This window comes from Streptomyces fulvoviolaceus, from assembly GCF_000718165.1.
In the GTDB taxonomy this organism is placed as follows: Bacteria; Actinomycetota; Actinomycetes; order Streptomycetales; family Streptomycetaceae; genus Streptomyces; species Streptomyces fulvoviolaceus.
Map to the genome: position 1 here is coordinate 167,737 of NZ_JOEY01000001.1, position 222,523 is coordinate 390,259.

Consider the following 222,523-nt stretch of genomic DNA (forward strand, 5'->3'; position numbering starts at 1 on the left):
GCGCGGCGGGCTCGGCGAGGCCCGCGGACGCAGTGGCACGCGGCGCCGGCACCTCGGTGTCCGGGCCCTTGTCGTCGGGGCCCTCGGACTCGCCGACGGGCTGGCGCACGACGACCGGAGGAATGGGCCGCGAGCCGGGGATGTTGATCCGGATCCGGGTCGTCAGCGTCGTCTCGGTCTTGCGTTCCTCAGGCTGCGCGGCCGAACGGTCCGCGTCCGGACCGCCGTCGGACGCCATGGGCGTCCCGTACGGCGGCGTGCCCGAGGGGTATGCGGCTCCGCCGCGCCCGTTGGGCCCGGAGGACGGACTGTCAGTTTCACGACTCAAGGCAGGTTCTCCTGGTTGGCTCCGCCGCCCGTTTCGACCTTCACTGCGAGTGGGGGTCCCCCCGGCCGAGTGGTTCGAGGCCGGGAGAGGCTCGGCGGCGCGCACCACCATACTGGCCACTTCTGGCCCGTATCCCACGACCGCTTCGGAAACCCACACCGGACTCCCACGCGCTCGATGCGGCGAAGTGGTACGTCACTTGCCAAGTCGGACGGCATCGCCGACTGGTTGCCGCCCTTGCGCAAGGGTGGCGCAGATCACAGCCAGAGCCATGCCGCCGAGCAGGAAGAGATAGGAGCCACTTCCCGCGGCGAAGACGAAGTCTCCTTCCGGGCGGCTGGCGGTGAGGAAGACGACGGCGAGCATCCAGCCGCCGGCCGGCGCCACCGCCCCGGCTCTGCTGCCGGTGACCCGCGCGCCGCCGAGGCAGAGCCCCGCCTGGCCCGCGAGGGCGAGCAGCAGCCCGCCCGGGAACCAGCCGGCCTGCACCAGCGCCCCGGCCGCGCCGACCGCCACACCGAGCACGAAGAGCCCCAGGTAGGCGGCGACCCGTCCGGCGGAGGGCCGCTGCAGCGGCTGGGCCAGCATCGACGTCCGGTCGCTCATGACGCCTCCTCGATGCCGGCGAACAGATCGGTATCGCTCACACCTGTGTGTTCCCCGCGCACCAACTCGTAGTACTCGGTGGTGAAGAGGGGTTGCGCGAGTTCGTTGGAGAGCACGAAGTACCGCTCGGCGACCGTGATCTGCGTGGCGTGCGCGCGCATCGCGGCGGCCTTCGCGGCGGCGTACGCCGTGCCGTCGATCTCGGCGGTGATCCGCTCGTCGTCGACCACACCAGGTACGTCGTCGAGGACACCGGACTTGGTGAAGGGGAGGCCGGGCAGGTCCGCCTCCAGCCGGCCGAAGGCGGCTTCGCCGACCGTGCGCGGCACCCGGTTCCAGTAGACCTTCTCGATCTCCCAGCCCGCCGCGGCGGCCAGCTCGACGGCACGCATCGCGACCCGGTGGGCCTGGATGTGGTCGGGGTGGCCGTATCCGCCGTTGTCGTCGTAGGTGACGAGGACCTGGGGGCGTACCTCGAGGATCACCTCGACCAGCTGCGCGGCCGCCTCGTCGACGTCCGCCTGCCAGAAGCAGGCGGGGTCGTCGTTGTCGGGGAGGCCCATCATCCCGGAGTCCCGGTATCTGCCGGTGCCGCCGAGCAGGCGGAAGTCCTCGACGCCGAGTTCACGCATGGCCGCGGTGAGCTCGCCCAGCCGGTACTCGCCCAGCGCGGCGCCGGTCAGGTGCCTCAACTCGGGCGGGATGACCTCGCCGAGCTCGCCGAGGGTGCAGGTGACGAGGGTCACCCGGGCGCCCTCGGCCGCGTACCGGGCCATGGTCGCGCCGTTGTTGATCGACTCGTCGTCCGGGTGCGCATGCACCAGAAGCAGACGCCGGGGCGGCAGTTCCGTCATGGCCCCACCCTACGAGGCCGTGCCGCGGCTCCCGCGCAGGGTCCTCCGGGGCAGCGTCAGAACTTGATGCTGCCGATCATGCCCGCGATGTTCGTCGTCAGCTCGCTGATGGTCGGGGCGATCGAGGAGGCGGCCAGATAGAAGCCGAGCAGGATGCACACGACAGCGTGCCCGCCCTTCAGCCCTGATTTCTTGACCAGCAGGAAGACGATGATCGCCAGCAGCACCACCGCCGAAATCGAGAGTGCCACGGCGGTTCACCTCCAAAGATCCCAGGAACGCGGGGGGTCGGACCACGGGGTCGGATATATCCATACAGCAGCCAGCAGGTTCATACCCACCAAGCGCTAGTGATCATAACTATCCGTGCCTGCGCATCGATCGGCGCACGGCCGCACAAGGGGGCGCACTGGCCAATATGGTCGGGGCATGACGACCGAGCCTGACTCCTTCCCCCGTCGGCACGCCCGCACCCAGCGCTTCACGCTCGGCGCACCGCGCGCTTTCACCGTGGCGCCCGACGGTGCGCGTGTCGTGTTCCTGCGCTCGAACTCCGGCACGGAGCGCGCCGGTTCCCTGTGGGTGCTCGACACCGGGGACGGCGGGGAGCGCGTGGCGGCCGACCCACGCGCCCTCCTGGGCGGCACCGAGGAGCACCTCTCGCCCCAGGAGCGGGCACGCCGGGAACGCAGCCGCGAGGGCGGCGCCGGCATCGTCGGCTACGCCACCGACACGGCCGTGGAGTTGGCCTCTTTCGCCTTGTCAGGGCGGCTTTTCGCGGCGGAGCTGCGAGCCGGCACGGCACGTGAACTCCCGGTCCCCGGACCGGTGATCGACCCCCGCCCCTCACCGGACGGGCGGTACGTCGCGTACGTCACCCAGGGCGCCCTGCGGGTGGTGAGCACCGAGGGCGAGTACGACCGGGTGCTCGCCGAGCCCCATGAGGCTCATGTCACCTACGGTCTCGCCGAGTTCATCGCGGCGGAGGAGATGGGCCGCTCACGGGGCTTCTGGTGGTCGCCGGAGTCGGACCGACTGCTGGTCGCGCGCGTGGACGACACGCCGGTGCGCCGGTGGTGGATCTCCGATCCGGCCCACCCGGAGCGTGATCCACAACACGTCCCGTACCCGGCGGCGGGCACCGCCAACGCGGACGTACGGCTCTTCGTGATCGGCCTCGACGGGACCCGCACGGAGGTCGCCTGGGACCGCGCGCGGTATCCGTATCTCGCCCATGTGCACTGGTCAGGGGCGGGTGCACCGCTGATCCTTGTGCAGGCGCGGGACCAGCGCAGCCAGTTGTTCCTGGCCGTGGACCCGGAGTCGGGGGCGACCCGGATGGTGCACGCGGACGAAGATCCAATTTGGCTTGATCTTTTCCCGGGGGTGCCCTGCTGGAGCCCGTCCGGGCAGCTCGTCCGCATCGCCGACGAGGGCGGCGCACGGGTCCTCACGGTCGGCGAACGCCCGCTGACCGGCCCGCAGTTGCACGTCCGTGCCGTGCTGGACGTCTCCGCCGACGAGGTGCTGGTCTCGGCGTCGGCCGGCGAGGACGCGGCCACCCCGGAGACCGGCGAGGTGCACGTCTACCGGGTGAACGAGCTCGGAGTGGAGCGCGTCTCGCAGGAGCCCGGCGTGCACTCGGCGGTGCGCGCCGGGGGCGTGACCGTGCTGGTGTCCGCGACGCTCGACGTGCCGGGGGCCCGGGCACAGGTGCTGCGGGACGGGAAGCCGACGGCGACTGTCACGTCGTATGCCGAAGATCCCGGTATGTCCCCGCGCGTGACGCTCGTCGAGGGGGGCGCACGCCGCATCCCGTGCGCCGTGCTCTTGCCGCGGGACTACGCCGGTGACACCTCCCTGCCGGTCCTCCTCGACCCGTACGGCGGACCGCACGGGCAGCGGGTGGTCGCCGCGCACAACCCCCACCTGACCTCGCAGTGGTTCGCCGACCAGGGGTTCGCGGTGGTCGTCGCCGACGGACGGGGCACCCCGGGGCGCTCCCCCGCCTGGGAGAAGGCGGTCCGGGACGACCTCGCGGCGGTCGTCCTGGAGGACCAGGTCGACGCGCTCCAGGCCCTCGCCGCCGACTTCCCGCTCGACCTGGGCAAGGTCGCCATCCGCGGCTGGTCCTTCGGCGGCTATCTGGCGGCGCTCGCGGCGCTGCGCCGGCCGGACGTCTTCCACGCGGCGGTGGTGGGCGCCCCGGTCACCGACCTGCGCCTGTACGACACCCACTACCAGGAGCGCTACATCGGCCACCCGGACGAGCAGCCCGAGGTCTACCGCCGCAACTCGGTGATCGACGACGAGGGTCTGGTCGACGCGGCCGAGCCGCACCGGCCGATGATGATCATTCATGGCCTGGCGGACGACAACGTCGTGGTCGCCCACTCCCTGCGGCTCTCCTCGGCCCTGCTGGCCGCGGGCCGTCCGCACGAGGTGCTGCCGCTGTCCGGGGTGACGCACATGACTCCGCAGGAGACGGTCGCGGAGAACCTGCTGCGGCTCCAGCTGGACTTCCTGAAGCGGTCGCTGGGGCTGTCGTAACCCATACAAATGTGCATCAATCGCGTTAACACGCAGGCAACTTGGCCGACCCGATCCCGATATACGGACGCGTCAATCTAAACAACGTACGGCCGTGCGGGTGCCGTAAACGGACCGGGGTGCGCCATGTCACCCCGGTCCGTTGCTTTTCCCCTCCGGATCCTGCGGCTCCTGCGGCTCCTCGGATGGGACCACCTGCTTCTCCTCTGCGAAGTGGCAGGCGGAGTCGTGCGCCGCCGGGCCGGTCACGTGACGGAACTCCGCGGGGACCGCGAGCGCCGGCACCTCCAGTTCGCAGCGCTCCTGGGCCTTCCAGCAGCGGGTCCGGAAGCGGCATCCGGACGGGATGTTCGTCGGGGAGGGCACGTCCCCCGCGAGGATGATCCGCTCCCGGTGTTCCCGGGCCTCCGGGTCGGGCACGGGTACGGCGGACAGCAGGGCCTGTGTATAGGGGTGCGTCGGGTGGTCGTAGATCTCGGCGTCCTTGCCGATCTCGACGATCCGCCCGAGGTACATCACCCCGACCCGGTCCGAGATGTGCCGGACGATCGACAGGTCGTGCGCGATGAAGAGGTACGAGAGCTCGAACTCGTCCTGCAGGCCCGCCATCAGGTTGATGACCTGGGCCTGGACCGACACGTCGAGGGCCGAGACCGGTTCGTCCGCGACGATGACCTCCGGGCGCAGCGCCAACCCCCGTGCGATGCCGATGCGTTGGCGCTGGCCGCCGGAGAACTGGTGCGGATAGCGGTTGATGTACTCCGGGTTGAGGCCTACGACGTCCAGCAGGTCCTGCACCTTGCGGCGCCGGTCGCCCTTCGGGGCCACCTCGGGGTGGATGTCGTAGGGCTCCCCGATGATGTCGCCGACCGTCATCCGGGGGTTGAGGGAGGTGTAGGGGTCCTGGAAGACCATCTGGATGTTGCGGCGGACCGACTTGAGGGCCTTGCCGGACAGCTTGCTGATGTCCTCGCCCTTGAAGCGGATCTCCCCCGCCGTCGGGCGTTCCAGGTTGACCAGCATCTTGGCGACCGTCGACTTGCCGCAGCCGGACTCGCCGACGATGCCGAGGGTTTCGCCTCGGTTGAGGGTGAAGTCGACGCCGTCGACCGCCTTCACGGCGCCGACCTGCTTCTTGAAGAGGATGCCCGTGGTGAGCGGGTAGTGCTTGACCAGCCCGCTCACCTCCAGAATCGGCTCCTGGTGCTCAGCCATTCAGGCACTCCCTCCAGAAGTGGCAGGCGCTGTCGCGGTCTTCGGACACGTCGTACAGCGGGGGTACGTCCGTGCGGCACACGTCCTGGGCCATGGGGCACCGGGGGTTGAAGGCGCAGCCGGGCGGGATGTTCATGAGGTTCGGGGGCAGGCCCTTGATGGCGTAGAGCTCCTGGCCCTTCTGGTCCAGGCGCGGGATGGAGTCGAGCAGGCCGCGGGTGTAGGGGTGGGCGGGCGCCTTGTAGATGTCGTGGACGGGTGCGGATTCCACGATCCGTCCCGCGTACATCACCGCGATCCGGTCCGCGACGTCCGCGACCACGCCGAGGTCGTGGGTGATGAGGATGAGCCCCATGTTGTACTCGCGCTGCAGCTCGGCGAGCAGGTCCATGACCTGGGCCTGGACGGTGACGTCCAACGCGGTCGTGGGCTCGTCGGCGATGATGAGGGCCGGCTCCAGTGCGAGGGCCATCGCGATCATGATGCGCTGGCGCATACCGCCGGAGAACTGGTGCGGGTACTGCTTGACCCGCTCCTTGGCGCCGGGGATGCGGACGCGGTCCATCAGCTCGACGGCCTTGGCCCGCGCGTCCTTCTTCGACATGCCACGGTGGACCACGAACATCTCGCCGAGCTGATCGCCCACGCTCAGCACCGGGTTCAGCGACGACAGCGCGTCCTGGAAGATCATCGCCATCTCGGCGCCGCGGACCTTCCTCCGCTCCTCCTCCTTCAGCTTGAGCAGGTCCTTGCCCTGGAAGAGGATCTCGCCGCCGGTGATCCTCCCGGGCGGGATGTCGAGGATGCCCATGATCGCCTGCGCGGTCACCGACTTCCCCGACCCCGACTCACCGAGCACCGCGAGCGTCTCCCCCGCGTCCACCCCGTAGTCGACCCCGTTCACGGCCTTGGCGACCCCGTCCCGGGTCCGGAACTCCACATGCAGGTCACGCACTTCGAGCAGCACGACGACGACTCACCTCAACTTCGGATCGAGGGCGTCGCGGACCGCGTCGCCGAACATGACGAACGCGGACCCCGTGACCGCCCCTACGCCCCCGGTCCGCCACCACGCGGGCGGGCGTCCGGCCCAGGGCAGGCCCGCGCCCCACACCATGGCCGCCACGACACCGGGAACTCCATGGACGCCCCGTGCCCGATCCCGGAGCCACACCCGCGGGCCTCGCACTTCCCGCACCATGACCCCGTCACCTCGCCTTCGGGCCGAAGGCATCACGCACCGCGGCGCCGAGCGGCAGGTCCCAGGACCGCCACCGCCCATGGCCGACACCCGACCGCCCCCCGCCGGGCCCCCGAACCACACCCGCAGGCCACCCACGTCCAGCGCCATCACGCCGTCACCGCAGCTTCGGGTCGAGGGCGTCGCGGACCGCGTCGCCGAGCATGATGAAGGCGAGGACCGTGAGGGCGAGGGCTCCGGCCGGCCAGAGGAGCATGTGCGGAGCGTTGCGGATGTAGGCGGAGGCCGCCGAGATGTCGATGCCCCAGCTGACCGTGGGCGGCTTCAGGCCGACGCCGAGGTACGACAGGGTCGCCTCCAGGGAGATGTACGTGCCGAGGGCGATGGTCGCCACGACGATCACCGGGGCGACCGCGTTGGGGGTGATGTGGCGAAGCAGGAGGCGGGAGTTGGAGGCGCCCAACGCCCTGGCCGCCTGCACGTAGTCGTTCTGTTTGGCGGTGATGACCGAGCCGCGCGCGATGCGGGAGATCTGCGGCCAGCCGAGCAGCACCATGAAGCCGATGACCGGCCAGACCGTGTTGCTGGTCACCACCGACAGCAGGACCAGGCCGCCGAGGACGACCGGGATCGCGAAGAAGACGTCGGTGATGCGGGAGAGGACCGAGTCCCAGAACCCGCCGAAGAACCCCGCGAGCCCGCCGAGGACCGAGCCGAGGAGAGCCACCCCGAGCGTGGCGCAGACGCCGACCGTGACGGACGTACGGGCGCCGTACACCGTGCGCGTGTAGACGTCGCAGCCCTGACCGTCGTAGCCGAAGGGGTGGCCGGGCTGGGAGCCCTCCTGGGCCTTGGCGAGGTCGCACTTGAGGGGGTTGCCGGAGGCGATCAGCGAGGGCCACAGGGAGATGACGACGAGGAAGAGGATCACCAGGGCCGAGATGATGAAGACCGGGTTGCGGCGCAGGTCGCGCCAGGCGTCGGACCAGAGGGAGCGGGGCTTCTCCGAGGGGCCTGTGCCCTGCGGGCCGCCGGGAGTCTTCTCCAGGGTCGCCCCCTCGCTCGTCGCGAGGTCCATCGCCCCGCCCATGCCGGTCGCGGCGATCGCCCCCTCGGGCTCGTGAGGCTGCTCAGGCATAGCGGATCCTGGGGTCGAGGACGGCGTACAGGAGGTCGACGAGCAGGTTGGCGACCAGGAACACGAGGACCAGGACCGTCACGAAGCCGACGACGGTCTGGGTGTTCTGGCGGAGGATGCCCTGGTAGAGCTGGTAGCCGACGCCGTGGATGTTGAAGATGCGCTCGGTGACGATCGCGCCGCCCATGAGCGCGCCGATGTCGGTGCCGATGAAGGTGACGACGGGGATCAACGAATTGCGCAGGAGGTGACGGGTGATGACTCTCCTGCGAGGCAACCCCTTCGCCACCGCCGTACGGACGTAGTCCGAGCGCCGGTTCTCCGCGATGGACGTGCGGGTCAGCCTCGTCACGTACGCGAGGGAGACCGAGGCGAGGACCAGGCCGGGCACGATCAGCTCACTGAACGTGGCGTCCGTCGACACCGACGGCTTGATCCACCCCCACTCGACACCGAGCAGCAGCTGGAGCAGCAGACCGGTGACGAAGGTGGGGATGGAGATCACGACGAGGGTGAGGAGCAGGACCGAGGTGTCGACGGGCCGGCCGCGGCGCAGGCCCGTGACGACACCCAGCGAGATGCCGATGACGATCTCGAAGACGATCGCCACGACCGTCAGCCGGATGGTGACCGGGAACGCCGTCGACATCAGCTCGGTGACCTTCTGGCCGTTGAACGCCGTACCGAAGTCGCCGGTGAAGACGTTCCCCATGTAGGTCAGGTATTGCTGCCAGACCGGCTTGTCGAGGCCGAACTCCTTCTTCAGCTGGGCGGCCGTGGCGGCGTCGCACTGCTTGTCGCCGCACAGGCCCGCGATGGGGTCGCCCATGACGTTGACCATGAGGAAGATGAGCAGCGTGGCCCCGATGAACACCGGGATCATCTGGAGCAGACGCCGGGCGACGTAGCGTCCCATGGCGGCTCAGCTGACCTTGATCTCGTTGTAGACCGGGACGCTGAAGGGGTTGAGCTTCACGTTGGAGAGCCGCTCCGAGTAGCCGGCGCTGCCGTTCTGGTACCAGAGCGGGATGGCGCCCATGTTGTCCCGCAGGACCTCTTCCGCGTCCTGGAACTTCTCCACCGCCTTCGCCGTGTCCGTCTCGGCGTTGGCCTCGTCGACGAGCTTGTCGAAGTCCTTGTTGGTCCACTTGCCGTCGTTGGAGGAGGCGTTGGTGTAGTAGAGCGGCTGGAGGAAGTTCTGGATGAGCGGGTAGTCCATCTGCCAGCCCGCCCGGAAGGGGCCGCTCATCTTCTTGTCGGTGATCTGGTTGCGGAAGTCGGCGAAGGTGCCGACCGGGTTGCCGACGCAGGCCTTGTCGTTGTCGAGCGCGTTGTTGATGGAGTTGCAGACCGCGTCGACCCACTGCTTGTGGGAGCCGGTGTCCGCGTTGTACGTGATCTTGATCCCGCCGCCGGGGAGCCCACCGCCCTCCTCGATCAGCTTCTTGGCCGCGTCGGCGTCGTACTCGCAGGCGTCCCCGCACAGACCGTCCTTGAAGCCGCCCTCCTCGCCGAGGACCGGGGAGGTCCAGTCGGTGGCGGGGGTGCGGGTCTTCTGGAAGATCGTCTCGGTGATCTGGTCGCGGTTGATCGCCCGGGACAGGCCCGTGCGGACCTTCTCCATCCCGTCCTTGTTCCAGGCACTGTCGTAGAACGGGAACGCGAGGGTCTGGATGATGCCGGCCGGGGTGTTGATGTAGCGGTCGCCGAGGTCGCTCTTCACGTTCTTGAGCTGGGCGGCCGGGACGTCGTCGACCAGGTCGAGGTTGCCGGCCATGAGGTCGGTGTAGGCGGTGTTGTTGTCGGTGTAGACCTTCAGGGTCACACCGCCGTTCTGCGCCTTGTCCTCGCCGGGGTAGCCGTCCCACTTCTTGAGGGCCATCTGCGAGCCCTTGGTGTACGAGTCGATGGCGTACGGACCGTTGCCGACCGGCTTCGCCACCCAGGCCGCGTGGTCGTCGAAGAACGCCTGCGGGAGCGGGGCGTAGGCCGGGTAGCCGAGGGTGTCGGGGAAGGTCGAGAACTTCTGGCTGAGCTTGACGGTGAAGGTGTTGTCGCCGGTGGCCTTCAGGCCGGAGAGCGTCTCGGCGGTCTGCTTGCTGCCGTCGTCGGGGTGCGTCTTGTCGTAGCCCTCGATGTAGCCGAAGAAGTACGCGTTCTTCTGGTTGTTCTTCAGGCTCGCGCCGTAGTTCCAGGCGTCGACGAAGGACTTGGCGGTGACCTTCTCGCCGTTGCTGAAGGTCCAGCCGCTCTTGACGGTGATGGTGAAGTTCTGCGAGTCGCTCGTCTCGATCTTCTCGGCGAGCATGTCCTCGGCCTCGCCGGTCTCCGGGTCGTACTTCTTCAGGGACCGGAAGATCATGTCGAGGACCTTGCCGCCCTGCACCTCGTTGGTGTTGGCCGGCTCGAGCGGGTTCTGCGGGTCACCCCAGGAGGAACTCAGCACCGCGCCGCCGTCAGCGCTGCCGCCGCCGCTGTCGCTGTCCCCGCCCCCGCAGGCGGTCGCCGCGAGGGCTACCGCCGCCGCGCATGCGGCCCATTTGGCGTGCGTGGCTCCACGCATGGAGTGCCTCCTCGAGAAGCGCTGTGCAATGAGCCGCTTTTTGCATGCGCATTGCGTTGTGCCACAGCGCCGGGGCGCTGATCCGTTATCGGCCAATATCGGCCCAAAAAGATCAGAGTGCACACGGGCCCCACCCTTTGGGGGAACGCACCATCCGGATGCACGCACCTGGGAGGAGCGACGAATCGGACCTTCCGGATCTTGCGCAGTGGATCTTAGATGTATGACGCAATGGATCATCGTGATCCGATGCCGAACCGTTGGAATCAGACCCTCCGGTGTACGCATTCCGACACGGCGACGTCCGCATATCGAACTTGTTGCCCGATTGGCGCAGTTGGCCCGATGTAAGACACGACCTGATCACGGCACGCTACACGCGTAGCTACAGATTGGTCAAAGGAAGGCAAAGAAGGTAAATAGAAACCCAAGCCGACCCAGAATTTATTGACCTTGAATGAATTGCGTTGAAAAAGTCCGGCGTAGCCCGTAGGGGAGCGCCCTGCGGTCATCAGACTTTCCCGTGGGCCAGGAGCACCATGACCCCCCCAACTCCATCGGCGGCCACTCCGCTCGAGGTGATCGACGAAAGCGTCGAGAAGTCGCCTTCGCCCTCCACCCCCAAGGGCAACGAGAGCCGCTCCCCCGGCCGCCTGGCCTGGAAACGCTTCAGGCGTGACCGCACGGGCGTCATATCGGCCTACATCGTGATCTTCTTCTTCGTGATCGCGATCGCCGCGCCGCTGATAGCGAAGCTGTACGGCAAGGACCCGTACACGACCTACGCCAGCCAGCGGCCCGAACTGCTCAACGCGTTCTCCTACCCGGCGGGCCCGAACGGCGGCATGAGCTCGGAGTTCTGGTTCGGCATCGAGCCCCAGCTCGGGCGGGACGTCTTCACGTTCCTGCTCTACGCCATCCGCACCTCGCTCGGCATCGCCGTGGCCGCCACGATCCTCACCACCGTCGTCGGCGTGGTCATCGGCGTCACCGCGGGCTACCTCGGCGGGAGGACCGACTACCTCGTCGGACGGATCATCGACATCGTCCTGTCGTTCCCGTCGACCCTGTTCTTCATCGCCTTCATGCCCGTGATCTACGGCATCTTCGTCGCCGCGGACGACGACGTGCCGACCTGGCTGCGAGCCACCGCCATGATCATCCTCATGGCGGCCTTCGGCTGGGCCTCCATCGCCCGCCTTCTGCGTGGCCAGGTACTCGGCCTGCGCGAGCGGGAGTTCGTCGAGGCCGCCAAGGTCACGGGCGCCTCGCCGATGCGGATCGTGTTCAAGGAACTGCTGCCCAACCTGGCGACCCCGATCATCATCCAGTCCACGCTGATGCTCCCGGCCTTCGTGACCGCGGAGGCGGGTCTCGCCTTCCTCGGCGTCGGCATGATCGACCCGACCCCGGACTGGGGCGTCATGATCCAGCGCGGCGCGCAGTTCTACACCGAGGACCTCACCTTCATGCTCTTCCCGGGCCTGTCGATGGTGATCTTCGTCCTCGCCTTCAACCTGCTCGGCGACTCGGTGCGCGACGCACTCGACCCGAAGTCCAAGCGATAGCCCCAAGCCCCCACACCGGCCCGGATCAACGACGTCCAGCTGGTCAAGACCGTTCCGAATGACCCTCGACAGGCAGGCTCACCATGTCCTTTTCCCGTAGAAACTTCCTGATAGCCACCGGTGTGGCGGCGGCCTCGACCTCGGTACTGTCCGCCTGCAGCAGCGGTGACTCGGGCAGCTCCGGCGAGAACACCGTCCCCAAGGTCAGCGGCTCCAAGACCATGGACATCCCGGTCGGCACGAAGGCCGACTCGACGGGTCCGGCTCCGGAGGTCAAGGGCGCGGTCACGGGCGGGACGATCTACTCGCTGGACCAGTTCGACATGGACCACCTGGACCCGGCGCAGATCTACGTGTCGACCACCGGTGCCATCACCCGGCCGATCCTGCGCGGTCTGACCGGCTACAAGGTCGACGAGAAGGGCGGCGCCACGCTGGTCGGCGACGCCGCGACCGACGCCGGCACGATGAAGGACGGCGGCAAGACCTGGTCCTTCACGCTGAAGGACGGTCTGAAGTGGGAGGACGGCTCCGACGTCTCCATGGACGACGTCCGCCACACCTTCGAGCGCCTCTACGCCTCCTTCATCACCGAGGGTCCCCGCTACGTCCAGGACTGGCTTGAGGGCGGCGCCAAGTACAAGGGCCCCTACGACGGCAAGAGCCTCGATTCCATCGAGATCGACGGCAAGACGGTCACCTTCCGTCTGACCGAGGCCCGCGCGGACTTCAACTTCACGCTCGGCATGCCCGGTTACGGCCTGGTGGCGAAGAAGAAGGACACCAAGGAGAAGTACGACAAGCAGCCGTTCTCCTGTGGCCCGTACCGCATCGAGAGCCGCAGCATCGGCAAGTCGATGACGTACGCGCGCAACGAGCACTGGGACCCGAAGACGGACTCGATCCGCAACGCGTACCCGGACAAGTTCGTCTTCCAGTTCGGCTTCGAGCCGCTGGCCTCCACCGACCGCTACATCGCGGACTCGGGCAACGACAAGTACACGATGTCGATCTTCAACGAGGTCGCCGCGGAGCGCATCGCCCAGGTCCTCACCAACGCCACGCTGAAGAAGCGCGTCCTCACCCAGGTCGACACGGTCACGTACTACTGGCCGATCAACATGACCCGTATCAAGGACCTCAAGGTCCGCCAGGCCATCAACTGGGCCTGGCCGCACCAGCAGCTGCAGACGATCCGCGGCGGCGCCTCCACCAGCGAGCTCGCCACCACGATCCTCAGCCCGGTGACCCCCGGTTACGAGAAGTTCGACCTGTACGGCGTGACCAAGAAGCCCGGCGGCGACCCGGCGAAGGCCAAGGCGCTGCTGAAGGAAGCCGGTAAGGAAGGCCAGAAGCTGGTCATCGCCTACCAGCAGTCGGACAACGCGGTGAAGCAGGCCGTCGCGATCAAGAACGCGCTGGAGGCGGCCGGCTTCACGGTCGTCAACAAGCAGCTCGACAAGTCGACCTTCTACACCCAGATCGGCAAGATCGACAACGACTACGACCTGTTCGCCGCCGGCTGGAGCCCGGACTGGCCGAACGGCTACTCGGTCTTCTACCCCTGCTGGAGCGGCGAGAACATCGGCGACGGCCGCAGCAACTACGCCCAGCTGGACGACGCCAGCGTCAACAAGGCGATCACCGCGGCCTCCACGATCGCGGACTCGGCGAAGGCCAACAAGGCCTGGGGCGCCATCGACAAGCAGATCATGGAGCTCGCGGCGGTCGTGCCCGACTACCACTCGATCCGCAACTGGATGTACGGATCCAAGGTCGGCAACGTCGTCTACGACGCCGGCAACACCTGCATCGCGCTCACCAAGCTCTACGCGATGAAGTAAGCACACCCCCCTCGGGGCGGCCACCACAGTGGCCGCCCCTTGCGGCCGCCCACCCCCCTCTTACCCCCCCGGCGACGGCGCCCCGTCCGGAAAGTCACGCCTCATGTTCCGCTTCCTTGTCCGCCGAGTCATCGGCGCGATGGTCATCCTGTTGATCATCAGCGCCATCACCTTCTGGCTCTTCTACGCCGTCCCGCGTGACCCAGCCATGATGTCCTGCGGCAAGAACTGCACGCCGGAGGCTCTCGCGCAGATCCGGAGCAACCTGGGCATCGACAAGCCGATCCCGGTCCAGTTCTGGGAGTGGCTCCAGGGCGCCTTCATGGGCCGTGAGTACGCCGGCTACGGGCACTGCGACGCGCCGTGCCTCGGCTACTCCTTCGCCAACCGTGAGCCCGTCTTCGGCACGATCATGGACCGGCTGCCGCTGACCCTCTCGCTCGCCTTCGGCGCGGCCCTCGTCTTCCTTGTGCTCGGTGTCGGCGCAGGCATGATCGCGGCGCTCAAGCAGGGCAAGTTCCTGGACAAGTTCGCCAGCTCGGCCTCGCTGTTCGGCTCCTCGCTGCAGATCTACTTCGTCGGCTACATCGCGATGTACTTCCTGGTCTCGAAGATGGGTGTGCTGGACCAGCCGTCGTACACCCCGCTCACCGAGAACCCCGGCGCCTGGTTCTCCGGACTGCTCCTGCCGTGGCTGGTCCTGGCGATCATCTTCACCGCCAACTACACCCGTATGACCCGCTCCCAGCTGGTGGAGCAGCTCAGCGAGGACTACGTCCGCACGGCGCGCGCCAAGGGCCTGTCCCAGGCGAACGTCTTCTTCCGCTTCGCCTGGCGCGGTGCCATGGGCCCGATCGTCACGGTGTTCGGCATCGACCTGGGCACGCTCATCGGCGGCGCGATGATCACCGAGGCGACCTTCAGCCTGCAGGGCATCGGCCGGCTCGCCGTGGCATCCGTGAACCAGAGCGATCTGCCCATGCTGATGGGCGTGACCGTGCTGGCGGCCGGCGCGATCGTGTTCTTCAACATCATCGTCGACGCCGTCTACGCCCTCATCGACCCGCGGATCCGGCTCGCCTGACCTCCGCCCACCGCCCCCGACCCCTCGCATCACCCCCCTCAGGAGCGTCCCCGTGACGAGCACCGATCAGCAGCCCTTCCTCTCCGTCAGGGACCTGAAAGTCCACTTCTCCACCGAGGACGGCATCGTCAAGGCCGTCGACGGTCTCTCCTTCGACGTCGAGAAGGGCAAGACCCTCGGCATCGTGGGCGAGTCGGGTTCCGGCAAGTCGGTCACCAACCTGACGATCCTGGGTCTGCACGACCGCGACCGCACCGCGATCGACGGCGAGATCCTGCTGGACGGCAAGGAGCTGCTCACCGCCACCGAGCGGGAGCTCGAGCGGCTGCGCGGTAACAAGATGGCCATGATCTTCCAGGACGCGCTGGCCTCCCTGTCGCCGTTCCACACGATCGGCAAGCAGATCGGCGAGACGTACCGCAAGCACACCGGCGCCTCCAAGAAGGAGGCCCGGGCGCGGGCGATCGAGATGCTGCGCCGGGTCGGGATCCCCCAGCCGGACATGCGGGTGGACGACTACCCGCACCAGTTCTCCGGCGGTATGCGGCAGCGCGCGATGATCGCGATGGCGCTGGTCTGCGACCCCGAGCTCCTGATCGCGGACGAGCCGACCACCGCCCTCGACGTGACGGTCCAGGCGCAGATCATGGACCTGCTCAAGGACCTCCAGCGGGAGTTCGGCACGGCGATCGTCTTCATCACCCACGACCTCGGTGTCATCGCCGACGTCGCGGACGACGTGCTGGTGATGTACGGCGGCCGGTGCGTGGAGCGCGGTACCAAGAAGGAGGTGCTGCGCGCCCCGCAGCACCCCTACACCCTGGGCCTGATGAGCTCCATGCCGAGCCTGGACGGCCCGGTGGACGTGCCGCTGTCGCCGATCCCGGGTTCGCCGCCCTCACTGCTCAACCCGCCGTCCGGCTGCCGCTTCCACCCGCGCTGCACCTTCGCCGAGAAGGTCGCGGGCGGGCTGTGCTCCAGTGAGCGTCCGGCGCTGGAGGTCGTGGCCGGCCGGGGTTCCGCCTGCCACCTCTCGATCGGGCAACGCCAGGAATTCTTCGCCGACTTCGCCGCATCCCGGCACTGACGTACGAGAGACGACGGGACTTCACCATCATGAGCAACGCGAAACCCCTTCTGAACGTCAGCGGTCTGACCAAGCACTTCCCGGTCAAGGGCGGCTTCCCCATCCGGCGTACGGTCGGCGCGGTGCAGGCCGTGGACGGGCTCGACTTCCAGGTCGGCGAGGGCGAGAGCCTCGGTCTGGTCGGCGAGTCGGGCTGCGGCAAGTCGACCACGGGCCGGCTGATCACCCGGCTCCTGGAGCCGACCGGCGGCAAGATCGAGTACCGCGGGCAGGACATCACGCACGCGGGCCGGGCGCAGCTGGCGCCGATCAGGTCCGAGATCCAGATGATCTTCCAGGACCCGTACGCGTCCCTGAACCCGCGCCAGACGGTCGGCAAGATCGTCTCGGGTCCGATGGAGATCAACGACATCAACCCGGCGGGCGGGCGCGAGGCGCGCGTGCGTGAGCTGCTGGAGATCGTCGGCCTCAACCCCGAGCACTTCAACCGCTTCCCGCACGAGTTCTCCGGCGGCCAGCGCCAGCGCATCGGTGTGGCACGGGCGTTGGCCCTGAACCCGAAGCTGATCGTGGCGGACGAGCCGGTGTCGGCCCTCGACGTGTCGATCCAGGCGCAGGTCGTGAACCTGCTGCAGAAGGTCCAGCAGGAGCTGGGCATCGCGTTCGTCTTCATCGCCCACGACCTGGCCATCGTGCGGCACTTCTCACAGCGCGTGGCGGTCATGTACCTCGGTAAGATCATGGAGATCGCCGACCGCGACGACCTCTACAACAACCCGCGGCACCCCTATACGCGGGCCCTCCTGTCCGCCGTACCCGAAGTCACCGTGGACGACATCCCCCGCGAGCGCATCCGGCTCCAGGGCGACGTGCCGTCCCCGATCAACCCGCCCTCCGGCTGCCGTTTCCGCACGCGCTGCTGGAAGGCGACGGACAAGTGCGCGTCGGAGGCTCCCCCGCTGGTGGAGGTCGAGGGCAACAAGCCCGGTCACCTGACCGCCTGCCACTACCCCGAGACGGCGGACAGCGTGCCCGCCCCGCGTCTCTCCAAGGACCCCCAGGCGGCGGCCTGACACACCCCTTTACCGTCAAGCCGTCTCCTTTTGCGGAACGGACTTTCTCGGCCCATTGACCCGAGCCCATGAACGTCCGATCCCGGGGAACGAAGGCCCGCGCCCACCCAGGCGCGGGCCTTCTTCACGCATCCGCCCGGAGCTACACGCCGGTCGTGCCGTCGACGAGTTCCCGGATGATGTCCAGGTGCCCGTTGTGCCGGGCCGTCTCCTCGATCAGGTGGAGGAGGATCCAGCGGAGGTCGGTGTGGCGGCCGTCGCGGATCGGCGTCTTCGCCTGGGCGTCCAGGTCGTTCGCGGCGACCAACTCGCGGTAGCGGGCGGCCTGTTCCTCGTACTCCGCGAGGACGTCCGCGAGCGGCATGTCGACCGCGATGCGCATCTCCCGGTCGGGGTCCTCGTCGGTCCAGGGGCCCTCGTCCTCCTCGCCGAGGAAGACGACCTGGAACCAGTAGTACTCGACCCAGCGGAGGTGGTTGACCAGTCCGCTCAGGGTCATCAGGGGCGAGTCCGGCAGGGGTGCCCTGCGGGCGTTCTCCTCCGAGACCTCCTCGCACTTGGCGCGGGCCGTGTCACGGGCGTAGTCGAGGAAGGTGGTCAGCTGGGTGCGCTCGTCCCACGCGGGGGGAGTGTCGTCTTTTCTCGTCATCGAGGGGGATGATCGCGGACCGGCGTCCGGATGTCGAACAATTAAACTGCCGCAGCATGGCCTCCCTTCATCTGCGCGGAACCGTCCTGCCCGACGGCACGGTGCGTGATCTGTGGACGCTCGGCGACCGGATCACCTTCCAGGGGAATGGGGCCCGCGCCGTCCCAGGCGCGGGCCATGGTCTCTACCCGGGGCACAAGCAGATCACGATGCTCAGGGGTTGAGGTCGAGAACCCGCACCGGCCGTCCCTTCCACCGCTGCGGGGCGACGGTGGCGACAACAGCCCCGTCCGGCCGTTCAGGCGTCGGCTGGGCCGCGTGCTCGATGTGTGCTGGAGCCCAGTCGGCGTCACGGGCCACAGCAAGGGCGGCAGGCAGGTCCAGATCCAGGACGACGACACTGGGCAGCGCGACGATGTGCTCTGCCGTGCCGCGCCGGGTTCGGTCGGCCTCAACCAGCGCACACGTGGGTGCGTACAGGAACCATCCCTGAGTGGCGTGCGCGCGATGGATCAGGCGTGAAGCCAGGATGTTGCCCGATCCGGCGGCAACCATGGCCGTGTCGTCGAGGATCACATGGAGAGCGTCGGTCACCGGGCAGCCGCCTCGGCCAGTCGGCGATCGAGTTCCGCGTCCAGGTCGGCCTGTTCACCCTCGGTGGGGTCGTAGCCGTTCCATTCCCGCAGCACGGCACTTGCGCGCTCGGCGCGCTCGGCACGCTCGGCAGGCGTGAGCAGCGAGTCCGCCAGCCGGGCCAGGTAGGCGCGCAGCGACAGCCCCTCACCAGCCGCTATCTCGGCAAGCCGGTCGCGGGCCTCGACGGGAATACGGATGTTCGCGTCAGACATGATGGGGCTCCTTACGCTCATTCACCCAGGGTACGGGTACGCACCCGTACCCGCTCACGGTTTTCCAGCATCGTGCCTGAGATCCTGGGAAGCGCCTGGCACCGACCCGCCGGCGCAGGTACGCGAGGCCCACGCCATCGCCCCCGCACCGCGAAGCCGGTGCACTGCGCCACGCATGACACATCGGACCCGCTCCTCCGCTGAAACCGCGCGATCACTCCCGCTCCACCACCAACTCCGCCTCGAACCCGTCCTCGTCCTCCAGATAGCCGGCACAGTGGTCCGGCCCACCCGCGTACGGATACCGGTCGGCGAAGAGCGCGGTCCAGCCGTGCGCGGGAGCCTCCGCGACGAGGGCGTCGAGCTCGGGTCGGCCTGCCACATGGAAGGCCAGATGGTTCAGCCCCGGCCGCATCCGGTCATGCGGCTCTCCGCCCCGCAGTGCCGGTGACCGTTCGAGCACGATGTACGTCCGCTCCATCCGCCAGCTGCGCCCGTCCGCCCAGCTCTGGTACGGCTCGTAGCCCAGCCGCTCCAGCAGCCACCCCCACGACCGGGCAGCCCGCCCCAGATCCGGCACCCACAGCTCGACGTGATGCAGCAACTCCCGCTCCTCCCCCGGCACACAGGAAGCCCGATCCTGTCATCCGCCCCACCCGCATGTGACAAACTGCCGCGATGGTCGATCGGTCGTTCGCTGATCCCGCGCTCGCCGCGTTGTACGACGCCCTCAATCCGTGGGGGCCGGGGGACGACTTCTGTCTGGGGCGGGTGATGGGCGCCGAGTCGGTGCTGGACGCCGGCTGCGGTACAGGGCGGCTGCTGCGGCAGGCGCGGGCGTACGGTCACCGGGGGCGGCTCACCGGGCTCGATCCGGCCGCCGCGATGCTGGTGCTGGCGCGGTCGAACGAGCCCCGGGTCGAGTGGGTGCTCGGAGATCTGCGCAGCCAGGTGTGGGAGGCGGAGTTCGACCTGGTCGTGATGACCGGGCACACCTTCCAAGTGCTCCTCGGGGACGAGGAGTTGAGGGCGTGCCTGCGGGCCGTGCGCCGTGCCCTCGGGGTCGGCGGGCGGTTCCTGTTCGAGACGCGGAACCCGGCCGCCCGCGCCTGGGAGGCGTGGACGCCGGAGCGGGCGCACCGGGTGTACGACGAGCTGGGTGAGGTCGTCCGCGTGTGGCACGAGGTCGAGCACCCCGTCGCCCGTGACCGCGTGACGTTCACCGAGACCTTCGAGAGCGACCAGTGGAACGCCCCCCGCATGAGCCGCACCACCCTGCGCTTCCTCGACGCCCACGCCATCGGCGCGGCCCTCGCCGAGGCCGGACTCACGGTCGTCGAGCAGTACGGGGACTGGGGGCGGGGGCCGTTGACCCCCGCGAGCCCCGAGATCATCACGGTGGCCGCGCCGGCCTGAGCACTCCGCTGGAAGTCCGGTGCGTCGACTGCGGGTGCGTTGTGGCTGCTCGCGCAGTTCCCCGAGCCCCGTTGCGTGCTGCCGAACCGCACCGGACTTTGGCGGACCCTCTCAGTCCTCGGCCGCCGCCTCCTCCAATGCCGCCAGCGCCGGGTCCAGCACGATGTCCTCGTCCCGGGCCTCGATGGTCGGCTCCTCCGGGAAGTGGCAGGCCGTGAGGTGACCCTCGCGGTTGCCGGAGATCTGGATCAGCGGGGGTTCCTCCGCCGCGCACTTGTCCTGCGCCTTCCAGCAGCGGGTGCGGAAGCGGCAGCCGGAGGGCGGGTTGATCGGGGACGGCACGTCGCCGGCGAGGCGGATGCGCTCGCGCCCGCCCGTCTCGCCGTCGCCCAGGTTCACTTCCGGTACGGCGGACAGCAGAGCGTGGGTGTAGGGGTGGCGGGGGCGGGTGTAGATGGAGTCCCGGTCGCCGACCTCGATGATCTTGCCGAGGTACATGACCGCCACGCGCTGCGAGAAGTGCCGTACGACAGCGAGGTCGTGGGCGATGAACAGGAACGCGATGCCCAGTTCCTTCTGGACCTTCTGGAGGAGGTTGACGACCTGTGCCTGGATGGAGACGTCCAGCGCGGAGACCGGCTCGTCCGCCACGATCAGCTTGGGGTTCAGGGCCAACGCACGGGCGACACCGATGCGTTGACGCTGGCCGCCGGAGAACTCGTGCGGGAAGCGGTTGAAGTGCTCGGGGTTGAGGCCGACGGTCTCCAGGAGCTCGCGTACACGCTTGTCCCGGCCGCCCTCCGGCTCGATCCCGTTGATCTCCATCGGGCCCGAGATGATCTTGCCGACGGTCTGGCGGGGGTTCAGCGAGGAGTACGGGTCCTGGAAGATCATCTGGATCTCGGACCTGACCGGCGCGAGCTGCTTGCGCGAGGCGCGCGTGATGTCCTTGCCCCGGTACGAGATCTTCCCGCCCGTCGGCTCCATGAGCCGCGTGATCAGCCGGCCCGTGGTCGACTTGCCGCAGCCCGACTCACCGACCAGGCCGAAGCTCTCGCCGACGTGCACGGACAGGTCGATACCGTCGACGGCCTGCACCGCGCCGACCGTACGCCGGATCGGGAAGCCGCCCTTGACCGGGAAGTGCTTGACCAGCCCCTCCACTTGGAGGAGCGGTTCCCCGGGCGAGTCGGTGGCGGCCTCGCGCGGGGCGGGGAGGACGAGGTCCTCTTTCATTGCGGTGTCCTCCCTAGGACCTCTCCGGCGGATCATGCCGGAGTCGTTCGAAAGTACCGATTCTTACAGCCGGCCTGATCCGCCGGACAGGCCCTAGCCCAGGCTGGGCTTGATCTCTTCGACGAAGATGGTCCGCTTCTGGTCCGCCGTCAAATGGCAGGCCGAGGAACGGTCCGGGGCCAGCAAGGGGCGTTCGGTGACGCAGCGGTTGCCGCCGACCCGGTCCTGGAAGGTGCACCGGGGGTGGAAGCGGCAGCCGGACGGGACGTTGAGCAGTGACGGCGGGGTGCCGGGGATGGGCGAGAGCGCGGCGCTCAGGTCCGAGTCCAGGCGCGGCATGGAGTTCAACAGGCCCCAGGTGTACGGGTGTTGCGGGGAACGGAGCACCTCGTTGGTGGTGCCGCGCTCGACCGCGCTGCCCGCGTACATCACCATGATGTCGTCGGCCATGTCGGCGATGACACCGAGGTCGTGGGTGATGAAGACGATCGCCGTGCCGAACTCCCGCTGGAGGTCCTTGAGCAGATCGAGGATCTGGGCCTGGACCGTCACGTCCAGCGCGGTGGTCGGCTCGTCGGCGATCAGCAGGTCGGGGTCGCAGATCAGCGCCATCGCGATCATCGCGCGCTGCCGCATACCGCCGGAGAACTGGTGCGGGTAGTCCTTCGCCCGCTCCTTGGGGTTGGGGATGCCGACCTTGCCCAGCATCTCCACCGCCCGCTCCCAGCCGGCCTTCTTCGAGGCACCGGTGTGCTTCATGAACGGCTCGGCGATCTGCCGGCCCACCGTGTAGTACGGCGACAGTGCGGTGAGCGGGTCCTGGAAGATCATGGCGGCCTTGTTGCCGCGCAGCTTCTCCATCTCCTTCTCGGTGGCGGTGACGAGTTCCTTGCCCTCGAGGATGATCTCGCCGTCGATCGTGGTGGTCCGCGGGTTGTGCAGACCGAGGATCGTCAGGTTGGTCACCGACTTGCCGGAGCCGGACTCGCCCACGATGCCGAGGGTCTTGCCGCGCTCGACGTCGAAGGAGAGTCCGTCGACTGCCTTGACGACGCCGTCCTCCGTGGAGAACCGCACACTCAGATCGCGGACCGACAGAAAGCTCTCCGGCCCCGCCGGGGCCGGCGCGTCCTCGGTCTTGGTCAGTGTGGTCACGGTGGTCGCTCTTCCTACGAAAGCCGGATGCGCGGATCGATCCAGGCGTACGTGATGTCAGTGAGGATGTTCAGCAGCAGAATCGCGAAGGCGCCGACCAGCATGACGCCCATGGTCAGCGGGAGATCCTTGTTGACCGCGCCGTCCACCGCGAGGCGCCCGATTCCCTGGAGCGAGAAGGTCAGTTCGGTGACCACCGCGCCGCCGAGCAGGCTGGAGAGGTCGATGCCGAACACGGTCACGATGGGGATCAGGGAGCCGCGCCAGGCGTAGCGGAAGAAGACGTACTTCTGCGACATGCCCTTGGCCTTGGCGGTCCGGACGTGCTCCTCCGCGAGCTGTTCGATCAGCGAGGAGCGGGCCATACGCGTGTACTGGGCGGTGAAGATGGTGGCCATCACGATCATGGGGAGGGACAGGCCGATCAGCCAGCCGACCGGGTCCTCGGTGATCGGGACGTAGTGGGGGTCCTCCATCCAGCCCGTGCTGTAGACGAAGATCAGCAGGGCGATCGGGCCCAGGAAGTAGATCTGGAACGAGCTGAGGACCATGGAGGCGCCCGTGGCCGTCTTGTCGACCACGGATCCGCGCTTGTAGGCGGAGAGCATGCCCGTGCCCAGACCGATGACGAGGAAGACGACCGCGGCACCGACGGTCAGCGAAAGGGTCAGCGGGAAGCGGTCCTTGATGGTGGACCACACGAAGTCACCCGAGTAGAACGACTCGCCCAGGCACGGGGCCGGGCAGTGGCCGTCGGGGAAGTCGCGGCCCGTCACGATGCCGGACATGAAGTCCCAGAACTGCTGGGCGATCGGCAGGTTGAGGCCGAGGGCCTCCCGGATCTCCTCGAGCCGCTGCGGTGAGCAGTCCTTGCCGCAGGCCAGCGAGGCGTAGTCGGACGGTGCGGCGACGAACAGGAAGAACGTGGCGGCGCCGATCAGGAACAGGGTGACGAGGGCGCCGACTGTGCGCCGGAGGATGAACTGGACCATGGCGGGTTGGCTGCTCTCTGCGGAGGTGGTCGGGAGGTCTCGCGGAACCGGGGGGTGCGCTCCGCCTGGTGCGCACCCCCGCGGTCAGCCGTGGAGAGCTACGACTTCAGGAACAGGTTGTTGACGTCGATGTAGCTGGACTCGGTGCTGTAGCGAGCGCCACCGATGTTCGAGCCGTAGAGCTGGAGCTGCTTGGTGTACCAGAGCGGAGCGGAGGGGTTGATCTTCTCCAGGATGTAGTGGTGCGCTTCCTTCCACGTGGCCGCGGCCTCGGTGGGCTCCTGGGTGAGGGCCTTCTTGATCAGCTCCTGCACCTTGGGGTCATCGATGTGCGAGTAGTTCGGCGCACCGTCGGCGACCTGGTCACCGTCGTAGACCGGCGTGACGACCGTGCCCGGCGACGGCCAGTCCTGGCCCCAGCCGGAGATGTAGATGTCGTACGGGTTGTCGAGCTTGCCGATCTGCTCGTAGTAGCTGGCGCCGTCGACCTCCTTGGCGACCACGTCGATGCCGACCTTGGTCAGGGCGTCCTCGATGGCCACCTTGCGGCGCTGGCCCTGCTCGGTGTTGGCGTAGGCGAAGACGAGCTTCTTCTCGGCGGCCGGGACGTCCGCGAGGAGTTTCTTGGCCTCGGCGATGTTGCCGCTCGGGTTCGTCAGACGGCCGTACGGGTCGTACTTCGCCTCGTAGCCCGGCAGGGTCGGGGCGAACAGGTTCGGGGCCACGTCACCGCCGTACGCGCCGCCCTCGCCCGCGATGAGTGACTTGGAGTTGACCGCGTAGGTGACGGCGTCACGGACCGCCTTGTTCTTCACCCGGTCCAGGTTGAAGGCCAGCACCATGACGTAGGGCTGGTAGCCCTTGATCGTGCGCTTGTTGGTGGCCGCGTCGCTGACGACGTCCTGGATCTGGGTGGCGTCGACGCTGCCGGTGAGCTGTATGGCGCTCTTGGAGACGCCCTGGTCGGCGATGAGCCGCTTGGTCTGGGTCGACTCGGTGATGCCGAAGGAGAAGTCGTAGCCGTCCACGTACTGGTGGCGCACGGAGTCGGTCTTCGGGTCCCAGTTGGTGTTCTTCACCAGCTTGAGGGACTTGCCGAGCTTGTACTCGGAGATCTTGTAGGGGCCGGTGGAGACCGGCGCCTTGTCGTACTTCTCCTTGGTGTCGGTCTTCTCCGGCACGATGGTGTAGCCCGGCATGGCCAGCGTCTGCGGCAGGTCGGGGCGTGCGGTGTCGAAGTGGAAGATGACCGTCTTGTCGTCCGGGGTGTCCAGGACGGAGGCCGGCAGGTGCTTGGAGCCGTAGCCGCCGTCCGGCAGGGCCTTGCGGTAGTCCGCGCCGCTCAGCCAGGTCTGCAGGTAGGTCGGGCCGTCGAAGATGAACTTCGCGTACAGGCGCTCGACGCTGTGGCGGATGTCGGCGGACGTGATGACGTTGCCGTTCTGGTCCTTGACGCCGTCCTTGAGCGTGAACTTCCAGGTCTTGCCGCCCTCGGAGGAGGTGCCGGAGTCGGTGGCGAGGTCACCGACGACCGAGACGTTGCCCTTGCCGTCCTCCTGGAAGTTGGTGAGACCTCTGAAGAGCAGGTTGGCGACCTGGCCGGCGTCGGAGACGTAGATCTGGCCCGGGTCCAGGTGCGAGAGGCCCGCCTCCTGATAGACGGTGACGGTGCCGCCGCTCTTCGCGCCGGCCACCTCCTTCGCGGGGCCGGTCGAGGCGGCGGCGTCCTCGTAGACGACCGCCTTCGACTGGACCGACGCCTCCTCCTGGTCCTTCTTGGAATCCGTGCCGGACGTTTTGCCCTTGTTCTCCGAGCATCCGGTGAGTACTAGGGCTCCTGCCGCGACCGCGACCAGTGCGGTGCGCACAGTGCGTGAGCTGAGCGACTTCATAGTGGTGAATGCACCTGCCTGTCGGTTTGTTATCCACTGAGCACTGCTGTGCACTGCCTGGCTCGGCCGCAGGCCGACGCAGGGGCGGCAGTCCCCCCACCCGCCCAAGGACGACTGTTACCGCCCGGACTTGGGGTCTAGGGCGTCCCGTACCGAGTCTCCGAGGAGGTTGAAGCACAGGACGAAGATCACCAGCGCGACGCCGGGGAAGAACATGAACGCCGGGTCCTGTTCGGCGACATCGGCGCCGGTGGCGAACATGCGTCCCCAGTCCGGCGTCGGTTCGACGAAGCCGACACCGGCGAAGGAGAGGAACGCGATGGTGAGGATGGTGCTGGGAAGCTGGTAGGTGAACTGGATCAGGATCGGCGAGACGACGTTCGGCAGAAGCTCCTTGCGGACGATCCGCCAGGGCGAGGCCCCCGCGACCTTGGCGGCCTCCACGAACTCCCGCTCGCGCAGGGACAGCACGGTGGAGCGGACCAGGCGGGAGATGGGCATCCAGCCCAGCAGCCACAGCACGATCAGGATGGCCAGCGCCCGGAAGTAGGTGGGCGTCTCCTCGCGCGGGTCCACGAAGAACGCGGTCACCACCGGCATGAAGGCGATGAAGAAGAGCTGCTGCGGGAAGGACAGGAAGAAGTCGGTGACCCGGCCGAGGAAGTAGTCGGTGCGGCCGCCGAAGTAGCCGCCGATCAGACCGACGATGACGCCGGTGACCACCAGCAGCACGGTCACGCCCAGCGCCATGTACAGCGAGGTGCGCATGCCGTAGAGCAGCATCGTGAAGACGTCCCGGCCGAACTGCGGCTCGACACCGAACCAGTGGTCGCCCGAGACGCCGCCGAAGTAGCCGAGCGGAAGCCCGAAGTCGTCAAGGACGGGGTGCGCGTCGGCGTGCTGGGGGTCCACGCCGTAGAGCGTGTACGGATTCTTCCCATACAGCTTGGCGATCAGCGGCGCCAGCAGCGAGACGGTGAAGTAGAAGAGCACCACCCAGGCGCAGATCACGCCGGTGCGGTCCCGCTTGAAGCGGATCCACATCAGCTGGCCGGGAGAGCGGCCCTCCAGCTGTTTGGCCTCCTCCGGTTTCGTCTTCGGCTCCTGTTCGCCGTCGACGACAACCGATGTCCCGCCGCCCTCAATGTCGATTGGACTTGTCACAGTTCGCCCATTTCACAGGTGTGGGTGTGCCGAGCCGGCGACCGGCGCGGATGTGCGCGATCGCGGACCGGATCATGAAGAAGCGTCGGGGGAGCCCCGAGGAGCGCGGGAAGAACCCGCAGCCGGACGCGCGTAGGCGAAAGCCCGTGCTAGGCGGCCGGCCGCATCCTCAGAACCAATCGCCGTACGCGGGCTGACAGTTGCCGGCTAGGGACGCTGTGACCCACCTGGTGCTTGTGACACCGCGCATGGGACTCCTCCTCATGACTCCACGTGTTCACCAACAGGAGGGGGTACTCGCCTTTCCTCCGACACCCCTGACGGAGGGTCAGGCACCCCCTGGTGCTCGTTGAGTCGGCGCCGTCCCCACGGCGCGAGACCCATTGACCCGAGCGCTACGCGGCTAACTATCTGGCATGAGCCAAGTGCCGACCACCGTCTTCAAATCTCAATTCGGTCACAGCTGACGCGTACATCTTCCAAAATCTGGACAAACTGTTCGTCCAGAGAAGGCCACGAAACGGACGTGTTACATGTGTATCGGGCGACGATCTCCGCAGTCCGGACACTTCCCACAGGAACTCGACTGAAAACGAGTTGCAAAAAGCCCGGGCACCCCCAAGATGGGGACGCCCGGGCTCAGTTGGCCGGAATCAGCCGGGAGGCGGCCGGTGATCAGCCGTGCTTGGCGCGGCTCGCGGTACGGGCCCGGTCACGCTGGTCGAGCACGACCTTGCGGATGCGAACGGCTTCCGGGGTCACCTCGACGCACTCGTCGTCGCGGCAGAACTCCAGCGACTGCTCGAGCGACAGCTTGCGCGGCGGGACGATCGCCTCGAACGAGTCGGCCGAGGACGACCGCATGTTCGTGAGCTTCTTCTCCTTGGTGATGTTCACGTCCATGTCGTCGGAGCGCGAGTTCTCGCCGACGATCATGCCCTCGTACACCTCGGTGCCGGGGTCGGTGAACAGCACACCGCGCTCCTGAAGGTTCGTCATCGCGAACGCGGTGACGGCGCCGGAGCGGTCGGCGACGAGCGAGCCGTTGTTACGGGTCGCCAGGACGCCGAACCACGGCTCGTGGCCCTCGTGGATGGAGTGGGCGATGCCCGTGCCGCGCGTGCCGGTCAGGAACTCGGTACGGAAGCCGATGAGGCCGCGGGAGGGGACGACGAACTCCATGCGGACCCAGCCGGAGCCGTGGTTGGACATGTTGTCCATCCGGCCCTTGCGGACGCCCATGAGCTGCGTGACCGGGCCCATGTGCTCCTCGGGCACGTCGATCGTCATGCGCTCGACGGGCTCGTAGACCTTGCCGTCGATCTCCTGGGTGACGACCTGCGGCTTGCCGATGGTCAGCTCGAAGCCCTCGCGGCGCATCTGCTCGACCAGGATGGCGAGCGCGAGCTCACCACGGCCCTGGACCTCCCAGGCGTCCGGGCGCTCGGTGTCGAGCACGCGGAGCGAGACGTTGCCGACCAGCTCGCGGTCGAGGCGGTCCTTGACCTGGCGGGCGGTGACCTTGCGGTCCTTGACGACCGCCTTGTTCTCCGCGCCCTTGCCGGTGCCGCCGCGGCCGACCATCGGCGAGGTGTTGGTACCGATCGTCATGGAGATCGCCGGCTCGTCGACCGTGATCAGCGGCAGCGCGATCGGGTTCTCGGGGTCGGCGAGGGTCTCGCCGATCATGATGTCCGGGATACCGGCGACGGCGCAGATGTCACCGGGGCCGGCCATCTCGGCGGGCTTGCGGGTGAGCGCCTCGGTCATCAGCAGCTCGGTGATGCGGACGTTGGACATCGTGCCGTCGCGCTTGATCCACGTGACGGTCTGGCCCTTGCGCAGCTCGCCCTGCTCGACGCGGAGCAGCGCGATACGGCCGAGGAAGTTGTCGGCGTCCAGGTTGGTGACGTGCGCCTGGAGCGGGGCCGCCTCGTCGAACTCCGGAGCCGGGACGCTCGACAGGATCGTGGAGAAGAACGGCTCCAGGCTGTCGCTGTCGGCCGGAACGGTGCCGTCCTCCGGCTTGGTCAGCGAGGCGATGCCGTCACGCGCACACGCGTAGACGATCGGGAACTCGATCTGCTCCTCGTCGGCGTCGAGGTCGAGGAAGAGGTCGTAGGCCTCGTTGACGACCTCGTCGATGCGCGAGTCGGGGCGGTCCGTCTTGTTGATGCACAGGATGACGGGCAGGCGGGCCTGCAGCGCCTTGCGCAGCACGAAGCGGGTCTGCGGCAGCGGGCCCTCGGAGGCGTCGACCAGCAGCACCACCGCGTCCACCATGGACAGACCGCGCTCGACCTCGCCGCCGAAGTCGGCGTGGCCCGGGGTGTCGATGATGTTGATGGTGATGACATCGCTGCCATCCTTCGGGTGGTACTTCACGGCCGTGTTCTTGGCCAGGATCGTGATGCCCTTCTCACGCTCCAGGTCGTTCGAGTCCATCATGCGGTCGTCGAGCGATTCGGCGGCGTGCGCGGCGAAGGCACCGGCCTGCTTCAGCATGGCGTCGACGAGGGTCGTCTTCCCGTGGTCGACGTGGGCGACGATGGCGACGTTGCGGATGTCGTGGCGCGTGGCCATATTGCGGCGTACTCCCGGCTTGAGTGGATGGCCTGCGCGTATGTCTGTGTTACGCGGACCCTGCCGGGCTGGACACGCCACGGCCTCACCCCATCCTACGTGGGGTTGACAGAAGCGGCCTCCGCAGGGGGCTCAGGCGGCCTCGTACGCACGGGTGCCGGGCGGGCAGAGCCGGCCGGCCGCGGCGCGCCCGGCGGTGCCGTCGGCCGGGTCCGTACAGGGCATGAAGCCCGAGCCGACCGTCTCCCACGTGTGCACATGGCCCCGGACCAGGTCGGCGCCCTGGCAGGTGTAGGCGAAGTCTGCGTCGACGAAGCCGAGGTACTCCCAGGCGTAGTACGAGCCCTTGAGATCTCCGGTGTGCGACTCGAAGGCCGTTTCCTCGGGGCGCTCCACCTCGGTCGGGTCCGCGAGCGGTTCCTCCACCTTCAGATGCGTGCCCAGGGCCTTGATCACCCGGGCCGGACGGACCCCCGTGGGCGTGCCGGTGACCGTGGGCCGGTAGACCTTGGCGTCCACGGCCTTGAAGTCGGTCTCGTAGGAGTCCGTCCTGTTCGCGAACGTGGCCGGCTTGCCGAGCGCCGTCAGCTTCTGCCAGTGCCGGACGCCGGACCAGGTGTACGTACCGTCCGTGCAGGCCGCGGCCCGCTTGGCTTTGACGCCGCCGCCGTCGGAATCGCCGCCCGTGCAGCCCGCCGTCCCCGCCGCGAGCGCCAGCGCCACCGCTCCCGCCGCCCAGACCCGCCGTACCGAAGCGCCCATCGTCCCCGTCCCCCGTACGCCGACCGCCGCCCCGCGGTCGTGCGGGGCGGCGGTCAGCGTATGCGACGAGTGATCGTTACTTCGCCGAGGGGCTCGGTGAGAGCTTCGCGCCCTTCTTCAGGAAGCCCATGTCCTCGTAGACGGGGGTCTGGAAGCCGAAGGCGCCGGCGTTGACGACGCTCTTTCGCGCGGCCGTCAGCTGGGGGCGCTGATAGAGCGGGATGGATCCGGCCGCGGCCCAGATGCGGGAGTCGGCCTTGCGGATCAGGTCGCGGCTCTCCTCGTCGTTCAGCGTGGCTACGGCCTGGTCGAAGAGCTGGTCGACCTGATCCGTGCCGACGCGGGTGTAGTTCTGCTCGACGTTCAGGGAGCCGTCGGCGGCCGGGACCGGCTTGGCGAAGATGGGGCGGGCGTCGGTCGCGGGGAAGGCGGAGGCGGGCCAGGAGTAGAGCGCGAGGTCGTACTGGCCGGACGCGATGTGGTCCTTGAAGTAGCTCTCGTCGGCGACCTTGGAGATCTCGGTGCGGATGCCGACCTTCTGCAGCATGCCCGTGATCCGGTCGGCCACCGAGCGCAGGGTCTCCGAGCCCGGTCCCGTCGGCAGCACGAAGCGGAGCGTGAGCGGCTTGCCGTTCTTGGCGAGCACGCCTGCCGCGGCGCCCGCCGGGGCAGCGGTGCCCTTCGGTGCGGCGGTGCCCTTCGGTGCGTAGGCGCCGGGCGCACCGCCCTGCTTCAGCTTGTTGGCGTACTGCTTGCCGTCCTGCGCGAGGTGCTTGGGGGTGTCGCCGCTCTTCTTGTGGTGGTCCTTCTTCTTCTCCCGGTCAGCCTCGCGCACCGCCTTTTCGCCGGCCTTGTCGTCCTCGCCGACGATGTACGTCCCGTCGTCCCCGCCGTCGGACTCCTCGCCTGCCTCAGCTTTCTTCCCCTTGGCTCCGGCCGCCTTCTCGCCCTTCTTCTCCTTCTTGAGCGGACCGCCGAGCACCCACCCGGCGTCCGCGAGGAGGGCCTGCGCCTCCGCGGTGTCCTGGCCGCCGAGCGCGCCGCTGTTGTCGGCGTAGGCGGCCTGGCCGGAGAGCGCGAGGTGGCTGCCGACGGGAATGGCGGGCAGCCCGAGCGGTGCGAGGACGACCTTCGCGAGGGCGGTCCGGTCGAGGGCGCGGGCCACGGCCCGGCGGACCCGCTCGTCGGCGAGCGGACCGTCGGCGCCGTTGAGGGCGAGCTGGGTGTAGGCGGGCTCCAGGGAGCGGCGGACCTCGAAGCCCTCGAGGGCCTGCTGCTGGCGCTCGTACCTGGCGATCGCCTTGCCCTGCTTCTTGCGCGCGCTGATCTCCTCGTCGGCGGCTTTCTCGTCGGAGCCGTTGGCGACGGCCCAGGAGCGCAGGGAGTCGGCGGCGGTGAGGTCGGCGCCGGGGCCGAGGGCCCGCTGTCCGGGCGGGCCCTGGAGCGGCGCGGCGGCCTTGTCCTTGGCCGCGGCGCGGGCGGCGAGCGTGATGCGCCCGACGGCCTCGGGGTCGATCTCGGCCAGGTCGATCTTCCCGGTGGCCAGCGCGGCGGCCCGCTCGTCGCGCGGTACGGCGCGCAGCACGATCTCGGACAGCTTGGCGGGATGACCCCACCAGCGCGGGTTGCGGGTGAGGGTGACCTCGTCGTCCTTGCGGTCGATCTTCTTCAGCGCGAAGGGACCGGCGGTGACCTTGAGCTTCTTGCGCGCCCCGTCGTTGAAGGAGTCCGGGGTGCCCATGACGTCCTTCGGGTACAGCGGCGAGAACAGCGACTGCCAGTCGGCGTACGGCCGCTCGAAGGTGACCTTGACCTCCAGGTCGTTCGCCCCGCGCTCGATCTTCTCGATGCGGTCGTACCCGGCGTTGCGCGCGGTCCAGTACGCGGTGTCCTTGCCGGACAGGGCGCGCCACTGGGCGGCGAAGTCGGCGGCGCCGATCTCCCGGCCGTCGCTCCACACGGCCTGCTGGTTCAGCTTGTACAGCACGACCTGCTTCGGCTCGGTCTCGACGACCTTCGCCTTCTCCAGGTAGTCGGGGTTGACCTGCGGCCGGCCGTTCGCGTCGAGCCGGTACATCGACGGCAGTACGGCCTGGGCGACCCGGGTGGTGGCAGCGTCGGCGTCCGACTGGAACGTGTTCAGCGTCTCCGGTACGGCATCCACCGCCCAGCGCAGCGTCCCGCCCTCGGCGACCAGGGGGCGGGCGGCCGGTGCGATGTCCTGGCCGGCGAGAGGCTTGCCCGCCTGGTCCTCGGAGCTGCAGCCGGCGAGCGCGGGCACCGTGAGCGCGCCCGCGGTGAGGAAGGCGACCGAGCGCATGACCGCGCGCAGTCCGACGCCGTCGTTGGACATCTCTGCTTACCTCCGGGAGCCGCGGGCGTTATGATCACTTTTGGCGGTATATGGAGCTGATCACATGTATGCGGCCACTGAAGAGGAAAGGGTTCGGCAACGGACGGCGACACGGCGACAACAGCCGGGAACGCCACCCGTGCGGCGCAACGCACCGCGGGATGCACCCACGCGCCTCGGCCAATCGGTGCACGTCCCTTCCCACCGACAGGTGTGACGCGCAACACTCGCAGGCGCATGAACGTTGCCAACCCAAGGCCGCACGGCCGATGGAAGTGAGGTACGTCATGTCCGTGCACGACGAACTGACGTCAGTCCAGCGTTGCCTCGACGATCTGGCCCGGTCGGTCGGACGTCTGGAGCAGCAGATCGGCAGCGGCGGGCTGGACATGCGCCGCGTCCGCGCAGACGCCGATCACCTGCGCGAGAGCGTCGCGCTGCTGCGCGAGGCGGCCGCCACGCCGACCTCGCAGCGGCGCCCCGACCTCGTCACCATCCCCGACACCCCGTACGACGACTCACTGTGGATCGACTCGGACGACGAGGGACTCGGCGCCCGGGACCGGCACGCCCCCTGACCCGACCGGAGTCCCCCCTTGGCCACTGGTACGGAACCTCCAGCCACAGACCCCCATAAGCTCCGCGGCGGCGTACGCACCGGTACGCGCGCCGCGATCGACGCCCCGCACCTGCGCACCGACCGCTGGTGGCTGGCCCCCGCCGCCACGGCCGCCGGTCTGCTCGCGTTCATCGTGTACTCGACCTGGCGGGCGTTCGCGAACGCCTACTACTACGCGGCGCCGTACGTCTCGCCCTTCTACTCCCCCTGTCTGGCGGACAGCTGCGAGCCGATGCGCCACGGCCCCAACTGGGACCTCTTCGGCGGCTGGTGGGGCATCTCCCCCGCGATCATCATCCTGATCTTCCCGCTCGGCTTCCGCCTGACCTGCTACTACTACCGCAAGGCCTACTACCGGGGCTTCTGGGCGTCCCCGCCGGCCTGCGCGGTGGCCGAGCCGCACAAGAAGTACTCGGGCGAGACCCGCTTCCCGCTGGTGCTGCAGAACATCCACCGGTACTTCTTCTACGCCGCGATCGCCGTCGCCGGGATCCTGACCTACGACACCGTGCTCGCCTTCCGCGACGAGCACTACGCGTGGGGCCACATGGGCCTCGGCACCCTCGTGTTCCTGGTCAACATCGCGCTGATCTGGGCGTACACCGTCTCCTGCCACTCGTGCCGGCACATCGTCGGCGGCAAGCTCAAGCACTTCTCCAAGCATCCCGTGCGTTACAGGGCATGGCAGTTCGTAGGCAAGCTGAACGCCCGTCACATGCAGCTGGCCTGGGCGTCGTTGGTGAGCGTGGCGCTCGCCGACTTCTACGTGTTCCTGGTCGCCTCCGGCGCTTTCGACGATCCGAGGTTCTTCTGATGTCCGTGGTCGACCGACAGGAGTGGGACGTCGTCGTGGTCGGCGCGGGAGGCGCCGGGCTGCGCGCCGCCATCGAGGCACGCGAGCGCGGTGCCCGTACGGCCGTGATCTGCAAGTCGCTGTTCGGCAAGGCGCACACGGTGATGGCCGAGGGCGGCATCGCGGCGGCGATGGCCAATGCCAACGAGCACGACAACTGGCAGGTCCACTTCCGCGACACCATGCGCGGCGGCAAGTTCCTGAACCAGTGGCGGATGGCCGAACTGCACGCGCAGGAGGCCCCGGACCGGGTCTGGGAGCTGGAGACCTGGGGCGCCCTCTTCGACCGTACGAAGGACGGCCGGATCTCGCAGCGCAACTTCGGCGGCCACGAGTACCCGCGCCTCGCGCACGTCGGCGACCGCACGGGTCTCGAACTCATCCGCACGCTCCAGCAGAAGATCGTGTCGTTGCAGCAGGAGGACTTCAAGGAGACCGGCGACTACGAGTCCCGGCTGAAGGTGTACCAGGAGTGCACGGTCACCCGGGTCCTGAAGGACGGGCGCCGGGTCTCCGGTGTCTTCGCCTACGACCGGGAGACCGGCCGTTTCCTCGTCCTCGAAGCGCCCGCCGTCGTGATCGCGACGGGCGGCATCGGCAAGTCCTTCAAGGTGACGTCGAACTCGTGGGAGTACACGGGCGACGGCCACGCGCTGGCGCTGCTGGCCGGAGCGCCCCTGCTGAACATGGAGTTCGTGCAGTTCCACCCGACGGGCATGATCTGGCCGCCGTCGGTCAAGGGCCTCCTGGTGACCGAGTCCGTGCGCGGTGACGGCGGGGTGCTCAGGAACTCCGAGGGCAAGCGGTTCATGTTCGACTACGTCCCCGACGTCTTCAAGGAGAAGTACGCCGAGTCCGAGGAGGAGGGCGACCGCTGGTACGAGGACCCCGACAACAACCGGCGCCCGCCCGAGCTGCTCCCCCGCGACGAGGTCGCCCGCGCGATCAACTCCGAGGTGAAGGCGGGCCGCGGCTCCCCGCACGGCGGCGTCTTCCTGGACGTGTCGACCCGGATGCCCGCTGAGGTCATCAAGCGCCGACTGCCGTCCATGTACCACCAGTTCAAGGAACTGGCCGACGTCGACATCACCGCCGAGCCGATGGAGGTCGGGCCGACCTGTCACTACGTGATGGGCGGCATCGCGGTCGAGTCCGACACTGCGGCGGCCCGCGGGGTGCCGGGGCTGTTCGCGGCCGGCGAGGTCGCGGGCGGTATGCACGGCTCGAACCGCCTCGGCGGGAACTCACTGTCCGACCTGCTGGTGTTCGGGCGCCGGGCGGGCTGGCACGCGGCCGAGTACGCGACGGGCCTCGCGGCGGACCGCCCGCCCGTGGACGACGTCCAGGTCGACACGGCCGCGGCGGAGGCGCTACGCCCCTTCTCCGCCGAGGGACCGGCGCCGGGAGAGCCAAAGGAGGCAGACGGACGCCCGCCCGAGAACCCGTACACCCTCCACCAGGAACTCCAGCAGGCCATGAACGACCTCGTCGGCATCATCCGCCGCGAGGCCGAGATGGAGCAGGCGCTGGAGAAGCTGGCCGATCTGCGGGTACGGGCCCGGCGGGCCGGGGTCGAGGGGCACCGGCAGTTCAACCCCGGCTGGCACCTCGCGCTGGACCTCAGGAACATGCTCCTGGTCAGCGAGTGCGTGGCCCGGGCCGCGCTGGAGCGCACCGAGTCGCGCGGCGGCCACACCCGCGAGGACCATCCGGGGATGGACCGCAAGTGGCGCCGTATCAACCTGCTGTGCGGGCTCACCGACCCGACGGGCGGGTTGGCGGCCACGGACCCGGTCCACGGCCAGATCGACCTCGTACGAGAGACCACCGAACCCGTCCGCGCCGACCTGCTCGCCCTCTTCGACAAGGAGGAGCTGGTCAAGTACCTCGCCGAAGAGGAGCTGTACGAATGAGCGGCTACACGGCCCACTTCAAGGTGTGGCGGGGCGATGTGAAGGGCGGTGACCTGGAGGACTTCAAGGTCGAGGTCAACGACGGCGAGGTGGTGCTGGACATCATCCACCGCCTCCAGGCCACCCAGGCACCCGATCTGGCGGTGCGCTGGAACTGCAAGGCGGGCAAGTGCGGTTCGTGCTCCGCCGAGATCAACGGGCGGCCCCGGCTGATGTGCATGACCCGGATGTCGGTGTTCACCCGCGAGGAGACGATCACCGTCACACCGCTGCGGGCCTTCCCGGTCGTACGGGACCTGGTGACGGACGTCGGCTTCAACTACACCAAGGCGCGCGAGGTTCCGGCGTTCGTGCCGCCGTCCGATCTGGGTCCCGGTGAGTACCGGATGATGCAGGAGGACGTGGACCGTTCGCAGGAGTTCCGCAAGTGCATCGAGTGCTTCCTGTGCCAGGACACCTGCCATGTGGTCCGCGACCACGAGGAGAACAAGACGGCCTTCGCCGGGCCGCGCTTCCTGATGCGGGTGGCCGAGCTGGACATGCACCCCCTGGACGCGGCCGCCGAGGACGGACTCGACCGCAAGAAGACCGCCCAGGACGAGCACGGGCTCGGCTACTGCAACATCACCAAGTGCTGCACGGAGGTCTGCCCCGAGGGCATCAAGATCACGGACAATGCGCTGATTCCCTTGAAGGAAAGGGCTGTTGACCGCAAGTACGACCCGATCGTGTGGCTGGGGAACAAGATCATGCGGCGGTCGTCGTCAGGCTGAGGCGGCCCTCAGGTACCCCGAGTGCGCCACCTGGCCGAGGAAGGTGAACCGGGTGTTCCCGGCCATGTGCTTCTCGAACGCCTCCTTGATGCCAGGCCACTTGGGGTGCCCGAAATCGTCGAGTACGACGACGCCGCCGGGCGCGACGATCTGCTCGGCCCACTCCAGGTCGGCGGCGACACCGGCGGCGGAGTGGTCGCCGTCGACGATGATCACGCCGTAGGAGCGGTCGGAGACCAGGGCACGCACCTCGGGGTCCTCGGAGAAGCCCTGCTGGATCCGGGCGGCGGCACCGGCCGCTCCCACGAGCGCCAGATTGGTGCGTACGGCCGCGCCGTTCACCGGGGTGCCGGAGGCGTCGTTGCCCATGGTGGTGCCGGGCTGGAGCTGCGTGCCGGCGAGCGGGTCGACGATGGTCAGGCTCGGCGCACGCCCCGCCCGCTCCATCATCCGGATCAGCGCGGCCCCGAACATCCCGTACAGGGTGCCGATCTCGAGGATCTCGTCGTTCGGCGGGTCGAGCAGCGGTACGGCGGAGAGCTTGCCCACGATGTTCATCGTGCCGCCCGCGATCCGGCCGACGCCGAGCGCCTCCATCGCGATGAGCAGCCGGAACGCCTGGGCCACATTGCGCTCGGCCGCATCCCTGTCCCGGCCGGTCGCCTCCGCCAACTCCGTGATCGTGCGGGTGAGATGAGGAGCCGACGGCAGCCGTGACGCACCGCGCCCGGTTCCGTCGAAGAACAGTTCAAGCGGCCGCTGGCGGTTGCGCAGCTTCTTCAGCTCCTGCTGCGACACGTCGGCGCGGGCGGATTCCCCGAGGACGCGGCGGACCTGGCGCTCCACGCGCTGGTCGATGAGTTCGGCGATCGGGCGCAGGGCGCGCCGGGCCACCTTGCTGGTGAGTAACGCTCGCATGGGTGTGTGACCCTCACAGGGATAGGCGAAGTAGTGGACGCTAGGGGGCTCACAGCGCGTCCACAACAAACGGGGGCCCTCGCAAGGGGAAAGCGAGCATGACGTCTGGGCGAGGGGAGGGTTACGCCGTCGGCGCGTCCCGGCCCGGGCGCTGGGCCAGGTACTGCACGTACAGGCCCGCGAAGGTCACGGCCAGGCCGGCCACCGCGAACGAGGCGTAGTGACCGTCGGGTGCCCCGAACGGGCCGAGGAACATGAACACCCCGGTCCCGGCCGTGGAGACCAGCGTGCCGTACCCCCACACCCGGGGCCGGAGGATCTTGGCGCGCCCCGGTCCCGGGAGGATCCAGCCGGTGATGATCGCGAGCGCACTGAACACCACTCCGGTCGTCACCACCAGTACGCCCGCTATGACCAGCTCCTTGTGCATGCCGGTCATCGTTCCACCAGATCCAGCACACACAAGAGATTCGACTCGGCGATGGCCCGCATCGGACCCGGCCGTGGGAAATCGCCGTCGAGGAGGCGGAGGGGGCCCGCGACGAGGCTGAGGTGCATCGCCAGCCGGTAGAGGCGGAGGCGGTTCTCGTCCAGGCCCGGGACGCGGAGGGCGTCGTAGCGCGGGCCGAAGCGGATTCTCAGGAAGACATGCTCCCACTCCACGTCGAAGTACAGCAGGCCTTCGATGTCGATGAGGGCGGGGTTGCCGTCGGCGTCCAACAGGACGTGGTCCGGGCCGAGTTCGCCGTGGATGAGGGCGTAGGGGCGGGTGCGGGGCCGGACCGCGGCGGCCAGCTCCCGCACCCCGGCCGCCAGTTCGTCCTCCACAGCGGCGATCCGCGCGTCCCGTCCAGCGGCCTCCGCGAGGTCACGCAGGGCGCCGTCGGCGACGCGCTGTTCGCAGGAACTCGCCGACGAGGCACCGCCGTTGTCGATCAGGGCGACCTTGCCGAAGGTCGGGCCTTCGTGGGCGTGGAGGGTCGCGAGCTGGGCGGCCAGGCGTTCCAGGACGGCGCGGCCGGCGACCGGGTCCCGTTCCAGTGCCTCCTCCAGACTGCCGCCCGTCATGTCCTCCACGACCACCGCCTCAGCCGGGAGGTGCGTATGCGTGGGGTCGGCGTGCAGAAGCCGGGGCGTGCGGACGCCGGCCGCGGTCAGGCGGTGGTGCGCCGCGGTGAACAGATCGAAGCCGGTTCCGTGGGAGAAGGGGTCTCGGTGATCGGGCGCCCCCGCGTCCCAGTAGTCCTCGTCGGCGGACCAGACGTAGGCGATGGCCGTGGTGTCGTCGTCGAAGGTGAGGCGGTAGGCGCCCTTCTTGGAGCCGCCGCGGAGGCGGGTGGTGGAGGCGAGGATGCGCCGGGGGCCCACGGCGGCTTTGGCGAAAGGGGCCAGGTCGTCGCGGGTGAGGAGCCTGCGGGTGGCGGTCATTCGGCAGATCGTCGCAGCCCGGTCGGCCTGCCGCAGGTGGTTTTCAGCGCCCTCGGTGCACCCAGTCCTTCTCGTACGCCGTCCAGTCCGCCTCCGTCGCCGCGAAGTCGACGTACAGGGCGACGCCGAAGTTCTCGCGGTCCGCGTCCGTGCGGGACAGGCCCAGACGGACGCCCCGGACGGCGGCGGGGACCGTCTCGGCGGCCGCGCGGTGGCCGAGCTTGGTCTCGTGGAAGAAGGGCAGGCCCATCAACAGGTCGGTCGAGGGCGGGGTCACTTCGAGGGCGAGCGAGGTCTGCTGGGCGACGTAGCCGCCGTACAGGCTCTGCAGGGGCATGGCCGTGTCGTACGACATCACGGCGATCTGGTCGACGCGGCGCGCGACCTGCCCGAAGAACTCCTGCGACCACCACTTGGGGTGGCCCGTGAGCGCGCCCGCGACGGAGTGGAGCGCGGGGAGCGGGTCGATCTGGTGGGCCGCGACCGAGAGGGGGACGTCGGCGGCCTCGGTGACCTTGTGCAGGGCGTCGAGGAGGGAGAGGTAGTTCTTGTCGCCGGAGTGGAGCGGCTCGAGGTCGAAGTGGGCGCCGTCGAAGCCGGTGGCGAGGATCTCGCGGGTGGACTGAACGACGGCGGTGCGGGCCGCCGCGTCGGCGAGGTGCAGGCCGTCGGGGGTCTCGGTGGCCAGGTTGTCGCCGAGCCAGGCCTGGACCCGGATGCCGCGCGGTGTACGGCCGATATGAGCCAACGGGCCCTGGGGTACGCCGACTTGGGGAGCGTGCCGTCGTGTTCCAGGGGGCCCGCGTGGACGTAGAGGTCTCGGATGCCGGTGTCCTGCAGGCGGCGGGCGAGGGCGGTGACGTCCGCGTCGGTCTTCCGGCCGTCGACCCAGGCGTGACCGAGCCAGATCGCGTCCTTGTTCCGGGTGTACGTCCCTTCCGCGGGGTCGCCGGCGTAGTTGACGCGGAGGGCGATGCCGGCGGCGAGGAGCGGTAGAAGGAGGACCAGCACGAGGGCGAGCGCCGTGCGGCGGGCTCTGCGGGGCCATTTTTTCGTTTTCCCACCCGCACCGCCCGTACCGCTTTCGCCGTCGGGTACGGGTGGCTCCGGTGGGGGCCCGTCTCCGTCGGCGGCTTCCGGGTCGGTGGGTCGCGGCGCGTCGGGCTCCTGTCCCTGCCCCGCAGCAGCGGGCTCCGCGCCCGTCCCCGTACCCCCTGCACGTTCATGTTCCATCACGTGTCCCCCTCCCCTGTCCGCCTACCCCGCCCACCCCACCCCGGTCGCGCCGTCGCATTCCTGCTCATACGCTCCGAAATGTGACGTCATCCTTGATCCGGGGCCGGCCGCGGCGTGGCCGCTCGCACATATCCGTGCGGGTGGCGCATGTCGTGGTGGGTGGGGTGGTCGGGGCCGTGTGGCTGGTGTTGCCGTGCAGGACGATCACAAACGACGCCCCGGTTGCAGGGACGCATGCCGGGCCGGTCGCGAGTGCCGCCGCGCCGGAGGAGGAGGGGACGTCCGCCGCCGACCTCGTGCTGCCGCTCGTCGCGGTGGGGGCGGTGGGGGCGCTCGCGGGGTACGGGTACGTGCGGCGCACCCGGCGGGCTCGGACCCGTACGACTCCCGGCGTCGGCCCTGTCGCACCGGCTACCGCCGCCCCACCCGCCGAGCACGACGACCTCGCCCGCGCCCTGCTCGTCGAGGCCGACGACTGCGTCCGTACCAGCCGCGAGGAACTCGGCTTCGCCGAGGCCCGGTTCGGGGCGGCGGCCGTCGAGACCTTCGTGCGGGCCCTGCGGGACGCGGAGGGCGAGCTGTCCGCCGCCTTTCGGATACGGAAGCAGTACGACGACGGGGTTCCGGAGGACGAGGCGTCCCGGCGGCATGTGCTCGCCGGGATCGTCGGGCGGTGCGAGGAGGCCGGGCGGCGGCTGGACGCGGAGGCGGCCGCGTTCGACCAACTGCGGGCCCTGGAACGCGCGATCGGCGAGGCGCTGACGGTCGCGGAGACACGGTTCCGGGAGCTCGCCGGGCGTACCGCGGCCGTAGAGGCGCCCCTCGCGGACCTCGGCCGGCGGTACGCGCCCTCCGCCACCGCCCCGGTCACGGGATACGTCGAACAGGCCAAGGACCGCCTCGTGTTCACCACCCTCCGCCTCAACCAGGCCCGCCAGGCCACCGACCTCGGCGACCACGAACGCGCCGCCCGCCACCTGCGCGCCGCCGAGGGCGCCGTCGACCAGGCCGCGATCCTCCTGACCGCCGTCGACCGCCTCACCGGGGAGCTGGCGACGGCCGCGAGCCTGGTGCCGGCCGCGTTGACGGGCGCGGAGGCGGAGCTGGCGGGGGTGCGAGGGGTGCTGCCGGACATCGGGGAGTGGGAGCAGCCGGCGGGTGCGGTGCCGGAGGCCGGGGCGGATGCGATCGCGAGCGGGAGCAGGGCGGCGGACGCGGCCGAGGCGCTGGAACCGGCCCCGCGGCCGGAGCTCCCGGACGCCCTCCTGGGCATCCCCGTCGGCGAGCTCCGGTCGCGGTGCCTCCACGCCGACGCCGTGCTGGCCGTCGTACGGCAGGAACTGACCGGCGGGCAGCCGTACGACCCACTGGACGTCCTGCGCCGGATCGTGGGGGCCCTCGCACCGGTCGCCACCGGTCGGGCCGGGGTCCTCCCGGCGGTCGCGCGGCTCACCGCGCGCAGCGCCACCGCCGCCGCGGACGGCTTCGTCGCCACGCACCGGGGCGGGGTGGGCGCAGAGGCCCGCATCCAACTCGCGGCGGCCGCACAGGAGCGGACCGAAGCCGCGACCCTCACCCAGCTGGTGCACATCGACGCCCTGGCCCGGCAGGCCCACGAACTCGCCGAACAGGACGTACGGGTGCACGGCAATCCGCTCGCCGGCGCCGCCGAGCACGAGAGCGGGGCCGCCGGGGCCGTCCTCGGCGGGGTCCTGCTGGGCGGCGAGCCGGACGGCGGGGCGCCCGCGAGCTTCGGCGGGCCAGGCACCCGGGCCAGACGCGGGGCCCCTCCCGTCTGACCTCCCGACGCAGAGGCAGCGGCATCCCTGCCGACTCGCCACCCATCGGCCCGGCAGCCGCCGCCGGCGACGAGCCCCAGGGGCCACCCGCCCGGACTCGACCACGAGAGCAGCGCGGGTGGTGCGGGTGGTGCGGGTGGTGCGGGTGGGAGGACGAAACCCCTAGAACAGGCTCAGCAACGCCTCCGCCGGATCCGCCAGCCCGTTCTCCCCGTCGGGGAGCGGGAGTTCGAACCACACCGTCTTGCCGCGGGGTGTGCGCCGGGAGCCCCAGGCCGCGCTGAGCAGGCCGACCAGCTGGAGGCCCCGGCCGCCCTCGTCCGTGTCGCGGGCGCGACGGCGGCGCGGTTGGACGAGACCGGAGTCCCAGACCTCGCAGACCAGCGTGCGGTCCAGGAGGAGGCGCAGTCTGATGTCGCCCTCGCCGTACCGCAGGGCGTTCGTGACCAGCTCGCTGACCAGCAGTTCCGTCGTGTCGACCAGGGGTTCCAGGTCCCAGCTGATGAGCTGGCCGCGGGCGTACTCCCGCGCCTTGCCCACGCTGCGCGGCTCGCGCGGCAGCGTCCAGTCGCCGACGGAGTTGGCCGGCAGGCCCTGGACACGTGCCATCAACAGCGCGATGTCGTCCTCGCCATGATGGGTGTCGAGGGTGTTCAGGACGTGGTCGCAGACGTCCTCCAAGGGGCTGGAGGGGTCCGTCAGTGCCCCCACGAAGGCCTGGAGGCCCTCGTCCAGGGGGTGATCGCGGCTTTCGACCAGTCCATCCGTGTAGAGCGCGAGCAGGGCGCCTTCGGGTAGTTCGACCTCCACCTCCTCGAAGGGCTCCCCGCCCACGCCGAGCGGCATGCCCGGCGGGACGTCCAGCATCAGCGCCGCCTCGCCGGGTTCGACCAGCACCGGGGGCAGATGCCCGGCGTTGGCGAAGGTGCATCTGCGGGTCACCGAGTCGTAGACCGCGTACACGCAGGTCGCGAGGTACACCTCCGACAGGTCCGCCTCGCGGGGGCGGCGGGCCGCGCGGGTCGCCTGCTGGACGCCGCCGGGGGCGCCGAGGCCGCGGGCGATCTCGTCCAACGCGCTCAGCACTTCGGCCGGTTCGAGGTCCAGGAGCGCCAGTGTTCGTACGGCGGACCTGAGTTCACCCATCGCGACCGCCGCCCGGAGCCCCCGCCCCATGACGTCCCCGACCACCAACGCCGTACGGTGTCCGGGCAGTTCGATCACGTCGAACCAGTCGCCGCCGACCTCGCTGGGCCGGTCGGAGGAGGAGTTGCCGGGCAGGTAGCGGCAGGCGATGTCGAGACCGGAGGCGACCGGGTCGCCCGGGGGCAGCAGGGACCGCTGCAGGATCAACGCCCGCTCGTGCTCGCGCCGGTACAGCCGCGCGTTGTCGATACAGACCGCCGCCCGCGCCGCCAGCTCCACCGCCAGATCCCGGTCCCGGTCCCCGAACGGCTCGCTGCCCTTCGTCCGGGCGAACTGCACGAGGCCTACGACCGTGTCGTGGGCGACCATCGGCACGGCGAGCATGGACTGCACGAGGCCGCCCTCCTCGGCCGGGATGAACAGCGGGCGGGCGGTGCGCAGGGCGTCCGCGCAGGGCGAGTTGAAGGGGAAGTGGTGGACGGCGCCGACCGCCACGGGGTCGCCGGAGCCGGTGAAGGGCGCGTCGGACACCGCACTGGCGAAGGCGACGCGGCGGAGTTCCGCGCTGCCGTCGGCCAGGCCCGGCGGGGTCTCGTCGCCGGCCAGCAGGCCCTGGTAGAGGTCGACCGTCGCCAGGTCGCAGAAGCCGGGGACGACCACGTCGAGGAGTTCGCGGGCCGTGGTCTCCAGGTCGAGGGAGTTGCCGATGCGGGCGCCGGCCTCGTTCAGAAGGGCGAGATTGCGCCGTGCGGAGGCCGCTTCCCGGGCGGCGGCGCGGCGGGCGGTGACGTCGGTCCCGAGCCAGGCGATGCCGATGGGGCGGCCGGAGCCGCTGTGCACGCGGTAGAGGTTGATCGACCAGTGGCGGCGCTCGTCGGATCCCGGCACGAAGCCCGTGACGTGCATGTCCGTGATGGAGTTGCCGGTCTCCAGGACCCGCCGGAGCGTGGCGACGACCCGCTCGGCCTCGGGACGGGGCAGATAGTCGTGGACGCCCATGCCGCGGTGGTCGTCCGGGGTACCGCCGAAAACCGAGGCGAACCGCTCGTTGACACGGCGGACCCGCAGATCGGGGTCGATCAGGATAAAGCCGAAGGGAGATTGGCCGAAAATCGACTGCGAGGCGGCGAGATCGGTCTCGATGCTGCGCAGGGTGCGCACGTCCACGACGATGCAGACTGCGGCCTTGTCGCCCTCCTCGGTCCGCGTCGGCATGACGTAGACCTCGGCGAGGCCCTCGTCGCCGCGCTCCGCCCGGGCCGCCTCGGGCACCCGGAAGGGGACCACACCGGTCCACTCGCGGCCGTCCAGGATCTCCGCCATCTTGCGCTGGCCCTGCTCACGCAGGTCCGGGTCGATGAACGCCTCGATGGGGTCCATGCCGACGGCGTGCTCGGCGGGGATGCCGAAGAGTTGCTCGGCGCGCAGGCTCCACTGGTCGACCAGCCCGTCGGGGCCGATGGAGAAGGACGCGACCTTGATGTAGTCGTAGATGGAGCCGGGCGGACTGCTCTGCCACACGGGGTCACCCGGCGGCACGTCGGTGGAGCGGATTCCCGCCGCGGCATCATCCGCGGCCTCCGCCCTCGCGCCGTCCGACGGGTCCTCCGACTCCGTGGCCTTCGCTGGTATCTCGCTCACGCGAACCGTCCCCTCCAGCTCACCGCGTCCGGCACCGGTCACCGGGGGCGGCTGCCCGCAGTATCCAGCACTACGGCGCCGCACAACACGGTGTTCACGATCACAGCACGATCCCGATGGATTTCGGTCCGTGCCGCGACAACACTTCCAGTCTTCTAACCAGCGGACACCTCGTCGAATCCCGCGTTCCGACAACCGCCACTGGCCTGAACCATTCGCTGGACAGTGCGGATGCGGACGTACAGCGCCCGGGCGGCCGGGAGGCACCTCCGGATCATCCCCACGCTGCTCCGGTTCATCCCGGCACCGCCAGTTCGAACCACACCGTCTTGCCCGCCGCCCCGGGCCGGGTGCCCCAGCGGCGCGAGGAGTGGGCGACCAGTTGCAGGCCGCGGCCGCTCTCGTCCTCGGGCTGGGCGGCGCGCTCGCGGGGTGGGTCGGGGAGCGGGTCGGAGACCTCGACGAGCAGGACGTCGTCCAGGCCCGCGGGGCGCACCAGGCGTACGCCGATGGGACCCGTGGCGTGCCGCAGGGAGTTGGTCACGAGCTCGCTGACCAGCAGCGCCGTGATGTCGGCGAGGCTGTCGAGGTCCCAGTCGCACAGTCGGCCGCGGACGGCCGCGCGGGCGGCGCGTACGGCGCCCGGGTCCGCGGGGAATGACCACTCGGCGCAGTCACCTTCGGTGTCGATCACGCCGATCACATCCCGGGGCCAGCCAGTTCACCCATGTCCGGTTTCATGGGGTTAATGGGCACATACCCGATATCCAGGGCGTAGTACCGCCCGGGGCGGCGCACTGTGGCACGAACGGCGTACGACGTGATCAGCGCGCGCCGGCATCGAGACGCGCGACCACCTCGCGCACGGCGGGCACATCCTGGTCCAGCCAGTCGACGTCCCAGATCTCCTCGGGGGCCAGCCAGCGCAGCTCGTCGTGGTCCTGAAGAGGCTTGGGATCGGCGGAGCCGGGGAGCAGGCGGGCGGTCCACACCCGCAGGACGTACGGCGCCTTCAGGGGCCACTCCCCCGGGATGCGCTCGACGGCCTCGGTCTCGACGCCGAGTTCCTCGCGCAGCTCGCGCACGAGGGCCGCCTCGGGCGTCTCACCCTCCTCGACCTTGCCGCCGGGCAGCTCCCAGCGGCCGGCCAGTTCGGGGGGTGCGCTGCGGCGCGCGGCGAGCAGGCGGCCGCCGTCGAGCAGGGCGGCCCCCACCACCACGATCCGTTCCGTCATGCGCCGGAGCCTACGGGAGCACGACGGGTGTGCAGCAAGGCGGACTCAGTCCGCCGAGCTCGAGCCGTTCGGGCTGATCCGTTCGACCCAGTAGAGCTGCTTGTGTCCACGGCTGTCGAGGCTGTCCGCGATCTTCTGCGCCTCACCCCGGGTCGCATACCGGCCCACTCGGTAGCGATTGCCGTTGTCGTCCTGCCGTATGACGAGCCAGGGAAGAGTGATCGTGCCGTCGTTCATCCCGCCCCACCGCTCCTTCCCGCCCACGGCCTGCGCCGAGCCCCACCCGCTAAGGAAACCGCAATCCGCATATGCCCGAGCCTACGCCCAACCTTTACGCAGCGAACACGGGTTTTCACAAAGAGGTACGCAACCAGCCAGGACGGACCCGCGCCGCAGGGGGCGCGCATCGCTGAACGCGCCCCGGGCACGCGGCGATACGTCCGGTCAGCGGCGTGGTCGGTGCGCCCGCGTCGACCTGCGAGAACGGCCGAATTCGAACGCCGTTCGGAACGGGGGTGGTTGAGGGCTCGCCGGGAACAACTCCCCGAGGGTGTGCGCTACTTCACCGCCGCGCTACTTCACCGGAAGGTGGTACGCGACCCGGTAGCGGTCGGCCGGGACGACCACGTCGGCCGTCTCCACCGGACGACCGGAGGCGTAGTAGGTGCGGTGGACGACCAGGACGACATGGCCGGGGACGCCGCCGAGCGTGTGCAGTTCCTCGGCGAGGCCGGGGCGGGCGCCGACCTCCTCGGTGACGTTGTCCACGACGACGTCGATGGCCGCCATCCGCTCGACGACGCCCATGCCGCCGAGCGGGCCCTCCTCGGGCAGCATCACGGGCGTACGGCCGGTCACCGCGAGGGGCTCCCAGGAGGTGGAGAGCATGATCACCTCGCCGGCGTCCCGGAAGACGTACTTCGTGCACATCACGCGGTCGCCGGGCCGGACGGCGAGCCGCTCGGCGATGGCGACGCTCGCCTCGACCTGCTCGCTGCTGGACTCCCAGGTGCCGCGCGTCTCGCCGTCGGCCTGCTCCTGACGGAAGGGCGTGGCACCGGCGGGCGGACGGAACCCGGAGCGGGCGATACGGCGCGGCACGGGCCGCTCGCGCACATAGGTCCCGGAGCCGGAGCGGCCCTCGACCAGCCCCTCGGCCATCAGCACCTTGCGCGCCTCGAGGGCGACGGTGTCCGAGACGCCGTACTCCTCGCGGATTCTGGCCTGGGACGGGAGGCGGGTGTGCGGTGGCAGCGAACCGTCGACGATCTTCTTGCGGAGATCACCCGCGACACGCAGATACGCCGGCTGCTCACCGAATGTCACTGGCCGCTCCCATCAGGTTGTACAGACAGCTACAGCCTGGCAACCGTGGGTTCCGCCATGCAAGCAAAGGCCAGAGAATCACTCGATGTGATGACTTGTGCTGGTGGAGGGCTTTACGCAGGCACTTTCTCCCCGCTATGGCCGCGATCACACATCCAGCTCGCTGCCGTCCGAGCCGCTGTCCCCGCTGTCGTAGTCCTCGTCGTACGACGGAGGGTCGGAGGCCAGCCCCAGAGCCTCGCGTGCGGTGACCGTGGTGGGGCCGTCGACGTACGCGTAGCCCTTGTCGTAGTGCGTGTAGAAGGCGTCCGGGTCGTCGGCGACGGCGGCCTTCGCCCACTCCTTTTGCGCGCCCTCCATGTCCTTGATCAGCGCGGTGACGGACTTCTCGGTGTCACTCGGCCAGGAGTGCGCGCGCAGCGCCTCGATCTGGTCGCCGAGGACGTCGTGGACGTCCTCGGACCACTCCTGGTAGCCCGGCAGGTCGTCCTCCGGGTAGTCCTCGGGCTCCTCGTAGAGCGTCGCGTCGACGGTGTTGAGGGCCTTCAGGAGGGCGACCTGGTCGGCGTCGAGCGTGGTCTCGTCGGCCCGCAGCGAGCCGGTCAGGCCGGCCGTCTCGTCCGTGTTGCCGAAGATGCAGGTGACCTCGCGGTCACCGAGGCGCCAACTCGTCCGGGTGGGGCCGAAGTAGTACACGTCCACGTCCTCGGGCAGCGCCCAGCTGTCCATGGCGTAGGCGTCCTGGAGCGGGTAGCACTTCTCGTCGGCGGCGACGGAGACCCCGCCGTCGCCGGGGAAGGCGGACCCGGTCAGCCGGAACTCGCCGAACACCTCGCCGTCGTGCTCGCCCGCGCAGGGCACCTCGTCGACGTCGTAGGTCAGGCCCTCGAGCGAGCCGCCCACCGTGTTGAAGCACTGCCCCTTCACGACGGAGAAGTCCGTACCCTCCTTCGCGCCCTCCTTGAATCCCTCCCACATCTCGGACAGGCCGCCCGTGGCGAGCGCCAGGATCCACAGCGCGAGCCCCACGGACGACAGGATCGACCCCGCGATCGCCATCCCCTTGCCCGACTGGCCCTTCTTCCTGATCTGGACCAGCGCGATCACCCCCAGCACGAGTCCCGCGGCCGGAATGCAGCACAGGAGGCCGAGCACGAGGGAGGCGATGGCGAGGCCGTTGACCGGGGAGGGGCGGGTGTACGGGCTGTAGCCCTGCCCCCAGGTCTGGTACGGCGGACCGTACGGCGGCTGTCCATACGGCTGTTGCCCATACGGCTGTCCCGACGGCGGCCCGTACGGGTCCGGGGCCTGGTACGGCTGCTGGGGCCCGGGGGGCGGGGGTATGGACACGGGTGCCGTGCTCCTGGTTCAGACGGTGGCTGGGAACTGACGTACGACAGGGCGCATGGTAAGCGCGGGACGGGTGGGGGCGGAACGGCGATCGCGAACACGGCCACCCCGGCGGCCCCGCCCTTGAGGGTCGCGAGTCAGCTGTCGAAGCCGGTGGCGCGCGTGCGCTTCTCCCAGGCGGCGATGTCCTCGCGGACCTGGTCGAGGTGGCCGAGTACCGCGGTGACGCCGTCGTCGCCGAGCGGGAAGTGGAGCGGCGTGTGCTCGGCCTCCAGGGCGGCCAGGATGAGGGCGGCCGCCTTGGCCGGATCGCCGGCGTCGTCGTCGAAACCGGCGTCGACCACGGCGCGGGTGCCGCCCACGCTGGCGTACGCGCCGGTGTCCGCGCTGGCCTGTGTGCCGTCGTAGAGCGAGGTGCGGAAGGCGCCCGGCTCGACGATCAGTACCTTGACGCCGAACTCCGCGACCTCCCCCGCGAGCGCCTCGGACATGCCCTCCAGGGCGAACTTCGTCCCGCTGTACAGCGAGAAGCCGGGGAAGGACATCTGCCCGCCCATGCTGCTCATCTGCACGATCGCGCCCGAGCGCCGCTCGCGCATGTGCGGCAGCACGGCCCGCACAAGGGCGGCGGGGCCGAAGACGTGCACCTCGAAGAGGGCACGGAGTTCGGCCTCGGCGGTCTCCTCGAAAGCGCCGACGTGACCGCGGCCCGCGTTGTTGACCAGGACGTCGATCCGGCCGTGCCGGGCCAGTACGTCCCGCACGGCCGGCTCGGCGGCCGACGTGTCGGCGACGTCCAGCCGCAGCGCCTCGACCTGGTCGGGGCGGGCGGCCACGAGGTCGTCCAGCCCCTCGGGCCTGCGTGCCGCGCCCACCACCACGTCACCTGCGGCGACGGCGGCCTCCGTGATGGCCCGCCCGAATCCGCTGCTCGCGCCCGTCACCAGCCATACCTTGTTCATGTCTCTCTCCTTGCCTGAGTGGCTTGTGAACCAGGTTGCTGCGGACGCCTGTTGCCCGTCCAAGACCCTTGGTGATAACCGATGGTTATGACGACCGACGTTCACGTACGGGACCTGCGCTACTTCCTCGCGGTGGCGGAGGAGCTGCACTTCACGCGCGCGGCCGAGCGGCTGTACGTCTCACAGCCCGCGCTGAGCAAACAAGTACGGGCGCTGGAGCGGCAGTTGGGCGTCGAGCTGTTCCGGCGCGACCGGCACGGCGTGGCGCTCACCGGGGCGGGCGCGGCCCTGTTGCCGTACGCCCGGCGGGTGTTGGACACCTGGGCCGAGGGGGCGGCGGCGGTGGAGGCGGTGCGGGCCGCGCAGCGCAGCACCCTGGCCGTCGGGATGAGCACCAGCCCGGGGCGTGGCGGGCTACTGCCGGCGATCCGCTCCCGCTTCATGGCCGAACACCCCGCTGCCACCGTCCGGTTGCGGCAGGTCAGCTGGGAGGACCCGTCCGCCGGTCTCGCGGACGGCTCCGCGGACGTCGCCTTCGTCTGGCTGCCCCTGCCCGACGCGGACCGCTACGCGTGGACGGTCGTCGCCGAGGAGCCCCGCCTGGTCGCCCTCCCCGACACCCACCCGCTCGCCGCCCGCACCGAGGTCGCCTTCGCCGACCTGGCCGACGAGCCGTTCCTCGCCCTGCCGCCCGGCTCGGGCCCGCTGCGCGACTACTGGCTCGCCCTGGAGGAACGCGGGGGCCGTCCGCCGCGCATCGGCGCGGAGATCGCGAGCACGGAGGAGACGTACGAGGCCCTGGTCGGCGGCCTCGGTATCTGCCTCGTCGCCTCGGGCAACGCCCCGCTGATCACGCTCGGCGGCGTGGTCACCCGGCCGGTGCGCGGCATCGGGCCCAGCCGGTACGCGCTGGCCTGGCGGCGAGAAGACGGACAGCGGCCGCTGGTGCGCGGGTATGCGGAGGCGTGCCGGTCGGTCGCCGGGGCATGACATGACATCAACTTCGCTTCGCTCACGGCTACTTACTCACCCGGCCGCACACCACGCGGGCGGCGCGGACGAGGAGCACTACAGCGAGCCGTTCCTCACCCACGAGAAGATCGACGTCGGAACGGCGCGCCCCCCGGAAGCGAAGTCGAACACCGTCCCAGCTCACAACGGGACCGGCACCCTCACGGCCTGGAGCGTTCCTTCTCCAGTACGTCCACGCAGCGGCCCAGCAGCCCGACCAGCGCCCCGCGCTCCTCGTCCGTGAACTGGGCGGCCAGCGCCTGCTCCGCCCGGACGATCCTGGCGTCGGCGTCGGCCAGGACGGCGTGGCCCTCGTCGGTGAGGCGGGTCTCCAGGACGTTCCGGTGCCATTCGTGCGGGGTGCGTTCGATCAGGGCGCGGTCCTGGAGGTTCTTCAGGACGGTGTTCATGGTCGGAGGCGTGACCCCGCACATGCGGGCCAGGGCCGCCGCGGAGATGCCGGGGCTCCCGGCGAGGCAGAGCAGCGCCGAGTACTGCGCGACGGTCACACCCGCCGGTTTGAGGAGCGTGGTCTTCGTCGCGCTGAGAGCCTGTTCGGCCCGCTTGAGGTGGGATCCGAGGCGCTCGGAAGCGGGCATGGACGTCATTCGGCCATGGTAGCGGGCACCCATTGATTAGTTACCAAACAAGCATTCATACATTGACGATGATTAGAGCTCTAACCTATGTTCATGGTCATTCCATAGCGAGCAGCCGACCCGAGAGGCGCCCCTGTGTCCCGTCCGATCCACCGCCGCACCTTCCTGACCAGCGCCACCGCCGTGGCCGTCGCCGCGGCGGTCCCGACGGCACGGGCCGCCGACGCGCCCGGTGTCGGCACCGCCTTCACCCTCCCCGGCGAGCGCGCCTACCCCGAGGGCATAGGGCTCGACCCGCGCACCGGTGACGCCTACGTCGGCTCGTTCACGACCGGCGCCGTCTACCGGGCCACGCCGGGCGCGGGCGCGGCCGAGGTGTTCCTCCCGGCGGGCACGGACGGCCGTGGCACCACCGCCGGGCTGAAGGCCGACCGGGCCGGCCGGCTCTGGGTCGTCGGCCCGTCCGCCGGCGTCGACGTCTACGACCTGCGCACGCGCGCGCTGCTCGCCCGTTTCGAGGTGCCGGGCGACGCGGCCCGCTTCGTCAACGACCTGGCGATCGCACCGGACGGCACCGCCTACGTCACCGACAGCGCTCGCGGGGTCCTCTACCGCGTCACGCCGGGCGACCTGGCCCGGGCCCTCGGCGGCAGCGCGACGCTGACCGTGTACCGCGACCTGCGGGCCGCCCTCGCGTCCGACCCGCCGGTGACCCGTGTGTTCAACGGCATCGTCGCCACCAGCCGTTTCCTGCTGGTCGTCGACACTGCCACGGGCGACCTGGTCCGGGTGGATCTCGCGAGCGGTGCGGTATGTCAAGTCTCGCTGCACGGAGGTGACTTGGCGCACGGAGACGGTCTGGAGCTGGTCCGCGGCACGTTGTGGGCCGCGCACAACACGACCAATACGATCAGCCGCTGGCGGCTCTCGGCGGACGGCTGCGCGGCCCGGCTGGAGCGCAGCGTCACCGACACCGCGCTCCAGATCCCGACCGCCCTCGCCCACAGCCACGGGCGCCTGCTGGTCGTGCGCTCACAGTTCGACAAGGGCGGCCCGTTCGGACCGGGCGTGCCCGAGACGCCGTTCAGCGTGGCGCGGGTGGCCGGGATCTGACGGTCCGGCACGGAGCTCGGCGAAGGGGCCCGACTCTCGCGAGCCCGGCCCCTTCCGACGTGCATGTTCGCCCCGTCGGCGACGTGGCGTTACTTCAGTCGCTCAGACGTTGAACCTGAACTCCACGACATCCCCGTCCTGCATGACGTAGTCCTTGCCCTCCATGCGCGCCTTGCCCTTCGCGCGGGCCTCGGCGACCGAGCCGGTCTCGACGAGGTCGGCGAAGGAGATGACCTCCGCCTTGATGAAGCCCTTCTGGAAGTCGGTGTGGATCACACCGGCCGCCTCGGGGGCCGTCGCGCCCTTCTTGATGGTCCAGGCGCGGGATTCCTTGGGGCCGGCCGTCAGGTAGGTCTGCAGGCCGAGGGTCCTGAAGCCGACGTGGGCGAGGGTGGCGAGGCCCGGCTCGTCGGCGCCGACGGACTGGAGGAGCTCCAGCGCGTCCTCCTCGTCGAGCTCGGCGAGGTCCTGCTCCAGCTTGGCGTTGAGGAAGATCGCCTCGGCGGGGGCGACCAGGGCGCGCTGCTCGTCCTTGAAGCCGTCGTCCACCAGCTCGTCCTCGTCCACGTTGAAGACGTAGAGGAAGGGCTTCGTCGTCAGAAGGTGCAGGTCGTGGAGGAGCTCCTCGTTGCCCGAGCCCTGGACGATGCCCGCGGAGAAGAGGGTGTCGCCCTTCTCCAGGATCTCCTTCGCCGCCTCGACGGCCGCCACCTTCGCAACGACGTCCTTCTTGATCCGCGACTCCTTCTGGAGGCGCGGCAGGACCTTCTCGATGGTCTGGAGGTCGGCGAGGATCAGCTCGGTGTTGATCGTCTCGATGTCGTCCTTGGGCGAGACCTTGCCGTCGACGTGCACGACGTTCTCGTCCTTGAAGGCACGGATGACCTGGCAGATCGCGTCGGACTCGCGGATGTTCGCGAGGAACTTGTTGCCCAGGCCCTCACCCTCGGACGCGCCCTTCACGATGCCCGCGATGTCGACGAAGTCGACGGTCGCCGGGAGGATCCGCTGGGAGGAGAAGATTTCGGCCAGCTTGGTGAGCCGGGCGTCGGGGACGCCGACGACACCGACGTTCGGCTCGATCGTGGCGAACGGGTAGTTGGCCGCGAGCACGTCGTTCTTGGTCAGGGCGTTGAACAGGGTCGACTTGCCGACATTCGGCAGACCGACGATTCCGATCGTGAGCGACACGTTGCGACTTCCCGTAGTGAGAGGGCCAGGCGGCCAGAGGGCTGGCCGATCCACCAGTTTACGGCGTGCCCGACCCCGCTCCAGCGACCTGTCGAACGCTTGGCCAAGGTCTTCCCTTCGGCGTGTCTGAGGGGCGATTCCACACATAAACCGACCTAAGTTGGTCCAGTGGAGCAACACAGGACGCGATCCCCGCACAACGGCACGCGACGCGGCACACCGGGACCGCCTCTGCCCGCGCAGGCGCGCGGTGGGCGCCGTCCGCCGCTCGCCCGCCGTCCGGCACCACCGGTGGTCCAGACCCTGCGACGGCTGCCCAACCCCCGGCTCACCGGACTCGGCGGCGGCCTGTTCTGCGGCGCGGTCATGTTCGCCCTGGGCTGCCTCGACTCGCTGCTCTTCGGCTCGTCGCTGACGGCGTACGGCGTGCTGTTCCTGCCGGTGTGCGTGCTGACGGCCGTCTGGATCCGGCGGGGCGATCTGCTGACCGCCCCCGTCGTCGTGCCGATCGCCTTCGCCGTGGGCCTCCTCCCCGTCGCCGAGAGCGGCGGCGGGACCTCGGGCCGGCTGATGGGCCTGTTCACCGCACTCGCCACCCAGGCCGGCTGGCTCTACGGCGGGACGCTGATCGCCGGACTCATCGCGACCGTGCGGAAGATCCGGCTGATGCGCCGCCGGTCCGGGTGACTCCGATCGGGCCTCCGTGGAGGGCCTACTCCTTCGCCGCCCGCATCGCCGCCCCCACGATCCCCGCGTTGTTCTGCAGCTGCGCCGGGACGATCTCCGCCTTGATGCCCTCGATGAAGTGCAGGAACTTCTCGGACTTGCGGCTGACACCGCCGCCGACGATGAACAGCTCCGGCGAGAAGAGCATCTCGACGTGGGCGAGGTACTTCGTGACCCGGCGGGCCCAGTGCTCCCAGGTCAGCTCGCCGTCCTCCTTGGCCTTGCTGGAGGCGCGCTTCTCCGCGTCGTGACCGTGCAGTTCGAGATGGCCGAGCTCGCTGTTGGGGACGAGGACGCCGTCGACGAAGACCGCACTGCCGATGCCCGTGCCGAAGGTCAGCAGGATGACCGTGCCCTTGCGGCCCTGCCCCGCGCCGAAGCTCATCTCGGCGACGCCCGCCGCGTCCGCGTCGTTGACCAAGGTCACCGGGAGCCCGCCCAGCCGCTCGCTGAACAACACGCGCGCGTCCATGTCGATCCAGCCCTTGTCGACGTTGGCCGCCGTACGGATCGTGGCCCCGCCGGTGACCACCCCGGGGAAGGTCAGCCCGACCGGCCCGGTCCAGCCGAAGTGGTCGACGACCTGCTTCACCCCGTCGGCCACGCCGTCGGGCGTGGCCGGGTGCGGGGTCAGCACCTTGAAACGCTCGTCCGCCAGATCGCCCCTGTCCAGGTCGACAGGGGCGCCCTTGATACCGGATCCACCGATGTCCACGCCGAAGATCTGCATGGCCCCACGTTACGACGGACGACTGACAGTCACTCCGCCGAGGTGCCCGTCCGGTCGGCGATCAGCGCCGCCGCCTCTTCGCGCAGATCGCGGCGCAGCTCCTTCGGGAGCGAGAAGGTGATGGACTCCTCGGCCGTCTTCACCGTCTCCACGTCCCCGTAGCCACGCGCGCCCAACCACTCCAGCACCTCCTCCACCAGCACGTCCGGGACCGAGGCACCGGAGGTCAGACCGACCGTGGTGACGCCTTCCAACCAGGCCTCGTCGATCTCGGAGGCGAAGTCCACCAGGTGCGCGGCGGGGGCGCCCGCGTCCAGGGCGACCTCGACCATACGGATCGAGTTCGAGGAGTTCTTCGAGCCCACCACGATCACCAGCTGAGCGTCCTCGGCGAGCTTCTTGACCGCGATCTGGCGGTTCTGCGTGGCGTAGCAGATGTCGTCGCTGGGGGGCGAGATGAGCTGCGGGAACTTCTCCTTCAGCGCCTCCACGGTCTCCATGGTCTCGTCGACCGAGAGGGTGGTCTGCGACAGCCAGACGACCTTGGACTCGTCACGGACCTCGACCTGGGCGACGTCCTCGGGGCCGTCGACGAGGGTGATGTGGTCGGGGGCCTCGCCGGAGGTGCCGATGACCTCCTCGTGGCCCTCGTGCCCGATCAGGAGGATGTCGTAGTCCTCCTTGGCGAAGCGGACGGCTTCCTTGTGGACCTTGGTGACGAGCGGGCAGGTCGCGTCGATGGTGGCGAGCCGGCCGCGCGCGGCCTCCTCGTGGACGACGGGGGCGACGCCGTGCGCGGAGAACATGACGATGTTCCCCTCGGGGACCTCCTCCGTCCGTTCGACGAAGACGGCACCCTTCCTCTCCAGCGTCTGCACCACGTACTTGTTGTGGACGATCTCGTGCCGGACGTACACCGGAGCGCCGTACTGCTCCAGGGCTTTCTCGACGGCGATCACGGCGCGGTCCACACCCGCGCAGTAGCCCCGGGGGGCGGCGAGCAGGACACGGCGGCCAGGCGAAGCAGTCATGCGTCCCATCGTACGGCCGCGTTCGGCGGGTCAAAGATCGCGTCGCCGTGACCATCCTGGGGAGACTGGGGGTGGGCCGGGGGCCGTGAGGCGGGACACGACGGGCGAGGCACAGGCGGAGGCATGATGTCCGGGACCGACACGGCGGATCCCACGACCCACGAGGAACACGGCGACCTGCGGCGCAGCCTCGGCTTCAAGGACCTCGTCGTCTACGGCCTGCTGTTCATCGCACCCATGGCCCCCGTCGGCGTCTACGGCACGCTGGACGCCAAGTCCCACGGAGCGGTCGCGCTCGTCTATGTCGTCGCCACCGTCGCGATGGCGTTCACCGCATTCAGTTACGCGCAGATGGTGCGGGTGGTCCCCCAGGCGGGGTCGGTGTTCGCCTACGCGCGCGTGGCGCTCGGCAGGGAGGCCGGGTTCATCGCGGGCTGGATGGCGATGCTGGACTACCTGCTCATCCCCGCGGTCGCGTACCTGTTCTCCGGGATCGCGATGAACGCGCTCGTCCCCGAGGTCTCGCGCTGGGTGTGGACGGCGCTGGCGGTGGTCGTGACGACGTTGCTGAACCTGTGGGGCGTACGGGCGGCGGCCCGCGTGGGCTTCCTGGTGCTGGCGCTGGAGATCGTGGTGCTGCTGGTGTTCGTGGTCGCGGCGATCGTGGTCCTCACACGGGACGGGGCGGAGCGCGGCTGGCTGTCGCCCCTGTCCGGTGACGGCACGCAGGGCGCCTTCGCGCTGTCGGCGGTCATGGGCGCGGTGTCGATCGCCGTCCTGTCCTACCTCGGCTTCGACGCGATCGCCTCCTTCGCCGAGGAGGTCACCGGCGGCTCGGAGAAGGTCGCGCGCGCGGTGCTGTTCTGTCTGGCGCTGGCGGGTGTGCTGTTCGTGGCGCAGACCTACCTGGTGGCGCTGCTGGAGCCGACGACCTCGGCGGAGTTCGCCGCCGACCCCGGCAAGCAGGGCTCCGCCTTCTACGACGCCGTCGACGTGTCGGTGGGGACGTGGCTGCACGACCTGGTGGCCGCCAGCAAGGCGATCGGCGCGGCGTTCGCGGCGCTGGCCGGACAGGCGGCGGCGGGGCGGCTGCTCTTCGCGATGGGCCGCGACCGCCGCCTCCCCCGGGTCCTGTCGAAGACGGACTCCGGGGTGCCGCGGGTGGCGCTGCTGGTCGCGGCCGTCATCACGCTGGTGGCGGCGGTGTGGGCGGCCCGCCGGGACGATGGCATGGACCACCTGGTCTCCGTGGTCGACATCGGCGCCCTGACCGCCTTCACGCTGCTGCACGCGAGCGTGGTCGGCTGGTTCGCGGTACGGCGGCGGGGCGGGCCGGTGATCTGGTGGCGGCATGTGCTGGTGCCGGTGGTCGGGGCGGTCATCACCGTCGCCGTGATCGTGGAGGCGTCGGGGGCGGCGCAGGTGGTGGGGGCGGTGTGGTTCGTGGTCGGGGTGCTGGTGTTGGTGGGGCAGCGGGGGCGGGCGGAGGCTGCTCGGTAGCCGTCGGCGCCGGTGAGTCGTCACGCTGGGCGGCGTTGTCGTACGCGGCCGTTACCCTCGCGGCATGGCTGTGAACTCGTCCCCCGAAACCCCCATCCCCGTCGGTGAGGTGTCGCGGCTCATCGGCGGCTGGATCGACCGCCTCGGCGCCGTCTGGGTCGAGGGCCAGATCACCCAGCTCTCCCGCCGCCCCGGCGCCGGCGTCGTGTTCCTCACGCTGCGCGACCCGTCGTACGACATCTCCGTGAGCGTCACCTGCTACCGCCAGGTGTTCGACGCGGTCGCGGACGTCGTGACCGAGGGCGCCCGGGTCGTCGTGCTGGCGAAGCCCGAGTGGTACGCCCCGCGCGGGCAACTCTCCCTGCGCGCCACGGAGATAAAGCCGGTCGGGGTCGGCGAGCTCCTCGCCCGCCTGGAACAGCTGAAGAAGTCCCTCGCCGCCGAGGGCCTGTTCGCGCCGGAGCGGAAGAAGCCGCTGCCCTTCCTGCCCCAGCTCATCGGTCTCGTCTGCGGTCGCGCCTCCGCCGCCGAGCGGGACGTCCTCGAGAACGCCCGCCACCGCTGGCCCGCCGTCCGCTTCGAGGTGCGCAACGTCCCCGTGCAGGGCGTGCACGCGGTGCCGCAGGTGGTCCAGGCGGTCAAGGAGCTCGACGCGCTGGACGACGTGGACGTGATCATCGTGGCGCGCGGGGGCGGCAGCGTGGAGGACCTCCTCCCGTTCTCCGACGAGCAGTTGGTGCGGGCGGTCGCGTCCTGCCGTACGCCCGTCGTGTCCGCCATCGGTCACGAGCCCGACACCCCGCTCCTCGACTACGTCGCCGACCTGCGCGCCTCCACCCCGACCGACGCCGCGAAGAAGGTCGTACCGGACGTCGGCGAGGAGTACGAACGCGTACGGCAGCTGCGCGACCGCGCGCGGCGCGCCGTGCGGGGGTTCGTCGAGCGGGAGGAGCGGGGGCTCGCCCACGCGCTCGCCCGGCCGTCGATAGAGGATCCGCACCGGATGATCGACGAGCGGTCCGATCATGTCGCGTCCCTGGTCGACCGCTCACGGCGCACCCTCGGCCACCTCCTCGACCGCGCCGACTCCGAGCTGACGCACACCCACGCGCGCGTGGTGGCCCTCTCCCCCGCCGCGACCCTGAAGCGCGGGTACGCCGTGCTGCAGAAGGCCGACGGCCACGTGGTCCGCGACCCGGCCGAGGTGACGGCGGACGAGGCGCTGCGGGCGCGGGTCGCCGAGGGTGAGTTCTCCGTACGAGTCGATACATAGGGTGGGCGCATGACCAGCAAGGTGGATGAGGCGCTCGGGTACGAGCAGGCGCGGGACGAGCTGATCGAGGTCGTACGGCGGCTGGAGGCGGGCGGTACGACGCTGGAGGAGTCCCTCGCCCTCTGGGAGCGGGGCGAGGAGCTGGCGAAGGTGTGCCGGCGCTGGCTGGACGGGGCGCGGGCGCGGCTGGACGCGGCGCTGGCGGAGGAGGAGCAGGGGTCGGAGGGGGCCTCCGAAGACGCCGAGTAGAGCCGGTGCGGGGTGTGAAGCGGATCACCGTACCCCGCTTTTTGTTGAAGGTTGAACTTCACTCGCGTACCGTCGAGGACGTCAACCGGTCCCCGGTCCGTTTCCGGGCCGACGCTCATCCCGAGAAGGTTCACGCATGTCTCTCGCCCTTGACCCCGCCGCCCAGGACCTGCTGTTCCGCGAGGCCCGCACCGCGAACACCTTCACCGACGAGCCGGTGACCGACGAGCAGCTCCAGGCCATCTACGACCTGGTCAAGTACGGCCCCACCGCCTTCAACCAGAGCCCGCTGCGCGTCACGCTGGTCCGCTCCGCCGAGGCCCGTGAGCGCCTGGTCAAGCACATGGCCGAGGGCAACCAGCCGAAGACCGCCACCGCCCCGCTGGTCGCGATCCTCTCCGCGGACAACGAGTTCCACGAGGAGCTGCCCCAGCTCTTCCCGCACTTCCCGCAGGCCAAGGACGTCTTCTTCGCGGAGCGCCCGGCCCGTGAGGGTGCCGCCGCGCTGAACGCCTCCCTGCAGGCCGCGTACTTCATCATCGGCGTCCGCGCCGCCGGTCTGGCCGCCGGCCCGATGACCGGCCTGGACTTCGCGGGCGTCCAGAAGGAGTTCCTGGACGACGACCACACCCCGCTGATGGTCGTCAACATCGGCAAGCCGGGCGACGACGCCTGGTTCCCGCGCTCCCCGCGCCTGGCGTACGACGAGGTCGTCACCACCGTCTGATCCACCGTGTGAGATGCGTGACATGACGAGAGGCCCCCGGCTGCCTGGCAGCCGGGGGCCTCTCGTGGTTCATGGGGGTGCTCAGGTCGTCTTCAGCGCCTTCGCCATCTCCGTCAGCTGCGCGAACGAGCCCGTGCCCGCCACCACGGTGGTCGCCCCGTCCCCCTCGTGCACGAGGGCGTCGTAGCGGCCGCCGCTGTACCGCGTCCAGGTGCGGCCCGCGATCTCCTCGGTCTTCTTCGTCGCCTCGGCGCCCTGGCTGGCCTCGTCGATGAACGTCGACGCCTTCTGAGTCGACTGCTCGATCTGGACGTACTCACCACCGGGGGCGTGGAAGCCCAGATGCCAGGCATCGAACGCGTCGCCCTGGAAGCGGACGGAGGTCGCCTTCCAGTCGGCCGTCAGGCCCTCGGGCGCGGCCACCGGGTAGGACGCCGCGCGGCGCGCCGTGAGCAGCTCGACGCGGTAGTCGACCTTCTTGACCTCCGGGGCGGAGTCGTCGTGCGGGATGAACACGTAGATGACCGCCGCCGCGATACCGATCAGGCCCAGGGAGAGAATCATGTCCCGGACCGTCTTCTGCTTGCCGTTCGAACCTGCCACGTCCCTATCGTCGCAGGTGCCCTGGTCCGCTCATCCGTGGGGCCCCCTGCTCATTTTGTCTGCCCGGGGATAGAGTCGGGCCCATACCCTCATCCGGCCGTCGTCGTATCAGAAAGGTGCGCTCCGATGACCGAGCATCATCTGCCGTCCGAACTCGAAGTCCCCTCCGAAGCCCCCGACCGCAACCTCGCCCTGGAGCTCGTCCGGGTGACCGAAGCCGCCGCGATGGCCGCGGGCCGCTGGGTCGGGCGCGGCGAGAAGAACGGCGCCGACGGTGCCGCGGTGCGCGCCATGCGGACCCTCGTCTCCACCGTCTCGATGAACGGCGTCGTCGTCATCGGTGAGGGCGAGAAGGACGAGGCCCCGATGCTCTTCAACGGGGAGCGCGTGGGCGACGGGACCGGGCCCGAGTGCGACATCGCCGTCGATCCGATCGACGGGACCACTCTGACCGCCAAGGGCATGCCGAACGCGATCGCCGTGCTGGCCGCCGCGGACCGGGGTTCCATGTTCGACCCGTCCGCCGTGTTCTACATGGACAAGCTGGTCACCGGGCCCGAGGCCGCCGACTTCGTCGACATCAACGCGCCCGTGTCCGTCAACATCCGCCGGGTCGCCAAGGCCAAGCGGTCCTCCCCCGAGGACGTCACCGTCGTCATCCTCGACCGGCCGCGGCACGAGGGGATCATCAAGGAGATCCGGGAGGCCGGTGCGCGCATCAAGCTGATCTCCGACGGCGATGTCGCCGGCTCGATCTACGCGCTCCGCGAGGGCACCGGCGTCGACCTGCTGCTCGGCATCGGCGGCACCCCCGAGGGCATCATCTCGGCCTGTGCCGTGAAGTGCCTGGGCGGCACGATCCAGGGCAAGCTGTGGCCGAAGGACGCGGAGGAGCGGGCGCGGGCGATCGATGCCGGGCACGATCTGGACCGGGTGCTGACCACCGACGACCTGGTGTCGGGGGACAACGTGTTCTTCGTGGCCACGGGGATCACCGACGGTGAGTTGCTGAAGGGTGTCCGGTACCGGTCGGAGGTCGCGACCACCGACTCGATCGTCATGCGGTCGAAGTCCGGGACGGTGCGGAGGATTGAATCCGAGCATCGGCTCAGCAAGCTGCGGGCGTACAGCGCGATTGACTTCGACCGCGCGAAGTAACGCCGTTGGGGTGCGGATGCGTTGTCGGCTGCGGGTTCATCGTGGCTGGTCGCGCAGTTCCCAGCGCCCCTAGGTGAGTTACCGAGCCCTGCGTTTGAATGTGAGCCCTGCGCTCCAAAGTGAAGGGCGCCCCCGGTGCGGTGGGGGCGCCCTTTCACGTGCCGGAGTTGGCGGCTAGCCCGCCGCCGCTATCTGGCCCGTCGACCTCGCCGCCTTCTTCAGTTCCATGTCGCGGCGGCGGCGCCTTGCCAGGACCACGCGGCGTTCGGCGGCGGTGAGGCCGCCCCAGACGCCGTAGGGCTCCGGTTGCAGCAGCGCGTGCTCGCGGCACTCGACCATGACCGGGCAGCCCGCACAGACGCGCTTCGCGGCCTGCTCGCGGGAGAGCCGGGCGGCGGTGGGTTCTTTGGAGGGTGCGAAGAACAGGCCGGCCTCGTCCCGCCGGCACACCGCCTCGGTGTGCCAGGGGGCGTCTTGGTCCCTGTCCCGCACTGGCACCCGCTGGGCCGGAACGGCAGCGACCTGCAGGGACGAATGCGGCGGTTGCAGCACGGTCTACTCCTGACGACGGCTTCGCGAGTGAGCGACGATGCGACAAGGCCTACCCGCTGTGCGCGCGCCTATGCACTCAGTTCCGAACCGCCGGATTCCCGACCGTCAACGATCCAGGTGTTTGCGCAAACCCTTGTCGACCTTGCGCTGAACGCGATCGAGGATGTCCGCAACGACCTTGCCCCGCTTGGGCCTTCCCTCGATGTTGCCCAGCACGGCCCACCCGTCGACGTACACGACGGGCGCGTCGGGCTCGTCCGAATCGAGCGTGTCCACCTCGAAGTTGCCGAGGACACCGCCGCCGGTGCCGCGCAGCGAGACGTTCTCCGGGACGCGGACCTCGACGTTGCCGAAGACCGAGATCGCCTTGATCACGACCTGCCGGTACTCGAAGATCGCCTCGCTGAGGTCGATCTCGACGCTGCCGAAGACGGCGTACGCGTGGATACGGCGGCCGGCGCGCCAGCGGCCCTTGCGGACGGCGGCGCTGAAGACCGCCACCACGGTGTCGTCCGGGTCGGCGGGGAGCGCGTCGGTGGGGCGGTTCGCGGCCGGGGTGTAGGCGGGGGCCGCGCGACGCTCGTGGGCCGCGGGCAGGTCCCGTATGAAGACCTCCAGCTCGCCGACCGTCTTGGCGGCCAGCACCCCCTCCACGCGCTCGGAATGCTCGTCCGCGGTGAGGCGGCCCTCGGCCAGGGCCTCGCGCAGGATGTCGGCGATGCGGTCGCGGTCGGCGTCCGAAGCGCGCAGTTCGGACACCTGTGGTGTGCTCTTCTGAAGGTCCACGACAGCAGCGTACCGAAACGCGATAGATCGCGACTAGGCCTGTGGACAACCAACTGAGCCTTACCTCACAAGCTTCCGGCCTTGGACAGGTTCTAGGCTGGTGAGGCCTGCCAACGGAGGCCGGCCGTCGTCTGTCGAGTGAGGAATGGGCTGAGATGCCTGAGTTCGCGTACACCGATCTGCTCCCCATGGGAGAGGACACCACCCCGTACCGGCTGGTGACCTCCGAGGGTGTCTCCACTTTCGAGGCCGACGGGCGGACGTTCCTCAAGGTCGAGCCGGAGGCGCTGCGCAAGCTCGCCGAAGAGGCCATCCACGACATCCAGCACTACCTGCGCCCGGCCCACCTCGCGCAGCTGCGCCGCATCATCGACGACCCCGAGGCGTCGAACAACGACAAGTTCGTCGCCCTCGACCTGCTGAAGAACGCGAACATCGCGGCGGCGGGCGTGCTCCCGATGTGCCAGGACACCGGCACGGCGATCGTCATGGGCAAGCGCGGCCAGAACGTGCTGACGTCCGGCGGCGACGAGGCGGCCCTCTCCCGCGGCATCTACGACGCGTACCTGAACCTGAACCTGCGCTACTCGCAGATGGCCCCGCTGACGATGTGGGACGAGAAGAACACCGGCTCCAACCTCCCGGCCCAGATCGAGCTGTACGCCACCGACGGCGGCGCCTACAAGTTCCTGTTCATGGCCAAGGGCGGCGGCTCCGCCAACAAGTCGTTCCTCTACCAGGAGACGAAGGCCGTCCTGAACGAGGCCTCCATGATGAAGTTCCTGGAGGAGAAGATCCGTTCGCTGGGCACGGCCGCGTGCCCGCCGTACCACCTGGCGATCGTGGTGGGCGGCACCAGCGCCGAGTACGCGCTGAAGACCGCCAAGTACGCCTCCGCGCACTACCTGGACGAGGTCCCGTCCGAGGGCTCGGAGCTGGGCCACGGCTTCCGTGACAAGGACCTTGAGCAGAAGGTCTTCGAGCTGACGCAGAAGATCGGCATCGGGGCGCAGTTCGGCGGCAAGTACTTCTGCCACGACGTGCGGGTGGTGCGGTTGCCGCGGCACGGGGCGTCCTGCCCGGTCGCGATCGCGGTCTCCTGCTCGGCCGACCGCCAGGCCGTCGCGAAGATCACCGCCGAGGGTGTCTTCCTGGAGCAGCTGGAGACGGACCCGGCGCGGTTCCTGCCGGAGACGACGGACGAGCACCTCGAGTCCGACGGCGACGTCGTGAAGATCGACCTGAACCAGCCGATGGACGACATCCTCGCCGAGCTGACCAAGTACCCGGTGAAGACCCGCCTTTCGCTCACCGGTCCGCTGGTCGTGGCCCGCGACATCGCGCACGCCAAGATCAAGGAGCGTCTTGACGCGGGCGAGGAGATGCCGCAGTACCTCAAGGACCACCCGGTGTACTACGCCGGCCCGGCCAAGACCCCCGAGGGGTACGCGTCCGGTTCCTTCGGCCCGACCACGGCCGGCCGCATGGACTCCTACGTCGAGCAGTTCCAGGCGGCGGGCGGCTCCAAGGTGATGCTCGCCAAGGGCAACCGCTCCACCCAGGTCACCAACGCGTGCGACACCCACGGCGGCTTCTACCTCGGCTCCATCGGCGGCCCGGCCGCCCGGCTCGCCCAGGACTGCATCAAGAAGGTCGAGGTCGTCGAGTACGAGGAGCTCGGCATGGAGGCCGTCTGGAAGATCGAGGTCGAGGACTTCCCGGCGTTCATCGTCGTGGACGACAAGGGCAACGACTTCTTCCAGGACCCGGCGCCGGCGCCGACGTTCACGTCGATTCCGGTGCGGGGGCCTGGGCTGGCGTAAGCGGCGTGGTGCGGTGGGAGCTGTCTCCCTCCCCCGCCGCCCCTACCCGTCCCATCTCCAGGGGCTCCGCCCCTTCGACCCCGCTGGGGCTCCGCCCCAGACCCCGATCGGCCTGAACGGCCTCGTCCTCAAACGCCGGACGGGCTGAAATGCGCCGGCCTCGTCTCAATCGCCGAGGTCGAAGTCCAGCCGCTGGTAATCCCCGTCCTCCGTGAAGTGGATCTGCCCGCTCGCGCCGCGGTAGTCGTCGGTTCCGCCGGTGACGGACGCGTCGAACTCGGGCAGTTCCGCCGACTCTTCCAGCGGCACCGTCATGAGCACCTGGGCGGTGATCTGGCCGCCGGACAGGACAAAGGTGCCGGCGCACTGGATGTCCATGGGGTTGCCTGCGCGGACGACCGTGCAGACGACGCCGTCCCGGCCGACCTTTTCGCCGCCCTTGTCGCGATAGAGGTCGTCGGCGAAGGAGAAGGCATCGCCGACAGCGGGGGCCTGCTGCTCGCCCTCGCCTTCCTCCTCACCGGGGACTTCCTTGGCGTAGAGAGTGAAATCGTCCTCGGCGGCCGACGCGGGAGCGGCAGTGGCGAGGGCGGCCGACGCGGCCATACCGGCGGCGGCGAGCGCGCCGAACGTTCTGATGCTGCGGAGCATGGCTTGCCTCCTGTGGGGTGACGAGCCCCCCTGCGCTCCTCCATTGTCCGGCGATCGTCCCCTGCCCGCCCGGTGAGCCGAGCCGCCGTTCGGCCCAGGCGCGGAACATCGTGGCGCCCCCGATCGCTATAGCCGGTATGAGCGACTACCGCATCGAGCACGACTCCATGGGCGAGGTCAGGGTCCCCGCGGACGCCAAGTGGCGCGCCCAGACCCAGCGCGCCGTCGAGAACTTCCCCATCTCCGGCCAGCGCATCGAGCGCGCCCACATCGAGGCCCTGGCCAGGATCAAGGGTGCCGCCGCGAAGGTGAATGCCGAGCTGGGTGTGCTCGACAAGGACGTCGCCGAGGCGATCCAGGACGCGGCCGCCGAAGTCGCCCGGGGGGACTGGGACGAGCACTTCCCGATCGACGTGTTCCAGACCGGGTCCGGGACCTCGTCCAACATGAACACCAACGAGGTCATCGCCACGCTCGCGACCGAGCGGCTCGGCAAGGGCGTGCACCCCAACGACCACGTCAACGCCTCCCAGTCGTCCAACGACGTCTTCCCGTCCTCCATCCACATCGCCGCCACCGGCGCCGTCACGCGCGATCTCATCCCGGCCCTGGAGCACCTCGCCGCAGCCCTCACCCGCAAGTCCGAGGAGTTCGCCGACGTCGTGAAGTCCGGGCGGACCCATCTCATGGATGCCACGCCCGTGACTCTGGGGCAGGAGTTCGGCGGGTACGCCGCGCAGATCCGGTACGGCGTCGAGCGGCTGCACGCCTCCCTCCCCCGGCTCGCCGAGCTGCCCCTCGGGGGTACCGCCGTCGGTACCGGGATCAACACACCCCCCGGCTTCTCCGCGGCCGTCATCGAGGAGGTCGCCCGTGTCACGGGCCTCCCCCTCACCGAGGCCCGCGACCACTTCGAGGCGCAGGGCGCGCGGGACGGGATCGTCGAGACCAGCGGGCAGCTCAGGACCATCGCCGGTTCCCTCACCAAGATCTCCAACGACCTGCGGTGGATGGCCTCCGGGCCTCGGACCGGGCTCGCCGAGATCTCTCTCCCCGACCTCCAGCCCGGGTCGTCGATCATGCCCGGCAAGGTCAATCCCGTCATCCCGGAAGCCGTGCTCATGGTCGCCGCCCAGGTCGTCGGCAACGACGCCACCGTCGCCACCGCCGGAGCCGCCGGCAACTTCGAGCTCAATGTGATGCTGCCGGTCATCGCCAAGAACGTTCTCGAGTCCGTCCGGCTGCTCGCCAACGTGTCGCGGCTGCTCGCCGACCGGACCGTCGACGGGATCGTCGCGCACCGTGAGCGGGCCCGCGAGTACGCCGAGTCCTCACCCTCCGTGGTCACCCCGCTCAACAAGTACATCGGGTACGAGGAGGCCGCGAAGGTCGCCAAGAAGGCACTGGCGGAGCGGAAGACCATTCGTCAAGTCATCCTGGAGAGCGGGTACATCGAGCGCGGCGACCTCACCCTCGTACAGCTCGACGAGGCCCTGGATGTCCTGCGGATGACGCATCCGTAACCAATCACGTCCCCGGCGTGAACCGTGACGCGCACCGCAGCGTCGTATGCCTATGGCACCTAATATCTGTTCATGGCAGACGGTGGAGCGGTGAGAGCGGTGGAAGCAGGTACGTCGACGGCCTTCTGGGCGCCCGGGGATCAGATCCTGTGGCGCTACCGGGAGAACGCCGGCGCGCGCTTCCACATCGCGCGCCCGGTCACCGTCGTACGGGACGACGAGGACGTTCTCGCCGTGTGGCTGGCTCCGGGCACCGAGTGTGTGAAGCCCGTGCTCGCCGACGGCACGCCGGTGCACGTGGAGCCGCTGGAGTCCCGTTACACCAAGCCTCGGACCGTGCAGCTCGACCGCTGGTTCGGCACCGGTGTGCTGAAACTCGCCCGGCCGGGCGAGCCCTGGTCGGTGTGGCTGTTCTGGGAACCGGGCTGGCAGTTCAAGAACTGGTACGTGAACCTCGAGGAACCGCTGGTGCGTTGGGCCGGCGGGGTCGACTCCGAGGACCACTTCCTGGACATCTCCGTGCACCCGGACCGCAGTTGGCACTGGCGGGACGAGGACGAGTTCGCGCAGGCCCAGCGGGACGGCCTGATGGCCGCCGGACCGGCCGAACAGGTGCAGGAGGCGGGCCGGTCGGCGGTGGAGGTGATCCGCGCCTGGGGGCCGCCGTTCTCGGACGGCTGGCAGCAATGGCGCCCGAATCCGTCCTGGGCGGTACCCTCCCTGCCGGAAGACTGGGACCGTACGCCCGCGCACATGTCCTCATGAGACCCTTGATGCGCCCCCGGGCTACAAACGTAGGATCGTCCTCCGCAAGTGTGCGCAGCGACAACTACCGGAACGGGCGCTGGGCTTGACCGATCGTCACCGAGGGGCGGCAGGACGTGAGCGAGGGGTACGAGGGCAACACCGGTACGGACCGCAGACGGTACGCCGGTGGCACAGAAACAGCCTCTGACCACGCGGGAATTCCGTTCCGGGGACATGCATTCCGGGTATCGGGATTTCGGCGGGACCAACTGCACGCGCGGCGTGCAGCCCCGGACGGACGGATTCGACACGCGTGACGGAGCAGCCGACCTCCTTCGAACGCCCCCAGCCGGGCGTCGACCCCACGGACCCCCGCGGGGCGCTCCTGCGTACCTCGACGCCGTCACACGCGCCCGGCGCCGGCGCCTTACCCGCTCAGGCGCGCACCGGCGAGACCCCGCCCGCCGGGTCGGGTACGACGGCACCTGACGCCAAGGACAGGAACAAGGGCGGCAGGAACAAGGACAAGGGCAAGAACACGGGCAAGAACACCGGACCTGACGCTGTCGGCACCGGCCCCGAGCACTCCCAGCCCGCCGCCGCCGAGCCCGACACCCATCGTCCGCGGCCCGCTCCCGAGGTCGTCCCCGTGCAGCCGGGCGGCGAGCAGGAGCGGCCGCAGGCCGACCCCGAAGGTGAGCGCCGTACCGGACAGGGGCTGCCGCTCGGGCGGCCCACCCCGATGCGGCGGGACGGGGACCGGCTGCGGTTCGTGGGGGCCGCGACCCGGCGGATCGCCCGCGGCATCGACCTGGACGAGATCGTGATGGGGCTGTGCCGGGCGACCGTGCCGACCTTCTCCGACGCGATCCTCGTCTATCTGCGCGACCCGCTGCCGGTCGGCGACGAGCGGCCCACCGGGCCCCTCGTGCTGCGGCTGCGGCGCACCGACCGGATCCCGGAGGAGCGGGACTCCGACACGGGGTTCGCGCCGCTCCAGCCGGAGCCTGCCGAGTTCGCCGAGCTGTCGGGGCTGGACACGCTCGGCGGTGAACTGTGCGAGGTACGGCCCGGCAGCGCGCTCGCCGAGGTGCTGCGCGGGGTGCGTCCCGTCTTCACCGACACGCCCGCGGCCCACGCCGCACTGCCCGAACTCCTGGGTGAGGGCGGCGAGTTCGTCGTACCGTCCGGCCGGCGGGCGATCCTCGCCCCGCTGCGCGGCCGGCGCCGGGTCATCGGCGCCGCGCTGTTCCTGCGCCGCCCGGAGCGCATCCCCTTCGAGCCCGACGACCTGCTCGTCGCGGCCCAGCTCGCCACGCACAGCGCGCTCGGCATCGACAAGGCGGTGCTGTACGGCCGTGAGGCGTACATCGCCGACGAACTGCAGCGCACCATGCTGCCCGAGACCCTGCCGCGGCCCACGGGCGTGCGGCTGGCCTCCCGCTACCTGCCCGCCGCCGAGACCGCGCGCGTCGGCGGCGACTGGTACGACGCCATCCCGCTGCCCGGCAGCCGGGTGGCGCTGGTGGTGGGTGACGTCATGGGGCACTCCATGACCAGCGCGGCCATCATGGGCCAGCTGCGGACCACCGCGCAGACCCTCGCCGGGCTCGACCTGCCCCCGCAGGAGGTCCTGCACCACCTCGACGAGCAGGCCCAGCGGCTCGGCACCGACCGCATGGCGACCTGCCTCTACGCCGTCTACGACCCGGTCTCGCACCGCATCACCATCGCCAACGCCGGCCATCCCCCGCCCGTCCTGCTGCACCTGGGCGGCCGGGCCGAGGTCCTGCGGGTCCCGCCGGGCGCGCCGATCGGGGTCGGCGGCGTCGACTTCGAGGCCGTGGAACTGGACGCACCCGCCGGGGCGACCCTGCTCCTGTACACCGACGGGCTCGTCGAGTCGCGGCTGCGGGACGTGTGGACCGGGATAGAGCAGCTGCGCGAGAAGCTCGCCGCGACCGCGCAGCTCACCGGACCCGACCACCCGCCGCCGCTGGAAGCCCTGTGCGACGAGGTGCTCGACATGCTCGGCCCGGGCGACCGGGACGACGACATCGCGCTGCTCGCCGCCCGCTTCGACGGGATCGCGCCGAGCGATGTGGCGTACTGGTTCCTGGAGCCGGAGGACGCCGCCCCCGGCCGGGCCCGTCGTCTGGCGCGCCGCGCGCTCGCCCGCTGGGGCATGGAGGAACTCACCGACTCCGTCGAGCTGTTGGTCAGCGAGGTCGTGACGAACGCCGTGCGCTATGCGACCCGGCCGGTCACGCTACGGCTGCTGCGGACCGACGTCCTGCGGTGTGAAGTCGGCGACGACGTGCCGCAGTTGCCTCGGCTACGGCAGGCTCGGGCCACCGACGAGGGCGGGCGTGGGCTGTATCTGGTGAACCGGCTGGCCCGGCGGTGGGGGGCCACCCGGCTCAGCACCGGCAAGGTCGTGTGGTTCGAACTGGCCCGGCCCGCCGCGGAGTAGTCGTCCGAGATACGCCAAGGGCGCCCGGTGAACACCGGGCGCCCTTCGCTGTGCGCGACTGTCGCTACTGATCCTCGTTGGGGTCGAGCGGATTCTCCGGTGTCGGCGCCGTCGGCGTCGAGGTCGGAGTCGTCGCTCCGTCCGTCGGCTCCTCCGTGGTCGGCGTCGAGCTCGGAGTCGTCTCCTCGTCCGTCGGCTTCTCCGACGTCGGCGTCTCGCTCGGTTCCTCCGTCGTCGGCGTCTCCGACGGCGTCTCGCTCGGCTCCTGCGTGAACGTCGGCGTCACGGTCGGCTGGACCGCCGCGCCCTGGTCGGTGTCCAGGTCGAACTTGGTGTTCTTGCCCGCGACGCCGAAGGTGTACGCCGCCCAGATCTGCGCCGGGAAGCCACCACCGTTGACGCGGGGCACACCGCCCGCCTCGTACATCGAGACCTGCGCGCCGTTCTTCGCGGACTCGCCGAACAGGCCGACCGAGGTGACCAGGTCGGGCGTGTAGCCGGTGAACCAGGCCGACCGGTTCTCGTCGGACGTACCCGTCTTGCCGGCGACCTTACGGCCGTCCCGGTTCGCGTTGTCCCGCACCGACACCTTGGCCGTACCGTCGTCGACCACGCCCGTCAGCACCGAGGTGACCGTGTCGGCGGCCTCGCGGCTGATGACCTGATCGCCGATCGGGTCCGGCAGCTTGACCGTGCGCCGGCTGCTCTCGACCGACTTGATGATGGTCGGGGTGACCTGCTTGCCGTGGTTGTCGAGGGTCGCGTAGACGCCGGCCATCTGCAGCGGGCTCGCGCCCATGGTGCCGAGGGTCTGCGCGGGCACCGCGCTGAGGTCGGCGGTGTCCATGCCCAGCTGGTTCGCGACCTTCAGCACCTTGTCCATGCCGACGTCGACGCCCAGCTGCGCGAAGACGGAGTTGACCGACTTGTTCATCGCCGTCTGGACGGTGATGTTGCCGTAGTTCTGGTCGTCCTCGTTCTCGGGGGCGAACCCGACCTTGGTGCCGTCGTCCACGACCGGGCGCTTGCTGGTGCCGTCGTAGATGGTGTTCGCCGTGATCTGCTTGCCGCTCTGCGTCTCGGCGGCCTCGTCGAGGGCGGCGGCGAGGATCACCGGCTTGAACGTGGAGGCGGGCTGGTAGTCGGTGCGGGTCGCGTTGTTGCGGTAGTGCTTGTAGTAGTCCTTGCCGCCGTACATCGCGACGACCGCGCCCGTCTTGGGGTTCACGGACACCGCACCGGCCTGGACGTCCCCGTCCACGGAGCGTTTCTTCGCGTCGAGCTTGCTGGTGAGCTGCGACTTGGCGGCCTTCTCCAGCGCCGCCTGCTTCTTCTTGTCGATGTTGAGCGTGATGGTCCAGCCACCGGCCTTGACCATGGTCAGGGCGTCGTTGAGGTTGTCGGTGGCGCCGTCGGCCACCAGCTGCTTGGCCAGCTGGTTGTTGGCCGCGTCCACCAGGTAGCCGGTCTGGCCGCCCATGCCGGGCGCGGCCTTGGGCTCCTTGGGGACCGGGAACTCCATGGCCTCGCGCTTGGTCTTGTCCAGCCAGCCCTCCTCGACCATGTTGTCGAGGACGTAGTTCCAGCGCGCCTTGGCCAGCTTCTTGCCGTCGTCGGTGGCGATGGCCCAGTCGTACTGGCTCGGCGCCTGCAACAGCGCGGCGAGGTAGGCGCCCTGCGCGACCGTGAGTTTCTCCGCGTCGACGCGGTAGTAGGCCTGTGCGGCGGCCTGGATGCCGTAGGCGCCCTGGCCGTAGTAGCTGGTGTTGATGTAGCCGGCGAGGATGTAGTCCTTGGACTTGGTGCGGTCCAGCTTCAGCGAGATGACCAGTTCCTTCAGCTTGCGCGTGACGGTCTGGTCCTGGGTCAGGTAGTAGTTCTTGACGTACTGCTGGGTGATCGTCGAACCACCCTGGGCACCCTTGCCGGAGAGCGTGTTGAACAGGCCGCGGGCGGTGCCCTTGAGGTCGACGCCGGCGTCCTTGTAGAAGGTCTTGTTCTCGGCGGCGACGAAGGTCCGCTGGACGTCCTTGGGTACCTCCGCCAGCGGCACGATCTCGCGGTTCTTCTCGCCGTCGCGGGTCAGGAGGTCGCCGTTGCTGTACTTGTAGACGTTGCTCTGCAGCGTCGCGTCGGCGTTGCCCTTGGGAATGTCGATCATCATGTACAGCGCGATGAAGGCGCCGATGCCGAGCAGGCAGAGACCGAAGAAGGTGCCGAGCAGCTTCTTCCAGGTGAAGAGCCTGCGTATGCCGCTCTTCTTGCTCTTCTTTCCCCGGCCCTGTGACGCCCTGCGTGCCGCGGCCCGGCCGCCGCCTATCTCGGTCACATCGCCGCCGACACCGGCGCTCGGCGTCCCGGACGAGCGCATGGGCGCCGCGCGGCGGCCACCACGCTGCCGCGCTCGTCTGTCTTCCGCTCGTCCCATGGGTCGACTCGCTCCGCTTCCATCTCGGCAGCCACACAAGTTGGTGGCTCAGGTCAGCTCAGAAGCTAACACCGCTCTATATGACAAAGGACGTTCGATCCGCTCTTTTGCGGGTGTGTACGGGCGTGAGAATCAGCACCCGTTCCAACGAAACCGACGACCGAGAGGGGTTGAGGGTTGCCCCAAGGGGTAAAGTGATATCACTTAGATAGATCAGGGATAGCCGAAGAGAGCTGTCCGGAACGGGGGATCATCCATGTCCACTCACGACTCCACACCCACCGCCGACGTACCCGAGATGCCCGCCCCGCAGGTGCGGGAGTTCGCCGCGCACAGCATCGGGGGTGCGCTTGCGCTCCTCCTCGGGCTGGTCGGGCTCCTGGCCGCCGTCTTCCTGTTCGCGGCCGGTTCGGTGAGCCCCGGCTTCCCGGTCCTCGGTGTCTTCGTCCTCCTCTGCGCTCTCATCTCGCTGCGCGGGCTCAACACCGTGGCGCCGGGCGAGGCCCGGGTCGTGCAGCTCTTCGGGCGCTACCGGGGCACGATCCGGCAGGACGGGCTGCGCTGGGTGAACCCGTTCACCTCGCGGCGGAAGATCTCGACCCGGGTCCGCAACCACGAGACCCCCACCCTCAAGGTCAACGACGCCTACGGCAACCCGATCGAGCTCGCCGCGGTCGTGGTGTGGAAGGTCAAGGACACCGCGCAGGCGACGTTCGAGGTGGACAACTACGTCAAGTTCGTCGGCACCCAGACCGAGACGGCCCTGCGTCACATCGCCATCGAGTACCCCTACGACGCCCACGACGAGGCCGGTCTCTCACTGCGCGGCAACGCCGACGAGATCACCGAGAAGCTCGCCGCCGAGCTGCACGCGCGCGTGGAGGCGGCCGGCGTCCAGATCATCGAGTCCCGCTTCACGCACCTCGCCTACGCCCCCGAGATCGCCTCCGCGATGCTCCAGCGGCAGCAGGCCGGGGCGGTCGTCGCGGCCCGGCGACAGATCGTGGACGGCGCGGTGGGCATGGTCGAGGCGGCACTCGCCCGGATCACCGAGCGGGACATCGTCGAGCTCGACAACGAGCGCAAGGCGGCGATGGTGTCCAACCTGATGGTGGTCCTGTGCGGCGACCGGGCGCCCCAGCCGGTCCTCAACACCGGGACGCTTTACCAGTGACGGTTCCCTCCGGGGGTTCGGCCCCCCAAGGCCGGTCGGAGCGCAAGCAGGTGCTGCTGCGGCTGGATCCCGCGGTGTACGAGGCGTTGGCCCGGTGGGCCGGGGACGAGCTGCGCTCGGCGAACGCGCAGATCGAGTTTCTGTTGCGGCGGGCCTTGAAGGAGGCGGGGCGGTTGCCTGGTGATGCCGGGCCCCTTCCTCGCCGTGGTCGTCCCCCTGGAGGCTCCGCCCCCGGACCCCCGTCGGCCTGAAGGGCCTCGTCCTCGAACGCCGGACGGCCCGGGGGTTGCAGAACCGACCCCCAGGCCCCGTCCGGGAGTTGTCGCAGAACCGTGACAATCGGCCCCCACCTGCGGCCTCTCACACCCCGCACCCGATCTACACACTCGGCGTATACATGGCGGGTATACACCGTGTGTACAGTCCTCCCCATGTCCATCGGTCACACACTCCTCGGACTCCTGGAGTCCGGGCCCCGCCACGGCTACGACCTGAAGCGGGCCTTCGACGAGAAGTTCGGTCACGACCGGCCGCTGCACTACGGCCAGGTCTACTCGACGATGTCCCGGCTGCTGAAGCACGGGCTCGTCGAGGTCGACGGCATCGAGGCCGGCGACGGGCCCGAGCGGAAGCGGTACGCCATCACCGACGCCGGGATCACCGACGTGGAGCGGTGGCTCGCGACCCCGGAGGCGCCCGAGCCGTATCTGCAGTCGACCCTGTACACCAAGGTCGTCCTCGCGCTGCTCACGCACCGGAACGCGGGCGACATCCTCGACACCCAGCGCGCCGAGCACCTGCGGATGATGCGCATCCTCACCGACCGGAAGCGGAAGGGCGATCTCGCCGATCAGCTCATCTGCGACCACGCCCTCTTCCATCTCGAGGCCGACCTGCGCTGGCTGGAACTGACCGCCGCGCGCCTCGACAAGCTCGCCGAGGCGGTGGCCAAGTGACTCCTGCCGGTTCTCTGCTCGTCGCCGACAAGCTGTGCAAGGCGTACGGACCGACCACCGCGCTCGACGGTGCCGAGTTCTCCATCCACCCCGGCGAGGTCGTCGCCGTGATGGGGCCCTCCGGGTCCGGCAAGTCGACGCTGCTGCACTGTCTCGCCGGGATCGTGACGCCCGACTCGGGGTCGATCACGTACAACGGCCAGGAGATGGCGACCATGAGCGACGCCCAGCGCAGTGCGCTACGGCGGTCCGAGTTCGGGTTCGTGTTCCAGTTCGGGCAGTTGGTGCCCGAGCTCACCTGTGTCGAGAACGTCGCCCTGCCGCTCAGGCTGAACGGCACGAAGCGCAAGGAGGCCGAACGGGCCGCCCTCGCGTGGATGGAGCGGCTGGAGGTCGACGACCTCGGGAAGAAGCGGCCCGGCGAGGTGTCCGGCGGGCAGGGGCAGCGCGTCGCCGTCGCCCGCGCCCTGGTCACCAACCCGCGCGTGCTGTTCGCCGACGAGCCGACCGGCGCGCTCGACTCCCTCAACGGCGAGCGCGTGATGGAGCTGCTCACCGAGGCCGCCCGGTCCGCCAACGCCGCCGTCGTGCTGGTCACGCACGAGGCACGGGTGGCCGCGTACTCCGACCGCGAGATCGTCGTACGGGACGGGAAGTCCCGGGACATGGAGCGGGCCGTATGAGTGCGAGGCAGTGGTCGCGGGACCTCGCCATGGGGGTCCGGTTCGCCTTCGGCGGCGGGCGCGAGGGGTGGACCCGGGCGCTGCTGACGGCCGTCGGGGTCGGGCTCGGGGTGGCGCTGCTGCTGCTGACGACCGCGATACCCAACGCGATGTCCGAGCGCAGTCAGCGCAACAGCTCCCGGGACGACTTCACCTACAACGCGAAGGTGCTGCCGAAGGCGGCCGACACGCTCGTCATCGCGGACACCGACACGACGTTCCGCGACAAGGACGTACGCGGCCGGCTCCTGGAGCCCGAGGGCGCGCGGTCGCCGCTGCCGCCGGGCGTCGGGACGTTCCCCGCGCAGGGCGAGATGGTCGTCTCCCCCGCGCTGAAGGAGCTGCTCGCGTCCGACTCCGGCAAGCTGCTGCGCGAACGCATCCCTTACCGCGTAACCGGCACCATCGGGCCGTCCGGGCTCGTCGGGCCCGCCGAACTCGCCTACTACGCGGGCGGTCAGGGGCTCGCGGACCAGCTGTCCGGCGGCACCGTCGAGCGCATCGACTACTTCGGGCCCTCCAAGTGGAAACAGCCGGACACACTGGACCCGATCCTGCTCCTGCTCATCCTGATCGTCTTCGTCGTCCTGCTGCTGCCGGTCGCGGTGTTCATCGCGGCGGCCGTGCGCTTCGGCGGCGAACGCCGGGACCGCCGGCTCGCGGCGCTCAGGCTGGTCGGCGCGGACGGGCGGATGGCCCGCCGGATCGCGGGCGGCGAGGCCCTTGCCGGGGCGTTGCTCGGGCTCGTCCTCGGCACCGCCTTCTTCCTGGTGGGGCGTCAGCTGGCGGCCCTGGCGGAGGTGCGGGACATCAGCGTGTTCCCGAGCGACCTCAACCCGTCGCCCGCGCTCGCGCTGCTCGTCGCCGTCGCCGTGCCGGCCGCGGCCGTCCTGGTCACGCTGTTCGCACTGCGCGGCGTCGTCATCGAGCCGCTCGGTGTGGTCCGTACGGCGAAGCCGCCGCGGCGCCGGCTGTGGTGGCGGCTGCTGCTGCCGGTGGGCGGCCTCGCGCTGCTGTACCCGATGGTCGGGCAGGGCAACACCAACGGCGACTTCAACCAGTGGCTGGTGATCGGCGGCACCGTGCTGCTGCTCGTCGGCGTCACCGCACTGCTGCCATGGATCGTCGAGGCCGTGGTGGCCCGGCTGAACTCCGGCTCGGTCTCCTGGCAACTGGCCGTCCGCAGGCTGCAGTTGAGCAGCGGTACGGCCGCCCGCATGGTCAACGGCATCGCCGTCGCGGTGGCCGGGGCGATCGCGCTGCAGATGCTGTTCTCCGGGGTCGAGAGCGACTACACCAAACGGACGGGCAACGATCTGAACCGGGCCCAGATGGAGGTCTCGGTGCCCGCCGGTACCTCGGTGACCGAGGCCGGCCGGCAGCTCGCCCGGACCAAGGGCGTGCGCAGTGCGTCGGCCGTCTCGATGACCACGGTCGGGGACCGGGCGAAGGAGCCGCAGAACGAGCTGGAGGTGGCCGTCGGCACCTGCGCGGAGCTGCGCGAGGTGTCCCGTCTGACGTCCTGCCGGGACGGCGACATCTTCCGGATCGGCGACGGCGAGGAGGTGAGCGAGACGAAGAAGCTCGCCGCGGCGGGCACCACCGTGTACTTCGACCCGGAATACGAGGGAGACACGACCGACGCAGTGGCCTGGAAGGTGCCCGCCGGCATGAAGACGGCGGGGCAGCGCGAGGACCCGACCGGCTATGCGCGCAGCGGCCTGCTGATCACGCCGGGCGCGCTGCCCGAGGGCGCTGCGGCCGGCCTGGTCCAGCGGGTGTTCGTGACGGTCGACCCGGCGGTGCCGGAGGCCCGCGACCACGTCCGCAACACCGCCGCCCGGCTCGGCGGCCCGCTGGCGGAGGTGTTCACCCTGACGTCCAGCGAGGAGAATGAGCAGTTCCGGTCCATCCGCACCGGACTCCTCGTCGGCGCCACCTGCGTCCTCATGCTGATCGGCGCGAGCCTGCTGGTGTCGCAGCTGGAGCAGCTGCGCGAGCGCAAGAAGCTGCTGTCGTCCCTGGTCGCCTTCGGCACCCGGCGGCGCACGCTGAGCCTGTCGGTGCTGTGGCAGACAGCGATCCCGATCGCGCTGGGCCTGCTGCTGGCCTCGGTGGTGGGGCTGACCCTGGGCGTGGTCCTGCTGCGGATGACGGGCACCGCGGTGACGGTGGACTGGGCGAGCGTGCTGATGATGACCGGCGTCGGCGCCGCGGTCGTCCTCGTCGTGACCCTGCTCAGCCTGCCGCCGCTGCTCAGGCTGATGCGGCCGGACGGGCTGCGGACGGAGTAGCCGCCCGCAGCCGACTGTCCCATCAGAGGCTGTACTCCCGCACCACCCGCCGGACCTGGGCGAACAGCATGCCCACGTTGACCGACTTGCGGCAGACGACGACCGCCACCACGTCCTGCTGCTCGTTCAGCCGCACGAACAGGTGCGTGAGGTTCTCGCTGTTGACCAGGATCTCCTGGAAGAAATGGTTGTCACTGGTGACCCCGCGGCGTTCCTTGAAGACGTCCTCGATCATCACGACCGTACGGCCCTGGAACAGGTCGAGGGTCGCACCCGCCAGCAGGTCCAGGACCTCTGGCGGGTGGTTGTCCACCGTCTCGTACGACAGCAGCATGCCGGTGGACATGTCGACCACGCCGGAGGCGACACAGTCGGGGGCATCGGTGCGGAGGGACTTGACCAGGCTCATCACCTGGTCGGAGAAACCTTGGTTCATGCGCTTCGTCGCCATCCCTTCAGACTCCTTCTGATGCTTTCTCAGGTGCTTTGTCAGTGAGGATCGAGTCGATACGGCGCAGGGCCGGCTGGGTCGCCCGGTGCAGGTGGTCCACGTCCAGGCCCTCGTCGCCGAGTACGACCATGAGGGCGGTGTCGCCGACCGCGTAGAACGCGGCACAGCCGTGGCTGCCGTAGGTGACCGTCCTGCGCAGAGTGCCGCGGGCGGTCGCCTCGGCGGTGCGGCGGGCGAGGCCGAGGCCCGCGGCGGCCAGGGCGGCGAGGCCCTCCGGGTCGATGGAGTCGGCGGTGTCGGCGGCGATGAGCAGTCCGTCGGCGGCGGCTACCGCCGTGTCCGTGATTCCGGTGACCTGTTCGCGCAGACCGCGCATCTCGAGTGCCAGGGCTTTGTGATCCATGTAATCAACTCCCCACTTTCTTTTCGTATCTGATCGCCATGCATTCGATCAGCACAGTCATTTCGATCAGCACAGTCATTTCGGGATTCCGTTCCGCAGCCGGAAGAAGCTGCCGGGTTTACGGCGGGGCAGCGCGGTCCGTGTCGGTGGCGGGGCCGGTTCGGGGGGCGGCGGTGTCCGCTGCTGGAGCCGATGGCCCTCGGGCAGCGCGCGAACCGGAATCGGTGCGGGCGGCTCGGCGCACACCAGGAGCCCGTCACCGAGCATCCGGGCGACCTCGACCGTCACGGTGTAGACACCGCGTCCGATCCGGAAGGCGAGATCGCGGGCCGTACGGCGGCCGTCGGCGTGGGCCAGCAACTCGTGCTGGAGCACGGTCAGTCGGCCGTCCCGGGCGACCGGCACGGGCACGGGCCGCTCGCGGTCGGGGTGCACGGGGTGGGGCAGCAGGGCGAGGGCGGCGAGTCTGCGGGCCGTGTCCTGGAGCAGCCGGGCGACCGTCTCACCCAGGGCGACCTGGGCGAACGGCTCGGCGGGGGCGACGCGTTCACAGCCGTCCACCCGGCCGGCGGCGATCGCGAAGGCCGCGTCGTGCAGCGCCATCATGCAGACGACCCGGAGCTGGGCGGACCCCGCGTACCCGTGGGCGATGAGCGCGGTCGCCGGCCAGCGCGAGCCGCCGGACTCCCGCACCAGCTCGGCCCACTGCTCACCGCTGACCCGGCCGGAGCGCAGCAGCAGCGCCTCGGGCCCCGGTGCGCCGGGCGACTCCACGGCGACGACGCGGCCGTCCCTGAGGTGGAAGATGCCGCCGGGGGTCCCGGCGACCCGCAGTTCCCCCGAGAACTCGTCGCGCCCGCACTCGGCCAGGGCCGGTGCCAGGATCGCGTAGCCCGACATCACACCCCCAGCCGTGTCGGCATGTCGTACATACGCGTGACGCGTAGCACTGAGGGGGGAATGTGTATCAGTCCGGGCGCATATTCCGGCGGCGGATTTCCTACCTGTCCCCAGTTGACGGAAGTTGAGTTTCCCGGCCGTTCAAAACACTGTGTTCGGCGCTCATTTGACCGATTGACGGCGACAGGTTTTTCAGTCGCTGCCGCCCAACACCCGTACCGGAAGCGGCCGCAGGGCCTCGCGCAGCGCCCCCGCCAGTTCCGTGTACTCCGCGCCGCGGGCCGCGCCGGTGCGCATCGCGAGTCCGATGCGGCGGGCCGGGGCGGGCTCGGCGAAGTAGCCGGTGCGGAGCTTGCTGCTGCGGTCCGTCTCGACCTTGACGGCGCTGCGCGGCAGCAGCGTGACCCCCAGGCCGCCGGCGACGAGCTGGACGAGGGTGGAGAGCCCGGCGGCGGTCGTGGTCACCGGCGCGTCCTTCCGCCCCGCCTCCCGGCAGATGTCGAGGGCCTGGTCGCGCAGGCAGTGCCCCTCGTCGAGGAGCAGGAGGTCGAGCTCCCCGAGCGCCTCGCGCGGGATGCCCTCGCGGCCGCCGAGCGCATGGCCGAGGGGGGTGACGAGCACGAAGTCCTCGTCGAAGAGCGGGAGTTCCACGACGCCGGGGACGCCGAGAGGTACGGCGAGCAGCAGCAGGTCCAGGCGGCCCGTGGTGAGCCCCTCGACGAGGCTGGTGGTCTGCTCCTCGTGGACCTGGAGGTCGAGGTCGGGGTAGCGGTCGTGGACGAGGCCGAGGACGGTGGGCAGGAGGTAGGGCGCGGCGGTGGGGATGACACCGAGCCGGAGCACTCCGGTGAAGGGCGCCCGCACGGCCTCCGCCTCCTCCATGAGCGCCGCGACCTCCTCCAGCACCGCCTTCGCGCGTACGGCCAGCCGCTCACCGGCGGGCGACAGGAGCACCTTGCGGGCCGTGCGCTCCAGGAGCGTGACGCCGAGCGTCTCCTCCAGCGCGGCGACGGCACCCGACAGCGCCGGCTGGCTCATACCGATGGCGGTCGCCGCGTCCCGGAAGTGCAGGTGCTCGGCGACGGCCGCGAAGGCCCGGAGCTGGGCCAGACTGGGCTGCCGCCTCCTGGCCCCGCCATTGCTCACAGTCACTGATAAACGCCTCCGATCAACACAACCGAGTGTAGCCATTTCCTGAATCAATACACCCTGTGTCACGATCGGGGGATGTCGCTGGATTCGCTGAAGTCCTCGATCCCGGACTATGCCAAGGACCTGCGCCTGAACCTGGGCACGGTCATCGACGACTCCGACCTGACGGCCCAGCAGCTGTGGGGCACGGTCCTGGCGACCGCGATCGCCTCCCGCTCCCCGGTCGTCCTTCGCGCACTGGCCCCGGAGGCGAAGGCGAACCTGTCGCCTCAGGCGTACACCGCGGCGAAGTCCGCGGCCGCGGTGATGGCGGTGAACAACGTCTTCCACCGCACGCGGCACCTGTTGTCGGACCACGAGTACGGCACCCTGCGCGCGGGGCTGCGGATGAACGTCCTCGGCGACCCGGGCGTGGACAAGGTCGACTTCGAGCTCTGGTCCTTCGCCGTCTCCGCGATCAACGCATGCGGGCTCTGCCTCGACTCCCACGAACAGGCGCTCCGCAAGGCGGGCGTCGGCCGCGAGGTCGTCCAGGAGGCGTTCAAGATCGCGGCGGTGGTCCAGGCGGTCGGTGTGACGCTGGACGCGGAGGCGCTGCTCACCGAGACCGAGTAGAGCGGCTGTTGCCCCCGGGCTCGGCTACGGCTCCGGGGACCGTTCCACCGGCGCCCTCTCCACGGCCGTAGCGCCTCTCGGTCGCGGTGACTGTCGTAGGGCCGCCTCATGGGAGTACGACCGCAGAGAGCCGACCACCGTGTTGGTCACCGCCACCAGCGGCACCGCGACCACCGCCCCGCCGATCCCCGCGACCATCCCGCCCGCGGCGACGGACAGCACAACGGCCAGCGGGTGCACCCGGACCGCCCGGCCCAGGATGAACGGCTGCAGGATGTGTCCCTCGATCTGCTGGACCGCCAGGACCACCGCCAGCACCATGACCGCCGTGAAGACGCCCTGCGTCACCAGCGCCACGACCACCGCCAGCGCGCCCGACACGACCGCGCCGACCAGGGGGATGAAGGCGAACAGGAAGATGAACACGGCGAGCGGGACGGCCATCGGGACGTCCAGGAAGTAGATGCCCAGGCCGATGAAGATCGCGTCGATCAGGGCCACCATCAGCGTGCCGCGGACGTATGCGGTCAGCGTGCGCCACGCCCGCGGGCCCGCACTGGCCACGCCCGGCCGGGCCGCCGTCGGCACCAGCTTCAGCGTCCACTCCCAGATACGCCGGCCGTCGTACAGCAGGAACAGCGTCGAGAAGGCCGCCAGCAGAATCCCCGTCAGCGCCTCGACGACGACCGTGACTCCCTCGAGCCCCGCCGACGTGATCTGGTCCGTGTTCGCGCCGATCGCGTCCCGCAGGTTCTCCGCGATGTCGTTGATCTGCTTGTCGGTGACATGGAAGGGGCTGTTCAGCAGCCAGTTGCGCAGTTCGTCGATGCCGTCCTGGACCTGGTCGGAGAGGTTGTCGATGTTCTCCATGACCTGCCAGGTCACGAACCACCCGATCAGGCCCATCACCACGAAGCCCAGGACCGCCGTCAACGCCGTGGCGAGGCCCCGCGGGACGCCGCGCCGCGTCAGCCCCGCCACCGCCGGCTGCAGCAACGCGGTGATGAGCAGCGCCGCCACGAACGCCAGCACCAGCAGCTGTACGGCGCTGATGACCCGCATCAGCACCCAGACCGTGCCCGCCAGCACCAGCAGCCGCCAGCCGGCCTCGGCGGCGACCCGTACACCCCACGGCACGGCCTGCGCCGGATCGGGACGGGTGATGACGACCGGCGGCGCGTCGTGGTCAGGGGGCGGCGGAGGACCGTCCTCGGGTGACTGCGGGGCCGATTCGGCGGCGGCGTCCTCGCGCTCCACCTCGGCGCGACGCTCGTCCAACCGCTCGCCCACCTCGGTCAGTCGGGCGCCCAGCCCACCGAGCCACTTCGGCACTCGCGACATGATCCGCCCTCTTCCCCCGTCTTTCCTCACCACTCCCCCCGGAGTTGTCGGTCCGACCGTACATGGCGAAAGCCCCTCCCCCTATGACGGGGAGGGGCTGCGCAAGGTTGAGAGGTTCAGGCCGGCCGCACCGGCTCAGTACCAGTTGTTGGCCTGCCAGAACGACCAGGCCTCGCACGGGCTGCCGTAGCGGCTGTCCATGTAGTTGAGGCCCCACTTGATCTGGGTGGCCGGGTTGGTCTGCCAGTCGGAGCCGACCGACGACATCTTGGAACCCGGCAGCGCCTGGAAGAGACCGTAGGCGCCGGAGGACGCGTTGACGGCCTGGTAGTTCCAGCTGGACTCGTGGTCCACGATGTTGCTGAAGCACTGCCACTGACCACTCGGCACCATCGACTGCGCCATCGACTGGATCTGCGCGACGGTGTACGAGCTCTGCACGGGGAAGCTGGAGGAGGAGCTCCTGCTGGCCGCTTCCTCGGCCTCGGCGCGCTCCTTGGCTTCCTTGGCCGCCTTCTCGGCGGCTTCCTTCTTGTCGATGGCCGTCTGGGCGGCAGCCTTGCGGGCCGATGCCTCAGCGTCCTTCTTGGCGCTCGCGTCCGCGGCGATGGCCTGGGCGTCGGCCTGCTGCGTCAGAGACGCGGTCTGCACCTGGGCCTGCTGACCCGCGGGTATGTCCGCGAGGAGCGTCGAGTCGGCTGCCGTCGCCTCGGCGTCGTTCGGCTGCGCGGTGCTGCCCGAGGCAACTCCGACGACGCTTCCGACAGCGGTGACCGCCGTGGCCGAGGCCACTGCGAATCCCCTGACCGAAATCGGGCTCACACGGTTTCCTTCCAGCATCGTCCGCTTCGGTGACCCTGGCGGACGCAATCGTGCCCCTGCTCACTGGCCTCCCAACTGCGGGGTCACGGGAGGCGCGGGCCCGGTGGGCAACTCCCGCGAGGGGAGCGCCACGTGATGCTCGGGCGGCATACGACGTCGATTATGGAGTTGGCTGTGATGTTGCTGTGGTGCCGTACCGCTGGGGGTACAGGTGTGTCGTATGCGGGGCCTGACAGGAGTGAGACTCTGCCGTAACCCGACGCCGCAAGGCAATTCTGAGTTGCGTGTGAAAGCTCACATCTCGTTTGACCCCAGGGATTCTGAGAAACCGCAACGCGCGAAGGCGCCGCCCGGCTAGGCTCACTGCCTTTCCGGACGGCGCCACCCGATGAACCGATGTGTAGCTACCGCAAGTTCAGCACTTGGGTCAGATGTGCCCGTCCTCCAGCATTTCGGTCACAAGTGCAGCGATCTGGGACCTCTCGGACCGCGTCAGGGTGACGTGGGCGAAGAGCGGATGCCCTTTCAGCTTCTCCACGACGGCGACGACACCGTCGTAGCGACCGACCCTCAGGTTGTCCCGCTGGGCCACGTCATGGGTCAGAACAACCCGTGAATTCGCGCCGATTCGGGACAGAACGGTCAGCAGTACGTTCCGTTCGAGGGACTGCGCCTCGTCCACGATCACGAACGCGTCGTGCAGTGAACGGCCGCGGATGTGGGTGAGCGGAAGGACCTCGAGCATCCCGCGCGCGGTGACCTCTTCGATGACCTCGCGGCTGGCGACCGCGGACAGCGTGTCGAAGACCGCCTGCGCCCAGGGGCTCATCTTCTCGGACTCGGAGCCCGGCAGATAGCCGAGCTCCTGCCCGCCGACCGCGTACAGCGGACGGAAGACCATGACCTTCTTGTGCTGTTGGCGCTCCAGGACCGCCTCCAGGCCCGCGCACAGCGCGAGCGCCGACTTGCCGGTGCCGGCCCGGCCGCCCATCGACACGATGCCCACGTCCGGGTCGAGCAGGATGTCCAGCGCGATGCGCTGCTCCGCGCTCCTCCCCTTGATGCCGAACGCCTCGCGATCGCCGCGCACCAGACGGACGTTGCCGTCCGGCGAGACCCGGCCGAGCGCCTTGCCGCGCTCGGAGTGGATCGTCAGCCCGGTGTGCACGGGCATGTCGGCGGCCTCGGGGACGTAGATGTTCCCCTCCTCGAAGAGGATGTCCACCTGTTCGCCCGGCAGGGTCAGTTCGGACATTCCGGTCCAGCCGGAGGAGCCCGTGATCGCGAGCTCGGCACGGTACTCCTCGGCGAGGAGCCCGACCGAGGACGCCTTGATCCTGAGCGGGAGGTCCTTCGACACGACCGTGACGTCGAACCCCTCGGCCTGCAGGTTGCGGGCGACCGCGAGGATGCGGGAGTCGTTGTCACCCAGGCGGTAGCCGCTGGGCAGCACGCTGGGGTCCGAGTGATTGAGCTCGACACGCACCGTCCCGCCGAGTTCGCCGATCGGGATGGGGGCGTCGAGGCGACCGTGCCGGACCCGGAACTCGTCCAGCAGGCGCAGTGCCTGCCGGGCGAAGTACCCGAGTTCGGGATGGTGCCGCTTGGCCTCCAACTCCGTGACCACGACGATGGGGAGCACTACCTCGTGCTCGTCGAAGCGGTTCAGGGCGTTCGGGTCGGCCAGCAGGACGCTGGTGTCGAGAACATAGGTGCGCCTGTCGGGCATGCGGCGCTTTGTGCTGGTCACCACGGAAGGACGTACCCCCTCGGAAGAGGTCGGGGAGCGACGGAGTGGAGCCGGACCGGTCGACGGCCGCGATGCACGGGCCGAAAACCGGCCCTCCACTGCTTCTTCCGTGCTGAGACCGCACGGTCGAGCTGGTGCAAAGGGCCTCCCGGGCGGACGGCTCCGTGCCGCCCGCTGAGATCCGACACCCGTGGTTCGGGCGTCGACCTGCTTGGCTTATGCCCTCGAACATGCGGTGCCATGCCGACGCATATGGCGGCGCCCTGGTGAACTCCTTGTTACTTCCGCCCCAAACGGGGTACGCCGGGCCCTTCGGGAGGGACCCGGCGTCTCAACTGCGGTAATGGCCTCAGCCGCCGTAGCGGCGGTGGCGCGCTGCGTAGTCGCGCAGGGCGCGCAGGAAGTCGACCTTGCGGAAGGCCGGCCAGAAGACCTCGCAGAAGTAGTACTCGGAGTGGGCCGTCTGCCAGAGCATGAATCCGGACAGCCGCTGCTCGCCGCTCGTGCGGATCACCAGATCGGGGTCGGGCTGGTCGCCGGTGTAGAGGTTGCGGCCGATCGCGTCGACGGTCACGGACTCGGCGAGCTGCTCCAGCGAGGTGCCCTTGTCGGCGGCGTCGAGGATCATCGAGCGCACGGCGTCGGCGATCTCCTGGCGGCCGCCGTAGCCGATGGCGACGTTGACGAGTATCCCGTCGACGCCGGCCGTGGTCTCCTCGGCCTCCTTGATGGCGCTCTGCATCCCGTGCGGCAGCAGGTCGAGCGCGCCGACGTGGTGCACGCGCCAGCGGCCGTCGGCGGCGAGGGTGCGGACGACGTCCTCGATGATGCCGAAGAGCGGCACGAGCTCTTCCTGCGGGCGGTCGAAGTTGTCGGTGGAGAACAGCCAGAGGGTGACGACCTCGACGTCCGTCTCGGTGCACCAGCCGAGGAACTCCTCGATCTTGTCGGCACCGGCCCGGTGGCCCTGGGCGGTGGTGGAGCCGGCGGCCTTCGCCCAGCGCCGGTTGCCGTCCATGACGACGCCGATGTGCTTGGGCACCGTGGCGTGGTCCAGGTGGCCTTCCACCCTGCGTGCGTAGAGCCTGACGAGCAGGCCGCGCAGCTTGTCGCGCAGGTTCACGTGATTGTCAGCCCCTCCGTACTGTGGCGGTCCCCGCGCCTGAAGGGTACCGGGGTTGTTTGGGGCGCCTTCTGTGGGGGGTGGCGCAGGTGCCCTCGTCGCCCTTTGAAGGGTGCCCCTGAAGAGTGCCCCCTGTACGCACAAAAAACGGGCCGGTCCGTGGGGGGGAGACGGACCGGCCCGAGGGGGGGTTTCCACCATAACCCTTCGTAAGTGATGCTGCGTGCATCGGCGTGCCACAACTACTCTCCGGAGTTGGACGGCGACGGCGCGGTGGCCTGTAGAGGGCCTGTTCATGGCGGTTTCGTGGCCGAATCACAGCGGATTCGTGGACACGGGAGGCTTCCCCCGCCCGGGTGAACGCGGGTCGGAACGTTTCTTTGACGCCGACCGGAGGCGCGGCACCGCGCAGCCCCCTCCACTGCGCGGTGCCGCCGCGCAGCTTTGCTCGCGCGAATTACCTTGGTCTGAACTTACGTGAAGTGCGGAGTAGATGCGAGCCACCTGCGATAACAATGTGGAAACCCCGTGAAGACCATGGATATACGGGATACTTCACCCCAGCATGCACTAAACGCCCTATTTGCTATCCGCATCTCGGCAACCCGGCCGCCAAAGAGGACACCCGCCGACCTCGTTGCGGCCTAGCGTCGAAGCATGACCGTGAGAATCACGTGGGACCGGGCGAGCGCACGGCGGCTGCGACGGCAGTTCCTGGCCACTCCGGCCGAAGCGGGCACGCCGGTCGCCGATGTGGTCGGTGCGATGCTCGCCGCGCATGCGCAGGTGCTGTCCGCGGCCGAGGTGTCGGTGGGGGTGCGGACCGCCGGGACGACACGGGCGGACGTACGCGCCGCCCTCTGGGACGACCGTGTCCCCTCGCTCGTGAAGACGCACGGCCCGCGCGGGACCGTCCATCTCCTCGCCACGCACGAACTGCCGCTGTGGTGCGCCGCGTTGGCCGCCGTTCCGTCCGGTGCGAGCCCGTTCCCGGCCGGCGTGCGGGTCACCGAGGAGCAGGCCGGACAGATCGTGACGGCCATCGGCGAGGCGCTCGACGGGGTCTGTCTGACCATCGACGAGCTGGGCGAGGAGGTCGTCGCCCGCACCGGCCCCTGGGCCGGTGACCTGGTGATGCCCGCCTTCCAGGACCTGTGGCCGCGCTGGCGGCAGGTCCTGCACCGGGCCGGTCAGCAGGGCGCGCTGTGCTTCGGCCCGAACCGGGGCCGCAAGGTGACGTACACCCGCCCACCGCACTTCGACCCGCTGCCCGCGAAGGAGGCGGTGCGGGAGCTCGTACGGCGGCATCTGCGGGCCTACGGCCCCTCGACGCCGGCGTACTTCGCGAAGTGGCTCGCGGCGCCCGGCGGTTGGGCCACCGGGCTGTTCCGTGAGCTGGCCGCCGAGGGTGGGATCGAGGAGGTCGTCTTCGAGGGGGCGCCGGCGTGGGTGGCGGCCGGGGACGTGGATTTCCCCGAGGAACCCGTGCGGGGCGTGCGGCTGCTCCCCTACTTCGACGCGTACGGCATCGCCGCACAGCCCCGCGAGCTGCTCTTCCCGGGGGACGCGTACCGGCGCGCGCTGGCGGGCGGCCAGGCCGGGAACTACCCCGTGCTGCTGGTCGACGGCGTGGTGGCGGGGGTCTGGCACGAACGCCGCCAGGGACGTCGCACGGCCGTCACGGTGGAACCGCTCGGGCGCTTCACGGCCCGCCAGGGGCGGGAGCTGGGCGAGCAGGTCGAGCGGGTGGGCGAAGTGCTGGAGGCGAGGCCGGAGTTGACGATCGGGAAGGTTGCGGCGGGGCCGCACGCGTGAGGGTCAGTCCTTCGGCTTACGGGCCTCGACGAGGTGGCGGGTGCTGTGCGCGATGAAGGGGCCCTCCGTCGCGATCTGCTCGTGCAGGGCGCGGAGTTGGGGCTCGTACGCCTCGACGGTGAAGTCGGGGACCATCCACACCACCTTGCGCAGGAAGTGAACGACGGCTGCGATGTCGTAGAACTCGACACGGAGCCGCTCGGCGCGCAGGTCGACGATCTCCAGGCGGGCCGCCTCGGCGCCGGCGCGCTCGCGGTCCGGGTGGCGGTCGCTGCTCTGCTCCTCCGGCAGGGGGCCGAGGAAGTACTCGACGAGCTCGAAGACGCTGCGTGGGCCCACGTGTTGGGCGAAGTACGTGCCGCCGGGCGTCAGTACACGCGCGATCTCCGCCCACTGGGGGCTGACCGGGTGCCGGCTGCTGACCAGGTCGAAGGCCCCGTCCGCGAAGGGCAACGGCGCGTCCTCGGGTGACGCGACGACCACGACGCCGCGCGGCCGCAGCAGGGCGGTGGCCTTGGCGACGTTCGGCGGCCAGCCCTCGGTCGCGGCGGTGAGCACCGGCGCTGCGGGGGCCGTGCCGAGGGCGAGGTCGAGGACCTCTCCTCCCCCGGTCTGGAGGTCGAGCGAGGCGGTGGCGCCGGCCAGCCGCCCGGCCAGCGAGCGCGCGAATCCCCACGTGGGCCGCGCCTCGGTGGCCCGCCCCTCGAACCAGGAGAAGTCCCATCCCTCGGTGGGGACGGCGGCGCCTTCGGCGACGAGGTCGTCGTAGGAATCCATGGGCTGATCGTCGCAGGGTGTTGTCAGTGGCCGCTGCTAATTTTTGGGGCATGACGAAACCTGACGCATCGGGCATGCCGTACGCGGGGGCCGAGAGAGAAACGCTGCACGCGAGCCTGAACCGGGTGCGGGACGCGGTGCTGTGGAAGCTGGAGGGGCTGGACGACGAACAACTGCGCCGCCCGATGACCCCGTCGGGCACGAGCCTGCTCGGTCTGGTGAAGCACCTCGCGTCGGTGGAGTACGGCTGGTTCGTGGAGAGCTTCGGCGGTGCGGTGGAGCCGCTGTGGTTCGACCCGTACAAAGGCGAGGACATGCGGGCGGGCGAGGACGAGACGACGACACAGATCGTCGAGTTCTACGGCCGGGCCCGCGCCGCCGCCGACCGCACGATCACCGAGCTGCCCCTCGACACCGTCGGCCGGCCGCCGTGGCGGGACCATTCCGTCACCCTGCGCTGGGTCCTCGTCGACCTGATCGAGGAGACCGCGAGACACGCGGGGCACATGGACGTGGTGCGGGAACTGATCGACGGGGCGACGGGGGATCACCGGCGGGGATGACGAGCTCGTGGGGAGCCACGTCACGGCACCTGGGGCCGGACTTCCTCGGCGGCGAACCGTACGAAGGCCTCCGGGTCGGGTTCGTCGCCCGTCGGCTGGAGGATCACCGTGTCGGCACCGGCCTCCGCCAGGCGCTGTACGGCCTTGGCTACGGCACCGGCGTCCCCGGCGACACCGAGGTCCGGGACGGACTCCAGCCCCTCGTCGGTGAGTTCGGCACGCAGCCGGGAGGCGGCGTCGGGGCCGGTGGCGGTGAGGAGGTAGACGACGACCTCGTGCGGTTCGGTTCGGCCTGCCGACTCCCGCCCCTCGTCGATGAGTTGACGAGCTCGACGGACGCCGTCGGGCGTGGTGGAGGCCGTGAGGACGGTACCGTCGGCGGCCTCGCCGGACAGCCGTAGCGAGCGGGGCCCGGTGGCCCCGGCGAGTACCTCGACGGCACCGTCCGGCGGCCAGTCGAGAGCCACGTCGTCCAGCCTGACGTACCGGCCGTCGACCGTGACCCGCTCCCCGCCCAGCAGGGCCCGCAGCACGGTGAGATGCTCCCGCAGCAGAGTGAGGGGCGACTCGACCCGCGCCCCGACCTGCCCCATCCAGTCCTGCACGCCGTGCCCGACCCCGAGAATGGCCCGCCCGGGGAACATCCGGTGCAGCGTGGCGGCCTCCATCGCGGTGATGGCGACGTTCCGCAGGGGCACGGGCAGCAGCCCGACCCCGATGCGCACCCGCTCCGTCCAGGCGAGTGCGGCGGCCGCGGCCGAGATCCCGCCCTCCCGGAAGCAGTCCTCCCAGAGCCAGAGCTCTTCGAGCCCGACGTCGTCCGCGAGCCGGGCGACCGCGCGCAGTCGCTCGGGAGGCAGTTGGGGTCGGAAGACGACACCGAGTCCAGTCATGCCCCCTTCCTACCTAGCGGGCGGCCGACGGACAACACCATTACGAATCGGCGCTGTCGTCCCGCGCGTAGTGCAGCAGTACGACCCCGTTGCCGAAGGTCCGCGACTCGAGGAGCCGGAGGGAGGTCAGGGCATCGGCCTCCGGGAAGAGGGGTTTCCCCCGGCCGGCGAGCACGGGATGGACGTAGATCCGGAACTCGTCGACCAGCCCTTGCCGGAGAAACTCGGCACTGATCCCGGCCCCGCCGAGCGCGAGATCCCCGCCTGGCTGCTCCTTCAGCGCCCGCACCTCCTCGGGCACGACCTCCCGGACGACGGTGGAGTTCCAGTCGGCGTCCTTCAGGGTCCGCGAGTACACGATCTTCGGGAGGTCGCGCCAGATCCCGGCGAACTCCACCGTGATCGCGTCGGCGTCGGGGTCGGAGTCGGCGGTGGGCCAGTAGTCGGCCATGAGCTCGTACACGACGCGACCGTGGAGGAGCGCGCCGAACTCCCTGATCGTGTCGTTCATGTGCTGGTGCAGTTCGTCGTCGACCCGGTGCCAGCTGATGTCCCCGCCGGGCCGCTCGATGTACCCGTCGAGGGAGACACCCATCATCAGGACGATCTTCCGCATGAACAGTCACCTCTCAGAGCTGTACGTTCGGTTCGCACAGTACGCGGCGGCGGAAGGGAAGGCGGGGAGCTGCGATGGGGCGTCGGCAGGACGGCTGGGGAACGTTGGTCGTGCCGGGGGAGCGGGAGGACGTCTCCGTTCCGTTGGAGATCGCGACCTCGTACCGCGCCCGTACCAAAGGGCTCCTCGGGCGGGACTCCGTCGACGGGGCCATTCTGCTCTCCCCCGCCAACAGCGTGCACACCTTTCGTATGCGTATCCCGATCGATGTCGCCTATCTCGACCGCCGGTTCAGGGTCGTCGCCGTGCGGACCATGAAGCCGGGGCGGCTGGGCCTGCCCCGGGTGCGGGCCCGGCATGTGGTGGAGGCGGAGGCCGGGGCGATGGAGAGGTGGGGGGTGCGGGCCGGGGTGCTGGTGGAGGTCGTCAGGGAGTGAGCTGCGGTCACAGCGGCAGGCCGTGCAGTACGTCCGTCACGCGGGCGGGGTCCGAAGGGCCCATGTGGCCGGCGTTCGGGAAGTCGTGGACCGTGAAGCGGTTGTGCGGGGTGAGCTCGTCGGCTTCCGCGATCATGCGGTCCTGGAGCTGCGTGGCCAAGGTCTTGTCCTTGCCGAAGCGGAGGTACGTGCGCGGGATCCGGCCCCAGGTGGCCGCCCGGCCGACCGCCCGGTCACCGTACGCCGTCATCGACTCGTCCGTCTGCATGCCTTCCAGTACGCGCAGGAACTCGGCGTCCGGATAGTCCTCGCAGATCATCTCCTTGAAGACGGCGAGGTCGCGGCGGTCAGCCGTACGCCAGTTGAGGCGCAGCACACCGAGCTTCGCCGGGTCGCCGATGATCTGGTCCAGCGGGGTGATGGCGTGCTGCCCCTCCGGGGAGGAGGCGCAGTCGTTCAGGGACGGCATGCTGCGGCTCGGGCAGAAGGCGGCCATGTAGCAGATGTGGGCGAGGAGTTCGGGTACGGCGTCGGCGACCCGGCTCACCGAGAGCCCGCCCATGCTGTGTCCGACGAGGATCACGGGGCCGTCCAGTCGCGCGGCTCGGCGTACGGCGGCCGTGACGCGTCGTTCGAAGTCGTCGAGGGTGAGTGCGGCGACGGGCGAGGGCTCGGTCGCGAGGGCGCGCAGGTTCTGCGCCTGGTACGCCTTCGGTATGAACTTGCCGGTGCCGTGCAGGGGTTGGTCCACGGCGACGACCCTGTGCCCGCGCAGCGCCAGTTCCCTGCCGATCGCCGTCCAGAACGCGGCCGCGCTGTGGGTGCCGTGGACGAGGACGTAGGTACGCACTCCATCAGTGTCGGTCGCCCTCGCGGTTCCCGCACCCATGCCTACGGCGAGTGCGGCGCCGCCTGCCGAAGCGGCGAGCGCCTGTAACGCCCGGCGGCGTGAAGTCCCGCTGGAATAGGGGGTGTTGGTGCTCTCACTGTTCTCGTTGTCAGCCATACGACGAGGCTACGAACGCCCTCGGCACCCCACGATGGCCCTGCCCACCCGGTTGACGGTGTACTTGCGGACACCTCCGGCGCGGACCGTCCGTGAGGCGGGCAGGGCAAGCGATGGGACCGCTACCAGGTCACCGGCATTTCGTAGACGCCGTAGACGAGGCCGTCGTCCTTGAACGGGAGCTTCTCGATGTCAGTGGCCAGGCGCAGTGTCGGGATGCGACGGAAGAGGGTCTGGTAGGCGATCTGGAGCTCCAGGCGGGCCAGCGGCTGCCCCAGGCACTGGTGGATGCCGAAGCCGAAGGCCATGTGGCGGCGGGCGTTGCGGGTGACGTCGAGCCGTTCGGGCTCGGGGAAGTGGTCGGCCTCCCAGTTGCCGGTGGCGCCCGGGATGATGATGCCCTCCCCGGCCCGGATGGCCTGGCCGCCGACCTCGATGTCCTCGAGGGCGAGACGGCGCTGGCCCATGTGCACGATGGTCAGGTAGCGCAGCAGCTCGTCCGCCGCGTCCGCGAGGACCTTCTGGTCGTCGGTGTCGCGCACGATGGCGAGCTGATCGGGGTGCTCCAGGAGCGCGAGGACCCCCAGGGCGATCATGTTGGCGGAGGTCTCGTGCCCCGCACCGAGGAGCAGGACGCCGAGCATGGAGGCTTCCTGGCGGGTGAGGTCACCGGCGTCCATCCGCGCCGCGATGTCGGAGAGCAGGTCTTCGCCGGGGTTGGTGACCTTCGCGTCGAGCTGGTCCTGCAGGTACGTGAGCTGCGAGATGGTGGCGGCCCGTACGTCCTCGCGTTTCGCGTCCCGGCGCAGGCCCACCGAGCTGTTCTCCTGGAAGAAGTCGTGGTCCTCGTACGGCACTCCGAGCAGCGCGCAGATCACCAGCGAGGGCAGCGCCAGCGAGAACGCCTCCACCAGGTCGACCGGCTTCGGCCCGGCCAGCATCGCGTCGATCAGGTCGTCGGTCATCTTCTGGATGGCGGGGCGCAGGGCCTCGATGCGCTTGATGGTGAACGCGCCGGTCACCATCCGGCGGATCCGTGCGTGGTCCGGGTCGTCCATGTTGAGGAAGGACGGCGGGGCCTGGGTGACGCTGTTGCGGAAGGCCTCGTTCGAGAAGGGGAAGCCCGGCTGCCCGGTGTCGACGCTGAGGCGCTGGTCGCCGTACAGGGCCCTCTGATCGTCGTAGCGGGTGACGAGCCAGTGCACACTGCCGTCCCACAGCCGGACCTTGGAGACCGGCTTCTCGGCGTGCAGTTTCATCATCTCCGGCGGCGGGGCGAACGGACATCCGGCCGCCCGGGGCATCGGGAAGTCGGGAACGGCCTCGTCCTGCGCGGCGGCAAGGGCGTTGGTCATGTCACTCCTCAGTGGGGGGAAGAGAGCCGCGGACATCCAAGCCGGTAAACCTGACAACTCCCTGTCATTTGACTGACATGAGATCGATTGGCTGGATCTCGCCATTGAATGGACCAGTTGGTACAAGCGCCACCCCAAGCCAGCACTCCGCCTTTTGCGCAGTCGTTACAAGGCCTGCCTTGTGGCGGCCACGACACAGGGTGTTCGCTGCTAGCGCACACCTCTCCAACGGATTAGTCCACCCGCCCCGTTAGGCGCTTCGATCTTTGATCTTGTCATGAACTCGTCATCAGCTTCAGCACTCTCGTCACCTGCACGCCGAGTCCAGGAAGTTCCCCCCACGGCCTCCACCTCGACGAACGACGAAAGGCCCCCCACATGTCACAGACGTCCGAGACATCCCAGACGGATACCACCGCACCACCCTCAGCCGAAGAGAGGACCGGCCTCGGCGTACGTCACGCGCTCGCCCTCCTCTCCCTGCTCTGGGCCGTCGCCCTGATGCCGATCGTCAGCATGCTGTCCGGCAACGCCCAGGCCGAGATCGCGATCCACTTCCGCACCACCCAGATCGCCTGGTTCACCCTGAGCACCGCACTGGCCGGCACCTTCGCCACCCCCTTCGTCATGAAGGCCGCCGCGCTGTACGGCAAGAAGCGCGTCATCGTGATCATCGCGACGCTCGGCATGGCCGGTGACCTGGTGGCCGCGCTCTCGACGAACTACGAGACGCTGCTCGTGGGCCGGAGCATCGCGGGCATCTACGCCCCGGCCGCGCCCCTGGCCTTCTCGATGGCCCGCGATGTGTTTCCACGCCGCCTGGTCGGGCCGGCCAGCGGGTTCCTCGGCGGCAGCGTCGGTCTGGTCGGCCTCGGTGGTCCGTTCCTGTCGGGTTGGGTCATCGACCACCACGGCTTCCGGGGCGCGCTGTGGTTCATGGTGATCTCCACGGTGGTGTGCCTGGCTCTCGTGCTCGCCTTCGTGCCCGAGAGCCCGGTACGGGAGACACGCACCCGTATGGACTGGGTCGGCGGTCTCCTGCTGGGCGGCGGACTGACCGCGATCGTCTACGGCATCGGAGAGGGCACCCACTGGGGCTGGACCAGCGGAAAGTTCCTCGCCTACGTCGGGGCGGGGATGCTGGCGCTGATCGTCTTCGTGTTCGTCGAGAGGAGCGTCGCCCACCCCCTGCTCCCGATGTCGATCCTGACGCGGCGCCCGGTCTGGACCGTCCTCCTCGCCACCGCCGTCGCCGCGGGCGCCATCAACGCCGTGGGACTGCTCACCCAGCTCCTCGCGCTCATGCCGAACATTCCCGGCGTCTCCGGCGGCCTGGGCTGGTCGGCCACGAAGAACGCCGTGGTGCTGGCCCCGATGAGCGTGACCACCATCGCGGTCGCCGTCGCGGCCGGGGCGCTCGCACGGCGGATCGACCCGCGGATCCTGCTGGGACTCGGTGGAATCCTCACCACCGTGGGATTCGCCATCGGCTCCCAACTCCACCACACCGTGGGCGAGTTCGCGGTCTGGGGCCTGGTGGTCGGTCCTGGTGTGGGGCTGGTCATGGCCATCACCCCCATCATGATCATCGGGGCGGTGTCCCCGGAGGAACAGGCCCTGGGCAACGGCACCCAGTTCCTGCTCCAGGGAGTCGCGACAGCGGTCTTCACCCAGCTCGTGTTCGTGGTCATGGCCAGGGACGGCAAGGTGCTGCAGGGCACGCAGTTCTACCTCGACTCCGGCTTCACCAACGCGCTGTGGCTCGTGTGCGGCTTCTGTGCGGTGGGTGCGGTCCTCGTCCTGCTGACGCCGAGGGTCAAGCGGCTCGATGAATCGGTCGTGGGCCAGGCGGCGGGCTGACCTACTGCGCGCCGGGTCGGCTGGGGTTTGCTCAGCCGGCCCGGTTCCTCGTGAACCCGTCCGGGCCGAACCGGATCTCGGGCGCGTCGCACGTCATGTCGATCGCTCCCCAGTCACCTTCCAGGTGAAAGACCGCGCCGCTCCGGGAAAGCGCGTCGATTCCGCCGTAGTCCTTCTCACCGGAGACGTCTGTCGCCGGCGGGGTTCCCTGTCCGGTCCAGTTGAGATTCCACACGTTCCGGAATTCGATCGTGGCTCGCGCGTAGCAGTTCTGCTCGCCTGGAGCGGGAGAGCGATATGCCGGGTGCTGCGGCGTGAGGACCAGCTCCACGTCGAGCGTCAGGCGGGCCGGAGTCGCCTCGATGCCGAGGACGAAGCTGTCTTCGAGGTGGACGTGCTCGAAGCCGCCCAGTTGTGGGTAGTCGGCCTCTTCAGGGTTCACGGCGGGCCTCGGACGCGGCGAGGAACTCTTGCAAGTCCCTTACGAGGAGCAGGTCGTAGCGGCCGAGGGCGGCCAGTCGCTCGAAGATGCCGCGCGCCGTCGCCTCCTGACGTTCCAGGTTCGAGTCGAAGTCACGGACGGTGAACAGGGAGTCGTACCGCTCGAAGGGCATACCGCGGTCTTCCTCGTAATCGTGGGTGAACTCCAGCTCGACCGCGGCACGGCCGAGTTTTACCGCGTAGTCGATGAACTCGTCATCCACTGGCTGCATCTCGGCCCCGCATGCCGCACCGACGTCCTCGACAAGCTGCTCCCGCGGAAACCCAGGACGAATGAAGACGTAGTGATATTCACTCACATGAATCCCCTAAGGCCACACAATGTTGTATCCGTCACCAATTACCCGAATATAGTTCATCCGACCCGGAGGGTTGTTTCGCAGGAACTTCTCCAATCCTTCGCGCGCTCCACTCTCGCCAAGACCGCTCCCTCGTGCATCGATGATGGCATCACGCGCCTGCCTCTTGGCCTTGTTCAGCGTGTTCTTGATGACGTTGGGCTGGGCTCCCGGATTCAAGGTCTTGAACTCCGTCCGTACACCATCCACGAGGGCATCGGGCGTTTTCTGACCGTTCACTTCGGACTCCTTGAGCGCTCTTACGCTCCTCCCTTCCGTTTGCAGCGTCTCGGCGATTCTGCGCTCCTTGGGACTGAATTCCTTCGCGGACTCGTCTATGGAACCGTCCCGGGACTTCCCTTGGCTCGCCTCGCCCGACCCTCCGTCCTCACCGGCCGCACCTCCGCCGGCACCCGCGACCATCAAGGCAATCCCCGCAATGCCGAGGCGTGCCGCCACGAGAATGCCCTCCGCCGTGAGTCCGCCGACGGCGCCGGAGCCGGCAAGGGCCAAACCCGCTCCTGGCGGAAAGAGCGCCAGCAGGGAGAGGAGGAGCAGGGCGAAGCCCAGGTAGGTGAGGAAGTGGTCGATGGCTTCGAGGAGGTGGGTGGCGGGGATGACTCGGCCGTCGGGACCGGGTGGGCCCGCGCTTCGCCAGAGCAGGAATGTTCCGGTTGTCGCGGAGGCCAGTGCCGAGGAGAAGCGGAAGCGGTGCGTGGCGAGTTGTTCGGCCAGGGGGTGAGTGGCTGCTTGGCGCCAGGTGCGCAGCAGCATCGTCAGGAGCCAGGCAGTCCAAGCCAGGGCTGCCGCCGCGAAGGCCTGGAGGATTCTCGGGCCGTTGCCCGTCGTGAAGTACTCCTGGAGTTCGGACGTCGGCTTGAACGAACCGATGCCGAGGAAGAGGACGGAGGGAAGGATCAGGATGCAGGGGATCAGTGTGAGGAGGCGTCTCCTGCGGTGAGCCGTGCCTGCTCGGGCTGCTCTGATGTAGGCACGTATGTCGGCCGTACGCCGCCATGCCTCGGCATTGTCGGTGGCATTGATCCGGGTCACTATGTCGGCCACGGTGCGGCGTAAGGGTTCGAGGGTCTCGGGTGGGGTCGCAGATGCCGCGTAACAGAGGGTCCTGCGTAGGCGTATGAAGCGCAGGGCTATCAGTGGAGTCCAGGGAAAGCGCAAGGACGCGTAGCGGATCAGTGTGGCGGCGGTGTCACCGTCCGTCCGCTCTCCAGCCAACAGGACGCCGGGGAGTCTTCGCTTGCCGCGGTGCAGGCAGGTCAGGTCGGCCGTCATCGCCAGGAGCAGTGCCAGGAGAGGGGCGGCCCATAGCTTGTCGTTCAGGGCTTCCAGCCATTTGCCCGCCTCGCCGTGCGAGTGGCCGGCCGCGTAGTTGTTGAGGGTGTGGTGGGTCACCGCTGCAGCGAAGGGGATCACCGCCAAGGGTTTCCACCAGCTTCGGGCTCGCCACAGGACTCCAACTGCCAGTCCGGCAAGGGTCGTCAACACGAGGTGCTCGAAGGGCACCACCGCGACCTCGCCAGTCCGGCCGAGGTGCAGGGTGGCGGCCGGGGACGGCAGCCAGGATGTGAACACCTCGCCGGGGCCCGGGATGTACGGCGGTGACAGGCTGTCCGGGATCAGCCAGCCTCCATGGCGGGGCAGGGCGCGGTCCGCGTCGAGGGAGTAGCGCAGGAGTGCTTCCAGGAGTCCGAAGCCTGCGCCGAGTGCCGCACCGAGGATCGTGAAGTCCGTCAATCCCCATTGCCGGCGGACTTTGGCGTACAGGCCGGCCAGCAACAGGGGTGAGACCTTCAGCAGTTCTTCCACCCACGGAGCCGTGGTGTAGGCCGTGGTGTTCACGACCTCGATCAGCGAGCGGCCTGTCTCGTCGGCGATGGCCCGGGTGTAGGCGAGTTCGACCAACGCGACGGCCGTTCCGCAGGCGTAGACGCCCACGAGGACGGCCAGCAGTACCGTCGAGAGGCGTACGGATCGCGTCGGCCATGAGATCGCGGCGAGTTGTACGACTCCGTACAGTGCCGCGGCCACCATGAGTACGGTCACGCACGTCCCCCGTTCCCCCACCCAAGGATGCGTTCGCTAACGCGAAGGAAAGGCTAGCCCTCAACGTCGGTTCGTTCAACGCCTTATGGCCAATCGACTTCGCTTACAGGAACTGTCCTTAGTACGCCCTCGCGCCCTCCCTCGGCAAGACCCGCCGACATCCGCGTACCGCCGCCCGGTTCGCGGGCGTCTCCAAAACCCCAGCCGCCGTCGCACGCCTTCAGCACGCAGGCCAGCACTCGCAGGGCCGCGCGGCGGCGGGCCTCACAGGTGTCGGCGGAGGTGAAACGGCAGGCGCAGGTGGCCAGTTCGCTACGGCTTCCTTCTCCGACGCCTGTTGATGAAGGAGGTAGTCGAGCTCGGCGAGGACGAGAGGAGACAGGACGAGGATCCTTGCCATCCCGAAGGCCTCGATTCCGTCCCGGTGCCGGTCGTCGCGACGGTTGAAGGCGGCGAGCAGGACACTGGTGTCGGCCACCGCGAGGGTGACAGGGCGGTCACGCGGCGCTTCCACCCTGCAGATACTCGTGCACGCGGCTCGCGAGGTCGGGCGGCCCGTCGAAGAGGCCCCAGTCGTCGACGACGTCACCGACGGTTCCCTCGGGGATGACGAGCTTCTCCGCCGCCCACTCGATGGCCAACGCCTCAGGGGTTCGCCCATCGAGGGCAGCGAGATCGCGGAGAATGCCGGCCGTCGTACCCTAGACCGTGACGCGGGCCTGGATCGGCTGTGGCTCTTCGGGCGGCAGTGCCTCGTCGTCTGCCGCCGAGATCACCGGATACTCCATTGGTTTCAGGTGCTACGACTCCAAATGTCAGCCGCGGGTAGGAGCGGTCGGCATGACCGGATGTGCCCCGGACCGGGGCACATCCGGAGCGCGAGGGCAGCTCGCGCTCCGGATCAGCCCGACACGTCAGGCGGCCAACGCGGATGCCGGACTCCCGTCCGGCGGCGGGCGGTGGCAGGCACAGCCGCAGCCGCGTGCCAGCAACAGGCCCGTGCTGTGCGGCAGCGGGATGTCCCGCGGTCGGCGGCACTCAGTGTGCACATCCTCGTACCCCGGCCGGCGGGCCAGTGTGCACTCCGGCGACAGCTCCCCCATACCCGGTCTTCCGTCGGGTCGCGCGTTCACCGCTTGCTGCTCCTGGCTCGGCGGGCCGGCGGCAGGGCGGTGAGGACATCCGGCTGTGGCGGGCAGTGCGCGGCGCACGTCTGGCACGCGTACACAGCGAAGCCCGGTCCCGAGTTCTGGTGCACGACGGCCACCACGACCGGGGTCTCGGTGGTCACTTGGCAGCGGACGCACATCCGTACCGGCTTGCGGGTCCCCGCTCGCGGTGCGTCGGGCGGCAGCGGGTCCTGCGCCAAGGTCGGCCTCGGCCCGCATCGCCGTCCGTGGATCGGTGACGCATCCGCCCCGGGCCTCTCGGCGCCCTCCGGATCCCCCGTACCCAGCGATACGGCCGTTTCGGTGCCGGACGGCTGGCCGGGCCGCTCACTCCGCGCTCCCATCACGCCACTCCTTCCGCGCCGATGACATGACGGTCAAGGTCGATACCGAAGTCGGCCGCGAGGACCAGCGCCACACGGCGCCGCGCCTGCCGCGCTTGTTCACGCTCCCGTACCTGGCCAGCCCGTTCCGCCGCGAGTACGTACGGCCGCACGGAGGCCGTCGCCCGGCCGTCGAGCGGCGCGAGTAGCCCGTACGGCGAACGGTGGACGGGCAGCCGTACCGCAACGCGACCGGGCGCCTCCGGCTTCCCGGCGGGAATCGGCACGGTGGGGCGCGCATCCGCCCTCCGCCTGCCGGTGCCGGGCGCGCACACGCCCAGGATCCAGCGCAGCAATGCGTGGATAATGCTCACTGTCATCAGCTCCTCAGAGGCTGGTGGCCATGCCCCCGGACGTTCGCCGCGTCGCGGGGGTCTTCTCGTATCGGCAGACTAACCCAACCTGGTCATGCCCTGCCATGGCATGACACGAATGAGCGTCACTTTCCCTGGCCACTTACGGTCAAGTCATGGTTGACATCCCGGAGGGCTACGGCCCAAACGACGAGCTGGACCCGGAGGCGGCCGATCCGCTGTACCTGCAACTTGCTGCGGTCCTCATCTCCCGGATCAAGAGCGGCGCGTACCCGCTCGGCCGATCGGTGCCCGGCGTCGACCGGTTGATGCAGGAATTCGGGCTCGCCCGGGGAACCGCCCGCAAGACGTTGGTCCTGCTTGCCGAGCAGGGCTACGTGCGGACGGTCATAGGCAAGGGGTCGTTCGTCATCGAGCGCGCGGCCGAGGATCAGCCCACCGACGCGGCCGAGGGCGACGCATCCACCAACCGAAGTGAGCGACCGTAGCGAGGCACCCGACTTCAACCCGCAGGGTTCCCAGCTCATCTACGTCGCCGTAGCCAGCCACATCGAGGCGAGGATCCGAGCCGGAGAGCTCCAGCCCGGCGCGCGCCTGCCCGCGGAGCGTGATCTCGCGCAGGAATACGGCGTCGCCTACCTCACCGTCCGGCGAGCTGCCCAAGTCCTGTGCGGCCGGGGGCTCATCGAGACCGTTCACGGCCGCGGAACCTTCGTCGCCGACCCGCTGCCCGAGGCGGCTGCGGACGCCCCGGGGCCAGGCAACGGGCCGGTCGACTGACGGGCAGGGGGCTGAGCCTCAGCGATTGGCCTCTTCCGGCCAGGCGGCGGGAGGAAGTCGCAGGCCGGCCGTCCCGGTCGTGGCCCAAAGGCTCCAATTACCCCTTCGCCATCGAACAACGATCGAAGTCGGAACGGTCAGCGGTTCAAGTCCATGACCCCGACCCCGAGCCTGTCGTATGCCTCCGGCGCGACTGTGGCCACCAGCGCTCCTTCGGGGAGCGTCGCGTTCGGCCGGGCCGCATGTACCGCCGCCGCGACGCCGAAGGGGACATCGTCGCAGTGCAACTCGGCAACGGTCACGGCCATGGCGTAGTCGTCATCGATCACACGGACCACGTCGAGCAGCACGCCGACGTACGCGACGATCCCGGGACGCTCGCGCTCAGCATCCAGGAGGCACAGCACGGGCGCCCACAAGCGGACGTCATCGCTCGCCGCCGCGGCGTGGATCAGGCCGGAGACCTGCTTATTGCCGCCCATGGCCAGGATCGTGGGTGTATCGAGGACATAGTGTTCGGCCAGGTTCAACGGGACGACTCCGCTTCCGCGAGCGCGGCCCGGTGAGCTGCGGTGGCCTCACGCATCTTGCGGCGCATGTCCGCCGACTCCTCGTCCGTCACGTAGTGCCCGAACCGCTCGGCGAGCAGTGCGCGGGTGCGATCAGCCCGTTCCTGGATCTGCTCGGGAGTCAGAGTCTGAGCGGCTATTTCCCCCATCAGGGCCCGGAGGCTGGTCCCCCTCGCCTCCGCCACGGCGGCAAGCTGGTCACGGACTTCGGCAGGCACGCGGATCATGACGTCGGACATGGCATTAGTATACGTGACGTATACGCCCTTGGCGTGAGGAAGGTGAGGTCGAGAAATGAGCCACAGCCGCTGGAAGACCATGCGTGAGCGGAAGCTCACCGACGGGTTCATCGAACCCGCCGACGTGGTCGAGGCCCGCCAGGAAATCCGCCTCTCCATGGCCCTCGCCCAAGCCGTGTACGACCGCAGGACCGAACTCGGCCTGCCCCAGACCGAACTCGCGGCCCGTGCCGGACTCAATCAGGCCAGGATCTCCCGGATCGAGGGCTCCGACACCGTCCCCACCCTGCCCCTGCTCGCCAAGCTCGCCAGGGAACTTGATGCCTCCCTGAACATTGCCCTCGACGAGGACGAGACCCGCGTCGCCTTCACCCCGCACCACAGCAGCGCCGCCTGAAAAGGGGCGACCTCGGTGGTCCGGCCGGCCGACCGTCGAGGTACAGCCCCAGAGCAGTTTGCTACTTCAATTGCTACACTGCTGTCATGGATTCCCCGGCGCAGTACACCCCAGACGACGGACCCTCCCAGAAGGTGAGCGTGTCCATGCCTGCGGGACGCATCGCCGCAGTCAGGGCCAGGGTGGGCTCGCGCGGATTCTCCGCCTATGTCAGTGCGGCCGTGGAGCGGCAGATACAGCGTGACCTACTGGAAGAGCTCCTGCAGGCCAAGGAGGCGGAGATCGGTGCGCCCTCGCCGGAGGTCGAGGGCTGGGCCTCCGAGATCTTCCGCGAGGCCGAGGCCATGGCCGAGGAGCGCGACGGGCGGCAGGCCGGCAAGGGGGAGACCGGATGGCAAGGGCTCGAGGCCAGTTGAGCCACGGGGTCCTGCTGCTCGACAGCCAGGGACTGAGCAAGTTCATGGACAACGATGAACGGGTCGCGGGACTCGTACGCATGGCTCAGTCCAAGGACACCTTGGTCGCCGTCAGCAATCTGACCCTCATCGAGGCCTGGCACGCGAAGGTCCGCATGGACCGCTTTCGCCGGCACGTGTCCCGCCTGGAAGTCCTGCCGGTGACCGAGACCATCACCTGGCGTGCCATTGACCTGCTGCGCAACGCAAACCTGCACGGTCACAAGTACGCAATCGACTCCGTCATGGCGGCGACGGCACTGGGATATTCGGGACCGCGCATCGTCGTCACCTCGGACGTGGACGACCTGAACAGGCTGTGCGGCGACAAGGTCCGTGCCGTGACGGTCTGATCAGCGACCCGACCTACGCGGGCGGAAGCGCGGGGAAGCCCCCTCAGTTCTCCCCCCGCGGGAACGACACCTCGACCCTGCGGTTCTTCTTGCGGCTCGACTCCGTCGAGTTGGAGGCGATCGGGTAGTCCTCGCCGTAGCCGCGTACCTCGAAGGTGATGTTCGAGTCGTTCAACTCCTGTGCCAGGACGTCTTCCACGGCGTTCGCCCGCTGCTTGGACAGGACGTCGCCGTGGGTCGAGGAGCCCAGGTTGTCCGTGAAGCCGAAGACCCGGATCCGCGTCGCGTTCTGGGTCTTGATCTCGTCCGCGATCCCGGAGATCCGGGCCTTCGCCTCGCCGTTGAGCTTCGCGCTGTCCTTGCCGAACAGGACCTCCGCCTGGAGGGCGAACTTCACGTCCGCGTTCGTGTCCTCGCGGCGTTCGTCGCCGCTCTGGTCCTCCACGACCTGCTTGATGTCCAGGACCTTGGGTTCGGCGAGGGTGGCGCCTTCCGGGATCTTGAGGTCCGGGTCGTTGGCGTCGACCTCGACGGGCGCGGTGGCGGAGGGTTCGGTGCCTGGGGGGACGCTGGGGCTGTCGTCGGCGTGGGCGGGGGTGATGGCCATGGCCGTCATGAGCGAGACGACGGTCACTGCCAGGGCGAGGCGGGGTGGGGTGTGGGTGGTGGTCATCCTCGGCCTCACCCGGAGATCTGGATGGTGGCGGCTGCGAACGTGGGCAGCTGGAAGGTGACTTCGGACGTGCTCGACGGCGGCGCGGGGAACTGCATGAACACCGGGATGGATGCCCCGGCGTCGATCCTCGGCATGCCCGTGGTCGTCAAAGGACGCCCGTCGGTGTCACGTAGGACGTAGTAGCGCTTCTTGGTCGCCGAGTCCACGAGGGTTGCTCCGCCCAACGAGGAGCCATGCCTGATGATTTCGGTCTCGTCACCTGCTGTCCGCACCGAGATCCGGGCCGCCTCGTCACCGTCGTTCTTGAGGTTTCCGCTCACGGTGACGAAGCCTCCGGAATCGCGTGTGGCAGAGGTGATCTGGAGGATCAGACCACCGTCGCCCTTGAGCTCGGCCAGAGGCTCGTCCGTGCCCTCTTGAGTACTGGGATTGGACCCGCCGTCTTTGGAAGCGGAGGCCGACGCCTCCGGCTTCTTGTCGTCGTCGCCACCCCCGCCGCAGCCGGCCACACCGACGGCCAGTCCGGCGGCAAGAGTCAACGCGACCATCCCCCTGCGGGCCTTCGCCGTGAACCGAATGCTCATCACTCCGCTTCCTTCATCACTCGTCGTTCGCTTGTCAGTCGGCCAGATGGACGTCGAAGAGGTCCTTGGGTTCCGGAAGATCGGTGAGATCCTTCGGGTCCAGTTGCCAGTTCCCGTCCTTGCAGGTGAGCTCCGGCAGGACGTCGTCCCCCGCACCCTCCCCGGGGAGCTCGAACTCACACAGCGGCTCGATCACGGCGGTGGCGGACGCCGTTGAGTGAAGGTCGTCGGTGCCGGGGACGATGGAGTCTCCCACGGGCTTGTTGGTCTTGAGTGTGACCTCGTAGCTCAGGAGCCCTACCGGCTGGCAGTCCACGTCACCGGCATCGTTCTGGGCGGCGAGCTCTACGGCCCGCCCGCAGGAGTTGTCGACCGGTGCGTTGCCGTCGAAGATGTCCTGCCACTGGGTCGGGTCGAGTACGTCCTCGACCCACTGGCCCGCGAGTTGGTCCCGAGTGTCCATGGCCGCCGCGAGTGCCGCCGCATCCGCTGCCGTCTGGGCGCCGTTCCGGTTCGCCGCCGCCTGGCCGACCGCAAGGTAGGCGAACGCGAGAAAGAGCAGACCCGCCACCACCATGATGTAGATGGGGAAAGCCTGCCCTGCGTCGTTGTACCTACGAGTCTTTGTCAGCCGATGACTTCGTCGATCTTGGCCACGATCGCGTCGTAGATCGTCTGCCCGATGTCCGTCCCCGTAATCGCCAGCACAATCGCCACCACCACCGCGATGATCCCCAGGTACTCGACCGCGGTCTGCCCCTTGTCGTTGCGCGCGGCGCGCGCCTGAAGGTGCGAGACGGTCGTGTTGATCCAGTTGCTCATGGTGGGCCCCTCCGGTGACGTCGCCTTCGGCATCCGGAGCGTATGCCGGAAGGTCCCGTTCCGGATAGGGCCCGTGGGCCCAGACGTGGACCCAGTCAGCCGCCCGGCCTCTCCCCCCTCGCATCACCACAGCTCACCCCAGTCCTCGGCTCGAACTCGGCGCCGTACCCAGCCACTTTGCGGCTGCTTGGGAACGGCTCGTGCTGTGGAGCTTGGCGAAGATGCGGTTGATGTGGTTCTTGACCGTCTTCTCGCTGATGAAGCAAGTGGCGGCGATCTGCTGGTTGTTCATGCCGGATGCGATGAAATCCATGATCTCCGCCTCCCTCGCGCTCAGTTGGAACCGTGACCTGTCAGACGATGACTGTCGCACAGTTGGTTGCAATTGCGAAAGCCTTTGTGGAGAAATTGGTGAGGTCGGAATGGGTGGCTCCGCATTTTCGTATGCAGTCGCACCCGTACTCACACCCTCCCGAAGCCGGGCCAGCAACGCACCCGCCGCCGTCGGCGTGAAGTGAGCCCTGCCCACCCTGATGTCCCGCACCGCGCCCACCAGTTGGTCCGTCGTGAACTCGCCGTGGACCAGGTAGCCGTCCGCGCCGAGGCGCAGGGCCTCCTGGACGATCTCCGGTTCTCCGCTGTACGTCAGCATCATGACCGGCGCGATCGGTACCAGGTAAGGGAGGGCCGAAATGCCGTCCACTCCGGGCATCCGGACGTCCAGGAGGATGACGTCGGGGCGGTGCCGGCGGGCGGTCTCGTAGGCCTCGCGGCCGTCGGCGGCCTCCCCTACGACCGTGATGTCCTCGCGGCCCGAGAGGAGGGCGGTGAGGCCGGCCCGGACCACCGGGTTGTCGTCCGCCACTACGACCCGTACGGGGGCGGGCGGCGGCTGCGTTGCCGTCGGGAAGTTCGCGAACGGGGGCTCGGGGGGCTGTCGTCGGTCCGGCATCTCACGGCCTCCTCTCATCGTGGGGGGTCAGGTGGTTGCGCCGTGCGTCGGTGTCAGCTCCGCCAACGGGAGTTGCAGGAGTACCTCCGTGCCTTTCGCGTGCGCGCCTCTGCCTATGTGGATGCGGGCGCCCACCGACGCGGCGCGTTCCACCATGCCGACCAGACCGAAGTGGCCCGCTCGGCGGAGTTCGTCGAGGGTGGTGTCCGGGGGCAGGCCGCGGCCGTCGTCGTACACGCTGATGCAGAGTTGGTCGCCTTCGACACCGGCGCGTACGTCGATGTGGGTCGCCGACGCGTGGCGGTGGGCGTTCTCCATCGCCTCCTCCGCGATCGTGAGGAGTTGGCGGGCCACGGGCGGAGTGACGGGGGGTGCGGCCATCTCCTCGGCGGGGTGGTAGTCCGTCTGCAGGCCGGTTCGGGTGCTGAAGTCCTTTGTACGGGCCGCCAGTTCCCGTAGTACGTCCGTGCTGTCCGCCTGGTCCGACTCACGGCGTAGGTCGCTGAGGATTTCGCGGGACTCCGTCGCCGCTCTGCGGGCCGAGCGGGCCACCAGTTCGGCCTGCTGCCTGAGCAGGGTCGGGTTCGGGTGGGTGGCGCTCGCCGAGATCGCCAGGCCTTCCGCCGCCAGGGCCACGCCGTGCAGCGTCTTGGCCACCGAGTCGTGCATCTCCCTTGCCAGGCGGGCCCGTTCCGCGCTGATCGCCTCCGCCACGGCCAGGCGGGCCTTCATCGTCGTCAGGGCCTGGGTCGCCGTACCGAAGCGGAGCAGCAGGTTGCGGAGGGTCGAGCCGACCGCGCCGGTGATCACGCAGAAGCCGGGGAGGAGGAGGGTCTCGGCGGGGCTTGAGTGGTGGTGCAGGGCCGTCTGGACCAGGAGCAGGATCAGGGACTGGAGGGAGGCGAAGACTGCGGCGCCTCGCCAGCTGTAGGCGATGCCTGCGAGGAGGGGGGTGCAGACGCTGACGTAGGCGAGGGTGGTGTCGGGGCCCGCGGAGATCAGGAGGAGCGAGCCGAAGAGGGTGTCCAGGGCCAGGAGGGTGGGGTGGCGGAGGAGGAGGGGGCCGAAGCGTTCCCAGTCCCTGAAGAGGACGTACGACACCATGAAGGTGACCACTACGGCCGTGCCTACGAGGCGGGTGCCCAGGCCCGGGTTGGCGTTGAGGAGGGCCGCGGGGGCGGCGACGGCGATCATGGCCAGGCGGAAGCCGAAGACTTGGCGGCACATGGCTTGGAGGGCGTTCACCTGGATGGAGAGTGCGGGTGCGGTTGGCCCCTGTGAGGGCTGAGCACCGTCGACGGCTGCCACTGTCCCCTACTTCCCCGTGATGGAGCCGAAGTCCGTCCCCGACCCCAGCAGCAACCCCGCGCCCAGCAGGATCATCGTCGCCGGGACCATGAACGTCGTGATCATCATCGTGGCCTTCGGGACCGCGCGGGCCGCCTTGCGGCGGGCGTTCTGCGCGTCCGTGCGCCGCATGTCCTTGGCCAGGGCGACCAGCGTGTCGACGATCGGCGCACCGAGCTCCTCCCCCTGCTGGAGTGCCGTCACGAACATCGCCACCTGCTCCGAGTCGTTGCGACGCCGCAGCTCCGCGAAGGCCTGCCGGCGGCTCATCCCCAGGTCCATCTGGCGGAGCGTGATGCGGAGTTCGTCCGCCCATGGGCCCTCGTACTTCGACGCCACCCGGTCCAGCGCCTGGCGGAAACCCAGACCCGCGCTCACCACCACCGCGAGCACGTCCAGGAAGTCCGGCAGGGTGCGCTCGATGACGTCCTTGCGGATACGGATCGCCGACCAGATGCCGACCTCCGTCCAGAACGCGCCGAAGGCCAGCAGGAGCAGGGCCACCAGTACGTTGCCCCGGAGCAGGAAGACCAGGAAGCCGACGCCGCCGAGGAAGCCGTAGACCGCCCTGCGTGCCGCGTAGCGGTGGATCGTCAGGCCGCCGGGATTGCCCGCGAGGTCGATCTTGCGGCGGTACTTCGCGACCTGTTTGGGGCCCATCAGCCGTAGGACCGCGGGGGCGTAGCGCATGCCCATGCGGTCGATCAGGGAGTCCACCGCGCCGGTGCGGGTGGCGCCGACCTCCAGGGCCAGCACCAGGTCGCTCGGCAGTTTCGCGTCCGCGCGGTACATGCGGATGCCGGCGAAGACGCCCCAGACGCTCACAGCCATCAACAGGGCCAGCCCGAGTGCCACCATCTCTGCCTCCCTCCCCTCAGACGTCGATGCGGGACATGCGGCGGATGAGGATGAAGCCGACCGCGTACAGCGCGAACGCGATGATCACCGCTCCCTGGCCGAACGGGGATCCCGTCATGCGTTCCAGCGCCCCGTCCTTGACGCCGTTCATCAGGAACAGCGAGCCCACGCCCAGCACCGGGACCGCGTACGACGTCATGCTCACCTGGGACAGCTGGGTGCGGACCTCGCGCCTCGTCTCTTTCCGCTCCTCCAGCGTCTCCGTCAGGTTCCGCAGGGCGCTGACCACCTGGCCGCCCGCCTTGTTGGAGAGGACCAAGGTCGTGACCAGGACGACCAGTTCGCGTGACGGCAGCCGTTCCGCCATCTCCCCCAGTGCGTCGTCCATCGTCATGCCCACCGCCAACTGGTCGGCCACCTTGGCCAGTTCCTCGCCCGCCGGGGCCTCCAGCTCCTCCGCCGCCATGCCGATCGCCGTCCGCAGGGCGAGGCCCGCGTGGGTCGCGTTGGCCAGGATGCGGGCCAGTTCGGGGAGTTGGTTGATGAACTTCTCGATGCGCTTCTGGCGTTGCCAGTTGAGGAACTGGACCGCAGCCCAGATGCCCAGCAGTCCGGCGATCGGGCCGAAGAAGGGGGCCAGGGTCGCCTGGCCGACCAGCCACAGGCCCGCGACCGCCGCCAGCATGGCCGCGAAGAACTCGCCCGGTGTGATGTCCAGGCCGGTCGCCGCCAGCCGGAGTTCCAGCTTCCGGCCCAGCTGCGTACGGCGGAGGCGGCGGTCCAGGTTGCGGAAGCGGCGCCGGCGGCCGACGTACGGGACCTGGCCGGCGGAGGTCAGGCGGTCGACGAGGGCCGCCCGCTGTGCCCGGCCCTTGGCGTAGACGTGGACGCCGATGACGGCGAGTACGCAGGCGAGCAGGGCTATGCCGGTGGTGAGCGTGTCTAGGGTCTGCAGGTCCATGGGGGTGGTCCTACCTGGTTTCCTGGGGGTCCATGGGGCGGGCCTTGTCTGATTCCTGGGGGTCCATGGGTGGGTCCTACCTGGCTTCTCGGATGGCTAGCTGGGCTGCGGTCTCGGCCACGCCGAAGGCCTGGGGGGTGGGCTGGCTCGCCATGTAGAGGCGGTCGACGGTGCGGCGTGGGAGGGGGAAGTACTCGAAGTGGCCGTAGATGCGGCCGTCGGGGGCCATCGGCCGGGCGTTGAAGCGGGCGACCGTCGCCAGGCGGTACGGCTCGCTGCCGTGGCTGTCCAGCAGGGCGATCTCGGTGATGCGGCGGGTGCCGTCGGCGAAGCGGGTGAGCTGGATGATCACGTCGATCGCGCTGTTGATCTGGTCGTGCAGCGCCTCGAAGGGGATCTCCACCTCGGACATGGAGGCCAGGGTCTTGAGCCGCATCAGCGCGTCCTCCGCGCTGTTGGCGTGGACGGTGGCGAGCGAGCCGTCGTGGCCCGTCGACATCGCCTGGAGCATGTCCAGGGACTCGCCGCCTCGGACCTCACCGACCACGATCCGGTCGGGGCGCATGCGCAGCGAGTTGCGCACGAGGTCGCGGATGGTGACCCGGCCCTGGCCCTCCACGTTCGGGGGGCGGGCCTCCAGCCGGACCACGTGCCGCTGCTGGAGCTGGAGTTCGGCCGAGTCCTCGATGGTGATGATGCGGTCGCTGTCGGGGATGAGTCCGGACAGGGCGTTCAGGAGCGTCGTCTTTCCCGTGCCCGTGGCTCCCGACACGATGATGTTGAAGCGCGCCTGCACCAACCCCGCCAGCAGGTACAGCATCTGCTCGTCCAGCGAGCCGAAGCCGGACAGTTCCTGCAGAGTGAACGAGCGCGGGAAGCGGCGGATCGTGAGGACGGCGCCGGTGAGGGAGAGCGGCGGGATGATCACGTTGACGCGCTCGCCGGACGGCAGGCGCGCGTCGACCATCGGGTTCGACTCGTCCACCCGCCTGTTGACCGTCGAGACGATCCGCTCGATCGTCTGCATCAGCTGGTCGTGGGAGGGGAAGCGGAGCGGGAGCTGTTCGACGCGGCCGCCTCGTTCGACGAAGATCTGGTCCGGGCCGTTCACCATGATCTCGGTGATGGACGCGTCCTCCAGGAGTGGTTCCAGGATGCCCAGGCCCAGCGCTTCGTCGACCACCCGCCGGATCAGCTGGGAGCGCTCCACCGTCGACAGGACCGGGCCCTCGCGGCTGATGATGTGCCCGAGCACCCGTTCCAGGCGGGCCCTGCGCTCGGCCGCCGCCAGCGAGCTCATCTCCGCGAGGTCGATCTCCTCCAGGAGCTTGGCGCGGTAGGAGGAGACGAGGTGGCCGTCCTCGCCCCGGCTGCCGTTCTCTTCCGGGGTGTTGATGCGTGACCGCAGGCTCATGGGGGCTTCCTCAGTGGTCGAGCGGCATGGTGGCGGTCTTCTGGGCGGTGCCGAAGTCCCAGCCGGGAACGATGGACGGGATGTCGACGGTGGCGGTGACCGTGACGTCGTCCCCGCCCTCGGCGGCGGAACAGTCGACGGACAACGAGGAGCTGATCGCGTTCACGCACCCCTGCTGGGCGCTCTCCTGGAGCGAGGCGGCCCGCGCCCCCGACCTGGCCGCGGTTCCCGCCTGCTGGCCGGTGTACGCGATCAGCCCGATCTGCACGCCCGCCATCGCGACGAGGATCAGGATCGGGATGAATCCGAGGTATTCGAGGGCGACCTGCCCACGATCTCGCCCCCGGTCTCGCCCCCGGTCTCGCCCCCGGTCGCGGCCTATACCGTCGTACGACATCTCAGTCCTTCACCTCCTCCACGGCACCCGCGTGGCCCTTCACGTCGAAGGGGAAGCCGATCGCGCCCGGGAAGAGGACGGGGACGTGGAGCGTGACGGTGGCTCTGACATAGCCGCCGGACGTGCTGCACTCCACCTCGCCGCTCCACGCGTCCGGCAGCTTGTCCAAGCCCGCCTGTTGGCACGCGCCCGCCCGCTGCCCCTGGGGCACCGCCGTTCCCGCCCGCGCCGCCTCGTCCGCAGCATTCCCCGCGAGCGTGTACGTGTATCCCAACAGGACGAACTGCCACATCAGCACCAGCGTGATGATGATCAGCGGGGTCATGCCGAGGAACTCGATCGTGACCTGGCCCTCGTCCCGTCGCGCCCTCACCGTCCGAGCTCCTTGCGCCGCCGGAACCCGACCGCCCCCCGGGGCCTCCCGTTCCGGTGGGCGGCGCCCTCAGCCCCCTTGATCAGCCCCAACTCCCCCGCGAGCGCCCACAGAGCCTGCTTCACGACACTCTTGCCGTCGAGCTCGTGCACGCGCCCCGCGTCCACGGCCGCCTGGAGTTCCTTGAAGTTGGCGGGGATCGCGATCTGGGCGATGGCGGTGCCGGTGATCTTCTGGATGAGCGGGGGCTGGATCTCCGTACCGCGGGTGTGGCGGTTGACGACGACCATGGTCTCCTCGGCCTTGCGGACCTGGAGGCGGTCCCACATGCGTACGGCCCGCTTGGCGCCGCGGACCGCGACCACGTCGGGGGTGGTGACCAGGAGGGCCGTGTCGGCCATCTCCACGACGGCCGCGCCCGCGCCGCTGAGCTGGGCCCCGCAGTCGACGACGACGACCTCGTAGCGGGAGCGCAGGGCGCCGACGATCTGGCGGGCGGCGCGGTCGGTGACCTCCTCGCCGCGTTCGCCGTCCCCGGGAGCCAACAGCAGCGCCAGGCCCGTGTCGTGGCGGAAGACGGCGTCGGCGAGGACGCGGGGCGTGATGTCGGTGATGGCGGCCAGGTCGACGACCGAGCGGCGGAACTGGACGTCGAGGTAGGAGGCGATGTCGCCGGTCTGGAGGTCCATGTCGAGCAGGGCGGTGCTACGGCCCGACGCCTGGGCGGCGAGGGCGAGTTGGATGGCGGTCAGGGTCGCGCCGACCCCGCCCTTGGCACCGCTGACCGTGACGACGGTGCCGCCGACTCCGGTGAACATGTCGCCGGAGGCGCCCAGATGACGCCGTACGCCCACCGACCACTGGGCGACCGCGTGCACCCGGCTGGCGAGTTCCTCGTAGCCCAGCGGGAGGGCGATCAGGCCGCGGGCGCCGTAGTCCATGGCGGCCTGGAAGAGGCCGGGGCTCGCGTCGGAGGTGACGAGAATGACGCCGGCGGCCGGGAAGCGCAGGGCGACCTCGCGGATGAGCTCCAGGGCCGGGACGGGGCCGATGCGTTCGTGCACCACCACGACTTCGGGCAGCTCGTCGATCGACTCGGCGGCGAGACGCGCGAGGGTGTCGATGAGCTGGGTGGAGTCGGTCACCGGGGCCACCGGCTCGGCGTCCGGGAGCTGGCTGAGGAGGGTCGTGAGGGAGCGGACCGCGTCCGGGTCGCCGACTGCCGGGAGGATCCTCGTGGGCATGGCGGCCTCTCACTTGTCCTTGGCGAGTTCGTAGGTGCGGTCCTGCTCCGGGACGGTGGTGTCGGTGCCGGGCGCGACGAGCGCGAGCCGGACCTCCTCGGCGAACGACTCGGCGTACGTGATGCGCTGGGCGTCGAGGGTGGTCAGCGCGAAGGTGATGGGGACGGCCTCGGTGGCCTGCCGGGTGCGGTCGTCGGCGTCCGGGTTGAGGGGGGTCAGCTCGCCGACGTCGATGACCCGGGCGTTGGTCACGATGACCTTGGCCTGGTCGGGGTCGCCCTCGCGCTGGCCCTCGAAGGTGGCGTAGACGTTGACCGTCGATCCCGGCGTGATCTTGCCGGCGACACCGGTCGCCGCGTCGATCATGATGGCGACCTCCTGCTGCCCGGGCTGCAGGGCGGGCTGGTCGACGATCATGTCGCTCTGCAGCAGGGAGCCCGCTTTGAGGGTGGTCACGGCGATCTTGCCGGTGATGTCCTTGAGGTCGGTGACGGCGTTGGCCGACAGCCAGCGCTCGGGCATCTCCGTCTTCTCGAACTGTCCCGCGCTGAGGCCGGCGTAGGGCTTGATATCGGACTTCACCCGGTACGCGGTGACCTCGGGGCCGACCTTGGACTTCACGTCGTTGATGACGGACAGCACGCCGGCGAACGCGGCCAGGGCGCACAGGACCGACAGGAGCAGGAGTATCACGCCGCGGCGCTGACGGGAGTTCATGAACCGTACAACCTCGTTGGGGGGCTCGGTCGAGCGGAATCGGGGAGGGGGAGACGGGTACGGCTCACCCGGCGGGCAGTTGGCGCTGGTAGACGGGTCGGTTGTCGTACGCGGATGGTTCGGGTGCTGTCGCGGAACAGAAGACACAGCGGTCGCCGATGACGTCGATCCCGCACCAGTGACAGATGTTCTGCCGCACCGAGGTGACCAGTTGGTAAAGGACCGACAGGTCGGGCAGGAAGGTGCAGAACTCGATCAGTCTGCCGGTCCCCCACCACTCGGGGGACTCGGCGGGCAGCGGCACCTCGCGCAGCCCCTGGACGCTCCACGCCTTGGCCAGGGTCTGGGAGACCCAGTCGGACTGGAGCTGCCCCTTGGCGACGAGCATCGAGGTGGCGAACTCCGGGCCGGCGAGCGTGGCACCGGGCCCGATCCGCACGAGCTGCGGCTGCGGATGCGCGACCACGCCGAACTGGCTGCCGGGCACCCAGGACTTGGCGTGCGCCTTGAGGTCGACGGGGACGCGGTCGAGCTTGGTGACGGAGCCGAGGAGCGCGCCGGCGTGGATGTAGTGGGTGAGCAGCCGGCCGGCCGAGGCGAGCACGCCCGGGCTGAGGTCGCAGGACGCGAGCTGTCTCAACTGGCGGGCCAGGGCGGCGAGTCCGAGGGGTGGCAGATCGGGGCGGAACAGGGCGATACGGTCACTCTCGAGCAGGGAACGGACGGTACGCAGTCGTTGTTCGACACTTGCCGGTACCGCCTGCGAGTACACGACGACCACATGCCCGTGCTGGTCGATCAGCGACTGGACGGCGGCCAGCGAGTGGTCGAGCGGCTGCCGGTCGAGGTCGGCGAGCACGACGGCGGGCACGGTCCGCTCGTCGTGCGGCGGCAGCGCCATGTCGGCACTGGTCACGGCGATGGCAGTTGGCACGCGCAGCTCCCCGTATCCCATGCCCGTGGGCTTACCGGCGTCACTCCGGCCCACCCGGTCGACTTCACTGCGTGACTACACGAGCACTGTAACCACGCCCCTGTGACCGGAGAACAGCGTTTCTGTGACTTGTTGGCCTTATTGAGGGCTCAAAAGAGGGCGATTCCTGCCCAGATGGGGCGCACTTGCCAGAGCTTTGGCGGCCAGGAGGGCGAGTTGGGACGCACCCCTGACCGCACTCTTGACAGCGGGATTGGTCTGGACCAACTTATTGTCATGTCCCCTCACAAGCGATCGATACGGTTCTGGTCGGGAGCGGTGACCGCCGCCCTCACCCTCTCCCTGGCGGGCGCGGCTCAGGCGTCCGCCGCGGACATCAACAACTCCACGAACGCCGGCTTCGAGTCCGGCCTGACCGACTGGACCTGCTCCGCGAGCAGCGGTACGACGGTCTCCTCCCCGGTGCACGGCGGCTCGGCCGCGCTGAAGGCCACGCCGGCCGGGCAGGACAACGCCCGCTGCACCCAGACGGTCGCGGTCCGGCCGAACTCGACGTACACACTGAGCGCATGGGTGCAGGGCGGGTACGCCTACCTGGGCGCGACGGGCACGGGCACGACGGACGTGTCGACGTGGACCCCGGACTCGACCGCGTGGAAACAGCTCTCGACGACCTTCACGACCGGCGCCTCGACGACCTCGGTGACGGTGTACACGCACGGCTGGTACGGGCAGGCGGCGTACTACGCGGACGATGTGTCGGTGTACGGCCCGGACGGGGGCGGCGGGGGTGACCCGGAGCCTTCGGTGCCGGGCGCACCGAGCGGCGTCTCCGTGTCGGGTACGTCCTCGTCATCCGTCTCCCTGGCCTGGAGCACGGTGTCCGGCGCCACGGGCTACACCGTCTACCGCGACGGCACGAAGGTGACGGCGGTGACCGGAACCTCGGCCACCGTGACCGGACTCGCGGCGTCGACGTCGTACTCCTTCCAGGTCACGGCGACGAACGCGGCGGGCGAGTCGGCGAAGTCGACGGCGGTGACGGGCACGACGACCGCCACGAGTGAGGGCGGCACCGCTCTGCCGAAGCACGCGGTGACCGGGTACTGGCAGAACTTCAACAACGGGGCGACCGTCCAGAAGCTCTCGGACGTCCAGTCCCAGTACGACATCATCGCGGTGGCGTTCGCGGACGCTACGACGACACCGGGCGCCGTGACCTTCAACCTCGACTCCGCCGGCCTGGGCGGCTACACGGTCGACCAGTTCAAGGCCGACATCAAGACCAAGCAGGCGGCCGGGAAGAAGGTCATCGTCTCGGTGGGCGGCCAGAACGGCACGGTGTCCGTGACCGACCCGACGTCCGCGACGAACTTCGCGAACTCGGTGTACGCGTTGATGCAGACGTACGGCTTCGACGGCGTCGACATCGACCTGGAGAACGGGCTCAACGCGACCTACATGACACAGGCGTTGCGGGCGCTGGCGGCGCAGGCGGGGTCGTCGTTGATCCTGACGATGGCACCGCAGACGATCGACATGCAGTCGACGTCCAACGCCTACTTCCAGACCGCGCTGAACGTGAAGGACATCCTCACGGTCGTCAACATGCAGTACTACAACAGCGGTTCGATGCTGGGCTGCGACGGCAAGGTGTACTCGCAGGGCTCGGTGGACTTCCTGACCGCGCTGGCCTGCATCCAGCTGGAGGGCGGACTGGCCCCGTCCCAGGTGGGGTTGGGGCTGCCCGCCTCGACGAGCGGGGCGGGGAGCGGGTACGTGTCGCCGACGGTCGTGAACAACGCACTCGACTGCCTTACGGCGGGCACGAGTTGCGGCTCCTTCAAGCCGTCGACGACGTATCCCGACCTACGGGGCGCGATGACGTGGTCGACGAACTGGGACGCGACCGCGGGCAACGCGTGGTCGAACGCGGTGGGGCCGCACGTGCACGCGCTGCCGTAGCGCGCTGTCATAGGGCTGGCCGGCTCTGATCGAAAGGTGTCCTACACTCGCGAAACCCCGAAGCAGGAGCCGGCCAGATGACACCCCCCGTGCAGGTCCCCACGGACAAGTGCGCCTTCGATCACCCCGAGACGCGGCGGAACTGGCAGCTCGCACGTCTGCGCGCGGGGGCGGTCCTGCCGCCGGTCGTGATGCTGTTGCTGGCGACCCTGGTGGTGATGGGGATGCTCGGGGACCGGCCCACGACGCAACCGATGTGGATGCGCGTCGCGGGCCTCGTGTGCGTCGTCGCGGCCCCGTTCGTCTTCGCCTTCGCGCTGTACTCGTTGGGGCCCGTCCTCCGGCTGCGGAGGATCCGGAAGGTTCTTCGTGAATACCCCTGGGAGTACCGCGCGTCCATCCGTCCCGCCCCCGGCGTCAAGGACGCGGCGCTCCCCGTGCGCGTGAGAACCGACGCGGACGGCGACTGGTCCAGGACCATGCGGGCGATCAACCCGCTCCAGAGGAAGCGCTGGACGGGCGAGATGGAGCACGGCGCCTGGTTCGCCGGCGACCCCGAGTTCGGCGGAGTGATCGCCGCGCCCGGCGCGACGGACTTCATGACACTGGAGCGCGGCACCCGGACGCCACCGGACCTGTACGGGGAGATCACCCGCGACAAGGCCCGCATGGCCCGTGCCAAGCGGGCCGGTATCGCCCCCCTCGGGGCGAGCCTTCGCGCATAGTCCGGCCTGCCGAATCCCCTAGGACGTGAGCGGAGATCGAGGACGGCGCCTACCCCATCGGCCGGTAATACCCCAGCACCGGCGCCAGCTGCGCGAACCACTGGCCCAACAGGTCCCGGCCCTTCGCGTCGACGACGCACTCGTAGAACCTGCCGTCGATGTGGATCACGGCCATCATGAGGGTCTTGCCGTTGGGGCCGGCCTTGTAGTGGACGCTGCGGATCTCGTGCCAGGGGAAGTCGGCGGAGTGGCCGTGGTCCTCGAAGGCGACGCCTGCCGCGTCGACGACGACGGAGTTGTGGCGGTCGACCGCCATGAACTCAGGGCCGCCGGGGGCCTGCTGGGGAGCGGGCTGCGGGTACCCGTACTGCGGCGGCGGTGGGCCGAAACCCGGTGGGGTCGGCGGGACCGGCGGGATCGGTGGTGCCGTACTCGGCAGGGGCGGGGGCTGGTTGCCGTAGGGCGGCGGCTGGTTGGTCATCGGCGGTGGTCCCCCGTGCTTCGGCTCGGTGCTTATCGAAAGATACCCGCCCCGCCTCAGCCCGCCGCCGTGACCAGCGCGTGCGCCATCCTCCGCACCCGCCACCGCCATCCGCCCGTCACCACCGGCACCAGCCCGATCGCCGCCGCCCCCAGCACCGCCGTCACCGCGAACGTCGTGAAGCCGAGCGACGCGTCGCCGGACGCGAGGACCGTGCCGCCCAGGGTCGGGCCGACCACCCCGCCGAGCCGGCCCACGCCGGTGACCCAGCCGAGGCCGGTGGCGCGTTCGCGGGCTGCGTAGACGCGGGCCGTGGCGGCGTAGACCATCGCCTGGGCGCTGTAGAGCCAGATGCCCGTCACGAACACCACCGCGTAGGCGGCGGTCAGCGGCAGGTGTGCCCTCAGCGCGTATGTGCCGCACGCCGTCAGCAGGAACCACAGCGCCGACACCCGTACCGGGCCGAAACGGTCCGCCGTGCGGCCCGCGATCAGCATGCCGACGATGCCGCCCGCGTTGATCACCATCAGGAACGTGACCGAGGAGGAGAGTGAATGGCCCGAAGCCCGCATCAGCTCCGGCAGCCACATCGAGACGCCGAAGACCAGCAGCAGGCCGGAGAAGGACGCGATCCAGAGCAGCGGGGTCGCCAGGCGGGTCTCGCGCGCGAAGAGGCCCGTGATCACCCGCAACTCCGCCCTCGCGCCCGTCCTCGGAGGTGCCTCGCCGGGGCCGCCCGGGCGCTCCAGGCCGTAGCGGTCCGCGATGTCGTACGACTGCTGCGCGCGGCCCCTCGCCAGCAGGACGGCCGGAGACTCCGGCAGCCATCTCAGCACCGCCGGTACCGCGATCAGCGCCGGCAGCGCGCCGATCCAGAAGGCCCAGCGCCAGCCCTGGCCGGGGCCGAGGGCCAGGCCCACGCCCGTCGCCGCCATGCCGCCCGCGTGGTACGACGTCATCATCAGGCCCATGGCCAGGGCCGCCCGGCGTGGCGGAGCGAACTCCGCGACGATCGCCAGGGCCAGCGGCATCAGACCGCCCAGACCCAGGCCCGCCACGAAGCGGCCCGCTCCGAAGGCCGTGGCGTCCGGGGCCAGTGCGCACACCGCCGAGCCCAGCGAGAACAGCACCACACTCGCCGTGACCAGCGGCTTCCGGCCCAGCCAGTCCGTCAGCGAGCCCGTCGCCAGGGCTCCGATCAGCATGCCGAAGGTCGTCCAGCTGCCGATCGTTCCGGCCAGGGCGTGGGTGAAGCCGAGTGACGGGTCGGCCAGCAGGTGCGGCATCGTCGCGCCGTAGAGCATCGCGTCCATGCCGTCGAAGAACAGCGTCAGCCAGCACAGGGCGATGACCAGGCCGACCGCCCTGGTGGGGCGTCCTGGCGGGGGCGTGGTCGAAGCCACCGTTCACTCTCGCTTTCCGCCACGGCGCTGTGGCCGGGTGAGTCTCTCCTCGGCCCCCACCTGTGTCAATGCCCCGCGAACCCCGTGAAACATTTCCCGGGGGCCACCGCATCAGTGGGGTGAGGACGGCGCGAGGGGGAGCACATGAGACAGGTCCCGGAGGACCAGTACGCGGAGTTCGTGGCCGCGCGGGCGGCGCAGTTGTACCGGTCCGCGTGTCTGCTGACGGCCGGGGACACGCATCTCGCCGAGGATCTCGTACAGGAGACCCTCGGGCGGATCTACACCCGGTGGCACCGCGTGACCCGGGCGGACAACCCCGCCGGGTACGCGCAGACCGTCCTCACCCGCACCTTCCTCGCCCACCAGCGGCGCCGCAGCAGCACCGAGCGCGCCACCGACGCCCTGCCGGAGCGGCCCGACGCCGGCTCCGCCTCCGACGACGTGTCGCTGCGGCTCACGCTGCTCGGCGCGCTCGCCCAACTCCCCGCCAAGGACCGGGCCGTCGTCGTCCTGCGGTACTGGGAGGACCGCTCGATCGAGGAGACCGCCGTCGCGATGCACGCCAGCTCGGCGGCCGTACGGACGCGGTGTACGCGTGCGCTCGGCCGGTTGCGGGAGCTGCTGGGCGAGGACCTCGCCGAGTACGTCCGTCCCTGACCCACTCCGTTACTCGACCACGCCGGAAGGTGATGTCCATGCCCGTCGAACACGACTCCTTCGAGGACCGGCTCGGCGCCGCCCTGCGCCAGGTCGGCGGCACCTTCGATCCCGACGACCAGACGAGGCTCGCCGCCGCCGGGCGGGCCCACGGACGGCGGCTCCAACTGCGGCGCCGGGTAGCCGTGTTGGGCGGTGCGGCGAGCATCGCGCTCGTCGGTCTGGGTGGGGCGCTGCTGCTGCCCGGTGGCGGGTCCGGTGGGCAGAACCTGCCTGCCGTGGCGCGCACCGAGGCCCCTACCGCCTCTCCCACACGTAAGCCGCTCACGGTCGTCGATGCGATGGAGACCCTCAAGAACCTGCTGCCCGAGGGCAAGTTCAGCAACGAGTCCGTCACGGGCGTCGGCTTGCTGGGCAGCCTGGTGTACGACGACGGCAAGGGCCTCTCCACCGTCCGCCTGAGCCTGGTCCAGGTCGAGCCGGGCAGCTCCCTCGCCCGCGAGACGACCCGCTGCCCCGACAAGACGAAGAATCCGTACGACAGTTGCGAGGTGACCAGGCTGCCCGACAGCTCGGTGCTCAGGATCGTGCAGGAGCCCGGCGACGGCGCGGGCGAGAAGATCTGGACCGCGGATCTACTCACACCTGACGGCCGGCGCGTCGAGGTGAGCGAGACGAACACGCCGGACTCCTGGAAGGCACCGGCCACCCGGGACGAACCTCCCCTGTCCACCGACCAGTTGCAGGACCTGGTCACGGACCCGGCATGGGACCGCTACTTCACCGGCGGCTAGAAGAACTCCGCCCACGGCTGATCCCAGACCTGCTTCACGCACAGCACCAGGAACAGCAGCCCCGCGATCACCAGCATCGCGTTGCTCAGCAGCCCGTTGCGCCATTCCCTCGGCGTCCGGGAGGAGTTGAGCAGCCAGATCAGCGTTCCCGCCAGGAAGGGAAGGAACGCGGCGCCGAGGACGCCGTACAGGATGATCAGTCGGAACGGCTGGCCCTGGAAGAGCAGGACGATCGGGGGGAACGTCAGCCAGAGCAGGTAGGCGCGGAACGGCCAGGACTTCTCCCGGGACCCCGACGCGACCGCCTCGCCACTCGCCTCCGCAGCACCCCTCCGGTAGCGCGCCACGAAGTCCGCGAACATCAGGCTCACGCCGTGCCAGACGCCGATGAGGGAGGTGAAGGACGTGGCGAAGAAGCCGATCAGGAAGAACTTGGCCGTCGCCGAGCCGTACTTGTCCTCCAGGATGTCGGTCAGCTGGATCAGGCCCTTGTCGCCGCTCGCGATCTCCACGTTGGCGGAGTGCAGGAGCTCCGCTCCGACGAAGAGCATCGAGACCACGAAGATGCCGGTGGTGATGTAGGCGACGCGGTTGTCGAGGCGCATCACCTTCATCCAGCCCGTGTTGGTCCAACCCTTGGCGTTGACCCAATAGCCGTACGCGGCAAGGGTGATGGTGCCGCCCACCCCGCCGATGAGGCCCAGCGTGTTGAGGATCGAGTCCTTCTCGTCCGGGAGGACGGGGAGGAGGCCCGCGAAGGCCTCTCCCAGGTGCGGGGTGACCCGGATCGCCAGGTACACCGTCACCACGAACATGACGCCCACCAGGAGCGTCATGACCTTCTCGAAGACCTCGTACTTGTTGAACCAGACGAAGACCAGGCCGACCAGACCGCAGGCGATGGCCCACCACTTGAGGTCCATCACGTCCGGGAACAGCGCCTGCAACGGGAGCGCGCTCGACGACATCGCCGCCGCGCCGTAGACGAAGCCCCAGATGACGACGTAGGCGACGAAGAACCAGCTGGTCCAGCGGCCCAGGCTGGCCCAGCCGTCGAAGAGGGTGCGGCCGGTGGAGAGGTGCCAGCGGCCGGCGGCCTCGGCGAGGGAGATCTTGACCAGGCAGCCGATGACGGCGGCCCACAGGAGGGTGTAACCGAAGTTGCTGCCGGCGATGAGGGTGGCGACCAGGTCACCGGCGCCCACGCCGGTGGCGGCGACGACGATTCCCGGGCCGATGTACCGCCAACTGGACTTGCGAGGGACGCTGGCTTCCGCTGTCGCTGTGTTGTCCGTGGTGTCCGCCATGCGGATCAAGAAAGCGTAAAGAGAGCGGGGACACAAGAGGGCATGCAGTGAAGGAAACACCCGGCAGGACGGGCGGCGGCCCCAGCGGCTGGGCGCGCCGCCGAGACCCCCAACCCAGCGGAGCGCTACGGCTGTCGCCGACCACAGCCGTCCGACCCGCACGTGCCGAGCTCGAACCAGACGGTCTTGCCCGGCCCGTCCTGGTGGCAGCCCCAGCGCAGGGCCAGCGCCTCCACCAGGAACATGCCCCGGCCGCTCTCCGAGGTGCCCGCTTCCAGCACCTGCGGGGTCCGGCGGCCGGAGTCGGCGACCTCGCAGCGCAGGACGCCGTGTGCGGCGGACAGGGTGAGCGTGAAGCGGCTCGCGGAGTGCAGCAGGGCGTTGGTGCACAGCTCGCTGACGAGGAGTTCGGCGGTGTCCACCAAGTCGTCCGCCTCCGCGAGCCCCCACCCCTCCAACTGCCTTCGCACCTCCGCGCGGGCCTCGCGGACGGCGGAGGGACGGGGGTCGTACTCGACACTCAGGTGACCTGCCCCCCAGGGTGGCTGGAGGTACGCGCCGTATCGAGGGTCGGGGTCCGGGAGGCGTCCCCCGGAGTGTTGCAGCATGCTTTCAGGGTGGCCTGCCCGGGGGCGCGGCACACGGGGAGGACTACCCGATTCCATACCTGTACGCCTCCGCATACTCACGGGTGCCTACGCGTACTGGAGCCGGACCGTGGCCCCGGCCCGGTCGTCGCGGACATCCACGTACGCGCACACCTGCCGGGCGAACCACAGGCCCTGGCCCGCTTCCAGTACGGCGGTGGGCGGCGGGACGAAGCCGGCGAGCGGGTCGTCGACGCGGCGCGTGGAGCGCAGTTCGCACACACAGCCGGATCCCTCGCCCCACAGCAGCGCGGTGCCGGTGAGCGGGCCGAGGAACGCCATCGTCTCGGTGACGGCCGTGGCGAACAGGTCCGCGTCGGCCGGCGCGAGTCCGCGGGCGCGGGCCCGCTGTCGTACGGCGTCGGCGTTCGGCTCCGTGAGCGGTTCCGCGTCGGGCGGGGGCTCCGGCAGCGGTACGGCGTCCAGCTCGGCGGCGAGCCGTACGGGGTCCTTGTACACGTCCGTGCCCGGGTGGGCGCGGCGGGCGGCGTCGACGATGGCGGTGCCGGCGGTGCGGGTGTCGTAGGCGCACATCGCAGTCGTCGCGAACGGGGCGAAGAGGAGGTTGGCGAGGGCCTCGTAGCGGATCCACTCGGTGGTCTCGCGCGGGGAGCGGCCGGCGCGGCCGTTCCAGACGGGTTCCATGAGGAGGTGGATACGGCCGCCGGGGCCGGCGTTCGCCGTGAGGTAACCGGCGCTCCGGGCCACGGCGTTGGCGGCGGAGCCGGTGTACCAGTCGGTGTGCGGGATGAGGGTGACGTGCTTGGCGTCGGCGCCTAGGGCGTCGTGCAGGAGGTCGAGCTTGTCGGGGGCGGCGATGGCCGCGGGCGGGGGTTCGGCGGGGTCGGCCAGGCCTTCGGTGAGGAAGGGCAGGGCCGCGGCCACGAAGCCGTCGTCGGCGCCGTAGACGGCCATGCGGTGGTCGAAGGCCCCGTGTGTGGGGGCGGGTTGGGTACTCACATCGGTCCCCTTCGGTCGGTGTGCCGCTTGCATGGGGGGCATGGGGGGCATGGGGGTGAGGCTCAGCGCTGGGCTGCGACCCAGGCGGCGATCTGGCTGCGGGTGTTGAAGCCGAGTTTGTTGAGGATGCGTTCCACATGGCCTTCGGCGGTGCGGCGGGCGATCACCAGGCGGTCGGCGATCTGCTGGTTGGCGAGGCCCTCGGCGACGAGTTCGGCGACCTGGGCCTCGCGGCGGGTGAGGCGGATCCGGGGGGTGTCGTTCAACTGGCTGCCGGTGTCGGCCCGTTCGGGCAGACCGGGCTCCTGGAGTGCGTATCCGACGAGCTCCGCGAGCCCGGGGCCGAGGCCGGCGCCGCGTTCGTAGGCCGCGGCGAAGGCGGAGCGGCCGAGGGCCTCGCGGGCCCGTCGCTCGCTGGCGTGGCGGGTGGCGGCGAGGGCCTGCGAGCCGAAGCGGTCGCGGTCGACGGAGGCCCAGGTGCGGTCGGCGCCGCCGAGCAGGACGGCCGCGTGTTCGTGGGCGTCGCGTTCCGTCGCGATGCGGGCCGCCAGGTCGAGGGTGAGGGCGATGCCGATGACGTCGTTGACGGCGAGCTTGAGGCGCAGGGCCTCGCGGGCGTACGTCTCGGCGCGCGGCCAGTCCCGCTTCACGGTGTGGGCGAGGGCGAGCATCCGCAGGACGTAGGAGCGGACCCATTCCTCGCCGTGCTCCTCGCAGAGCCGCAGCGCCTTCCGGCAGACCTCCACGGCCCGGTCCGCCTGTCCCAGGAAGCCCAGTGTGCAGGCGAGTTCGACCTGGTCGAGGCCGACGAGGCTGAGGTGCTGGCCGGGGACGCGGCCGCGGGCGACGCCGGCCTCGAAGTGCGCGAGGGTGGCGGGCAGTTCGTCGGCGAACAGCCGGACGACACCGATGACGTAGTCGGCGTGGGCGGCCTCGGCCTCGTCCCCGAGGCTCCGGGCCAGCTCCCGGGCCTCCTCGGCGCGCCGGCGGCCCCGGGTGAGGTCCTCCGGGCAGCCGGCGAGGAGCCCGGCGATCCAGAGCCCGCGGGCGCGCTCGCGTGTGGGTTCGGGGTTGGCGTCCAGGGCCCGGTCCAGCCAGTAACGGCCCTCTCGCGGTGCACCGCAGGCGTGCCAGTAGAACCAGAGGGTGCCGGCTAGGCGGAGGGCCGCGAGGCGTTCCGCGAGGCGCTCCGCTGGGGGTGCCGCGAGGTGCCGTCGTTCGGCTGCGGCGCCGTCGTGGCTGGTCGCGCCCCGCGGCGCAGCCGCAAATCGATACAGCCCCGCGCCCCTTTGGGGCGCTGCCGAACCGCACCTGACTTCGCCGGCCCCGCTCAGGGGGTCCGGCCCATCCGGCCCGACAAACGCCGCACCCGGCCCGACAGCCACCCCACCCGCTGCGGTGAGCGCCCCACCCGGCCCGGCAAGGGCGTCCGCCCCCCGCATCCCGGCAAGGCTGAACTCCAGGGCCGCCCGCAGGTTGTCCTGGTCCGCCCGTAGGCGGGCGACGATCTCGCGTTGGCCCGGCCCGAACCAGGCCCGTTCGCAGGCGGCGGCGCGCTGCTGCATCCAGTCGCGGTGGCGGCGGCGGGTGGCGAGTTCCTCGACCGCCGACTCGCGGAGCGAGTCGAGGCCGTAGTGGCGGAGGGTGTCGAGAAGGCGGTAGCGGACGCCGTCCGGGCCCGGTTCGCGGCACAGGACGGACTTGTCGACCAGGCCGGCGACGGCCTCGAGGACGTCGTACGACTGGATCCGGACGCCGTCGGCGCAGACGGCCTCCGCGGTCTCCAGGTCGAAGCTTCCGGCCGGTACCGACAGCCGGGCCCACACCAACTGCTCCTGCTCGGTGCAGAGTTCGTGGCTCCAGTCGACCGCGGCGCGCAGCGTCTGGTGGCGGGGCAGGGCGGCGGGGCTGCCGCCGGTGAGCAGGCGGTAGCGGTCGTCGAGGCGTTCCAGAAGCTGTTCCACGCCGAGGACGCGCATGCGGACGGCGGCGAGTTCGATGGCGAGCGGAAGTCCGTCCAGGCGCCGGCACAGCCGGGCGACGGCGGCCCGGTTGTCGGCGGTGAGCCGGAAGCCGGGGACCACGGCGGCGGCCCGGTCGGCGAAGAGGGCGAGGGCGGGGTGGGTGGCGGCGGCGGAGAGGTCGCCGTCCGGGTCGGGGACGGGCAGGGGCCGTACCTCCAGCAGGTTCTCCTCGGTGAGGCCGAGGCGGTGGCGGCTGGTGGCGAGGATCCGGACGCCGGTGGTGCCGTGCAGAAGGGCGGCGGCGAGGTCGGCGCAGGCGGGCAGCAGGTGTTCGCAGTTGTCGATGACGAGGAGCAGACGCCGGTCGCGCACCTGCTCGGCCAGGGCGTCCAGCGGTGGCCGGCCGGAGTGGTCGTGCAGGCCGAGCGCGTCGGCCACGGCGAGCGGGACGAGCGCCGGGTCGTGCAGCCCGGCCAGGTACACGAAGCGGACGCCGTCGGGGAAGGCGCGCTCCACGCGGGCCGCGATCCGGGCAGCCAGGCGTGTCTTGCCGACGCCGCCCGGCCCGGTCAGGGTGACCAGACGCGCGCGGGCCAACAGCTCGCGGCCTTCGGCCAGTTCGCTGCGCCGGTCGACGAAGCTGGTCGTCTCGACCGGCAGTTGCCCGTCCCGTCGTGGCGCTGATCCGCCCATGATCAGCCAGTCCTGTGGAGGTGTGGTCCGAACCTCCACCCTTCCCCGGATTCCACATATATGCACGTGCGCCTCACACCCGTGGGTGCACTTCACCGAGGGTCGCCACATGTGCCGCGGGCACGCGTACACTGCGCGACCCCCGTTCGACGAACGGTTCTGGCCACCCCGTCTTTATTCACTCTTGACCTGCTCATGCCATGAGCAGAGGATGAGCGCCACACCCGCACCTGTGTGCCACCTGTACGTCGCTGAACCACCCCCCGCTCCACTCCCCCACTTCCGGAGACCCCGGAAACCTGGAGAAACTAGGAGACTTCATGCGACTTCGCATACGCGGATCGGGCGCCGGATCCGGCGCCGGCTCAGGCCTCCGCGCCGGAAGACGACGCGCCGCCATCGCCGCCGTCGCCACGCTCGCGGCCCTCGCCCTCGCGGCCCCCCTCTCCGCGAACGCCGACAGCGCCCGGAAAGCGGCCCCGTCGGTGGACGACGTCCGTCAGTACGAGATCCACCAGCACTCGACTCCCCTGACCCGTACGGCCATTCAGAAGACCGGAGTGACGGTCGACGAGGCCGACGAGGAGACGGTGGTGATCTCCGGCCGCGCGGACCAGATCAAGAAGCTGCGCCAACTCGGCTACCAGGTCGAGGCGTTGGGCGCCGCTCCGGACCGCCTGGCCGAGGACGAGATCCGCCTCTTCGACTTCCCCTCGGCCGACTCGCGCTACCACAACTACGCCGAGATGACCTCGGAGATCGACACCCGGCTCGCGGCCTACCCGAACATCATGAGCAAGCGCGTGATCGGGAAGTCGTACTCCGGTCGGGACATCGTCGCCATCAAGATCAGCGACAACGTGGCGACGGACGAGGCCGAGCCGGAGGTGCTGTTCACCCACCACCAGCACGCCCGCGAGCACCTCACCGTCGAGATGGCGCTGTACCTGATCCGCGAACTCGGCGCGGGCTACGGCTCCGACTCCCGGGTCACCAGCATGGTGAACAACCGCGAGGTCTGGATCATCCCGGACCTCAATCCGGACGGCGGCGAGTACGACATCGCCACCGGCTCGTACCGCTCCTGGCGCAAGAACCGGCAGCCCAACTCCGGTTCCTCGTACGTCGGTACGGACCTCAACCGCAACTGGGCCTACCGGTGGGGCTGCTGCGGCGGCTCGTCCGGGTCGACGTCCTCCGAGACGTACCGGGGCACCGCCGCCGAGTCCGCGCCGGAGGTCAAGGTCGTCGCCGACTTCGTGCGCAGCCGGGTCGTCGGCGGGGAGCAGCAGATCACGGCAGGGGTCGACTTCCACACGTACAGCGAGCTGGTGCTGTGGCCCTTCGGGTACACCACCTCGGACACGACGACCGGGATGACGGCGGACGACCGGAACGCCTTCGCGACCGTCGGGCAGAAGATGGCGGCCAGCAACGGCTACACCGCGGAGCAGGCGAGCGACCTGTACATCACCGACGGGTCGATCGACGACTACCTCTGGGGTTCACACAAGATCTTCAGCTACACGTTCGAGATGTACCCGTCGTCGAGTTCGGGTGGCGGTTTCTACCCGCCCGACGAGGTCATCGAACGGGAGACCGCGCGCAACCGGGACGCGGTGCTGCAACTGCTGGAGAACGCGGACTGTATGTACCGGTCGATCGGGAAGGAAGCGCAGTACTGCGGTTAGTGCCCTGCTGAGGTGGGGGCCGTCGCCGGGCGACGGCCCCCACTCTCACGTATCCGTCAGCTCGGCCATGGACAGCGCTCCGCCGAGCAGGGCGAACAGGGTCAGCAGCAGCGCGGTGGCGGTGGCTCCGACATCGGCGTTCTCGACGACGTGGCCGCCGATGAGCCACCAGGCCAACACACCCGCCAGCACGAGCAGATGGTTGCCCCGCTCACCGAGCAGCCGCATGCCCACCCACAGCAGGACCGGCATCGCCACCAGACCCGCGACACTCGCCAGCATCGCCTCGAGCCAGCCGGCGCCCATCGCCCCCGGATCGGCCGCGGCCACGTCGCTCGACCACTCCCGCAGCCGTTCCCAGCCTGCGCGGCAGACGACGGCGGCCACGGCAGAGACGAGCGTTCCCTTGGCCCAGCGGGTGGTCCGGCTCTTGGTCATACCTCACCGTGTCACGGTGGGCCGACTAGGGCGTGAGTACGAATACTCAAGTGCGGTACGGGTGTCAGTCGACGTCGGACTTGGTGTCGGCGTCCTTGGCATCGGCCTTGGCGACCTCGGTCTCGGCGTCCTTGGCGACCTCGGTCTCGGCGTCCTCGACGGCGGTCTCCGCGTCCTCCGCGCCCTCGTCGCCGTCCTCTTCACCGTCCTCGAAGTACGCGTCCAGGACCGCGTCCAACTGCGTCTCCCACTCGGCGAACCGCGACCGGGCCGTCGCCTCGATCTCGATCGGGTACCAGCGGCGGTCGGGAGTGTGGACGGTGATGGTGAACCGCTTGCCGAAGCGCGGGGACTCCGTCTCCACGGCTCCGATCTCGTCCCAGCGGAACTCGCACGCCTGGTCGTCCAGGGCGAGCCGTACGCCCTTGTGGTCGGCGACGATCTTCGCGCGCCGGTCGGAGGCCTCGAAGGCGGGGCCGTCGGAGGCTTCGTCCTCTTCCGCCTCCCCCTCTACGGCCGCCTCGGCGGAGGGCTCCTCGGGCGCCTCGGCCTCGACCGGGGCGGCCTCGTCGGCCTCCACCGCATCGTCCGGCTCGACGTCCTTGGCGCCCTTGCCGTCCGCCGGCTCGCCGGACACGGGTGAGGTGAGCCCGGGGATGAAAGCCGGGTCGAACCCGGCGCCTTCCAGGGGCTGGCTGCTCGAACCTATGCGCTGCTCCACAGCGGGAAGTATGGCGGACGAAGCTGTGCCGTGGGGCGCCGGGGGCGGAGGAGTCTCGGGGGACGGACGGGACGGGCGCTCAGGCCGAGGGGCCGTCGGAGGCGTACGACAGGAAGTCCGTCCAGGTTGTGGGACTGCGTCCTCGTAAGACCGAGTTGGCCGAGATCACGCTCCCACCGCACTCCAGAAACCCGTGCCGCGGTGCCGGGGGCGGCCTTCCCCAAGGACCACTAGAGGGAAAGAACCCGACCTCCTGCGCCACTGGCTCACCCGCGCCGTCACCGCGCCAGCCGCCGCAGAACTCTTCGCGGATGACGACGCCTGAGCCGCCGGGCCGGTGAGAGGGGCACCGCCACCTCACCGGCCCGACCAGCCGCCGTACCGCCTACACGAACAGACTCAGCACCGCCGCCACCGCGAACCCCGCCACCGACAGCACCGTCTCCAGCACGGTCCACGTCTTCAACGTGTCCCGCTCGCTGATGCCGAAGTACTTCGCGACCATCCAGAAGCCGCCGTCATTGACGTGCGAGGCGAAGATCGAGCCGGCCGAGATGGCCATGATGACGAGGGCGACGAAGGCCTGGGAGTGGTTGCCCTCGGAGAGCAACGGCGCCACGATGCCCGCCGTCGTCACGATCGCGACCGTCGCCGAGCCCTGCGCGACCCGGAGCACGACCGAGATCAGGTACGACAGGACGAGCACCGGGAGGCCGACGTCGTTGAAGGTGTCCGACAGGGCCTGGGCGACGCCGCTGGCCTTCAGGATCGCGCCGAAGATGCCGCCCGCGCCGACGACCAGGAGGATGTTGCCGACCGGCTTCAGGGAGGCCGTCGACACCGTCTCCAGGGACTTGCGGGACCAGCCTCGCCGTATGCCCAGCAGGTAGTACGCCAGCAACAACGCGATCGTCAGGGCCACGAACGGGCTGCCGAAGAACTCGATCACCGAGCGGCCCGTGGAGGGGTCCAGGGCGATCGAGGAGAAGGTGGCGGCGAGGATCAGCACCAGCGGCGTGCCGATGATGCCGAGGACCGTGCCCAGCGGCACCGGTGTCTCCCGCGGCTCGACGCCGGACGCGCGCTGTTCGTCGAGCACGGCCTGCTTGGCCTCGGCGGCGGCCTCGACCATGTCCTGCGGTACGGCGACGAAGATCCTCTTGCCGATCCACGCGGAGTAGACCCAGGCGACGGCCACGGCGGGCAGTCCGCAGACCACGCCCATGAGGATGACCCAGCCGAGATCCACGTGCAGGAGTCCGGCGGCGGCCACCGGGCCCGGGTGCGGCGGCAGGAACGCGTGCGTCACCGACAGGCCCGCGAGCAGGGGCAGGCAGTAGAGCAGGATCGACTTGCCGCTGCGCTTCGCCGCCGCGTACACGATGGGCGCCAGGACGAAGATGCCCACGTCGAAGAAGACCGGGATGCCGAAGATCAGGCCGGTGAGGCCCATGGCGAGAGGTGCCCTCTTCTCGCCGAAGAGATTCAGCAGCCTCGACGCCAACACCTCCGCCCCGCCGCTGACTTCGAGGATCGCGCCGAGCATCGTGCCCAGGCCGATGATGATCGCGACATGGCCGAGGATGCCGCCCATGCCGGACTCGATCGTCGACACCGCGTCCGATCGCTGGACCGTGCCGAAGAGTTCGGTGACCGACAGACCGGCGAGCAGGCCGACGGCTATGGAGACGGCGAGGAGGGCGACGAAGGGCTGGAGGCGGGCCTTGATGATCAGGAAGAGGAGCAGCGCGATACCGATGGCGGCGACCGTCAGGAGGCCTGCGGTGCCGTCGATGAGGAGGAGGAGGCCTCCGGTGTGGGGTGGGGTTTCGGGGGTGGGGGACGCCGCGAGCGGATAGGACATTTGGGGGTCCTCTGCGTAAGTGCATGCTGCTTTCGGGCAGGGGGGATCGCGGCACGGCACCCCGAGAGGTGCCATGCCGTGTACGGCGTGCGGGAGTTGAGAGGGCGTCAGCCGAGTACGGCCAGCGCGTCGATCTCGATGAGGAGCCCGGCGGGAAGCCCGACGTAGACCGTCGTACGGGCGGCCGGAGGCGCGGTGAGGCCCTGCTCCTCGAAGTAGGTGTTGTAGATGCCGTTCATCTCGGCGAAGTGGTCGACGTCCGTGAGGTAGACGCGGATCATCATCACGTCGTCCCAGCTCGCGCCGCCCTCCTCCAGGATCGCCTTGACGTTGGCGAGGGTCTGGAGGGTCTGCTCGCGCAGGGCGGGGCCGGCGGGCGTCGGAGGCTGCCCCTCGACGGCGGGGAGGAAGCCGACCTGGCCGGCGACCTGAAGGATGTTGCCCTTCCGCACGCCGTGGGAGAACTTCGCGGGCGGGGTGGTGTGGGTCTTCGGGGTGAGCGCGATCTTCTCGGTCATGAGGTGTTGGCTTCCTTGACGGGGGTTCTGCCGGAGTACTCGCCGCTGATCGCGTCCGCGGTACGGCGGACCAGCGGCAACAGGGTGAGGAGTTCGTCGGCGGTGACGACGACGTTCGGCGCGGAGACCGACATCGCGGCGACGACCTTGCCGTCGGCGCCGCGGATCGGTGCGGCAACGCAGTTGATGGACTCCTCGTGGCCGCCGAGGTCGGTGGCCCAGCCCTGTTCGCGCACCTTGTCCAACTCCCGCAGGAACGCGGGGGCGTTGGGCGTCGAACGGGCCGTGTACAGGGGGTAGTCGAGCTTGTCGGCGAGGGCGCGGCGCTCGGCCTCGGGCAGGTCGGCGAGGAGGAGTTTCGCCACGGCCGCGACCGTGATGGCCACCGGCTTCCCGATCCGCGAGTACATCCGCACCGGGTACCGGCTCTCGACCTTGTCGATGTAGAGGACCTCGGCCTCCTCGTACACGGCGAGGTGGACGGTGTGGCCGCACTGCTCGTTGAGGCGTACGAGATGGGGGTGGGCGATCCCGCGGATGTCGAGGTTCTCCATCGCCTCCTGGGCGAGGGCGATGAGGCGGGCGCCGAGGCGGTAGCGCTGGTCGGACTGGCGGTAGACCATGCCGTGCTCGTGGAGCGTACGGAGGAGTCGTAGGGCCGTGGACTTGTGGACGCCGAGGCGGTCGGCGACCTGCCCCAGGTCGGCGGGGCCCTCGGCGAGCAGCGGCAGGATGCTGAGCGCGCGGTCGACGGTCTGGCTCATGTCGTACGTACCTCCTCCGGGGCCTGCTCGGCTTGCGTCCAGCCGGGGCCGAGTCGAAGTGTCTCCCACGTTTCGTCGTCCACGGCGGCCAGGCGGTCGGCGTGTGCGCGGGTGGGAGGTGGTGCGAGGTCGCCGGGGGCGGTGAGGGTGGCGGCGGCCCAGAGGTGGCCGTGCCGGAGGCGGGCCTGCAGGGGGAGGTCGCGAAGGGTCGCGGAGAGGAACCCTGCGGCGAAGGCGTCGCCGGCACCGGTTGTTGCTACGACGTCCACGTCGAGGGCGGGGACGAAAGTGCTCTGGGTGGGGGCTGAGCGGGGGTGGGTCGCGCAGCCCGGCGCTGACGGGGTGCCGCCCCGCTTCGGGTCGGGAGCCATCCCAGCGGCACGACTGCCCGCAGGCTGCGTGGGTGAGGCGGCCGCGCCTTGTGACCGAGGGCCAGTGTCCGACCCCAGGGGCGCGGGGCTGTATCGATATGCGGCTCCGCCGCGGGGCGCGACCAGCCCCCACCGGCCCGCAGCCGACACGAACGCTGTAGCCCCCACCCCTCCTTGCTTCACCACCAACACGCCCGGCTCGGGCAGCACCGCACGGATCCCCTCCGGCCCGCCCGAAATCCCCCACGCCTTCTCCGCCTCGTCCTCCCCCACGAACACGATGTCGGCGCACCGAGCCAGCTCCAGCAGCACCCGCGGGCCGTCGGCATCCCGCCACAGTCCAGCCCGGTGGTTGACGTCGAAGGAGATCAGGGGGCGTCCGGGGCCAGGAGCCGTCAGCTCTCGCAGCAGCGACAGGCACTCGTCGGACAGCGCCGCCGTGATCCCGGACAGGTGCAGCACCCGAGCCGCCGGCAGGTCCACATTGGCCACCGACATCGCCGACGCCGCCGACCCGGCGCGGTAGTACGCCACCTCGTGGTCATCCCCGGCCCGGTCCCCCGCCGTACGGAAGTACACCCCCGTCGGACGCGAAGGGTCACGGCTCACGGACGAGACATCGACGCCGTACGCACCGATCGCCTCGACCAGGTGGTCCCCGAACCCGTCGGCGCCGACCCGGCTGACCCACCGCACCGCATGGCCGGCGGCAGCCAACCCGCACGCCACATTCGACTCCGCCCCACCGATCGCCCGGTCAAAAGAAGGCACATCGGCGAGCCGCCCCGGGCGGGAGGGCAGGAACGTGACCATGGACTCGCCGAGCGCGACGACGTCCACGACGTCGGGGGCATTCACGATGGTCGTAGCTCCTGGTCGGTGGGGGAGGGTCGCGGCGGCTCCATTGACCCGGCATTGGCGTGGATGTTAGACAGCAGTAAGCGATATACGCAATGGACGTTGCAGATACTGCAACAGACCTCACCAGGGAGGCCCCGTGGCCCGCGACACCGGCACCGAAGCGCTTGCCCGCCTCGCGGAGGACCGCGTGGACCACCGCTTCAAGGGCCTCCCCCCGGACGCCGACGGCCTGACCGTCGGCGAGCTGGCCGCCCAGCGCCGCAACCTCTTCACCGACGGCTTCACGACGCCCGTGCTCGCTCTCTCCGCCGAGCGCCTGGAGCACAACCTGCGCCTCATGGAGACGTACGCGACCCGCCACGGCCTCGCCTTCGCCCCGCACGGCAAGACGTCCATGGCGCCGCAGCTGTTCCAGCGGCAGATCGAGCACGGCGCGTGGGGCATCACGCTCGCCGTGCCCCATCAGGTGCGGGTGGCGCGGGCGTTCGGCATCGAGCGGGTCTTCCTCGCCAACGAGCTCGTCGACCCGGCCGCCCTGCGCTGGATCTCCTCCCAGCTGGGCGAGGACTTCCACGTCATCTGCTACGTCGACTCCGTCCGCGGCGTCGAGCTGATGGACGCGGCTCTGCGCGACGCCGACGCCGCCCGCCCCCTGGACGTCGTCGTCGAGCTCGCCGCCGGCGAGGGCGCCCGCACCGGCGTCCGTACGGAGGCGGAGTGCGCGGCGGTCGCCGATGCCGTGGCCGGCACTCAGACGCTCCGGCTCGTGGGGGTCGCCGGCTACGAGGGCGAGGTCCCCCAGGCCACCCCGGAGCGGGTGCACGCCTGGCTGCGCCGGCTGGTCGCCCTCGCCGTCGACTTCGACAAGGCCGGGCGGTTCACGGAGACGGACCAGATCGTCATCAGCGCGGGCGGCAGCGCCTGGTTCGACGCGGTCGCCGACGTCTTCGCCGAGATCCCCGAACTCTCGCTCCCCGTACTGAAGTTGCTGCGCTCCGGCGCCTACGTCTCGCACGACGACGGCCACTACCGCAAGATCACCCCCTTCAACCGGGTCCCGGAGGAGGGCGCCCTGGAGCCCGCCTTCCGCCTGTGGACCCAGGTCGTCTCCCGCCCCTCCCCCGAACAGGCCTTCACGAACGCGGGCAAGCGCGACGCGGCCTACGACCTCGACCTCCCCTTCGCCCAGGTGGTCCGCAGGGACGGCACCGAGCGCCCCGCCACCGGCATCGAGGTGACCGGACTGTCCGACCAGCACGCCTGGCTGCGGACGGGCCCCGAGGCCGAGCTGGAGGTCGGCGACTGGGTGGGCCTGGGCCTGTCCCACCCGTGCACATCCTTCGACAAGTGGCAGCTGATCCCGGTCGCGGAGGCGGACGGCACGGTCGTCGACTACATCCGTACGTACTTCTAGAAGAGGGAGGCCCGGCGTGGAAGAGCTCGTCATCCGGGACGCGGACGTCGTGGACGGCTCCGGCGGTCCGTCGTACCGCGCGGATGTGGTCGTGGACGGCGGCCGGATCGTCTCGATCGTCCGGGAAGCCGCGGCAGCGGGCTGCCAACGTCCCAAGGCACGGAGGGAGTTGGATGCCGAAGGGCTCGTCCTCTCCCCCGGCTTCATCGACATGCACGCCCACAGCGACCTGGCCCTCCTGCGCGACCCGGACCACAGCGCGAAGGCCGCGCAGGGGGTCACGCTCGAAGTCCTGGGCCAGGACGGGCTGTCGTACGCCCCGGTCGACGACCGCACGCTCGCGGAGGTCCGCCGGGCCATCACCGGCTGGAACGGCCACGGCGACGACATCGACTTCGACTGGCGGTCGGTGGGCGAGTACCTCGACCGCCTCGACCGGGGTATCGCCGTCAACGCGGCCTACCTCATCCCCCAGGGCACCGTCCGCATGCTGGCCGTCGGCTGGGAGGACCGGGAGGCCACGCCCCAGGAGCTCGACCGTATGCGGCAGTTGGTCGCCGAGGGGATGGAGCAGGGCGCGCTCGGCATGTCGTCGGGCCTCACCTACACGCCGGGCATGTACGCCAAGGACGCCGAACTCACGGAACTGTGCAGGGTGGTGGCGTCGTACGGCGGCTACTACTGCCCGCATCACCGCTCGTACGGGGCGGGCGCGTTGCAGGCGTACGAGGAGATGGTGGCCCTGACCCGCGAGGCGGGCTGCCCGCTCCATCTGGCCCACGCCACCATGAACTTCGGCGTGAACGAGGGCCGGGCGCCCGAACTGCTGGCCCTGCTGGACGAGGCGCTGGCGCAAGGTGCCGACATCAGCCTCGACACCTACCCCTACACCCCGGGCTGCACAACTCTCGTGGCCATGCTGCCCAGTTGGGCGAGCGAGGGCGGCCCGGAGGAGATCCTCAAGCGGCTGGCCGACGACGAGACGGCCGAGCGGATCCGGCACCACATGGAGGTCATCGGCGCGGACGGCTGCCACGGCGTACCCATCGAGTGGGACACGATCGAGATCTCCGGCACGGCGGACCCGTCGCTGGCGGACTTCGTGGGCCGTACGGTGGCGGAGTCGGCCGGTCTGCGCGGCGAAGCCCCTTGGACCACCGCCCGTCGCCTCCTCCTCGACGACCGGCTCGGCTCGACGATCCTCCAGCACGTCGGCCACGAGGAGAACGTGCAGGCGATCATGCAGCACGCGGTCCACACCGGAGGCTCGGACGGCGTCCTGCAGGGCGCCAAGCCGCATCCGCGGGCGTACGGCACGTTCCCGCAGTATCTCGGCCGGTACGTACGGGAGTTGGGTGTCCTGCCCCTGGAGGAGTGCGTCGCCCACCTGACCGGCCGCCCGGCGTCCCGCCTGCGCCTGCCGGACCGGGGCCTGGTCCGCGAGGGCTACCGGGCCGACCTGGTCCTGTTCGACCCGGAGACGGTGGCGGCGGGCGCCACCTTTGAGGAGCCGCGCAGACTGCCGTACGGCATCCCACACGTCCTCATCGACGGCCAGTTCGTGATCGAGGATGGCCGTCGCACGGGCGCGCTGGCAGGCAGGGCGGTCCGTCGCAGTCCCATGTGACGGAACGCCCCCTTTACCGCCGAAGAAGACTTACGGCTTCGGCAGGGTGCATCCGCTGGCGCTCAGGTCGAGCTGGTTGCCGGTCGTGAAGCAGGCCGGGATCTGGTAGGTCTCCTGGGCGTAGTTGATGCCCTCGCGGACGGTGACGTTGCCGCTCTCGTCGACCTCGCACGGGTTGTTCTCCGTGCAGCTCTCGCCGTCCTCGTTGCCGGTGTTGTTGACGGCGACGACGTTGCCGGTGGACTGGTCGATGACCGGCGAGCCGGAGGTGCCGCCGATGGTCTGGCAGGCGGAGGTGTAACGGACCGAGTCCTTCCAGGTCCAGTCACCCTCCTTCAGGCGGTACGCGAACCCGTCGATGCTGCAGCTGTAGAGCGTCTTCCAGTAGCCGGAGGCCACGGTGATGGCGGTACCGGCGGTCGGGTGCGTGTTCTGCACCGTCAGCGGGGAGATGCCGTACGAGCTCTTGATCGTCGCGTACGTGGTGGTGAGCTGGTAGATCGAGACGTCCGTGTCGGTCATCGTGCCGTAGGCCAGCTTGCTGGCGCGCAGGGTCGCGACCCGGGTGCCGGCGGAGTTGAGCAGGCCGAAGGTGCGGCTGGACGCCTGGTTGACGAGCACCTCGCCCGGCTCCGGGAAGCCGGTCGACAGGCAGTGGCCGTTGGACATCACCAGCGCCGGGTCGGTGTCCAGGGAGTTGGGGAAGCGGATCACCGAGCCGGAACAGTTGCTGAGCGCGACGGTCCCGGCGAGGGTGACGGCCTTGAGCGTGGGCGCGGCCGCCTTGGTGTCCGCCTTGGCCGCGGGCGCGGCGCTCACCGGCGCCGCGACCGCGGGTGCCGCACCGGCCCCGGCGATGGCCAGGGCGATGAACGCGGCGACGAGAGGCTTTCTCATGTGGGGGGTCCCCTCTATGCACGAAGGTGACCGGAGATCTTCCGGCCACCCGCTGTTTTGTCATGCACATTGTTGACTGAGGGGAGCGTGAGAGCAAGGAGTTCTTTCAGGACCGGGCCCGGCGGATGTCCGCGACCGCCCCGTCGATGTGCCGGAAGAGCCCGGTGGGGCCGACGGCGATGCCCGCGCCCAGCTCGCGGCACCGCTGTTCGCGGGCGGGGGTGATACGGCCGGTGAAGAACACGGCGGGCCCTTCGAAGTCCCTCCGCTCCCGCCAGCGCGCCAGGGCGGTCAGCCCGGCGTCCCGGTCGTGGCCCCGGGCGATGTCGGAGATCAGCAGATCGATGGCGTGGGTGCCGAGGATCCGTTCGGCGGTGTACGCGTCCTCGGCGAGCAGGACGTCGGCACCTTGCTGCTCCAAGCGGTGGACGTAGGAGGTGTTGCCCGCCGGCACGTCGTCGACCCAGAGCACACGGATGCCGTCGTACTCCTCGTCTCCCTGGGCCGTCTGCACCTGGACCTGCGGCTCCTCGTCCGCGCGGATCGCGGTGACCGGCACCGCCCCGCCCTCCTGCAACTGCTTCACCAGCTCGTCCGTCTCCGGAAGGCGCATCCACTCGTCGACGAGGTGCACGAAGTTCTGGTCGCGCGCCAGCACCGGGAACTCGGTGGGCAGATCCTCCTCCAGCCGGGCGAGGACGGCCTCCCAGCCCTCCCGGTCCTCCGGATGCGGCTCCGCGAGGCCGTGTCCGGTCACGGACTCCACCGTGACCTGCCACGCCTCCGGGTCCACGTGCGCCCACTGACTCAGCACCCGCCGGGCCACCCGGTACTCGAGGAACTCGCGGGCGGCATGCTCGTAGGTGCCGTCGCCGATCACGAGGAGCCGGTAGAAGTCCGGGTACAGGTGCTGCAGCAGCAGCGTCCTGATCACCGACTCCGGCTTGAACTGCGCCCACACGGGGTTGAGGGAGCACTCCAGCCCGAACCCGTTGATGAGCCGCTTGATGCGTCGGGGATTGCGAGCGGAACGGTCCGCGATCAGCTTCACCAGGTCGTCGTCGAGCAGCTCGCGCAGTCCGGACCGCTCGGCGCAGCTCCGGACGTACCCCTCGATGCCGTCACCGCCCGGCACCGGCAGCCGGTAACTCGTCTGGAAGACCTTCTCCATGAACGCCGACCCGGCGGGCCCGAGATCCCGGAGCAGCCCGGACGACCCGAGCGCCGACCGGTCACAGCCGATCACGAACGCGAGCCCCGGCACGTCCAGGTAGACCTTCACCGCCTCGCACACCGCGAGGACCGTCTCCTCCGAGCAGCGGTCGAGGTCGTCGACGAAGACGACGAGGAGCCGGCGCGGCTCGTGCGGCGCCGCCTCCGCCCACTCGGTGGCGAGGGCGTGCAGCGCGCCCCGCATGGCGTTGCGGGCCGTGGCGTCGACGGAGAGGGCCTGCCAGAAGCGGTCGACGAGGCCGGCCACGCCGAACGGCGCGAGGGCCACCGTCAGCGTCGCGCGCAGCGCCGTGATCAGCGTGCGCCGCTCGGACAGCCGGTTCAGGGCCCGCTGCAGGACCCGCCGGTCGAACCGCATCAGGACGGACTTGATCAGCCCCTCCAGCGCGTCGGCCCCGGTGGAGGTCCAGGCGTTGTACCAGACGGTCTCGACGTCCTGGTATCCCTGCCGCAGCTCCGCGTCGACCAGCCGCATCAGGCTGCTCTTGCCCATCCCCCACCCGGCGTCGACGGCGAGCGTGAAGGGGGTCTGTCTCCGGGAGTCGTGCAGGAGTTTGGCCAGCTCACGGGCGGCCCGGCCGGTGCCGAGCAGGTCGGCCTCCGGTCCCGTGACCGGCTCGTCGTTCAGCAGCGAGAACTCCATGACGTCCTGCCTCCCCCGAGGTCCAGGACGTCAACCTATCGAGTACGACGGTTACTTGGGCCCTTTTGTGCCGCCCTGCCCGCGCCCGGGCTTGCCGTCGGAGTTGCCGGGAGCCGTCGTGCTCGCGGTGGCCGTGGGAGTGGTGGAGGTCGGGTCGGCGGTGGGTGACCCGGTCGTGGGCTTTCCGGTCCCGTCCGCGGACGCGGAGGGGCTCGCCGAGTCGCTCGGGGACTTCGGCGCGGACGGCACGGCGGCGTCGGACGAGCGGGCGGTGGACGTTCCGTCGGAGGGCCGGGTGGACGCGGAGTCCCCGGCCGCCGGGCTCGTACGCTCCCGCTTGCCCTCCGCGTCACCCGACGACGACCCGGAGAAGGCGAATCCGGCGATCAGCGCGGCCGCGGACGCGGCCCCCGCGGCACCGGCCACCACCGCCATCCTCCGCGACCGCCAGGCACTCGGCCTGCGCCGGCCACCCGGCCTCCGGTGGGCGCTCCGGCCGGAAGCGGCGCTCTCGCCGCCGGCCACCGGTGGCAGCTCGGCCGTCTCGTCGTACGCGTTCTGCCAGCCGTGCGCGATCGCCGGGTCGGTGTACTCCTCGTAGGCCGGTGTCGACCCTGCTCGTGGGTGGTACACGTTCGGCACCCCTTGGGGCTCGTCGCCCGCGGGTATGCCGTCGGCGCCGGTCGCGTCGTTCGCGCCGTACGCCCCGTTTCCGTCCTGAGGTGGCCTCGACATAGGGGCGCATTGTAGGGACGGGAGGGGCCGGCGGGACAGCTACCGGCGATAACCACCCAAAGCGCCGTGTCTCACGTGGCGGATAACACGGCCCGCGAGGCGTTACCGGGCCGTAAGCTCCCAGACATGCAGGTGATCCAGTCGACCAAGCTCGCCAACGTCTGTTACGAGATCCGGGGCCCGGTTCTCGAGGAGGCGATGCGCCTGGAAGCGGCCGGCCACCGCATCCTGAAGCTCAACACGGGCAATCCGGCGGCGTTCGGCTTCGAGTGCCCGCCCGAGATCCTGGAGGACATCCTCCGGAACGTGTCGACGGCGCACGGGTACGGCGACGCGAAGGGGCTACTGGCCGCGCGTCGGGCGGTCGTCATGCACAACCAGACCCTCGGCATCGAGACGGACGTCGAGCACGTCTTCATCGGCAACGGCGTCTCCGAGCTGATCGTGATGGCGATGCAGGGGCTGCTGGACGACGGGGACGAGGTCCTCGTACCGGCGCCCGACTACCCGCTGTGGACCGCCGCCGTCTCGCTCTCCGGCGGCACCGCCGTGCACTACCGGTGCGACGAGCAGGCCGACTGGATGCCCGACCTCGCGGACGTCGAGCGGAAGGTCACCGACCGCACCAAGGCGATCGTCATCATCAACCCCAACAACCCGACGGGGGCCGTGTACGACGAGGCGATGATCCGGGGCCTGACGGACATCGCGCGCCGCCACAACCTGCTGGTCTGCTCCGACGAGATCTACGACAAGATCCTCTACGACGACGCCACGCACACCCCGACCGCGTCCGTCGCCCCCGACCTGCTGACGCTCACCTTCAACGGCATGTCGAAGGCGTACCGGGTGGCCGGCTACCGGGTCGGGTGGATGTCGATCTCCGGGCCGCGCGCGCACGCCGACTCCTACATCGAGGGCCTGACGATCCTGGCGAACATGCGCCTGTGCGCGAACATGCCGGGTCAGCACGGAGTCGTCGCCGCGCTCAGCGGGCGGCAGACGATCAACGACCTGGTGCTGCCGGGCGGGCGGCTGAAGGAGCAGCGGGACGTCGCTTACGAGCTGCTCACCCAGATCCCCGGTGTGAGCTGCGTCAAGCCCAAGGGCGCGCTGTATCTCTTCCCGCGGCTCGACCCCAAGGTCTTCAAGATCAAGGACGACCGGCGGATGGTCCTGGACCTGCTGCGGCAGGAGAAGATCATGGTCGTCCAGGGCACCGGCTTCAACTGGCCCGAGTCGGACCACTTCCGGGTCGTGACCCTGCCGACGGCCGGGGACCTGCGGGACGCGGTGGGACGGATCGCGAACTTCCTGGACGGCTACAGCCAGCCGTAGTCGAATCCGTCGCATCCATTGAACGACTCAACTTTAGACAGAATCTAAGCTAGGATGGTTTCCTGAGAACACAGGAGGCCATCTCATGTACGAGCCGATCCGCACCAAGTCGGTCCACAGCACGATGGCCGGCACCACCTCCGACTTCCCCCACCGTTCCCGTGAGGAAGAGCTGGACATCCAGCTCGCGGGGCATCTCGCGGCGCTGCTCGCGGTCACGGACGAGTTGCGTGCGGCTTCGCCGTCCGACGACCTGGACACGGCGGCAGGCAGGCTCGCCGAGCAGGTGACCCGGCTGCGGGGAGGCGGCACGCCGGCCCGCGCGACCGTCGCCGCTTCCGACCCGAAGCTCGTGACCCTGCACGAGCGGGCGCACGCCCTCGCGGGCCGCGCCCTGCTCGTCGCGGCGTCCCGCGCGGACACGGCGGCCGCGATTCTCGCCGCCGAGCAGATGGACGTACACGCGGCGGCTCTGGAGCCCCGCGCACTCGCGTCCCACTGAGCCTCCGCGACTCCCCCTGACGGCCCCGGTCCGCGTGCACCCGCAGCGACGCGCGGACCGGGTGCCATGGCACTGCGTTGGCTTGGGGTGGGGTGCCTAGTCGCCGTAGGGGTTCGTGTCCGTCTTGCGGGTGCGGGTTCGTTGTGGCTTGTCGCGCCGTTCCCCGCGCCCCTGGCGGCGTTGCAGGGCCGGGGCCGGTATGTCACCCCCTGTTCATCCTTCCCATCGGGGAATGTTGGGTTCCGCGAGCACTCTGCCCCTGTGAGACGAATCGTAGGAATCGTCCTCGCGGTCCTGCTGATCGGCGGAGTGGTGGCAGCCGTCGTAGCGGGCCGGGAAGCGGACGACAAGGGCACGGCAACGAAGACCGTGCACGCAGTGATCGGATCGGAGAAGGCGGAGTTCTTCGCCGATCCCGACGTGGTGAAGGCCCTCGCCGCCAAGGGCTACACCGTGAAGGCCGAGACCTCGGGGTCCTGGGCCATGGAAGGCCTGGACCTCAAGGGGTACGACTTCGCCTTCCCCTCCAGCCAGGCGCCGGCCGTCGAGCTGGCGGCCCGTTACAAGGTGCACGGGACCCTTCCCCGGCCCTTCTACTCGCCGCTCGTCGCCGTGGCCCACCGCGGTGCCGCCCAGGTGCTCGCCGCGAACGGACTGGCCACGCTGGACACCGAGCACCGCGGCACCCTGAAGATGGCCGCCTACCTCGACGCCGCGGAGAAGGATCGCACCTGGCAGCAGCTCAAGGGGGCGGAGAAGTACGGCGAGTTGAGCGGCACGCTCTTCATCTCCAGCACCGACCCGGAGTCCTCCAACTCCGGCGCCCTCTACCTCGCCGCCGCCTCCTACGTGGCGAACGGTGGCCGGGTGGTCGCGAGCGAGGCCGACCTCGACCGGACCGAGCCCCTGCTGAAGAAGCTCGTCACGGTCCAGGGGGCTCAGCAGTCCAGCTCGGACGCGGTCTTCCGGGACTTCGTCAGCGGCGCCGGCAACCCGCTGGTCCTGGTCTACGAGTCGCAGGTCGCCTCGCTGCTGGCGGACGGACAGAAGCCCGACGACCTGGTCGTGCTCTACCCGGACACCACGGTCAACAGCGACCACACCGTCGTACCGCTCACCGAAGACGGCAAGGTCCTCGCCGAACTCCTCTCCACGGACCCGGAGTTGCGGAAGGCCGCCATGCGGCACGGTTTCCGGCCGCAGGGCGCCGCCACCGAGTTCGCCTCGGACACCACCTATCTCAAGCAGGAACTGACCGGTGTCCGGCAGGCGCCCGTGCCCACCTCCGCGGTGCTGCACGAGATGGCACGCCGGGCCCGCGGATGACGGGGGAAGCACTGATGAACAACGACGACACCTTCACGCTCACTCCACCCGAGGCCGTCACGCCCGTGCCCAAGGAGAAGGCCGGCGGGCTCGTCCCCGTCGACGACTCCGTCCGCACGGACATGACCAAGAAGGCCTCCGCCTACATCGAGGGACTCGCCGCCCTCGACGCCCGCTCCCCCGAGTTCGCCGGCAAGGTCGGGGAGATCACCTCACTCGGCGCCGGCGACATGCGCAGCGCCGCCGCGCAGTCCAACCGGATGCTGGAGCGGACCGTGCGCAGTCTGCCGGCGCAGGGCGGGGACGCTCAGTCGCAGGTCGCGGGCTCACTGGTCGAACTCCGGCGGGTGGTCGAGGACCTGGATCCGCGTGACCTGCCGGCCTCCAAGGGGCGCAAGCTCCTCTCCCGGCTCCCCGGTGGCAACAAGCTGCGCGACCATGTCGCCAAGTACGCCTCCGCACAGGGGACCCTCAACAAGATCGTGGGCTCCCTGCGGGGCGGGCAGGACGAACTGCGGCGCGACAACGCCGCGTTGCAGACCGAGCGGGTCCGCCTCTGGGAGACCATGGGCAAGCTCCAGGAGTACGTCGTACTGACGGAGGCTCTGGACGCGGCCGTCGAACAGCACGTCACCGGCGTCGAGTCGACGGACCCGCAACAGGCCGACTCGCTCCGCGCCGACGTCCTCTTCCCCGTCCGGCAGAAGCACCAGGACCTGCTCACCCAGCTCGCGGTGTGCGCGCAGGGCTACCTCGCCATGGACGTCGTACGGCGCAACAACGACGAGCTGATCAAGGGCGTCGACCGCGCGGCCACGACCACGGTCTCGGCCCTGCGGATCTCCGTGATGCTGGCCTCCGCGCTCGACAACCAGAAGAAGGTCATCGAGCAGGTCAACGCGCTGCGCGGGACGACCGAGGACCTCATCCGGGGCAACGCCGAGATGCTCGCCACGCAGAGCGGGGAGATCCAGCGCATCGCCGCCGACCCGGCGGTCGGCGCCGAGACCCTGCGCTCCGCCTTCCAGCAGATCTACCGCACCCTCGACACGATCGACACCTACAAGGTCCAGGCGACCGAGGCGATGGCGGCGACCGTGGAGTCGCTGACCTCCGAACTCCAGCACGCCACCGCGTACTTGGAGCGCAGCCGGTCTCGGGGCGCGCTGGAAGGGGGCCTCGGATGAGAGGCGCCCTCGCCGCCTGCCTGGCGGCTCTCTGCCTGCTCACCGCCTGCACGGCAGAGGGGGACCGGACGGACTTCCCGACGCCCGGCGTCCCCGGATCCGCCGAGCCGGGCACCCTGCGCGTCCTCGCCTCCAGTGAGCTGAGCGACATGACCCCGGTCCTCGACCAGGTCGAGAAGGACACCGGAATCAAGGTCCGGCCCACCTACATGGGCACCCTGGACGCCGTTGAGATGCTGGCGGAGGGGAAGGCCGACGACCAGTACGACGCTCTCTGGCTGTCCTCCAACGACTATCTGCGGCTGCGTCCCGACGCGGCGGAGAAGGTCGTGTCGGAGACGCCCGTCATGTCGAGCCCGGTGGCCATCGGGGTCAAGGCCGGCACCGTGGCAGAGCTCGGCTGGAAGCCGAACGACGTCACCTGGTCCCAGGTCGAGAAGGCCGTCCAGGACGGGAAGCTGACGTACGGCATGACCGACCCGGCGCGCTCCAACTCCGGCTTCTCCACGCTCGTTTCGGTCGCCTCCGCCCTCTCCGGCGCCCAGTCGGCGCTCACGGACGCGGACGTCACGAAGGCGACGCCCCGGCTGAAGGAGTTCTTCAAGGGGCAGAAGCTGACCTCGGGTTCCTCGGGCTGGCTGGCGGCGGCGTACGAGCGGCGCGGCAACGTCGACGCCCTGCTCAACTACGAGTCCGTCCTCAAGGGCATCCCGGGCCTCACCGTGATCCGCCCCAAGGACGGCGTCGTCACCGCCGACTATCCGCTCTCCTCGCTCAAGGCCACGTCCACCGCGACCCGCGAGGACGTCCGCCGCCTGACCGAGGCCCTGCGCACGCCGGAGATCCAGCGCGCGATCACCGAGCGCACGCACCGCCGCCCGGTCGTCGCCTCCGTCCGGCCCGCGAGCGGTCTCGACACGACCCGGCGACGCGAACTCCCCTTCCCCGGCACCCGTTCCGTGGCCGACGGCCTGCTCGACTCCTACGAGAACGAGCTGCGCCGCCCGTCCAGGACCGTGTACGTCCTCGACACCTCGGGCTCGATGGACGGCGACCGGCTGCAACGGCTCAAGACGGCCCTCACCGACCTGACGGGCGACTTCCGCGACCGCGAGGAGGTCACGCTGATGCCGTTCGGGTCGGAGGTCAAGAGCGTACGGACGCACGTCGTGAACCCCGCCGACCCGGAGACCGGACTCGACGCGATCCGAACGGACACCAACTCGCTCAGCGCCGAGGGCGACACCGCGATCTACACGGCGGTGGAGCAGGCATACGGGCATCTGGCCGTCGACCAGGGGACGTTCTCATCGATCGTGCTGATGACGGACGGCGAGAACACCACGGGCTACGACGCGGAGCACTTCGAGCTCTTCTACACGGGGCTCAAGAGCTCGTTCAAGGACATCCCCGTCTTCCCCATCCTCTTCGGCGACTCCGACCGCTCCGAGCTGGAGCACATCGCCGACCTGACCGGCGGCCGCCTCTTCGACGCCCAACAGGGCTCGCTGGACGGCGCCTTCGAGGAGATCCGTGGCTATCAGTAAGTACCTGGAGTCCCGGAAGAACATCGCCGGGAGTGTGTGCGGCCTCGTCGGCGTGGTGCTCACCTTCACGGGAACGGCCGGCCCGTACTGGCCGGTCGTCGTCGCAGGCCTCTACGGCGCGGGCGCACTGATCGCCCCGCCGGAGCGGCCGCCGCTGCCGGAGTTCCCGGACCCGTCGGCCCAGCTGGAGGAGGTGCGGGAGGACTTCGGGAAGCTGTGCGGCTATCTGACGGAGGTCGAGCTCTCGGTCACCGCGGCCGCCCGGCTGCGTGAACTCACCGAACTGCTGACCGCGTTGCTGGACCGAGGCTGGAGCGCGGAGTTGCTCGCACACGACCCGGAGGGCGTGCACACACTCTCCCGGATCGTGCGCCGAGACCTCCCCGAGGCGGTCGACAGCTTCGCCCGAACCCGCTGGTGGACAAGGATGACCCCGGGCACGGAATCCCCGGAACTCCACCTGGAACACCAACTGGGCTTGCTGAAGCAGGAGGCCCAGCGACTGGCAGCGGGCCTGAGGGAGACAGAGGCCCGCAAGCAGGAAACCCACACCCGCTACTTGCAGGAACGGTCAGGTCAATAGGGGCGCGGGGCTGTATCGATATGCGGCTCCGCCGCGTGGGCGCGACCAGCCACAACGCACCCGCACCCGCACCCGCACCCGCACCCGCACCCGAAAACGGCGAAGGCCCATCGTTGCCACCCCCCGTCGGGGCGGACGGAGAAGCAACGACAGGCCCAGAGCCACACACCCCATTGTGCGCGGCTTCGCCGTACCTCACCGCGGCCGGCCGTGACGATATTGCTGGTCAGGGCACGATCGGAGCCGACCGCGGCGTATAGGGGGACCTCAGCCCAGCCGCTGCACCAGCGCCCGGTACTCGTCCCACAGCTCCGTCGGCGTGTGATCGCCGAAGGTGTTGAGGTGCTCAGGAACCAGCGCGGCCTCCTCGCGCCAGACCTCCTTGTCGACGGTCAGCAGGAACTGCAGGTCGGCGTCAGCCAGGTCGAGCCCGTCGGTGTCGAGCGCCGCAGGCGTCGGCAGGATGCCGATCGGCGTCTCCACACCCTCCGCCTTGCCGTCCAGCCGCTCCACGATCCACTTCAGGACACGGCTGTTCTCGCCGAAGCCGGGCCAGACGAACTTGCCCTCGTCGTTCTTGCGGAACCAGTTGACGTAGTAGATCTTCGGGAGCTTCGCCTGGTCCTTGTCCTTGGCGACGTCGACCCAGTGGCCCATGTAGTCGCCCATGTTGTAGCCGCAGAACGGCAGCATGGCGAAGGGGTCGCGGCGCAGCTCGCCGACCTTGCCCTCGGCGGCGGCGGTCTTCTCGGAGGCCACGTTGGCGCCGAGGAAGACGCCGTGGTTCCAGTCGAAGGACTCCGTCACCAGCGGTACGGCGGTGGCGCGGCGGCCGCCGAAGAGGATCGCCGAGATCGGCACGCCCTTGGGGTTCTCCCACTCGGGCGCGATGATCGGGCACTGCGAGGCGGGCGTGGTGAAACGGGCGTTGGGGTGCGCGGCCGGGACACCTGACTCCGGGGTCCAGTCGTTGCCCTTCCAGTCCGTCAGGTGGGCGGGCGTCTCCTCCGTCATGCCCTCCCACCAGATGTCGTTGTCGTCCGTCAACGCCACGTTCGTGAAGACCGAGTTGCCCCAGAGCGTCTTCATCGCGTTGGCGTTGGTGTGCTCACCGGTGCCGGGCGCGACGCCGAAGAAACCGGCCTCGGGGTTGATGGCGTAGAGGCGGCCGTCCTCGCCGAAGCGCATCCAGGCGATGTCGTCGCCGATCGTCTCGACCGTCCAGCCGGAGACCGTGGGCTCCAGCATGGCGAGGTTGGTCTTGCCGCAGGCGCTCGGGAAGGCGGCGGCGACGTATTTGGACTCACCCTGCGGGGGCGTGAGCTTGAGGATGAGCATGTGCTCGGCCAGCCAGCCCTCGTCGCGGGCCATCACCGACGCGATGCGCAGGGCGTAGCACTTCTTGCCGAGCAGGGCGTTGCCGCCGTAGCCGGAGCCGTAGGACCAGATCTCGCGGCCCTCGGGGAAGTGCGAGATGTACTTGGTGGTGTTGCACGGCCACGGGACGTCGGCCTGACCGTCCGCCAAGGGCGCCCCGAGCGTGTGGACGGCCTTCACGAAGAAGCCGTCGGTGCCGAGCTCGTCCAGAACCGGCTGCCCCATGCGGGTCATGGTGCGCATGGACACGGCGACGTACGCGGAGTCGGTGATCTCGACGCCGATCGCGGAGAGGTCCGAGCCGAGGGGGCCCATGCAGAACGGGACGACGTACATCGTCCGGCCCTTCATCGAGCCGCGGAAGACGCCCTTCTCCCCCTGGAAGATCTCCCGCATCTCGGCGGGGGCCTTCCAGTGGTTGGTCGGGCCCGCGTCCTCCTCCTTCTCGGAGCAGATGAAGGTGCGGTCCTCGACGCGCGCGACGTCGGTCGGGTCGGAGGCCGCGTAGTAGGAGTTGGGGCGCTTGATCGGGTCGAGCTTCTTGAAGGTGCCCTTCGAGACGAGCTCCTCGCACAGGCGCTCGTACTCGGCCTCGGATCCGTCACACCAGACCACGCTGTCCGGCTGCGTCAGTTCTGCGATCTCGTTCACCCACGAGACCAGTTCCTTGTGCTGGGTGGGGATGACGGGGGGAGCCGCGATGTCGCGCGCCACGATTGCTCCTAAATGAGGGATTTTTTGTTGGGAGGCCCCGTGGGGGCTGCGACCCGGATGCTTCATCAGTGGTGACCTTGGCGCTCATCCGGTGCCGACCGCACTCATTTGATCATCCGACGGTACCGCCCATCTGTCCAGAGGGCATCACAGGTGAGCGGAGTGAGGATCGCCACGTATCTGCGTGTTTCCGGTCGTGACTTTGCGTGCACCTTGAGTTCAGTTGGACGTCCTTTTACTTCCGGAGGCTCTTCGGGGGCGTCAACTCCCGTGAGATGATGGCCACTCTTGACTGTTCCTCGTGCCCCACTCATTCGTAACCTACGGTTCCGTAGGTACGATGCGGGACATGACTGCGCCCGTCCCCGACGCGCCCACGGACTCGCCGGCCGCCGGCCTCGGCCCCGTCGCGCTCTCCCTGCCGCATCCGGTCAAGCCCAAGCTCCGCGGATGGCTGCACCTCGGGATGTTCCCGGCGGTGCTCATCGCGGGCCTGGTGCTCACCGCCCTCGCCGACTCGACCCGGGGCCGAATCGCCTGCGGGATCTTCGCCCTGACAGCGTGCCTGCTGTTCGGCGTGAGCGCGCTGTACCACCGGGGCAACTGGAGTCCACGCATGGACGGCGTCCTGCGCAGACTGGATCACGCCAACATCTTCCTGATCATCGCGGGCACCTACACACCGCTGACCATGCTGCTCCTGCCGGGCGGCAAGGGGCAGGTGCTGCTGTGGGGCATCTGGGCCGCGGCGGCCGCGGGCATCGCCTTCCGCGTCTTCTGGGTCGGCGCCCCGCGCTGGCTCTACACCCCCTGCTACATCGCGATGGGCTGGGCGGCCGTCTTCTTCCTGCCGGACTTCATGCGCACCGGCGGCATCGCCGTCCTCGTCCTGGTGATCGTCGGCGGCCTCCTCTACAGCGCGGGCGGCGTGATCTACGGCATCAAGAAGCCGAACCCGTCACCGCGCTGGTTCGGCTTCCACGAGGTGTTCCACTCCTTGACGCTGGCGGCGTTCGTCGTCCACTACGTGGGGATCTCGCTGGTGGCTTACCAGCACGGGTAGCACTCGTTCACCGAAGGGCCACGGCTTCCGGGCCGTGGCCCTTTTTGCATGCCGTAAACCTACCGAGAGCGGATACCTATTGACAGTCACTAGATTTTGAGAGCTACTCTCATTTCATGGAAACCATCACTCCGGACCCCCGCCGCTGGTGGGCCCTCGGTGCCCTCGTCGCGAGCATGCTGACCCTCGGCTTCGACATGACGATCCTCAACGTGGCGCTGCCGACGATGGCCGGCGACCTCGGCGCGACCACCGGCCAGCAGCAGTGGATGGCGGACGCGTACATCGTCGTCTTCGCGGCGCTGATGCTCCCCGCCGGACTGCTCGGCGACCGCTTCGGACGACGGCTGATGCTGATCGTCGGGCTCGGCATCTTCCTCGCCGGTTCACTGGTGGGCGCCCTGGCCGGGGACGTGAACTGGGTCATCGCCGCCCGCGCGCTGATGGGGGTCGGTGCCGCGCTGGTCACCCCGCTCGCGCTCTCCGTCCTTCCCACGCTGTTCGCCCGCGACGAGCAGCCCAAGGCCACCGGCATCGTCTCCGCCGCCTCCGCGCTCGGCCTGCCGCTCGGCCCGATCATCGGCGGCTGGCTGCTGAACCACTTCTGGTGGGGCTCGGTCTTCCTGGTCAACGTCCCGATGGCCGCGCTCGGCATCGCCGCCTGCGTCTTCCTGCTCCCCGAGACCAGCGACCCCGCCTCCCCCAAGGTCGACACCGTCTCCACCGCGTTCACCGCGATCGGCCTCGGCGCCCTGGTCTACGCGATCATCGAGGCACCCACCCGCGGCTGGGGCGACCCGCTGGTACTGGCCATGCTCGCGGCAGCCGTCGTACTCATCACCGCTCTGGTCCTGCGCGAACGCCGGGTGGAGCGCCCCATGCTCGACATGACCCTGCTCGCCCACCGCGGCTTCCTCTTCAACACGATCGCCGCGACCCTGGTGATGTTCGTCCTCTCGGGCCTGCTGTTCGTGCTGCCGCCCTACCTCCAGGCCGTCCTCGGCAACGACGCCTTCGGCACCGGGGTACGGCTGCTGCCGATGATGGGCGGCATCCTGGTCGCCTCCCGCACCGCCCCGCAGGCCGTCACCCGCTTCAGCGCCCGGGCCACGGTCAGCGCCGGTCTGGTGGTACTCGCCTTCTCCGCTCTCCTCGCCAGCCGTACGACGGTCGACTCCGGCTACGGCTTCACCGCACTGTGGCTCTCCCTCACCGGTCTCGGCTTCGGTTTCTCGCTCATGCCGGCCATGGCAGGCGCTCTCGGCGCCCTGCCCCGCGACCGCGCCGGCAGCGGCTCCGGGCTGCTGATGACGCTGCGCCAGGTCGGCGGTGCGATCGGCATCGCCCTGCTCGGCAGCCTGCTCGCCGGCACTTTCCGGGACCGGCTGGACGTCACCGGACTGCCGGCGCAGGCCGCCGACACCGCCGGGGAGTCCGTGGTCGCGGCGCACCTCGTCGCCGAGAAGGCGGGCTCGGCCGACCTGCTGGCCTCCGCGAACAGCGCCTACGTCCACGGCATGGGCGTCGTCATGCTGGTCTGCGGCATCGCGGCGCTCGTCTCGGCGCTGCTCGCGGCCGCGTTCCTGCCGGGCACCCCGCGCCCGACCAAGACCTCCACCGCCCCGGACATGGCCGCCGAGGAGGCCGATGCCCGACAATGACCCCATGACACCCGCACGCTCCCTCTCCCTCCCCGACGGCCCCCAGCTGGGACTTCGTGAGCGGAAGAAGATCAAGACCCGGACGGCGATCCGCGACGCGACGTACGCGCTGATCAAGGAACAGGGTTACGACGCCACCACGATCGAGCAGATCGCCGAGCGCGCCGAGGTGTCGCCGTCCACGGTCTTCCGCTACTTCCCCACCAAGGAGGACATCGTCCTCACGGACGAGTACGACCCGATCATCCTGGCGGAGCTGCGCAACCGGCCGGCCGACGAGCCGTGGGTCGAGTCGGTGCAGTACGTGATGAAGAAGGCCATCAGCTTCGGGCTCGAACAGGAACCCGAGATCACCCGGCTCCGCTCGCATCTGCTGGTCCAGGTGCCCGCGGTGCGTGCCCGGATGCGGGAGCACATCTCGGTCACCAGCCGCATGCTCGCCGAGGCCGTCGCCGAGCGCACCGGCTGGGACAAGGACAGTCTGGAAGTCCGGGTCTACACGATCTCCCTCATCAGCGGCTTCGGGGAGATCTCCCAGTACTGGGCCGAGAGCGACTTCCAGGAGGACCTCGTCGACCTCGTCGACCGCACCGTGGCGGTGCTGGCACACGGCCTGCCGACCCGAAAACCCTGAGGGCAGCGGGCGATCGCGTGACATCCTGACCGGGTGAACGGTCCCGAGATCCACGTCGAGTTCGCCCCCGACCTGGCCTTGTTCGTCCGCGCACCGCACCGGACACTCGTCACGGACGGCGTCTCGTCCCTGGGCCACGTCGTCGAGTCGGCGGGCGTCCCGCTCACCGAGGTCGGGGCCCTGTGGGTCGACGGCCGCGAGGTGCCGACGTCGTACGTCCCCGCCGCCGGCGACCGTGTCGAGGTACGGGCGGTCGAACGCCCCCAGCGGGTCCCCGACGCTCCCCTGCGCTTCCTCCTCGACGTCCATCTCGGCACCCTCGCCCGCCGGCTGCGCCTGCTCGGCGTGGACACGGCGTACGAGTCGACGGACATCGGCGACCCGGCGCTCGCCGCCCGCTCGGCGGCGGAGAAACGGGTCATGCTCAGCCGGGACCGGGGCCTGCTGCACCGCAGGGAGCTGTGGGCGGGCGCATTCGTCTACAGCACCCGCCCCGAGGACCAACTCCGGGACGTCCTGGACCGGTTCAGGCCCGAGCTGCACCCTTGGACCCGCTGCACCGCCTGCAACGGCCTGCTCAGGGAGGCCACCAAGGAGGAGGTGGCGGACCGGTTGGAGGGCGGGACACAGCGGTCGTACGACGTCTTCGCGCAATGCCAGGAGTGCGGGCGGGCGTACTGGAAGGGCGCGCACCACGAGCAACTGGTGGCCATCGTGGAGCGCGCCCTGGGTGAGTTCCCCGGCCGGGGCTAACGCTTCCTCAGATCCGCCTTCCCGCAGGCGAATCCGTCCTTGTCGCGGTCCAGGCCGTGCCGGTCGCGGCCGTGCACCTCCATGCGGCCGTAGCCCTTCTCCTTGAGCCACGTGCACCGTTCCGCTCGGGGCATCTTCGGGAACGTCCACGGAACGCACTGGTCGATGGTGCCGTAGGCGTGGTCGCAGCCGTCGTAGCCCTCGGGGATCTCGACGCTCTCGGCGACCGTGCCCGGGTGCATGTGCCCCTCGTGCACGTCCTGGCCCTGCGTCGAGGACTCCGTCGTCAACTCCTCCGCGAAGGCCTGGACGCGCGCGGTGGCGACCTGCCCCTCCGAGCCGATGCGGACCCACCGGGAGACGGACGGCACGCCGTTCGCGTCGACGACCGACAGCATGTACCAGCCGGGCGGGGCGAGGTCGGGGTTGCTGGTGAGGTTGAGGTCGATGGTGTTGCCGTCGACGGTCATCGGAAGGTCGACGTAGCGCTGGTTGGGGTCGGAGGAGTGGGTGACGGCGGCCGGGCGGATCAGAGAGGCCTTCACCACCGGCCGGTCGACGGTGATGCGCTGCGCCGTGCCGTACGTCCAGTCGGTGCCGGCCACCGAAGTGATCTGCGGGCGGGCGCCCTTGAAGAGGTACGGCGGCTTGTAGATCGAGACGCGCTGGTCGAAGGAGCCGTCGCCCGGGTTGTCGCCGATGGTCATCACCCTGCCGTCCGGCAGCAGCGTGGCCGAGGAGTGGTACGTCCGCGGAACCGGGTCGGTCGCGAGGCCGGCCTGGAAGGTGTTGGTCGCCGGGTCGTACATCGAGGCCTCGTAGACGGGGTCCTCGCGGTAGGTGTGCAGGGCGCCGCCGGTCTCCAACACCTTGCCGTCCGGAAGGATGACCGCGGAGAGGTACACCTTGCCCTCGTCGCCGGTCTGCGCGGTGCCGTCCTCGTAGGTGCCCTGCGGCAGATCGGGGGCCGGCCCGTACACCGGCGCGGCGGCCTTCATGTCGATCAGGTCGACGAGCCGGTGCGCGTCGGGCGAGACGGTGTGGTTGCCGCCGCCCATGGTGATCACCTTCTGGTCCTGGGCGGGCGGCAGCAGGACGGACATCGACTGGTCGCGCTCGTCCTTCTTCCTGAGGCCCGGCACATCGGTGATGGTGCCCGCGTCGTAGTCGTAGACCGAAGCGCCGGTGCCGGACAGGCCGTTGCCGAAGACATGGCTGCCCGTGTAGAAGAGGCGGCCGTCCTGGAGGAGGATCATCGACGGGTACAGGCCCCAGAAGGCCCAGGCCTGCTTGGCCTCGCCCAGCGGCAGGAACTTGTTCTGCGCGTACGAGAAGTGCTCGTTGACGACCGTGCCCGAGGAGTCCTCGGCGAGGCCGCCGAGAGCGATGACGTCCCCGTTGCCCATCGCGGTGGCCGACGGGTACCAGTGGCCCGCGAGCGGGTCGTTGGTCCTGACGTACCGGTTGGTGTCCGGGTCGAAGATGTAGCCGGTCTTCAGGCCCTTGTAGCCGACGGAGGCGTCCGGCAACGCGTAGTCCTTGTTGCCGCCGATCACCAGCACGCGTCCGTCCGGGAGTTGGACGTGTCCGGCGCAGAAGAAGTCGTCGGGGGTCGGGATGTCGGTGTAGGTGTTGGCCACCGGATCGAAGAGGGAGGTCTTGAAGGTGCCCGCGTCGAAGGCGTCCTTGTCGTTGCCGGAGCCCGCGATCAGCAGCACCTTGCCGTTGTGCAGCAGCACGGAGTGGATGGCCCGCACCGGGGCCTCGGTGCTCTGCACGGTCCACTCGCCCCTGCACTCCGGTCCGGTGCCGCCCGTCGTGCAGGGGTCCGGGTCGGCGGGCACGGTCGCGTCGGTCATCGCGTAGTCGTCGGTCGTGAGCGCGCCTACCCCGTAGAGGGACGCGCCCCAGGTGATCCGGTCGGTGCCGTCGGGGACCACGGGCGTGCGCACCTCGGTGCGGGCCCAGTCGGCGGACTGCGGCGGGGTGGTGAGGTCGGTCCAGTAGACCCAGCCGGCGGTGGTGTCGTGCCGGAAGAGGGTCACCGCCACATCGGGCGAGGTCGACTTGTACCAGAGCGAGAGGTCGTACTGACGGCCCGGCACGGCGCTCGGCGCGCAGTCGCTCTCCAGCATCATCGTCTTGCGGTCGCCGTCCACGCGCCGGGTGAGCTCGACGCGTACGGCACGGCTGCCGCTGTGGGCGTCGTCGGTGACGGTGAACGTGAAGTCGTTGTCACCCCAGCCCGACTTCTCGAAGCACTGCGGGAACTGGGAGGGTCCGTCGAGAATCTCCAGGCCCGGGTTGTCGACCAGGTTGGTGGCGGCGGAGGCGGGCTGCGCGGCGATCGGTGCGAGGCCGAGTGAGGCCGTGAACAGGGTGAGTACGGTCAGCAGGCGGGTGCGTCGGGGTCTTCTGGTACGTGCGCGTGGTCTTCGGAAGCCGTACGGCCTCATGCGTCCCCCCCGATTTTCAGGATCTCGATCCGGCCGTCGCCCTCCCCGAACGTGGCGACCGGTGTGCCGTGTGCGAGCAGCGCGCCCAGCGTCGGCAGGTTCGTGCGCTCACCCCGCAGGGCGGGCGTGGACACCACGTAGTCGATGTCCCGCCAGCCGTGCGGCAGCGTCTTCGTCACGGCCGGGTCCTGGTCGAGTTTGTAGTGCCAGATGACGCCGGTGCCCGGCCGGTATCCGGCGTCGACGGCGTCCAGCCACAGCACGCCGTCCGTGACGATGCGCACCTTCGAGCGGTCGCCGACGGAGGTGTCGCGCAGCCAGTGGGCGGCGTCGCGGTAGACGCGGTTGTCGTCGGTGGCGGCGATCGTCCGGTCCTGGTCGTACCAGTGCGGTCCGGCGATCGCGACCGCGGTCAGTGCGGCGGCCACGGCCGCGACCGCCCTGACGTGCGGTTTCCCGGGCAGCCGGGCGACCACGGCCTGGGCGGTCCCGGCGAGGCAGATCGCGAGGAACGGCAGTGCCTGGATCACGTACATCTGTGGCAGATAGCCGCCGGGCCGCAGCGCCACCAGGACCAGCATCAGCACGGCGAGGGCGACCGGCCACAGTCGGCGCACCGCGAGCGCGAGCACCGCCGCCGCGCCGCCGCCCACCAGCAGATACGGGTCCCGGGTCAGCCAGTCCGCGAACAACTGGTGTGCGTCGGTGCCCGTTTCGAAGGCCGAGCCGCTGCCCTCGCGCCCGCCGAGCTGGAACTTGAGGCTGCCCAGCAGCGAGACATGCCCGGCGCCGGGCACCAACTCGCCCTTGAGGAGGGCGTAGAGAGGATAGAAGAGGCCGGTCAGGAGGAACCCGGAGCCGAAGCCCGCCAAGGAGAACTTGCGGGTGCTGCGGTGGCTGCCCTGCCAGAGCGCCACCAGCAGGACGGGCAGCAGGACGCCGATGGTCTCCTTGGACAGCATCGCCAGGGCGAAGCAGCCGCCCGCCCCGACGTGGTGCCACAGATGGCGGCGCGGTGAGAGCGCGAACGCGAAGGCGGCCAGCGCCCAGACGAGGGCGAAGTTGTCCAGGTAGATCTGGCGGTGCAGGACCACCGCGAGCGGCGACAGGGCGTAGAGCAGCATCGCCGCCGCGGCGGCGGGGCGGGCCAGTCCGACACGGCGGCCGACGACATAGGTCAGCACACACGCCGCGGCGGCCACGGGCAGCATCGCGATCCGCCCCTGGGTGAGCGTGGGCAGATCGGGCAGGAGCCAGGAGGGCAGCCAGGACACGCCGGCGAGCTGCATCCAGCCGAACGGCGGGTGGTCGTACCAGTAGGTGTAGTGCGCGAGTTCACCGTGTTGAACAGCCCAGGCCTGCGCGAGATAGGTGCCCTCGTCGTCATTGGGAAACGGATAATTTCCGATTCCGCAAGCTCGTACCGCCATGGCGACAAGGAAAACTGGCGCAACCCAGAAATAATCCTGCCGTAACATTCCATGGCGTACGGGAAGATGACCTCCAGGTGAATTTTCTGGTGTCGGCGGAAGAGCGGCCGATATCTCCTCGGTCTTTTCTCCGGCGGAAGCGTCGCGCACCTGCGCAGACGGTATGGCAGTCCCCATGCGGAATCCCCACCCCCACTTCTAGGCATGCAGACGCAGGGGCTCCCCCCTGGAAACCCCCCGGAATCCGGCATGCCGGAGCATCATGACACGACAGCGGCCTCAAATATAAGAAGAACCTGTCATTCCGAATGTGCTGAAGATCGACTCCCATAGGCCGCATTGCCGGGGAAATACGGAACCTGATAACTTCCCCGCGGGGGTCCCGACCGGGCGACCGAGATAAGTCCCGGAAGGCCGAGAAGACACAGCAAAGAAGCTGCTGGATCCGGCCGTGTGCGAGGCAGGTCGGGAAGGCCCGGAAGAAGATCGGGAACGGGCCGAAAGCAAGGTCCACAAGGCCGGTCGGGCCTACTTCGAGGAAGATCCAGGAAGACCAGAAGACCGAGGGGGGAATTCGTGGTCTCCGTCGTCCTATTCATCGATTCCATCATTCTCATGATCGCTGCCGGTGTCACGCTCTGGTGGATGCTCCATGCCTGGCGCACTCCGGAGACACTGGAGGCGACAGCGTTCGCCGAACCCGACGGGCAGCACGGGCTGTCCTTCTCACTCCTCGTGCCGGCCCGGCACGAGGAGGCCGTCCTGCGGCACGCGGTCGAGCAGATGCTGCGCATGGACCATCCGTCGTACGAGATCGTGCTGATCGTCGGCCACGACGACCCCGGCACCGCCGCCATCGCCCACGAACTCGCCGAGGAGCACCCCGACAAGGTGCGGGCGGTCGTCGACACCCACGAGGCGAAGAACAAGCCACGCGCCCTCAACACCGCGCTGCCGCACGCCCGCGGGGACGTCATAGGCGTCTTCGACGCGGAGGACATGGTCCATCCCGAGCTGCTCAGCCATGTCGACTTCGCCTTCCGGCGGGAGAACGCCGACGTCGTACAGGGCGGCGTACAACTGATCAACTACGAGAGCAGCTGGTACAGCCTGCGCAACTGCCTGGAGTACTTCTTCTGGTTCCGCAGCCGACTGCATCTGCACGCCCGCAAGGGCTTCATCCCGCTCGGCGGCAACACCGTCTTCGTCCGCGCCGAACTGCTGCGGCAGACCGGCGGCTGGGACGGCAACTGCCTGGCCGAGGACTGCGACCTGGGCGTCCGCCTCTCCAGCGGCGGCGCGAAAGTCGTGGTCGCCTACCACTCCGCGCTCGTCACCCGCGAGGAGACACCCGACTCGCTCAAGGCCCTCTACAAGCAGCGCACGCGCTGGAACCAGGGCTTCCTGCAGGTCCTCAGGAAGGGCGAGTGGCGCAGGCTGCCCGGCGTGGGCCAGCGCCTGCTCGCGCGCTACACCCTCAGCACCCCGTTCGTGCAGGCCGCCACCGGCATCATGATCCCGCTCGGCCTGGTGCTCGCCTGGGTCGGCGGCGTACCGCTGCCCTTCTCGATGTTCGCCTGGCTGCCGATGGCCCCGATGGCAGCCATGGTGATCTTCGAAGCGGTCGCCCTGCACGACTTCGCCCGCGAGTACGGCTTCCGCATGAGCTTCTGGCAGTACGTCAAGCTCATAGCCGGCGGCCCCGTGTACGCGGTGGTACTGGCGGCGGCCGCCCTGCGTGCCGTGTGGCGCGAGTACACCGGGCGCCGCGACTGGGAGTTGACCTCCCATGTCGGAGCCCATCTCACCGCGCAGACTCCTCTCACCGCGCAGACTCCGCAGCCCCAGGAGGCACGGTGACTACACCGCCCGCCGATGTGTCCATCGTCGTCCCGACCTTCAACGAAGCCGACAACATCCACGAACTCCTCGACCGGATCGCCGCCGCCCTGCCCTCCGGGACACGTGCGGAGGTGGTCTTCGCCGACGACTCCACGGACCACACCTGCGAGGTGATCGAGGAGGCGGCCGCGTACTGCCCGCTCCCGGTGATCCTGCACCACAGACCCGTCCCGGAGGGCGGCCTGGGCGGCGCGGTCGTCGAGGGCATCGCTCGCTCCTCCGCACCGTGGATCGTCGTCATCGACGCCGATCTGCAGCATCCGCCGGAGCTGATCCCCGAACTGATCGCACGGGGCCGGACCAGCGCCGCCGAACTGGTCGTGGCCAGCCGGTATGCGGCGGGCGGCGACCGCAGCGGGCTCGCCGGCGGCTATCGCAAGCTGGTCTCCAGCACCTCGACCCTGGTGACCAAGGGCCTGTTCCCGCGCGCCCTGAGCGGGCTCACCGACCCGATGAGCGGCTTCTTCGCGATCCGCCGCACCGCGGTCGACCGGGCCTCGACGGAGAACGAGGGACTGCAGCCGCTCGGCTACAAGATCCTGCTGGAGCTGGCCGTGCGCTGCCTTCCCAGAGGCATCGCGGAAGTGCCGTACACCTTCGGCGAGCGGCACGCCGGCGAGTCCAAGTCCACGGCGAAGGAAGGCATGCGCTTCCTTCGCCATCTGATCACCCTGCGCACCGCCGACGCCCGGGCCCGCGCCATCGCCTTCGGGCTGATCGGACTCTCCGGCTTCGTACCGAACCTCGTCCTGCTGTGGCTGCTGACCACGACGGGTCCCGCCCTGCACTACGCCCCCGCCGAGATCATCGCCAACCAGGCGGGGCTGCTCTGGAACTTCGCCCTGATCGATTCCCTGGTCTACCGCAACCAACGGCGCCACCACAGACGCTCGGTACGGCTGCTCACCTTCACGGCCGTCGGCAACGCGGACCTGGTGGCCCGTATCCCGCTCTCGGCACTGCTCATCACGGCCGGCGGCATGACGGCCGTACCGGCGACGGCCCTCAGCATGGCCATCGTCTTCACGGCGCGCTTCCTGCTCGTCGACCGCTGGCTCTACCGGCGGGCACTGGAACGGACGAGGACATCGCCGCTCCACGTCGCACCGGAACGGGTGCCGGATCCCCTGCCGGACCCACTCGGCTGAGGCTGGCCGGCCCTGTCAGTCAGGAACCGTCAGGAACTCGAGGAGGAGAGCCTGGCCCGGAGCCCCGCCACGTCCGTCACCGGCGCGTCGCAGACGAACCTGCGGCAGACGTACGCGGTGGGGCTCCCGCCGATCAGCGGGCGGTCGGCGAGCAGCGGCAACTCGTCGCTGCCGGGTGCCCCCACGGCGACGACGGCGCCCGGCGCGGTGCCCAGAAGTGCCGTACGGTGCAAGGCCTTTGTCGCTTCGTCGTCGAGCGACGGCCCTACGATCGCGACCTCCTTGGGCCCGTCGAGGAAGGCCTCGGCGACGGCGAGCCCCCAGCCGATGAAGCGCGGGACGCGCGGACCGAGTGCCTTCACGACACCCAACGCCCGCTCGGCGGCCGTGCGATGGGGCTCCGCTCCGGTGTGGGCCGCATAGCTGAGCAGAGCGCCGGCGGCGGCGGTCCAGCCGGCGGGCGCGGCGTTGTCGGTCGGGTCCTGGGGGCGACGGATGAGGGCCTCGGCGTCGGCGGCGGTGTCGAAGAGCGCACCCGACTCCGGGTCGACGAAGCGGGCGAGGACATGATCGAGAAGGAACCCCGCGAATTCGAGCCACACCCCCTCCCCCGTGACGGAGGCCAGCGCGAGGAAACCCTCGGCGACGTCGGCGTAGTCCTCCAACACACCCGCGTTGGCGCCCACTTGCCCGTCCTTGCTGGTGCGGGCGAGCCGGGCGTGGTCGTCCATATGCAGCCGTACGAGGAGATCGGCGGCGCCGACCGCGGCCTCGACCAGGTCGGGGCGGTCGAAGTAGGCACCGGTCTCGGCGAGCGCGGCGATCGCGAGGCCGTTCCAGGCGGCGACGACCTTGTCGTCACGGCCGGGGGCGGGGCGTTCGGCGCGGGCTCCGAGAAGCCTCTGCTTGACGGAGTCGATCCGCTCGGCGTCGAACACCACGTCCTGCTGCGGGAGTTGGAGGACGGAGGAGCCCTGCTCGAAGGTGCCCTCCTCGGTCACACCGAAGTAGTGGGCGGCGAGTTCGGCGTCGTCCTGCAGCACCTCGTGGAGCTGCTCGGGCGTCCACACGTAATAGGCACCCTCGACGTGCTTGCCGGTCCCGTCGTCGCTGTCGGCGTCGAGTGCGGAGGCGAACCCGCCCTCGTTCGTACGGAGTTCGCGCACCATGAAGTCGGCGGTCTCCAGGGCGACCCGGCGGGCGAGCTCCGAGCCGGTGGAGCGCCAGAGGTGGGCGTAGACGCGGCACAGCAGGGCGTTGTCGTACAGCATCTTCTCGAAGTGCGGCACGACCCACTCGCGGTCGACGGAGTAGCGGGAGAAGCCACCCCCGAGCTGGTCGTAGATCCCGCCGCGCGCCATCCGCTCGCAGGTGTCCTGCGCCATCTGCAGGGCGCCTTCGGACCCGGTGCGCGCGTGGTGCCGTAGGAGGAACTCGATCACCATGGACGGCGGGAACTTGGGCGCCCCGCCGAATCCGCCGCGCTGCGGGTCGTACTCCCGGGTGAGCCCGAGGAGGGCCGCGGCCTGCTGTTCCTCGCCGGGGGCCTGGCTGTCGCCGTACGAGATCTCCCGCCCCGCCAGATCCCGCACGATCTTGCCGGCCACGTCGGCGACCTCGTCCCGTCGGTCGGTCCAGGCGCTGTTCACGCCTTCCAGCACCTGCCGGAAGGAGGGCATGCCCTGCCGGGGCGCGGGCGGGAAGTAGGTCCCGAAGTAGAAGGGCTCGGCGTCGGGCGTCAGGAACACGGTCATGGGCCAGCCGCCCTGACCGGTGGCCGCCTGCACGGCCTCCATGTAGACGGCGTCGACGTCGGGGCGTTCCTCGCGGTCGACCTTGATGTTGACGAAGTGTGCGTTGAGGACGTCGGCGGTCTCCTGGTCCTCGAAGGACTCGTGGGCCATGACGTGGCACCAGTGGCAGCTGCTGTATCCGACGCTGAGCAGCACGGGCACGCCACGCTTGCGCGCCTCATCGAAGGCCTCGGCCGACCAGGGCCACCAGTCGACGGGGTTGTCGGCGTGCTGAAGGAGGTAGGGGGACGTCTCGTGGGCCAGTCGGTTCGGCATGGGGTCCATCCTGCCGCAGTACCCGGCGCGTCAGGCGTCAGGCGTCTCCCGGACGGTGACGTCGAGTTTTCCGGGGCCCCTGCCCGGTCCTCCGGCGAGGAGAAGGCGATCGAAGACCGCACGCCCCCTCGCACCAATGCGCCGTCCGCAGCACACTTGACCAAGAAAGCCGTTGCCGCCGGAGGGGGACGTGACATGCGGGACAGCCATCGGGCGGATGCCGAACGGTTGTTGGCCCGGGCCGTGGAGGAGGAAGTGCGGCGGTCGGGCGGGCGTATCGACGGGCAGGTGCTGATGACGCGGGCGCGTGGGGCGCTGGACGCCATGGCGCAGACGGCCGCGGAGGAGTACGAGGCGTACACGCGCGCGCTGGACGAGGCGGCGGCCGGGCGGCTCACGTTCGGGCAGCGGTATGCGCGGGAGGGCGGCGGGACTCCGCTGCTGGTGGCGGGGGTCGCCGCGGTCGCGGCCGCCGTGGCCGACCTGGCGCTCGGGACCAGTACGGGTACGGCGCTGGGTGCGGGCGTGACGGTGGGCGTGGTCGGTGCGGCGGCGACCGTCGTGAAGGTGGCCGGCTCCCATCTGCCCGCGGCGCATCACGCGGCGGGTGCGATCAGCCAGCCGGGCGGGCCCGAGCAGTTGCGGCTGCAGTGGCTGACGGCGCTGGAGGTGCGGGGCATCCGGCCGTTCCTCGACCAGCAGCGGGTGCTGAGCGCGTCCACCGGTCCGAAGAAGTCGGGGCCGCAGTTGCGCGGCACGGACAAGAGCGCGGCGGCCCGTGGACGGAACGTGCTGGAGCAGTCGTTCGGTCAACTCCCGCAGCCAGTGGGCGAGTTCGCTGGCCGGCGGACGGAGATGGCGCGGATCCGGCAGTGGGTGCACGCGGCCCGCGCGAGCACCGAGACCCGGCCGACGGTGGTCGTGCTGCACGGGGCGCCCGGCAGCGGCCGCAGCGCACTCGCGGTGCGGGCCGCGCACGACCTGAAGGACCAGTTCCGGGGCGCGTGCATCGTCGATCTGCGCGGCGACAGCCCGGAGGAGCCGCCGCTGTCCACCCGCGACGCCCTGCTGCACCTGCTGAACCGGCTCGGCGCGCCGCGCGAGCAGCTGCTGTTCCGTGAGCGTTCCTCCCCGGACCAGCAGGTCAAGCGGCTGAGCGAGCTGTACCACCAGCATCTGACCGGTCTGCCGGTGACGATCGTCCTGGACGACGCCTCGGACCCCGAGCAGGTCCGCACGCTCGTCCCCGAGCGCTCCGACAGCCTGGTCCTGGTCACCGCCCGCGGCGACCTCGACCTGCCGGCCGACCTGTCCGCATGGGTGCACCGGCTCCCGGTCACGACCCTGGACTCGGCGGGCTCCGAGGAGCTGCTGGAGACGGCGGCGCAGGACAAGTCCGGCCCCTACGACGCCGAATCCGCCGACCGGATCAGGGAGTTGTGCGGCGGACTGCCGCTGGCGCTGCGGATCGCGGGCTCGTCGCTGGGCCCGCGCTCACCCCGCCAACTGGCCACGGACCTGGCCGCGTACGGCCCGGTGGAGCCCGTCGAGCGGGCCCTGTGGCTGCGTTACACCGACCAGTCGGACACGGCTCGTCGACTGCTGCGCCGCCTTGCGCTGGCCGGCCGGGCCTCGCTGGGCGCCGCGGCGGCGGCCGCGCTGCTGGCCACGGACGAGACGGAGGCGAAGCGGCATCTGGCGGCCCTGTCCCGGACGGGCCTGATCGACCACGTCCGCGGCAACCGCTACCGCGTCCACGACGCGGTCCGCGCCTTCGCCCAGGCCCGGCTCCTGGACGAGGAGGAGCCGAGCGAGCGCACGGCCGCGCAGGAACGGTTGATCGTGAACTACGCCGATCTCGCGGACTCCGTGCTGCGCCTGGTCGACGGCAACATGTCGACCCGCTCGGACCGCTTCAGCCCGCACGGCTTCACCTCCCTGGACGAGGCGCTGCGCTGGCTGGACGACGAGTCGAGCTTCATCACGGCGGCGCTCCGGCACGCGGAGGGCGTCAACCAGTCCGCCGTACTGAACCTGCTCGGCGCGCTGTGCGACTACTGCCTGCTGCGCGGCGACCTCTACCGCCTGGGCGAGATCAGCGAGCTGGCGCAGGCGGTCGACCAGGGCCTGCTGCTGCGCTCGGTGCAGTGGCGCACCGGCATCGCGGCGCGCCAACTGGGCGAGCTGGACAAGGCGCGCACGACGCTGGCCTCGGTGGTGGACCTCTACATGGAGGCCCATCACGACGCGGGCGCGGCCCGCGCCCTCTGTTCCCTCGGCATCACGCTCCACCACCAGGGCAACCTCACCGAGGCGGCGGCCAAGCTCCAGGAGGCACTGGATCTGCAGGCCCCGCCCCAGCTGGCCACGGACCGCGCCTGGACGATGCACGCCCTGGCGGCCGTCGAACGCGACCGCGGCCGGGTCGCCGAGTCCCTCGACCTGCTCACCCGCTCCCTGGTCCTGCACCGCGCCGGCGAGTCCGTGCACGGCGAGGCCTGGGCCCACTTCCAGCTCGGCCAGCTGACCCTGCGCATGGGCGACGTACCGCGCGCGGAGACGGAACTGCGCACGGCCCTCGATCTCTACGGCCGTACCCGCGACGCCCGCGGCGAGGCCTGGGCGCTGACCCAGCTGGCCCGGGCCCGGCTGGTCGTCGGCGACCCGTCCGCGGCGGTCGACGGCCTGCGCCAGGCGGCCTCCCGCCACCGCGACAACGAGGACGCGCGCGGCGAGGCCTGGACCGTCTACTACCTGGGCCAGGCCCTGGAGGAGACGGGCAACCTGGACCTGGCGGTAAGGGAGTTGGAGCGCTCGCGGACGATGTTCTCGCGGATGCGGGACGTGTACGGTCTGGCCTGCGCCCGCCACCATTCGGCCCGGGTGACCCGCGACCAGCGGGCCGCCCAGACGGGCTCCCTGCGCAACTCGGGCTTCGCCCGCCAGCTCCTGGTCGACGCCCGCGCCGACTTCCAACGCATCGGCGTAGCCCACGGCGAGGCGTGGACCCTGCTGGAACTGGCGGTGGTGGACGCGGGCAACACCCGCACCCAGCAGGCCCTGACCCTGTGCGACGAGGCGGTGGCGTTGTTCACGGCCTACGGCGACCACCGCGGCGAGGACTGGGCCCGCTTCCTGCGCTGCACGCTGCTGCCGTACGCCGCCCCCGGCGGGGTGGAGGTGGGTTCGGCGGTGGCGCAGGAGGAGCTGGCGGAGCTGGGCCGCCGCCGGCATGGGGCGCGAGACGAGAAGCTGGACGACTATGTCGAGGCGTACGCGCTGTTGCTGGAACGAGGCGTGAACCTGGAGGCGGGCTGGCAGGCTTGGCGGTTGGGGATGGTGCCGAACCGGCATGCGCGGGAAGTGATGGGGGTGGCGGTGGCGGCGGGGGCATGAGCGGGGCATGAGGGGAGGGGCTGTCCGTGGACGAGTCGGATCCGACGCTTGAGGCTGCGGCTGCGTTACGGCGGCTGCGTCTCCGGGCGGAGCGCACCGCCACGCGGGTCATCGTGCTGCACGGGCCGGACGGGGACGGGAAGTCCGCTCTGGCATGGGAGTTGACGGACGGGGTCGGGAAGTCCTCTCTGGCACGGGAGTTGGCGGACGAGGTCGGGAGGTCCGCTCTGGCACGGGAGTTGGCGGACGATCTCGGTGACCGGCACGGGATGCCCGTCCACTGGATCGCGTGGGGCGACCGTCCTGTCGACAGGGACCAACTGCTGCTGCGCGTACTTCGGCGGGCCGGGGACTTCCCCGTGCGATCCCTGTGCACGGCGCTGCTGAGCCGGCCCCGAGACCTGACCTCGCTGACCGGGGAGGGCAGCCCACCCTGGGAACGCGGCGGGTCGGTGATCGTGGTCGACGGCCTGCGAGTCGGAGCCCGGGACAATGATCTGCTCCAGCAGTACGCCCGGCTGCTGGCTCCCACGCGCCACATCCTGATCGTCACCACCCGGACGTCCGACGCCGTGACAGGTGATGACCCGGCCATCGTGCGGCATGAGGTGACCTCGGCGAACCCGACGGTCACGACAGGTCGTGCACCGCTGACCCACCAGAACGCCGATCTCCTCGAGGCCCTCGCGGTGTGGCAGGGAGTCGAGTTCTCGCTCGACACAGTGCCGCCCTTCGGCAGCAGCACCCCGGCCCAGATACGCACCTCGCTCGAACGGCTCCACAGGTACGGTCTGCTGCGCCCGCTCCGCCCCGGTTGGTACGAGCTGCACCCTGCGGTGCGGGCGATGTACAGACGATTGCTCGACAACGAGGAACTCAGGGTCAGGGCAGAGAAGTTGGACACCCGCTTCGCCGAGGCTCTGATGGGCGAGCCGGGGGAACTGGGCGACGCTGCCGAGCTCCTGGTCGATCTGGCGCTGCGCCTCGCGAACTCCGCATCGGGGAACTCCGCAGAGTTCACCCAGTGGCTCGCCCACCGCTTGGCGGCCGAAGGCGCCCTGTTCCCGCTGCTGATGCTCAAGACTGGGCTGAGGAGCACGGCCGACGGCACGCTCGGGGTGACACTCGCCAGAGCCGTCCGGCAGGCCGGGCAGCCGGAGGACGCGGCCCGTGCGCTGGAGCGTCTCGACACCCCCGACGCCGTGCGCGAACTGGCAGTGACCCGGCACCACATGGGTCTGCTGAGCGAAGCCGAGGCCACCCTGGACACCCTCCCCGCCGACCGACCGGACGGCTGGGCTCTGCACACGCGCGCGGCGATCCGTATCGACCGAGGCGAACCGCACGACGTCGGCCGGCTGCTGCGGCTCGCGATCGAAACCCACCAGGTACGCGGTGACCTGCGCGGCGAGGCATGGGCCGTCTTCCACTACGGGCGGCTCCGGATGCTGCGGGGCGACCTGGAGGAGGCCCGGAAGCGGCTCGACACCGCGGGGCACATGTTCCGCGACGTCGGGGACCCGGTGGGGACGGCCTGGGCCGACACCGAGCTGTGCCGGGTCGCGCTGCTGCTGCGGGGCCCCCGGCCGGATGTCGTACGAGAACTCGAGGCGATGCCTGCCGCCCACGAGCACCACGGCGACGCACGCGGAGCGGCCTGGGCCAGGCTGCTGCTGGGGGTGGCGTACGCGGATGCGGGGGATGCGGGAGACCCCGAGGCCACGAAGGCGCTGGCGGGGGCGCTGGGCGCCTTCAAGCAACTGCCGGACCGAGTGGGCGCAGGTTGGGCGGCGCTCCACACCGCACTACGGCTGGGCGGGTACTCCGATCTGCTGCGCATGGCTGCCGAAGCCTTCAGGGAAGCCACGTGCCGGCACGGCGCGGCATGGACCCTGCTCCAGGAGGCCGTCCAGGGCCGGGCCAGACGGAACGCCGACGCTCGGCGGCCTGCCCTCGAAGCGCAGCGGATATTCGAGTCCATCGACGACAGCGCAGGCCCGCAATGGGTGACGGCGGTACTGTGCGGCCCCGGCTCCGTCGAAGGCATGACGGCGATCAGGGCGCTCGCCGAGTGCTATCCGCCCCAGGCCCTCCGCGACATCGACTGGCACATCTCAAGGCTCCGCATCCCCCACGCCATCCTCCGTCTCCGCCCCGAACCCGGCGCCTTCGCGGACCACACCGAGCCCGACGCCCTGCCCTCCGCCATCGCCCGCGTCCGTCTCACCCTCCTCGACGACTCCCCCACCCCCGACCGGGCGGCCCACATCACCCTGCACATCGAGCCCGGCCCGGACCACATCTGGTCCGCACCGGAGGCGACCACGCCCCTGCTGACCGTACGGGCCACCCCGCTGACCCAAGCCGACGTCGAACCGTCGTACTCCCTCCCCGTGCGCATCGACCGCACCGCCCTGTTCCGCTTCACCCCGCGCACCGCAGGCCGCCACCGCATCCGCTTCACCGTCGAGCACGAGGCGTCCGGCACGGTCCTCCAGCAGGTGGAGACCGACATCGACGTCACCGGCCCGTCCGAGAGCCCGCCCCTCGCCGCCCCGCAGCCCGAGCCCGTACGGAGGGCCTGACGACGTGGCCCGCGACCTCCCCGTACGTATCGTCCAGGACCCGAGCGACGGCTTCACCCGTCTCCCCGCCCGCGTCCCGCCGCCCGACCTGGTCGTCGGCTTCGACGCCTGGGGCGACGACCGCATCCTGGCCCGGATGCACGGCACCGCCGTACCGGCTCTCAGCGGCACCGAACACAAGACCCTGCTGGAGGCCACGCCCAAGGAGGTCAAGGCCGTGACGGCGCGGCTGCGCCGCCTGTGGAGCGACGAGTTCGTACGGGCGGAGCGGCCCGACGCCGCGGGGCGCCCCACCTACCCGTACGCCACACTCGTCGACCTGACCGCCGAGCCGGAAGCCGAGCTGATGGCCAGGCTCGGCGAACTCACCCGATACGGCGCCCAGTTGCTCTTCGACGTCCTGCTCGGCGGCGAGGGCGAATCGGTCAAGCTGTTCCGCGGGTTCCTCATCGAGGCGCTGCGCGGCGACGAACCCCTCCGGGTCCGTTTCGACTCCGACCTGTTCGTCCCGTGGCCGATGCTGTGCCTGCCGCCCGACGCGACGGACGAGCCGGGGCTCCCGGGGCTGTTCCGGCGCTTCCTCGGGCATCGTCACCGGATCGAGCAGACCGGCGGCGGCTTCTACGCGGGCATCGCGGACGGACGCGAGCGGCCGCCTCCCCCGGTACCGGTCGTCAGCCTCAACCACGACACCGGTGTCGATCCGCGCGGCAGAACCCGGGCCGCCCGGATCGGAGAAGTGCTGGCCCAGGGCACCACCCTGATCGAGCGGACCACCCGCCCGCAGCTGGAAGCGGCCCTGAGCGACCCGGCCCTCGACGAACAGCTCATGTACTTCTGGTGCCACGGCCACTTCCAGCCCGCCGAACCCGAACCGCCCTATCTCGTCGTCAAGTTGACCGATCAGCGCCCCATCGACGCGTACACCGTACGAGCCCACCGCCCGCCCCGTGCCGAGTGCGCGCCCTTCCAGCCGTTCGTCCTGCTCAACGCCTGCTACGCGGGTATGCCCGGCAACGCCGACCTCGCCTACCTCGGCCGTGCCCTCGTCGAGACCGGGGCGCGGGGCATCCTCGGCCCACAGATGGAGATGCCGCAGGCGTTCGCCGCCGAGTACGCCCTGGAGTTCCTGACCCGCTATCTGCCCGGCACCGACACGGCGGGCACCGTCACGCACGCCGTCGCCCGGCACTTCGCCGACGAGCTGCGCAACCCGCTGGGCCTCGCCTATGCCCTGCACTGCGGCATGGACGCCCGCCTGGAGCGGGCCCGGCCCGAGGAGACGCCCGCATGAGCCCGGACGTACACGTCGTCGACCTCGGCCCGGACGGCCGGCTCCTTCAGGACACCGCGCACGGCCCGCGCCCGGTCCCCGACAACCGCCTCGACGACCACTTCGCCGAGGAGCTGGCCCCGCCGGCCTGGGCGACCGACCTGCTCGTCTACGTACACGGCTGGCAGACCGGGCCGGACTCGGCGCTCACCGCGGGCCGGCGGCTGCTGACGCTGGCGGCGGAGCGGTACGCCTCGGTCCCCTCCCCCTACCCGCGGCTGAAACCCTGGGACCCCTGGCTCGTCGTGATCCGCTGGCCCTCGCGCTCATGGCCGTCCCTCGGCGGCTACCGCCGTATCCGCGACCGGGCCCACGCCATGAGCACGGAGGGCCACGCGGACCGCGTCATCGGCCGCCTCCTCGGCTACCTGGACGCCCACCGCGCCGACCCGGCCGCCCCACCCGTCCTCGCGGGCCGCGACGGCCAGTACCTGCACCTGATCGGGCACTCCTTCGGCTGCCGGTTCCTGTGCGAGGCGGTGCAGTGGGCGGCGGGCGAGGCCCCGCTCACCCTGGGGTGGAGTACGCCGGAGCCGCCCGGCCGGCCCTTCACCGTCGACTCGATGCTCCTGCTGCAGATGGCGGCCCCGCGCGACGCCTTCACCACCACGTTCACCGCGCTCGCCGAGGCTCCCCTGCGGGGGCCGGTCGTGGCGACGTACTCGCAGCACGACCGCGCCACCGGCTTCTGGCATCTGCGGGCGGAGAAACGCGCGGGCATCGGACACGCCGGCATCGGCACGGCGCCCGCTCCGGTGTCGGCGATCCGGATGCTGCCCGCCGACGAGCCGTATCCCCTCGCCGCCCTCGACCACCGCTTCGTCAGCGTGGACGCGAGCGGCGTCTTCGTGCGCGGACACGGCCCGGCGGGCGCCCACTCCGACCATCTGCGCCCGGAGTCGGCGCACCTGCTGCTGTCACTGGCCGACCACTCCCGATGATGACGCCGGGTGCGGTCGGGCCACGGATCAGCTCTTCGCGGGCGAGGCCTTGCCGGACGAGTCCGTGGCGGTCTCCTCGCCGGAGGCCTTCAGGTCCGGCGACTCCTTGAAGTCGACCTTGCCCATGTGCTTGCTCATCGACTTCATCAGGACCCACACGGCCAGGGCCATCGCCGCGAAGACGATGAAACCGAGGACGCCGGGGGTGACCTTGTCCTCGTCGACCTCCTTGGCGAAGGTGACGAGGTGTGTCATTGCCAGGCTTGCGCTCGCACTCATGTCAGGCATTGTCGCGGATGCCCGCAAAGAGGTCGTCCTCGGGGAGGGAGGTATCGACGAGGGACCTCGCGAGCTCGTACTCCTCGGTCGGCCAGACCTCCTTCTGGAGCTCCATCGGCACCCGGAACCAGCCCCCGTCGGGGTCGATCTGCGTGGCGTGCGCGATCAGGGCCTTGTCGCGGATCTCGTAGAACTCGGCGCACGGGATGTGCGTGGTCAGCGTGCGGTCCTTGTGCGGGGACTCGTCCCAGCGCTTGAGCCAGTCCCCGTACGGCGACTCCATGCCGCGCTCCAGCAGCGCGTTGTGCAGCGCCTCGGTGCGGGGACGGTTGAAGCCCTGGTTGTAGTAGAGCTTCTGCGGCTGGTACGCCGGGCCGAACTCCGACTCCGGGAACTTCTCGGTGTCCGCGGCACCCTCGAACGCCACCATCGAGATCTTGTGGGTCATGATGTGGTCGGGGTGCGGGTAGCCGCCGTTCTCGTCGTAGGTGGTGACCACCTGGGGACGGAAGGAGCGGATCTGCTTCACCAGCTCGCCGGCCGCCTTGTCGACGTCCTCCAGGCCGAAGCAGCCCTCCGGCAGCGGGGGCAGCGGGTCGCCCTCGGGGAGGCCGGAGTCGACGAAGCCGAGCCACTCCTGCTTCACCCCGAGGATCTCGCGGGCCTCGTCCATCTCCTTCTTGCGTACCTCGTGGATGTGCTCCTCGATGTACTTGTCGCCCTGCAGCTTCGGATTGAGGATGGAGCCGCGCTCCCCACCGGTGCAGGTCACGACCAGCACGTCCACCCCCTCGAACACGTACTTCGCCATGGTGGCCGCGCCCTTGCTCGACTCGTCGTCGGGGTGCGCGTGGACGGCCATCAGTCGTAGCTGGTCAGTCAAGACTCAATCCTCGTAGGTCGGCGCCCGGTGTGAACGGGTGCAAATCAAAAGGTGCCGTCCCGCGGGGACGTCGTTGAGGGGCGGCGGTCGGGCAGCGGGTGGCAGGCTTCTATAGTGACCGAATCGGGGGACGAATAATTCCGGGGCCCGGAGGACGATCATGAGTACGGCGAGCACGCGACTGCCCGAGGGCCGCTACGGCCGCTCCTCGGACGAGCGCGCCGACCACAAACTCAAGATCATCGGGACCGTTCTCGGAGCCCTGCTCATCGCCCTCTTCGGCTACTACGCCTGGCACTACGTCGCCCAGAACAAGATCAGCGGCGAGGTGATCGCGTTCGAGCCCGGCAAGAACTCGGTCCAGGTGCATCTGGAGGTCCGCAAGGACGCCGGTGCCAGTGGCTACTGCACCGTGCGTTCCCAGGCGGCGAACGGCGCCGAGGTGGGCCGGGCCGACTTCCACTTCGACGGGGACGCCACGCGCATCGACAAGGTCGTCACGCTCCGCACGACCTCACCGGGCACGACGGCGGAACTCCTCGGCTGTCACGCAGACTGACCTCACCTTCAATACATACGGGCTGACCTGCGTTGACGTGTTTCTGATGGCTTATGTCCTCCCCCTTGAGCCGCTGAATTGTTAGGCTCGTGGTTTCGCCCATCCGTGAAGGAACATTCTTCTGGGTAGGGCGATGCTTTGTATTCCCAGTACCTACGAGGAGCACCTGTGACCCAGACCAGCGAGAACGTCACCTGGCTGACCCAGGAGGCGTACAGCCAGCTCAAGGCCGAGTTGGAGCACCTGTCTGGTCCTGCGCGCACGGAGATCGCCGCCAAGATCGCGGCTGCGCGCGAGGAGGGGGACCTGCGCGAGAACGGCGGGTACCACGCGGCCAAGGAGGAGCAGGGCAAGCAGGAGCTCCGCGTGCGCCAGCTGACCCAGCTCCTGGAGAACGCGAAGGTCGGCGAGGCCCCGGCGTCGGCGGACGGCACGGTCGCACCCGGCATGGTCGTGACGATCGCCTTCGACGGCGACGAGGACGACACGACGACCTTCCTGCTCGCCTCGCGCGAGTACGCGAGCACCGACATCGAGACGTACTCCCCGCAGTCCCCGCTGGGTTCCGGCGTGATCGGCCACAAGGTCGGCGAGGACGCGCAGTACGAGCTGCCGAACGGCAGGAAGGCCTCTGTGACGATCCTCAAGGCCGTGCCCTACAGCGCCTGATCCCGACCGCCCTTTTGCCCTTGGCGGACCCCCGGCGTCTCCCGACGCCGGGGGTTTCGTCATGCCGCCTTCGTCATGCGGTGGCGGAGCGGTACTTCCGGACCGACAGGGTCCTGAATATGACGATGATCAGGACCGAGTAGATCAGCGAGGCCCACACCGAGTGCTGCATGGGCCAGGCCTCGGAGGCCGACACCCCGGGATTGCCGAAGAGCTCCCGGCTGGCCTGGACCGTGGCGCTGAACGGGTTCCAGTCGGCGACGTGGCGCAGCCACGGCGTCATGTGGCTGGTGTCCACGAACGCGTTCGAGATGAACGTGACCGGGAACAGCCAGATCAGCCCGCTGGACGTGGCCGCCTCGGGGGTGCGGACGGACATGCCGATCAGGGCGCCGATCCAGGTGAACGCGTAGCCGAGCAGAAGCAGCAGGCCGAAGGCGGCGAGGACCTTCCCGACGTTGGTGTCGCCGTTCGACCCGACGCGCCAGCCGACCAGCACGGCGACCACGGCCAGGACGACCAGGGTCAGAGCCGTCTGTATCAGGTCGGCGAACGTACGCCCGGTCAGCACCGCGCCGCGCGCCATGGGCAGGGAGCGGAAGCGGTCGATGAGGCCCTTGTGCATGTCGTCGGCTATGCCCGCGCCGGAGCTGGCGGTGGCGAAGGTGACGGTCTGCGCGAAGATGCCCGCCATCAGGAAGTTCTTGTAGTCGGTGGCGCTGGTGCTGCCGCCGATCTGCATGGATCCGCCGAAGACGTAGGTGAAGAGCACCACGAACATGATCGGCTGGATGAGCCCGTAGATGATCATCTCGGGGATCCGGGACATGCGGATCAGGTTGCGCTTCGCGACGACCATCGAGTCCCGGATCGACTGGCCGACCGGGTTCGCGGCCGGCGCCACGCGCACGGCATCGGTCAGAGCACTCACTTGACGGCCTCCTTGTCGTTCTGCTCGTCCTTGACCTCGGCCACGTGTCCCGTCAGGGACAGGAAGACGTCGTCGAGGGTCGGGCGACGCAGACCGATGTCGTCGATCTCGATGCCCCGGGTGTCGAGCTCGCGGATGACCTCGGCGAGGAGCTTGGCGCCGCCGGTCACGGGCACGGTGAGCTTGCGCATGTGGTCCTCGACCGTGGTCTCGCCCTTGCCGAAGCCGGCCAGGACCTCCGCGGCGGTCGTCATGTGCTCCCGCTCGTGCACGACGACCTCGACGCGCTCACCGCCGGTGCGGGCCTTGAGCTGGTCGGAGGTGCCCGTGGCGATGACATGACCGTGATCGACCACGGCGATGTCGTGGGCGAGGTGGTCGGCCTCCTCCAGGTACTGCGTGGTCAGCAACAGGGTCGTACCGCCGGAGACCAGCTGTTTGATGACCTCCCACAGGAGCTGACGGTTGCGCGGGTCGAGGCCGGTCGTCGGCTCGTCCATGAACATCACGGGCGGTGAGACCACCAAGGCCGCCGCGAGGTCGAGGCGGCGGCGCATACCGCCGGAGTAGGTCTTGGTGGGGCGGTCGGCGGCGTCGGCGAGGTCGAACTGCTCCAGCAGTTCCGCCGCGCGGGCCTTCGCGGCCTTCGCCCTCATCTGGTACAGCTGACCGACCATCTGCAGGTTCTCGCGACCGGTGAGGTATTCGTCGACCGCCGCGAACTGGCCGGACAGGCCGATGGAACGGCGCACGGCGTCGGGCTCCTTGAGCACGTCGAGGCCCGCGACGACCGCCCGGCCGCGGTCCGGCCGCAGCAGGGTGGTCAGACAGCGGACCGCCGTCGTCTTGCCCGCGCCGTTCGGCCCGAGGAGGCCCAGGACGGTGCCCTCCGGGACATCGAGGTCGACGCCGTCCAGAGCCCTTACGTCGCCGAAGGTCTTGACCAGGCCTTCGGCATAGATGGCGCCTGGCATATCAGTCTCCACGTCTTCGGGGATTCTTCGGAAAGCCTATTTTTGTACGTTTCGTTCCGCCTGATGGGTGGCGGGGTTTCGGTTGGCACGAGACACACCATAACGCGATGTATCGCGTCTCTCAATGCACTTACCCGATCGAGTGACAAAGAGGCCCCTGAGCTGGGGTTCTGCCGGCGCCGGCGCCTCAGGCGATGACCGTGTAACCCGACTCGCGCAGGGCCCGGCCGACCTCGGCGCAGTGCTCCGGCCCCTTTGTCTCCAGGTGCAGCTCGACCTCCGCCTCCGTGAGCCCGAGCCGTGGGTCGGTCCGTACGTGGCTCACATCGAGGACGTTAGCGTCCACCACTGACAACACCCCCAGAAGCGTCGCGAGGGCGCCCGGCCGGTCCGTCAGCCTGAGGCGTACGGCGAGGTAGCGGCCCTGCGCCGCCATGCCGTGCCGCAGGACACGCTCCATCAGCACCGGATCGACGTTGCCCCCGGACAGCACCGCCACGACCGGCCCTTCGAAGGCGCCCGGGTCGCTCAGCAGTGCCGCGACCGGGCTCGCCCCGGCCGGTTCGACGACCAGTTTGGCCCGCTCCAGGCACAGCAGCAGCGCGGCGGACAGCTCGTCCTCCGACACCGTACGCACCTCGTCGACCAGCTCGCCAACGATTTCGAACGGCACGTCTCCGGGCCGCCCGACCTTCATGCCGTCGGCCATCGTCGTCGGGTTCTCGATCGACACCGGGTGGCCGGCCGCCAGCGAGGGCGGGTACGCGGCCGCGCCCGCCGCCTGCACACCCACGATCCGCACGTCCGGCCTGAGCGCCTTCACCGCGATCGCGACCCCGGCCGCGAGACCGCCGCCGCCGATCCCGAGGACGATCGTGCGCACCTCGGGGCACTGCTCCAGGATCTCCAGGCCGACCGTGCCCTGACCGGCGATGATGTCGGGGTGGTCGAAGGGGTGGATGAAGACCGCCCCCGTCCGGTCCGCGTACTCCTGCGCGGCGGCCAGCGTCTCGTCGACCACCTGGCCGTGCAGGCGCACCTCGGCGCCGTACTCCTTGGTGGCGCTGATCTTCGGCAGCGGGGCGCCCTTCGGCATGAACACCGTGGAGCGCACGCCGAGCAGCGAGGAGGCCAGGGCGACGCCCTGCGCGTGGTTGCCGGCGCTCGCGGCCACGACGCCCGCGGCCCGCTCCTCGGGCAGCAGTCCGGCGATACGGACGTACGCGCCGCGCAGCTTGAACGATCCCGTCCGCTGCAGGTTCTCGCACTTGAAGTGCACCGGCGCGCCCACCAGCTGGGTCAGGTACCGGCTGCCCTCCATCGCGGTCGTCCGCGCCACGCCCGTCAGCATCTTCTGCGCGCCGCGCACGTCGTCGAGCGTCACCGGCGGCACGGGGTGGGCCTTGCGGTAGTTCATGACTCAAGTCTCGCAGTTCACACGCACGGGCTCCTGCTGTGACCAACGTCCGAGACTGGTTTGCGCAGCGCCGGTACGACCCGCCCCCCGGCCGCGTACCCTGTCCCCCAATCCAGCTACCCCCTTCATGAAGTGAGCCTCCGGCCATGCCCACAACACCAGAAATGTCGATGGACATGACGACCTTCGGTGACACCGGTCTTCTCGACACGCTGCAGCACGAAGTGGCGGTCTTCGCCCGCCGTGCCGAACAGACCCGGCTCGGCGGGGTGGGGCAGGTGCGCAACTCCATGGACCGCGCCGCGTACCTGCTGCTCAACCGGCTCGACAAGGAAGGCCCGATGGGCGTCAAGGCGCTCGCCGCGAGCATGGGCATCGACTCCTCGACGGTCACCCGGCAGGTGGCTCCGCTCGTCGACACCGGGCTCGTCAAGCGCACCTCGCACCCCGAGGACGGGCGGGCCGTGGTGCTCCAGCTGTCCCCGCGCGGGCTGTCCCGCCTGGAGGAAGTGCGGTCCTCCAGGCGTCAGTTGATGGCCGAGCTGACACACGACTGGGCGCCGGAGGAGCGCGAGGCGTTCTGCACGCTCCTCACGCGCTTCAACAGCGCGCTCTCCTCCCGGATGGCGGCCCAGGGCCTACCGGGCGCGGAGCCGTCGTCGGCTTCCTGAGCAATCCGTACGCGCGCGTGGCCGGTTGGCCCCGCCGGTACCCGGCGCTGCGCGGCTCTTGACCGAAAGGCCGCACCGGGCCTCATATGAGACCGGGGCACCGGGTCCTCGTAGCACCCGATCGCGTATGCGGTACGGGGCGGGCCCGTTCCTCAGGCGGGAGGCGCGGTGCGGCAACGGCAGGCGGCCCAGGACGCCCGTCGGGCCCGGGAGTTCGAGGCGTTCGTCGCGGGCGCGGCCGGGCGGCTGCTGCATGCCGCCACGCTGCTGACGGCGGAGGCGCCGGACGACAACCCGCGCGCGCGGCGCCTGCTGACGCTGGCCCTCGCCCACACGTACGCGTGCTGGGACCGGCTGCGCGGCGAGGACCCGTACGACCGTGCCCGCCAGCATCTGGCCACCCGCTTCGCGAACGGGGCGTGGCGCCAGTACGGCGGTCTCGTCCCCGGACGTCCGCACCCCGGCAGCCCGCTGGGCGGGCTCGCCCCGCAGGAGCGGCTGATCCTCGTGCTCAGGCTCTACGAAGGGGTCGCCGAGGAACAGGCGGCCGCCCTGCTCGGCCTGCCCGTGGAACGGGTCCACACGATCTGCGACCGGGCGACGGCGAACCTGCTGCATCCGCCGCGGGGGCCGGCACCGGCGGTGGTGGGGGCGAAAGTGGCGGCGCCATGAATGCCATGAATGCGGTGCGTGCCATGAGCGCCGTGCGTGCCATGAGGCGGCCGGACCGCGGGAGGCGCGCGTGAACCGGACCGAACGGGAGGCCGCCGTACGGCGGATCATGGAGCAGGTGTCGCCGTCCGTGCCGCCGGAGCTGTACGGGGACGTCGTGCGGCGCGGCGGCCGCATGCTGCGGCGCAGGAGGGCCGCCCGCCGGCTGATGTGGCTGCTGCTGTTCGCCACGAGCGTGGCGTTCGTCGTCTGGGCGCTGACGGCCCACCCGTGGGTGGAGCCGCCCTCGGAGACGACTCCACCACTGACGGGCTGGTGAGGGCCCCTACTTGGCGAGCGCCTGCTGCAGGTCCTCCAGCAGGTCGTCGACGTTCTCGATGCCCACGGAGAGGCGTACGAGATCGGCGGGCACCTCCAGGGCCGAGCCGGCCACGGACGCGTGCGTCATGCGGCCGGGGTGCTCGATCAGCGACTCGACACCGCCGAGGGACTCGCCGAGCGTGAACACCTTGGCGCGGTTGCAGACCTCGACGGCCGCCTCCTCGCCGCCCTCCACCTGGAAGGAGACCATGCCGCCGAACGTCCTCATCTGCTTGGCGGCGACCTCGTGACCGGGGTGCTCGGGCAGGCCCGGGTAGAGCACGTTCGTCACGCGCGCGTGCCGGGTGAGCATGTCGGCGACCTTGGTGGCGTTCTCGCTGTGCCGGTCCATGCGCACCGACAGCGTCTTGGCGCCGCGCAGCACCAGCCAGGAGTCGAAGGGCCCGGCGACCGCGCCCATCGCGTTCTGGTGGTACGCCAGCTCCTCGCCCAGCTCCGGGTCACCCGTGACCAGCGCGCCGCCGACGACGTCGGAGTGGCCGCCCATGTACTTGGTCAGGGAGTGCACCACGACGTCCGCGCCGAGCGACAGCGGCTGCTGCAGGTACGGCGTGGCGAAGGTGTTGTCGACGACGAGCTTCGCGCCCGCGTCCCGGGAGATCTGGGCGACGGCGGCGATGTCGGTGATGCCGAGCAGAGGGTTGGAGGGGGTCTCCACCCAGACGGCCTTGGTCTTCGGGGTGATCGCGGCCCGGACTGCGGTGGGGTCGCTGGTGTCGGCGACCGACCACTCGACGCCCCAGCGGGCGACGACCTTCGCGAACAGACGGAACGTGCCGCCGTACGCGTCGTTGGGGATGACCACGTGGTCGCCGGGGCTGAGCAGCGTACGCAACAGGCAGTCCTCGGCCGCCAGTCCGGACGCGAACGCGAGACCCCGGCGGCCGCCCTCGAGGGCGGCGAGGTTCTCCTCCAGGGCGGTCCTGGTCGGGTTGGCGCTACGGCTGTACTCGTAGCCGCCGCGCAGGCCGCCGACGCCGTCCTGCTTGTAGGTCGAGACCTGGTAGATCGGCGGGACGACCGCGCCGGTCAGGGGATCGGCGGTGTTGCCCGCGTGGATCGCGAGGGTCTCGAAGTGCTGACTGATGTGCCTGTCGCTCATGGGCACCGAGCGTAGTCCGCTCGCGGGGCGGATGCCGTACCGCGAGGTTTTCCGCAGGCCGCGGAGGGGCTGCGGAAGTTTTCCACAGGCCGGCGCGGCCGGGTTGGCCAATTGTCCGAGGCGTCTGGAACCCTTGAGGCATGGAAATTCTCTGGGTCCTGATGGCGCTGGTCATGCTGGGCTTCGTGCTGGTCCCGTTCCTGCGGCGCAGGCGCGGGATGATCGAACAGGTCGCGCCGGGCCACCCGGACGGCGCGGACCCCGCGAACTACGGGTTCGCGCGGCAGGAGGAGCTGGACATCCGCATGCCCGGCCCCGACCAGGACCTGCTGGACGTCCTGGACCTGGTGCAGCGCACCCAGGACTACAAGGCGGCCGCGCAGCTGCTGGCCGGCACCGGTGCGGAGGGCGAGCTGCGCTGGCAGCGTGTGCAGGCCTTCGCCGGTGCCGCCTCGCTGGAGCTGCGGCAGCGGCCCGGCGGGGTCAGCGAGACGCCGGGCGGGCAGTGGCTCAGGGTGTGGCGGGCCGAGGCGCCCAAGGACGCGGGCGGTGCGGCCGTACACGCGGAGTTCCTGGTGCAGCAGGCGTGGCGGACGTCGACGCCCGGCACGGACGAGTTCCGGATCATCATGGAGGAGGCGAGGTCGGCGTGCGGCGACGCGGCGCTGCTGGCCCCCGGTGACCCGATCCCGTACCTCGTCGAGCTCTCAGTGGCGCGCGGACTGGCCTACACCCAGCCGGAGTTCGAGCAGCTGTGGCTGAAGATCCTGGACCGCGCCCCGGCCCACATGGGGGCGCATCTGGCCGCCCTCCACTACTGGTGCGAGAAGTGGCACGGCTCGCGTGCGCAGGCGTACCAGTTCGCGGAGGCCGCGGCCGCCCGGGCCCCGCACGGCTCCCTGCTCGCCGCCATGCCGCTCTTCGCGGTCTTCGAGCACCTGCCCGAGGTGAACCTGGTCAGCGGCTTCTACCAGAGCGAGGTCGTGACGAAGGCGATCCACGGCGCGCTCCACGCCGTCCACTCGGCCCGCGCCGACGACCCGATGCTGGCCCACGTCCGCCACCTGCTGGTCTTCTTCCTGGTGCGTGCCGAGCGCTGGGCCGAGGCGATGGGCCAGCTCATACACATCGACGGCCATGTGGGCGCCCTGCCCTGGACGCTGTCCGCCGACCCGGCCGCCGAGTTCGCGGTCTACCGGGCCCTGGCGGTGGCGGGGTACGAGGCGAACGGCGGCAGCCCGGCCACGCTCCTTCACTGAGGTCACAGGCCCCCACCAGGGCAGGCCTTGCTTCACGACGGACCGGTCGGCCATGCTCCGCCCTCACACCCGTGTTGGTCATGAGCACGTCTCGTACACCCGCCATGACCACCGGGGCCGTTCCGTGATCCTGTGATCCGTCCTGTGATCTGTCCTGTGGGGGGACTCTGCCCAATGGGCGCGACTCTGCGCGCTGTACGCGCTCTCGTGCTGCTCGCCGGCTTCTATCTGCTCGGCGTGGTCCTGCTGGCGGTGCTCGTCGGCATCGACTGGCTGCTGTACCGGTACGCACCGGCCAGTCTCGCGGCGAAGCTGTACCTCGTCTCCGTACTCCTGGCGATCCCGGTGGTCCGCGGCCTGTTCATGCTGCGCACCCCGCGCGAGGAGGAAACGGCGGGCCTGCCCGCCACAGAGGCCGACGAGCCCGAACTCTGGCGCACCGTAAGGGAGTTGGCCGAGCAGGTCGGCACCCGCGCCCCGTCCCGCATCCTGCTGACGGCCGACGTCAACGCCGCCGTGGCCGAGGACGCCCGGCTGCTCGGCCTGCTGCCCGGCCCGCGCCGCCTGTACCTCGGCGTACCGCTGCTGCAGGGCCTGTCCGAGGCCCAGTTGCGGGCGGTCCTGGCCCATGAACTGGGCCATTACTCGAACTCCGACACCCGCCTGGCCGCCCTCACCGTGCGCGGCCGCGCCCAGGTCCTGCGCACCATCACGCACTTCGAGCAGCGGGCCGACAAGAGCGCGGCGCGCGAGCAGGCCCGGCAGGAGAAGAAGAACGCCAAGGCCGAGGCGAAGGGCAAGCAGGCCAAGGAGGTCGACCCCGGCCACGCGGGCGTGACGTACCGGATGATGGCGAAGATCTACATCACCTACGCCAAGCTGTACTTCCGCGCCACGCTCTCCGTCTCCCGCCGCCAGGAGTACGCCGCCGACGCCGCTGCCGCCCGCATCGCCGGACGCGACGCCACCGCGGCCGCCCTGCGCGAGATCCCGGTGCTGGACGCCTCGTTCGGGTTCTACATGAACTGCTACGCGACCCTGGGATCGGGCTCGGAGCTGCTGCCGCCGCGCGGCGAGGTGTTCGGCGGCTTCGGCCGGATGCTGAGCGCCCGGCAACTCGAACTCGCCGGGATGCGCACGGAGCTGCCGACGGAGCCTTCGTCGCCGTACGACTCGCATCCGCCGATCGCCGACCGGGTCCGCCGTATCGAGGAACTCCCCGACGACGGACGCGCGGACGAGGCCCGGGGCGCGGCCCTCGACCTCCTGTCCGACGCGCAGAACACCCTGGTCGCCCTGGAAGACGTGGCCCTGACGGACGACGTACGGCGCTTCAGCCGCACCCGCGACTGGCAGGAGCTGCTCGATCGGACGATGGCCGAGTCGTTCGGCTCCGGCAGCACATCCCTGCACCGGGCCTACGTCATGTACACCAAGGACCAGCCGACGCTGCCCGCGCTGCTGAAGTTGATCGAGGACGGCCAGTTGTGGCAGCTCGCGAAGCGGCTGCCGCTGTCCGACGAGGCGGCCGCCGCGAACGGCCGCGCCTTCCGCGAGTTCGTACGCCCGACCCTGCACAGGTCGCTGATCAGCATGGCCCTGGCCGAGCTCAACGCCCGCTCGCTGCTGCGCTGGGAGTTCTCCTGGGAGCGGTCGGCGATCCCGCACCTGCCGCCGGCCCCCGACGGCACCGAGACCGACCTCGCCGAGGTGGTCGCCCCGGCGGTCGCCGACGCCCCCGACACCGCCCCGCTGCGGGCGCTGCTCGCCAACGACTCCCAGCACCGAGGTGCACTGTGATCATCCTCTGGGTCGTCCTGGCCCTCATCGGACTTCCCCTGCTCGCCCTGGGCCTGTACTTCCTCAAGGCCATCGTCCAGGGCGCGATCGAGGGATGGCGCGGGACGGACGACGACGCCGACGGGCCGTACGAACTGCCCGCCGCGGCCGCCGCCCTCGGGATGCTGCCGCCCGACCGGCAGAACAAGGACTCCGCGGGGCCGGTCCCGGCCGCGCTCACCGCGGCGCTCGACGCGGCCAGGGCCGGCGACTGGCAGCCCGCCGCGGCCCTGCTGGACGCGACGGCCGCCGAGCGGGACTGGGAGTACCGCTCCGTCCACAGCTCATGGCTCGCGTCCGTCGCCGCCGAGGACGACACCTGGCTGCTGGCCTGGGAGGCCGCCCGCCCCGACGACCCGGGGGCCGCCCTGGTGCGGGCCCGCAGCACGGTGGCGCTGGCGGGGAACATCCGCGGTGCGCAGCGGGCGAAGCACACCACCGCCGAGCAGTTCGAGGGCTTCCACCGAGTGATGGCCCAGTCCCAGGAGCACCACGCCCGCGCGGTCGCGCTCGGTGTCGAGGGCGACCCGACGCCGTACAGCGCCCAGATCTCGACCGCGCTGGGCCTCGGCTATCCGCACGCCGAGATGGATCGCATCTGGAAGGAGATCACCGACCGCGCCCCGCACCACTTCTCGGCCCACTACACGGCGCTGCAGTACTGGTGCGCCAAGTGGCGCGGCTCCGAGAAGCTGGCCCGCGACTTCGCGGCCGACGCCGCCGCGAAGGCGCCCCTGGGCAGCCTGATGACGGTGTTCCCGCTGATCGCGCACTTCGAGCACGACGAGTCCGACTCGGCGGACGGCGACCGTACGCCCGAGATGCGGGCCCTGGTCGACGCGGCGCTCGCGGACGTGGCCGCCGCCGATCCGTCCCACCCGCACGTGGCGGAGGTGCGCCACCTGCTGGCGTACTACCTGTGCCTGCAGGACCGCGACGAGGCGGCCGTGGAGCAGTTCCGGCTGGTGGACGGGTACGTGGACTCGCTGCCCTGGAAGTACCGGGGTGATCCTGCGGGCGAGTACTGCCGGATGCGGGATCTGAGCCTGGCGAACGCGGCGGGCTGACCGGGGGTCTGGCGGAATCCGGGGCGGCGCGGAAACGTTGTTCTCGCTGCCGCCCCCACGCTCGCCCGAACGAAGGAGCCCGCGTCATGCTGTTCGGCCGTACGCCCGTCCTGCCCACCCCCGAGCAGGCGCTGAAGGGCCGCCCGGAGCCGGCGTTCACGGTCCCCGACCGCCACACCGTCCTCGGCACCCCGCTGCTCGGCCCCTACCCCGAGGGCTACGGGATCGCCGACTTCGGCCTCGGCTGCTTCTGGGGCGCCGAGCGCAAGTTCTGGCAGCTCCCGGTGGGCGTCTGGACCACCCTGGTCGGATACCAGGGCGGCCACACCGAGAACCCGATGTACGAGGAGGTCTGCTCGGGCCTGACGGGTCACACGGAGGCGGTCCGCGTCGTCTACGACCCCGCCTTGATCTCGTACGAACGCCTCCTGAAGACCTTCTGGGAGTCCCACGACCCCACCCAGGGCTTCCGCCAGGGCAACGACGTGGGCACCCAGTACCGCTCCGCGATCTACACCCACTCTCCCGAGCAGGCGGCGGTGGCCGAGGCCTCCCGAGAGGCCTACCAGAAGGTCCTGACGGGCTCGGGCTACGGCACGATCACGACGGAGATCCTGCCGGTGGAGGGGCGGACCTTCTATGCGGCTGAGGGCTATCACCAGCAGTACTTGGACAAGAACCCGGCCGGGTACTGCGGGATCGGCGGGACGGGGGTCAAGCTGAGTACCCCGTTCGAAACCAACTGGGGGGCGTCTTGCCCCACGGGGGTCGCGCCCGCGCCGGAGATCGCAGAACAGTAGGTCTGCAACCTCGCGCCCACTGGAGCGGGTGTGCTGTCGGCTGCCAGGGGGCAAAGAGCAGCCGACTCGGCGGCTTAGGACAGTGGTGGGGCGTCCTGGCCGGCGCACTCCTCATCGCAGCGTGGATCAATGAATCAGCAGGCCCAGCGGTGATCATCGCCCTGTCCGCGGCGGTCCTCCTCTGGTCCTTCTTCCAAGCTCCAGTGACCTGCGGGGCTCCAGTCAGGGGACGAGTCGATGGCTGCCGCAACAACGCGACCGGCATCCTCATGGGCTGCCACATCCATCAGCACCGCTGGCAGAAACTCAAGTTGCTGATCGTCCGGCGGCGTGTGCGTGAGTTCTGCTCCGGACTGTTCTCAGACGGCAAGGCCGCCCTCGTCACACTCGCAGCAGCAGGCAGCTTCCTCTCAGGACCGGTGGCGCTCATACCTGGCGTCGCCGTCTGAAACAACGGGTCACCTGACAGCAGAGCCCCGCCGGGACGGGGGGCAAGCTGAGTGTTCGGGACGAACTGGGGGCGTGTTGCCGGCGGGCCTGATTGCAGTTCCGGAAGCTGTGGACGAGTGAGCGGCCGGTCCAGGGGCTTCTGCTTCAGCCCGGCGCACCTCGTATGACCAGGCATACAAGATGTCAGCAGTGATACCCATGTGCGTTGAGTCCCCATAAGGTGCATCCGTGACTGCCACGTTGAGTTCCACGAGAGCCCGGGCCGCGCTCCGCACATCGGCGCGGGTCTCCGGGGAGTTGCTGCTCATATTCCTGATGCTCGCGGTGGCCCTGTGGATCCTGGGCCGGATGTGGTCGGTCGTCTGGCCGCTCGTGATCGGCCTGCTGTTGACCACGCTGACCTGGCCACCGACTCGTTTCCTGCGGCGTCACGGGTGGAAACCCGCCCTCGCCGCGTCAGTCGTGACAGTGCTGTTCCTCCTGGTCGCCATGGGCGTCGTGGCACTGATCGCGGTACCGGTGGCATCGCAGTCCGGGGAACTGAGCGACGGTGTGTTCAAGGGCGTTCAGGAGTTGCGCGAGTGGGCCGCCGGGCCGCCGTTGAACATCGATGACGCGCAGATCAACAAGGCCTTCGACACCGCGGTCTCCCGCGCACAAGACGGTCTGGGCAACCTGGCGGGCGCTGTCGTCACGGGAGTGAGCACCGTGCTGAACGGTCTGGTCTCCGCCGTCCTGGCCCTCTTCCTGATGTTCTTCTTCCTCAAGGACGGCCCACGGTTCCTGCCGTGGCTCGCCCGTCAGCTGCCCGGTCGACTCGCCACCGACGTCCCGACCGTGGCCGCGCGCGGCTGGAACACCCTGGGCTCGTTCGTGCGCTCCCAGGCGGCTGTCGGCCTGCTCGACGCCGTCCTGATCGGCCTGGGTTTGTGGATCTTGGACGTACCCCTGGTGCTTCCCCTGGCCGTACTGACCTTCGTCACCGCGTTCGTGCCGATCATCGGTGCTCTGTTCGCCGGTCTCGTCGCGGTTCTTATCGCGCTGGTCTCCAACGGCCTGACGGACGCGCTGATCGTGCTGGCCATCATCGTGGTGGTGCAGCAGCTCGAGGGCAACGTGTTCCAGCCCATGATCCAAAGCCGTGGGCTCGGCCTCCACGCGGCCGTGATCCTGCTGGCGGTGACATTGGGCGGCAGTCTGGCCGGCATCGTGGGGAGTCTGCTCGCGGTACCGGTCGCCGCGCTGATCGCGGTGGTCTGGGGCTACGTGCGTGAGCAGCTCCGCGAACCGTCCCAGGGTCCGGGGACCGACGGCCTGGACACCGGCGACCCCGTCCCGTCCTAGGCATGTGCGGGTGGGTGCGGCTCCGTCGCCGTCTCCGCCGGCTGGTGATTTGTCCATCTACATGGCTGAGAGGCCGCTCCGCCCGACCACCAGCTCGAACGCATGGGTCACATGGCAGCACAGGCTCGCCGGGACGGGGGTCTCGTGCCCGATCGGTGTGGCCAAGGCGGATGGCTGACCGCAGGTGTTCGGCTCGTACGTTCCCTCCGCTGAGCCCTGAAGACCCGCGCAGGTGCGAATCCGTCCGGTGAGCCGTTGACCTTGACACGGTGACAAGGCTTTCACTGCTTGCCGAGGAGGTGGTCTCGGTGACCATGACGGGACAGGACGCAGATGCGATACGGGTGCTCCAGGGCAGCCTGGAGGACGGCCGTTCGTCCGTGCGGCTGCGGGCGGCTCTGGCGGTCGGCACGGCGCCGGATCCGCGCTTCGTCGGCAAGCTCGTCGAGCGATGCGCGGTCGAGCCCGAGTTCTTCGTCCGGGACATGCTGACCTGGGCGCTCACCCGCCACCCGGTGTCCATGACGCTCCCCGCGCTGCTCCGCGAAGTCCGCTCGGAGCGTGCGCAGGCGCGGAGCCAGGCGTTGCACACGCTGTCCAAGATCGGGGACCGGCGGGCGTGGCCGGCGATCACGCGGGCGCTCCTGGCCGACGCCGACGACGAGGTGGCGCGGAGCGCCTGGCGGGCCGCGGTCGTGCTCGTGCCGGAGGGCGAGGAGTCCGGGTTGGCCGCGGTGCTGGCGACGCAGCTCGGGCGAGGTGAGCGGGAGACGCAGTTGAGTCTCAGCCGGGCGCTGGTCGCGTTGGGTGAGGTCGTTCTGTCGGCTCTGCGTGCTGCGACGACGGCCACCGACCGGCGTGTGCGCACGCACGCGCTCGCCACGGAACGGCTGCTGCGCGACCCTGATGCCGGATTCGAGTTCGCGATCGAGGAGGCGAAGCGCGTGGTGGCCCTCGGTGGGTCCGGCCAGGAGGGACGATAGGACGTGTTGATCGGTGAGGTGGCGCGGCGGTCCGGGGTCAGCGCCCGCATGCTCAGGCATTACGAGTCGCTCGGGCTGCTGCGGCCTTCGGGTCGTACGGGCTCCGGCTATCGGGAGTACTCCGGCGAGGACATCCGGCGGATCTTCCACATCGAGAGCCTGCGGTCGCTGGGACTGTCGCTGCGTGAGATCGGACGCGCGCTCGACGATCCCGGCTTCACGCCCTCGGCGCTCGTCGACGACCTCATCCGCCAGACACGCGAACGCATCGCGGCCGAGACCGAGTTGCTCACGCGGCTCCGCCGGATCGATGCCGCGGAACCCGCCGGCTGGGAGGACGTCCTCCAAGTCGTCGCAGTCCTCCAGGCGCTGGGGTCGAAGAGCGCTGCCGCGCGCCAGCGTGCGGCCCTCTCTTCAGCCGGCGAATTGCCGGTGGAGGCCCTGGTCGAGGCGGTGCTCAGGGAGACGGACCCGAACGTCGCCGGAGCCCTTCGATGGGCGCTGGCGCGATCGGGCGACGGCGGCACGGCACTGCTGGCGAAGGGCCTCGCCTCACCGGTGGCCGCGGTGCGCGAACGTGCCGTTCGGTCCCTCGCCGAGATGCCCGGTGACGAGACCACCGCCCTGCTGCGGGACGCCCTCGCGGACCCCGATGCCGTGATCCGCGGCCATGCGGCGCTGGCCCTCGGGACGCGTGGAGTCGCCGATGCGATCCCGGCGCTCATCGACATGATCGTAGAGGGAAGGAACGACACCGATGCGGCCGATGCACTGAGCATGCTGGCGAGCGACACCGCGACGGCGGATCAGATCGCCGGCGGGCTCGTCGACCGCCTGGCCCACGAGACCACTGAAACCACTGAACCCACCGCACCCACCGCACCCACCGCACCCACCGCACCCACAGAAGCCCCTGCACGCGTACGCCTCACCCAGGCGCTGGCGGACATCCCCGGGAGCACGGCTTCATGTGCCCTCGTGGAGCTGTCGCAGGACGGGGACCGCGCCGTCGCGCTGACTGCGACGTACCTGCTTCAGCTACGCGACGCACGGTGACGGATCTCTCCTGGGGTGCCGCACAAGCGGCCGGCCGTCAGCCCTCCGCGCGGGCCGGCAGCCGCCATCCCGGGCGCGGGAAGTGGCAGGTGTAGCCGTCCGGGTAGCGCTGCAGGTAATCCTGATGCTCGGGCTCGGCCTCCCAGAAGGGGCCCACCGGCTCCACCTCGGTGACGACCTTGCCCGGCCACAGGCCAGAAGCGTCCACATCCGCGATCGTGTCCTCGGCGATCCGCTTCTGCTCGTCATCCACGTAGTAGATCGCCGAGCGGTAGCTGAGGCCGATGTCGTTGCCCTGGCGGTCCTTGGTGCTCGGGTCGTGGATCTGGAAGAAGAACTCCAGGAGCGCGCGGAAGTCGGTCTTGGCCGGATCGAAAAGGATCTCGATGGCCTCCGCGTGCGTGCCGTGGTTGCGGTACGTCGCGTTCGGCACGTCACCCCCGGTGTATCCCACCCGGGTCGCCGTCACGCCCGGAAGTCGGCGGATCAGCTCCTCCATCCCCCAGAAGCATCCGCCCGCCAGCACGGCCCTCTGCGTCTGCGCAGCCATCGCGGCCCTCCCATATCTGTCAGCTCGGTCACTCGGGCTACTCGGCTCGCACACCACCGGCATCCCACACCCACCCTCCTCAACGCACGAGGGTTCCCGACGATTCCGTGCCCGCCCGACCGGCCCTGCGGTGGCCCACCCCCACGCCGGTCAGGCCGCCGGATCCCCCGGAGCTGCTGACCGACGTCCGGCGCTGGGCGCAGGACGTCGGTCAGGTCAGATCAGGTCAGATCACGCCGGTGACGTGACGGCCCCGCCGAGATGTCGGGCGAAGAAGCGGACCGCGCTGTCGGCCTCGAACCTGGGTAGTTCCTTGTGCCTGCCCGCGTTGGCGTGCAGCGTCTTCTCCTTTGAGGCGAAGGCGTCGAACAGCGCCAGACCGGACTCGCGCGGGATGTGCTCGTCGTCCCACTGGAGCGTGAACTCGATCGGGATGGTGATCTGCTTCGCCGTCTCGGCGAGGGCGTCGGGCCAGTGGAGACCGAAGGCCGCGGCGGTGATCCTGGGTTCGACCGCCGTCAGCGGAACCCCGATCGCGGTGCCCATGTTCAGGCCGTAGTAGCCGACCGGCCCTTCGGTGCCGATCTCCGGCAGTTCCTGGAGGGCGTCCAGGGTCGCCCGCCACTCCGGTACGGCGCGCTCCGCGAGGTGGGCGTTGTAGCGGACGACGATCGGACCGACCGGCTCGCCCGTTGCCATCGCCTGCCGCATCGCGGCGATCTCCTGCTCGTCGTACACCGTGCGGGGTCGGCCGTCGTGGCCGGGCGCGTCGATGGCGGCGACGTGGAAACCGCAGCCGGTGACGAGGAGGTGGGCACGGCCCACCATTCCCGGGGCCTTCTTGTGTGTGCCGCCGCCATGGCCCATCAACACCAGAGGCGCGCGACCGGAGCCGGATGCGGAGCCGGATGCGGATGCGGATGCGGGCGACCAGAGCACGCCGGTGACCTCACCCACCGTGAAGTCGCGTTCGATGACACCGTCCGACGATGTCTCCGCAGTGAAATGCACAGAATGCACAGGTAGTTGCCTTTCGGGAGTGCCTTGTTGTCGAGGCGCTCCCGGCGACACCTATGTCAATGGCCCGACCGTGAAGAAGAGGGGAGCACCCACTTGGATCCAGCGTTCATGGGTCTCACCTCCTCCAGCGATGTCACGATCTCCTGCAAGCTAGCAGCGCGAACGCCCTCCCGCCCAACCCTTTCCCTGCCGACCAGCGGTGCACGGCTCACCCACCGGCTCACCCACCGGCGCGCCGCACGTCGCGCGGTTCGCCGCCGGTACGCCGTTGCGCAACCGTTTCACCGGTTGGGATGAAGCCGAGGTCGTGCCGGCCGATGCGGGGCACGAGGCTGTGAAACTTGGGTGCCCCGGCGCGGATTGCCGTTGACGGCTCTTCTCCTCGCGCCGCCGTACTCGGTCACCTGTCACAGCTCCCGGAGTTCCGCCATGCCCGCCGTTCCCTCCGCCACCTCAGACAGCCCTCCGGCCTCCGCGCCGACGCACCAGGACGAGCCGGACACCCGGCTCCAGCAGGACGCCGGCCCCGACCCCCGGCCCGAATCGGGTATTCGATGGCGTCGCAGGCTCGCCACCTCTCTCGCCGTGGCGGCGTCGCTGGCCACCGTCGTCTCCCTGGGAGTCACACTCCTCGGCGGCAGAGGCGACGGAGCGGACGGGTCAGACGGGTCAGACGGCAAGGCAGGGAGCAGCACCCTGGCCGACGGCGGACAACTGCGCGACGGTACGCAGAAGTTGACCTCGAGCATCTCCGTCGGCAGTCGTGACGCCGGCATCGGGCAGTGCGAGTTCGTCCAGGGGCAGTTGACCGGCCCTCTCCCCGAGAACAAGCAGATCGCCGTTTTCGTCGAGGACAACCACGGCGAGACGTGGCTGCAAGAGGCTCCCGACTTCCCGAAGTTCCAGGTCCCCGCGAACCAGCGCCGCAGTTGGAACACCAGCGTGACGCTCGGCGATCCGAAGAGCGCCCACGACCATCTGGAGTTCACCATCCGGGTCGTACTGCTGCCCTCGACCGAATCCCCGGTGTGGGGCGGGAAAGCCCCCGTCGGCATCAAGCCGAGCTGGACGAAACTCTCGTACCTCGAGGTCACCCGCCAGAACAGCGCCCACCACTGCCAGAGGTGACCCTGCCGTGCGGCTACGCCGGTACGAGCAGCGCCGCCGCACCCAGCAGATCGACGACGAAGCACCACTCCGCCCACGCCCGCGGTACGACCTTCCCGGACCGGTGATGGACCACGTCCCAGACGGCGTGCCCCAGCCAGCCCGCCGCCAGGACGTACCGCGCGACGGTGTCGTCCACCGCGACGGCCACCAGGGCGACGGCGCCGAAGGCGAGCAGGCCGGCGGCCTGGAGGGTGAGTGCGCCCGGGGTGCGGAGCTCTCCGCGTACGGCGCCGAAGGCCAGGTAGCAGAGCGGCATGAGGACCAGGAGCCCGGCCAGGAGCTCCAGGGCGGGGAGGCCGTCCGCGAAGGTCGCGACCGCGACGCCGACGGCCAGCAGGGTGGGCCAACGGTGCATGGTCCGCATGGACCGGGTGTGCAAGGACTCGGCCAACATGGCTTCTCCCGAGGGTTGTTGATGCCGGACGACTCCACTGTTGGACCACGCGGTCACCAAGAGCGCGACGCGGAGCAGGAGTTGTCCGGAACCTTGGGACCCCGGTCCTTTCCGCATAGGGTTGAGCCGTGGACGAACGGCTGATGGTGATCGTCGGCTATGACACCGCCGAACTGCTGGACATCGCCTGCGTGACCACGCCGTTGGCCATGGCGAACGCACACGTCACGGCACTCACAGACGCCACGGCGAACGCGCTCGGCTCCCCCTCCCGCCCCTACCGCGTCACCGTGGCCTGCCCCGGCGGCGCCTCCTTCACCTGCGGCTCGGGGCTGACGCTGCAGGGGCAGCAGTCCCTGGAACAACTCATCGGCCCGCTCGACACGTTGATCGTCTCCGGTGGCGCGGGCGCTGGCCACGAGCGGGCCGCGTCCGATCCCCGGCTGCTCGGCCATGTCCGGCGCCTGGCCCGGGAGAGCAGCCGGGTGGTCTCCGTGTGCACCGGGGCCGGCATCCTGGCCGCCGCCGGACTGCTGGACGGCCGCCGGGCCACCACGCACTGGCGGTTCGCCGCCCAACTCGCCGCCCGTCACCCGAAGGTCGTCGTCGATCCCGACCCCATCTATATCCGCGACGGCAATGTCTATACGGCTGCGGGCATCACCAGCGCCCTGGACCTCACCCTCGCCCTCATCGAGGAGGACCACGGCGCCGAGGTGGCCCGCGGTGTGGCGCGGGACCTCGTCACCTACCTCCAACGGCCGGGAAACCAGGCGCAGATGAGCCTGCACACCGCGGCCCCGCCACCCAGGAACGACCTGGTCCGCCGACTGGTCGAGTACATCACCGGCCACCCGGACCACGACCTGAACGCCACCGCGCTCGCGGCCCGCGCCGGCGTCACCCCACGCCACCTCACCCGGCTGTTCCAGGAGGAACTCGGCCAGACCCCGGGCCGTTTCGTACGCCAGTCGCGCACCGAGGCCGCCGCCCACCTCCTGGCCTCCACCACCCTCCCCATGGCGAGCGTGGCCACCCGCTGCGGCCTGGGCACGGCCGAGACCCTGCGGCAGGCGTTCACCAGCCGCTACGGCATCTCACCGTCCCGGTACCGGGCCACGCAGGCCGCCGAAGGAACGGCCTAGCGTCAGCCCCCGCTGCCGTACGGCCGCGTCAGGATCTCCAGGTTGTGCCCGTTCGGATCGTCGAAGTACGCACCCCGGCCCCCGTCGTTGCGATTGATCTCGCCGGAACGACGGTGGAACGGGTCCGCCCAGTACGTCAGCCCGGCCTCCCGCACGCGCGCGAAGATCGTGTCGAAGTCGTCCTCGGAGACGAGGAAGGCGTAGTGCTGCGGCGTGATGGCGTCGGCGGTGTCGATGTAGTCGAGGGTCACGCCGTTCGGGATCTCGATCGGGGCGAAGGGGCCCCACTCCGGACTCACCTTCAGTCCCAGGATGTCGGCCAGGAAGCGGGCCGAGGCGTTCTTGTCGTGCGCGGCGACGATGGTGTGGTTCAGGTGAACGGTCATCGTATAGGCCTCCTCGTTCAGACCATACTCCTCGACCGTTTAAGGTAAGGCTTGCCTTAGAAAGCCTCTGGGGACTTGCCGCAGCAAACCTTGAGAACGTCGGAGTGCCAGTCGTGCGTACAGCAGCAGTGAAGGCCGTCCTGGCCGCGACCGTGGTCGGAGGGCTGCTCGCCGGCTGCTCGTCCTCGTCCTCGGACAGCGGTGACAGCGGCACCGCCAAAGAAGCCCGCAACCCCGTGATGGGCGCCTCGGAGGGGCCGTCCGCCGCGCCGAGCACCCTCGCCGACGGCATGGGCGCCGACACGGACACCGACGGCACCTTCCCGCGCACCGTCACGCACTTCAAGGGCAAGACGACCCTCAAGGCCGAGCCGAAGAAGATCGCCGTCCTCAGCACCGGCCAGCTCGACGACCTCCTCTCCCTGGGCGTCGTACCCACGGCCACCACCCGCGCCGACAACGCCGGCCTGGTGCCCGACTACCTCGCGGACGCCTTCCCGAAGGACAAGTCCGCGCTCGCCGACATGACCGACGCGGGCACCCGCCAGGCCCCCAACCTGGAGTCCCTCGCCGCCGCCAAGCCGGACCTGATCCTGGCCAACGACTCGCTCGGCGACCTCTACCCCAAGCTGTCGAAGATCGCGCCCACCGTGATCACGGCGGGCAACGGCATCAACTGGAAGCGCGACCTGCTGCTCGTCGGCGAGGCGGTCGGCAAGGGCGAGGCGGCCCAGGATCTGCTGGATGACATCGTTGCCGACGCCAAGGCGAAGGGCTCCGCGCTCGACGGCGACCCCACCGTCTCCATGGTCCGCTTCACCCCCGACCGCACCCGCATGTTCGGCGTCTCCTCCTTCACCGGTTCCATCGCCGTCGACATGGGGCTGTCGCGCCCCAAGTCCCAGCAGTTCAACGCCATCTCGGAGGACATCGGCGCCGAGAGCGTCGACACCGCCGACGGTGACTGGATCTTCTACTCCGTCCAGGGCGACGCCTCCGAGACCGACGCGGCGAGCGTGCTGGCCGGGCCCCTGTGGAAGTCGATGAAGGCGGTCGAGGCCGGGCAGGCCGTGAAGGTCGACGACGACCCCTGGTACCTCAACGCCGGCCCCAGCGCCGCGCGTCTGGTGATCTCCCAGCTCGCCGAGCACATCGGCAAGTGAGCCCGAAGAACCTCGCCTGGCCGGCGGCCGTCCTCGCGGTGGCCGCCGCCGGCCTGCTCAGCCTCGCCGTCGGCACCCGTGCCGTACCGCTGTCGGCCGTCCTCGACGCCCTGCTGCACGGCGGGGGTTCGCCGGACGCCCTTGTCGTACGGTCGCTGCGGGTGCCGCGGACCGAGGTCGGGCTGACGGCGGGCGCCGCGCTCGGGCTCGCCGGGGCGGCGCTCCAGGCCGTCACCCGCAATCCGCTCGCCGACCCGGGCATCCTCGGGCTGAGCCAGGGCGCGGCGGCGGGTGTGGTTCTCGCCCTCTCCTTCGGGCTCGCGAACGGCTTCGGCGGCTATGTCTGGTACGCCTTCGCCGGTGCCGTCGTCGCCGCGTGCCTGGTGTACGGCATCGCCGTGCGCGGACGCGGCGGGGCCTCGCCGGTCAAGCTGGCGCTGGCGGGAACGGCCCTGTCGGCCATGACGGCCGGGGGCACGACGGTCGTCCTCACCTCCAGCTCGGCCACGCTGGACCAGTTCCGGTTCTGGCAGGTGGGCGCGCTGAGCGGGCGGGACGCGGGGACGGTCGTGGACATGCTGCCGTTTCTCCTCGCGGGGGCGGTGCTGGTGCTGGCGTGTGCGCGGGGGCTGGACGCGCTGGCCCTCGGCGACGAGACGGCTCGGGCGCTGGGGCATCGGGTTCAGCTGGTGCGGGGGGTTGCTGCGCTGGGGGCGACGCTGCTGACCGCTGCGGCGGTGGCTGCGGCGGGGCCGATCGCGTTCGTGGGGCTGGCGGTGCCGCATCTGGCTCGGCGGCTGGTCTCGGGGGGACATCGTGCGGTGCTGCCCTTGTCCGCGCTGCTCGGGGCCGCGTTGTTGGTGGGCGCGGATGTTGCGGGGCGGGTGGTGCGGGCTCCGGCCGAGGTGCCGGCGGGGGTTATGACGGCGTTGGTGGGGGTGCCGGTGCTGGTTGTGCTGGTACGGCGGAGAGGTACGGCTTCGTGAAGGGTGACCGGCGTTGGGGCTGGCCGGGGGTGGGTGGCGCAGCCCGGCGCCGGCGGGGTGCCGCCTTCTGTGGGTCGGGAGCCGCCCCAGGCGGCACGATTGCCCGCGGCTTGAGGGGGACGGCGCCAGCTGCCCGCGGGCTGACGGCGGGGCACACCCTCCTCCGTCCCCACCCCCGCGTCTCCCTCCTCCTCCACCGCCGCTCGGCCGCCGTATCCGCCGCCCTTCTCGTCCTTCTCGCCGCCGTCATGCTCGCCTCCGCCTGCCTCGGCCAGACCTACGTCTCCCCCGCCGAGGTCTGGCACACCCTGCGCACCGGATCCGGGCCGTACGACCTGATCGTCGGCGAGTTGCGCGTACCCCGGATCGTGGTCGGCGCGCTCGTCGGCGCCGCGCTCGGGCTGTCCGGTGCGCTGGTGCAGTCCGTCACCCGCAACCCCCTCGCCAGCCCCGACGTCATCGGCGTGGGCCACGGCGCCGCCGCCGCGACCGTCCTCGCGCTCTCGACCGGCATGGTCGCCTCCCCCAGCGCGATGCCCGTCATCTCCGTCGCGGGCGGGCTCGCGGCCGCCGCCCTCGTCTACGTACTGGCCTGGCGCCACGGCATGCAGCCGAACCGTTTCGTGCTCACCGGGGTCGGGATCGGCGTCGCGCTGTCCGCGATCGTCCAGCTGTATCTCACCGACAGCGAGCTGGAGGCCGCCGAGCAGATCAAGCTGTGGCTGACCGGCAGTCTCAACGGGCGGGGCTGGGAGCAGGCGGGGCCCCTGGCCGTCGTACTGCTGCTGTGTCTGCCCGCGCTGGTGTGGGCGGGCCGGGCGCTGCGGCCGCTCGGCCTTGACCCGGACACGGCGGCCGCGCTCGGAGTGCGGGTGGACCGGGTGCGGCTCGGGCTCACCGTGCTCGGGGTCGTTCTCGCAGCGACAGCGACCGGCGCGGCGGGCCCTATCGGGTTCGTCGCCCTGACCTCGCCCCAGCTGGCCCGGCGGCTGACCCGCACGCCCCAACTTCCCCTGCTGTGCTCGGCGTTGACGGGCGCGTTCGTCCTGGTCGCCGCCGACCTCGCGGCCCGCACGCTGCTGCCGCCGCTGGAGATCCCGGTCGGGGCGCTGACGTCCCTCGTCGGGGGGCCGTATCTGCTGTGGCTGCTGGGGCGGCGTACGGCGACACGCTGAGGGCCCCGGCAGAAGAACCGCCGGGGCCCCACACGAAGCGAGGATCAGATGGTGGCCGTGTCGATCACGAACCGGTACCGGACATCGCTCGCCAGCACCCGCTCGTACGCCTCGTTGATCTCGTCGGCGCGGATCAGCTCGATCTCCGCGCCGAAGCCGTGCTCGGCGCAGAAGTCCAGCATCTCCTGGGTCTCCTGGATGCCGCCGATGCCGGAGCCGGCGAGGGTCTTGCGGCCGCCGATCACCGAGAAGAGGTTGAGGGCGACGGGCTCCTCGGGGGCGCCGACGTTCACGAAGGCGCCGTCCGTCTTGAGCAGGGACAGGTAGGCGTCCAGGTTCAGCGGGGCCGAGACCGTGGACAGGATGAGGTCGAAGGTGCCCGCGAGCTCCTTGAAGGTCGCCTCGTCGCTGGTCGCGTAGTAGTGGTCCGCGCCCAGCTTCAGGCCGTCGTCCTGCTTGCGCAGGGACTGCGAGAGGACGGTCACCTCGGCGCCCAGCGCGTGCGCGATCTTGACGCCCATGTGGCCGAGGCCGCCCATGCCGAGGATGGCGACCTTCTTGCCGGGGCCGGCGTTCCAGTGCTTGAGCGGGGAGTACGTGGTGATGCCGGCGCACAGGAGCGGGGCGGCCTCGTCGAGGGCCAGGCCCTCCGGAATGGTGACGACGAAGTTCTCGTCGACGACGATCTTCTCGGCATAGCCGCCGTAGGTGGGCTCGCCGTCCTTGCCGACGGCGTTGTACGTGCCGACGTTGCCCCCCGTGCAGTACTGCTCCAGGCCCGCCTTGCAGTTGTCGCACTCGCGGCAGGAGTCGACCATGCAGCCGACGCCCACCCGGTCGCCGACCTGGAACTTCGTGACACCGGGGCCCACCTCGGAGACGATGCCCGCGATCTCGTGACCGGGCACCATCGGGAAGATCGCCTCGCCCCAGCCCTCGTGGACCTGGTGGATGTCGGAGTGACAGATGCCGGCGAACCTGATGTCGATCAGGACGTCGAATTCACGGACCGCACGGCGCTCGATGGTGGTGCGCTCCAGCGGAGCCTTGGCGGCGGGGGCGGCGTATGCGGCGACAGTGGTCATGCCGGGGTTCTCCTAGCAGAGGGGTCGCGCCCGGCTGCCTTCCGGCCGGGCACGAGAGCCAGCCTGCCAGAGGGCACAGCGTTCACCCAGGTCACGGCTCTGCGTACGTCCGCTGGTCCTACTACTGGCGGGGTCAGGCTCGTGAGCGTACGACCGTGAATACTTGAGGCATGGACGAACACCCCGAACCCGCGCAGGAGCCCACCCGCGGAGGTCCGCTGGACCGGCGGGCCGAGCTCAGCGAGTTCCTGCGCACCCGGCGGGCCCGGCTGAAGCCGGAGGACGTGGGGCTGCCGGACTTCGGCCGGCACCGGCGGGTGCCGGGGCTGCGCCGCGAGGAGCTGGCGCAGCTGGCCGGGGTGTCGGTGGCGTACTACACGCGGCTGGAGCAGGGCAACGGGCGCAATGTCTCGGCGGAGGTCCTCGACGCGATCGCCCGCGCGCTGCGGCTGTCCGACGCCGAGCACGCGCACCTGACCCACCTCGCGAAGCCGAAGCAGCACAAGAAGAAGCCGGCGGGGCGTACGCAGCAGGTGCGGGGTGCGCTGCGGCAGCTGCTGGACACGATGGACGGCTTCCCGGCGTACATCACCGGCCGGCGCTCGGACGTCCTCGCCTGGAACCGGATGGCCGCGGCGGTCTTCGGCGACTGGTCCGAACTGCCGCCCCAGGAGCGGAACTGGGCGCGGATGGTGTTCCTGAGGCCCGAGTACCGCGACCTGTTCGTGGAGTGGGACCAGAAGGCGACCGACATGGTCAGCTACCTCCGCATGGACGCGGGCTGCCACCCCGACGACCCGCGCCTGTCCGCCCTGGTCGGCGAACTCTCCGTGAAGAGCGAGGAGTTCAGGCGCCTGTGGGCCACCCACGACGTCAAGGAGAAGAGCTACGGCGTCAAGCACCTGCGCCACCCGCTCGTCGGTGAACTGACCCTCTCCTTCGAGTCCTTCCCCCTGGCCGACGACACCGACCAGACCCTGATCACCTACCACGCCGAGCCGGGCTCCCCCTCCGCGGAGGCCCTACGGCTGCTCGCCAGCTGGGGCACGGACGCGACACGAGCGGGTACGTCAGTCTGAGGGCACGTACGGCGGCGCGGCCCCCCAGGTCCACTTCGGCACCGGCTGCTCCGCCGGCGGCTTGGCGTCGGGGCCGGAGAAGTACACGGCGAGCCGCGTGCCCCACTCCACATACGCCACGAACGCGGAGCGGAACTCGGCGTCCGTCGGGAGGCCCGCCTCGTCGGCCGCGTCCTGGATCAGGTTGACCCAGCGGCGGCGCTGGGTCTCCGTGATGCCCCGGCCCATGTGCTTGGCCACCATGTGGCCGTGGCCGCCCTGGGTCTCGGAGTAGGCGGGCGGGCCGCCGAAGGCCTCGGCCAGCCAGAGGGCGACGTGCTGCGCATGCTCGGGGGCCAACCCGTCGAACACCGGGGCCAGGAGGTCGTCCTTGACCACCTTCTCGTAGAAGACCGAGGTGAGCCGGTCGAAGGCCTCGCCGCCGCCCGCCCACGCGTAGAGCGTGGGGACGGCTGAACCCGTGCCCCGAACCGTGGTCGGCTTGTAGTGCCGCATCTCCTGGATGCTCGGGATGTACGCGCGGATCTCGGCGAGGAAGTCGGGGAACAGCTCCGACTTGCGGAAGCCCTCGACGTGGGCCTCGGTCGACGTCCAGACGATGCGCAGGACGAAGTGCTCGAAGTCCTCCTCGCAGCGCGCCAGTTCGTAGCCGACGCACTGCGGGGCCGCCGCCAGCTGGGCCGCGGCCCGGGTGTAGGCGGACAGGAACTCCGCCGACTGTTCTTCCGGGATGTGGTACCGGATGTACTCGACGGTCTCTGTGGTCATGCGCCCACGGAAACACGGACGGCCCGCCGGAAGCTGCACTTCCGGCGAAGCGGCGCCGAAAGGCGGATTCGCCCGGATCCCGGCTCCCCTCCAAGACGGTCACGGGAGTAGACGCAGGGCCAACACACCTGTGGACCCACTGTTAACGACAGCCCCGGCGGTCACACCGCATGGTGATCGGACAGGTGATCGCAATGCCGGGTACGACGGGGGGGCATATGGGCCGCACCGGCGTCGGACCCCGGCTTCGCGTGAGCCATCACTCACAGGAGGGGAAACAATGCGCAAGCGCAGCATGGCGGCGATCGTCGGAGCAGTCGCGGCGATCGCCATCCCGCTTTCCGCCACTTCCGCCAACGCGGTCGGGGTCGAGGGCACCACCGGCATCCGGAACGACAACAGCCAGAAGTGTCTGGCGATTCCCGGCGGCAGCTCGGCGGCGAACGGGACGGCCGCCATCCAGTTCACCTGCGACAAGGCAGCCGACGGCTCGTGGGACACCGATCAGCTGTGGACCTGGACCCTGGTTTCGGGAGCGACGTCGACGTACACCCTCAAGAACTACGCCACCGGAAAGTGTCTGGCGATCGGCGGCGGAAGCCACACCCTGGGCGCGGAGGCGATCCAGTGGCCCTGCAACGGCAGCACCGAACAGCAGTGGATCTACGACAGCAGCCATCGCCTCTGGAACAAGGAGAGCGACCTCTGCCTCGCCATCCCCAGCGCCAATGTGGCGAACGGTGTCGCCGCCGTCCAGTGGACGTGCAGAGACGTGAGCACCAACCCGGAGCAGAAGTGGGACCAGGTCGCGTGATAACGGCCTAAGCGAAGGGGCCTGCCGGAAGTCACCTTCCGGCAGGCCCCTCAGTTGCGCATCAGCTACGAACTACTTGCCGTAGTAGGCGTTGTAGATCGAGATCGTCGACTTGTTGCCCTTCTTGTCGGCGATCTTGGCGTGGAAGGAGATGGCCTTCCCCTTCGCCGGGTTCTTCACGGAGATCTTGCCGTTCACGACCTTGACCTTCTTCCAGGTCTGGCCGTAGTCGTACGAGACGTACACCGTCAGGGACTTGAGGTTCGAGCCCTTGGCGGCACCCTCGACGGTCACCGGGATCTTGACCGTCTTACCGGCCGTGACCTTGCTGTCCAGACCGGTGCTCGCCGCGAAACGGGCCGTGGACGCGGGCAGCTTGGCCAGGTCGGCCGGCTTCTTGGACTTGAACGTCCAGCTCGCGTCGATGCGGGTGGAGGCCGCCGCGACCTTGACGCTGCGCTTGACCGAGGTGGTCAGCTTGTACTCGGCCTGGCCGGCCGGGACCTTGAACGCCTTCTCGCCGAACAGCGGGTCGTCGTTGGTGCCGACCTGAGTGCCGTTGCGGTAGAGGGTGGTCTTCACCGAGGTGAAGGCCGAGGAACCGGCGTGGGTCTTGCCGTCGGCGAACAGCGGGATGTAGCCGTAGATGTTGTTGCCGTCGCGGTAGAGACCGAACTCCGCGTTCAAGTGCGGCCCGAAGACGGCCGTGTTGAACGTCTTCGAGTAGCTCTTGCCGCCCTTGAAGGACTGCGCGGCACCGAGCGTGTAGTACGCCTCGGAGACCGGGAAGCCGTCCTCGTCGACGCCACCGGACTGCTCGAAGTCCACGCCCCACTTCACACCGCCGAGGGTCGACAGGTGCAGGGTGCGGATGCCGGGCAGGGTCTGGCTGAAGCCGATCGAGGTGGCGCTGAAGCTACCGGGCAGCCAGCCGACGGCGTTGACCGAGCCGGACTTGCCGCTCGCCGCCGCACCCATGCCGACCTTGACCGTGGCCAGCTCGCTCGCCTTGTAGTGCTTGGTGTAACCGGTGGCGAACTGCTCGACCACACCGCCGGCGACGGTGTCGTACTGCTCCTTGGCGCCCTTGCTCCAGTGGGCGTCGAACTGCTGGCTGAAGGAGCCGTCGGTGATCTTCGGACCGACATGCGCGGTGTTGAAGCCCGCGTACGAGTCCAGCCACCAGCCGTAGCCGAAGCCGCCCTCGGACGTGTTGACCTGGAAGCCCGGCGAGGCGAACTCCGACTTGGCGCCGGCGTCCGGCACGGTGATGTCGACCGGCTTGGCCTTGCGTGCGTCCAGCGTGATCGTCACGTTCTTGTTGACGTTCAGCTTCGGACGGACCAGCCAGTCGGTGCCCTTGGTGACGTCCTCCGGGTCCACGAAGGTCGTGGTGTTGAGGATGTAACCGCCCTTGGGCACGCGGACCGTGACGGTGCCGTCCGCCTCGTACGGCATGTACCACTTGCCGTTGCCCAGACCGGAGATGCCGGACAGGTCGGTCATGTAGTTCGCGGTCGCGTTGCCGTCACGGCCGAGGACCTTCAGCGTGACGTCGTAGGACTCGACCTCGCGCTGCACGGCAGCGGCCGTACGCACGGTCTGGCCGTCGCCCGTCGCCGTCACGTACGCGGAGTACGCGCCGTCGAGCGTGCCGCCCAGCTTGCTGTTGACCGTCAGGTCGACGGAGGCCTTGCCGCCCGCCGGGACCGTCACCGAGGTGGCGCCCAGCGTGAAGAAGCCGGCCGGAGCGGCCTGCCCCTTCGGGTTGGTGGCCGTGGACGACAGCTTGAGCGTGACGTCCTTGTCACCGAGGTTGCGGTAGGTGACCTGCTTGGTCTCCGGGGTGTCGTCGGTGTGCGGCCACTGCTGCGCACCGAAGCTCACCGACACCGGGTCGGCGATCACGGTCTGCTTGATGGCCTTGTCGACCTGGATACGGCCCGAACCCTGCTGGAACGGCGTGTACTTGCCGCCCTTCGTGGAGCCCGTGAGGGCGCCCTTCAGCTCGGCGTACGTCCAGTCCGGGTGCTCCTGCTTGAGGATCGCCGCCGCGCCCGCGACATGCGGGGTCGCCATCGACGTACCGGAGATGGTCAGGTAGCCGTCCGGGTTCTGGCCGACCTCCTGCTCGATGATGCTGCCCGGGGCCGCCGCCGCGGTGATGTCGACGCCGGGAGCGGTCACGTCGGGCTTGATCTGCCCGTCGAGGCCGGGGCCGGTGCTGGAGAAGGACGCCAGCTTGTCGTTGTCGTCGACCGCGCCGACGGTCAGGGCGGAGGCCGCGCTGCCCGGGGAGCCGATGGTCTGGTCGCCGAAGTCGCCCTCGTTGCCGGCGGCGATGGCGAAGAGGATGCCCTTCTCCGCCGAGAGCTTGTTGACCTCGGCTTCCAGCGGGTCGATCTCCGGAGTGTCGCCGCCGCCCAGGCTCAGGTTGACGACGTCGGCGCCCTGCTCGGCCGCCCACTCCATGCCCGCGAGGATGCCGGAGTCGTCGCCGTAGCCGTCGTCGCTCAGCACCTTGCCGTTGAGCAGCTTGGCGCCGGGCGCGACGCCCTTGTACTTGCCGCCGGACTTCGCGCCGGTACCGGCCGCGATGGAGGCGACGTGCGTGCCGTGGCCGAACTTGTCGGTCGCGTCCGCGGAGGTGGAGAAGTTCTTCTCGGCGATCACCTGGTCCTTGAGGTCCGGGTGGGTCGCGTCGACACCGGTGTCCAGGACGGCGATCTTGACGCCCTTGCCGTCGTAGCCGGCGGCCCACGCGGTGGGGGCGCCGATCTGCGGCACGGACTTGTCGAGGCTGGCCTTGCGGACGCCGTCGAGCCAGACGTGGGCGATGCCGGAGGCGGTCTTGTCGCCGTTGGTGACCGCGTCCCACAGCTCGGGGGCGTCCTCCTTCGGCGTCTGCACCGCGTCCGCGTTCAGCGACTTCAGGCTCCGGCGGAGCTCGCCCGCGTCACGGACGTCGGCCTTGGTGGCCGCGGCGGTGCCCTTGTAACCGACGATCACCTTCAGTCCCTGCTTCTGGGACTTGCGGCTGGCGGTCTTGTTGAGCTCGGTGACGTCGAACAGCCGCTGGTCCAGCTTGCCGCTGTTGACCAGGCGGGTGACGTCGGCCGGCAGCACATAGGTGTGCCCGTCGGCCTGGCGGAGCTGGACGGGTATGTGCTCGCGTCCCTTCGCGGGCTCGAGGCCCACGACACGCCCCTTGGCGTCCACCACTACGCGGTCACCCGTGATCAGGGTGATGCGGTGCTTGGCCGTGAGCTGCGCCGCCTTGGTCGAGGCGCTCGCCGTCTGCTCCGCATCCGCCGACGCCGGGCTGGTCATGCCCGCCGCCAGAGCTACTGCGGCCGCCGCGGCGATCGTGCCAGCGCATGCCCTTTTTACTTGTCTGCGCAAGATTCCCCCTTGCAGAAGAACCGGGTAAATGGTCCCCGTTCACCCGGCCGGGGGCAGACTCGCACGCACATGCGTGCACCCCCCGGTATCCGCAGTATGCCGGGGGGTGATCAGCGGGCTCAATAGACAGGTGCCTGACAGGCAGGTCTGTTACACGATTGCCGGATTCACAAGTAGGCGTTCAGGAAGCGGAGTTCAGGAGTCGGCGTTCAGGAGGCGGCGTTCTCCTTGACCGTGATCTTGCCCTTGCGGATGGTCGCGAGCCGCGGCGCCTTCTTCGCGATGGCGGAGTCGTGGGTGACCATGATGAAGGTCAACCCCAGCTCCTTCCACATGCGTTCGAGTACGTCCATGATCTCGTCGCGCATCGACTCGTCGAGGTTTCCGGTGGGTTCGTCGGCGAGCAGCACCTTGGGGTTCTTGACGAGTGCGCGGGCGATGGCGACGCGCTGCTGCTGGCCTCCGGACATCTCGCCGGGCAGGTGCCCGAGCCGCTCGCCGAGCCCGACCGACTCCAGCGCCGCGGCGGCCCGTTCGCGCCGGTCCTTCGTCTTCACCCCGAGGGGTACGAGGGCGGTCTCGACGTTCTCCTGTGCGGTGAGCGTCGGGATCAGGTTGAAGCTCTGGAAGACGAAGCCGATGTTCTCGCTGCGCACCTTTGTCAGCTTGGCCTCGGAGAGCTTGGCCAGGTCGACGCCGTCGAGGACGACTTCGCCCTCGGTGGGCTTGTCCAGGGCGCCGAGCATCTGGAGGAGGGTGGACTTGCCGCCGCCGGTGGGGCCCTGGATGACGAGGCGGTCGCCGTCGGCGATGGTGAGGTCCACACCGGCGAGGGCGTGGACGGTGTCCTTGCCTCGGGTGTAGCGCTTGGTGACGCTCTTGAGTTCGTACATCTGGGTAGCTCCTGGGTTGGTTCGGGGTGGTGCGGATCGTCTTTGGCTGCGGGGTCGGTGGGGGCTGGTCGCGCCCGCGCGGCGGAGCCGCATATCGATGCAGCCCCGCGCCCCTGGGTGGGTTCAGCCTGCGTGGGTCGTATGGCGCCGTAGCCCCGCGCAGCCACGTCGCTGGAACCTGCGTAGCTGCGGGCGGTCGTGCCGCTGGGGCGGCACGACTGACAGAAGGCGGCACCTCGGCAGCGCCGAGTTGCGCGACCCACCCCCGCCCGGCCACAGCCGACGCCCGCTACTCGACTCGGCGCAACGCGTCCGCCGGCCGCAGCCGGGACGCGCGCCAGCCGCCGAACGCTCCCGCGATCAGGCCGCCCGCCACCGCCAGGGCCACCGCGATCGCGACCGTCGTAAGGCTGACCGGGGCCGTGAGGGCCACGTCCAGGGTCTTGGCCGCGGCCTGCTGACCAGGACCGCCGCCGCCGAAGCCGCCGCCCCCGCCGGGACCACCCTGGCCCCCGCCACCGCCACCACTACTGCCCAACTGCGCCTGCAGCGTGGGGCTGATGGCCGTCACCAGATACGCACCCGCGAGGCCCAGCGCGATACCCAGCGCACCGCCCAGCAGGCCGTTCACCATCGCCTCACCGACGACCTGCCGGGTCACCCGCCCCGACTTCCAGCCCAGCGCCTTCAGCGTGCCGAACTCACGGACGCGGCGCGAGACCGCGGAGGAGGTCAGCAGACCCGCCACCAGGAAGGCGGCGACCAGCACCGCGATCGACAGCCACTTGCCGACGTTCGTGGCGAGCGAGGAGGCCGTGGAGAGGGAGCCGGAGACGGTGTCCGCGAGGTCGGCGGAGGTCGTGACGGTCGTACCCGAGATGTTCTTCTGGATGGTCGACTTGACGGCGTCGATCTTCTGCGAGTCGGTCGCCTGAACGTAGATCGTGGTGACCTTGTTCTTCGATTCGCTGAGGGTCTGCGCCTGCTTGAGCGGGATGTAGAGATTGGCCGCCGAGTCACCGCTGTCCGCGGTCGCGACGCCGATCACCTTGAACTTGACGCTCTTGATGGTGACGGTGGAACCGACCTTGAGCTTCTTCTCCTTGGCGTACGCCGAGTCGACGACAGCGACCTTGGCGTTGGTCTCGGTCGTCTTGAAGGTACGGCCGCTGGTGAGCTTGGAGGAGGTCAGCGGGCCGAGGGCCGACTTGGTGACGTCGGTGCCGAAGACCGAGTAGTTGTTGACGTCGAAGTTGGCTCCGCCGCCCTGCACTTCGCCCTGCGGCTGGCCGGTGCCGCCGCCGTTCTGACCGCCACCCTGCTGGTTGCCGCCTTCCTGACCGTTGTCGCCCTGCTGGAACTGGCCGCGGGTGAACTCGCCGCTGACCTTGATGACCTGGAGGCTGAGGCCGCCGACCGCGTCGGAGACGCCGGTCTGCTTGCCGACCTTGGAGACGGTGGCGGTGGACAGGGTCTGGAAGCCCTGCACCATGACGCGGTCGCTGCTCTGCTCCTCGCCGGAGTCGTTGTCCTGCGCGTCGAACTCGAAGCGCGGACGCTCGGAGCTGTTCGCCTGCGGCTGGGCGGCCTTGGTGACCGTCATGTCCGTGCCGAGGCCGTACAGCGACTGGAGGACCTTGTCCTGCGCCTTCCCCATGCCGGACGACACGGAGGAGACCACGATGACCAGCGCGATGCCGAGCGCGAGCCCGGAGGCGACGACGAGGGCCGCCTTTCTGCGGCGGCGCAGTTCGCGCCTCAGGTAGGTGAAGAACATGGCCGCAAGGTAGGTACGGCGCGTGATGGCTGGATAAGGCAGACATAAGAGAACGATGAGAAGGCTGTCTGTGAGCCAGGCAGAAGCCCGGACGCGCCTGTCAGCCACACGGCGCAAGGGCCCGCCAGGACCAACTGCCGGATTTGTCCCTCTCGTTCACATCGAGCACGGCCACCCAGCGTTCCCCGTCCATGAAGGCGCCCCTTAATCCCGAGCATTCCAGGTCCACCAGCCCCACGGCTGCTCCGCCTTCCCGCCCAAGGGCGACGGCCCGCCGGGACGTGATACAGCCGTCGGTCACGCCGAGCGGCCGGAAGCCGAAGAGCGGGGCCAGTCGAGATCAGTATGGAGCGGGCGTCCGCTCTCCTGAGAGAGGGACAACACCGCCCTCCATCGCCACCCGGCAGACGGCGATGACGACCCCGCGACGGCTACGCCCCAACTCCCCACTGACCGTGGCGTACCTCCACGCGGTCCTCCGAGAGGAGGAGCTTCCGCGCAACGTCGCCGGCAATGTCAAGACCGCCGCGCCCCGCCCCGGCCGCTTCCAGCCCCTCACAGCAGTCGAGGCCCGGCCGTTCCTCCAGACGGCCGGCGACGACCGGCTGTTGCCTTGTACGAACTCGCCCTGCGCACTGGACTCCGCAAGAGCGAACTCCTCGGCCTCCACTGAGAAGATCTCGACCTCGACGGAGGCACCGCCACCATCCGCCGTTCCCTCCAGCGCACACGCAGTCAGGGGCTGACCATCCTGTACACCAAGACTCTCGCCTCCGAACTCCGCATCGCCCTCCCTACCGAATGCCTCAATTCCCTCAAGACCCACCAGGAACAACGGAAGGAAGAGCGCCAGGCAGCCGGAACGGGCTGGACGGACAACGGTCTCGTCTTCACCACTCCACTGGCAGACCGCTCGACCCCACCAACCTGAGCCGCCTCCCCCTCCGCCACACAGGCCTCCGAACAATCCGCTTCCACGATCTCCGCCACTCGACCGCGACCCTGCTCCTGGAACAGGGCGTCGACCTCGTCGTCACCGAGGAACTCCTCAGCCACGCCCACATCGGCGTCACCGCCGGCCTCCACGCCCATGTCCGACTCCGCCTCGAGCGCCAGGCCATTGACACTCTCGGCACCACCATCGGCCCGACCGACGCCCTCGACGGCCCACCCACCACAGCCATCGTCTGCTGACGTCGCCGTCACCGTTGCTGTCAAACGGCGGCAGGGGCCACACCGGAGATCACTCCGGCGAGGCCCCTTTCTCTTCATTCTTTCCCTAGGAATTACATCACTCAGGAATTAGAAGAGCCGAAACGAGAAATCGGGCGCATAGAACCATGCACCCCGACGTATTCTACCCACACGAAGAAGTAGCGCTCGCCGGGATCTTATACGCAGCCGCAAGGCTCTTATCGAAGATCACGAGCAGAGCATCGGGCATATACATGAATCCCGCACCCTCAGCCTCACCTAGTGCAATGACTAGACTCGACCCATCAGAGAACCCGAAATTGTAAGCCCAAGGCATCTCTGGACATCCCTCATTAGGGATATGCCAGGCGATTCCGATACTCACGATCGACACACCCAAGAACCTCTCCCAATCGACGTGCTCACTCACGTCGATGGGATCACCGGGGAGACTGGTGCCCGATTCTCCAGGACTCCTGAATTCAATCGCCATGCCTTCGTTGACGCCGTCCATTGCCCAGGACAGAACCAGCACGGCCCCACTCTCCATGCCCAGCTCAACAGCCATGTCGACTTCGTGAGCTCGATCTTCCCTATGCCCTTCGGGCCAGCCCTCCCCCCGCGGCGCCACGTAGCGAACCGTTTTCACGATCTGGCCCGCGACAGCCTCCCGGAATTCAGTGATCCCAGCACCGCTATGGGCCAGAGCATCCCACGGGTTGATTACCAGCATTTTCAATACCGCCCAAAGTACTGGAACTGGCCATTGGCATCGAAGGTTGCCCCGATCCCACGTCCACCAGTCGGGTCCGGCATGATATACCGCGTCCCGCCAGCGAAGTTGCCAGAATTTACAGGAGATGTAGCAGTTTTCGGGTTGGTCAGAATGTCATCCAACAGGTCCTGACCGGCAGACTTCAACTGCTTCCCTGGAACCACAGGAAGATCCCCACGGTTCATATGCTTCTGATATTCGCGTCCGGCATGAGTCGTATTCCCCTTAGCCGGACGCATCCCGCTCTGCGAAAGAGCATCCAAATCAGGGCAACCGCCGGAATTGTGAACGAGGACCGGCGTCTCGCCCGCCAGCACATAGTACGTGTGCAAACCGTCGACGGTGAGGTTGCGGGTCTCATGCTTCTCATGGAAAGCGCGGTTCGACGTCACTGTGACCTCGGGACCGGAGTCCGTGCGTAGCGTCATGCCACGGTCGAGGTCGCCTGCGTTGATCCAGGTGTGCTTGCTGGGGGACCAGAACGGGTGGTGAGCGGTCGCAATGATCTGGAACTCGCCGTTGCGGGTCTTCACCGTGAGGTCGGCGAAGTCCTTGTCGTCCTTGGTGATGATGGTGGCAAGAACTGTGCGCGCTTCCGTCTGGCCGGTTTCAGGGTCGGTGGCGAGGACTTCGTCTCCGGTCTTGACGTCCTTGATGCTCTTTGTGGATCCGTCTGCCATGCGAACGTCTTCTTGGGGCGGGAAGCTGTTCAGGCACTGGCCAGCCGCCTGCGCCCGGAGCGCCTTCGCTGCCCGGCTGACGGCCCCGGTGAGAACACCCAGAGCGGCGCCTTCACCCTGGTTGGTGAGAGCTTCGGTCGTGGACTCTTCGTCCCCGTCCAAGGCGTCCGATGTGGCAGCGCCGGCGGCGCCGGCTGCTCCCCAGCACGCGCCTGTGGCCAGGAGGCTCGCACCACCGGTTGGTCCTGCTGCCCCTGCGGCGGCAGTCTCACATGCAGAGAACGCGACAACGGTCATCGCCGTGCCTACGACTCCCGCCCAGAACCCGGTGTTGTCGTGGTCTTCGGTGTACGGCTGGGCAAGGCAGGCGTCACGGACCATGTATCCGTACTGTGAGCAGTCGGTTCCCGGGTCTGTGCTGGTTGTTGGGATGTCGGGAGTGTCTTCCTCTCCGCCCTGGCTGGTGACGTCCCCTGGGCCGCATTCGTCCCAGCCGTCGGTGCATTCTGTTCCGTCGGGATTCTCCCTGATCAGTCCAGACGGGTCGGAGTAGTTGATGGGGTCGTTGCCGCTGTAGCTGTAGGCGGAGAGGTTCTGCGGGTCGTACGGCGTGCTGATCGGGTCGGGGCTGAGGAAGCGGGCGAGGTGGGGGTCGTAGGCGCGGGCGCCGAGGAGAGAGAGTCCGGTGCTGGTGTCCTCGGTCTTGCCGAGGAATCCGCTGTCGGTGCCGGTAGGCAGGCTTCCGCTGCGTTCGTCGCCGAAGGGGGTGTAGCGGCGGCGGGTTGAGGTGCCGGTGGCAGCGTCGACGGCGAGTTGTGTGGAGGCCTGAGTGTCACCCATCAGATAGGTGACCTTGCCGTTGGCGGCGCTGTTGCCCTCCGTCGTGCGCATGGCCACCGTTGCGGAGCCGCTTGTGTAGTAGCGCGTCGCTGTGACCGTGGTGCCGTTGGTGGTGCGCAGTTCCATCCCGCCGATGGAGGCGACCGTCTCTTGCGGCGTGGTACGGACCAGGAGGTTGCCGTCGGCATCGTACGTGTACCGGGTCAGTTCGCTGCCGCTGGACTTGGTGGTCTTGACGGTGGCGAGCCTGCCGAGCTTGTTCCAGTCGTAGTCGGTACTGGTAGTGGTGGTGCCGGATTCGACGCGCGTGTCCATCTGGCCGGCGGCGTCATAGGTGAGGGTTTCCGAGCCGGTCGTGGTGCCGGCGGTGATGGTGTTGATCTTGCGGACGCCGTGCGGCCAGTCGGCGTTGGCGGTGGTCCAGGTGCCGGCGTCGTCGTAGCCGGGATAGAGGTAGTCGCGGGCGGTGGCCTTGCCGGTCGAGTCGGTGTCGGTGACGGACTGGAGATTGCCCAGCCGGTCGTAGCCGTAGGCGCTCTGGTACGGGGCCGTTCCGGTGAAGTCGGAGGTGCTGCCCAGAGCACACGCACCCGCGCTTGACCGGGTGTAGGCGTTGGTCAGTCGGGCTTGGTCGTCGTAGCGGAAGCACTGCGACTGCGCGGTCTGGCCGGTGGCCTGTTCTCTCAGTTCCGTGATCTTGCCGTCGAAGTCGTAGCTGTAGGTGTCCTTCTGGACTTCGCTAAGGGACGCCCCCGGAGGCGTGACGGTGGTGGCGATGCCCTGCAACCAGCGTGTGCCGTTGCTGTCGTTGTAGGTGTAGGTGCGGTGTGCGACTGCGCCCAGCACGGTGGTCAGGCCGTAGGTCCGGGCAGTCAGGCGCCCATAGGCGTCGTACTCCGACGACTTGACGTAGGTGTCCCGGTTGGAGGCCAGGCGGCCGGGCTGGCCGTAACCGTCGTAGGTAGCGGTGACCGTTTCCGCGTCGAGCCCGCCGGCCGCGGGATAGCTGACCGAGGTGACATGGTCCGCGGCGTCGTAGGTGTACTCGGTGGTGTAGTCGCCTGCCAGACCGTTGACGTTGGCCGGGATGCTGACGGTGGTGCTCAGAGGACGGCCGCGGCTGTCGAACTCGTTGGTCTTGACTGTGTATGTGTTGCCGTCCGCGTCCTTGCTGGTCGTCGAGGTGATCTGTCCCTTGCCGCCGGGAACGCTCGTGCCGTCCCAGGTCCAGGAGGCCAGTTCGTCGCTGCCGCTGGACACGGACGTCTGGCGGCCCAGGTTGTCGTAGTCGTAGGACAGGACCGTCTTTCCACCGTTGCTGGTGATGTTGGTGATCCGGCCGTTGGAGTCGTACTCCGTGGTGGAGACGCCTGCGTCCGGGTCGTCCGACTTGGTGCGCTGACCGGCCCAGTCGTAGGTGTAGATCGTGTCGTTGCCGCGCGGATCGGTGATCTTTGAGAGGGCGCCTGTGGCGGTGTACCCGTACTGGGTGGTGAAGGTGGAGCTGCCGTTGTGCCCGACAACCTTCGCGGTCTGCCCATACACGTCGGTGTAGGTGTCGGTAGCGCCGCCCACCTGGGGTATGACGGTGGTGTAGTCGCCTGCGTACGACGTGACCACCCGCCCATACAGCGAGGTCGTGGTCGTGGATCCGTCACCGACAAGGATCTGTGACACGGTGGGGCGACCGGCCCAGTCCAGAGTCAGGTCGGTGTAGGACGGCAGGTCCTCTACCTTGGGACTGACCGGGCTTCCCGAGCCCGCGGTCCCCTGATTACGGAAGACGGCCGACGTGCCCGTGACATTGCCTGCGGTGTCATAGCGGGTGACCGCCACTCGCCGGTTGGGTACCTGCGCTCCCGTAGAGGCATCGACGCCGTCCGGGATGGATGCCTGCGTCTCCCGAGTGCGGCCGAGTCCGTCGGTGTAGGAGTACGAGGACAGATAGGTCGCGCCGGACTGCAGGGTATGGGAGCCCACACGGGGGTAGCCGCTGACGGAGTCCGGGATCCCGCTGCTGGTGGAGGTGGGGATGCTGTAGTCGAACTTGAGGGATGGCGAGCTGCCGGTTTCAGTTGGCAACCACGCCTCGGTCAGGCGGCCTGCGGCGTCCAGGGTGACCTTGGTGACGGCTCCGTTGATGTCCTTGCTTTGGTACGGCGCACCCCAGAATCGGGAGATCCAGACGGTGGACGTCAGCGGGTCTTTGAAGGGGCCGGGGGCTGCGGTCGTGGTGGTGATGCCGTCCAGCGGCCAGGTGTTGGCCGGAGAGTAAGTGGTGGTGGTGCGGCGGAGATTGGCGTCCTCGCTCCAGGTCACGCGGCCCGCGTCGTCGTAACCAGACCTCGCTTTCTGGTATTTGTCCGCACTGGTATATACGCGGGATTCGGTCGGGTTGCCGTCGGTCGGCTTGTTGCCGGTCAGGTCGGTTGCGTAGTCGTACAGGGTGACGGCGTAGCTGTCCTGATTGTCCGCGGCCCGGTCGGTACAGCCCTTCGCGTAGTGACGGGTCTCGTCGGTGAGCACCGTCCAGCGCTGGATCTTGCCGTCCTCGTACAGGTCGGTGTTGTAGGCGCGGCCGTACGTGGTGCACCGGTTGTCGGAGACCGCCGCTTCACCCTGGTCGTCGGTGCGCAGCGGCAGACCGTAGGTGGCGGAGGTGGCCGTCGTGGCGTCGTACTCGTTCTGGACGACGTGGGTGCGCCAGCCGGTAGAAATCTTGGTCTGGGTGGTGGTCTCGTCTTCACGGACGAAGCGGGCGTCGCGCAGTCCCTCGTACTGGGCGGTGTTGTGACTCCAGTACGAGTGGAAGACCCGCTCGTGCGAGCTGCCGGCGTCGTCCCGCGTCGAGGTTTCGATGGTGCGGCCCTGCAGCCACGGAGAGTCGGTGTAGGAGGTGCCCTCGCCGTCGGTGACCAACACGGTCCGCGTGGCCGATGAATCGGTCTTGGAGGTGCGGTCGCCGTCCAGGCCGCGGTAGAGCCAGTGGAACGTGGAGTGCTTGACGGTGCCGCTGCCGGAGGTGACCTCGACGCGCTGGTAGCCGCGCCAGTCCGACCAGGACTCGTCCTCGTCCGGGGTGAGCGGGTCATTGGTGAAGCGCCAGCCGGCCCCGCCCTGGTAGTCGTAGCTGGTGGTCATCTCCGGGGCGCCGTCCTGGCTGCTGGTGACCGTCGGGTCGACGGTCACCTTCGTGACCAGGAATTTCTTGAACCAGCCGGTCTTCGACTCTGTCTCACCCTCGGGCGTCCACTTCTGCCAGTAGCAGTCCTTGGTGTTCGAGGACTGGCTGGGCAGACTGTCCTCGCTGCACGCGTTGGGAGATCCGTAGGTAACCGTGGTGGTGGCGCCCAGGTCACCGTGAATGGTGCTGAGGCGGCGGAAGTTGAGCTCGGTCGAGCCGACCTTGTTGTCCAGGTCGACGCCGTTGAAGTTGATGACCGGCAGAACGATGTCGGTGCCCGTGCCGTAGGTCTTGCGCTGGACGTAGTCCAGCCACAGCGTCTTGCCGATCGCGCCGTCCGGGTTGGGCAGGCCGTGCTTGGTCTGGTACTGCTGCACCAGGTCCCAGCCGTCCGCGGTGGTGTTCAGCACGGACGTCTTGATGTCCCACAGCATGTCCTTGCTGAAGAACGTCGGGTAGTACGTCTTACCCGCGCAGTAGTAGTCCGCCGAACTGCCGTCGCACAGCAGGTCGATGGGCACGTCCGGGTAGGACGAGGGGCTGGAGGCCATCGACGGGCAGGCGTCCGGTTCGCTGCGCAGCGGGTCCGTGTCCGCCATGCGTTCCACGCACCGGCCCACATGGGACAGCTGCACCCTGCCGGTCGGCTTGGAGTTCGCGATCTGGGTCGGCCAGCCGTACTGGATGTCCCGCAGGTAGCCGCCGGAGGTGTAGGAGCGGGCCTTGTCGGTGTTGGCGACCGACCGGTAGTAGTTGGTCTCCTTGTCGTAGAAGTAAGTGGCCTCGACCTCGTTGGCGTCCACCGTGCGGTCCAGGTTCCACCGCCAGGCCTGCGTGCACGGTTCGGGGAACTGGGCGTGGCACGGCTCACCCGTGTTGTTGCCGACCACCGGGACGGTGAACACCGATGCGGTGGCGCCGACGGTGCGCTCAGAGCGACCCCAGCCGAAGTAGTAGCGCTTCCCGTCCTGGGTGGAGATCACCCAGTACTCGTCGTCCGCGCCGTACCCGCCGGACAGGTGCTGCACCCGCCAGCCCGGGTTGTCATGCAGGTGGTAGGAGCCGGTGCCGGTGTTGTCCTGGACCAGCGTCGAGGTCACGCCGTTGAGGTTGATGACGTAGACCGCGCCGTCCGGCTCGTCGGCGGTGTTGGGCGAGTCCCAGCACATGTCGCCGATCGTGTCCAGGCCGTCCTGGGTGCAGTTGCGGTAACGGCGCTCGATGTAGCCGACGTTCAGGTCCCAGCCCATGCCGACCCAGGAGGCCTGGTTGTTCGTCGCCGAGGTGCGGCCGTCGACGGACTGCGAGTTGTAGGTCATGCCCAGTGACGGCGCCGAACCCATCGCCGGGGCCGGCAGGCTGACGGGAAGGTTGTAGGTGAAGGCGCCGGAGCCGGTCGCCACGTCCCAGGAACCGGTCGGGGACAGAGTGGAGGCTCGGTAATCCCCATTGTCCGAGGAGGAACCGCTGCTCAACGCGTAGACCGAGCTGGAGTCGCTGTCCAGCTGTACGGACAGGCCATCGCTGTCAGGTTCGGCCACCACCGTGGCGGTCAGCGTGCCGGACGCGGTGTCGTTCTCGGCGGGCACCACCTCGCGCTCCGTGCAACCCTCGGCTTCAGGGGTCTGCAGGGCGCACGCGGGCAGCTTCACAAGCCGCAGCCGGGAGGCAAAGTCACCGCCGTAGGCGTACTTGAAGCCCGAGTAGTCGATGTCGACCTGCACTTGGCCGGGTGAGGCCACGCCGTCGGTGCGGGTGACCTGCAGGCCCAGCCCCACACCACCGGCCGGGGCTACGTCCTGGCGGTCCAGGACCCTCACATCGACCTGCTCCGGCGACACCAGCTCTTCGGCCGGCTCTGCCGTGCTGGTCGGTTCACTCGGTGCGGGCGGTTCGCTCGACTCGGGCTACGACGGCTGGGGCGATGCGGTGCTGCTCGGCTCCGGGCTCGCGGACGCCGTCGCCTCGGTGCCGTCCGAGGTGCTGGGAGCTGGTGTGGGCGTGGCGGTGCCCTCGGCGGCCGACTGTGTCCGTGACAGCTGGGGCGTAGCGCCTTCTGCGTCGGGTATGGGCGCCACCTCGACCACGTCGGCGACTTCGGTGGCGTCCCCACTGGCCGTGGCGGACGGCTCCGGCGTTACCGTGCCCGGCTCCCCCGGTGCTGACTGCGACAGATCCACCGTCGCCTCGGCGGCATCCGGCCAGCTCGGCTCCGGCAGCGCCTTGCCCGCTTCCTCCGCCTGCTGGGCCGGGACGGTTCCCAGTGACTGCGACGGCACCAGCGGTGTCGTCTCGCCCGAGGCTGCGGCCGCCGAGGGTGATGTCACCACCGCCCCGGTCGACAACAGGCCGGCCAACACCGCGCCCGCCACTGTGACGGACAACCAACGCGCACGCCGAGCAGCCACTCGAACTCCCGCCCCACGCAGCCCCCGCACCTCTCGTGCGCGGACCGCAGCCCAATGAACAAAAACACTCGGCGACCAGGCCGAACCGGCCGTGCTCCCCAGCACGCTGGAGCCAGCTCAACCCAGAAGTCGATCAGTGAAGCGAGACAGTAACTGCCATGAACATCCTGTGAACAGGAGGGGACTTAATGGACGGTTCCATTCCGACCCCATGACCTTGCTCACAGCTACCGAAGCGCAGGTCGCGCGTACGGCACCGGGATCCGGCATGGCTTCGGGCGACAACACCGCGCGTCTATCTCGAACCGCGAGACGGCGTGACAGAGCACCGGGCCGGTTCCTCCAGCTCGCACCACACCGTCTTGCGATCGGCACCCGGTTCTACGCCCCACCGCCGGGCCAGCGCGTCGAGGAGAGCGAGGCCACGGCCGTTCTCGTCCGTGGCGGTGGCCCGCAGCAGGAGGGGCAGGGCACGCGGGTCGGGGTCGGTGACCTCGACCCGCGTGGACCCGTGAACCGTGCGCAGAACCCGGACGGTCACCGGCGTGCCCTCGCCGAGGTGGTCAATCACGTTCGTCAGTAACTCGCTTGCACATAGGCGCACTTCGAAGCTGTGGTGACGAAGATGGTGCCGCAGCTCGGGTACCGACTTCGGCGTGGCGAGCAGGTCGAGTTCGAAGGTCATCCCTCTGCCGCCTTGCGGAGGGCCGCGGCGAGTTCGCGGGCCGTGGCCGGGTTGCAGTTGCCGAGTGCGATCTGGCCCGTGGGTGGTGTGCGGAGGGAGGGCAGCGTGATGCCGTGCAGGGCGAGGGCGTCGCGGAGTTCCTCCAGGCAGAGGGTGGTGTCGTAGGGGGTTTGCATGGGCCGCCAACTCCTGTGCGCTCTGTGACGAATTGCTCACAGACTGACGTGCGGCTGGCTACCGTAAAAGGGGGTTCGCGTTCGCGACCGGGACTGCGGAAGGTGAACGATGGCACAGCGCAAGGACATCGACGGCTCGATGAGCGTCCCGACCTTCTACGGCAAGGAGTTGAGGTGGAAGCGGGAGGCGGCGGGGCTGTCGTGGGAGGCGTTGATCAAGGGCAGCTTCTTCGGCAAGACGTATCTCAGCGACATCGAGCGCGGTGAGCGGCGGATGCCGGTGGAACTGGCCCGGCATGTGGATCAAGTGCTGGGGACCGACGGGTTCTTCGAGCGGCACTGTGAGGACGTACGGAAGGCGCGGAGGGGGCCGCACGCCGCGTACTTCGAGAAGGTCCTGGAGGCGGAGAAGCACGCCAAGACCATCGAAGAGTGGAGCCCCACCATCCTTCCGGGGCTGCTCCAAACCCCGGCGTACGCGCGGGCCGTGGTAAGAGCGACGCATCCGCTGGCTCTTGACGAGGAGGTGGAGGAAAAGGTCGCCGCCCGCATGGCGCGGGCCTGCCTCTTCGAAGAGGACCATCACACCCCGTCGTACTGGGCGATCCTGCACGAGTCGCTGATGACCGACGCAGTCTTGCCCCCGCGCGAGATGGCCGAACAGCTCGACCGAATCGTGGAACTCGCGGAACGGCGTCGCATCGCTACGCAGATCGTTCTGCGGAAGAGCGGTCCGCATCCATTCATGCTCGGCACCGCCAAGGTCATGACCTTCCCGGACGCCCCGCCGCTGTTCTACACGGAGTCGTTGCACAGCGGGGACACCATCGACGATCCGGCCCTCGTGGAGGAGTACCGCAGGTCGTACGATCTGCTCAGGGCCGTAGCACTGTCACCAGACACGTCCCTGGCCATGATCAAGGCAGCCGCAGAGGAATACCGAAATGGCAAGCAACCGGATCGACTTGAGTGACGCTCTCTGGCTCAAGAGCAGCTACAGCAACGGCAGCGGCGGCGACTGCGTGGAGATCGCCAGCGACTTCCCCGGCCTCGTCCCCGTACGCGACTCCAAGGCCCCCGACGGCCCCGCGCTCCTCCTCACCGACCGCGCCTGGGCCCCCTTCGTCGCGGCGCTCAAGTCGAACTGATCGCCGACTGGCCGAGTCGGGGTTGCGGCGAGTGGCGGCGGTGTACTTTCCTAGTAGTACGAAGCCCCCGCCACGGCCGGTATCCGCGACAGGGGCTCCAGCTCGGCAGGAGCTTCGGTGGGAGGTCCCTAGTACTGAGAGGGATCTCCCGCTACCTGGCGAGCAACCAGAGCCACCACCTCCTCACGTGCTTGGCGCAGCACTCCGGCAAGCGGCGAGTGAGCCGACACACGAGAGTCGGTTTCGGTCTGGCGTGACGTCCCATAGGTGCGCCTCCCTTTCCATAGGGAGGCGGCCTTTTTTCGTACCCGGAACCGCCCCGCTTCGGGCCGGGCCCCGAGGAGAGGGGGCCCGGAACAAGGGAGGCGCACCCGAGGCGCGTCACATGCCGGATATTACCGGCAACTCCCTTACGCGAAGCGAAAGTTGAGGGCGGCCACCCGATCGGGTGGCCGCCCTCAGTCGACTGACGTCAGCAGACGTCCGTAGCGCGGTGGTCGGTCAGACCGCCGAACCCGCCTTCCAGTCCGCCCAGCTCATGTTCCAGCCGTTGAGACCGTTGGACGGGTCGACCGTCTTGTCGCCGGTGTTCTGGACGACCACGACGTCACCGATGATCGAGTTGGTGTAGAACCAGTAGCCCGGCGTGCCCGTGTCGTTGGCGCCCTTGGTGTCCGACAGACCCACGCAGCCGTGGCTGGTGTTCACGCTGCCGAAGACGGACTTCGCGCCCCAGTAGTTGCCGTGCACGAAGGTGCCGGAGTTGGTCAGACGCATGGCGTGCGGTACGTCCTTGATGTCGTACTCGCCCTTGCCGTCGTCGTCGGTGAAGCCGACCGTCGCGCCGTTCATCCGGGTCTCCTTGAACTTCTCGGAGATCACCATCTGGCCCTCGTACGTCTTGTTCTCGGGCGAACCGGCGGAGATCGGGATGGTCTTGACGGTCTTGCCGTCCTGCGTGACCTTCATCTGCTTGGTCTGCGCGTCGACGTAGGTGACCTGGTTGCGGCCGATCTTGAAGGTGACCGTCTTCTGCTGGACGCCGTAGACACCGTCCGCGCCCTCGACACCGTCGAGCGCGAGCTTCAGCGTGACGGTGGAGTTCTCCTGCCAGTACTCGTCCGGGCGGCAGTCCATGCGGTTGGCGTTGAACCAGTGGCAGACGACCTCCTGCCCGCTGCTGGAGGAGACGGTGACACCCTTCTGGACGGCCGCCTTGTTGGTGATCGCCTTGTCGAAGTTGATCGACACCGGCATGCCCACGCCGACGGTGGAGCCGTCGTCCGGCGTGAAGTAGCCGAGGAAGCTGTTGGTCGGCGAGACCGTGGTGAACGAGGCGTTCTCGTGGGCGACGCGGCCGTCGGAGTCCTTCGCCTCGGCCGTCACCTTGTAGGTGGTGGAGCGCTCGAGCTGGCCGCTGGGCTTCCAGCTGGTCTTGTCGGCGGATATCTCGCCGCTGACCTCGGCGCCGGCCTCGGTGGTCATCGACACGTCCGTGAGCGTGCCCTTGCTCACGGTGACGGCGGCGGAGTTGTTGATGGAGGCGTTGTCCGAACCGTCCTTTGGCGTGATCTTGATCGTGGCCTCGGAGGTCTTCTTGGCCGCGGCCTCGTCGACCTTCGACTGGGAGCTGTCGTTGCCGCTGTCGCTGCCGGAGGCATCGTTGTCGCCGCTGGAACACGCCGACAGCACCAGCACACCGCCGAGCAGTGCGGAGGCGACCGTCAGGCCCCTGCGCCGCTTACCGACCGTCATCACACGCTTCTCCATCGTTGCCGATTCCCCAGAAACCCCGAGAGTCCCCGTCAATGAAACTTAAACGCTACGACCGGTTCGTCCCGTTCCACATTCTTGGAAGGTGTGGGGCACACCACGTCCGCCGTGGCGGGTGGTGCGGGTGTCGGTCCGTGCGCCCCCTGAGACGACGAAACCCCGGGCCGCGGTTGCCGCCCGGGGTCACGTTTTCCCCAAGCCTGCTCAGTTGACGGCCTCTTCGCCCTCGTCCGCGTCCTCATCATCCTCGTCGAGGTCCCAGTCAGGCGAATCGGGGTCGTAGTCGATCTGCTCGCTGCTCCAGGAAGCCTGGGCGAGTTCGACCCCCGGCATCTCGCTGACCAGGTCGAACGGGTCCACGAGATACGCGAGAGCCTCCGCGGTGTCTTCCGTCACAGCGCCCTCGGCGTGGGCCCTTTCGTCGGCCGGCATCTCGGGATCGTCGCCGATCCGGGCCAGCGCGGCCTTGGTGACGGCGTCCAGGTCGTCGATCTCGACGACCAGTTCTACTCGAAGTCGTACAAACCGTGATGCTTCTGCAGTGCTCATGCTCGGAGCGTACGGCCCGTACCGCCCACGACTTTCCCGCGACCCGCGACGTTCATTAGCATCGGCACACACGGCCAATTCGCCAGCGCCACAAGGGGATCGATATTCCGTGTCATCAGTTCGCCGTCCGTTGCTGACCGCCACCGCCGCGGCGACCCTCCTGGGCGCCCTGTGGTTCGTCCCCTCCGCGGGCGCGACCCAGGACGAACCGGCGAGAACACAGCCTTCGGCAACCCCGTCGGCGCAGGTCACGACACAGGCGCGGGCCGCGTCCACCACCGCCGACGGGACGGCGGACGGCACCGAACTCGCCGACACCGGCAGCTTCGACACCACGCCGTACGTCGTCGGTGGCAGCCTGTTCCTCACCCTGGGCGCCGGTTTCGTCGTCTATTCCGTACGGCGGGAACGCCTCGGGTTTTAAACCGACTTGACGATTTCTTTGTGCGGCCTTCATAGTCCGCCCATGAAGAGATCATCGGGCGCGCGGATAGCCGCCACGGTTGCCGTGAGTGCGCTGTCGCTCGCCCTTGTCACGGGGTGTGGCGGAGATTCGGACGACTCGAAGGGGTCCGAGGCGTCCTCCTCGCCGACCAGGGCCGCGAAGGCGCTCGGCGCGGCCGAGCTGGAGAAGCTGCTGCTGGCGACGGCCGACCTCAAGGGGTACAAGGCCGCCTCCGGCGACGACACGCTGCCGAAGTCCAAGAGCGAGGTCAAGGGCGCCGAGGCGGAGTGCGCACCGCTCGGCTACGCCATGGCCGGTCTCGCGCCGGGCGACACCGACGCGAACGTCAGCAACACCATCACCGCGGACAACACCTCGGCCGCCGCCAGCAAGTCCCCCGACGACATCAGCGAGGCCGACCTCGAGAACGCCTTCAACGTCGACGTGACGTTCGTGGGTCTGTCCTCGTACGACGGCGACGGCGCCGAGAAGGCGTTCAAGGCGGTCTCCGACGGCATCACGGCCTGCTCGGGCGGGTTCGGCGCCACGCTCCAGGGCGAGGACCTGAAGATCGCCGAGGTCGCCCCGGTGAAGGCCTCGGGGAAGGGTGACGAGTCCGTCGCGTTCTCCGTGGAATCCGACATGGACGGCGAGGGCACGGCCACCTTCAACACCGAGGTGGTGCGCGTCGGCAACACCGTCGCCACGTTCTACACGGTGAACTTCGCCGCGCTCGGAGGCGGCAAGGCGGCCGACGTGCCGACGGCCGTGATCGAGGCCCAGGTGACCAAGCTCAAGTAGTCCGCTCCGGGGCCCTGTCCGTCGTACGACAGGGCCCCGCACGTCCTACCGCAGCGGCCCGGTGACCGTCTCCACCGCCGCCACCAGGTGCCCGCCCCGCACGAACCCGTCCGCAGCCGCGAGGTCCGGCGCCAGGAACCGGTCCGGCCCCGGCCCCTGAACCCCCGCCTTCCGTACGGCGGTGATGGCGGCCTGCGAGGCCGCCGCGGGCGTCAGCCCCTCACGCAGCTCGACGGCGCGCGTGGCGGCGTACAGCTCAATGGCGATGACACGGGTCAGGTTGTCGACGGCGGTGCGCAGCTTGCGTGCGGCCGACCACCCCATGGACACGTGGTCCTCCTGCATGGCGGAGGACGGAATGGAGTCCGCCGAAGCCGGTACGGCGAGCCGTTTCAGCTCGCTGACCAGCGCGGCCTGCGTGTACTGGGCGATCATGAGCCCCGAGTCGACACCCGCGTCATCGGCGAGGAACGGCGGCAGCCCATGGCTGCGGTTCTTGTCGAGCAGCCGGTCGGTCCGCCGCTCGGCGATGGACGCGAGGTCAGCGACGGCGATGGCGAGGAAGTCGAGGACATAAGCCACGGGCGCGCCATGGAAGTTCCCGTTGGACTCCACACGCCCGTCAGCCAGCACCACCGGGTTGTCCACCGCCGAAGCCAGCTCCCGCTCGGCGACCAGCCGCGCATGGGCCATGGTGTCCCGCCCGGCACCGGCGACCTGCGGGGCACAGCGCACGGAGTAGGCGTCCTGGACGCGCGGCGCGTCGTCCTGGTGATGCCCGGTGAGCTCCGAACCCTTCAGCACGGCCAGCATGTTGGCGGCCGAGGCCCCCTGCCCCGGATGCGGGCGGATGGCGTGCAGTTCAGGCGCGAGCACTTTGTCGGTACCGAGAAGCCCTTCGAGCGAGAGGGCGGCCGTGATGTCGGCGGACTTGTAGAGCATGTCCAGGTCGGCGAGGGCCATGACCAGCATGCCGAGCATGCCGTCGGTGCCGTTGAGAAGGGCGAGCCCTTCCTTCTCGCGCAGCTCGACGGGCGCGATCCCGTGCTCGGCGAGCAGCTCACCGGCGGGCCGGACGACCCCGTCGGGCCCCTCGGCGTCCCCTTCTCCCATGAGAGTCAGGGCGCAGTGGGACAGGGGAGCCAGGTCACCGGAGCAGCCGAGGGAGCCGTACTCGTGCACCACGGGCGTGATCCCGGCATTGAGCACGTCGGCCATGGTCTGGGCGACCTCGGGCCGAACTCCCGTATGCCCCGAACAGACGGTCTTGAGCCGCAGGAACATCAGCGCCCGTACGACTTCCCGCTCGACCCGCGGCCCCATGCCGGCGGCGTGCGAGCGGACGATGTTGCGCTGCAGCTGGGCACGCAGCTCCTGGCTGATGTGCCGGGTCGCCAGGGCACCGAAGCCGGTGCTGACGCCGTAGACGGGCTCGGGCTTGGCCGCCAGCGTGTCCACGATCCCGCGGGCGGCGGCGAGGGCCGCCACCGCCTCCGCGGAGAGCTCGACCCGGGCGCCGTCGCGCGCCACGGCGAGGACGTCGGACGCGGTGACCCCGGACGTCCCCACCACCACAGTGTGCATATCCATATTCAGGAGCGTACGCAGTGAATTCGAGGATGTCACCATCGGGGACGGTGTTTGCCCCTTACCGATGCGTCACACCTCAGGGCCGCCCGCGGAAGCGGCGACGCTCGGCGGTGGTCTCCTTGGAGGGCGCGTCGGCAAGCCGTACAACGGGATCATCAGGCCCCTCGCGCCCGGCGACGACCGGCTTGGCGGCCCGCTCGGCCTTGGCCCGGTACTGGGCCGCGTCGGCGAGCCGGAACAGCCGCCGGGCGGAGTGGACGGGCCCGATGGGATCCGTGGTGGAAGCGACCCCGCAGGCCACCCCTTCACCGAGCTCCAATTCAGCTGCCCGGCGGCACAGTTCGTCGGCCGCCCTCACCACCTCGTCGGCGGACGGCCCGACCGCGAGCAGACAGAACTCGTCACCGCCGAGACGCGCCGCGAGCGCGCCGGGCAGCATGGCCCCGCACAGCGAGAGGACCGACCCGAACCGCTCGAGAAGCCGGTCGCCGACGGCATGCCCGCAGGTGTCGTTGACCCGCTTGAGCCCATTGAGATCGCAGACGACAAGACTGACGACCACGCCGTCCCTCTTGTGCCGGTCGACGGCTTCGTCGAGGCGTACGTCGACGGCGCGGCGGTTGGCGAGTCCGGTGAGGGCGTCGGTGAACGCCAGCCGTCTCGCCTCCTCCAGCCGCTCGGCCTGGGCGATACCGGCGGCGACGACGGCGGCCAGGACGGTGGCGAAGTCGGCGTCGGCGCGGTCGAAGACGGGCGCCCCGGCGGGGCGGGCGACGTACAGCTCACCCCATGCCCGCCCGTTCAGCACGATCGGAGCGACGACGCAGCACCCACGCCCTCGCCTCCGGAGGGCGGCGACGCGCTGATGGATGTATCCGGGACGCCCCCCGGCGGCCGGCCCCTCCGCGGTCTCCACCCAGGCGTTGGGCCCACCGCCCCCGGCCCACCGCTCGTGCAGGAACTCGGTGATCTCCGGGAACTGGTGCACGGGGTAGGCCTCGGCGTCGGGGAACTCCTCCTCGTCCGGGGCGCGCTCCCCCACGTTCACGAGGACCCTGAGCCTGCCGAGCTCCCGCTCCCATACGGACAGCGCGGCGAAGTTTCCACCCAGGGCGCGGCACGCCCCGGCCGCCGCGGCACGCCACGCCTCGCGCGAGCCGTGGGCTGCCGCCATGCCCTGCGCCAGCGCGACGACGGCCGCGAGCCGCGTGTCCTCACCCATCACTCCAGGCTAGGGATGTTGCCGGGCGGGGGTGATCTGCGGTTGGGCCGTTCGTGAGCGCGGGTCGCGCCGCGGGGTGCCGGGTGAGGTCGTAGGGCGTCTGCGGGCCGGTGGGGGCGGGTCGCGCCGCGGGGTGCCGGGTGAGGTCGTACGGCGTCTGCGGGCCGGTGGGGACGGGTCGCGCCGCGGGGTGCCGGGTGAGGTCGTACGGCGTCTGCGGGCCGGTGGGGGCGGGGCGCGCAGTTCCCCGCGCCCCTGAGGGCGTTGCCGCGGCCGCCGATGGTGAGCAACCCTGCACGGGCATGGGCGTCAGCCGCCGACGGCGAGAACCCGGCGTGGGCGTGGGCGTCGTCAGCCGCGTACGGCGAGCAGGGGACGTGCCGGGGGGTGTCCGCCCGCAGCGGCGGGCGTCCATCACCGAGCACAACCCCAGCACACAGCACCGCCCGACCGAGGACGGACACCCCCC

The 222,523-nt window shown here is 69.7% G+C and carries 206 protein-coding genes and 2 pseudogenes (1 of these 208 cut by a window edge); 88 read left to right on the forward strand and 120 right to left on the reverse strand.

Annotation, left to right across the window (positions count from 1 at the left end):
* From IG08_RS0100825 to IG08_RS0100840, 4 genes are all read right to left on the reverse strand, one after another.
* Positions 1-328 carry the 5' end (the start) of a peptidoglycan binding domain-containing protein gene (locus tag IG08_RS0100825; protein WP_030594742.1) on the reverse strand. The gene continues 2,018 nt to the left of window position 1, outside the view, so 328 of the gene's 2,346 nt are visible here — the first part of the coding sequence; it begins with the start codon at positions 326-328; its stop codon lies beyond the left edge, outside the window.
* A gap of 195 nt (positions 329-523) precedes the next feature.
* The gene (locus IG08_RS0100830; RefSeq protein ID WP_030594744.1) at positions 524-934 is read right to left on the reverse strand and encodes a DUF6113 family protein; all 411 of its coding nucleotides are present in this window, start codon (positions 932-934) and stop codon (positions 524-526) included.
* Positions 931-1,788, reverse strand: coding sequence for an N-acetyl-1-D-myo-inositol-2-amino-2-deoxy-alpha-D-glucopyranoside deacetylase (mshB, locus tag IG08_RS0100835; RefSeq protein WP_030594747.1), 858 nt, complete (start codon positions 1,786-1,788; stop codon positions 931-933). Before mshB ends, IG08_RS0100830 begins: the two co-directional genes overlap by 4 nt.
* Positions 1,789-1,844: 56 nt before the next feature.
* A complete protein-coding gene (locus tag IG08_RS0100840) occupies positions 1,845-2,039 on the reverse strand; it encodes a hypothetical protein (protein WP_007384493.1) in 195 nt (64 codons plus the stop codon).
* Between the two features lie 178 nt (positions 2,040-2,217).
* Between IG08_RS0100840 and IG08_RS0100845 the strand changes: the two genes are divergently transcribed.
* A complete protein-coding gene (locus IG08_RS0100845; protein ID WP_030594753.1) occupies positions 2,218-4,338 on the forward strand; it encodes a S9 family peptidase in 2,121 nt (706 codons plus the stop codon).
* Between the two features lie 129 nt (positions 4,339-4,467).
* On the opposite strand, the gene IG08_RS0100850 is transcribed toward IG08_RS0100845, so the two are convergent.
* The 6 genes from IG08_RS0100850 to IG08_RS0100875 all read right to left on the reverse strand — a co-directional run bounded on the left by IG08_RS0100850 (position 4,468) and on the right by IG08_RS0100875 (position 10,455).
* Entirely contained in the window at positions 4,468-5,553 is a 1,086-nt protein-coding gene (locus IG08_RS0100850) for an ABC transporter ATP-binding protein (protein WP_030594756.1), read from the reverse strand.
* Complete coding sequence (locus tag IG08_RS0100855; RefSeq protein WP_030594759.1) at positions 5,546-6,520, reverse strand: ABC transporter ATP-binding protein; 975 nt, start codon at positions 6,518-6,520, stop codon at positions 5,546-5,548. Before IG08_RS0100855 ends, IG08_RS0100850 begins: the two co-directional genes overlap by 8 nt.
* 9 nt (positions 6,521-6,529) lie before the next feature.
* Positions 6,530-6,679: a hypothetical protein gene (locus IG08_RS59880; protein WP_158812162.1), complete on the reverse strand. Its 150-nt coding sequence runs from the start codon at positions 6,677-6,679 to the stop codon at positions 6,530-6,532.
* A gap of 232 nt (positions 6,680-6,911) precedes the next feature.
* A complete protein-coding gene (locus IG08_RS0100865; RefSeq protein ID WP_030594762.1) occupies positions 6,912-7,892 on the reverse strand; it encodes an ABC transporter permease in 981 nt (326 codons plus the stop codon).
* Positions 7,885-8,808, reverse strand: a complete 924-nt coding sequence (locus tag IG08_RS0100870) for an ABC transporter permease (protein ID WP_030594765.1) — start codon at positions 8,806-8,808, stop codon at positions 7,885-7,887. Before IG08_RS0100870 ends, IG08_RS0100865 begins: the two co-directional genes overlap by 8 nt.
* A gap of 6 nt (positions 8,809-8,814) precedes the next feature.
* Positions 8,815-10,455 carry a peptide ABC transporter substrate-binding protein gene (locus tag IG08_RS0100875; protein WP_030594768.1) on the reverse strand — a complete coding sequence of 547 codons (1,641 nt, stop codon included), beginning with the start codon at positions 10,453-10,455 and terminating at the stop codon, positions 8,815-8,817.
* A 539-nt stretch (positions 10,456-10,994) separates the two neighbouring features.
* Between IG08_RS0100875 and IG08_RS0100880 the strand changes: the two genes are divergently transcribed.
* From IG08_RS0100880 to IG08_RS0100900, 5 genes are all read left to right on the forward strand, one after another.
* The gene (locus IG08_RS0100880; RefSeq protein WP_199820788.1) at positions 10,995-12,023 is read left to right on the forward strand and encodes an ABC transporter permease; all 1,029 of its coding nucleotides are present in this window, start codon (positions 10,995-10,997) and stop codon (positions 12,021-12,023) included.
* Positions 12,024-12,106: 83 nt separating this feature from the next.
* Positions 12,107-13,867, forward strand: coding sequence for an ABC transporter substrate-binding protein (locus IG08_RS0100885; protein ID WP_030594772.1), 1,761 nt, complete (start codon positions 12,107-12,109; stop codon positions 13,865-13,867).
* 103 nt (positions 13,868-13,970) lie between these two features.
* Positions 13,971-14,951 carry an ABC transporter permease gene (locus tag IG08_RS0100890; protein ID WP_030594773.1) on the forward strand — a complete coding sequence of 327 codons (981 nt, stop codon included), beginning with the start codon at positions 13,971-13,973 and terminating at the stop codon, positions 14,949-14,951.
* A gap of 52 nt (positions 14,952-15,003) precedes the next feature.
* Positions 15,004-16,038, forward strand: coding sequence for an ABC transporter ATP-binding protein (locus IG08_RS0100895; protein ID WP_030594776.1), 1,035 nt, complete (start codon positions 15,004-15,006; stop codon positions 16,036-16,038).
* A 29-nt stretch (positions 16,039-16,067) separates the two neighbouring features.
* A complete protein-coding gene (locus IG08_RS0100900; RefSeq protein WP_030594780.1) occupies positions 16,068-17,111 on the forward strand; it encodes an ABC transporter ATP-binding protein in 1,044 nt (347 codons plus the stop codon).
* A gap of 142 nt (positions 17,112-17,253) precedes the next feature.
* Here IG08_RS0100900 and IG08_RS0100905 read toward each other — a convergent pair whose 3' ends face one another.
* Positions 17,254-17,760, reverse strand: coding sequence for a DinB family protein (locus tag IG08_RS0100905; protein WP_030594783.1), 507 nt, complete (start codon positions 17,758-17,760; stop codon positions 17,254-17,256).
* A gap of 56 nt (positions 17,761-17,816) precedes the next feature.
* Here IG08_RS0100905 and IG08_RS0100910 point away from each other — a divergent pair, with 56 nt between their 5' ends.
* The gene (locus tag IG08_RS0100910; RefSeq protein ID WP_158812163.1) at positions 17,817-17,984 is read left to right on the forward strand and encodes a hypothetical protein; all 168 of its coding nucleotides are present in this window, start codon (positions 17,817-17,819) and stop codon (positions 17,982-17,984) included.
* On the opposite strand, the gene IG08_RS0100915 is transcribed toward IG08_RS0100910, so the two are convergent.
* From IG08_RS0100915 to IG08_RS0100925, 3 genes are all read right to left on the reverse strand, one after another.
* A complete protein-coding gene (locus IG08_RS0100915; protein WP_030594790.1) occupies positions 17,974-18,354 on the reverse strand; it encodes a PIN domain-containing protein in 381 nt (126 codons plus the stop codon). The two genes, IG08_RS0100910 and IG08_RS0100915, sit on opposite strands and share 11 nt — an antisense overlap.
* Complete coding sequence (locus IG08_RS0100920; RefSeq protein WP_030594793.1) at positions 18,351-18,608, reverse strand: hypothetical protein; 258 nt, start codon at positions 18,606-18,608, stop codon at positions 18,351-18,353. The genes IG08_RS0100915 and IG08_RS0100920 overlap by 4 nt, the downstream gene beginning before the upstream one ends.
* 214 nt (positions 18,609-18,822) lie before the next feature.
* A complete protein-coding gene (locus IG08_RS0100925; protein ID WP_030594796.1) occupies positions 18,823-19,212 on the reverse strand; it encodes a VOC family protein in 390 nt (129 codons plus the stop codon).
* Between the two features lie 74 nt (positions 19,213-19,286).
* Here IG08_RS0100925 and IG08_RS0100930 point away from each other — a divergent pair, with 74 nt between their 5' ends.
* Positions 19,287-20,024 (forward strand): class I SAM-dependent methyltransferase, encoded by a 738-nt coding sequence (locus IG08_RS0100930; protein ID WP_030594799.1) that lies wholly within the window; start codon positions 19,287-19,289, stop codon positions 20,022-20,024.
* Between the two features lie 111 nt (positions 20,025-20,135).
* Here the strand turns inward: IG08_RS0100930 and IG08_RS0100935 are convergent, their stop codons facing one another.
* The 8 genes from IG08_RS0100935 to IG08_RS0100970 all read right to left on the reverse strand — a co-directional run bounded on the left by IG08_RS0100935 (position 20,136) and on the right by IG08_RS0100970 (position 32,161).
* Positions 20,136-21,260 carry an ABC transporter ATP-binding protein gene (locus IG08_RS0100935; RefSeq protein ID WP_030594801.1) on the reverse strand — a complete coding sequence of 375 codons (1,125 nt, stop codon included), beginning with the start codon at positions 21,258-21,260 and terminating at the stop codon, positions 20,136-20,138.
* A 93-nt stretch (positions 21,261-21,353) separates the two neighbouring features.
* Positions 21,354-22,415 carry an ABC transporter ATP-binding protein gene (locus IG08_RS0100940; RefSeq protein WP_030594804.1) on the reverse strand — a complete coding sequence of 354 codons (1,062 nt, stop codon included), beginning with the start codon at positions 22,413-22,415 and terminating at the stop codon, positions 21,354-21,356.
* Between the two features lie 14 nt (positions 22,416-22,429).
* The gene (locus IG08_RS0100945) at positions 22,430-23,407 is read right to left on the reverse strand and encodes an ABC transporter permease (protein WP_030594807.1); all 978 of its coding nucleotides are present in this window, start codon (positions 23,405-23,407) and stop codon (positions 22,430-22,432) included.
* Positions 23,408-23,505: 98 nt separating this feature from the next.
* Positions 23,506-25,299 carry an ABC transporter substrate-binding protein gene (locus IG08_RS0100950; protein WP_030594810.1) on the reverse strand — a complete coding sequence of 598 codons (1,794 nt, stop codon included), beginning with the start codon at positions 25,297-25,299 and terminating at the stop codon, positions 23,506-23,508.
* Positions 25,300-25,416: 117 nt separating this feature from the next.
* Positions 25,417-26,463, reverse strand: a complete 1,047-nt coding sequence (locus IG08_RS0100955) for an ABC transporter permease (protein ID WP_030594813.1) — start codon at positions 26,461-26,463, stop codon at positions 25,417-25,419.
* A gap of 675 nt (positions 26,464-27,138) precedes the next feature.
* Positions 27,139-29,046: a translational GTPase TypA gene (gene typA, locus IG08_RS0100960; RefSeq protein ID WP_030594816.1), complete on the reverse strand. Its 1,908-nt coding sequence runs from the start codon at positions 29,044-29,046 to the stop codon at positions 27,139-27,141.
* A 132-nt stretch (positions 29,047-29,178) separates the two neighbouring features.
* Positions 29,179-29,808, reverse strand: a complete 630-nt coding sequence (locus IG08_RS0100965; RefSeq protein WP_052424424.1) for a hypothetical protein — start codon at positions 29,806-29,808, stop codon at positions 29,179-29,181.
* Positions 29,809-29,884: 76 nt separating this feature from the next.
* Positions 29,885-32,161 (reverse strand): ABC transporter family substrate-binding protein, encoded by a 2,277-nt coding sequence (locus IG08_RS0100970; RefSeq protein ID WP_030594822.1) that lies wholly within the window; start codon positions 32,159-32,161, stop codon positions 29,885-29,887.
* Between the two features lie 287 nt (positions 32,162-32,448).
* Here IG08_RS0100970 and IG08_RS0100975 point away from each other — a divergent pair, with 287 nt between their 5' ends.
* The 4 genes from IG08_RS0100975 to IG08_RS0100990 are packed head-to-tail and all read left to right on the forward strand — an operon-like array spanning position 32,449 to position 36,319.
* On the forward strand, positions 32,449-32,739 hold the full coding sequence (locus IG08_RS0100975; protein ID WP_030594826.1) for a hypothetical protein: 291 nt from the start codon (positions 32,449-32,451) through the stop codon (positions 32,737-32,739).
* A gap of 18 nt (positions 32,740-32,757) precedes the next feature.
* A complete protein-coding gene (locus IG08_RS0100980) occupies positions 32,758-33,594 on the forward strand; it encodes a hypothetical protein (protein ID WP_030594829.1) in 837 nt (278 codons plus the stop codon).
* Entirely contained in the window at positions 33,594-35,546 is a 1,953-nt protein-coding gene (locus IG08_RS0100985) for a fumarate reductase/succinate dehydrogenase flavoprotein subunit (RefSeq protein ID WP_030594832.1), read from the forward strand. Before IG08_RS0100980 ends, IG08_RS0100985 begins: the two co-directional genes overlap by 1 nt.
* Positions 35,543-36,319 (forward strand): succinate dehydrogenase/fumarate reductase iron-sulfur subunit, encoded by a 777-nt coding sequence (locus IG08_RS0100990; RefSeq protein WP_030594836.1) that lies wholly within the window; start codon positions 35,543-35,545, stop codon positions 36,317-36,319. Before IG08_RS0100985 ends, IG08_RS0100990 begins: the two co-directional genes overlap by 4 nt.
* Here the strand turns inward: IG08_RS0100990 and IG08_RS0100995 are convergent.
* The 4 genes and pseudogenes from IG08_RS0100995 to IG08_RS53820 form a co-directional block, all read right to left on the reverse strand.
* Positions 36,311-37,237, reverse strand: a complete 927-nt coding sequence (locus tag IG08_RS0100995; protein WP_030594839.1) for a class I SAM-dependent methyltransferase — start codon at positions 37,235-37,237, stop codon at positions 36,311-36,313. The genes IG08_RS0100990 and IG08_RS0100995 overlap by 9 nt on opposite strands.
* 121 nt (positions 37,238-37,358) lie before the next feature.
* Entirely contained in the window at positions 37,359-37,676 is a 318-nt protein-coding gene (locus IG08_RS0101000) for a hypothetical protein (protein WP_030594841.1), read from the reverse strand.
* Positions 37,673-38,665 (reverse strand): phosphotransferase family protein, encoded by a 993-nt coding sequence (locus tag IG08_RS0101005; RefSeq protein ID WP_030594843.1) that lies wholly within the window; start codon positions 38,663-38,665, stop codon positions 37,673-37,675. The genes IG08_RS0101000 and IG08_RS0101005 overlap by 4 nt, the downstream gene beginning before the upstream one ends.
* Before the next feature lie 43 nt (positions 38,666-38,708).
* A pseudogene (locus IG08_RS53820) lies at positions 38,709-39,898 on the reverse strand (glycoside hydrolase family 18 protein).
* A gap of 155 nt (positions 39,899-40,053) precedes the next feature.
* Between IG08_RS53820 and IG08_RS0101015 the strand changes: the two are divergent.
* A complete protein-coding gene (locus IG08_RS0101015) occupies positions 40,054-41,700 on the forward strand; it encodes a hypothetical protein (RefSeq protein ID WP_420823272.1) in 1,647 nt (548 codons plus the stop codon).
* Between the two features lie 162 nt (positions 41,701-41,862).
* On the opposite strand, the gene IG08_RS0101020 is transcribed toward IG08_RS0101015, so the two are convergent.
* The 7 genes from IG08_RS0101020 to IG08_RS0101050 form a co-directional block, all read right to left on the reverse strand.
* Positions 41,863-44,487, reverse strand: coding sequence for a SpoIIE family protein phosphatase (locus IG08_RS0101020; RefSeq protein WP_030594847.1), 2,625 nt, complete (start codon positions 44,485-44,487; stop codon positions 41,863-41,865).
* A 295-nt stretch (positions 44,488-44,782) separates the two neighbouring features.
* Positions 44,783-45,190, reverse strand: a complete 408-nt coding sequence (locus IG08_RS0101025) for an ATP-binding protein (protein ID WP_030594849.1) — start codon at positions 45,188-45,190, stop codon at positions 44,783-44,785.
* Between the two features lie 121 nt (positions 45,191-45,311).
* On the reverse strand, positions 45,312-45,722 hold the full coding sequence (locus IG08_RS0101030; protein ID WP_030594851.1) for a (deoxy)nucleoside triphosphate pyrophosphohydrolase: 411 nt from the start codon (positions 45,720-45,722) through the stop codon (positions 45,312-45,314).
* A 45-nt stretch (positions 45,723-45,767) separates the two neighbouring features.
* Positions 45,768-45,959: an SPOR domain-containing protein gene (locus IG08_RS0101035; RefSeq protein WP_030594853.1), complete on the reverse strand. Its 192-nt coding sequence runs from the start codon at positions 45,957-45,959 to the stop codon at positions 45,768-45,770.
* 336 nt (positions 45,960-46,295) lie between these two features.
* Entirely contained in the window at positions 46,296-47,048 is a 753-nt protein-coding gene (locus IG08_RS0101040) for a GntR family transcriptional regulator (RefSeq protein ID WP_030594855.1), read from the reverse strand.
* Between the two features lie 147 nt (positions 47,049-47,195).
* Positions 47,196-48,398 carry a DUF4190 domain-containing protein gene (locus IG08_RS0101045; protein ID WP_030594857.1) on the reverse strand — a complete coding sequence of 401 codons (1,203 nt, stop codon included), beginning with the start codon at positions 48,396-48,398 and terminating at the stop codon, positions 47,196-47,198.
* 137 nt (positions 48,399-48,535) lie between these two features.
* On the reverse strand, positions 48,536-49,360 hold the full coding sequence (locus IG08_RS0101050) for an oxidoreductase (RefSeq protein WP_030594861.1): 825 nt from the start codon (positions 49,358-49,360) through the stop codon (positions 48,536-48,538).
* Between the two features lie 81 nt (positions 49,361-49,441).
* Between IG08_RS0101050 and IG08_RS0101055 the strand changes: the two genes are divergently transcribed.
* Complete coding sequence (locus tag IG08_RS0101055; protein ID WP_078655378.1) at positions 49,442-50,350, forward strand: LysR family transcriptional regulator; 909 nt, start codon at positions 49,442-49,444, stop codon at positions 50,348-50,350.
* 182 nt (positions 50,351-50,532) lie between these two features.
* Here the strand turns inward: IG08_RS0101055 and IG08_RS0101060 are convergent, their stop codons facing one another.
* Positions 50,533-50,979, reverse strand: a complete 447-nt coding sequence (locus IG08_RS0101060; RefSeq protein ID WP_106980847.1) for a MarR family winged helix-turn-helix transcriptional regulator — start codon at positions 50,977-50,979, stop codon at positions 50,533-50,535.
* Positions 50,980-51,105: 126 nt separating this feature from the next.
* Between IG08_RS0101060 and IG08_RS61060 the strand changes: the two genes are divergently transcribed.
* On the forward strand, positions 51,106-52,083 hold the full coding sequence (locus tag IG08_RS61060; protein WP_234342772.1) for an SMP-30/gluconolactonase/LRE family protein: 978 nt from the start codon (positions 51,106-51,108) through the stop codon (positions 52,081-52,083).
* Between the two features lie 102 nt (positions 52,084-52,185).
* On the opposite strand, the gene ychF is transcribed toward IG08_RS61060, so the two are convergent.
* Complete coding sequence (ychF, locus tag IG08_RS0101070) at positions 52,186-53,274, reverse strand: redox-regulated ATPase YchF (RefSeq protein ID WP_030594872.1); 1,089 nt, start codon at positions 53,272-53,274, stop codon at positions 52,186-52,188.
* 168 nt (positions 53,275-53,442) lie between these two features.
* On the opposite strand from ychF, the gene IG08_RS0101075 reads away from it, so the two are divergent.
* Complete coding sequence (locus tag IG08_RS0101075; RefSeq protein ID WP_078655379.1) at positions 53,443-53,961, forward strand: DUF6542 domain-containing protein; 519 nt, start codon at positions 53,443-53,445, stop codon at positions 53,959-53,961.
* 25 nt (positions 53,962-53,986) lie between these two features.
* Here the strand turns inward: IG08_RS0101075 and ppgK are convergent, their stop codons facing one another.
* Both ppgK and IG08_RS0101085 read right to left on the reverse strand, forming a co-directional pair.
* On the reverse strand, positions 53,987-54,730 hold the full coding sequence (gene ppgK, locus IG08_RS0101080; RefSeq protein WP_030594878.1) for a polyphosphate--glucose phosphotransferase: 744 nt from the start codon (positions 54,728-54,730) through the stop codon (positions 53,987-53,989).
* Positions 54,731-54,759: 29 nt separating this feature from the next.
* Positions 54,760-55,770 carry a 4-hydroxy-3-methylbut-2-enyl diphosphate reductase gene (locus IG08_RS0101085; RefSeq protein ID WP_030594881.1) on the reverse strand — a complete coding sequence of 337 codons (1,011 nt, stop codon included), beginning with the start codon at positions 55,768-55,770 and terminating at the stop codon, positions 54,760-54,762.
* 117 nt (positions 55,771-55,887) lie between these two features.
* Here IG08_RS0101085 and IG08_RS0101090 point away from each other — a divergent pair, with 117 nt between their 5' ends.
* The 4 genes from IG08_RS0101090 to IG08_RS0101105 all read left to right on the forward strand — a co-directional run bounded on the left by IG08_RS0101090 (position 55,888) and on the right by IG08_RS0101105 (position 59,510).
* A complete protein-coding gene (locus tag IG08_RS0101090) occupies positions 55,888-57,261 on the forward strand; it encodes an APC family permease (protein WP_030594883.1) in 1,374 nt (457 codons plus the stop codon).
* Positions 57,262-57,325: 64 nt separating this feature from the next.
* Entirely contained in the window at positions 57,326-58,534 is a 1,209-nt protein-coding gene (gene xseA, locus IG08_RS0101095; protein ID WP_030594886.1) for an exodeoxyribonuclease VII large subunit, read from the forward strand.
* 9 nt (positions 58,535-58,543) lie between these two features.
* Positions 58,544-58,783, forward strand: coding sequence for an exodeoxyribonuclease VII small subunit (locus tag IG08_RS0101100; RefSeq protein WP_030594889.1), 240 nt, complete (start codon positions 58,544-58,546; stop codon positions 58,781-58,783).
* A gap of 136 nt (positions 58,784-58,919) precedes the next feature.
* Positions 58,920-59,510 carry a malonic semialdehyde reductase gene (locus IG08_RS0101105; protein WP_030594891.1) on the forward strand — a complete coding sequence of 197 codons (591 nt, stop codon included), beginning with the start codon at positions 58,920-58,922 and terminating at the stop codon, positions 59,508-59,510.
* 81 nt (positions 59,511-59,591) lie between these two features.
* Here the strand turns inward: IG08_RS0101105 and IG08_RS0101110 are convergent, their stop codons facing one another.
* Positions 59,592-60,113: a DUF4245 domain-containing protein gene (locus tag IG08_RS0101110; RefSeq protein WP_030594894.1), complete on the reverse strand. Its 522-nt coding sequence runs from the start codon at positions 60,111-60,113 to the stop codon at positions 59,592-59,594.
* A gap of 126 nt (positions 60,114-60,239) precedes the next feature.
* On the opposite strand from IG08_RS0101110, the gene glpX reads away from it, so the two are divergent.
* Positions 60,240-61,271 carry a class II fructose-bisphosphatase gene (gene glpX / locus IG08_RS0101115; RefSeq protein WP_030594897.1) on the forward strand — a complete coding sequence of 344 codons (1,032 nt, stop codon included), beginning with the start codon at positions 60,240-60,242 and terminating at the stop codon, positions 61,269-61,271.
* Between the two features lie 174 nt (positions 61,272-61,445).
* Here the strand turns inward: glpX and IG08_RS0101120 are convergent, their stop codons facing one another.
* Positions 61,446-61,823, reverse strand: coding sequence for a WhiB family transcriptional regulator (locus tag IG08_RS0101120; RefSeq protein ID WP_030594900.1), 378 nt, complete (start codon positions 61,821-61,823; stop codon positions 61,446-61,448).
* A gap of 105 nt (positions 61,824-61,928) precedes the next feature.
* A complete protein-coding gene (locus IG08_RS0101125) occupies positions 61,929-62,609 on the reverse strand; it encodes a DUF1707 SHOCT-like domain-containing protein (protein WP_030594902.1) in 681 nt (226 codons plus the stop codon).
* A gap of 155 nt (positions 62,610-62,764) precedes the next feature.
* On the opposite strand from IG08_RS0101125, the gene IG08_RS0101130 reads away from it, so the two are divergent.
* The gene (locus IG08_RS0101130; RefSeq protein ID WP_030594905.1) at positions 62,765-64,432 is read left to right on the forward strand and encodes a fumarate hydratase; all 1,668 of its coding nucleotides are present in this window, start codon (positions 62,765-62,767) and stop codon (positions 64,430-64,432) included.
* 165 nt (positions 64,433-64,597) lie between these two features.
* On the opposite strand, the gene IG08_RS0101135 is transcribed toward IG08_RS0101130, so the two are convergent.
* Positions 64,598-65,083 (reverse strand): allene oxide cyclase barrel-like domain-containing protein, encoded by a 486-nt coding sequence (locus IG08_RS0101135; RefSeq protein WP_030594908.1) that lies wholly within the window; start codon positions 65,081-65,083, stop codon positions 64,598-64,600.
* A 137-nt stretch (positions 65,084-65,220) separates the two neighbouring features.
* On the opposite strand from IG08_RS0101135, the gene IG08_RS0101140 reads away from it, so the two are divergent.
* The 3 genes from IG08_RS0101140 to IG08_RS0101150 all read left to right on the forward strand — a co-directional run bounded on the left by IG08_RS0101140 (position 65,221) and on the right by IG08_RS0101150 (position 69,826).
* The gene (locus tag IG08_RS0101140) at positions 65,221-66,606 is read left to right on the forward strand and encodes a class II fumarate hydratase (protein ID WP_030594910.1); all 1,386 of its coding nucleotides are present in this window, start codon (positions 65,221-65,223) and stop codon (positions 66,604-66,606) included.
* A 72-nt stretch (positions 66,607-66,678) separates the two neighbouring features.
* Positions 66,679-67,371 (forward strand): cytidylyl-2-hydroxypropylphosphonate hydrolase, encoded by a 693-nt coding sequence (gene fomD, locus IG08_RS0101145; protein ID WP_199820789.1) that lies wholly within the window; start codon positions 66,679-66,681, stop codon positions 67,369-67,371.
* Between the two features lie 295 nt (positions 67,372-67,666).
* Positions 67,667-69,826: a SpoIIE family protein phosphatase gene (locus IG08_RS0101150; protein ID WP_030594914.1), complete on the forward strand. Its 2,160-nt coding sequence runs from the start codon at positions 67,667-67,669 to the stop codon at positions 69,824-69,826.
* A 64-nt stretch (positions 69,827-69,890) separates the two neighbouring features.
* Here the strand turns inward: IG08_RS0101150 and IG08_RS0101155 are convergent, their stop codons facing one another.
* Positions 69,891-72,254, reverse strand: a complete 2,364-nt coding sequence (locus IG08_RS0101155; RefSeq protein WP_030594916.1) for a transglycosylase domain-containing protein — start codon at positions 72,252-72,254, stop codon at positions 69,891-69,893.
* Positions 72,255-72,510: 256 nt separating this feature from the next.
* On the opposite strand from IG08_RS0101155, the gene IG08_RS0101160 reads away from it, so the two are divergent.
* The 5 genes from IG08_RS0101160 (at position 72,511) to IG08_RS0101175 (ending at position 77,400) form a co-directional block, all read left to right on the forward strand.
* A complete protein-coding gene (locus tag IG08_RS0101160) occupies positions 72,511-73,428 on the forward strand; it encodes an SPFH domain-containing protein (protein WP_030594918.1) in 918 nt (305 codons plus the stop codon).
* Positions 73,425-73,679: a type II toxin-antitoxin system antitoxin gene (locus tag IG08_RS61065; protein ID WP_078655380.1), complete on the forward strand. Its 255-nt coding sequence runs from the start codon at positions 73,425-73,427 to the stop codon at positions 73,677-73,679. Before IG08_RS0101160 ends, IG08_RS61065 begins: the two co-directional genes overlap by 4 nt.
* Before the next feature lie 180 nt (positions 73,680-73,859).
* Complete coding sequence (locus IG08_RS0101165) at positions 73,860-74,384, forward strand: PadR family transcriptional regulator (RefSeq protein ID WP_030594920.1); 525 nt, start codon at positions 73,860-73,862, stop codon at positions 74,382-74,384.
* Entirely contained in the window at positions 74,381-75,067 is a 687-nt protein-coding gene (locus IG08_RS0101170) for an ABC transporter ATP-binding protein (protein ID WP_030594924.1), read from the forward strand. Before IG08_RS0101165 ends, IG08_RS0101170 begins: the two co-directional genes overlap by 4 nt.
* Positions 75,064-77,400, forward strand: a complete 2,337-nt coding sequence (locus IG08_RS0101175; protein ID WP_030594927.1) for an ABC transporter permease — start codon at positions 75,064-75,066, stop codon at positions 77,398-77,400. The genes IG08_RS0101170 and IG08_RS0101175 overlap by 4 nt, the downstream gene beginning before the upstream one ends.
* Positions 77,401-77,422: 22 nt before the next feature.
* Here the strand turns inward: IG08_RS0101175 and IG08_RS0101180 are convergent, their stop codons facing one another.
* The 4 genes from IG08_RS0101180 to IG08_RS0101195 all read right to left on the reverse strand — a co-directional run bounded on the left by IG08_RS0101180 (position 77,423) and on the right by IG08_RS0101195 (position 80,306).
* Positions 77,423-77,851 (reverse strand): hypothetical protein, encoded by a 429-nt coding sequence (locus tag IG08_RS0101180; protein ID WP_030594930.1) that lies wholly within the window; start codon positions 77,849-77,851, stop codon positions 77,423-77,425.
* 4 nt (positions 77,852-77,855) lie between these two features.
* The gene (locus IG08_RS0101185) at positions 77,856-78,254 is read right to left on the reverse strand and encodes a roadblock/LC7 domain-containing protein (RefSeq protein WP_030594932.1); all 399 of its coding nucleotides are present in this window, start codon (positions 78,252-78,254) and stop codon (positions 77,856-77,858) included.
* Positions 78,255-78,329: 75 nt separating this feature from the next.
* A complete protein-coding gene (locus IG08_RS0101190; protein ID WP_030594935.1) occupies positions 78,330-79,154 on the reverse strand; it encodes a hypothetical protein in 825 nt (274 codons plus the stop codon).
* A 192-nt stretch (positions 79,155-79,346) separates the two neighbouring features.
* Positions 79,347-80,306 (reverse strand): LysR substrate-binding domain-containing protein, encoded by a 960-nt coding sequence (locus IG08_RS0101195; RefSeq protein ID WP_234342773.1) that lies wholly within the window; start codon positions 80,304-80,306, stop codon positions 79,347-79,349.
* 75 nt (positions 80,307-80,381) lie between these two features.
* Between IG08_RS0101195 and IG08_RS0101200 the strand changes: the two genes are divergently transcribed.
* Complete coding sequence (locus IG08_RS0101200) at positions 80,382-80,921, forward strand: alkyl hydroperoxide reductase (RefSeq protein WP_030594941.1); 540 nt, start codon at positions 80,382-80,384, stop codon at positions 80,919-80,921.
* Positions 80,922-80,945: 24 nt separating this feature from the next.
* On the opposite strand, the gene IG08_RS0101205 is transcribed toward IG08_RS0101200, so the two are convergent.
* The 4 genes from IG08_RS0101205 to IG08_RS0101220 form a co-directional block, all read right to left on the reverse strand.
* Complete coding sequence (locus tag IG08_RS0101205; protein WP_030594943.1) at positions 80,946-82,262, reverse strand: AI-2E family transporter; 1,317 nt, start codon at positions 82,260-82,262, stop codon at positions 80,946-80,948.
* A gap of 135 nt (positions 82,263-82,397) precedes the next feature.
* Entirely contained in the window at positions 82,398-83,084 is a 687-nt protein-coding gene (locus tag IG08_RS0101210) for an aggregation-promoting factor C-terminal-like domain-containing protein (RefSeq protein ID WP_030594945.1), read from the reverse strand.
* 427 nt (positions 83,085-83,511) lie between these two features.
* Positions 83,512-84,837 carry a PhoH family protein gene (locus tag IG08_RS0101215; protein WP_030594948.1) on the reverse strand — a complete coding sequence of 442 codons (1,326 nt, stop codon included), beginning with the start codon at positions 84,835-84,837 and terminating at the stop codon, positions 83,512-83,514.
* A 346-nt stretch (positions 84,838-85,183) separates the two neighbouring features.
* Complete coding sequence (locus IG08_RS0101220; protein WP_030594951.1) at positions 85,184-85,957, reverse strand: isoprenyl transferase; 774 nt, start codon at positions 85,955-85,957, stop codon at positions 85,184-85,186.
* Between the two features lie 657 nt (positions 85,958-86,614).
* On the opposite strand from IG08_RS0101220, the gene IG08_RS0101225 reads away from it, so the two are divergent.
* Complete coding sequence (locus tag IG08_RS0101225; protein ID WP_030594955.1) at positions 86,615-87,772, forward strand: winged helix DNA-binding domain-containing protein; 1,158 nt, start codon at positions 86,615-86,617, stop codon at positions 87,770-87,772.
* A gap of 3 nt (positions 87,773-87,775) precedes the next feature.
* Here the strand turns inward: IG08_RS0101225 and IG08_RS0101230 are convergent, their stop codons facing one another.
* Positions 87,776-88,549: a class I SAM-dependent methyltransferase gene (locus IG08_RS0101230; RefSeq protein WP_030594957.1), complete on the reverse strand. Its 774-nt coding sequence runs from the start codon at positions 88,547-88,549 to the stop codon at positions 87,776-87,778.
* A 50-nt stretch (positions 88,550-88,599) separates the two neighbouring features.
* On the opposite strand from IG08_RS0101230, the gene IG08_RS0101235 reads away from it, so the two are divergent.
* Positions 88,600-89,112, forward strand: coding sequence for a DinB family protein (locus tag IG08_RS0101235; protein WP_030594958.1), 513 nt, complete (start codon positions 88,600-88,602; stop codon positions 89,110-89,112).
* A gap of 20 nt (positions 89,113-89,132) precedes the next feature.
* Here IG08_RS0101235 and IG08_RS0101240 read toward each other — a convergent pair whose 3' ends face one another.
* The gene (locus IG08_RS0101240; protein WP_030594960.1) at positions 89,133-90,005 is read right to left on the reverse strand and encodes an LLM class flavin-dependent oxidoreductase; all 873 of its coding nucleotides are present in this window, start codon (positions 90,003-90,005) and stop codon (positions 89,133-89,135) included.
* A 40-nt stretch (positions 90,006-90,045) separates the two neighbouring features.
* A complete protein-coding gene (locus IG08_RS0101245; protein WP_030594962.1) occupies positions 90,046-90,621 on the reverse strand; it encodes a dihydrofolate reductase family protein in 576 nt (191 codons plus the stop codon).
* A gap of 74 nt (positions 90,622-90,695) precedes the next feature.
* Here IG08_RS0101245 and IG08_RS0101250 point away from each other — a divergent pair, with 74 nt between their 5' ends.
* On the forward strand, positions 90,696-91,058 hold the full coding sequence (locus IG08_RS0101250; RefSeq protein ID WP_030594964.1) for a DUF192 domain-containing protein: 363 nt from the start codon (positions 90,696-90,698) through the stop codon (positions 91,056-91,058).
* A 7-nt stretch (positions 91,059-91,065) separates the two neighbouring features.
* Here IG08_RS0101250 and IG08_RS0101255 read toward each other — a convergent pair whose 3' ends face one another.
* Together IG08_RS0101255 and IG08_RS0101260 are read right to left on the reverse strand one after the other, a co-directional pair.
* Positions 91,066-92,064: an alpha/beta hydrolase gene (locus IG08_RS0101255; protein ID WP_030594965.1), complete on the reverse strand. Its 999-nt coding sequence runs from the start codon at positions 92,062-92,064 to the stop codon at positions 91,066-91,068.
* 122 nt (positions 92,065-92,186) lie between these two features.
* Positions 92,187-93,419 (reverse strand): cytochrome P450, encoded by a 1,233-nt coding sequence (locus IG08_RS0101260; protein WP_030594967.1) that lies wholly within the window; start codon positions 93,417-93,419, stop codon positions 92,187-92,189.
* A gap of 378 nt (positions 93,420-93,797) precedes the next feature.
* Here IG08_RS0101260 and IG08_RS0101265 point away from each other — a divergent pair, with 378 nt between their 5' ends.
* Positions 93,798-95,279, forward strand: coding sequence for an MFS transporter (locus tag IG08_RS0101265; protein ID WP_030594970.1), 1,482 nt, complete (start codon positions 93,798-93,800; stop codon positions 95,277-95,279).
* A 31-nt stretch (positions 95,280-95,310) separates the two neighbouring features.
* Here IG08_RS0101265 and IG08_RS0101270 read toward each other — a convergent pair whose 3' ends face one another.
* From IG08_RS0101270 to IG08_RS56590, 6 genes are all read right to left on the reverse strand, one after another.
* A complete protein-coding gene (locus IG08_RS0101270) occupies positions 95,311-95,721 on the reverse strand; it encodes a hypothetical protein (protein ID WP_052424426.1) in 411 nt (136 codons plus the stop codon).
* On the reverse strand, positions 95,711-95,992 hold the full coding sequence (locus IG08_RS0101275) for a hypothetical protein (RefSeq protein ID WP_158812164.1): 282 nt from the start codon (positions 95,990-95,992) through the stop codon (positions 95,711-95,713). The genes IG08_RS0101270 and IG08_RS0101275 overlap by 11 nt, the downstream gene beginning before the upstream one ends.
* Before the next feature lie 96 nt (positions 95,993-96,088).
* Positions 96,089-98,074: a CdiA C-terminal domain-containing protein gene (locus IG08_RS0101285; protein ID WP_234342774.1), complete on the reverse strand. Its 1,986-nt coding sequence runs from the start codon at positions 98,072-98,074 to the stop codon at positions 96,089-96,091.
* A gap of 605 nt (positions 98,075-98,679) precedes the next feature.
* Positions 98,680-98,823, reverse strand: coding sequence for a hypothetical protein (locus IG08_RS59890; RefSeq protein ID WP_158812165.1), 144 nt, complete (start codon positions 98,821-98,823; stop codon positions 98,680-98,682).
* Positions 98,824-99,311: 488 nt separating this feature from the next.
* On the reverse strand, positions 99,312-99,695 hold the full coding sequence (locus tag IG08_RS61075; protein WP_234342775.1) for a hypothetical protein: 384 nt from the start codon (positions 99,693-99,695) through the stop codon (positions 99,312-99,314).
* Positions 99,695-100,054 (reverse strand): hypothetical protein, encoded by a 360-nt coding sequence (locus tag IG08_RS56590; RefSeq protein WP_078655383.1) that lies wholly within the window; start codon positions 100,052-100,054, stop codon positions 99,695-99,697. Before IG08_RS56590 ends, IG08_RS61075 begins: the two co-directional genes overlap by 1 nt.
* Before the next feature lie 149 nt (positions 100,055-100,203).
* Between IG08_RS56590 and IG08_RS0101305 the strand changes: the two genes are divergently transcribed.
* Both IG08_RS0101305 and IG08_RS0101310 read left to right on the forward strand, forming a co-directional pair.
* On the forward strand, positions 100,204-100,536 hold the full coding sequence (locus IG08_RS0101305) for a GntR family transcriptional regulator (protein WP_030594978.1): 333 nt from the start codon (positions 100,204-100,206) through the stop codon (positions 100,534-100,536).
* Positions 100,523-100,828 (forward strand): GntR family transcriptional regulator, encoded by a 306-nt coding sequence (locus tag IG08_RS0101310; RefSeq protein ID WP_052424429.1) that lies wholly within the window; start codon positions 100,523-100,525, stop codon positions 100,826-100,828. The genes IG08_RS0101305 and IG08_RS0101310 overlap by 14 nt, the downstream gene beginning before the upstream one ends.
* 137 nt (positions 100,829-100,965) lie before the next feature.
* On the opposite strand, the gene IG08_RS0101315 is transcribed toward IG08_RS0101310, so the two are convergent.
* Positions 100,966-101,358 (reverse strand): PIN domain-containing protein, encoded by a 393-nt coding sequence (locus IG08_RS0101315; RefSeq protein WP_030594983.1) that lies wholly within the window; start codon positions 101,356-101,358, stop codon positions 100,966-100,968.
* The gene (locus IG08_RS0101320; protein WP_030594986.1) at positions 101,355-101,636 is read right to left on the reverse strand and encodes an Arc family DNA-binding protein; all 282 of its coding nucleotides are present in this window, start codon (positions 101,634-101,636) and stop codon (positions 101,355-101,357) included. The genes IG08_RS0101315 and IG08_RS0101320 overlap by 4 nt, the downstream gene beginning before the upstream one ends.
* A gap of 55 nt (positions 101,637-101,691) precedes the next feature.
* On the opposite strand from IG08_RS0101320, the gene IG08_RS0101325 reads away from it, so the two are divergent.
* From IG08_RS0101325 to IG08_RS0101335, 3 genes are all read left to right on the forward strand, one after another.
* Positions 101,692-102,033: a helix-turn-helix domain-containing protein gene (locus tag IG08_RS0101325; protein ID WP_030594989.1), complete on the forward strand. Its 342-nt coding sequence runs from the start codon at positions 101,692-101,694 to the stop codon at positions 102,031-102,033.
* Between the two features lie 86 nt (positions 102,034-102,119).
* A complete protein-coding gene (locus IG08_RS60550) occupies positions 102,120-102,449 on the forward strand; it encodes a hypothetical protein (protein WP_043452872.1) in 330 nt (109 codons plus the stop codon).
* Positions 102,425-102,841 carry a PIN domain-containing protein gene (locus tag IG08_RS0101335; protein ID WP_030594993.1) on the forward strand — a complete coding sequence of 139 codons (417 nt, stop codon included), beginning with the start codon at positions 102,425-102,427 and terminating at the stop codon, positions 102,839-102,841. Before IG08_RS60550 ends, IG08_RS0101335 begins: the two co-directional genes overlap by 25 nt.
* 43 nt (positions 102,842-102,884) lie before the next feature.
* Here IG08_RS0101335 and IG08_RS0101340 read toward each other — a convergent pair whose 3' ends face one another.
* The 14 genes from IG08_RS0101340 to IG08_RS0101405 form a co-directional block, all read right to left on the reverse strand.
* A complete protein-coding gene (locus tag IG08_RS0101340; protein ID WP_030594995.1) occupies positions 102,885-103,514 on the reverse strand; it encodes an OmpA family protein in 630 nt (209 codons plus the stop codon).
* A gap of 8 nt (positions 103,515-103,522) precedes the next feature.
* On the reverse strand, positions 103,523-104,101 hold the full coding sequence (locus IG08_RS0101345) for a hypothetical protein (RefSeq protein WP_030594997.1): 579 nt from the start codon (positions 104,099-104,101) through the stop codon (positions 103,523-103,525).
* A 34-nt stretch (positions 104,102-104,135) separates the two neighbouring features.
* Positions 104,136-104,732, reverse strand: a complete 597-nt coding sequence (locus IG08_RS0101350) for a pilus assembly protein TadG-related protein (protein WP_030595263.1) — start codon at positions 104,730-104,732, stop codon at positions 104,136-104,138.
* Positions 104,729-104,923 (reverse strand): membrane protein, encoded by a 195-nt coding sequence (locus IG08_RS0101355; RefSeq protein WP_030595000.1) that lies wholly within the window; start codon positions 104,921-104,923, stop codon positions 104,729-104,731. Before IG08_RS0101355 ends, IG08_RS0101350 begins: the two co-directional genes overlap by 4 nt.
* Before the next feature lie 133 nt (positions 104,924-105,056).
* Complete coding sequence (locus IG08_RS0101360) at positions 105,057-105,875, reverse strand: response regulator (protein ID WP_030595003.1); 819 nt, start codon at positions 105,873-105,875, stop codon at positions 105,057-105,059.
* A gap of 27 nt (positions 105,876-105,902) precedes the next feature.
* A complete protein-coding gene (locus tag IG08_RS0101365) occupies positions 105,903-107,102 on the reverse strand; it encodes a sensor histidine kinase (RefSeq protein WP_043452874.1) in 1,200 nt (399 codons plus the stop codon).
* A gap of 87 nt (positions 107,103-107,189) precedes the next feature.
* The gene (locus IG08_RS0101370) at positions 107,190-108,080 is read right to left on the reverse strand and encodes a DUF5936 domain-containing protein (RefSeq protein WP_030595009.1); all 891 of its coding nucleotides are present in this window, start codon (positions 108,078-108,080) and stop codon (positions 107,190-107,192) included.
* 16 nt (positions 108,081-108,096) lie between these two features.
* A complete protein-coding gene (locus tag IG08_RS0101375) occupies positions 108,097-109,041 on the reverse strand; it encodes a type II secretion system F family protein (protein ID WP_030595012.1) in 945 nt (314 codons plus the stop codon).
* Between the two features lie 76 nt (positions 109,042-109,117).
* The gene (locus IG08_RS0101380) at positions 109,118-110,455 is read right to left on the reverse strand and encodes a TadA family conjugal transfer-associated ATPase (RefSeq protein WP_030595014.1); all 1,338 of its coding nucleotides are present in this window, start codon (positions 110,453-110,455) and stop codon (positions 109,118-109,120) included.
* 10 nt (positions 110,456-110,465) lie between these two features.
* The gene (locus IG08_RS0101385) at positions 110,466-110,852 is read right to left on the reverse strand and encodes a TadE/TadG family type IV pilus assembly protein (protein ID WP_030595017.1); all 387 of its coding nucleotides are present in this window, start codon (positions 110,850-110,852) and stop codon (positions 110,466-110,468) included.
* Position 110,853: 1 nt separating this feature from the next.
* On the reverse strand, positions 110,854-111,225 hold the full coding sequence (locus tag IG08_RS0101390; protein WP_030595021.1) for a TadE/TadG family type IV pilus assembly protein: 372 nt from the start codon (positions 111,223-111,225) through the stop codon (positions 110,854-110,856).
* Positions 111,222-112,469, reverse strand: a complete 1,248-nt coding sequence (locus IG08_RS0101395) for a CpaE/TadZ family protein (RefSeq protein WP_030595024.1) — start codon at positions 112,467-112,469, stop codon at positions 111,222-111,224. The genes IG08_RS0101390 and IG08_RS0101395 overlap by 4 nt, the downstream gene beginning before the upstream one ends.
* A 9-nt stretch (positions 112,470-112,478) precedes the next feature.
* Positions 112,479-113,186, reverse strand: a complete 708-nt coding sequence (cpaB, locus tag IG08_RS0101400; protein ID WP_030595026.1) for a Flp pilus assembly protein CpaB — start codon at positions 113,184-113,186, stop codon at positions 112,479-112,481.
* Positions 113,187-113,250: 64 nt separating this feature from the next.
* Positions 113,251-114,141 carry a hypothetical protein gene (locus IG08_RS0101405; RefSeq protein ID WP_106980849.1) on the reverse strand — a complete coding sequence of 297 codons (891 nt, stop codon included), beginning with the start codon at positions 114,139-114,141 and terminating at the stop codon, positions 113,251-113,253.
* Positions 114,142-114,396: 255 nt separating this feature from the next.
* Here IG08_RS0101405 and IG08_RS0101410 point away from each other — a divergent pair, with 255 nt between their 5' ends.
* Both IG08_RS0101410 and IG08_RS0101415 read left to right on the forward strand, forming a co-directional pair.
* Positions 114,397-116,085 (forward strand): chitinase, encoded by a 1,689-nt coding sequence (locus tag IG08_RS0101410; RefSeq protein ID WP_030595033.1) that lies wholly within the window; start codon positions 114,397-114,399, stop codon positions 116,083-116,085.
* Positions 116,086-116,162: 77 nt separating this feature from the next.
* Positions 116,163-116,810, forward strand: coding sequence for a hypothetical protein (locus IG08_RS0101415; protein WP_030595036.1), 648 nt, complete (start codon positions 116,163-116,165; stop codon positions 116,808-116,810).
* A gap of 49 nt (positions 116,811-116,859) precedes the next feature.
* On the opposite strand, the gene IG08_RS0101420 is transcribed toward IG08_RS0101415, so the two are convergent.
* Together IG08_RS0101420 and IG08_RS0101425 are read right to left on the reverse strand one after the other, a co-directional pair.
* On the reverse strand, positions 116,860-117,291 hold the full coding sequence (locus IG08_RS0101420) for a hypothetical protein (protein WP_030595040.1): 432 nt from the start codon (positions 117,289-117,291) through the stop codon (positions 116,860-116,862).
* 56 nt (positions 117,292-117,347) lie between these two features.
* Entirely contained in the window at positions 117,348-118,694 is a 1,347-nt protein-coding gene (locus tag IG08_RS0101425) for an MFS transporter (protein WP_052424431.1), read from the reverse strand.
* Between the two features lie 144 nt (positions 118,695-118,838).
* On the opposite strand from IG08_RS0101425, the gene IG08_RS0101430 reads away from it, so the two are divergent.
* Positions 118,839-119,354 (forward strand): SigE family RNA polymerase sigma factor, encoded by a 516-nt coding sequence (locus IG08_RS0101430; RefSeq protein ID WP_030595047.1) that lies wholly within the window; start codon positions 118,839-118,841, stop codon positions 119,352-119,354.
* A gap of 38 nt (positions 119,355-119,392) precedes the next feature.
* Positions 119,393-120,148: a hypothetical protein gene (locus IG08_RS0101435; protein ID WP_158812166.1), complete on the forward strand. Its 756-nt coding sequence runs from the start codon at positions 119,393-119,395 to the stop codon at positions 120,146-120,148.
* Here the strand turns inward: IG08_RS0101435 and IG08_RS0101440 are convergent.
* The 4 genes from IG08_RS0101440 to IG08_RS61080 form a co-directional block, all read right to left on the reverse strand.
* Complete coding sequence (locus IG08_RS0101440; protein WP_030595052.1) at positions 120,145-121,455, reverse strand: Nramp family divalent metal transporter; 1,311 nt, start codon at positions 121,453-121,455, stop codon at positions 120,145-120,147. The genes IG08_RS0101435 and IG08_RS0101440 overlap by 4 nt on opposite strands.
* A 125-nt stretch (positions 121,456-121,580) precedes the next feature.
* Complete coding sequence (locus IG08_RS0101445; protein ID WP_030595056.1) at positions 121,581-122,063, reverse strand: ATP-binding protein; 483 nt, start codon at positions 122,061-122,063, stop codon at positions 121,581-121,583.
* Positions 122,064-122,150: 87 nt separating this feature from the next.
* Positions 122,151-123,062, reverse strand: a complete 912-nt coding sequence (locus IG08_RS0101450; RefSeq protein WP_030595059.1) for an MEDS domain-containing protein — start codon at positions 123,060-123,062, stop codon at positions 122,151-122,153.
* A 62-nt stretch (positions 123,063-123,124) separates the two neighbouring features.
* Positions 123,125-125,719 carry a LuxR C-terminal-related transcriptional regulator gene (locus IG08_RS61080; protein ID WP_043452878.1) on the reverse strand — a complete coding sequence of 865 codons (2,595 nt, stop codon included), beginning with the start codon at positions 125,717-125,719 and terminating at the stop codon, positions 123,125-123,127.
* 320 nt (positions 125,720-126,039) lie between these two features.
* On the opposite strand from IG08_RS61080, the gene IG08_RS0101465 reads away from it, so the two are divergent.
* Complete coding sequence (locus IG08_RS0101465; RefSeq protein ID WP_030595061.1) at positions 126,040-127,410, forward strand: M14 family metallopeptidase; 1,371 nt, start codon at positions 126,040-126,042, stop codon at positions 127,408-127,410.
* Positions 127,411-127,455: 45 nt separating this feature from the next.
* Here the strand turns inward: IG08_RS0101465 and IG08_RS0101470 are convergent, their stop codons facing one another.
* The 6 genes from IG08_RS0101470 to IG08_RS0101495 all read right to left on the reverse strand — a co-directional run bounded on the left by IG08_RS0101470 (position 127,456) and on the right by IG08_RS0101495 (position 132,899).
* The gene (locus IG08_RS0101470) at positions 127,456-127,848 is read right to left on the reverse strand and encodes a hypothetical protein (protein WP_030595063.1); all 393 of its coding nucleotides are present in this window, start codon (positions 127,846-127,848) and stop codon (positions 127,456-127,458) included.
* Positions 127,849-127,912: 64 nt separating this feature from the next.
* On the reverse strand, positions 127,913-128,569 hold the full coding sequence (locus IG08_RS0101475; protein WP_030595066.1) for a hypothetical protein: 657 nt from the start codon (positions 128,567-128,569) through the stop codon (positions 127,913-127,915).
* 385 nt (positions 128,570-128,954) lie between these two features.
* Positions 128,955-130,433, reverse strand: coding sequence for a GntP family permease (locus tag IG08_RS0101480; protein WP_030595069.1), 1,479 nt, complete (start codon positions 130,431-130,433; stop codon positions 128,955-128,957).
* Between the two features lie 107 nt (positions 130,434-130,540).
* Complete coding sequence (locus IG08_RS0101485; protein WP_030595072.1) at positions 130,541-130,951, reverse strand: RidA family protein; 411 nt, start codon at positions 130,949-130,951, stop codon at positions 130,541-130,543.
* Complete coding sequence (locus IG08_RS0101490) at positions 130,948-131,715, reverse strand: IclR family transcriptional regulator (RefSeq protein WP_030595074.1); 768 nt, start codon at positions 131,713-131,715, stop codon at positions 130,948-130,950. The genes IG08_RS0101485 and IG08_RS0101490 overlap by 4 nt, the downstream gene beginning before the upstream one ends.
* On the reverse strand, positions 131,712-132,899 hold the full coding sequence (locus IG08_RS0101495) for a sugar kinase (protein WP_234342781.1): 1,188 nt from the start codon (positions 132,897-132,899) through the stop codon (positions 131,712-131,714). The genes IG08_RS0101490 and IG08_RS0101495 overlap by 4 nt, the downstream gene beginning before the upstream one ends.
* A gap of 184 nt (positions 132,900-133,083) precedes the next feature.
* Here IG08_RS0101495 and IG08_RS0101500 point away from each other — a divergent pair, with 184 nt between their 5' ends.
* Both IG08_RS0101500 and IG08_RS0101505 read left to right on the forward strand, forming a co-directional pair.
* Positions 133,084-134,361 (forward strand): amino acid deaminase, encoded by a 1,278-nt coding sequence (locus IG08_RS0101500; protein WP_030595079.1) that lies wholly within the window; start codon positions 133,084-133,086, stop codon positions 134,359-134,361.
* Positions 134,362-134,377: 16 nt separating this feature from the next.
* Complete coding sequence (locus tag IG08_RS0101505; protein ID WP_030595082.1) at positions 134,378-135,988, forward strand: N-acyl-D-amino-acid deacylase family protein; 1,611 nt, start codon at positions 134,378-134,380, stop codon at positions 135,986-135,988.
* Between the two features lie 30 nt (positions 135,989-136,018).
* Here the strand turns inward: IG08_RS0101505 and IG08_RS0101510 are convergent, their stop codons facing one another.
* From IG08_RS0101510 to IG08_RS56605, 3 genes are all read right to left on the reverse strand, one after another.
* Positions 136,019-136,885, reverse strand: a complete 867-nt coding sequence (locus tag IG08_RS0101510; protein ID WP_030595085.1) for a S1 family peptidase — start codon at positions 136,883-136,885, stop codon at positions 136,019-136,021.
* 106 nt (positions 136,886-136,991) lie between these two features.
* Entirely contained in the window at positions 136,992-138,761 is a 1,770-nt protein-coding gene (locus tag IG08_RS0101515) for a P-loop NTPase fold protein (protein ID WP_052424433.1), read from the reverse strand.
* 51 nt (positions 138,762-138,812) lie between these two features.
* Positions 138,813-139,496, reverse strand: coding sequence for a hypothetical protein (locus IG08_RS56605; RefSeq protein WP_234342776.1), 684 nt, complete (start codon positions 139,494-139,496; stop codon positions 138,813-138,815).
* 126 nt (positions 139,497-139,622) lie between these two features.
* Here IG08_RS56605 and IG08_RS0101525 point away from each other — a divergent pair, with 126 nt between their 5' ends.
* The 6 genes from IG08_RS0101525 to IG08_RS0101550 all read left to right on the forward strand — a co-directional run bounded on the left by IG08_RS0101525 (position 139,623) and on the right by IG08_RS0101550 (position 145,979).
* Entirely contained in the window at positions 139,623-140,834 is a 1,212-nt protein-coding gene (locus tag IG08_RS0101525) for a pyridoxal phosphate-dependent aminotransferase (protein ID WP_030595091.1), read from the forward strand.
* 85 nt (positions 140,835-140,919) lie between these two features.
* Complete coding sequence (locus IG08_RS0101530) at positions 140,920-141,336, forward strand: SCO4983 family protein (protein WP_030595095.1); 417 nt, start codon at positions 140,920-140,922, stop codon at positions 141,334-141,336.
* 261 nt (positions 141,337-141,597) lie between these two features.
* On the forward strand, positions 141,598-142,662 hold the full coding sequence (locus tag IG08_RS0101535; protein ID WP_030595098.1) for a hypothetical protein: 1,065 nt from the start codon (positions 141,598-141,600) through the stop codon (positions 142,660-142,662).
* 14 nt (positions 142,663-142,676) lie between these two features.
* Positions 142,677-143,849, forward strand: coding sequence for a toxic anion resistance protein (locus tag IG08_RS0101540; protein ID WP_420823271.1), 1,173 nt, complete (start codon positions 142,677-142,679; stop codon positions 143,847-143,849).
* On the forward strand, positions 143,846-145,396 hold the full coding sequence (locus IG08_RS0101545) for a substrate-binding and vWA domain-containing protein (RefSeq protein ID WP_030595104.1): 1,551 nt from the start codon (positions 143,846-143,848) through the stop codon (positions 145,394-145,396). Before IG08_RS0101540 ends, IG08_RS0101545 begins: the two co-directional genes overlap by 4 nt.
* Positions 145,383-145,979 carry a hypothetical protein gene (locus IG08_RS0101550; protein WP_030595106.1) on the forward strand — a complete coding sequence of 199 codons (597 nt, stop codon included), beginning with the start codon at positions 145,383-145,385 and terminating at the stop codon, positions 145,977-145,979. The genes IG08_RS0101545 and IG08_RS0101550 overlap by 14 nt, the downstream gene beginning before the upstream one ends.
* Before the next feature lie 267 nt (positions 145,980-146,246).
* On the opposite strand, the gene IG08_RS0101555 is transcribed toward IG08_RS0101550, so the two are convergent.
* Positions 146,247-148,070 carry a phosphoenolpyruvate carboxykinase (GTP) gene (locus IG08_RS0101555; protein ID WP_030595108.1) on the reverse strand — a complete coding sequence of 608 codons (1,824 nt, stop codon included), beginning with the start codon at positions 148,068-148,070 and terminating at the stop codon, positions 146,247-146,249.
* Positions 148,071-148,419: 349 nt separating this feature from the next.
* Here IG08_RS0101555 and trhA point away from each other — a divergent pair, with 349 nt between their 5' ends.
* The 4 genes from trhA (at position 148,420) to IG08_RS0101575 (ending at position 152,181) form a co-directional block, all read left to right on the forward strand.
* Positions 148,420-149,133, forward strand: a complete 714-nt coding sequence (trhA, locus tag IG08_RS0101560) for a PAQR family membrane homeostasis protein TrhA (RefSeq protein ID WP_030595111.1) — start codon at positions 148,420-148,422, stop codon at positions 149,131-149,133.
* A 116-nt stretch (positions 149,134-149,249) separates the two neighbouring features.
* Positions 149,250-150,794: a DHA2 family efflux MFS transporter permease subunit gene (locus tag IG08_RS0101565; RefSeq protein WP_030595115.1), complete on the forward strand. Its 1,545-nt coding sequence runs from the start codon at positions 149,250-149,252 to the stop codon at positions 150,792-150,794.
* A gap of 4 nt (positions 150,795-150,798) precedes the next feature.
* The gene (locus IG08_RS0101570; RefSeq protein ID WP_030595118.1) at positions 150,799-151,428 is read left to right on the forward strand and encodes a TetR/AcrR family transcriptional regulator; all 630 of its coding nucleotides are present in this window, start codon (positions 150,799-150,801) and stop codon (positions 151,426-151,428) included.
* Positions 151,429-151,461: 33 nt separating this feature from the next.
* Positions 151,462-152,181: a Mut7-C RNAse domain-containing protein gene (locus IG08_RS0101575; protein WP_030595121.1), complete on the forward strand. Its 720-nt coding sequence runs from the start codon at positions 151,462-151,464 to the stop codon at positions 152,179-152,181.
* Here the strand turns inward: IG08_RS0101575 and IG08_RS0101580 are convergent.
* Positions 152,178-154,637, reverse strand: a complete 2,460-nt coding sequence (locus IG08_RS0101580) for a galactose oxidase early set domain-containing protein (RefSeq protein ID WP_078655386.1) — start codon at positions 154,635-154,637, stop codon at positions 152,178-152,180. The two genes, IG08_RS0101575 and IG08_RS0101580, sit on opposite strands and share 4 nt — an antisense overlap.
* A complete protein-coding gene (locus tag IG08_RS0101585) occupies positions 154,634-156,067 on the reverse strand; it encodes a glycosyltransferase family 39 protein (protein ID WP_199820791.1) in 1,434 nt (477 codons plus the stop codon). The genes IG08_RS0101580 and IG08_RS0101585 overlap by 4 nt, the downstream gene beginning before the upstream one ends.
* 615 nt (positions 156,068-156,682) lie before the next feature.
* On the opposite strand from IG08_RS0101585, the gene IG08_RS0101590 reads away from it, so the two are divergent.
* Complete coding sequence (locus IG08_RS0101590; RefSeq protein ID WP_052424442.1) at positions 156,683-157,927, forward strand: glycosyltransferase family 2 protein; 1,245 nt, start codon at positions 156,683-156,685, stop codon at positions 157,925-157,927.
* Positions 157,924-159,117, forward strand: a complete 1,194-nt coding sequence (locus tag IG08_RS0101595) for a glycosyltransferase (RefSeq protein WP_078655388.1) — start codon at positions 157,924-157,926, stop codon at positions 159,115-159,117. Before IG08_RS0101590 ends, IG08_RS0101595 begins: the two co-directional genes overlap by 4 nt.
* Before the next feature lie 29 nt (positions 159,118-159,146).
* Here the strand turns inward: IG08_RS0101595 and IG08_RS0101600 are convergent, their stop codons facing one another.
* Complete coding sequence (locus tag IG08_RS0101600; protein WP_043452883.1) at positions 159,147-161,186, reverse strand: thioredoxin domain-containing protein; 2,040 nt, start codon at positions 161,184-161,186, stop codon at positions 159,147-159,149.
* A 195-nt stretch (positions 161,187-161,381) separates the two neighbouring features.
* Here IG08_RS0101600 and IG08_RS0101605 point away from each other — a divergent pair, with 195 nt between their 5' ends.
* From IG08_RS0101605 to IG08_RS0101620, 4 genes are read left to right on the forward strand one after another with little or no spacing between them, the layout of a single operon-like run.
* The gene (locus IG08_RS0101605) at positions 161,382-164,582 is read left to right on the forward strand and encodes a tetratricopeptide repeat protein (RefSeq protein ID WP_030595138.1); all 3,201 of its coding nucleotides are present in this window, start codon (positions 161,382-161,384) and stop codon (positions 164,580-164,582) included.
* 26 nt (positions 164,583-164,608) lie between these two features.
* Positions 164,609-167,167: a tetratricopeptide repeat protein gene (locus IG08_RS0101610; RefSeq protein ID WP_030595140.1), complete on the forward strand. Its 2,559-nt coding sequence runs from the start codon at positions 164,609-164,611 to the stop codon at positions 167,165-167,167.
* Positions 167,168-167,171: 4 nt separating this feature from the next.
* Positions 167,172-168,461, forward strand: coding sequence for a CHAT domain-containing protein (locus IG08_RS0101615; protein ID WP_030595142.1), 1,290 nt, complete (start codon positions 167,172-167,174; stop codon positions 168,459-168,461).
* Positions 168,458-169,441: an alpha/beta hydrolase family protein gene (locus IG08_RS0101620; RefSeq protein ID WP_030595144.1), complete on the forward strand. Its 984-nt coding sequence runs from the start codon at positions 168,458-168,460 to the stop codon at positions 169,439-169,441. The genes IG08_RS0101615 and IG08_RS0101620 overlap by 4 nt, the downstream gene beginning before the upstream one ends.
* 27 nt (positions 169,442-169,468) lie before the next feature.
* Here IG08_RS0101620 and IG08_RS0101625 read toward each other — a convergent pair whose 3' ends face one another.
* Together IG08_RS0101625 and mca are read right to left on the reverse strand one after the other, a co-directional pair.
* Positions 169,469-169,729, reverse strand: a complete 261-nt coding sequence (locus tag IG08_RS0101625; RefSeq protein ID WP_078655389.1) for a hypothetical protein — start codon at positions 169,727-169,729, stop codon at positions 169,469-169,471.
* Complete coding sequence (gene mca / locus IG08_RS0101630) at positions 169,722-170,582, reverse strand: mycothiol conjugate amidase Mca (RefSeq protein WP_030595148.1); 861 nt, start codon at positions 170,580-170,582, stop codon at positions 169,722-169,724. Before mca ends, IG08_RS0101625 begins: the two co-directional genes overlap by 8 nt.
* Before the next feature lie 181 nt (positions 170,583-170,763).
* On the opposite strand from mca, the gene IG08_RS0101635 reads away from it, so the two are divergent.
* Positions 170,764-171,162, forward strand: a complete 399-nt coding sequence (locus tag IG08_RS0101635) for a DUF4307 domain-containing protein (protein ID WP_030595150.1) — start codon at positions 170,764-170,766, stop codon at positions 171,160-171,162.
* 168 nt (positions 171,163-171,330) lie between these two features.
* Positions 171,331-171,831, forward strand: a complete 501-nt coding sequence (greA, locus tag IG08_RS0101640) for a transcription elongation factor GreA (RefSeq protein WP_030595152.1) — start codon at positions 171,331-171,333, stop codon at positions 171,829-171,831.
* Positions 171,832-171,904: 73 nt separating this feature from the next.
* Here greA and IG08_RS0101645 read toward each other — a convergent pair whose 3' ends face one another.
* From IG08_RS0101645 to ilvA, 3 genes are all read right to left on the reverse strand, one after another.
* Positions 171,905-172,762, reverse strand: coding sequence for an ABC transporter permease (locus IG08_RS0101645; protein WP_030595154.1), 858 nt, complete (start codon positions 172,760-172,762; stop codon positions 171,905-171,907).
* The gene (locus IG08_RS0101650) at positions 172,759-173,736 is read right to left on the reverse strand and encodes a daunorubicin resistance protein DrrA family ABC transporter ATP-binding protein (protein WP_030595156.1); all 978 of its coding nucleotides are present in this window, start codon (positions 173,734-173,736) and stop codon (positions 172,759-172,761) included. The genes IG08_RS0101645 and IG08_RS0101650 overlap by 4 nt, the downstream gene beginning before the upstream one ends.
* Before the next feature lie 187 nt (positions 173,737-173,923).
* Entirely contained in the window at positions 173,924-175,153 is a 1,230-nt protein-coding gene (ilvA, locus tag IG08_RS0101655; protein ID WP_030595158.1) for a threonine ammonia-lyase, read from the reverse strand.
* Between the two features lie 164 nt (positions 175,154-175,317).
* Between ilvA and IG08_RS0101660 the strand changes: the two genes are divergently transcribed.
* The 3 genes from IG08_RS0101660 to IG08_RS0101670 all read left to right on the forward strand — a co-directional run bounded on the left by IG08_RS0101660 (position 175,318) and on the right by IG08_RS0101670 (position 176,815).
* Positions 175,318-175,824, forward strand: coding sequence for a MarR family winged helix-turn-helix transcriptional regulator (locus IG08_RS0101660; RefSeq protein ID WP_030595161.1), 507 nt, complete (start codon positions 175,318-175,320; stop codon positions 175,822-175,824).
* A 168-nt stretch (positions 175,825-175,992) separates the two neighbouring features.
* Positions 175,993-176,496, forward strand: a complete 504-nt coding sequence (locus IG08_RS0101665) for a sigma factor-like helix-turn-helix DNA-binding protein (RefSeq protein ID WP_030595162.1) — start codon at positions 175,993-175,995, stop codon at positions 176,494-176,496.
* Between the two features lie 70 nt (positions 176,497-176,566).
* Entirely contained in the window at positions 176,567-176,815 is a 249-nt protein-coding gene (locus IG08_RS0101670) for a hypothetical protein (RefSeq protein ID WP_030595164.1), read from the forward strand.
* A gap of 6 nt (positions 176,816-176,821) precedes the next feature.
* On the opposite strand, the gene IG08_RS0101675 is transcribed toward IG08_RS0101670, so the two are convergent.
* Positions 176,822-177,979, reverse strand: coding sequence for a cystathionine gamma-synthase (locus IG08_RS0101675; protein ID WP_030595166.1), 1,158 nt, complete (start codon positions 177,977-177,979; stop codon positions 176,822-176,824).
* Positions 177,980-178,119: 140 nt separating this feature from the next.
* On the opposite strand from IG08_RS0101675, the gene IG08_RS0101680 reads away from it, so the two are divergent.
* The 8 genes from IG08_RS0101680 (at position 178,120) to IG08_RS0101715 (ending at position 186,777) form a co-directional block, all read left to right on the forward strand.
* Positions 178,120-179,238, forward strand: a complete 1,119-nt coding sequence (locus IG08_RS0101680) for a hypothetical protein (RefSeq protein ID WP_030595168.1) — start codon at positions 178,120-178,122, stop codon at positions 179,236-179,238.
* A gap of 174 nt (positions 179,239-179,412) precedes the next feature.
* The gene (locus tag IG08_RS0101685) at positions 179,413-181,038 is read left to right on the forward strand and encodes a M48 family metalloprotease (protein WP_030595171.1); all 1,626 of its coding nucleotides are present in this window, start codon (positions 179,413-179,415) and stop codon (positions 181,036-181,038) included.
* Positions 181,035-182,144, forward strand: a complete 1,110-nt coding sequence (locus IG08_RS0101690) for a hypothetical protein (RefSeq protein ID WP_030595173.1) — start codon at positions 181,035-181,037, stop codon at positions 182,142-182,144. Before IG08_RS0101685 ends, IG08_RS0101690 begins: the two co-directional genes overlap by 4 nt.
* A gap of 86 nt (positions 182,145-182,230) precedes the next feature.
* Positions 182,231-182,944 (forward strand): peptide-methionine (S)-S-oxide reductase MsrA, encoded by a 714-nt coding sequence (gene msrA, locus IG08_RS0101695; RefSeq protein ID WP_030595175.1) that lies wholly within the window; start codon positions 182,231-182,233, stop codon positions 182,942-182,944.
* 149 nt (positions 182,945-183,093) lie between these two features.
* Entirely contained in the window at positions 183,094-183,393 is a 300-nt protein-coding gene (locus IG08_RS61085) for a hypothetical protein (RefSeq protein ID WP_234342777.1), read from the forward strand.
* A 229-nt stretch (positions 183,394-183,622) separates the two neighbouring features.
* Positions 183,623-184,738: an AI-2E family transporter gene (locus tag IG08_RS0101705; protein ID WP_030595179.1), complete on the forward strand. Its 1,116-nt coding sequence runs from the start codon at positions 183,623-183,625 to the stop codon at positions 184,736-184,738.
* 314 nt (positions 184,739-185,052) lie between these two features.
* Positions 185,053-185,721 (forward strand): HEAT repeat domain-containing protein, encoded by a 669-nt coding sequence (locus tag IG08_RS0101710; protein WP_234342782.1) that lies wholly within the window; start codon positions 185,053-185,055, stop codon positions 185,719-185,721.
* Positions 185,722-185,724: 3 nt separating this feature from the next.
* The gene (locus IG08_RS0101715) at positions 185,725-186,777 is read left to right on the forward strand and encodes a MerR family transcriptional regulator (RefSeq protein WP_030595183.1); all 1,053 of its coding nucleotides are present in this window, start codon (positions 185,725-185,727) and stop codon (positions 186,775-186,777) included.
* Positions 186,778-186,814: 37 nt separating this feature from the next.
* Here IG08_RS0101715 and msrA (IG08_RS0101720) read toward each other — a convergent pair whose 3' ends face one another.
* Both msrA (IG08_RS0101720) and IG08_RS0101725 read right to left on the reverse strand, forming a co-directional pair.
* Positions 186,815-187,327: a peptide-methionine (S)-S-oxide reductase MsrA gene (gene msrA, locus IG08_RS0101720; protein WP_030595186.1), complete on the reverse strand. Its 513-nt coding sequence runs from the start codon at positions 187,325-187,327 to the stop codon at positions 186,815-186,817.
* A gap of 231 nt (positions 187,328-187,558) precedes the next feature.
* Positions 187,559-188,347: an alpha/beta hydrolase gene (locus IG08_RS0101725; RefSeq protein WP_030595189.1), complete on the reverse strand. Its 789-nt coding sequence runs from the start codon at positions 188,345-188,347 to the stop codon at positions 187,559-187,561.
* Between the two features lie 429 nt (positions 188,348-188,776).
* Between IG08_RS0101725 and IG08_RS0101730 the strand changes: the two genes are divergently transcribed.
* Positions 188,777-189,475, forward strand: coding sequence for a hypothetical protein (locus IG08_RS0101730; protein WP_030595191.1), 699 nt, complete (start codon positions 188,777-188,779; stop codon positions 189,473-189,475).
* A gap of 13 nt (positions 189,476-189,488) precedes the next feature.
* On the opposite strand, the gene IG08_RS0101735 is transcribed toward IG08_RS0101730, so the two are convergent.
* Positions 189,489-189,911, reverse strand: coding sequence for a hypothetical protein (locus tag IG08_RS0101735; RefSeq protein ID WP_030595193.1), 423 nt, complete (start codon positions 189,909-189,911; stop codon positions 189,489-189,491).
* Between the two features lie 128 nt (positions 189,912-190,039).
* On the opposite strand from IG08_RS0101735, the gene IG08_RS0101740 reads away from it, so the two are divergent.
* Positions 190,040-191,056: a GlxA family transcriptional regulator gene (locus tag IG08_RS0101740; protein ID WP_030595194.1), complete on the forward strand. Its 1,017-nt coding sequence runs from the start codon at positions 190,040-190,042 to the stop codon at positions 191,054-191,056.
* A 2-nt stretch (positions 191,057-191,058) separates the two neighbouring features.
* Here IG08_RS0101740 and IG08_RS0101745 read toward each other — a convergent pair whose 3' ends face one another.
* On the reverse strand, positions 191,059-191,442 hold the full coding sequence (locus IG08_RS0101745; RefSeq protein WP_030595199.1) for a VOC family protein: 384 nt from the start codon (positions 191,440-191,442) through the stop codon (positions 191,059-191,061).
* Between the two features lie 113 nt (positions 191,443-191,555).
* Between IG08_RS0101745 and IG08_RS0101750 the strand changes: the two genes are divergently transcribed.
* The 3 genes from IG08_RS0101750 (at position 191,556) to IG08_RS0101760 (ending at position 194,766) form a co-directional block, all read left to right on the forward strand.
* Positions 191,556-192,605: an ABC transporter substrate-binding protein gene (locus IG08_RS0101750; protein ID WP_030595202.1), complete on the forward strand. Its 1,050-nt coding sequence runs from the start codon at positions 191,556-191,558 to the stop codon at positions 192,603-192,605.
* Complete coding sequence (locus IG08_RS0101755; RefSeq protein ID WP_030595205.1) at positions 192,602-193,591, forward strand: FecCD family ABC transporter permease; 990 nt, start codon at positions 192,602-192,604, stop codon at positions 193,589-193,591. Before IG08_RS0101750 ends, IG08_RS0101755 begins: the two co-directional genes overlap by 4 nt.
* Positions 193,592-193,701: 110 nt before the next feature.
* Positions 193,702-194,766 (forward strand): FecCD family ABC transporter permease, encoded by a 1,065-nt coding sequence (locus IG08_RS0101760; RefSeq protein ID WP_030595207.1) that lies wholly within the window; start codon positions 193,702-193,704, stop codon positions 194,764-194,766.
* Between the two features lie 44 nt (positions 194,767-194,810).
* Here IG08_RS0101760 and IG08_RS0101765 read toward each other — a convergent pair whose 3' ends face one another.
* Entirely contained in the window at positions 194,811-195,851 is a 1,041-nt protein-coding gene (locus tag IG08_RS0101765; RefSeq protein WP_030595210.1) for an NAD(P)-dependent alcohol dehydrogenase, read from the reverse strand.
* Positions 195,852-196,021: 170 nt separating this feature from the next.
* Between IG08_RS0101765 and IG08_RS0101770 the strand changes: the two genes are divergently transcribed.
* Complete coding sequence (locus tag IG08_RS0101770; RefSeq protein WP_030595213.1) at positions 196,022-196,930, forward strand: helix-turn-helix domain-containing protein; 909 nt, start codon at positions 196,022-196,024, stop codon at positions 196,928-196,930.
* Here IG08_RS0101770 and IG08_RS0101775 read toward each other — a convergent pair.
* Positions 196,922-197,698 (reverse strand): group II truncated hemoglobin, encoded by a 777-nt coding sequence (locus IG08_RS0101775; protein ID WP_030595215.1) that lies wholly within the window; start codon positions 197,696-197,698, stop codon positions 196,922-196,924. The two genes, IG08_RS0101770 and IG08_RS0101775, sit on opposite strands and share 9 nt — an antisense overlap.
* 280 nt (positions 197,699-197,978) lie before the next feature.
* Between IG08_RS0101775 and IG08_RS59895 the strand changes: the two genes are divergently transcribed.
* The gene (locus IG08_RS59895) at positions 197,979-198,512 is read left to right on the forward strand and encodes an RICIN domain-containing protein (protein WP_052424434.1); all 534 of its coding nucleotides are present in this window, start codon (positions 197,979-197,981) and stop codon (positions 198,510-198,512) included.
* Between the two features lie 72 nt (positions 198,513-198,584).
* Here IG08_RS59895 and IG08_RS0101785 read toward each other — a convergent pair whose 3' ends face one another.
* The 3 genes from IG08_RS0101785 to IG08_RS0101795 form a co-directional block, all read right to left on the reverse strand.
* The gene (locus IG08_RS0101785; protein ID WP_052424435.1) at positions 198,585-201,842 is read right to left on the reverse strand and encodes a S8 family peptidase; all 3,258 of its coding nucleotides are present in this window, start codon (positions 201,840-201,842) and stop codon (positions 198,585-198,587) included.
* A 281-nt stretch (positions 201,843-202,123) separates the two neighbouring features.
* Complete coding sequence (locus IG08_RS0101790) at positions 202,124-202,807, reverse strand: ABC transporter ATP-binding protein (protein WP_030595224.1); 684 nt, start codon at positions 202,805-202,807, stop codon at positions 202,124-202,126.
* A 289-nt stretch (positions 202,808-203,096) separates the two neighbouring features.
* Positions 203,097-204,584, reverse strand: a complete 1,488-nt coding sequence (locus IG08_RS0101795) for an ABC transporter permease (protein ID WP_030595226.1) — start codon at positions 204,582-204,584, stop codon at positions 203,097-203,099.
* 443 nt (positions 204,585-205,027) lie between these two features.
* On the opposite strand from IG08_RS0101795, the pseudogene IG08_RS56620 reads away from it, so the two are divergent.
* Positions 205,028-205,778: pseudogene (locus IG08_RS56620) on the forward strand (tyrosine-type recombinase/integrase); the annotation flags it as partial.
* 163 nt (positions 205,779-205,941) lie between these two features.
* Here the strand turns inward: IG08_RS56620 and IG08_RS0101805 are convergent.
* The 5 genes from IG08_RS0101805 to IG08_RS0101820 form a co-directional block, all read right to left on the reverse strand.
* A complete protein-coding gene (locus tag IG08_RS0101805) occupies positions 205,942-206,517 on the reverse strand; it encodes a hypothetical protein (RefSeq protein WP_158812167.1) in 576 nt (191 codons plus the stop codon).
* Positions 206,514-212,600 carry a polymorphic toxin-type HINT domain-containing protein gene (locus IG08_RS60555; RefSeq protein ID WP_420823273.1) on the reverse strand — a complete coding sequence of 2,029 codons (6,087 nt, stop codon included), beginning with the start codon at positions 212,598-212,600 and terminating at the stop codon, positions 206,514-206,516. The genes IG08_RS0101805 and IG08_RS60555 overlap by 4 nt, the downstream gene beginning before the upstream one ends.
* Before the next feature lie 564 nt (positions 212,601-213,164).
* Positions 213,165-213,641 carry a hypothetical protein gene (locus tag IG08_RS61090; RefSeq protein ID WP_158812168.1) on the reverse strand — a complete coding sequence of 159 codons (477 nt, stop codon included), beginning with the start codon at positions 213,639-213,641 and terminating at the stop codon, positions 213,165-213,167.
* Between the two features lie 319 nt (positions 213,642-213,960).
* Positions 213,961-214,350: an ATP-binding protein gene (locus IG08_RS0101815; protein ID WP_030595235.1), complete on the reverse strand. Its 390-nt coding sequence runs from the start codon at positions 214,348-214,350 to the stop codon at positions 213,961-213,963.
* On the reverse strand, positions 214,347-214,526 hold the full coding sequence (locus IG08_RS0101820; protein ID WP_030595239.1) for a hypothetical protein: 180 nt from the start codon (positions 214,524-214,526) through the stop codon (positions 214,347-214,349). The genes IG08_RS0101815 and IG08_RS0101820 overlap by 4 nt, the downstream gene beginning before the upstream one ends.
* A gap of 109 nt (positions 214,527-214,635) precedes the next feature.
* On the opposite strand from IG08_RS0101820, the gene IG08_RS0101825 reads away from it, so the two are divergent.
* Entirely contained in the window at positions 214,636-215,499 is an 864-nt protein-coding gene (locus IG08_RS0101825; protein ID WP_030595241.1) for a helix-turn-helix domain-containing protein, read from the forward strand.
* Positions 215,471-215,674: a DUF397 domain-containing protein gene (locus tag IG08_RS0101830; RefSeq protein ID WP_030595242.1), complete on the forward strand. Its 204-nt coding sequence runs from the start codon at positions 215,471-215,473 to the stop codon at positions 215,672-215,674. The genes IG08_RS0101825 and IG08_RS0101830 overlap by 29 nt, the downstream gene beginning before the upstream one ends.
* A gap of 501 nt (positions 215,675-216,175) precedes the next feature.
* Here IG08_RS0101830 and IG08_RS0101835 read toward each other — a convergent pair.
* Both IG08_RS0101835 and IG08_RS0101840 read right to left on the reverse strand, forming a co-directional pair.
* Positions 216,176-217,444 carry a L,D-transpeptidase gene (locus IG08_RS0101835; RefSeq protein WP_234342779.1) on the reverse strand — a complete coding sequence of 423 codons (1,269 nt, stop codon included), beginning with the start codon at positions 217,442-217,444 and terminating at the stop codon, positions 216,176-216,178.
* 207 nt (positions 217,445-217,651) lie between these two features.
* Positions 217,652-217,996 (reverse strand): hypothetical protein, encoded by a 345-nt coding sequence (locus IG08_RS0101840; protein ID WP_030595248.1) that lies wholly within the window; start codon positions 217,994-217,996, stop codon positions 217,652-217,654.
* A gap of 109 nt (positions 217,997-218,105) precedes the next feature.
* Here IG08_RS0101840 and IG08_RS0101845 point away from each other — a divergent pair, with 109 nt between their 5' ends.
* Together IG08_RS0101845 and IG08_RS0101850 are read left to right on the forward strand one after the other, a co-directional pair.
* The gene (locus IG08_RS0101845; RefSeq protein ID WP_199820792.1) at positions 218,106-218,420 is read left to right on the forward strand and encodes a hypothetical protein; all 315 of its coding nucleotides are present in this window, start codon (positions 218,106-218,108) and stop codon (positions 218,418-218,420) included.
* Positions 218,421-218,462: 42 nt separating this feature from the next.
* The gene (locus IG08_RS0101850) at positions 218,463-219,242 is read left to right on the forward strand and encodes a hypothetical protein (protein WP_030595252.1); all 780 of its coding nucleotides are present in this window, start codon (positions 218,463-218,465) and stop codon (positions 219,240-219,242) included.
* Positions 219,243-219,287: 45 nt separating this feature from the next.
* Here the strand turns inward: IG08_RS0101850 and hutH are convergent, their stop codons facing one another.
* Complete coding sequence (gene hutH / locus IG08_RS0101855; protein ID WP_030595254.1) at positions 219,288-220,826, reverse strand: histidine ammonia-lyase; 1,539 nt, start codon at positions 220,824-220,826, stop codon at positions 219,288-219,290.
* Positions 220,827-220,908: 82 nt separating this feature from the next.
* Positions 220,909-222,054, reverse strand: a complete 1,146-nt coding sequence (locus IG08_RS0101860; protein WP_030595255.1) for a GGDEF domain-containing protein — start codon at positions 222,052-222,054, stop codon at positions 220,909-220,911.
* Positions 222,055-222,523: the final 469 nt, after the last annotated feature.

Bases quoted from the DNA above. Each gene is read 5' to 3' on its own strand.
- IG08_RS0100830 (WP_030594744.1), bottom strand. From the start codon at position 934: ATGAGCGACCGGACGTCGATGCTGGCCCAGCCGCTGCAGCGGCCCTCC.
- mshB (WP_030594747.1), bottom strand. From the start codon at position 1,788: ATGACGGAACTGCCGCCCCGGCGTCTGCTTCTGGTGCATGCGCACCCG.
- IG08_RS0100845 (WP_030594753.1), top strand. From the start codon at position 2,218: ATGACGACCGAGCCTGACTCCTTCCCCCGTCGGCACGCCCGCACCCAG.
- IG08_RS0100850 (WP_030594756.1), bottom strand. From the start codon at position 5,553: ATGGCTGAGCACCAGGAGCCGATTCTGGAGGTGAGCGGGCTGGTCAAG.
- IG08_RS0100865 (WP_030594762.1), bottom strand. From the start codon at position 7,892: ATGCCTGAGCAGCCTCACGAGCCCGAGGGGGCGATCGCCGCGACCGGC.
- IG08_RS0100870 (WP_030594765.1), bottom strand. From the start codon at position 8,808: ATGGGACGCTACGTCGCCCGGCGTCTGCTCCAGATGATCCCGGTGTTC.
- IG08_RS0100875 (WP_030594768.1), bottom strand. From the start codon at position 10,455: ATGCGTGGAGCCACGCACGCCAAATGGGCCGCATGCGCGGCGGCGGTA.
- IG08_RS0100880 (WP_199820788.1), top strand. From the start codon at position 10,995: ATGACCCCCCCAACTCCATCGGCGGCCACTCCGCTCGAGGTGATCGAC.
- IG08_RS0100885 (WP_030594772.1), top strand. From the start codon at position 12,107: ATGTCCTTTTCCCGTAGAAACTTCCTGATAGCCACCGGTGTGGCGGCG.
- IG08_RS0100890 (WP_030594773.1), top strand. From the start codon at position 13,971: ATGTTCCGCTTCCTTGTCCGCCGAGTCATCGGCGCGATGGTCATCCTG.
- IG08_RS0100900 (WP_030594780.1), top strand. From the start codon at position 16,068: ATGAGCAACGCGAAACCCCTTCTGAACGTCAGCGGTCTGACCAAGCAC.
- IG08_RS0100905 (WP_030594783.1), bottom strand. From the start codon at position 17,760: ATGACGAGAAAAGACGACACTCCCCCCGCGTGGGACGAGCGCACCCAG.
- IG08_RS0100910 (WP_158812163.1), top strand. From the start codon at position 17,817: ATGGCCTCCCTTCATCTGCGCGGAACCGTCCTGCCCGACGGCACGGTG.
- IG08_RS0100920 (WP_030594793.1), bottom strand. From the start codon at position 18,608: ATGTCTGACGCGAACATCCGTATTCCCGTCGAGGCCCGCGACCGGCTT.
- IG08_RS0100930 (WP_030594799.1), top strand. From the start codon at position 19,287: ATGGTCGATCGGTCGTTCGCTGATCCCGCGCTCGCCGCGTTGTACGAC.
- IG08_RS0100935 (WP_030594801.1), bottom strand. From the start codon at position 21,260: ATGAAAGAGGACCTCGTCCTCCCCGCCCCGCGCGAGGCCGCCACCGAC.
- IG08_RS0100945 (WP_030594807.1), bottom strand. From the start codon at position 23,407: ATGGTCCAGTTCATCCTCCGGCGCACAGTCGGCGCCCTCGTCACCCTG.
- IG08_RS0100950 (WP_030594810.1), bottom strand. From the start codon at position 25,299: ATGAAGTCGCTCAGCTCACGCACTGTGCGCACCGCACTGGTCGCGGTC.
- typA (WP_030594816.1), bottom strand. From the start codon at position 29,046: ATGGCCACGCGCCACGACATCCGCAACGTCGCCATCGTCGCCCACGTC.
- IG08_RS0100965 (WP_052424424.1), bottom strand. From the start codon at position 29,808: ATGGGCGCTTCGGTACGGCGGGTCTGGGCGGCGGGAGCGGTGGCGCTG.
- IG08_RS0100970 (WP_030594822.1), bottom strand. From the start codon at position 32,161: ATGTCCAACGACGGCGTCGGACTGCGCGCGGTCATGCGCTCGGTCGCC.
- IG08_RS0100975 (WP_030594826.1), top strand. From the start codon at position 32,449: ATGTCCGTGCACGACGAACTGACGTCAGTCCAGCGTTGCCTCGACGAT.
- IG08_RS0100985 (WP_030594832.1), top strand. From the start codon at position 33,594: ATGTCCGTGGTCGACCGACAGGAGTGGGACGTCGTCGTGGTCGGCGCG.
- IG08_RS0100990 (WP_030594836.1), top strand. From the start codon at position 35,543: ATGAGCGGCTACACGGCCCACTTCAAGGTGTGGCGGGGCGATGTGAAG.
- IG08_RS0100995 (WP_030594839.1), bottom strand. From the start codon at position 37,237: ATGCGAGCGTTACTCACCAGCAAGGTGGCCCGGCGCGCCCTGCGCCCG.
- IG08_RS0101000 (WP_030594841.1), bottom strand. From the start codon at position 37,676: ATGACCGGCATGCACAAGGAGCTGGTCATAGCGGGCGTACTGGTGGTG.
- IG08_RS0101005 (WP_030594843.1), bottom strand. From the start codon at position 38,665: ATGACCGCCACCCGCAGGCTCCTCACCCGCGACGACCTGGCCCCTTTC.
- IG08_RS0101030 (WP_030594851.1), bottom strand. From the start codon at position 45,722: ATGACGGAACGGATCGTGGTGGTGGGGGCCGCCCTGCTCGACGGCGGC.
- IG08_RS0101035 (WP_030594853.1), bottom strand. From the start codon at position 45,959: ATGAACGACGGCACGATCACTCTTCCCTGGCTCGTCATACGGCAGGAC.
- IG08_RS0101050 (WP_030594861.1), bottom strand. From the start codon at position 49,360: ATGAACAAGGTATGGCTGGTGACGGGCGCGAGCAGCGGATTCGGGCGG.
- IG08_RS0101055 (WP_078655378.1), top strand. From the start codon at position 49,442: ATGGTTATGACGACCGACGTTCACGTACGGGACCTGCGCTACTTCCTC.
- IG08_RS0101060 (WP_106980847.1), bottom strand. From the start codon at position 50,979: ATGACGTCCATGCCCGCTTCCGAGCGCCTCGGATCCCACCTCAAGCGG.
- ppgK (WP_030594878.1), bottom strand. From the start codon at position 54,730: ATGCAGATCTTCGGCGTGGACATCGGTGGATCCGGTATCAAGGGCGCC.
- IG08_RS0101085 (WP_030594881.1), bottom strand. From the start codon at position 55,770: ATGGGACGCATGACTGCTTCGCCTGGCCGCCGTGTCCTGCTCGCCGCC.
- IG08_RS0101090 (WP_030594883.1), top strand. From the start codon at position 55,888: ATGTCCGGGACCGACACGGCGGATCCCACGACCCACGAGGAACACGGC.
- xseA (WP_030594886.1), top strand. From the start codon at position 57,326: ATGGCTGTGAACTCGTCCCCCGAAACCCCCATCCCCGTCGGTGAGGTG.
- IG08_RS0101100 (WP_030594889.1), top strand. From the start codon at position 58,544: ATGACCAGCAAGGTGGATGAGGCGCTCGGGTACGAGCAGGCGCGGGAC.
- IG08_RS0101105 (WP_030594891.1), top strand. From the start codon at position 58,920: ATGTCTCTCGCCCTTGACCCCGCCGCCCAGGACCTGCTGTTCCGCGAG.
- glpX (WP_030594897.1), top strand. From the start codon at position 60,240: ATGACCGAGCATCATCTGCCGTCCGAACTCGAAGTCCCCTCCGAAGCC.
- IG08_RS0101130 (WP_030594905.1), top strand. From the start codon at position 62,765: ATGCCTGAGTTCGCGTACACCGATCTGCTCCCCATGGGAGAGGACACC.
- IG08_RS0101135 (WP_030594908.1), bottom strand. From the start codon at position 65,083: ATGCTCCGCAGCATCAGAACGTTCGGCGCGCTCGCCGCCGCCGGTATG.
- IG08_RS0101140 (WP_030594910.1), top strand. From the start codon at position 65,221: ATGAGCGACTACCGCATCGAGCACGACTCCATGGGCGAGGTCAGGGTC.
- fomD (WP_199820789.1), top strand. From the start codon at position 66,679: ATGGCAGACGGTGGAGCGGTGAGAGCGGTGGAAGCAGGTACGTCGACG.
- IG08_RS0101155 (WP_030594916.1), bottom strand. From the start codon at position 72,254: ATGGGACGAGCGGAAGACAGACGAGCGCGGCAGCGTGGTGGCCGCCGC.
- IG08_RS0101160 (WP_030594918.1), top strand. From the start codon at position 72,511: ATGTCCACTCACGACTCCACACCCACCGCCGACGTACCCGAGATGCCC.
- IG08_RS0101165 (WP_030594920.1), top strand. From the start codon at position 73,860: ATGTCCATCGGTCACACACTCCTCGGACTCCTGGAGTCCGGGCCCCGC.
- IG08_RS0101175 (WP_030594927.1), top strand. From the start codon at position 75,064: ATGAGTGCGAGGCAGTGGTCGCGGGACCTCGCCATGGGGGTCCGGTTC.
- IG08_RS0101180 (WP_030594930.1), bottom strand. From the start codon at position 77,851: ATGGCGACGAAGCGCATGAACCAAGGTTTCTCCGACCAGGTGATGAGC.
- IG08_RS0101185 (WP_030594932.1), bottom strand. From the start codon at position 78,254: ATGGATCACAAAGCCCTGGCACTCGAGATGCGCGGTCTGCGCGAACAG.
- IG08_RS0101190 (WP_030594935.1), bottom strand. From the start codon at position 79,154: ATGTCGGGCTACGCGATCCTGGCACCGGCCCTGGCCGAGTGCGGGCGC.
- IG08_RS0101200 (WP_030594941.1), top strand. From the start codon at position 80,382: ATGTCGCTGGATTCGCTGAAGTCCTCGATCCCGGACTATGCCAAGGAC.
- IG08_RS0101205 (WP_030594943.1), bottom strand. From the start codon at position 82,262: ATGTCGCGAGTGCCGAAGTGGCTCGGTGGGCTGGGCGCCCGACTGACC.
- IG08_RS0101225 (WP_030594955.1), top strand. From the start codon at position 86,615: ATGACCGTGAGAATCACGTGGGACCGGGCGAGCGCACGGCGGCTGCGA.
- IG08_RS0101230 (WP_030594957.1), bottom strand. From the start codon at position 88,549: ATGGATTCCTACGACGACCTCGTCGCCGAAGGCGCCGCCGTCCCCACC.
- IG08_RS0101235 (WP_030594958.1), top strand. From the start codon at position 88,600: ATGACGAAACCTGACGCATCGGGCATGCCGTACGCGGGGGCCGAGAGA.
- IG08_RS0101240 (WP_030594960.1), bottom strand. From the start codon at position 90,005: ATGACTGGACTCGGTGTCGTCTTCCGACCCCAACTGCCTCCCGAGCGA.
- IG08_RS0101245 (WP_030594962.1), bottom strand. From the start codon at position 90,621: ATGCGGAAGATCGTCCTGATGATGGGTGTCTCCCTCGACGGGTACATC.
- IG08_RS0101250 (WP_030594964.1), top strand. From the start codon at position 90,696: ATGGGGCGTCGGCAGGACGGCTGGGGAACGTTGGTCGTGCCGGGGGAG.
- IG08_RS0101255 (WP_030594965.1), bottom strand. From the start codon at position 92,064: ATGGCTGACAACGAGAACAGTGAGAGCACCAACACCCCCTATTCCAGC.
- IG08_RS0101260 (WP_030594967.1), bottom strand. From the start codon at position 93,419: ATGACCAACGCCCTTGCCGCCGCGCAGGACGAGGCCGTTCCCGACTTC.
- IG08_RS0101265 (WP_030594970.1), top strand. From the start codon at position 93,798: ATGTCACAGACGTCCGAGACATCCCAGACGGATACCACCGCACCACCC.
- IG08_RS0101275 (WP_158812164.1), bottom strand. From the start codon at position 95,992: ATGCAGCCAGTGGATGACGAGTTCATCGACTACGCGGTAAAACTCGGC.
- IG08_RS61075 (WP_234342775.1), bottom strand. From the start codon at position 99,695: ATGGGAGCGCGGAGTGAGCGGCCCGGCCAGCCGTCCGGCACCGAAACG.
- IG08_RS56590 (WP_078655383.1), bottom strand. From the start codon at position 100,054: ATGACAGTGAGCATTATCCACGCATTGCTGCGCTGGATCCTGGGCGTG.
- IG08_RS0101305 (WP_030594978.1), top strand. From the start codon at position 100,204: ATGGTTGACATCCCGGAGGGCTACGGCCCAAACGACGAGCTGGACCCG.
- IG08_RS0101320 (WP_030594986.1), bottom strand. From the start codon at position 101,636: ATGTCCGACGTCATGATCCGCGTGCCTGCCGAAGTCCGTGACCAGCTT.
- IG08_RS0101325 (WP_030594989.1), top strand. From the start codon at position 101,692: ATGAGCCACAGCCGCTGGAAGACCATGCGTGAGCGGAAGCTCACCGAC.
- IG08_RS60550 (WP_043452872.1), top strand. From the start codon at position 102,120: ATGGATTCCCCGGCGCAGTACACCCCAGACGACGGACCCTCCCAGAAG.
- IG08_RS0101335 (WP_030594993.1), top strand. From the start codon at position 102,425: ATGGCAAGGGCTCGAGGCCAGTTGAGCCACGGGGTCCTGCTGCTCGAC.
- IG08_RS0101340 (WP_030594995.1), bottom strand. From the start codon at position 103,514: ATGACCACCACCCACACCCCACCCCGCCTCGCCCTGGCAGTGACCGTC.
- IG08_RS0101345 (WP_030594997.1), bottom strand. From the start codon at position 104,101: ATGAGCATTCGGTTCACGGCGAAGGCCCGCAGGGGGATGGTCGCGTTG.
- IG08_RS0101355 (WP_030595000.1), bottom strand. From the start codon at position 104,923: ATGAGCAACTGGATCAACACGACCGTCTCGCACCTTCAGGCGCGCGCC.
- IG08_RS0101360 (WP_030595003.1), bottom strand. From the start codon at position 105,875: ATGCCGGACCGACGACAGCCCCCCGAGCCCCCGTTCGCGAACTTCCCG.
- IG08_RS0101365 (WP_043452874.1), bottom strand. From the start codon at position 107,102: ATGTGCCGCCAAGTCTTCGGCTTCCGCCTGGCCATGATCGCCGTCGCC.
- IG08_RS0101370 (WP_030595009.1), bottom strand. From the start codon at position 108,080: ATGGTGGCACTCGGGCTGGCCCTGTTGATGGCTGTGAGCGTCTGGGGC.
- IG08_RS0101375 (WP_030595012.1), bottom strand. From the start codon at position 109,041: ATGGACCTGCAGACCCTAGACACGCTCACCACCGGCATAGCCCTGCTC.
- IG08_RS0101380 (WP_030595014.1), bottom strand. From the start codon at position 110,455: ATGAGCCTGCGGTCACGCATCAACACCCCGGAAGAGAACGGCAGCCGG.
- IG08_RS0101385 (WP_030595017.1), bottom strand. From the start codon at position 110,852: ATGTCGTACGACGGTATAGGCCGCGACCGGGGGCGAGACCGGGGGCGA.
- IG08_RS0101395 (WP_030595024.1), bottom strand. From the start codon at position 112,469: ATGCCCACGAGGATCCTCCCGGCAGTCGGCGACCCGGACGCGGTCCGC.
- cpaB (WP_030595026.1), bottom strand. From the start codon at position 113,186: ATGAACTCCCGTCAGCGCCGCGGCGTGATACTCCTGCTCCTGTCGGTC.
- IG08_RS0101405 (WP_106980849.1), bottom strand. From the start codon at position 114,141: ATGGGATACGGGGAGCTGCGCGTGCCAACTGCCATCGCCGTGACCAGT.
- IG08_RS0101410 (WP_030595033.1), top strand. From the start codon at position 114,397: ATGTCCCCTCACAAGCGATCGATACGGTTCTGGTCGGGAGCGGTGACC.
- IG08_RS0101415 (WP_030595036.1), top strand. From the start codon at position 116,163: ATGACACCCCCCGTGCAGGTCCCCACGGACAAGTGCGCCTTCGATCAC.
- IG08_RS0101420 (WP_030595040.1), bottom strand. From the start codon at position 117,291: ATGACCAACCAGCCGCCGCCCTACGGCAACCAGCCCCCGCCCCTGCCG.
- IG08_RS0101430 (WP_030595047.1), top strand. From the start codon at position 118,839: ATGAGACAGGTCCCGGAGGACCAGTACGCGGAGTTCGTGGCCGCGCGG.
- IG08_RS0101435 (WP_158812166.1), top strand. From the start codon at position 119,393: ATGCCCGTCGAACACGACTCCTTCGAGGACCGGCTCGGCGCCGCCCTG.
- IG08_RS0101440 (WP_030595052.1), bottom strand. From the start codon at position 121,455: ATGGCGGACACCACGGACAACACAGCGACAGCGGAAGCCAGCGTCCCT.
- IG08_RS0101445 (WP_030595056.1), bottom strand. From the start codon at position 122,063: ATGCTGCAACACTCCGGGGGACGCCTCCCGGACCCCGACCCTCGATAC.
- IG08_RS61080 (WP_043452878.1), bottom strand. From the start codon at position 125,719: ATGGGCGGATCAGCGCCACGACGGGACGGGCAACTGCCGGTCGAGACG.
- IG08_RS0101465 (WP_030595061.1), top strand. From the start codon at position 126,040: ATGCGACTTCGCATACGCGGATCGGGCGCCGGATCCGGCGCCGGCTCA.
- IG08_RS0101470 (WP_030595063.1), bottom strand. From the start codon at position 127,848: ATGACCAAGAGCCGGACCACCCGCTGGGCCAAGGGAACGCTCGTCTCT.
- IG08_RS0101480 (WP_030595069.1), bottom strand. From the start codon at position 130,433: ATGTCCTATCCGCTCGCGGCGTCCCCCACCCCCGAAACCCCACCCCAC.
- IG08_RS0101485 (WP_030595072.1), bottom strand. From the start codon at position 130,951: ATGACCGAGAAGATCGCGCTCACCCCGAAGACCCACACCACCCCGCCC.
- IG08_RS0101490 (WP_030595074.1), bottom strand. From the start codon at position 131,715: ATGAGCCAGACCGTCGACCGCGCGCTCAGCATCCTGCCGCTGCTCGCC.
- IG08_RS0101495 (WP_234342781.1), bottom strand. From the start codon at position 132,899: ATGGTCACGTTCCTGCCCTCCCGCCCGGGGCGGCTCGCCGATGTGCCT.
- IG08_RS0101510 (WP_030595085.1), bottom strand. From the start codon at position 136,885: ATGAGAAAGCCTCTCGTCGCCGCGTTCATCGCCCTGGCCATCGCCGGG.
- IG08_RS0101515 (WP_052424433.1), bottom strand. From the start codon at position 138,761: ATGGAGTTCTCGCTGCTGAACGACGAGCCGGTCACGGGACCGGAGGCC.
- IG08_RS56605 (WP_234342776.1), bottom strand. From the start codon at position 139,496: ATGTCGAGGCCACCTCAGGACGGAAACGGGGCGTACGGCGCGAACGAC.
- IG08_RS0101525 (WP_030595091.1), top strand. From the start codon at position 139,623: ATGCAGGTGATCCAGTCGACCAAGCTCGCCAACGTCTGTTACGAGATC.
- IG08_RS0101530 (WP_030595095.1), top strand. From the start codon at position 140,920: ATGTACGAGCCGATCCGCACCAAGTCGGTCCACAGCACGATGGCCGGC.
- IG08_RS0101540 (WP_420823271.1), top strand. From the start codon at position 142,677: ATGAACAACGACGACACCTTCACGCTCACTCCACCCGAGGCCGTCACG.
- IG08_RS0101545 (WP_030595104.1), top strand. From the start codon at position 143,846: ATGAGAGGCGCCCTCGCCGCCTGCCTGGCGGCTCTCTGCCTGCTCACC.
- trhA (WP_030595111.1), top strand. From the start codon at position 148,420: ATGACTGCGCCCGTCCCCGACGCGCCCACGGACTCGCCGGCCGCCGGC.
- IG08_RS0101565 (WP_030595115.1), top strand. From the start codon at position 149,250: ATGGAAACCATCACTCCGGACCCCCGCCGCTGGTGGGCCCTCGGTGCC.
- IG08_RS0101570 (WP_030595118.1), top strand. From the start codon at position 150,799: ATGACACCCGCACGCTCCCTCTCCCTCCCCGACGGCCCCCAGCTGGGA.
- IG08_RS0101580 (WP_078655386.1), bottom strand. From the start codon at position 154,637: ATGAGGCCGTACGGCTTCCGAAGACCACGCGCACGTACCAGAAGACCC.
- IG08_RS0101585 (WP_199820791.1), bottom strand. From the start codon at position 156,067: ATGGCGGTACGAGCTTGCGGAATCGGAAATTATCCGTTTCCCAATGAC.
- IG08_RS0101590 (WP_052424442.1), top strand. From the start codon at position 156,683: ATGATCGCTGCCGGTGTCACGCTCTGGTGGATGCTCCATGCCTGGCGC.
- IG08_RS0101600 (WP_043452883.1), bottom strand. From the start codon at position 161,186: ATGCCGAACCGACTGGCCCACGAGACGTCCCCCTACCTCCTTCAGCAC.
- IG08_RS0101605 (WP_030595138.1), top strand. From the start codon at position 161,382: ATGCGGGACAGCCATCGGGCGGATGCCGAACGGTTGTTGGCCCGGGCC.
- IG08_RS0101620 (WP_030595144.1), top strand. From the start codon at position 168,458: ATGAGCCCGGACGTACACGTCGTCGACCTCGGCCCGGACGGCCGGCTC.
- IG08_RS0101625 (WP_078655389.1), bottom strand. From the start codon at position 169,729: ATGCCTGACATGAGTGCGAGCGCAAGCCTGGCAATGACACACCTCGTC.
- mca (WP_030595148.1), bottom strand. From the start codon at position 170,582: ATGGCCGTCCACGCGCACCCCGACGACGAGTCGAGCAAGGGCGCGGCC.
- IG08_RS0101635 (WP_030595150.1), top strand. From the start codon at position 170,764: ATGAGTACGGCGAGCACGCGACTGCCCGAGGGCCGCTACGGCCGCTCC.
- IG08_RS0101650 (WP_030595156.1), bottom strand. From the start codon at position 173,736: ATGCCAGGCGCCATCTATGCCGAAGGCCTGGTCAAGACCTTCGGCGAC.
- ilvA (WP_030595158.1), bottom strand. From the start codon at position 175,153: ATGAACTACCGCAAGGCCCACCCCGTGCCGCCGGTGACGCTCGACGAC.
- IG08_RS0101660 (WP_030595161.1), top strand. From the start codon at position 175,318: ATGTCGATGGACATGACGACCTTCGGTGACACCGGTCTTCTCGACACG.
- IG08_RS0101675 (WP_030595166.1), bottom strand. From the start codon at position 177,979: ATGAGCGACAGGCACATCAGTCAGCACTTCGAGACCCTCGCGATCCAC.
- IG08_RS0101680 (WP_030595168.1), top strand. From the start codon at position 178,120: ATGGAAATTCTCTGGGTCCTGATGGCGCTGGTCATGCTGGGCTTCGTG.
- IG08_RS0101685 (WP_030595171.1), top strand. From the start codon at position 179,413: ATGGGCGCGACTCTGCGCGCTGTACGCGCTCTCGTGCTGCTCGCCGGC.
- msrA (WP_030595175.1), top strand. From the start codon at position 182,231: ATGCTGTTCGGCCGTACGCCCGTCCTGCCCACCCCCGAGCAGGCGCTG.
- IG08_RS0101710 (WP_234342782.1), top strand. From the start codon at position 185,053: ATGACGGGACAGGACGCAGATGCGATACGGGTGCTCCAGGGCAGCCTG.
- msrA (WP_030595186.1), bottom strand. From the start codon at position 187,327: ATGGCTGCGCAGACGCAGAGGGCCGTGCTGGCGGGCGGATGCTTCTGG.
- IG08_RS0101730 (WP_030595191.1), top strand. From the start codon at position 188,777: ATGCCCGCCGTTCCCTCCGCCACCTCAGACAGCCCTCCGGCCTCCGCG.
- IG08_RS0101735 (WP_030595193.1), bottom strand. From the start codon at position 189,911: ATGTTGGCCGAGTCCTTGCACACCCGGTCCATGCGGACCATGCACCGT.
- IG08_RS0101745 (WP_030595199.1), bottom strand. From the start codon at position 191,442: ATGACCGTTCACCTGAACCACACCATCGTCGCCGCGCACGACAAGAAC.
- IG08_RS0101765 (WP_030595210.1), bottom strand. From the start codon at position 195,851: ATGACCACTGTCGCCGCATACGCCGCCCCCGCCGCCAAGGCTCCGCTG.
- IG08_RS0101770 (WP_030595213.1), top strand. From the start codon at position 196,022: ATGGACGAACACCCCGAACCCGCGCAGGAGCCCACCCGCGGAGGTCCG.
- IG08_RS0101775 (WP_030595215.1), bottom strand. From the start codon at position 197,698: ATGACCACAGAGACCGTCGAGTACATCCGGTACCACATCCCGGAAGAA.
- IG08_RS59895 (WP_052424434.1), top strand. From the start codon at position 197,979: ATGCGCAAGCGCAGCATGGCGGCGATCGTCGGAGCAGTCGCGGCGATC.
- IG08_RS0101785 (WP_052424435.1), bottom strand. From the start codon at position 201,842: ATGACCAGCCCGGCGTCGGCGGATGCGGAGCAGACGGCGAGCGCCTCG.
- IG08_RS0101790 (WP_030595224.1), bottom strand. From the start codon at position 202,807: ATGTACGAACTCAAGAGCGTCACCAAGCGCTACACCCGAGGCAAGGAC.
- IG08_RS0101795 (WP_030595226.1), bottom strand. From the start codon at position 204,584: ATGTTCTTCACCTACCTGAGGCGCGAACTGCGCCGCCGCAGAAAGGCG.
- IG08_RS60555 (WP_420823273.1), bottom strand. From the start codon at position 212,600: ATGGGTTCGGCGCCGTCACTGGGCATGACCTACAACTCGCAGTCCGTC.
- IG08_RS0101815 (WP_030595235.1), bottom strand. From the start codon at position 214,350: ATGACCTTCGAACTCGACCTGCTCGCCACGCCGAAGTCGGTACCCGAG.
- IG08_RS0101820 (WP_030595239.1), bottom strand. From the start codon at position 214,526: ATGCAAACCCCCTACGACACCACCCTCTGCCTGGAGGAACTCCGCGAC.
- IG08_RS0101825 (WP_030595241.1), top strand. From the start codon at position 214,636: ATGGCACAGCGCAAGGACATCGACGGCTCGATGAGCGTCCCGACCTTC.
- IG08_RS0101830 (WP_030595242.1), top strand. From the start codon at position 215,471: ATGGCAAGCAACCGGATCGACTTGAGTGACGCTCTCTGGCTCAAGAGC.
- IG08_RS0101835 (WP_234342779.1), bottom strand. From the start codon at position 217,444: ATGGAGAAGCGTGTGATGACGGTCGGTAAGCGGCGCAGGGGCCTGACG.
- IG08_RS0101840 (WP_030595248.1), bottom strand. From the start codon at position 217,996: ATGAGCACTGCAGAAGCATCACGGTTTGTACGACTTCGAGTAGAACTG.
- IG08_RS0101850 (WP_030595252.1), top strand. From the start codon at position 218,463: ATGAAGAGATCATCGGGCGCGCGGATAGCCGCCACGGTTGCCGTGAGT.
- hutH (WP_030595254.1), bottom strand. From the start codon at position 220,826: ATGCACACTGTGGTGGTGGGGACGTCCGGGGTCACCGCGTCCGACGTC.
- IG08_RS0101860 (WP_030595255.1), bottom strand. From the start codon at position 222,054: ATGGGTGAGGACACGCGGCTCGCGGCCGTCGTCGCGCTGGCGCAGGGC.